The organism is Halanaerocella petrolearia (genome assembly GCF_054657875.1).
Genome location: NZ_BAAHXW010000002.1, coordinates 1 through 230,686, shown reverse-complemented (window position 1 = coordinate 230,686; position 230,686 = coordinate 1). Strand labels below are relative to the sequence as shown.

The window sequence follows — 230,686 nt, the reverse complement described above, 5'->3', positions numbered from 1 at the left end:
AGAAAATTACCGTTCGTTCTTCTCCTTCTAACTCTCGTAACTGCTTACGCCGTTCTTTCTTCTTACGTGATAAGAAACCTTCAAAAGCAAATCTATCAGTAGCTAAACCGGAACTTACTAAAGCACTTGTCATTGCTGTTGGCCCAGGAACAACTTTAATATCAACTTCTTCTGCCCGCAATAATTTGACCAATTGATAACCTGGATCCGAAATACCTGGCATCCCAGCATCAGAAACTAAAGCAACATTAATACCAGACTCTAACTTAGCAAGTAACTGTTTCTTCTTACTATCTGCATTATGTTCATGATAACTAGTTAACTTTGTGTTAATTTCATAATGATTAAGTAACTTTCTTGTTCTTCTTGTATCTTCTGCAGCAATTAAATCTACTTTTCCTAAAATATCTAATGCCCGTAAAGTAATATCTTTTAGATTTCCAATTGGAGTACCACAAATATATAGAGTACCATAAGCCATTCTATCACTCCTTTATCAACTCTAACTTCTCTTGTCGTGTTAACTGCTTAATCGCATATTCTCGCTTTTGAGCTTGACTTCTAGTAGTATACTCTTCTGTATAGCATAATTTCACTGGTATCCGTCCTCTAGTATACTTAGCTCCTTTAGCATTATTATGTTCTTTTAATCTCCGTTCAACATCAGTAGTATACCCAGTATAAAGAGTATTATCAACACATCTTAAAATATATACATAATGTCCCAACTTCTATTTCTCACCTCTGCCAATCTATATTCTTAAGTTCTTCTTTACGCCAATCTTTACCTTCCATTCTAAAGACCAAATTACTGACCATACTAGCTATTCTAGAAGCTAATCTACCTCCGATTTCTTTTAACTCTTCACTATTATTTTTATAACCCATATTAGCAAAGATATCCAATTCCCAATTAGAAGTAAATATAATTGGCCGATTATTATTTACTCTATCATTTAATAAAGCAAATACCTCATCATGATACCACTCTATCTTTTCAGTTCCATAATCATCCCAAATTAAAATCAATGCTTTTCTAGCTCTAGCTTTTAATCTCTCTTTCTCAGATCTATCGGCATCATTTAGTTTTTGAAAATATGTAGCTCCTGTAATAAAGTATGGGATATGTCTAGATTGGAATATATTATGTCTTCTTACCGACGTCTTCCACTCTGTAATCTCTAATGCATCCTGCTCATGTTTGGCTAAAGAACTATAAACATATTTTGCTAAGTTATTAATAATAGACTTAACTAAAATTACAGCTAGAGAAGTCTTACCTGTTCCAGTTCCCCATTCATTATCTCCTTTTCCAGAGGCCCAAAGATAGATACCTTGACCACTCTTTAAATTATCATATAAATCACCTTTATAAGCCTGAATTATCTGCATGCAAACTTTCCGTTGAGAAGATGTTAAAGTCAAATCTGATAATTCTTGTTCTAGATAACTATCTGGTATATTAGACTGAGTGAGCATATAATTTCCTATTCTATTAATTATCTGGTCTTTAGGTACTGGAGCTTGGACAGAAGCTTTTGCTTTAGCCCGTTCAATAACTTTCTGTATATCCTTATTTATATTCTCCATTATTGGCCCCTCCTTTCGAATTATCTTTTATCAATGACTCTAGATATTCCATCCCCTCTTCTAGAGATAGTTCCTCCCCTAAAGTTGAACTATTTTCTTCTATTTTATTCTCTTTATAATTATCCTTTTTCTTAATAACTCGATTTACCCAGTCCTTAGTATAACTATCACAGTTAAAAAGAAAACTTAATCTAGTTTCTCCTTCTTCTCTATAACCTGACTGAACAAAATTATTTATAGCTTGGATTAAATGATCCGTATTGAAGATTGAATTCAGCCTATCTTCAATCATCTTCTTATCTTTTAAAGTTGCACTACTTACCTTAGGATTAACTTGTTCATCAAAGTGCCCTAGCACAACGAATACTGGACATTTATCTTTAAAATCACAATTAGAGTTTAAACAATCAGAATCAGGTTGCTTACAAATAGTAGTGCTTGATTTTGCCATCTTAAAATCTATTAGTGCTTTCTTAGCTTCTTCTTCTGTCATAATTCCTTTTGTTAACCACTTATTAACTACTACTCTAAAATAGTTTGAATGAGTTTTATTTTCATCACGACAATGTTTAAATAAAACCTTTAAAGCACCAATTGTCATACCCTCTTTTAGCATATCATTTAATAAATCTCTAAAACTCATTACATAAGGCTGACCTTGATACAGGCTAAAACCGAAAGTTTTTCTAGTTTCTGAACTTAATTCTTTTTGACAATTAAAGATTGGATCTAATTCTCTACTCTCTTCCATAATAATTTCACCTCCAATCAAACTTTTAATCTGAGTAATATATTTCTTCGATTTCTGAAGTGTAATTACCATTACCATCATAAACAATTAAAGGCTTTTCTATATTTAATCCGCTACCGCCTCCTTTAATTGCTTCTACTAATACTAATTTAGCTTTACTATCTTGAGTAGAATGAACTAATCTCATCTTTTTACAAGCTAAATTATAATTCTCCATTAAAGCCAATAACTCAGCCAATCGCTGAGCTCTATAAACATAGGCAATTCTACCTCCATATTTAACTAACTGATTACTAGCCTTAACTACATCTTCTAATTTACATCTCAACTCATAACGAGCAATTGCTATTTCCTCTCGACTACTAATCTTACCACTATCTAATTTCTGATAAGGAGGATTACTAACAAGATAATCAAAGCTTTCCGAGCCAAAGAAATCTAAAGCCTCTTTCAAATCAAGTTCAGTAAAATTCAACTTATCACATAAGTTATTATATCTTGCGCTTCTTTGAGCCATATTAATTACCTCTGCCTGAATATCAATACCCCAAACTTCATTTAAATTATACTTAGCTTGTAACAAATGAGGAATTACTCCTGCTCCTGTCCCTAAATCTAATACTTTGTCATTACTCTTAGGACTAACAAAGTTGGCTAATAAAACAGCATCTAAAGAGAACCGAAAGTGATTACTATGCTGAATTAATTTTAAATTATCAATTAGTAGATCATCTAGTCTTTCTTCAGGCTTTAAGTTAATTCCAGCCACTATTATTCTCCTCCGCTTACTTCTTCTTTAAACTTTTCTTCCTCTAACATACCTGCACAAAAAAGGCAACTACCATCTCTTTGTTCACCAAAATTAAGATGGCAGATATGAAACCCTTCTTGATATAAGCGAGATAAATTATCTTCTTCTTTCAGTTCCTTATCACCCTGTTCTTCTTCTTCTTTTTCAAATAATAACCGTTTTAAGTTCTCATTCTCTTCTTTAAGGTTTTCATTCTCTTTATACATATCATAAACTGTATTCTTTACTTTTTGAAAGTCATCATTTAATACTTGTAACTGTTCCTGAAAGTGGGCCAACAAGCTAATAATCTCTTCCACCTTTATACCTCCTTAACTTAACACACTACTCATCTGAAGCTTCACTTTTTAATTCCACATTTGCAGCTTGAAGCTCCATATTATCATCATTACCTAAATCAACCTTAACTGTCTTCTTAATTACATTTATATCTGTTACATTGCCAGTACCAAATTCTGTTTCAACAGTATCTCCTATATTAGGTAATTCTTTTTTAATTTCTCGATAATTATCACTCTCATACTTAAGACAACACATTAATCGGCCACAGATACCAGATATCTTATTAGGATTTAAAGATAAATCCTGTTCCTTGGCCATATTTATAGAGATAGGGTCAAAATCTCTTTTAAATCTGCAACAACATAATTCTCTACCGCAAGGGCCAATGCCTCCACGCATCTTTGCTTCATCTCTGACTCCAATCTGTCTTAATTCAATTCGAGTCTTAAAGATAGCAGCTAAATCTTTGACTAACTCTCTAAAATCTACTCTATCATCAGCAGTAAAGTAAAATAACAGTTTACCCCGATCTAAAGTATACTCAGAATCAACTAACTTCATTGGTAAACCATGTTCTTCTATCTTCTCTAAACAGATACCATAGGCTTTCTTAGCTGCTTCTTCATTTTCTTCAGCTTGTTGCAAATCTCGTAAAGTAGCCTTACGCTTAATAGGCTCTATAGAATGATCAAATTCATCTGGATCTATATCTTTCAATGGGTTGACTACCTCGCCAATCTCAATACCTCTTATAGTATCTGCTACTACCTTATCTTCAGCATTTAATTCTGCTCCATTTGGTTGATAATAGTATATCTTTCCTGATTCTTTAAACTTAACTCCAACTACTTTCATCAACCTCACCTCCTTAATTGATATAAGTTTAATAGCATTACCTCTAAAGATAACTGCAAATTTACATTAGCTTGTCTAATCTTATTCTTCGTTTCTTCTACTAATTGTATTATTGATTCTATATCTTCTAGATCAATTTCAGCTGTTACACTCTTTAATTGTTGTAGATAATCAATATTAATTACTTTATCTTTCTTTTTAAGCTTGAATAATAATAAGTCACGATACCAAGACAAAATAAAATTCAACACTTGGTCAATAGACTCTTTATAACTTAATAACTCTTTTACTATTGAAAATATTTGTAACTGATCTAAATCACTAAATGAAACAATCAACTCCATAATTTCATTTCTTTGCTCTAACTGTTCCTCATCTTCTACTAAATTAATAGCTTTCTTCAATCTACCAGCTGCTAAAGAAGTAATCAATTGTTCTCTTTCTTCAGTTAATTCATAATCAAACCCTAACTTCTCCCTAATTAACTGGCTAGAAATACGATTGAAACGAACTAACTGGCAGCGGGAAATAACAGTAGGCAATAGTTGATCTATATTATTAGTCAATAAAATAATAATCCCATGCTTAGGAGGCTCTTCTAAAGTCTTTAATAAGCTATTAGCAGCTTCAGAAGTCATCTTTTCAGCTTGGTGAATAACATATATCTTCTTCTTACTTTCATACGGTTTATATAATATCTCCTGTTGAAAGGCCCGCATCTGGTCAATCTTAATTGAACTACCATCAGGTTGCAATTTTTTTATATCAGGATGATTACCACTAGTTACCTTACGACAAGATATACAGTTATCACAAGCATCATCAACTTTTGATCTACAATTAACTGCCTTAGCAAATTCAAAAGCTGCTATATCCTTTCCTACTCCTTCTACTCCAGTGAATAGATAAGCATGACTTAATCTATCCTGTCGCAATGAATTCTGCAAAATAGAAACTGCCAATTCCTGACCTAATACTTTATTAAATGACATCTTCGCCTCTCCTTTCTGGCGAATTTAATCTTAATTTAAGTTATCTATATAAATCTATTAATAACCCTCGAACTTCATCTAACTGAGCTAAAATCTCTAATTGTGCTGATTGATCATCAACTATCATCTCAGTCAACTCCTCTAATGATGCATCAACTGATTTAACTATGGTCTGAACCTTACCTTGACTTGGACTATAATCTTCTTCTACTTGATACATCTTCTCCACCGCTTCATTAACGAACTTCTTAACCATCTTCTTATACTTAACTAAATCCTTAAAAGTTCTATGTTCAGCCAACCTCTGCCCTTGTTTGCCAATTACATCTAGTAATTCATCTAGTTTTGCTTTAACTTGCTCTCCATGGGCTTGTTTAAGTTCTTCTAAAAAAGTAATATTCTTTCCTTCGACTCGATTAATCTGCTTACTAGCAGTTATTGATTTACTAAACCTACCTTTATTTTCAGCTTTATTAATCTTCATATTATCCCCTTTCTGAAAATAGGGAAATTAATTTTTTAGAAAAAACTAGTTTAAATAATACTAAATGTAGTGGGGCATAACAGCCTAACCACTACATATCGCCTTAAAATTCCCAATAATTTATGCATATCAATTATAATTATATCATTTTCTCTAAAAAAAAGAAAACTATTTTATAAGGAAATAATACAATCTAAGCTTAAAAAAACAATTAAAGATTGGTTACTATCTGATAAACCTCTTTATGGATATCAGTAATACTTCTTAATTTTCCCTGTCTTACACAATTTATTATCTTCCAATCATACTTTTTAGCAACCCAGCAAGCATTATTATATGACTCTACTAAATAGTCACCATCTTTTTCATGAATATCAGATCCATTGGCCCGTTGCTCCATCAACTCTTTACTCTTCTCAGGTGGCATATCTAAAAATAGCACACAATCAGGTACTGGAAGTTGAAATTTCTCAAACTCTAAATTCCATAACCAAGCAAGATAGTCTTCCTTATCAGTTTCATCAGTAAATTTAGAAGCTTGATGAACCATATTAGATGTTGTATATCTATCTGCTATCACTATTCCACCAGATTTATAAAAATCCTTCCATTCCTGTTCAAAGGAAGCAAAGCGATCTACAGCATAAAAAGTAGAGGCAGCATAAGAATTGACTTCAGCTGGATTCTCACCAAAGTCTCCATCTAAATACATTTTTATTAAAGCTGATGACTGACTATTATAATTAGGATACTCTACTTTTCGTACTTTATATCCTTCATCTTTTAATCTATTATATAATTTATTTGTCTGCGTCTCTTTTCCACTAGCATCAGTTCCTGATTCAACTACAATCAACTTACCTGACATATAGATCCTCCTTTTTATTACTATCTTATCGTATAATTAAATTATCTAGTAAATTTATTTTTTAGTAGTTAAATGTTATTGATATAGTGTGTCTTGAGTCATGTGCTCTGAGCTATGATCCAATTCAAAACCTTTAAAATCTAAAACTTTATAATCTTATACTCTAGAGGGGATTGAAATAGATTTATTATTTTGATGTTGATTGGGCTCACGAATCACAGCTCATAACTCATAGCTTGATATAAAGTTCCATTTTATATCTACAATTATATTATAAAGTCTGTAAACTATAATGTACAATTAAAATAACCTATTTTATTACCATTGAAAAAGAAAAAAGCCCTCATAACGAGGGCCAATTACAGATTAATCCTGATCAAGACTATAATTAGGTGCTTCTTTAGTTACTCGTACATCATGTGGATGACTTTCTTTTAAACCAGCACCTGTAATTTTAACAAACTTTCCATTTTCCCGTAAATCTTTAATTGTTTTAGTTCCACAGTATCCCATACCAGAACGTAAGCCACCTACTAATTGATATAATGTGTCAGATAGCTCTCCTTTATAAGGAACTCGACCTTCAATTCCTTCTGGAACTAACTTCTTCTTCTCCTCCTGGAAGTAACGATCCTTACTACCTTCTTTCATTGCTTCAACAGAGCCCATACCACGATAAACCTTAAAACTTCTACCTTTATAGATAACTTTCTCACCAGGTGCTTCTTCTGTTCCTGCTAATAGACTACCTAACATTACTGTAGAAGCTCCAGCTGCTAAAGCCTTAACTACATCTCCTGAATATTTAATTCCTCCATCAGCAATAACAGGTACTCCATATTCAGAAGCAGCCTTAGCACAATCATAAACAGCAGAGATCTGAGGTACACCTACTCCAGCTACTACTCTAGTAGTACAGATAGAACCAGGACCAACTCCTACCTTAACTGCATCTGCGCCAGCCTCAACTAAAGCTTTAGTAGCACCAGCAGTAGCTACATTACCAGCTATTACTTCTAACTTAGAATATTGATCTGTTATTTCTTCTACCATTTCAATTACCTTTTTAGAATGACCATGAGCAGTATCAATAATTAAAACGTCTACTTCAGCTTCTACTAAAGCAGCAATTCTCTCTCTCGAATCTGATCCTACACCTACAGCTGCTCCAACTAATAATCGACCAGTATCATCTTTAGCAGCATTAGGATATTTTTTAGCTTTTTCAATATCCTTAATAGTAATTAAACCTTTTAAAGTATTATCCTCATCAACTAAAGGTAACTTTTCAATCTTATGCTCCTGTAAAACCTCTTTAGCTTCTTCTAAATTAGTATCTACTGGGGCAGTTACTAAATCTTCTTTCGTCATTACATTCTTAATTGGTTGTTCAAAATTCTTCTCAAAACGTAAATCACGATTAGTAATAATTCCTAATAATTTCTCATTTTCATCAACTATTGGTACCCCAGAAATATGAAATTTAGACATTAATTGTTCTGCTTTATAAATTTCATCTTCAGGACTTAAAGAAAATGGATTAACAATAACACCACTTTCAGACCGTTTAACCTTATCTACCTCACTAGCTTGCTCTTCAATAGTCATATTCTTATGAACAATCCCTAATCCACCTTGACGAGCCATGGCAATAGCCATTTCAGCTTCCGTTACTGTATCCATAGCAGCACTTAAGATAGGAATATTAAGCTTAATATTTTTAGTTAATTGAGTACTAGTCTCCACTTCCTTAGGTAACACATCTGACTGAGCTGGCTGTAATAAAACATCATCAAAAGTTAAAGCTTCTTTAACTAACTTATCTTCCATTTTATCTCCTCCTCTTATATTTTTGGACCTTTAGTTTTGAGTCATAAGCAAAGCCGTTAACTATTTATTATTTACTATCTCCCTACTACTCATAACCCCTGCTAAATACAAAAAACCCTAAATATAACTAGGATACCATATCTTATATACCAATTAAGAATGATATCCCCTAGCTATACTTAGGGTTTCTCTTAACTGGTAGTCAGGTAGTTTAAGGCTCCTGGTAGAGACTCCCAAACCATATTTTTGGGATTATACAGCTACTATTTATTTTTTCTAAGTGTATCAAGTTTACTATCTAATGTCAAAAGAAAATATCAAGAAGTAGTGAAATTAGTTGATACTCTAAGCTAATAAAAGTAATAATCATTTTTATATAATAAATTAACATTGATTTAATATTTACTTAATAGTTCTGTAATATTAATTTGTAATAATTTAACTGAAGATAAGAAATAATTTTATAAGGAGGAAAAATTATGACTAACAAAAGAAGTCTCTCAAAAAGTATCTCATTTATTGTAGTGGCAGCTTTATTAATTACAGGGCTTAATGCGACTCCAACTAAAGCATGGTGGATATTTGGTGGTGATTCTGAAGGACAGACTAATCAGACTACTAATAAACAGCCTAAATATGTCTTCTATTTCATTGGTGATGGTTTATCAGCCTCTCATAGACAAGCAGCAGAATATTATTTGCAGACTAAAAATGATAATGAAGATCTTAAATTAACAATGAACAAATTTCCTGTTGCTGGTATCAATACTACTCAAGCTTTAGATTCATTAGTAACAGATTCAGCAGCAGCCGGTACAGCTTTAGCTACAGGACATAAGACAAATAGTCAGGTAATTGCCCAATCTCCGAAAGGTAAAAAATATAAAACTATTATAGAAGCAGCTGAAGCTAAGGGAATGGCTACAGGGATTGTTACTACTTCTCGTCTAACCCATGCTACTCCAGCTACCTTTGTTTCTCATGCTAAGAGCAGATACTTACCTAATAAAATAGCTAATCAGTATTTAACTAGTGATGTAGATTTCTTTGCAGGGGGTGGCTATAGACATTTTATTCCTCAAGGTGGCTTAGAACATAATGGTATAGAACTAAAGTCAAAGAGAAAAGATAATAGAAACTTAGCTAAGGAATTTCATGATCAAGGCTATAAAGTCTTCCTATCTAAACATTCTACAGAATCATTTAGAGACTTTACTACAGAAAGAAAAGAGAAAGTATTTGCTGCCTTTACTTATAGTCACACACCTTATGAGTTAGATAGACAGAGAACAGATGCTACACCAAGCTTATCTGAGATGACTAATAAAGGAATTGAAACTCTATCTAACTATAAAAATGGTTTCGTGATGATGGTTGAAGGAGCAAGAATTGACCATGCCTCTCACGCTAACGACCCAGTTGGAGCTATTCATGATACTTTAGAATTTGATAGAGCAATTAAGAAAGCTTATAAATTCTATAAGAAACATCCTAATGAGACATTAATTGTAGTTGCTGGAGACCACGAAACAGGTGGCTTTGGTTTAGGCTTCTCTAAACAATATTTTTTAAAGTTAGAGAACCTAGAAGAAGCTAAAGTAACTACAGCAAATACTCTATCTGGAAAATATAAAGAACTTAACAAAAATAGAGCAGCTTACTTTGATTATATCGATGAAAATCTTGGACTAGATAACTTAACTACCAAAGAAAAAGCAATTATTAATAAAGCCATGGGTATCGTTGATTCAGGTGCAGAATATGATGCTGCTACTTTTGGCCCTAGCTACTATGACGCTGTAGCCATTGCAACTACTCATGTTCTATCAGCAAGAGCTGGACTAGAGTGGACAACATACGCTCACTCTGCAACTGCTGTTCCATTAACAGCTATAGGAGTAGGAGCCAAAAACTTTGGTGGCTATAAAGATAATACCGAGGTAGGTAAAGCTATGGCTGAACTAATGAACTTTAAACTAACTAAATAAAAAATCTGCTAGAAATAGTCGAGAATCTTCTCGGCTATTTCTTCATTTAATTTAAAGCTGAAATTAAAACAAAACTTGAGGTGAATAAGTATGTATAACATAAAAAAAGAAAACTCACTTCCTCTAATAATTATTATTCTCCTATTATTATTAATTACTGGACTAATAATAAATAACAATAATCCTTCTGAAGTTAAAGCTATTATACTTAAAACAGACAATAGTAATGTAATGCAAGCTGGAATGACTAGAATAGGCAATCAGTATTTAAAGGTCAAAATTATCACAGGAAGATATAAAGGAAGTAAAGTAAAAGCAACCAATAACTTAAAAGGAAAGATGAATATAGATGATTACTATCAATCAGGTGATAAAATAGTTCTTGCTTTAACAGAAGAAAAGAAACAGATTACAGATGCTAAAGCTATTAGTCTCTATCGTCAAAATCAACAAGCATTACTATTTGGACTATTTGTTATACTATTATTATTATATGCACGTTATACTGGGATTAAAGCCCTATTCTCTTTTATATCCAGTTTATATGTTATCTGGAATTTTTTAATTCCTGGTCTATTACAAGGCTATCAACCATTACTGCTGTCTGCAGTAATATTAATCTTACTGACAGCAATTATCGTCTTTTCAGTAGCCGGTTTAAATAAAAAAGGATTATCAGCCTTTACTGGAACTGTTTCTGGATTACTAGTTACAGTTGGAATTACTATATTTTTTGGTAATCAATTAGGTCTACAAGGAATGACAGCACCCTTTGCCCAAACACTAGTCTTTAGTGGTCATCTAAATCTAAATATGAAACATATATTTTATGCTTCTATTGTTATTGGAGCTTCAGGAGCTGCTATGGATATTGCAATGGATGTTGCAGCTTCCATGTATGAAATAAAGCTAAAGAAACCGGGGATAGAAATGAAAGAGTTGGTCCAATCAGGTTTTAATGTTGGAAAAGCTGTAATAGGTACAATGACTACTACTCTGTTATTGGCTTATTCTGGGGGATACTTGACTTTATTAATGCTCTTTACCACTAAGCATTCCAGTTTTAACAGAATGATTAACTTTAAAATAGTTTCAGCAGAGATACTCAGAACTGTAACTGGCAGCATTGGATTGGTATTAGTAGCTCCTATTACTGCTATCTTTGCTGGTTGGCTTTATTCTATAGAAGAAAGTCAAATATTTAACTTTAAATTTATCCAGAAATTTAAAAGTTCAATTCAAAGTTTGACTTCTAAATAAAAAAGGAGCCAACCTTTAAAAGTTGGCCCTTCTTTTAGAATTTTCCTTCATATATATCAATATTATCTTTATTTACTTCAAAAGTACCTGTTTCTTTATAATCAGGAAACTCATCATCTTCAATTGCATTAACTAAATATCTAACAGCCAAATCACCCCAAAGAAATGATCTCTGCCCTATAGCAGCATCTATTGTTCCATTCTTAATATCTAAAACTATTTGATTTGTAAAATCAAAAGTAATAATTTTCTTATCTATATTAAATTTTTGAAAATAATTAGCATAATGGATTCCCCAGTCTATATTACTTGCAAATATAAGATCTATCTTAGGATGCTTATTTAGCATTTTTTCAATAATTTTTTCAGCATTTTTGCTAGTAGTATTAGAAGGAATCTCAGCAGTTATCACATTAATATTTGAATCATTAGACATTTTATCTATAAATCCATTTACTCTATTATTGATAACTTCCATATCTAAATCGTTCCACTCACCAATAACTATATTTCCTCTATTATTAAGAATACGTTTAGCTACTTCTGCGGCATGCCTTCCACCTTGATATCCATCTGTATCAATAAGACTTGAGTTATTTATATTATCAATGTCTGTATTTATAAAAACTACCTCTATCCCTTTATCTATTATAGTTTTAATTTTTTTAATAACCTGCTTATCTTTTAAGGGACTAATTGCTATCCCATCAAAATCTTCTTCAATTACTTTATCTAAAATATCTATTTGCTCTGATACACAGGTTGTCCGATCTGTAGGAGCAAAGAAACTTAAATTAACATTATATTTTATTGCTGCTTTTTCTGCTTCCTTCTTCATAGATTCCCAAAAATCATTTTCAAAATCTATAACTACTGCAATATTTGCCTGTGAACTATCTTTCTCATTGTTAGTAATTTGGTTATCATTGCCTTCTAGTTCTTCTAGTTCACTATTTAGCTTTTGAGACATATCTTGTAAAAAATCTATATTATTATTTTGTCTCATAGTTAAAGAAGAAACTTCCTGAGTTGTAGCAGCTGTTTTGTGAGATACTAAATTAACATTCTCTATTGCCTGATTTAAGTTATTTTTCTTTTCTCTTAATTTACAAAATTCATCATAAAATATATTCTGCTCATTAACAAAATCAGTAATAAAATTCTCAATCTTATTAAATGCTTCATTTGAAGTTTTAATTGAATCATTTTGCTTTATAGAATATTGTTGTGAATCATCAATCATTTCATCAATTTTTTTTAATCTTTTATAAATCTTATTGATTATAGAGCTAATATTTTTATTGGCTTCCTTACTCCTTTGAGATAATCCCCTTATTTCATCTGCTACTACAGCAAATCCCTTACCTGATTTATTGGCTCTTGCAGCTTCTATTGAGGCATTTAATGCTAACATATTTGTTTGATCATAAAAATCTTCCACCATTTTAATTATTTTCTCTATATTTTTAACTTCCTTAAATAAAATATCTATCTCTAAAAGTATATTACTAAAAACACTTTTAAATTTATCATTTGTTTCTACTACTTCATCAATGCTTTTACTTCCTCTGATACTAATCTCTTTCATTCTATTAGATTTTTCAATTAACTCTGATGATTTTCTTAATAATTCTTCAACTTTTGCAATAAAACTATTTGATATTTGATAACATTTTTCTATTTCTAAACTTTGTTTATCTGCTCCTTGAGCAATAAATTCTGACGCTTCAAATATTTCATCTGAGGCAGACATAATATCTTTAATTGAAAAACTTAATCTCTTTGCTACTGATAATATCTCATTTAAATTACTTGTTTCTTTTTTATTTATTTTTACTAGACCATAAGTTATGTATATTAAAATTACTATTATTAAAACCAAATATGGTATTTCTTCATTAATAAATTTCACGATCACTAAAGATAACATTAAAAATATATTAAGTAGAAATATATTTATTAAATCATTCATTCTTTTCACACCTTCATTTCTTATTTTATAAAACTAAATATAAATAAAACCCCAGTCTAAAAGAATCTGACTGAGGTTTTAAATTTAACTCATTATTACATTGCATTTTTATAAATTTCAATCGTCTCTTCAAGAGTTACTTCTCGAGGATTAGTACCTTTACAAACATCTTCCAGTGCATTTTTAGACATTTTCTCTAGGTCTTCTGCTTTAACTCCTAACCCCTCTAATCCACTTGGAATCCCAATATCTTCAGCTAATTCTTCAATGGCTTCTAAGGCTAATTCATTAGCTTCTTCTGTTGTTAAGCCATTTACTTCTTCTCCTAATGCTTTAGCTACATCTCTTAATTTATCACCAGTATTATTAGAATTAAATCGCTCTACATGTGGTAATAAGACTGCATTACAAACACCATGTGGTAAATCATATATTCCTCCTAATTGATGAGCCATAGAATGAACATATCCTAAACCACAATTATTAAAGGCCATTCCTGCAATATAGGAAGCATAAGCCATCTTACTCCTTGCTTCAACATCTTCTCCATCCTTAACAGCATCTCTTAATGACTCTCCAATTAACTCAATTGCTTCTAAAGCTAAAGTATCTGATAGTCTAAAAGCACCAGTTGAGACATAAGCTTCTACTGCATGAGTTAAAGCATCCATACCTGTTGCTGCAGTTAAAGTTTCTGGTTTCTCCACCATCAATTCTGGATCACTTACTGCTACTGTAGCTAAACAATTTTTATCTACCATTACCATTTTAATCTGAGTTTCTTCATTAGTAATTACATAGTTAATAGTTACTTCACTAGCAGTCCCCGCTGTAGTATTAATAGCTATAATTGGAATTGATTTTTCTTCAGATTTATTTACTCCATCATAATCTTTGATATCTCCTCCATTAGCAGCCAAGATTCCTATTCCTTTTGCTGCATCTTGGGGAGATCCTCCCCCGAGAGAAATTATACAATCACAATTATTCTCTTCTAGTACCTTTAATCCATCATTAACATTTTTAGTCGTTGGATTAGGCTGTACTTCATCAAAAACAACATATTCTATGTTATCTTTTTCTAATACATCAACTACTTTATCTACAATATCTATTTCATTTAGTACCTCATCCGTTACTATTAATGCTTTAGTTAATCCTAATGACTTAATTTCTTCTCCTACATCTTCTAATGCACCTGGGCCAATTAACGCCGTTGATGGCCATTGTAACTTTCTAGTTTCTAACATATTTTTCCTCCTAATTTAAGTTGAATTTAACAGGTGAAATTATAATACTTATAAAAACAATCTTACCTCTCACCTGCTAAAATAAAATCTAGTTTTTCTTAACTCTATTAATCAAGATGAAATACCAATTCCAAATTCTTTGATTTAGGACTATTATCAGGATTAGTAGGCATAATATCCTTCATATAAGTCCACCATTTCTGACAAATTTCTGTTTCAGATGACTTGGCCCATTTCTCTTCATCTTCTATCTCAAGATACGCAAATAATTTACTTGTTTCCTCATCTAGAAAGATAGAATAATTATCTGCACCATATTCTTTCAACATGTCTACCATTTCTGGCCAAATTTCATCATGTCTTTTCTTATACTCTTCATGTGCATCCTGATCAACTTTCATAATAAAAGCCTTTCTTAGCATGCTATTTACCTCCTTATCCATTATCTTTATCTAGCTGATCCTTCTTTCTCATCCATATAGTTCCAAATATAAAATATAATATAGTTGGTACTAAAGCATAATTTTTATAGAATGAATAGCTTAATTTATAATCATTACTTAAAAATACTTGAATTGCCATTACTACAAGAGCAAATAAACTTCCTCCAGCTATAACTCCAGTTATATAATATGAAACATCTCTATTAACTTTTTCTCCTACTTCATTTTCCTTCTCTAATTTAGCTTCTCTTCTTTGTCTTTCTTCTATCTTTCTTAATCTTTCTAAATCTTTTTCCTTTTCTTTTGGATAATCTTCTTTAGCTCCAGCATTACCAGCCAAAACAATATAAGCAATAGTAGTTACTATCCAAGTTGGAATTAATAAAAAGAAGGAATGAAGAAAACCTAAATTATCCATAGTAAGAGCAAATAGAACTCCTATTATCCAACTGATTAAAGCTGGAACATTTAATTCATTACCTTTATAATGTGACCAGTATCTTGTATATCCTATCTTAGGAAAAATCCAATGTTCTGTAAATATAACAGTTCCTACAGGAACTAAAAGTAATCCCATGTAACTAATAAAACCAGATAACTTTGTAAAGACAAAAGGAAAACAAGCAATTACAGTTACTAAGATACCTGTTATTAACGTAACTGTTTCTCTTGAATATTTATCAAAGATAGATTGAAATGCTAATCCTGCTCTATATATTGTTGGATTAGAAGTAGTCCAACCAGCAATAATAACAGCTAGAATACCAACTACTCCTAATGACTGATATGCTACTGCGCCAGCATCTAAATTTATAATTGAAGTATTTAGGACTAGTGCTGCTCCTGCCCCCATAATACCTGCACAAATCCAAGCTAAGTAATGTCCAAAGAACATTCCAAAAGCTGAAAGAAAACCATACTTATAAGTTTTAGCATATCTTAAGATAGTCATATCACTTAAACCACCGTGCATGGCCAAATTACAAATCCACGCAAAAGCAACTACATGCCAAAAGCCCATTGGAGATTCTCCACTCGGGTTAGAACCTGTCCAAATAGATTTATCAGCTAGTTTTACAAAATCTGCAAAACCAGAAAGTCCAGTTACTCCATCTGTTAAATTAATTACCTGTGGTAGAGCAACTAATGCTCCACTAACAAACATAACTAATAGCCAAGGTGAACAAACAGTAGCAAATTGAGCTAATCCATCAAAACCTAATATAGCTATTGCAGTAATTACAGCCCCTACTGCTAAAGCTACTAAAACAAAAGCTACACTTGTTGGATACCAATTAGTCTGAGGAGGTATATCAAATAATATTCTAACTGCTGAAGCTGATACTGTGATCATTGAACCACCTAAAACACAAAACAAGATAGCATTAACCACATTATAAATTTTTGTCATTGAAGGCCCAGCAATTTTCTTTAAATATTCATATAATGTAAGCCTTGTATCTGTAGCTATAGGTGCACATACAAAAGTCCACGTAAGGACTGCTAATAAATTTCCAATTATTAATCCCCAAATAACATCAAAAGTACTTACACCCCAAGCAACAAATGTTGCCCCAATTACAAACTCTGTTCCTGCCACGTGTTCTCCTGAGAATAATCCCCAAAAGTGTTTCCACCCTTTTAACTTATGCTCTGGAACTGGTTCTTGCTCATACTCATTACTACTTATACTTTGATCTTCTACCTGTACATCTGGATCACTAATTTCAATATTTTCACTCATCATAATCCTCCTTTTATCTTAATATTAAGAAAATTATTAACATTACAATGCTCTAGTATTAAAATTAGTGAGAGCTATTTTGAAATTACTCCCACTAATTCAATTAATACTCTTGTTAAATAAACCTTAGAAAAATATTAATCTAAAATACCATCCATCGGTTCTACCTCAAATCTGTCAGCTAAATCTTTGAACTCTGCATCTGTAATTCCTTGTTTGTCTCCTCCCATTGATTTAACCTTAACTAAAATTTCTGCTGCCTTCTCTGCTGTATCAATTAAACCAAATGCCTCATCTAAAGTCTTACCAGTGCCAAAAATACCATGATAGGGCCAAAGAACCATTTGATGTTTCTTCATTAATTTTGCTGTTTCTTCTCCTATTTCATCTGTTCCTGGTACTAACCAAGATAAAACTCCAATCCCATCTGGAAATACCACTAGACATTCTGTACTCATCTTCCATAATTCTTTAGTAACTACTTTTGAATCTAACTCTAATACATAACTTAAAGCAATTAGATTTGTGGCATGAGTATGCATCACTACTCTATTTTGATTATCTGTTACTTCCATTCTAGCTATATGACTTAAGAGGTGAGCTGGAAATTCACTTGTAGGTTTTCCCCCATCTGTGAAACCCCAGATTATTTCATAATTCTCCCCTGTTTCATCTATTTTAACAATACCTAAATTTTCTTCAGGCTTAATACTTATATTTCTAAAATACTTTCCAGAACCAGTTACTAAAAATAATTCATCTGCCAACTCAGGTAAAGATCTAAATAATTTATGACTTCTAACTGATTTACTTAAATCTAAATAATTACTTACTTCTTCTTTTTTTAATCTATAACTTACATTTCCTCCATTTCTCTCATCCCAACCCTTTAACCACATATCCTTTGTTACCTTTATCATCTCTTGTAAAAAATCGGTTTCTCTTATACTCTTATTAGGCATAAGTCTCCTCCTTATTAACTTCTAATTGATAATACTTCACTCTCATACTCTTCTACTTCTTTAAGCCAATCTTTTCTAACTGGTACATTATTCTTAAGACAATAATAATCCCATACAGCTCCAATAGGATAAGTCTTAAGCTCCTCTACTAATGCTAACCTAGATGTATAATCCATCTCTGTTTCTATATCCTTTAACTTATCTGTTGGCTCTAACATTGCTATTAATAAAGCTTTAATAGTATTTCTCATTCCAATCACCCAAGCTGCTACTCTATTAATGCTAGCATCAAAGAAATCAAGTCCAATATGAACTCTATCTAGAAAATCATTTCTTACTATCTCTTGAGCAACCTTTTGAACTTCATTATTTAGAGCTACTACATGATCACTATCCCATCTAACTGGTCTAGTTATATGAAGTAATATCTCATCTAGATATAATAATGAGGAAGAAATTTTATCATAAACCTCTTCGGTAGCATGAAAATGTCCTGTATCAAGACATAATAACTTATTATTCTCTAGAGCATAACCTAGATAAAAATCATAAGAACCAGTTACATAAGATTCAGAACCTATTCCAAATAGCTTACTTTCTACCGAGTCTAGATTATATTCAGGGTCTACTTCAACTTCAAATATCTGATCTAATGAGTCTTTTAATCTCTGTCTTGGCGCTAGTCTATCTACCGGAGTATCTTTATAACCATCTGGAATCCAAATATTAGTTACTGCAGGTGTTCCTAGTTCCTTACCAAAATATTCACCTATCTTTCTAGAGGCAATACAATGTTCTATCCAAAATTCTCTTACTTCCTCATCAGGATGACTTAATGTAAATCCATCGTCACTCATAGAATGAGAAAAACAAGTTGGATTAAAATCAAGACCTAGGTCATTCTCTTTGGCCCACTCAACCCAATTTTTAAAATACTTAGGCTTGATTTCATTTCTCTCTACTTCCTCACCATCTGTTTCAGCATAAATCGCATGAAGATTAACCCGATGATTACCTGGGATTAAAGATAAGCCTTTCTCTAAATCATTTCTTAATTCTTCTGGAGTTCTAGCTTTACCTGGATAATTACCAGTCACATCTATTCCTCCTGTTAACTCCTGATCAGAACTCTCAAAGCCTGTAATATCATCCCCTTGCCAACAAGGCACAGAAATAGAAATTTGATCTAATTTATCTAATATTTCATCTGTATCTATACCTAATTCTGAGTACTGCCTCTTTGCTATTGCATAAGCATGTTTAATAGATTCTTCTGTTGCCATTATAATCTTCCCCCTTTTAATTTTGTAATTCTATAAATTTATCCCAAAAACTCTCAATATTTTTTTGTGATCCTTGTGGACTATAACTCTTTATTTCAAATGAATTCCTTACTATTTCCCTTGCTTCAGCAAGAGAATCAATATATCCTAAAGACATAAATTGAACTAACAGATTTCCTATTGCTGTTGATTCTATTGGTCCAGCTTCCACTACTAGTCCAGTAGCATTAGCAGTTAATTGATTTAAAAATTCATTTTGAACTCCACCACCAATAATATTAATCTTATCTATTGATTTAGAAGTAGTCTCTTTTAATTCTTCTAAAACCTGTCTATATTGAAAGGCTAAACTTTCAAAAATACATCTTGCCAACTCACCTGCAGTTGTTGGAATTCCTTGTCCTGATTCTTCACAATAATTTTGTATTGTTTCAATCATACTATCAGGATTTAGGAATCTATTATCATTAGGATTAATTAAAAACTTAAATGATTCTTCTGCTTTAGCTAATTCTACTAACTCATCAAAGTCATACTTATCATTAAGTTCTTTCTTTACTTCTTGAATTAGCCATAAACCCATTATATTCTTAAGAAATCTATTAGTATCATAGGCTCCACCTTCATTAGTAAAATTATATTCTAAGGCAGTTTCTGTACAAATAGGTTCATTAGTCTCTACTCCCATTAATGACCAAGTTCCAGAACTAATATAAGCATAGTTTACTGAAGTAGCAGGAACTGCCACAATAGATGAACCAGTATCATGTGTTGCTGGAGCAATAACTTTTAAATCATTTAGATTTATATCTATTTCTTCTTTAAGTTCTCCAATTACTGTCCCAGGCTCTATTGGATTATTAAATAATTCCTTACCTATTTCTAATTCTGATAATAACTTTTCATCCCATTTATTTTCAGTTACATTAAATAATTGAGTAGTAGTGACATTAGTATACTCTGTAGTCTTATTGCCAGTTAACAGATAATTAAAGTAATCGGGGATTAAAAGTAATGTCTCTGCTGATTCTAATAATTTTGAATCTAACTTTTTCAAGGCATATAATTGGTACAAAGTATTAAATTGTAAAAATTGAATCCCTGTTCTCTTATATATCTCTGATTTAGGCAGAAGATTAAAAAAATCTTCCATTAAACCATCTGTTCTATGTGATCTATAAGATACTGTATTTCCTAGAACATCACCTTTAGAATCAAGTAATACAAAATCAACCCCCCAAGTATCTATTCCTATACTCATAGGCTTTGTATTATTAGTTTTACTTTTTTTAATTCCAACTAAAATTTGATTATAGAGCTTATCAAGCTCCCAACAGTAATGTTTATTTCCTTTTCTATCTTCTTTCTCTATAATCTGATTCTTAAATCTGTGCATTTCTTTTAAATTAATTTTATTATTATCTAAATTCCCTTCTATTAATCTACCACTAGAAGCTCCAATATCTACTGCTAAACATGATATTCTCATATTATACCTCCCTCTAATTAATATAAAAAAATTAATTCAAATAAAAAATATTAACTACAAAAAATAAGAGCCCATTCATATTTCATAGAAAATATGAGTGGACTCTTATAATTAGAAAAGTTATAAACTTATATCCATGTATTATTAAATAATGTTATGGTTATCTTCTTATGAGTTTATTATAAATTTGTTATCTTCTTGAATTAATTAAGTTATAAGAAAAAATAGTTATACTATTATATTAATATGATATTATTTTTGGAAACAAAATATTAAACTTTTGTTTTTTCTTGTTATCTTTATTTTAATATACAAAACCACTGATGTCAAGGGTTTGATTTATAAAAATAGCATAGTTCTACAACAAAAATCTTTGTTTTGTTTTGAAATCAAAAATAAACTATTGATTTCAGCCTAAATAAGAATAATCATATCATTAAAATTGGTTTCTTCCAACAATTATGTTATAATAAAAAAAGATATTCAAGAATTAGAGGAGAGATATTAATGATTGCTGAAGAAAGAAGAAAAGAAATAATTAAAATATTAAATAAAAGAAATTTTGTAAAAGTATCAGAATTAAGTGAGATTTTTAGTGTCACTAAAGAAACAATACGTTCAGACTTAAATAAATTAGAAAATAGAGAGTTATTAGAAAGAACTCATGGAGGAGCATTTTCTATAAATCCAGCAAATGAACTAAAGTTTAATATAAGAAAAAGAAAAAACGAAGAGGAAAAAAAAGAAATTGCTAAAAAAGCACAAGAATTTATTAAGAATGGAGATACTCTTTTTATAGATGCCAGTACTACGTCTTTATTTTTAGCCAAGGAATTAATTGGTTTTAAGGATATTACAGTTATAACTAATTCAAATCCAATAGTATCTGAACTATCAAAGAATGAAGAAATTTCTGTTATTTGTACAGGTGGGTCATTAAGAAGAAATTCACTTTCTTTTGTTGGGCCTTTGACAAATCAAACAATACAAAACTATTATGCTAATAAAGTTTTTCTCTCCTGTAAAGGAGTATCTATTGAAAACGGAGCTACAGAAGTTAATGAATTAGAAAATCAAATTAAATCTAATATGGTTAAAAGATCAAATAAAACAATTATTTTAGCCAAACATACTGCTTTTAATGAAATTGGACTATCACAATTTGCTTCAATAGATGAAATAGACAAAATCATAACTAGCTCCTTAATTGATAAGTCAATTATAAAGAAATTTAAGAAAACAAAAAAAGAAATTATTATAGCAAATAAATAAAGAAGACCAAATATATATTTGGTCTTCTTTATTTATTACTTATAAGATGGTGTCAATTCAGTTTTAGGTTTCAAAACATCATTAACTTTTTCTACTATTAAGTCCTGATTTAATTTAAAAGAAACTTTTTTTCTAATATCTCTTGATGAAGCACCAATTCTGACTTCATACTGACCTGTTTCTGCCCTCCAAGCATCATCTGACCAAACAGAGTCACCATTGATAAAAGATGCTAGATCTTTAGCATCAATCTTAAAAGTTACTGTTTGGGTTTCAGATGGTTTTAATAATCTAGTTTTAGCAAATCCTTTTAACTCCTGAACCGGCTTATTAACTTCATTAGCTGGAGCATTTAAATATAATTGTGCTACTTCTTTTCCTGCAACATCACCAGTATTTGTTATATTAACAGTTACTGTCATTTCATCCTTAAAAGTATTAGAACTAAGTCTCAAATTGCTATATTTAAAATCGGTATATGATAAACCATAACCAAACTCATAAGCTGGCTTAACATTGAATTTATCATAATATCTATATCCTACATAAATTCCTTCTTCATAAAACACCTTAGTTGGATTTTGTGAATCATTCCCAGGAAAATTATCTGCTGATGGTACATCACTATATTCCATTGGGAAAGTAGTTGCAAGTTTTCCAGATGGATTCACTGCCCCTGATAGTACATCTGCTACAGCATATCCCGCTTCTTGTCCTGGTTGCCAAGCCAATAAAATACTATCTACTTGATCTCTCCAACTAGCAACTTCCATAACACCACCAATATTAAGAACTACCACTACTTTCTTTCCAGCTTTATGATAAGTTGATGAAACTCTAGATATCATCTTCTTTTCCTTATTAGTTAAAAGAAAATCGCCTTCTTTATTTTTCCGATCAGCATTTTCACCAGAATTTCTTGCTATTACAATTACTCCTACTTCAGTATTATCAACTACTGTTTTTAACTCTCTCTTTTTAAGTGGCTTTTCTGGGATTCTAGGTTTTTGAGCAAAGAAGTTTTTAGGGTCTTTTTGGTATTCTTTTAGCCCCCTTAATTTAGTTACATAATCTCTATACCTATTTAATAAACCTTGGTCTAGATTAAAATATTCATTTAAACCTTGAGCAATGGAAATAGTATATGCACTATGAACATCACCACTTCCTGTTCCACCTTTGACTGTTTCTACCTGTCCATTACCAAACAAGCCTATCTTAGAATTATTACTTAATGGTAAAACACTTTCTTTATTCTTTAAAAGTATCATTCCTTCTGTTGCAGCTTTCCGAGCTAATTTGGCATCTGATTTAAGTGGTGGATTATTAGAATAATCATAATCTTTAAAGTTTGGTGTTTTAATTACTACCTTCAATATCCTTTTTACATTTCTATTTAATACTTTCTCATTTAGTTCTCCACTTTTCACAGCATTTATTATTGCTTTAGATTGACTAGGTACTCCAGGCATTAGTAAATCATTACCAGCCTTCATTTGAGCAACTACATCAGATACCTCTTTGTCAATAGCTCTTAAACTACTATAACCACCAAACCAATCAGACATTACAAAACCTTTAAACCCCCATTCTTCTCGCAAAATTGTTGTTAATAATTCTCTATTAGTTGATGTATAACTACCATTAAGTTTATTATATGAACTCATCACTGCCCACGGCTGTGATTCTTTAACTGCTACTTCAAAACCACGTAAATAAATCTCTCGTAAAGCTCTTTGTGATACCACTGCATTAACACCTAATCGATTTGTCTCCTGATTATTTGCTACAAAATGTTTAATTGTTGCTCCTATTCCTTTAGATTGAACACCATTAACAACCGCTGCAGCCATTTCACCTGATATTAATGGATCTTCTGAATAATATTCAAAATTTCTTCCAGTCAATGGGTTTCTATGTATATTCATCGCTGGGGCCAACCACATATCTACACCATATTCTTTTACTTCAGTACCAATTGCCTCTCCAACTTTGTTAGCCAAATCAGTATTCCAACTAGATGCAATTGATGTTGCCATAGGAAATGCTGTAGCATAAAATTTCTGCCCTGTCTTCTTTCTAGTAGGATCAATCCTAAGTCCTGCTGGGCCATCTGCCAAAACAACAGAAGCAATTTCTAAACGAGAAACTCCATTAATAGTTCCTGCTGCTCCTGGTACAGCAGATCCCTCTGTTGACATTCCTGGACCAACTAAAATTGATACCTTCTCTTCTAAAGTCATTTCTCGCACAACTTCATCAATTGATTCTTCATCTGTCAATTTCTCCTCAGCAGAAACTACTCCTCCAACCAATGTAAAAGTCATCAAAACTACTAACAAAACAACACTTTTCTTAAACATTTATTAAAACCTCCTTATTAACATAAGTTATTCATTAATGCTATTACTTACTTTGCTTAAATAACCAATCAATCATTTTTTGGTTTTGTAGAGCTGGAACCCAGGCAAAATGTCCACTTGGTTTTACAGTTCCTGACTCATATTCAGTATATTTAATAGAGGTTCCTCCTAAAGATCTAATAGCAGCAACTCCATCTCTACTATATCTAACATCAACTAGTGGATCATCTTCAGAGTGAAATACCCAGATTGGTATATTTTTAATTAGTTTTAACCTTGAATTATCTGATAAAGGTTGATAATCCTGATTAATGGAATTATTAGAAATATCAGGTATACCACATATTGGAACTGCTGCTGCAAATAAATCTGGGTTCTCCTCGATTATATGCCAAGTTCCTATTCCACCATTAGACATACCTACTACATAAATACGATCAGTATCTATAGAATAATTATTTATAGTCTCTTTAAGCAACTTTATCACCATACTATAAGTTGGCTCTTCAGTCCAATAATAGCTTAACTCCCCTTTTATTGGAACTTGCGGTGCTAATATATAAGCAGGACTTTTCTCTTGTTGCTCTGGTCTTGCCCAGACTACTGCTCCTTCATTTCCTAGAAGTTGCATAGAATTATCATTACCTCTCTCTCCTGAACCATGTAAGAATAGTATAAGAGGATATTCTTTATTTGATTTTATTTTAGGTTCAAAAAAACGATATTTTAATTTATTTCCCTTAGAATCTTTATAAACAGATCTTTTAAAGTTATCAACAACTGGAGTTATCTCTTTACTATGAACTATCTTTTCTTCTGAAGTTTCAAATACTATACCATCTTCTGTCTTTATGTCTCTTGATAAACTTATATAATATTTAAGGTTCTTTCTAATATTTTGAAATTTTTCTGCATTAAATTTAAAGGTAGTTGCATTCTTATCTTTAGGATCTAATTCAATTATTAAATATCTGCCAGATTTAGATTTCTCAGCTATTGATGGAGAGTCATTAGAATAAATTTTAGTTATTGTTCTCTCTTTAAATTCACCATTTACTATCGTTTCTACCTTGAATGCATCTTTTGGTAATTTCAAACCACTAATCTTAGTACCAAGATCTAAAGCAATGGCATATCCTACCTCTCCATATGGAAGTACCTTAGTAATCAAGGTTACATCTGAACTTGACAACTGATCTACTTTACAGCCACTAACAACTAATAAAGATAACAATAAAATAATAAATATCAACATAGAACCTTTATCTAACATATTTTCTCTCCTTAATATTAATTAATCTATATTATTATAGTTAAAAATTGGTATACACCAAGACTAATAATAAAAAATATATTTCAGCTCCCTGGTACATACCAACCCAAACAATAAAAAATTCACTTGTCTAGATTGTGACAACCCATTTTAATAATATTATAACTAAATTAGTTATAACTGTCAATTGATCTAAAGCCAACCCTTTAAAAGGGTTGGCTTTAATAAGGACTTACTCTTCATCACAACGTTTAAGTAGTTGTTCCCAACGTTTATCAGTATGCTTTTGGATCTCTTCTATTACCGTTTCATTTCCTTGTTCAAATAAATGCTTGAAACGACCTTGTGGCTTTAACCAAGCTTCAATATCTTTCTTTTCACTTGGCTTATAGTTTAAATTCCACTCACCATTTTCAACTTCGTATAATGGCCAAGAGCAAGTTTCTGAAGCAATCTTAGTTAATTCAATACCCTGCTCAGCTCTACTTCTCCAACCACGTGGACAAGTAGCTAATACATTAAGAAAAGCTGGTCCATCAACTTCAAAAGCTTTCTTAGCCTTCTTAATTAAATCTTGTGGCTTCCATGGAGCTGTCTGAGCAACATATGGAATTCCATGGGCAGCCATAATATCAGTTATTTCCTTACGATACTCCTCTTTACCTGGAATTACTTCACCAGATGGAGAGGTTGTAGTATTTGCTCCTTTAGGTGTTGCACTAGATCGCTGAATACCAGTATTCATATAAGCACCATTATCGTAACAGACATATACCATATCGTGACCACGTTCCATGGCTCCAGATAAAGATTGTAATCCTATATCATATGTCCCACCATCACCACCAAAGGCAATAAAGTCATAATCTTCATCTATCTTCCCTTGTTTCTTCAATGCACGATAAGCAGCTTCAGATCCACTGATTGTAGCAGCAACATTCTCAAATGCATTATGAATAAAAGAATCTTCCCAAGCTGTATAAGGGTAAATAGTAGTAGAAACCTCTAAACAACCTGTAGCACATCCTACAACTGCTGGATTATCACTAGCATTCATAATCAGTCTAGTCACTGGTCCAGCAACACAACCAGAACATAATCTATGTCCCCCACTTAGTCTATTTCCTTTACTAGCAACTTCTTTTAAATCCATTAATCACACCTCCTATTCTCGTACACCAATATGGTTGATTCTATTTTCAACCTGACCAGTTTCAACAATTTCTTGTAAGTCATTATAGACATCTTCAACCTTTTTAACCTTAATGTCTCGCCCACCTAGACCATAAATATAATTAACTGCTTCAACATCAGCATTAACATCATAAAGAGCAGCTCTAACATCAGCAAAGGCTGGGCCACCAGTTGTAGAGAATGTCTCTGCTCTATCCATTACAGCCACTGCTTTGAGATGATTTAGAGCTTCAGCAATCTCTTCAGCAGGGAATGGACGGAATAATCTAATCTTTAATAGACCAGCTTTAACCCCTTGCTCTCTTAAGTTATTTACTGCAGCTTTAGCAGTTCCAGTAGTAGAACCTAAAGCAACAACAGCAACTTCAGCATCATCTAACTTATATTCTTCAAACAAACTATACTCTCTACCAGTTAATTCTTTATACTCTTCAGCAATCTCTAATACAGCATCTTTTACATTTCTAGTAGCTGCAACTTGCTGCATTTTATGTTCATAATAAAAGTCCTGTAAATCTAATGGTCCTACAGTAATTGGATTATCAGAATCTAGTAAAGTATGTTCAGGATCATATTCACCCACAAAATTCTGTACATCTTCATCAGCTAATAACTCTACATCTTCTACTGCGTGACTGATAATAAAACCATCCATATTCACCATAGCTGGTAACATAACATCTTCTTTCTCAGCAATTCTAACAGCTTGGATAGCATTATCATAGGCTTCCTGAGCATTTTCAGCAAATAGCTGAATCCAGCCAGAATCACGAGCACCCATAGCATCACTATGATCACAGTGGATATTAATTGGCCCACTTAAGGCACGATTAACAACTGGCATTACAATTGGTAAGCGAGTGCCAGAAGCAATATAAAGTACCTCCCACATCAAAGCTAATCCATTAGCAGCAGTAGCAGTCATTGCACGACCACCAGCTGCAGAAGCACCTACAGTGGCACTCATAGCACTATGTTCACTTTCTACAGTAACATATTCCGTATCTACTTTTCCATCAGCTACAAATTGAGAAAATATCTGCACAATTGCAGTCTGAGGAGTAATTGGATAAGCACAAACAGCATCTGGATTAATCTGACGCATTGCTTGAGCTACAATCTCATTACCAGTTAAGGCAACTTTTTTAGACATATTTAATTAATTCCTCCTTTCAAGTTCTTATTCATCATCCATCTCAATAGCATTTACTGGACATTCATAAGCGCAAATCCCACAACCTTTACAGTGATCATAGTCATAACCTGTTACTTCACCATTTTCAGATACAACAGCAGAATCTGGACAGAAAATCCAGCAAAAATGACAGTTAATACACTTATCATTATCTAATATTGGTCTCTTAGTCCTCCAACCACCTGTTTTGTAACTATTAGCATTACCAGCATCTAGGATTAAACCACCCTTAGGGATATCTTTGTATCCATCTCCTTCTTTAACCATTACTGTGCCACCTCCTTATAAGCCCGTTCAATTGCTGCAAGATTTTTATCAACAACTTCAGGCTTATGAGCAAACTTCTTCTCAAGTTCAACTTTAACTTGCTCTAAGAAATTATCAAAAGGTAACAGTCCCGTAGCTTGTATTAGTGCGCCTAACATAGGTGTATTAGGATAGGGACGTCCAATTTCTTCATCAGCTACACCATATGCATCTATTGTCCATACATCACCATTAAATTCTATTTCTTCCTTGATGGTAGCTGCATCTTCTTTAGTATTAACTACAACTATTCCATCCTCCGGAACACCTTCAGTTATATCTACAACTTCTAACAATGTTGGGTCTAATACACTGACAATACTAGGTTCTGTTACCTGACAATGAACTGTAATATCATCACCACTAATTCTGTTATAAGCTAATACTGGAGCACCCATTCGTTCAGGACCGTACTCAGGAAATGCTTGAATATGTTTACCAGTTTTAGCTGCTACCTTCCCTAATAGAATAGAAGCAGTCTTTGCACCTTGTCCACCTCTACCATGCCAACGAATTTCAGTTAAACTTGCCATATATCTTCCTCCTTTCTTTTTGTATAATGTCTTTTTCAATATAAATATATACAGTTTGAATAAATATAATAATTTTTAAATTAATTTTTTATATCTTTTTTCTTCTTTAATAAATATGTATGTTTACTCTCTGCTGCCTTCAATAGATAGATAGCATGATCAATCAAATCTGGATCAGATACAGAATCAAAATATTTTTTAGCATTATTGAACTCTTCTCGTGCTTCTATTATCTCTTCCTCTAAATCCTTATCTACCCTCGCAGAAAAATTATAATTATTTAACACTCTATCTGTTATTTCAAAAGTCATAATATCATTACCTCCATTTTTCTATAGAGTGATATTTATTGATAGTATATACCTATTAAATAGAAAATATTAGTCAATATCCCTTGGGGAAAAATAAAATTATAATCTACCTATAAAAAAAAGCAGTGGGTATATACCCACTGCTTTAATAAATCTAAAGTGAAATTTATTCTTTTGTAGCTGCTACCTCATCTTCAGCCTGCTTTGCATTAGAATCTGCATCAGAATCTAAGGAATAGTCCATTGCAGCATAACGCTGATACATCTTCCAACGCTCTTTAGCTTGCTCCTTATTAGCCTGAAGCAACTCATCAGCTTCCTCTGAATTAATCTTCTCTAATTGAGAGTAACGTCTTTCACTCATTAAGAAGTCATGATACTGATCCCATTTAGGATCTTTACAATCTATCTGGAATGGATTCTCACCTTCTTCAGCTAAAGAAGGATCAAATCTAAATGTTGGCCAGTATCCACATTCTGTAGCTAATTTAGCTTGTCTTTGAGCATTAGCTAATCCACCTTTCACCCTGTGATTGATACATGGTGAATAAGCAATTATAAGTGATGGTCCTTCATGAGCTTCAGCTTCAATCATAGCTTTTAATACTTGAGATTGGTTTGCACCATGAGAAACTTGAGCTACATATACATCACCATAAGTCATAGCCATAGCAGCTAGATCTTTCTTCTTACCTGACTTACCAGAAGCAGTAAATTTAGCAATAGAACCAGCTTGAGAGGCTTTAGAAGACTGTCCACCTGTATTAGAATAAACTTGTGTATCTACTACTAAAATATTAACATCTTCGCCACTAGCAAGTACATGATCTACTCCACCATAACCGATATCATAAGCCCAACCGTCTCCACCGATCATCCAGTTAGACTGCTTTACAATATAATCTTTTAGATTTAATAATTCTTTAGCTTCTTGACAAGAGCTATCTTCTAATGCAGAAACTAATTTAGCTTTTAACTGCTTAGTTTTAGCTCCACTATTACGGTTTTCAATCCATTCATTAAATAAGTCTTTTAATTCAGACTCTACTTCATCCATTGTGTTAAGCATAATGTTTTCCATTCTATCACGAATAGTTTCAGAAGCAACTCTCATACCGAATCCAAACTCAGCATTATCTTCAAATAATGAATTTGCCCAAGCTGGACCTCGACCATCATCATCTTTAGTAAATGGAGTTGCTGGATAAGAACCACCATAGATTGAAGAACATCCTGTTGCATTAGCAATTGTCATTCTATCTCCAAATAATTGAGAGGCTAATTTAACATATGGAGTTTCTCCACAACCAGCACAAGCTCCAGAGAATTCAAATAATGGCTTAGCAAACTGTGAAGCTTTAACATTAGTAGCTGATGATAGATCATCTTTATATGTTACTTCATTATACATATATTCAGTATTCTCTGCTTCACCAGCATCAATAGATTCTTTAAATGGAACCATCTCTAATGCCTTTTCTGGAGCAGGACATACATTAGCACAATTTCCACATCCAGTACAATCTAGAGGTGAAACTTGTAGGCGATATTCTACTCCTTCTGGTCCTTTACCAAGTGGCTCAATAGTTTCAATTCCTTCAGGAGCATTCTCTCTCTCTTCTTCATCCATTAAGAATGGTCTAATTGCTGCATGAGGACAGACGAAAGAACATTGGTTACATTGGATACAATTATCTTCTTTCCATTCTGGAACAGAGTTAGCAATACCACGTTTTTCATAAGCAGCAGTACCATTGATCATTGTACCATCTGCATAATCTTCAAATACAGAAACTGGTAGGTCATATCCTTCAATTGCATTGATTGGCTTAGCAATATTCTTCACAAAGTCTGGACAATTTTCACATTCTTTATCTTCCTCTATAACAGTTTCATCTGCTTCTAAGTCAGCCCAAGCAGGATCAACTGAAATCTCTACTAAACCTTCAGCACCTTTATCAATAGCTTCCCAGTTCATTTCTACAATCTCTTTACCTTTACGTCCATATGCCTTTTCAGCATATTCCTTCATTAGCTTTTGAGCTTTATCATAAGGCATGATCTGCTCATTTAACTTAAAGAATGCAGACTGCATAATAGTATTTGTACGATGTCCTAATCCAATTTCTTCAGCTAAAGTAAGAGCATCAATAATATAGAACTTAGCCTCTTTTTCAGCTAATTTCTTCTTAACACTATTAGGCATGTCTTCTACAATCTCTTCAGCGTCAGAAACTGTATTTAATAAGAATGTTCCTCCTTGACTTAAACCACCTAACATATCATATTTACCTAAATATGAATCAGTGGAACAAGCTACAAAATCTGGATTAGATACTAAGTAAGTAGAACGAATTGGATCTGGGCCAAATCTTAAGTTAGAACGAGTTACTCCACCTGACTTCTTAGAGTCATAGGCAAAATAACCTTGCGCATATAAATCAGTACTGTCACCAATAATCTTAATTGTGTTCTTATTAGCACCTACAGTACCATCTGAACCTAAACCAAAGAATAATGCCTCTGTAACTTCATCAGATAATACATTAACCTCTTCTTCAACAGGTAAAGATAAGTTAGTTACATCATCTTCAATACCAATTGTGAAGTTATCTTTAGCCTCTCCTGCTAAGTTATCATAAACAGAAATAATTTGAGCTGGAGTAGTATCCTTAGAAGATAATCCATAACGTCCGCCAACAATTGTCGGTGCATCTTCTTTATCGTAGAAGATTGATTTAACATCTAAGTATAATGGTTCTCCCTCAGAACCAGATTCTTTTGTTCTATCTAGCACAGAGATTCTTTCAACAGTCTCTGGTAATTGATCAAAGAAGTACTTAGCACTAAATGGACGATATAAGTGAACAGTCATTAAACCTACTTTACGTCCTTGGTCTACTAAGTAATCAACCGTTTCTTCAATAGTTTCAGTTACTGATCCCATTGCAACAATAATGTCAGTTGCATCTTCTGCACCATAATATACAAATGGAGCATAGTCTCGACCAGTCACTTCAGAAATTTCATCCATATAATCTGCAACAATATCAGGTAATTCATTATAATATTTATTTTGAGCTTCTCGTGCCTGGAAGTATACATCGTCATTTTGAGCTGAACCACGAGTTACTGGGTGTTCAGGATTTAAAGCATTATCTCTAAACTCTTGTACAGCTTCTCTATCTAATAAACGATCGTATACATCATAATCCATAACTTCAACTTTTTGAATTTCATGAGAAGTACGGAATCCATCAAAGTAATGGATAAATGGTAAACTTCCGTCAATTGCAGCTAAGTGAGCAACTCCACCTAGATCCATAACTTCTTGTACTGATCCACTTGCTAACATAGCACAACCAGTTTGACGAGCAGCCATTACATCTTGGTGATCACCAAAGATTGATAAGGCTTGTGTAGCTATTGATCTAGAAGCCACATGAGCAACTCCTGGTAATAGCTCTCCAGCTATCTTATATAAGTTAGGCACCTTTAATAATAAACCTTGAGAAGCAGTATAAGTAGTAGTTAACGCACCAGCTTGTAAAGAACCATGTACCGTACCAGCAGCTCCTGCCTCAGACTGCATTTCTACAACATTAACAGGCATTCCAAATAAGTTTTCTTTACCTTCTGAAGCCCATAAATCAACATACTCTGCCATCGGAGATGATGGTGTGATAGGATAAATACCAGCTACTTCAGTAAATGGATAAGACGTATATGCAGCAGCTTGGTTTCCATCCATAGTTTTCATTTCTTTTGTCATTTTTTTCCCTCCCATTTAAAATATGATATTCCAAAATCTACTCATTTTTCAGTATACTATAATTACTACTAGTAGTCAACTATCCTAATTTTCAGACAATTTTATAATAATATAGTTACAAAAAATAAAAAAGACCAGATACTGCAAAAACAGTTCTGGTCTAATAAGTATTAGATTTCCTGTCTTCCTTCTAAAGCTTTCGATAAAGTAACTTCATCAGCATACTCTAAGTCGCCACCTACTGGTAGACCATGAGCAATTCTTGTTACCTTCACCTCAAGAGGCTTTAAAAGTTTAGAGATATACATTGCTGTTGCTTCTCCTTCAACGTTAGGATCAGAAGCTAAAATAATCTCTTTAACTTCTTGATCATCATCTTTAATTCGCTCTAATAAACCTTTTATATTTATATCCTCTGGGCCAACTCCATCCATAGGCGAGATAGAACCATGCAATACATGGTATAATCCTTTATACTCACCAGTCTTTTCCATAGCCACAATATCTTCTACTTTTTCTACAACACAGATAGTAGCCTGCTCCCGTTTAGGATCACTACAGATAGAACAGGGATCAGATTCTGTTAAGTTATGGCATACAGAACAATAAATTAAGTTCTCCTGCACATTCTTAATAGATGTAGCTAAATCATCAGCTGCTGTTCCATCCATCTTTAAGATGTAAAAAGCTAACCTCTGTGCTGTCTTAGTTCCAATACCTGGTAGCTTGGTTAGTTGACCAATTAATTTAGATAATGGCTGTGCATAATAGTCCATCACTTACGCTCCTTAAAACATACCTGGAATATTCATACCACCAGTTACTTTACCCATTTCTTGATTTACCTTCTCTTGCATTTTTCTCATTGCTTCATTAGTAGCTGCCATAATTAAATCCTCTAACATTTCTGCATCATCTGGATCTACAGCATCTGGTTCAATATCAATATTTACAACTTCTTGCTCACCGTTAACTGTAACAGTTACTACTCCACCTCCAGCAGATGCATCCATTTTCTCTTTAGCTAATTCTTCTTGCATCTTAGTCATCTTACTTTGCATCTTCTGAGCTTGTTTCATCATTTTTTGCATATCCATAGTTATCTCCTCCTTAAAGATTATTAAGGTTAGTCTACAGAATCAACCTGTACAATTTCACCATCAAAAATTTCTATTGCTTCTTTAACCACAGGGTGGTCATGAATCTCTTTCTTCTTATCTTGCTTTTGATTTTGCTCCTTGTTATTACTTCTAGAAAAATTATACTTAACCTGCAAATGAACTCCTAAAAATTTCTTTAGTATCTTAACTAAAGTATCTTTTCCTTTCTTTAAAGTACTTCTATAAAAACCACTATCATTTTTTAAACTAATAACCAACTTATTATTCTCTAAACTAGTTAAACTAGTATTATGTTTTAAAACAGAATGAAGGGTCATTATCTGTTGTGACTTTAAGTAATCTAATATTTGATCCCACTGACTTCTAATCTGTTCTAAAGTAACCTCTGAATCACTTTCTACTACTTCTACCTCTTCTTTTTGATTAGAAACACTTGCAGAACTATTATCTTCTTTCTTTTCAGTTGTATTCTCTTCAATAGTAACTTTATTCTCCTGAGAAGATCGAGTAGTAGTAACTTGACTGATTTCTCTTTTTTCTGTACCTCTATTCTCATCTACTCTTCCCTCTTCTATCACTTCTTCTAATCTAGTTATCCGATCTAATAAGGTATTCAGTGATTTATCCTCATTACGCTTAATCAGCTTAACTGTGCCCATCTCTAATACAATTCTAGGCTGAGTAGTCTGTTTAAGCTTATAATCCAACTCATTCAATATCTCAATCCATCGTAAGAGTTGAGATATTCTTATCTTACTAGCTTGTTCTCTCAATCTTTCTTTAGTATCTTCAGCCAAATCAACTAATTTATCAGCTTCACTACATTCTTTAATTAATAGCAAATTTCGTAGATGATAAATTAAATCATTAATGAATTGTTTAATATCCTTACCTTGTTCAACTACTTCTGTTACCAACTGCAGACCAGTTTCTACATCTTGTTGGTTCATAACCTCAGTTAAATTAAATAGAACTTCTCTACCAACCATTCCTAAAACTGCTGCTACATCATCTAAAATAATCTCTTGACCGCTAAAAGAGATGGTCTGATCTAAAATACTGATTGCATCTCTCATTCCACCTTCTGCATTGCGAGCAATAGTCGTTAAAGAAGTTGAAGAGTAATCAATCTCCTCTTGCTGACAAATATAGGCTAATCGTTTCTTAATATCAGGAATAGATAATCGAGTAAAATCAAACCGTTGGCATCTAGACAGAATAGTTGGTAATAACTTATGAGGTTCAGTAGTAGCTAAAATAAATATAACATACTCTGGTGGTTCCTCTAAAGTTTTCAATAAAGCATTAAAAGCCTCTGTAGTTAACATATGTACTTCATCTATAATGTATACTTTATAATCTCCTTCAGTAGGAGAAAACTTGACTTTTTCTCTTAATTCTCTAATTTCATCAATACCACGATTAGAGGCAGCATCAATCTCAATCATATCAATTGAATTGTTATTAGTAATCTTACTACATGATTCACACTGATTACAAGGCTCTGTAGTTGGCCCTTTTTCACAATTTAAAGCTTTAGATAAAATTTTAGCTGTACTTGTCTTACCTGTTCCTCTTGGCCCACAGAATAGATAAGCATGAGCAATTCTATCCATCTCAATAGCATTCTTTAACGTCTTAACTACATTTCGCTGACCAGCAATATCCGAAAAACTTTGTGGCCGCCATTTTCGGTATAATGAAACATAGGCCATATTATATATTACCTCCATCATTATAAATTTCCTCAGATATAATTAGACTCTCTTACTAGCCACATTATAATATAAAAAAGAGAAATTGATAAACAATTTCTCTAAAAATACTAAAGGTCGTGCATCTACTCTCACCTATTACTTCCAAGCGTTACTTAAACAGTTAACTCGGACCAGGTACCCCTACGGCACACGAAGACATTTGCTTACCGCTGCTTCCTTCCGGATCTGACGGGATTCACAAGGCTTCGTTGCGTAGGACCCAATCGTCAACGCCACTTATCTAAGCCAGACCTTACAAGTGATAGGCTAAAGTAGACTTCAACCCCGCTAAGCGGATTGCGGGTTATAGGGTACCGCTACCCCCCTGTTTAGCACGACCAAATTTATATAAAGGCTTTCACCTTCATTACTATTTCATTTTCACTAATTTAAATTATAGCATAGAATTCAAATTAAGTCAACAACCATTTTATACCAATTAAAGGTAAAACAAAAGAAGTTCTTCAATTAATGAGTCAATGGCGGAGAGGGAGGGATTTGAACCCTCGAAGGGCGTAAACCCTTACTCGCTTTCCAGGCGAGCTCCTTAAGCCAGACTCGGACACCTCTCCACGTTATCTTAATTGTTTAAAGAACTTCTTTATAATTTGACTAGATTCAACTTCTAAAACTCCTGTTTCTATATCTAACTGATGATTTAACTCATCATTATTTACTATATTAAAGATACTTTCAGCAGCGCCTCCTTTAGGATCAGCTGCACCATAAATCAAATTACCAACTCTTGCTTGCACTAATGCCCCAGCACACATAGGACATGGCTCTATAGTAACATATAAGCTACAATCTATCAAACGCCAATTACCAATTTTGTCAGCTGCTTTTTGAATAGCTAAAATCTCAGCATGTGCTGTAGGATCCTGTAAAGATTCCTTCAAATTATGCGCTTTAGCTATAACTTCATCCTCTTTAACAATTACAGCTCCAACTGGTACTTCTTCTTTAGCAAAAGCTTTTTCAGCTTCCTCTAAAGCTAACTGCATATAATGTTGATTTTTATTCATTTAAGTCACCTAACTAAATAGAAATGGCGTGCTCGGGAGGATTTGAACCCCCAACCTTCTGATCCGTAGTCAGACGCTCTATCCAGTTGAGCTACGAGCACATGATTGGCGGAGAGAGAGGGATTCGAACCCTCGCTAGGGCAATATGCCCTACTACAGGTTTAGCAAACCCGCCCCTTCAGCCACTTGGGTATCTCTCCACAGTATCTTATTATAAATCAAAAATGGCGGAGGGGGTGGGATTCGAACCCACGGTGCGCATAAACGCACAGCAGATTTCAAGTCTGCCACCATAAGCCGGACTCGGACACCCCTCCAAGTTGCATTCATTAATTATATATCATTTAAGAAGGCTTGTCAAGAAAAAATAATATTGATTTTGTAGTCTTTCTCTTTCAAGACGACACTTAATATATTAGCATAAGAATTATCTTAAGTCAAATACCTATTTCTATAAAATGAATCTAAAATTTAACAGACAGCTAAGAGCTGTGGCACAGGGTCCCACTTTATATCAACAATTATCCCTAAAAAAGACAAAAAACTATCATTTCTTTATATGTACAGGTAGGAGAGAATGAATACTCTCCTACTCCACTTTCTCTTAATAGTCATTTCCCAATAGTAATAAGATAAGAATCAGGAATACAACAAAAGCTCCTTCATCGTCAAAGAAACTATTAATACCACTCACTTATCTCCCCCCCTTTTTCTTCTATGCTAACAAAATAAAACTATTAAAAGATTCTACTCCAAAGTATCTTATCATCATACAAATAATAATAAGAGAACTAACCAAATAAGAAAATTAGAATCAAATCCTCCTCCATAATCACCCATCTGTTCCCCCCCTTTCTATTCTTACTTTAATTTATGTAATAACAGGATAACTCGTTAATGTTTTATCCAAAAAAATAAAAATGAGAGCAACCTTTTACAGTTACTCTCATTATCTTTAGATTAATAATTTTCTTCTTTTAGTTCAAAGTAGTCCTGAGGGTGGGCACAAGCAGGACATTTTTCTGGTGCTACTTCTCCAGTATGTACATAACCACAATTATCACACTTCCATCTAACTTCTTCTTCTTTTTTAAATATTTTACCTTCTTGCAGATTAGTAAGTAACGCTAAATATCTCTCTTCATGTTCTTCTTCTACCATAGCAATTCTTCTAAAAACTTCAGCAATCTTAGGAAATCCTTCCTCTTTAGCTACTTGAGCAAACTTAGGATATAATTCAGTATGTTCTTCATTCTCTCCAGCAGCTGCTGCTTTTAAGTTTTCTTCTGTAGTACCAATTACTCCAGCTGGATATTCAGCTGTAATCTCAACATTTCCACCTTCTAAAAACTTGAAAAATCTTTTTGCATGCTCCTTCTCATTACGCGCCGTTTCTAAAAAGATAGCTTCAATCTGTCTATACCCTTCTTTTCGTGCTTGCGAAGCAAAATAAGTATACCGGTTTCTAGCTTGAGACTCTCCAGCAAAAGCTTTAAGTAAATTCTCTTCAGTTTTAGTCCCTTTTAATTCAGGCATCACTAACCACTCCTTAAATATATGCTAGTAAATATTATTAAATAAAGATGCTATCCATTCCTGCTAACTCGATTTAAAAGGTATAATTAAATCTGATTTTCAACGAAATAAACCGAAAAAAGTAAGCTATCAATTAAATTACCGAAAAAAAGCGGAAAAAATCCAATAAGATATTGACGATTAAAGATAAATTGGTTTATAATTTAAATAGATGTAAAAATGTTCAAGAGGTGGTAATTATGGGAATAGGAGTCAATGTAGCTTATTGTGGATGGGATTCAGGCTATGACACATGTAAATTAATCACTAATCAAATGACAGATTGTAATCAAGAGCCTTTAACATTTCCTAGCCTAGCCAAAGAAAGATCTACAAGTATTATAGATAAAAAAGAGTTAGGCATTGATAACGCTTTTGGAAAGAAAAGAATGCTAATTGAAGTCCAAGATAATAATGATAATCAATGGTATGATTTTATGGTAGGTGATTATATAGTTAATCAATTAGAAACTGGTGGAACTAATTATGAAGTAAATAAATATGAGTCTGCAGAAGAGCTAGCCAAATTATTAGCTGGTCTATCTACCTTATACCCTAATGCTAATAGAATTCATATTGATCAATTGGTCACTGGTTTACCTATTCAACACCATCGGAATCATAAAAAAAGTATGAAAGAAAGATTTGAAGGAGAATTTAAAAGTAAGATAAATACTAAAAATGGCGAAAGAATGACTGTTCACTACAAAATTGATAACGTCGTTGTTATTCCTCAAGCAGCTGGAGCATTATTATACTATCTAAATCAAAATCAAGATTTAGATATAATGAAAGAAAAGATTGCAATCCTTGATGTAGGAGGTCGAACAACAGATGGACTAGCCTATAATTGCGGAGAAATAATCAATGAATCACCTTTTAGCTCTGATATAGGCATGTCTAATGTCTTTAGAGCAGTTAGTAATCATCTCAATATAGATGAAAACTTAATTAGAGAAACAGTCATTAATAATCAAGATACTATTACTTATAACCAAGAAGAGCAATCAATTAAAGAAATTAGAGATAATTACTATTGTGAATTATCCAAAGAAATATTTAAAGCTACCAGAAATGAATGGCGAGATTTTATTAGTTTAGTCAATCAAGTATTAATTGTTGGAGGGGGCGCAGAATTCTTAGAGCCTTACCTCAAGAATAACTTTGGGAAAATAGGAATTGAAGTCATCCCTAACCCTCAATTAGCAAATGTTTTGGGGTATCTATTACGTGCCGAAACTATCTACAATAAACAAAACAAAAGTAGGGAGTAGATACTATGAGTAAAGACTTTAAGTTAAGAATAGATGTTACCTTCTCTGATAAAAATATGTCATATGCAACTCTAAACTGGCTTAAGAAAAAATATCATAAGTATGCTGGTAACAAAACAGAGTTTATTAGGCAATTAATTAATTCTTTATATAAGTATGAACAAGGTGTTATTGAAAATGAAGGAAAACAAGAGCTAAAAGAAGAGATACTCGGTTATGTAATAAAAAATCTTAACTTTGAGGATGCAGAATTAAATCAACAAAAGACTAAGTTGGTTAATGATATCTCAAATAAACAAGCTCAAACTCAAGATATACTACTTGATCAATTAGAAAATATATAATCAAAATTTAAAAATAGATAAAGGGCCAACTTTAAAGTTGGCCCTTTATCTATTATAAAACTTGTATAATTATCCTACTCTTACTGCTGATCATAAGCCTTTTTGTAAATTTCTTCTAGCTCGCTTACTCTTGGCTTACGTGGGTTAGCAGGAGTACACTGATCATTAAATGCTACATCAGCCATTTCACTAATCTTCTCTTCAAACTCATCCCACTCAATACCATAATCAGCAAGTGTTAGTGGCATATCTAACTCAGTCATTAAGTCTTCAATAGCAGTAACTAAATTTTCTACCTTTTCTTCTTCTGTTTCGCCACCTAAGCCTAGAGCATCAGCAATCTCTGCATACTCTTCACCAGCTTGGTGATATCTATAATTAGGGAAGATTGCCCACTTAGTAGGTGTAGCAGCATTATATCTAATTACATGTGGCATTAAGATTCCATTTGCTAATCCATGTGGTAAATGGAACTTTCCACCTAAAATGTGAGCTAAACTGTGATTAATACCTAAGAAAGCATTAGTAAAGGCAATTCCAGCCATGCAAGATGCGTTATGCATCTTCTCTCTAGCTTCTCTATCCTGCTCACCATTCTTATAAGCACGTGGTAAATACTCAAATACCGTTCTGATTGCTTGTAAAGCTAAAGCATCAGTATAATCAGAAGACATAGTAGCAACATAAGCTTCAATAGCATGTGTTAAAACATCAACACCAGTATTAGCAGTTACACTAGCTGGCACAGTCATTGTTAAATCAGGATCAATAATAGCCATATCTGGAGTCAACTCATAAGAAGCTAGTGGATACTTAATATCATTTTTCTTATCAGAAATCACAGCAAAAGAAGTTACCTCAGAACCTGTACCACTAGTTGTTGGTACAGCAATAAATTTAGCCTTTTCACCTAATTCTGGAAATTCATAAGTTCTCTTCTTAATATCAGCAAAACGAAGCTTTAAGTCTCTAAAGTTAGCTTCTGGATGCTCATAGAATAACCACATTCCCTTGGCAGCATCCATTGGTGATCCACCACCAAGAGCAATAATTGTATCTGCATCAAAGTCTTCAATCATTTCTTTCCCTTTCATCACTGTTTCTACAGATGGATCTGGTTCAACTTGATCAAAGACTCTATATTCAATACCTGCTTCTTCTAAATAATCTGTTACTTGTTCAACATATCCTAAATCAACCATTACTTCGTCAGTAATAACAGCTGCTTTATTACCTTCTTCGTCAGCCAACTTAGCTAAAGAACCCGATTCAAGATAAATTTCAGGTGGTACTTTAACCCACAATCTTTCTGTCTTACGTTTAGCAACTGTCTTAACATTATATAAGTGATCAACCGTTACATTTTCACTAACTGCATTACCACCAAAAGTTCCGCAACCTAAAGTTAAAGATGGAGCAAAGTTATTATAAAGATCTCCAATTCCACCTAAAGCACTTGGAGCATTAACAATAACTCTTCCTACCTGTAACTTCTTACCAAACTCATTAATTACTTCATCATCATTAGAATGTACCACTGCTGAGTGACCTAAGCCACCAAATTCAGTCATATCAATAGCTCTTTGAATTCCTTCATCAGAGTCTTCAGCTTCAATTAAAGCTAAGATAGGACTTAACTTCTCTCTAGACAATGGATAATCCGGGCCAACTCCATCAATTGGTGCTACTAAAACTACTGTATCTTCTGGAACTTCAATATCTGCCATTTCAGCAATCTTCGTAGCAGACTGACCTACAACCTCAGCACTCATAGCATTTCGTTCTTTATCAATAGCTACATCTTCTACCTGCTTAAGTTCTTTCTCATCTAACATATAACAATGATTCTGTACTAATAATTCTTTAGCCTCTTGGGCAATATCCTGGTCTAAAATAATTGCCTGCTCCGAAGCACAAATAGTTCCATTATCAAAAGACTTACTCATTACTACATCATTAATAGCTTGCTTTAAATTAGCAGATTTCTCTACATAAGCTGGAACATTACCAGGGCCAACACCTAAAGCAGGAGTTCCAGAACTATATGCTGCTTTAACCATACCAGAACCACCAGTAGCTAAAATCATATCAATATCATCATGTTTCATCAAAGCATTTGTAGCTTCTAAAGAAGGTTCACTAATCCAACCAATGCAACCTTCTGGAGCTCCAGCTTCAACTGCAGCATCATGTAATACCCTTGCAGCTTCAGCACTACACTCTAAAGCACGAGGATGGAAACTAAATACAATTGAATTACCAGCTTTTAGAGCAATTAGTGCCTTGAACATAGCAGTAGAAGTTGGATTTGTTGTAGGTGTAATACCAGCAATAACACCAACTGGTTCAGCAATCTTAACTGTTCCTTGTCTTTTATCTTCTTCTAAAACACCAACTGTCTGCTTATCTTTAATATCATTATAAATATGTTCCGTAGAGAATAGATTCTTAGCTATCTTATCTTCATAAACCCCCATTCCAGTATCCTCTACAGCTAACTTAGCCAATTCAATATGCTTATCAACACCAGCTAGAGCCATCTCTTCTACAATCTTATCAATTTCTTCTTGACTCATTTCAGCTAATTGTTCCTGCGCCTCTTCTGCCTTAGCAACCAATCCATCAACCATCTCTTGAGCTTTAGATCTCTCTTGTACTTGTTCTTCTTGAACTGCCATCTTACTTTTGCCTCCTTATAAACTTATTGTTATTGTTTTAACAAAGATTATAAAAAATTTAAGATCAATCAATTAATTATCTTTTCAAATTAATAAACATTGTGTTCACATTCACATTGCCACCTAAAAAAACAACTCGAAAACAACACTTTGTGTCCAAATTCACATTGATTTTTAAAAAAACCAGTTTCTTAAAACTGACTACTATTATCTTTCAATTAAATAATAGCATAACTAGATTTATCTGTCAAGAAGTTTTGTGAAAAAAATATCATTATTCTTCTATCTTAAAGGAGAGTCTTAATAATCCTTCTGTCAAATGTTCATTCTCTATTTTAATATCTTGCGGACATTTTAAATCAACAGGAGCAAAATTCCAAATCCCTTTAATTCCTGCTCGAACCATTTTATTTGCTATCTCCTGTGCAGCCTTTTCTGGTACAGCAATGATTCCTAGATTAATATTATTATCTTTAATATAATCCTCTAATTCATCTACATTTTTAACCTCAAGGCCATTTATTTCTAAACCAGTTAATCTAGGATTAATATCAAAGACTGCTGATAAATAGAAACCACGTCTTTTAAAATCAGTTGAATTAACTAAAGCTTGACCTAAATTACCAACACCTACTAATACCATATTACTCTTCTTTTCAATGCCCATAATCTTAGCCAAGGCTAGATATAACTTATCTATATTATAACCATAACCTTGTTGCCCAAAATTACCAAAATGATTTAAATCTTGACGTAGTTGTGGAGCAGAAACATCTACAATCTCTCCTAATTCCCGAGAAGATATCCGTTCCACCCCTCTTTTCTTTAACCTCTCTAAAGCCCGATGATACTTAGGCAACCTTTTAATTACTGCTGCAGGAACAACAATTGACTCTCCTTCTTTAGTAACCATTTCACAATTTCCTCCTTACTTACTCATGACGATGAAATTCTTTTGAACCTATCTCATCTATCATTTTCTGGGCTTCTTTATTTTCTACAGACTGTTCTGTTTTTGCCTCAGCACCAAAACCATTAACTTGTTTAGTCGTTATTTTACTATTCATTAAAGTACCAGGCCCACCAACACAACCTCCTGTACAACCCATACCTTCAATAAAATAGTTCTCATATTGACCAGCTTGGGCCAACCTTAAAGTCTTAATACACTCTTCTAATCCTTCAGCATTTACTGTATCAAATTCTTGAGTTGGATCAATCTCTTTTGCCGAACCGGTAACTGCTTTAACTAATCCACCTGCTCGCCCAAAAGTTCTTCCAGCATCGGAAGCTTCTGTGAATTTATCATCTGCTTCTATATTAACTAAATTAATTTCAGCTCCTACCAAAATAGAACCTATTTCTTCAAAAGTTAATACACCATCAACTTCATCATAAGCTAATGCTTCATCTTTCTTAGCAATACATGGCCCTATAAATACTATTTTAGCATCTGGAGCTTGATTTTTCAATGCTTTAGCTATAGCTATCATTGGAGAAACTACACTAGAGGCTTTATCCTCTAACTCTGAAAACTCCTGTCTAATTAAATTAAAAAATGATGGACAACAAGAAGTAGTTAAATAATCCTGTTCTTTAGGCACTTTATTTAATAATTCTGTAGTCTCTTCTATAGCAACAATATCTGCACCCAAAGCTACTTCATGAACTTGGTCAAATCCTAGTTTACTCAATCCAGTCTTAACTTGAGCTGAACTAACTTGTGGGCCAAACTGTCCTACAAAAGAAGGAGCTAAGACAGCAATAGTTTCTTCCTTCTTTAACATTTCAATCGTCTGTACAATATGTGATTTATAGGTGATAGCTCCAAAAGGACATCCTTGAATACAAGAACCACAGGAGACACAATGATCATGATCAATATTAGCATGCCGCTGACCATTAGCTTGAATAGCATCAACTCCACAAGCAGACTCACAAGGACGAGTCATCTCCAAAATAGCATTATAAGAACAAGACTTCTTACATAGACCACACTCTACACATTTATCCTGATCAATATAAGCCCGATTCTGAACAATCACAATAGCATCACGTGGACAAGCATTCATACAACTATGATCAACACAGTTCCGACAAGCATCACTAACTCTATACTTATCTAATGGACAACGATCACAAGCAATATCTAAGATGTTGACAGTTGGCCCAGTTACTTCTTCAAGTTCTAATGATTCTGTTACTACATCACTCAAATCAGCAGTTTCACCATTAGGCTCTAAACCCAAAGCTGACTTGATTCTGTCATTAACAATTGCCCGTTCTTTATGCACACAACAACGATACCCTAACCCTTCTTCTGGAATTATCTCTTTAGGTAATTGATTAATTTCTTCTTCTAGTCTATCCTCTAAAGATAACTTAGCCACTTTATTAAATACCTTCCGTCTCAGTTTAGTAATCTCTGATACATCCTTAGACATAATATGATCCTCCTTATAGTCTTATTAACTCTTTATTTAATTAGTAAACTTCTTAATAAATATAACTTTATTGATATATTGTGTCACTTTTAGTGACACAGCTATCAGCTATGTGCTATCAGTCATCAGCTAATTCAAAACCTTTAAATTCAAAAACTAAATTCTTACAATACCTGCGTTTCAAGGGTTTGATATGTACTTATGATTTTGAACTTGATTTAGCTCATAGCACATAGCAGACAGCAAATAGTCGTGGCACGAAAACGCCACTTTATATCAATTAATCATCACTTTACAATTACTTAAACTTTAACTATCAACTATAAACTGTACACTGTTAACTATTATAGCTCTGCTTTAATCAAATCAATTAACTCTTGCGGCTTAGAAGGAGCATAAACCTTGCCTTCTAACTCAACTGCTGGCGCAGTATTACATTTATCTAGACAGTTGACTGCTTCAATCTCTAGATTAATATCCTCTTTTTCTTTTATTTCCTCAGCAGCAGAGATTAAGTTCTGAGCTCCCATCAAATGACAAGGTGTTCCAACACAAACTTTTAGTTTCATAACTTATCCTCCTTTGGTAACTAAAACCATTCTATATTAACTATCTTTCCTCGTTTTTCTAAAATTTTAATTAACTTTTCTATTATCTGTTTTCTAATTGACATCTCTTCAGGTAACTTAAGACTATGATGAGCTGGATTAACTGATTGACCTACCAGTAACTTGACTTGATCACTTTCTAATAATAATTTAGCTAATTTAGTTGCACCATCTTTCTTTGCAGGTAAATCCTCTTGGCATTCTGCATTACTAAGTCGCTCTAAGGTCTTATTAAGTGTCAACAAGCCTTCTGTTACCAAGTCAATACCTTCTATTTTAGAGATAGGTGGTACATCTTCATCATAATAAGCTAATTCGACCTCTAATTCACAATCAAGTTCTCTAGCCACAATTTGAGCTGTAGTTCCTCCAGAGACTACCTTCTTACTATTATCAGTAATTAACTTATTGACTACTATTTTATCTTCTTCTTCTTCTTTAGGTGGTCCAGTAAATAAAGTTACTTGTCTTTGGGACCTATACTTAACTACAACAGCTGTTGTATCATCACCAGGCTCCATACAATAATAAGCTTCACATAGCTCTACTAACTTGTTAGCAATCTTATTGCTACTATCATACTCTTTAATATACTTTTCTAAATGTTCAGCTACTCCATCCCAACCTAAACCAAAGTTAAGCAGTCCACCAATTCCAGCATGTACTACTCCATCACTAACTAACATTATCATTTCATCTCTATTTAATTTAAAATGTGCCTCTTTAATCTCCTTATCACCCACCTGTCTTTCTTCCATCTCTATCTGCGAGATCTCACCTTGCTGATTAATAAAGAATGATGCTGGATTATCAAGTTCAACTAAATAGCATCTTCCATCATTAAAGACTTGTAAGACAGATAAAGTAGAATAAGCCAACTTCCGCTCTTGACAGACAGGTAAAGTCTGAGTAATTGTATCTACTACTTCCTCAATTGGTATTCCTTTTTCTAATAGTCCACTAGCAATCTTAGTGGTTAAAGTAGACAAAATATTAGCCTTAACTCCACTTCCTAATCCATCAGATAAAACAATAATTTTTGATTCTTCATTACCTACTATCTCTACATTATCTCCACATAACTCTTCTCCAGATTTGGAAACGCGAGCAGCACTAGCTTCTACATGCATCTATCGCTCCTCCTCTTTCATTAATTCTCTAACTTCATGCAAGATTGCCTTAGTTTCAGAAGTAGACTCACCTAGTAATCCAGCTATCTCTTGAGCTACTTTCATCTGTTTATGAATTACAGCATTAGCCTTCTCTAAAGTAGTCTCTTTCATTTGAGTTACCTTCTCTTTATGTTTCTCTTGCTCTGTGACATCAGTTAAAATGCCAAGTACTAAATCATAGTCAGGTAATGGAAAGATAGATTCCTCTACTACTACATCATACTGTTGATATTCAACCTTCTTACGAGAAATACACTTTTTACTCTCCCAAACATTCATAAAGTCTTCTGGATCAAGATACCGGCGTAATTTATTCCCAATAGGAAATTCTTGATTACGATTAAAGAGTTCATTAGCCTTTGGATTAAACTTTTGAATTACCATCTTCTTATTAACTACAATAATAGCATTAGGAGATGACTCTACAATTATATCAGCTAGTGATTCTAATTTTCCCTTCATATAAGGAATACACATTCTAATTTCAGCTAATCCTTGATAGACAGCAATAGCTTTTTCGCGACAAGAATCATATCCACAACCACCACAATCTAATTCATCTTCTGATGTAAACTTTCCAATCTGTGATAGAATCAGCCTAATCTGGTTTTCAGTCGGCATATTATTTTCAAATTTTCGGTTATTATAGCTACGAGATAAATCAATCTCTAATTCTGATTCCACTACCCTTTCTTTATTCATCTTATTTTGGGCATAATTTACAATTTTTTCTCTTCTAGCATTCACTCCTAATGAAGAAGAAAATGCTGGTCCACTAATACAACCTCCTGCACAAACCATAGCCTCAATAAACTGAGGAGTAATCTCACCAGCAGATAGATCCTTAAAGGTATTAATACATTCTTCTAGTCCTGAAACAGATAAAATATCATTACCAAAGCCTGAGTCCATCTTAGCCGCCTTTAAAACACCATTCTCAACTGGAAAAGCAGCTGACCAAGAAGAAACTGAATGATCAAAAGAATCTACTTCTAAATTACCAATATCAATATCTTTTTGAGTTAATAATTGTTGTAATTGCTCAAAAGTGATAGCCAAATCAACAGCTCCTTGTGAACTATCCCAATCTATCTCATCAAGCTTAGCAATGCAAGGTCCAATAAATACGACTTTAACATCATCATGCCTTTTCTTAATTAATTTTCCATGGGCTACCATAGGAGAAATAGTTGGTGCTAAATAAGGAATCAACTCCGGATAATGCATTTCTACCAAATTAATTACAGCCGGACAACAAGCTGATATAAGTGGTTTATCTCGCTTAGCTAATAAATTACTATAATACTGTGCTACCACATTAGCACCTAAAGCCGTCTCTTCTACAGCAAAAAAACCTAAATCTTTTAAAGCAGCTACTACCTGTTCTGGCTGATAATCGAAAGCTGCTACAAAAGAAGGAGCTATACTAGCTACTAGTCTCTCTTCTTTTAGATTATCTTCTAATTTAGTTAATTGATTGGTAACCTCTTTCGCATTCTGAGGACAAACTTCGATACATTGACCACACTGAATACATTTGTCAGTTACTATTTCAGCCTGCCCTCCTTTATTACCAATTGCTTTTAAAGAGCAATTTCTAATACATCGATGACAATCCTTACAATCTGATTCACTTAGTGTAATAATACTCACTTAAATCTCCCCTTTAAGTTGGGACTTAAATATATCAGTTATATTGTCTGAATTAACATTAGTTACTGGCTCACCATCAAATTTAACAACCACTCCTTCTGTACACCCCTCTGTACATTTACCTAAACAAAATGAAGCTTTTAAATTAATATCTAACTCACTATATTTTGCTACTAATTTTTTCAACTTTTCTATTACCTTAGGTGCACCTTTCAAATGACAACTACTACCAACACAAACTATAATTTCTTTCATGTTACCAACCCTTTGTTACTTTTTTAACAATCACAGTTAAAAAAACATCAACTAATTTAATAACTTTAATATTATACTACCATACTCCTAATTTATCTACAACCCTCAAATTAAAAGATGAAATTTTTCTAACAAAAAATAAAAAACATCCCTAAAGGGATGTAAATTAATTATTGGCGGAGAGAGGGAGATTCGAACCCCCGCTAGGGCAATATGCCCTACTACAGGTTTAGCAAACCCGCCCCTTCAGCCACTTGGGTATCTCTCCACAGTATTTTATTATAAATTAAAAATGGCGGAGGGGGTGGGATTTGAACCCACGGTGCGCACAAACGCACAGCAGATTTCAAGTCTGCCACCATAAGCCGGACTCGGACACCCCTCCAAGTTTTCAACACTAATTATTATAACTGTTTTTTATTACTTTGTCAAGATAAAATTAATTTTAAATTATTAATTATAAATTAAAATCTCTTTTGATTAAATGAAGTTCTAATCATAGTAACTTCATCCCCTAAATAATAATTAAAACTATATACTATCGGTCTATCTTTAGAAAAAGTAATCCTGATATTCTTTAAAATAGGCTGACTTTGATCAGTACTTAGTAACTGAACTAATTTATCAGTAGCTAAAATTGCTTCTGTTTCATCAGTGGCTTTAGTAGGTTTATGATTATTCTGTCTTAACATATTATAAATAGATTTTTTAGACATATTACTTTCTAATATTTGGAGACAAAGAGCATAAGGAATATAGGACTGCTCAAACCCAACTGCTTTTTCATCAGCTAAAATTACTCGTTCTATCAAAATAACCTTTTCCTCTGCGTTTAAGTTCAATCTATCAATAATTTTTTGTTTCGGTTTAATTAATTCTTTATTTATAATTTTATAACTAGGTTTTTTTCCTTGAGATCTAATATGCTCTTTAACCCCTATTAACCCAGGAAAATCTTTTACACTATTTTCCGATACAAAAGTACCTTGTCTTTCTCTTCTTTCTAAAACTCCTTCATTCACTAAATTTTCAAGAGCCTTCCGCACTGTCATCCGACTTAAATTAAATAGCTTACTTAAATCACGTTCCGAAGGAATTTTTTCTCCAGGTTTATATTCTTTTCTTCTTACTTTTTCTCTAATTAACTTTTCTAGCTGATAATATAATGGGATTTTATTATCCTTTTCTAATTTCATAACCAAACTCCTCTTTCTTTCAACATTTTAAATTTAATTGTATCACAAAATTTTAAAATCACCAAATATAATAGAGCAGAAATTAATTAAGACTAAGAAAAAATATTGCTCATAATTTCCTTAACCTTAGCATTGACCTATATTTTTAATCTACTCTTCTTTTTGCATTACTTTCTCTCCATTACTTGCTATAACTTCTTTATACCAGTCAAAACTTTTCTTTTTACTTCTTTCTAATGTTCCTTCTCCTTGATTATCTCTATCTACATAGATAAATCCATACCGTTTTTTCATCTCTGCTGTAGAAGCACTAACTAAATCAATTGGCCCCCAGGTAGTGTAACCCATTAAATCAACACCATCTGCAATTGCTTCCCCCATCTGTTCAATATGGGCCTCTAAATAATCAATTCTATATTCATCATTGATACTACCATCTTCTTCTACTTCATCTACTGCACCTAATCCATTCTCTACAATAAATAATGGCTTTTGATAACGATCATATAATCGATTAGCAATATATCTTAAACCCTTAGGATCTATTTGCCAATCCCAATCAGTAGATTCTAAATATGGATTTTTAACTCCTCCCACAATATTTCCGCTAACTTGTTCCTTATCTTCAGGAGAAGCACTCACAGCACAGCTCATATAATAACTAAATCCTATATAATCTACTATATTTTCTCTTAAAATTGTTTCATCCTCTTTCTTCATTTCAATATTTATATCATTTTCAGCAAGGAATCGATCCATATAACTTGGATAGTATCCTCTAGCTTGCACATCAGTAAAGAAAAATAACTCTCTTTCTCTTTTCATTACTTTTAAGACATCATCTGGATCACAGCTATATGGATAAAATGGAATAGCAAGTGACATACTTCCAATTTGGGCATCAGGAATGATTTCATGACAGGCTTTAACAGCTAAAGCACTAGCTACAAACTGATGATGAGTAGCTTGATATTTTATCTGTTCTTTATTTTCCTCTTCCTCTAAAATCAGTCCTCCCGCATTAAAAGGAGTATGAAAAATAGCATTAATTTCATTAAAAGTCAACCAGTACTTAACTTTATCCTTATATCTTTCAAATACAACTTTAGCATAGCATTCAAAGAATTTAACTAGCTTTCGATTTCTCCAACCTCCATATTCTTTAACTAAGTGTAAAGGCATCTCATAGTGAGAAATAGTTACTACTGGTTCAATACCATGGTTTAGCAATTCATCAAATAAATTATCATAAAATTGTAATCCTGCTTCATTAGGACTTTCTTCATTCCCTTTAGGAAAGATTCTTGTCCAAGCTATTGATACCCGAAAACAATCAAATCCCATCTCAGCAAATAAAGCAATATCTTCTTTATATCTATGATAAAAATCAATTCCATTATGATAAAGACATTCATCACCAGCCTCTTCATCAATCTCACCTAAGGAACCATTAGGCAATACATCTGCTGTTGAAAGTGCTTTTCCACCTTCTAAATAAGCTCCTTCTAATTGATTAGCTGCAGTAGCTCCACCCCATAAAAAATTTTCGGGAAACTTCTTTTTAACTTTACTAATAATAAATGACCTCCTTATATTTTGATAATAAAATTTACGCTCTAAATTCAAGTGAAAAATTTTCTAAATTACTACAATCCGATTTACTATTATCATACAGATTAAACCGTAATCTGTTCATATAGTGGATAACATTCTGTACATTTCCACTTCATTAATTAACTCTAAAAATATTTTTACTACCTTTGATGCATCCATATAAATTTATTATAATTTAAATAACTTTACTTATTAATAACTAAACCTTACTTCTGATCCATACCAACATCTTTAATAAAGAGTTCTGTTTCTGATACTTATTTACTTATATTTTATAATAATTATATGATTTCTTGGTATATACCAAAGCAGTTAATAAAAAATAGTTAATTTTTAACTTCGAAGTGATTTTATCAAAGTTTAAAATAAATTAAGGTTAAGGGTTTCAAAATCTTACCCTCAACCTTAAATATCTACAACTAACCACTAATTACTTGTCACTATTTTTGAGCAATTTTTTCTTGACCACCCATATAATATTGTAAAGCTTCAGGAATAGTAATACTACCATCAGCATTTTGGTAGTTTTCCATAATTGCTGCTACTGTTCTACCAATTGCCAACCCAGAACCATTTAAAGTATGGACATGTCGGGTGTTGGCTCCTGCCTCTGGTCGATACTTAATCCCTGCTCTCCTAGCTTGAAAATCTTCAAAGTTACTACAAGAAGAGATCTCACGATAAGTATCATAACTTGGCATCCAAACTTCAATATCATACTTCTTAGCAGCAGTAAACCCTAAATCACCAGTGCACATATCCATTACTCGATAAGGCAATTCTAATCTCTGTAATATAGTCTCAGCATTTTCAACTAACCTTTCTAACTCATTATAGGAATCCTCTGGTTCAACAAATTTAACCATCTCAACCTTATTAAATTGATGTTGCCTAATAATTCCTCGTGTATCTCGACCATGAGCTCCTGCTTCTGCTCTAAAGCAAGCACTATATGCTACATGATAAATTGGTAAATCTTCTTTATCTAATATCTGGTCTCGATACATATTAGTAACTGGTACTTCAGCAGTTGGAATTAGATAATAATCTGTATCCTCAACCTTAAAAGCATCTTCTTCAAATTTAGGTAATTGTCCTGTACCTAACATACTATCTCGATGTACCATAAAAGGAGGAAATACTTCTCGATAATCATGCTCCTGAGTATGAATATCAAGCATAAAAGAAACTAAAGCTCTTTCTAACTTAGCTCCAGCTCCCTTTAAGAAAGTAAATCTAGAACCAGACACCTTAGCTCCTCGTTCAAAATCTAAAGTATCAAGTTCTGTCCCTAAATCCCAATGAGCTTGAGCTTCAAAGTCAAAACCTGTTGGTTCACCCCACTTACGATTACAGACATTATCTGACTCATCTTCTCCAACTGGAACGTCTTCATGAGGGATATTAGGGATTTGAAGCATAATATCATCTAACTGTTGATTATACTCTTTTACTTGCCCTTCTAATTCTTTAATTTTATCAGCAACTTCCCCCATTTTTTGGATTATCTTTTCTGCTTCCTCATCTTTTCCTTCTCTCTTTAATTGACCAATCTTAGCAGATTCTTCATTTCTTTTCTGTTGTAATTCTTCTACTTCTTGAATTAATTCTCTTCTTTTATCATCAATTTTAGTAAATTCATCAATTGGTGCTTCAGTTCCTCGCTGATCTAAAACTTCTTTAATTAAATCAATATTTTTTCTAACAAATCCTAAACCTAACATTTTTGTCCTCCTTTATAAACCTTAATCAGCTATAGTTAATACACTGATATCCAACATTCCATCTATATCTAATAATTTCTGTTCCAGTTGATCATTAATTTCCTGATCAATATTTAAGACCATAATTGCTTTACCACCGACATCATCTCGACCTACCTGCATACTGGCAATATTAATTTTATTCTCTCCTAAAATAGTTCCTACTTGACCTACTACTCCAGGCTGGTCCTGATGATCAGTAACTAACATGGTTCCTTCTGGCACAACATCAACTTCATAACCATTAATAGCTACAATCCTAGCTGTATCATGGAATATAGCACCACAAAGTTCTTTAGTCTCAGATTCACTCTCTACTTTAAGTGTAATTAAACTAGAGTAATCATCACTAGTACTACTTGTAGTTTCAGAAATCTTAATTCCCCTCTCTTGAGCAATCATCTCAGCATTTACACTATTTACATCCTCATCTAAGATAGGATTCAATAGTCCTTGTAATATACCTTTAGTAACTGGCGTTAATTCATATTCAGTTATTTCCCCTTCATAGATTACCTCAACTTCTTCTATTCTTTCATCATTCCAACCAGCATAAAACTGCCCTAATTTATCTGCTAAATCAATATACGGTTTAAGCTGAGCCATTTCATCAGGTTGCAAACGAGGTATATTTAATGGAGTTCGTGGTGGTTTACCATTTAGAACCATTAGAGCTTGTTTAGCAGCTTCAATAGCTACATTATCCATAGCAGCTACGGTAGTTCCACCTAAATGAGGAGCCAAAATTACTCTATTTTCTAATTCTAATAGATTATAATCTTTACCTGGTGGCTCTTCCTCATGAACATCTAAGCCAGCAGCTGCAACTTTACCACTTTTAACAGCATCATATAAATCAAATCGATCAATACAACCTCCTCGAGCTGCATTAATTATTCTAACTCCATCTTTCATCTTAGCAAATGTTTCTTCATTTAAAATATGGTCAGTCTCATCAGTTAATGGAGTATGTATAGTAACATAATCTGACCGTTGATATAATTCATCTTTACTTACTAACTCTACTCCTAACTTTTCTCCTCTCCCTTCAGGAATATATGGGTCATTAGCTATGACTTCCATATTAAAAGCTTTTGCTCTTTTAGCTACTTCTCCTCCTACTCTTCCTAAACCAATAATTCCCAATGTCTTATCATTAACTTCTACACCCATATACTTATTTCGATCCCAGATTCCTTCATGAAGAGCTTTATTAGCCTGAACTGTATTTCTAGATATAGCTAGCATTAAAGCCATTGTCTGTTCGGCTGCAGAAATAGTATTCTCTCCAGGTGTATTTAAAACAACAATTCCTCGTTTAGATGCAGCATCTATATCAATATTATCATAACCAGATCCTGCTCTAGCAATTACTTTTAGATTATCAGCATGGCTTAATACCTCTTCATTTAGTGGAGTCATACTTCTTAACATGATACCATCATATTTACCAATTTCCTCTAATAATTCATCATAAGATAACTCTGTATTATAAGTAACTTCAACTCCATTCTCCTCTAATAAGTCCATCCCAGCTTGAGAAAGTGGATCACTAGCTAATACTCTCATTATCTTCTCTCCTCCTCTAAAAATACTTTTTGTGCTGCTTGTAGACCTATTCCTAATTCAACTTCTAATCCTTCTTTCTGTAAGACCAATTCTAGAGCCGAAATAGTAGTTAACACATCAGTTCGACTAACATTTCCTAAATGACCAATTCTAAAGTAGTCTCCCTTTAGTTTGCCTTTACTACCAGTCACATAAACATTATGTTCATCCTTTAAACGCTGACGTAAAGTATTAAAATCTACTCCTGCTGGTAACTTAATAGCAGTTACTGTCTTAGAAGCAACTTCTTCATCATCTACTAATAAGTCTAAACCTAAAGCTTGCACTGCTTGACGAATAGCCTTGGCAACTACTTTATGACGTCTAAATACATTCTCTAACCCTTCATCTTTTATTTCAGCTAATACCTCGCGCAATACATATAAAGTTGAAAGAGCTGGAGTAGATGGTGTCTGGGTATCTCTATCATAACGACCTTTAGCTCGCTTAAAACTCCAGTAGAACTTAGGTAAATCTGAATTTCCTCCAACCTCTAAAGCCTTAGGACTAACACTAACTAAACATAAACCAGGTGGGGTCATTAATGCCTTCTGAGAGGAAGTTACAACTACATCTGCTCCCCACTCATCAGTCTTCAGTTCAATACCTCCTAAAGAACTAACTGCATCAACTAATAATAAAGCATTATGTTTATTAGCTAATTCACCAAGTGGTTGAGGATGATTAATAACTCCTGTAGAAGTTTCATTATGAGTCATTAAAACAGCTTTAATTTCTCCAGCTGTATCCTCTTCTAATCTTTTCTTTACCCTCTCTACATCAACTACTTCTCCCCAAGGAAAATTCATACGTTCAACATCTATTCCATACCTTTCAGCAATAGTAGCATACCGCTCACCAAAAGCGCCTGTACATAAAGCTAATACCTTATCACCTTCAGACAGAGTATTAGCAATTGAAGCCTCCAGACCTCCTGTTCCTGAGCAAGTCAAAGTTAAAACATCATTTTCAGTCTGAAAAACATACTTTAGCCCCTCAGTTACTTCTCTTAATAAATCCTCACACTCTTCTTCACGATGACCTATTATTTTTTGAGCTCCAGCTTGACGTGCATGCTCTGGAATTGGTGTTGGTCCAGGTAGCATTAATGTTCTCTTCTCCTTCATATTCTCAACTCCTCCTCAATACTCATATAAAGAGTCCCATTCTATTTAGTATTAGCCATAAATTAGATTTATGCCTTAGAAACTCTCGAAAATAAAAAAACTCCCCTCCATAACAATCCAAATTAAAGTTAGATTGCTAGGGACGAGAGAATATCTTCTCGCGTTGCCACCCTATTTGATCAATCGGAATGACCCACTTTATTGATGATAACGGTATCAAACCGGTATGATTTAATTCACCAACCACTCCTAGGTGGATTCAAATCCCTCTTATATCGGATCCCAGCAACTACCGACTCTCTTTAAATAAGAGGAGAATCTACTATTCCTACTCACAGTGTTTATCTAATCTTTTATTTTAGCTTATAACTAGTTGGAAATAATTATACAATATTATTAGCTGAAATTCAAGCTATTAACTAATAATTTAACTGCAAATTACCAGTTTTTTGACCTCTAAAATACTGATAAAGTATACCAGTTTGACTACTAATCTTTTTTCTAACTAAATTATTAGCTAATGTGACTCTATTAACTGCTCCTAATAAACGTTCTATCGGTGAAGGACGACCATAATAAATTAAATTTGGTGTTTCTTTGATCCCAGCTAATTTTGCTGTTTCATCTACAGCATCATAAAAATTACCTAACTTGTCCACTAAATCTAACTCTTTAGCTTGCTCTCCATCATAGATTCTACCATCTGCTAAATCCTTTACTTTATCTAGATTGATATTTCTTCCTTCAGCTACTATCTCTACAAAACGCTGATAAGCATTATTAACTAACCGTTGTAAAATCTTCTTCTCTTCTTTAGTCATATCTCTATTTGAGCTACCAATATCTTTATGAGGTCCGCTCTTAAAGGTTAAGTAATCAATTCCTATTTTATTGTATAATTCTTCTAAATCAGTAAACTTCATTATAACTCCTATGCTCCCTGTAATAGTATTGTGATTAGCATAAATTTCATCAGCTGCAGCAGAAATATAGTAACCACCTGAAGCAGCTATATCACCCATTGAAACTACTACTGGTTTCTTAGTATCTGATTTGAATTTTTTTAGTTCCCTATAAATAGCATCAGAAGCTGCTGAACTCCCCCCCGGTGTATTAACTCTAAGTAATATCGCTTTTACCTTTTTATCACCTTTAGCTTGATTAATATACTTCATAATCTGATTAGAACTTGCTTGAGTCTCTCCTAAAAACCCACCGCTATTGCCAGCCATAATTGGGCCGCTGACATTAATTACAGCAATACCTTCTCTTGGTTTCTCTTTAGAAACAAAATTATTAATAATAAAGTATCCAATTCCACCTATTACTAAAAGACTAACGATTAAAACTATAATTATTCCTAAAGCTAAATGTTTAAGCTCAACTTCCATTCAATTTCCTCCTTCAATAACATCACCATTCATTTTAGAATAACCACTAAATTATTAAATTATGCTATATTTATATTTAAGTAATAAATTTAATTTTCCTTTAGATTTTAAATAAACTATCACAAAAAATAAAAAACACCTGTTAAGGTGTACAAAAAACAGAATGGCTCCCCGAGCAGGACTTGAACCTGCGACAAAGTGGTTAACAGCCACTCGCTCTACCAACTGAGCTATCGGGGAACAATATAGTTTTATATATAGCAAATTCTGGCGGCGACCTACTCTCCCATAGGGCTACCCCTATAGTACCATCAGCGCTGGAGGACTTAACTACTGTGTTCGAGATGGGAACAGGTGTTGCCCCTCCGCAATCACCACCAGAATTATTTATTACACTTTCAAAACTGCACAATAATAACTTTATCTAGATTAAACCCTCGTTCTATTAGTACCAGTCAGCTTAATATGTCACCATACTTATACTCCTGGCCTATCTACCTGATAGTCTATCAGGGAACTTACTGGATTATTCCATGGGATATCTAATCTTGAGATCTGCTTCACGCTTAGATGCTTTCAGCGCTTATCAGTTCCGTACTTAGCTACCCAGCAATGCCATTGGTTGACAACTGGTCCACCAGCGGTACGTCCATCCCGGTCCTCTCGTACTGGGGATAGTTTCCCTCAAATATCCTGCGCCCACGGCGGATAGGGACCGAACTGTCTCACGACGTTCTGAACCCAGCTCGCGTGCCGCTTTAATGGGCGAACAGCCCAACCCTTGGAACCTGCTCCAGCTCCAGGATGCGACGAGCCGACATCGAGGTGCCAAACCTCCCCGTCGATGTGAACTCTTGGGGGAGATAAGCCTGTTATCCCCGGGGTAACTTTTATCCGTTGAGCGACGGCAATTCCATGCTCTACCGTCGGATCACTAAGCCCGACTTTCGTCCCTGCTCGACCTGTATGTCTCGCAGTCAGGCTCCCTTCTGCCTTTACACTCTTCGTGCGATTTCCAACCGCACTGAGGGAACCTTTGGGCGACTCCGTTACTCTTTAGGAGTCGACCGCCCCAGTCAAACTGCCTGTCTGAAACTGTCCTAACACTGGGTTACAGTGCGTAGTTAGAACGCCGGCACAATAAGAGTGGTATCCCATTGATGGCTCCATCGACACTAGCGCGCCGATTTCAATGCCTCCCACTTATACTGTACATAGTGTACCAAAGTTCAATATCAGACTGCAGTAAAGCTCCACGGGGTCTTTCCGTCCAGCCGCGGGTAGTCTGCATCTTCACAGACACTTCAATTTCACCGAGTCCTTCGTCGAGACAGTGCTTAGGTCGTTGCGCCATTCGTGCAGGTCGGAACTTACCCGACAAGGAATTTCGCTACCTTAGGACCGTTATAGTTACGGCCGCCGTTCACTGGGGCTTAAGTTCAATGCTTTGGATCTAAGTCCTAACATATCCCCGTGACCTTCCAGCACCGGGCAGGCGTCAGCCCCTATACTTCGACTTGCGTCTTAGCAGAGACCTGTGTTTTTGGTAAACAGTCGCCTAAGCTTCTTTGTTGCAACCTCTTCGAGCATAACTCTATTGAGGCACCCCTTCTCCCAAAGTTACGGGGCTAGTTTGCCGAGTTCCTTGACGAAGGTTCACTCGCTCGCTTTAGAATTCTCATCCAGTCCACCTGTGTCAGTTTGGGGTACGGGTACCTATCACCTTGCTAGAGGTTTTTCTTGGCAGTAGAGAATCAACTTCTTCGTTCCCGTAGGAACTCCTGATCACACTTCAAAGTTATCAATGGTCCGGATTTGCCTAAACCATCCTTCTAAGTGTTTCAACCTGTCATACCGTTGACAGGCAAGTCTATCTTCCTGCGTTACCCCTTCGCTCAAATGCTAATAGGTAGCGTCGGAATTTTGACCGACTATCCATCGCCTACGCCTTTCGGCCTCGGCTTAGGTCCCGGCTTACCCTGAGCGGACGAGCCTTGCTCAGGAAACCTTGGACTTTCAGCGAACAGGATTCTCACCTGTTTCTCGTTACTCATACCGGCATTATCGCTTCTATACAGTCCACAGCTCCTTCCGGTACTGCTTCAGTCCGTATAGAATGCTCCCCTACCATTGGATAACCAATTCGCAGTTTCGGTGGTAGACTTGAGCCCCGGATATTTTAGGCGCAAGACCACTCGACCAGTGAGCTATTACGCACTCTTTAAATGAATGGCTGCTTCTAAGCCAACATCCTGGTTGTCTAGGCAGTCTCACTTCCTTTGCCACTTAGTCTACACTTTGGGACCTTAACTGGCGATCTGGGTTGTTTCCCTCTCGACTATGAAGCTTATCCCACATAGTCTGACTCTTAAGCTTTCTGTATTAGGATTCGGAGTTTGAATGGATTCGGTAGCTTGGGTAAGCCCCTAGTCCAATCAGTGCTCTACACCCAATACAGCCGTCTTAAGGCTAGCCCTAAAGCTATTTCGGGGAGAACCAGCTATCTCCGAGTTCGATTGGCCTTTCACCCCTATCCACAGTTCATCCCATGGCTTTTCAACGCCAACGCGGTTTGGACTTCCACAGGCTGTTACACCTGCTTCATCCTGACCATGGATAGGTCACTCGGTTTCGGGTCTATGCTAAGCGACTTGCGCCCTCTTCAGACTCGCTTTCGCTACGGCTTCACCTTTTAGGCTTAACCTCTGCCACTTCACATAACTCGCCGGTTCGTTAAGCAAAAAGCACGCCATTAGGCTGATATATATACGCCCTCTGACCGCTTGTAAGCATATGGTTTCAAGGTCTATTTCACTCCCCTCTCGGGGTTCTTTTCATCTTTCCCTCACGGTACTGGTTCACTATCGGTCGCCAGATAATATTTAGCCTTAGGAGATGGTCCTCCTTACTTCCCACGAGGTTCCACGTGACTCATGGTACTCAGGTACTATCTAAGCCTCTTTTAACTTTCATCTACAGGACTATTACCTTCTGTGGTGTGGCTTTCCAACCACTTCGACTAGCTAAAAGTCAGCTTATGATACTTCATAGTAGTATCGTGATAGCCCTACGACTCTATAATAGCAATGCCTATGAGCTTTTACACTATTACAGTTTGGGCTATTCCCCTTCCGCTCGCCGCTACTTAGGGAATCGCTTTTGCTTTCTTTTCCTAGGGTTACTAAGATGTTTCAGTTCACCCGGTTACCTTCCTAGAGTTATTTTAATTCACTCTAAGATGACATGGGTTACCATGTCAGGTGCTCCCATTAGGATATCCTTGAGTCATCACTTGTTTGCAGTTCGTCAAGGCTTATCGCAGCTTGCCACGTCCGTCATCGGTTTCTGGCGCCTAGATATCCACCATACGCCCTTACTAGTTTAATCTAGACTCGGTTAATCGTTGTTATTGTGCAGTTTTCAAGGTGCAATTAAGAACTATAAAAGTCCTAAATGGTGGAGATAGTCGGGTTCGAACCGACGACCTCCGCCTTGCAAGGGCGGCGCTCTCCCAGCTGAGCTATATCCCCACGTATGGTGGGTCTAAGTGGATTTGAACCACTGACCTCACGCTTATCAGGCGTGCGCTCTGACCAACTGAGCTATAGACCCATATCTTATTAAGAGAGACTCAGTCTCTCAAAACTAAACAATGTAACATTCCAACTACCCTCAGCGTTTAACTCCTTAGAAAGGAGGTGATCCAGCCGCACCTTCCGGTACGGCTACCTTGTTACGACTTCACCCCCCTTATCGGGCACACCTTCGGCGCTTCTCTCACTTGGTTGAGTCAGCGACTTCTGGTGCCCCCAACTCGGGTGGTGTGACGGGCGGTGTGTACAAGGCCCGGGAACGTATTCACCGTGACATTCTGATCCACGATTACTAGCGACTCCAGCTTCATGCAGATGAGTTGCAATCTGCAATCCGAACTGAGACTCACTTTGCAGGATTGGCTCTACCTTGCGGTCTCGCTTCCTTTTGTGTAAGCCATTGTAGCACGTGTGTAGCCCAGAACATAAGGGGCATGATGACTTGACGTCATCCCCACCTTCCTCCGCGTTCTTCCGCGGCAGTCTCCTTAGAGTCCCCATCATTACATGCTGGCAACTAAGAATAAGGGTTACGCTCGTTGCGGGACTTAACCCAACATCTCACGACACGAGCTGACGACAGCCATGCACCACCTGTCATTTCTGTCCCCGAAGGGAACTTCTCTGTTAAAAGAATATCAGAAAGATGTCAAGTTCTGGTAAGGTTCTTCGCGTTGCTTCGAATTAAACCACATGCTCCGCCGCTTGTGCGGGCCCCCGTCAATTCCTTTGAGTTTCAACCTTGCGGTCGTATTCCCCAGGCGGGATACTTAAAGCGTTAACTACGGCACCGAGGGAGTTGAACCCCCAACACCTAGTATCCAGCGTTTACAGCTAGGACTACCGGGGTATCTAATCCCGTTTGATACCCTAGCTTTCGTGCCTCAGCGTCAGAGTCAGACCAGGAGACTGTTTTCACCATTGGTATTCTTCCTAATATCTACGTATTTCACCACTACACTAGGAATTCCATCTCCCTCTTCTACTCTCAAGTCTAACAGTTTCAAAGGACTTTCACTAGTTGAGCTAGTGGCTTTCACCTCTGACTTGCTAGACCGCCTGCGCACCCTTTACGCCCAGTAATTCCGGACAACGCTTGCCCCTTACGTGTTACCGCGGCTGCTGGCACGTAATTAGCCGGGGCTTTCTTTTGAGGTACCGTCATACCTAGCAGTTGTTCACTACTAAGTTGTTCTTCCCTCAAGACAGAGCTTTACGACCCTAAGGCCTTCATCACTCACGCGGCATTGCTCCGTCAGGCTTTCGCCCATTGCGGAAGATTCCCCACTGCAGCCTCCCGTAGGAGTCTGGGCCGTGTCTCAGTCCCAGTGTGGCCGATCGCCCTCTCAGGCCGGCTACCCATCGTTGCCTTGGTAAGCTGTTATCTTACCAACTAGCTAATGGGACGCAAGCTCATCTTTAAACGATAGTAATCCATCTTTCCTCTAAAAAGAGTATATCCAGTATTAGCCACCCTTTCGAGTAGTTATCCCAGATTTAAAGGTAGATAACTTACGCGTTACTCACCCGTTCGCTGCTTTACTCGTTACCCGAAGGTAACTTTCTCGCACAACTTGCATGTGTTAAGCATGCCGCCAGCGTTCGTCCTGAGCCAGGATCAAACTCTCCGAAAAAAGGAAATGAGTTTGACACTGACTTCGGAATAGTCGGATGTTACATTGTTTAGTTTTCAAAGACCGAAATCTCTGTCGCCTTTTCAAGCGACATTTACTATATTATCAAACGTTTGTCTTTCTGTCAAGAAGTTTTCTGGATTGTTTTTGCTTGTCCATAAAATTTCTTTTATCTATCACAAATACCATTATAATAAATTATTTTCTATTTGTCAACACTCTTTTCAAATATTAAATATAAAATATAAATAAAAAAACATTTTCAAATTATATAGTTTTTGTAGACAACGCTAATTATATTAACATTTTAGTTTCTAACTGTCAAGAATAAAAATAAAATTTATCACATATTTTCTTATAAAAACGCAAAGATAGTTAATAAGGAGGTTATACATTATAATGAAATTATTAATTATTATCTTTAACTTCATCTATTCATCCTATTTTCTATTCTTACTTCTTTTTTCAGGTGGACTAATTTTAACTTTAGATGTTTATCACCATTATCAAATAAATAATACGAGGGATATTCTAATTTCAAGAATAATTGGCTTTCTTTATATTTTATTAGGGTTATTTAGTTTTATAATAAATAAGATAATCATTAGTCTTGGAATTTAATCATTCCCACTTGCCTAATATAAGCTTGAACATCAACTTTTAGTTTAATCTGTGGATACTTTTGACTCCAAGTAATATTTTGCCAGTAATCAGGATAATAAGCTCGCACATATTCTCCTACTCCCCAAATATCTGATTGAAATTTATTTTGGGTTTTTTGAATAACTGTTCTAATCTCTTTTCTCAATTTATTTTCAATACGACTCTCTATTTCCCTAACTACCTCTTCTCTACTTAAATTCGACTGGTTAAGTTGCTCTGTTATCTTAGTCTCTGTTTCAATATTGATATTTATAATTAATTGATCAGCTTTTAGTTTAGGTTTTAAATAAGTATATACTTCCTCAACTGAAATTGTTAATCTATCAATTTCAGTTGTTGGATCAGAAATTATTAAATTGCCTTTATCGTTAACTCCTAAAATGCGTTGATAATAAATAGTTTCAGATTCACTCAAACTACCTACAAATTTATCTTCTTCAAAAACTGCTAAACCTATATAATCTATTTCTTCCTTATTTGCTTTAACCATAACTGCTGCAGGTTCTTCACCTGGATTAGATAAATGAATAAAAAAATCTCCTAATCTTAAATTAGGTATTTTTCCCATATCTACTCCATTATTAAGCATATGCATTAGATAGATAGCAGGAACTGATTCTAACTTAGGTTTTGATTTTATCACATTTCTAGCACCATTTTGAGAAACTAATAACCAGCTTAGTCTTCTTACCTCAGGTAGATTACGAAAAAAGTTTAAATATTTATTTATTCCTTCTTTAGCTAATTGCTGATCAAAAACTATTACTCGCAAATGACCAAAAAATAATTGCTGGTTCATTTTATTCTGTAAATTGTTAATGGCTCCAGCTATACTATTACCTACACTACTTACTACCCAAGTAACATCCTCCCCTCCTTTTTCTGCCATCTTAGAAGCAATAGGAGCTTGAATAGTAACTTTAATTTTGTTTTCTTTAGTCACTTGTTTCTTTTCTGCTTCTACAAAATCAATACCTATAGCTAAAATAGGAACTCTATCTTCAATATCTCTTCTATCCCAACAACCTGATAATAAATTTAATAATAGAATAATGATTAATAATTTAACTATCTTCTTCATTAAAATCCCTACCTCTTTGTCCTCTTATTATAGATAAAATTAATAATATTAAAGGGATTATAGTTGTAAGTACTATTCCTATTAAAGACATTATATCTATTAAATTAAATAATTCATAAGTATTTCTAGGGGCCAATGCCACCAAATATAATATTGGTAATAAAGGAGCAATTAGAGTACGATTATCATCTAAATTTAGTATTTGAGCTGCTCCAATGGATAATCCATATAATAGATTAGAAGCTGTAGTAAAAATTGCAATAACCCAAATTGTAATAAAAGCAACTTCTAACCTCTCAAATAATAAACTAAAGAAATGAGTCGACTTAATTAACTCAAAGGTGGGCCAAACTAAGTTCTTTAACTCAAAAGCTCCAAAAACAGCTAAGCAGGCAAGCATAATTATTACTACTATACAAGATGGTATTATCCAGCCCTTAAGTCCATATTCTAACGTTAACTTCTTAGTTGTAATATGAGGAATAAAAATAGTTATTATCTCGAAACCTAGTAAGCTAAAGTAAGCTGAAATACTACCTTTTAAAATATTGAGACTATTATATCCTCTAAAAAGAGGGAATACTTGAACTGTTTCTCCATGACCAAAGGATGTAACAGCTAAAACTAATAAGGGGATAATTAGAATTAAAGTATATAATTCATTTACTCTACCTATAACTTGAATATCTTTACGTGCTAAATAAGTAACTATCATTAACATACTAATCATAATAATTTCTAAAGGAGTGGTAGGTAAAATAGCAGTAACTAATAATTCACTAAAAGCCCTAATACCTAAAGCAACACTTACAAACCAATATACTATGAAAAATAGTCCTATTAATTTACCTACTATCTTACCTAATATCTTAGGCATATACTCAAAAATATTATCTCTAGGAAATCTTAAACCTAATTTAATAATAACTAAAAGGTTAAACAAAAAAATTAAAGTAGCTAAAACAACTGCTAAAGTAGATCCTGTATCTGAAAATCTAACAACTGATCTAGGTAAAAATAAGATTCCAACTCCAATTACGGTATTAATAATTATAGCACTAAACTGCCTTTCAGTAATTTTTCCCTGTTTTCTAATCTTTATCACCTTCATTAGGCTTTTGTTTATCTGAATCTTGAGTTCGCATTGCTTTTGGTCTAGCAATCATCTTCCATAAAGGGAATCTAATAATACTATCTTTTAAATCATTGAGTCTAGATGGAGCATATGGAGTTAAGTAAGGAATTCCAAAAGACTTCAAAGAAGCTAGATGAACTGTAATAATTATTAGACCCAATATTAACCCATAAAGACCAAAGCTAGATGCTAGAGCCATTAATACAAAACGTAAAACTCTAATAGCAATAGCGGCACTATAGTTAGGCGTAGTAAAAGAACCTAAAGTAGTTAATGCTACAATAATTACCATACCTGGACTGACTAATCCAGCTTGAACTGCTGCATTACCAATAATTAAAGCACCTACAATACCGATTGTAGAACCAATCAAATTAGGTAGACGTACACTAGCTTCTCTTAATAATTCTATAATTCCTTCCATTAAAAAAGCTTCTAGGTAAGAGGGTAAAGGAACTTGAGCCCTTCCTCCAGCAATTGATAACATAAAAACAGTAGGTATCATTTCAATATGAAAAGAGGTTAAAGATATGTATAAAGCAGGCAAAACCAATGAAATTGCTCCACCGATGAATCTAATAATTCTAATCAAACTAGCTATAATAAATCGTTGATAATAATCTTCTGGTGAATGATAAAACTGATCAAATACTGCCGGAGCAATTAAAGCAAAAGGAGTTCCATCAACTATAATAATAATTCTACCTTCTAATAAATTACCTACTGCTTTATCTGGCCTTTCCGTATTCTGAAGTTGAGGAAAAGGGGAGAAGGGAGTATCCTCTACAAACTGTTCTATATACCCAGACTCTAAAACCCCATCTACTTCTATATTAGTTACTCTCTTGGTTATTTCATCTACTATGTGCTGATTAGTCACATCCTCAATGTAAATAATAGATATATCAGTCTTACTTCTTTGACCAACAGTATGACTCTTTATTCTCAATCTTGGATCTCTTAAACGTCGTCTAATATGAGCTGTATTAGTTCTTAAATTTTCAGTAAAACCATCTCTTGGTCCACGAATAACTGACTCAGTAGTAGGTTCAGAAATTCCTCGAGCATCCCAACCACGACTACTAATTAATAGTCCTTTGGCCAGTCCATCAATTAATAGTAAAGAGTCTCCTGATAAAATTAGTTTCAGCATTTTAGATAGTTTCTTATGCTGATTAACCCCACTAATAGTTATTACAGAATCTTGAATTAAATTTATTCTTTCTTCAGGAGAATTATTAATTAGTTCTTCTTCTTCTAAATCATTTAGTAAAGGGCTAATTAAATTTAAGTTTAATAAATCATTATTAACTAAGCCATCTATGTATATTAATAAAGCTGGGAATTCCTCCTTACCAGCTAAATTAAATTCTCTAAATACTACATCATTACTTTCTCCTATTAATTTTTTTAATATTTCTTTATTCTCTTTTAAATTAGTTGTTAACTCTTGATCCCCTAATTCTTCTTTTACTTCTTTTTTATTAAAGTTTACCATCTGATGTAATTTGTTTTTAAATTTATCCCAAACCATCTATTACCTCCTTTCCTCTTTTATTATGTACCAAAACTATTTTCAATATAATTAAATCTTAGTTACCAAATTTAATTCTTTACAGTATAATTAATCTATTTTTTCTAAAACTATAGTAAGAATAATAATTTAAGTGGTGATAATAATGAAAAAAGTTTATAGTTTTTTGTTAATTATTAGCTTAATAATTACTGGATGTAACTTAGATCTAGAAGAAATAAATCCTCTAACTTCTCCTCCACCTGCTAAGAAAAAGATTACAATTGGAGTTAGCATTGCTGAACCTCAAGCAGAAATATCTAAAATAATCAAAAAAGCCTTTATAAAAAATGAAATAAAGAATAGAGTAAAGATCATTTGGAAAAATACTGACAATAAATTAGAAGAACAGAAAAAAGATATTAATAATTTAATTAAACAAAAAGTAGATGCTATTATTATTAAATCATTAAATACAGGTAAGAAAGGAACTAAAATTATAAAAACAATTAAAGAAGCAAATATACCTATTATTGCTCTAGATAAACTACCTAATAATACAGATGTGGATGCTTTTATAAGTGCAAATAATTTTAAAATAGGACAGCTACAGGCTAGATACTTAATTGACCAGATTGATAAAAAAGGAAAGTTAATAATTCTTAAAGGAGAGAAAGAAGACAAAATTGCTAAAGATATAACAAAAGGTAATAAAGAAGAAATTAAAAAATATAAAAAAGTAAAGATAGTTAAAGAAACTTGGCATACTAACTGGTCTGAAAAGTTAGCTGCAAAAACAATACAAGAAATCCTTAAGAATAATAAAGATATCAAAGGTATTTTAGCAAATAATGATCAACTTGCTTTAGAAGCTATAAAAATTATACAAAATAAAAAATTTAACCAACAAATAACCATTGTTGGTGCTAATGCAAGTAAAGAGGGAACAGCTGCTATAAAAAAAGAATTGTTAAATGCTACTATAGATAAAATGCCTTATATCAGAGCTCTCAATAGCTTAAAAGTTGCTACCTTTATTGCTAGAGATGAAAAGTGGAATTGGGATAACAAAATCAGTAATGGTCCATATAACATTAAACTGGTTACTACTCCTGTAAAATTGATTAACAAATATAATATTCATGATTTACAGCAACGTTGGGAAAATATACACAATAAAAAAAAGGAATAAGCCTAGGCTTATTCCTCATCTTCTATTTCTAAATCTTTTTTTGAATTTATTCTTGATATAGCTACTACCTGATCCTCATCAACTCTCATACATCTTACCCCTTGAGTATTACGACCAGTAGTAGAAATTTCAGCAATTGAGGTACGTAATAAGTATCCTTGAGCTGTAATCATAATAATTTCATCTTCTTCATCTACTAATTCAATATCTATTAAATCACCATTAACCTCAGTTTTATTCAAGGTAATAAGTCCTTTACCACTTCTACCTTGTAAACTATATTGATTTATAGGAGTTCGCTTACCATAACCTTCTTCGGTGATAATCAATAAATCTTGGTTGTTATTTTTAACTATTTCTACACCTTGTAGCTTATCATCAGGAGCAAGTTCAATACCTTTAACCCCTGTAGCAGTTCGGCCCATATCTCTAACATCTTTTTCCGAGAATTTAATAGCCAAACCTTCTTTAGTAGCTAAAACAACTTCTTCTTCTCCATTAGTCAATCCTATATCGACTAGTTTATCATTTTCTCTTACATTCAAAGCAATCAATTTAGAATAATTGGTATTAAATTCTGATAAACTGGTTTTCTTAACAATTCCTTGTTGAGTAGCCATAAATAGATATTGATTATCATTATACTCAGAAATTGAAGAAATAGCAACAACCTCTTCATCCATATCTAAATCAAGTAGATTAATAATTGGAATTCCTCTAGCTTGACGGCTGCTTTCTGGAATTTGATATCCCTTTAAACGATGGACATAACCCTGATTGGTAAAGAATAATATATAGTCATGGGTAGAATTAACTTGAATATTATCTACTACATCCTCATCTTTAGTCCTAATAGCAATAACTCCTTTACCATTTCGATGCTGGTTACGATAAGTATCTAGAGACATTCTTTTGATATATCCATCTTCAGTTAAAACAACTACAATCTCTTCTTCATCAATTAAATCTTCTATCTCTAGGTCAATTTCCTGATCTTGAATATCTGTTCTTCGATTATCTTTATACTTAGCTCGCATCTCTGATAATTCTTCTTTGATAATATCTAATAGTTTTTCTTCACTATTTAAAATAGAATTATAATAACTGATCTTATCTGTTAAGTTAGAGTATTCAGATTCAATTTTTTCTTGTTCTAAATTAGTTAATCGATGTAACTTCATATCTAAGATTGCCTTAGCTTGCTTATCAGAAAATTTAAATCTATTAATTAATCTATCCTGAGCTATATTAGAACTGTCTGAGCTACGAACTATCTTAATTACCTGTTCTATATTATTTAAAGCCTTCTTAAATCCTTCTAAGATATGGGCTCTAGCTTCGGCTTTGTCTAAATTATACTCTGTTCTTCTAGTAATTACTTCCTTTTGATGAGCTATATAATGCTCTAGAACTTTCTTAACACCTAATATCTTAGGTTCACCATCTACTAGGGCCAACATAATAATTCCAAAAGTAGTCTGTAATCTAGTATGCTTATATAATTTATTTAAAGTAACTTGAGGATTAATACCACGTTTCAATTCAATAACTACTCTTAACCCTCTTCTGTCTGATTCATCTCGTAGATCACTAATACCTTCTACTTTATCATCTCGGACTAATCTAGCAATCTTCTCTATAAGTTTCGCCTTATTTACCTGATATGGAATCTCTGTAATTACAATTCGATATTTATTAGACCCCATCTCTTCAGTAGTAGATTTGGCCCGCAACTTGACTTTTCCTCTACCAGTTTCAAAATAATCCTTAATTGGCTTACGTCCCATAATAATTCCACCAGTAGGAAAATCAGGGCCCTTAATAATCTTCATTAAATCTTTAGCATCTAAGTCTGGATTATCGATTAGAGCTATGGTACCATCTATAACTTCCTTTAGATTATGAGGTGGAATATTAGTACTCATTCCTACTGCAATACCTGATGAACCATTGATTAATAAATTAGGTAATTTAGCTGGTAAAACTTCAGGTTCCTGTAAAGTACCATCAAAGTTATCAACAAAATCTACTGTATCTTTTTTGATATCTGATAATAATTCTGTAGTAACTTCAGTCATTTTAGCTTCTGTATATCTCATAGCTGCAGCAGAATCTCCATCTATTGAACCAAAATTACCATGACCATCTACTAGCTGATAACGATAAGAAAAGTCTTGGGACATTCTCACCATAGTATCATAAACTGCTGTATCACCATGAGGGTGGTACTTACCTAACACCTCTCCTACAATTCTAGCTGACTTCTTATGCGGTCGATTAGGTTTTAAACCTAAATCATTCATAGCATATAATACTCTTCGATGAACAGGCTTTAGTCCATCACGTACATCTGGTAAAGCCCGTCCTACAATTACACTCATTGCATAATCAATATAAGCATCCTGCATTTCATCTTCAATATCTACCTGTCTTACTCGTTGAGCATTTACTTCAGTCATAACTCTCCCCCTACACATCTAGATTCTGTACTTCTTTAGCATGTTGTTGAATAAATTCACGACGTGGTGCTACTTTATCTCCCATTAACTTAGTGAAAATCTCGTCAGTCAAGACAGCATCATTGATTTGTACTTGTAATAGAGTTCTATTCTCAGGATCCATAGTCGTCTTCCATAACTGAGTAGGGTTCATTTCACCAAGACCCTTATATCTTTGAATTGAAGTACCTTTCTTACCAATCTCAGACAATAATTGATTCAATTGTTGTTCTTTATAGACATAATCTTCTTTTCTACCCTTAGTAACTTTGTACAATGGCGGTTGAGCAATATAGACCATTCCTTCTTCTAATAAAGGTCTCATATATCGATAAAAGAATGTAAGTAATAAAGTCCTAATATGTGCTCCATCAACATCAGCATCAGTCATGATGATAATCTTTTCGTAACGAAGATTACTAATATCAAATTCATCTGCTATTCCAGTTCCTAAAGCAGTAATCAAAGATCTAATCTCTTTATTACTTAAAATTCTATCTAGTCTCGACTTTTCCACATTAAGTATTTTACCTTTTAAAGGTAAAATAGCTTGAAACCCTCTATCTCGACCTTGCTTAGCTGATCCCCCAGCAGAATCTCCCTCTACAATATAGAGTTCGCTCTTTTCAGGATCTCTAGAAGAACAATCAGCTAATTTTCCAGGCAATGCTGTACTAACTAAAGCATTTTTACGTTTAGTTAACTCTCTAGCCTTTTGAGCAGCTTCTCTAGCTTGAGCAGCAGCAATAGCCTTCTTTACTATCTTCTCCCCTAACTCTGGATTCTCATTTAAAATGGTGCTTAAACTCTGAGAAACCATAGAATCAACTATACCTCTGATTTTACGGTTAGCTAACTTTGTTTTAGTCTGTCCTTCAAATTGAGGATCAGTTAATTTAACATTGATAATAGCTACAATTCCTTCTCTAATATCTTCACCAGAAAGATTATCATCATTTTTCTTTAAGAAATTATTCTTTCGAGCATAATCATTAATTGTCCTTGTGATAGCTGACTTAAATCCACTAAGATGAGTTCCACCTTCATGAGTGTTAATATTATTAGCAAAGGTGAATATTTTTTCCGTATAATCTGTATTATATTGAATAGCTATCTCAATATCTGTATCATCTATTTTTTCTTCAAAGAATATTACTTCTTCATGGATTGGAGTATGGTGTTCATTAATATTTTCAACAAAAGATATAATTCCACCATCATACTTGAATTCTTCTGTTTTTTCTTCACGCTGATCTGCAACTACAATCCTAACTCCTTTATTTAAATAAGCTAACTCCTTAAACCTTTGAACTAATGTCTCATAATCATACTTAAGTTCTTCAAAAATTTCTTGATCAGCTTTAAATTTAATCTTAGTTCCTGTTTCTTCTGCTTCTCCAATTACTTCTAAATCTGCCTCTGGAATTCCCTGGTGATATTTCTGATAATAAACTTTACCATTCCGATGTACTTCAACTTCTAACCATTCAGATAAAGCATTAACTACAGATACTCCTACTCCATGTAATCCTCCAGAAACTTTATATCCTTCTCCTTCAAACTTACCTCCAGCATGCAAAACAGTCATTACTACTTCTACAGCCGGTCTGTTCATCTTAGCATGAGGTGCAACAGGAATTCCTCGTCCATTATCTTCAACTGTAATAATTCCTCCTGATTCAATTGTAACCTCAATTGTATCACAATAACCAGCTAAAGCTTCATCTATACTATTATCTACTACCTCGTATACTAAGTGATGTAATCCTTTCTTTTCTGTACTTCCTATATACATTCCAGGACGTTTTCTAACAGCTTCTAAGCCCTCTAGTACTTGAATTTGATCGGCATCATAATTAACTTCTTGCTTCATGCATATAAACCTCCATTATGAATTTTCTTCAGTGTCCAAATTATAAATAAAATTAACTCTCTTTTTTAAAGTGTCTGAAGAAATCATAGAGTAGTATATTTTTTCCTCAGTAACAACAAAAGAACTGGGATCTCCTTCAGAATAATCAATAATAAATCCCTCTTCTTTTGCTATTTTGAGAAAATCACAAGTCTCTGGTGAATCAGTTGTCGCTTCCCAATCTGCTATCATAACTACATCTTGAGCAGGGATGGTATAACCACCACCTAAGTGTAACAAAATATCTCCTCCTTAACTACCTAGATCATAATAAATCTTTATATAATTATACTTCTTCTGCTACACCACTTTTAATTTTAAATAATTTATAATCAGATCTTAATTTATTTAAATTAGCCTGATCCGTACTTGTAATAAAAGTCTGGATTTTATCTTCAACTGTCTTTAATAGTTGTCTTGAACGTTTAGCATCTAATTCAGAAAAAACATCATCTAGTAATAAAACTGGATATTCTCCAGTCTCGGACTTCATGAATTCTAGTTCTGACAACTTTAGTGCTAAAGCCGTCGTTCGTTGCTGACCTTGAGAACCAAATTTTCTAATATCAATTCCATTAACTATCAGGGAAATATCATCTCTATGTGGGCCAACAGTTGTTACACCCCGTCTTATTTCCTTCTGCTTTTGTTGCTGAAGATAAGAGATGAAAGCCTTTTTTATACTCTCCAACGATTTACTATGATCTACTTTTAATTTAGTATCATACTTTAATTCAAGAGTTTCTAAACCATCAGTTAATTCCCGTTGTTTTAATCTAGCCAAAGGAACTAATTTATCTAAAGCCTCAAGTCTACGTTTAATAATTTTAGCTCCTAAATCCACTAACTGCTGATTCCAAACTTCCAACATATCAGTTGGAGCTCCATTGTCTCGAATTTCTTTGAGTAAATTATTTCTCTGTTTTAAAACCTGTCTATAATCCGTCAATAAATGATTATAATAACTACTAACTTGAGATAATTCTAAATTAATAAATTTTCTCCGTAATGAAGGACTTCCTTTAACTAATTTTAAATCTTCAGGAGAAAAAATAACAACATTTAGGTAACCTATTAAGTCACTGATTCGATTTAGTTTATTGGAATTAACTTTAACTTCTTTACTTCTACCCTCTAGACTGACTGATAACTGATAATCTTGATTTTTCTTAATCACTTCACCTTTAAGATAAAACTTTTTATGTTGCCAATTAGCCAGTTCTGACGTTACGTTAGTTCGGTGTGAAGAACCAGTTCCTAACAGATAGATAGCCTCTAATAGATTAGTTTTTCCTTGAGCGTTAGATCCAATAAAAAAATTTAACTGTTGGTTAAATTTTAAATGCTGTTGTTTATAATTTCTAAAGTTATTGAGATATAATTGGGATAATCTCACTCTCTGTCGCTCACCTCTAAGAAGAAGTTACTTGATAACTAGTTCCTCTATATTCCACTACATCATCCACAGTCAAGGTTCTAGCTCTCTTTTCTTCTACTTCTCCATTAACTTTAACTTTTCCTGCTTGAACAACAACCTTAGCTTCTCCACCAGTAGAAACTAAGTTGGCCCATTTTAAAAATTGATCTAGATTAATAGTTTCAGTTTTAATCTTTACTTCTTGCATAAATTACTACCTCCTTAGAATACTTTTAAGCACTTCTTACTGGCATGATAACAGAAATATATTTATCAGAATCTGTCTTAACAACCCCTGGTGCTAGTGCTCCTGATAGTTCCATTTTTATTTTATCCTCATCTATAACCTTTAAACAATCTATTAAATAACTGGCATTAAAAGCAATTTCCGTTTCTGGACCAGTAAGGGAAATGGTTACCTCTTCATAAGCTTGTCCAACTTCTGGAGCATTAGAGGTAATTATTAATCTTTCTGATTCAAAATTAATTTTAATTACATTAGACTCCTTTTTAGCTAATAAGGCTGCTCGTTTAGCAGATTGTAATAAAGTGTCCTTATCTACTTCAACTTTAGATTTTGTTTGATTTGGAATAACTTGTTTATAATTTGGAAATTGTCCTTCAATTAAACGAGAAACAATTGAAATACCAGCAAAATTAAATAAAATTTGATTTTCAGTAATAGTAATTTCAACTTTATCTTCTGTTTTATCTAGTAATTTACTTAGTTCAGATAAAGTTTTTTTAGGTATGATTACTTCTTCCTGTTCAGAATTAATCTGATCAACCTCATCTTCTCTATAAGCTAAACGATATGTATCTGTAGCCACTAATTTAATAATTTCGTCTTCTAAAATCAATAATCCTCCTGTTAAGAATGGCTTACTTTCATCTTCAGAAATTGCAAATTCTATTTGATTAATAAGATCTTTTAATCTTTGTTGTGAAATTGAAAATCTAGTATTTGATTCTATTTCTGGAAGTAAAGGAAATTCATCAGCTGCTGAACCATGAATATTAAATTGTGAATGGCCACATTTAATTTGAGAAGTATTATTAGAAGGTTCTGTAGCCATAATTACCTTTTGGTTTGGTAACTCTCGAATAATACTAGCTAAATATTTAGCTGGTAATACTATATCGCCTTCTTCAATTACATTAGCTTCTATAAAACATTCTATTCCTATTTCTAAATCGGTACCTACTAGTTTTAAAGTATTTCCGGTAGTGCGCAATAAAATACCTGATAAAATTGGTAAAGTTGTCTTTGAAGAGACAGCCTTTTTAACAGTTTGAATAGCTTGATAAAATTCTTTCTGATTAATTTCTATTTTCATCTCTATCCTCCTTTGCTGTTACTATGTATTTATATACTACATAAGTTACATATATACTATTATTATTATATATATAATATATACTAGTAGTAGTAGTAGTAGGGGCTGTGGATAATGTGGATAACTGCCCTCAGCCCTTGAAATGACAACCGTCACGCTTGTGGATAGATTGTGGATAAGTTGTGGATAAGTCACAAAGTTATCCACAGGTTGTGGATGAAATGATTTTCAAAAAGTTATCAACAATTTATCCACAGGGTTATCCACAGGGTTATCCACAGGCATCTAATGTTTAATCTTACTTAATAATTCATTTATTTCCTTTTTAAATTCAGGTTCAGTTGAAATTTTCTTTTTAATTTTATCATAAGCGTGTAAAACTGTACTATGATCTCTACCACCAAATTTATTTCCAATTTGAGGTGAAGAAAGCTCAGTTAACTCTCTAGTAAAGTACATAGCTATTTGGCGAGGAAATGCAATAGCCCTAGTTCTTTTTTTAGATTCCATATCTTTCAATTTAATATCATAATATTCAGCTACAATTTTTTTAATCAGTTCAACTGTAATTTCTTTATCTCCAGTCTGACTATTTTCATTTTGATTATTAATGTTTTCAAGCACCTGATTAGCTAAGTCAACTGTTATTTTTTGATTAGAAAAAGAAGAATAAGCAATTACTCTAATTAATGCACCTTCTAATTTTCTAATATTAGACTTTATTTTATTAGCAATGTAAACAATAACATTATCTGGTACTTCTAATCCTTCTAAGGCAGCTTTTTTCTTTAGAATAGCAATTCTAGTTTCTAAATCGGGTTCTTGTATATCAGTGATTAATCCCCATTCAAAGCGTGATCTTAATCTTTCCTCTAAAGTAGGAATCTCTTTTGGTGGACGATCACTAGATATAATAATTTGTTTATTAGCATCATGTAGAGCGTTAAAAGTATGAAAGAATTCCTCTTGAGTTCTTTCTTTACCAGCTAAGAATTGAATATCATCAATTAACAGAACATCTATATTACGGTATTGATTACGGAAGTCAATTGTTTTGTCATCTCTAATAGAATTAATTAATCTATTAGTAAATTCTTCAGAAGTAAGGTACATTACTTTAATATTTGAATTATGTTCAAGTATATAATGTCCAATTGCATGCATGAGATGTGTTTTTCCCAAGCCTACATCACCATAAATAAAGAGAGGATTATATGCTTTAGCCGGAGCTTCAGCAACTGCCAAAGAAGCAGCATGAGCAAAACGATTACTATTACCAATTACAAAGCTATCGAAAGTATATTTAGAATTTAAAGCTGGTAGTTCAACTTCAGTTTTTTCTTTTTTAGGTTCTGGTTCATTTTTGGTCTGGGAAGGAGTTTCTTCTTCTTCTTGAATTAGCATTTCTTTTTCTTTCATTTCTGGAATTATAAATTTAACTTTATAACAATTGCCAGTTACTTCTGTAATAACTTCTTCAATTAATTTTGAATATCTTGTTTCCAACCAATCTTTAGCAAATTCATTAGGAACTTCTATTAAAAATATATTATTTTTAATAGCCAGTGCTGTCGTTGATTTAAACCATGTTTCATAACTGGGAGTACTGAGTTTAGTTTTTATTTTTTCTAAGGTATTTTTCCAAATTTCTTCAGTCTTTTTTTTGTACACAATAATATAACCTCCTACTAGATAAAGATATCCACAAAATTGTGCATAACTTTGTGGATATCTTGTGTTTATTTGGGATAAAGCTAAAAAAAGATTAGTTGTCCACAGTTTTAATAGTTATTGTGGATAACTAATCCCCATTTGAGGTATATTGACTTTTATTTAGATGTCATAGAATAATGTTAACAAATTACTATCACTTTATCAACAGTTTTTGTGGATAATTAGATCTAATTATAGTTGAAATAATCTGATATTTCTTGACAGAAGTTAATTATATCACCTATAATTGAATAGAGTATAACTTAGTTATAAGTGGAGGGTAGAAGAGCCTTTAAGGAGGATTGTTTATGACAATTGATGGTAAGTTAAGAAAAACTTATCAATTCAAAAGGGTTTATAACCATGGTGAATCATTAGCTGATCACTCATTAGTACTTTATCATTTAGAAAATAATGAACCCAAAAGAAGAGTAGGATATTCAGTTAGTAAGAAGATAGGTAAAGCTGTTACTCGAAATAGAGTTAAGCGTCTCTTTAGAGAAGTTTATAGACATAATAAAGATAAGTTAGCTACGGGATTAGATATTGTTTTAATTGCTCGTAAACCAATTGTAAATGCCACTTATCATCAGATTGAAACTTCTTTTAATAAATTATGTCATAAAGCTAACATAGTGGAGGAGTAATTTATGAATTTGATTGTTAATCTTATAATTAAAGTTATAAATTTTTATCAAAGGTTCATTTCTCCACTGAAAGTTAGGAGCACTTGTCGTTTTCATCCAACTTGTTCGACTTATGCTATTCAAGCTTTACAGAAATATGGTTTATTTAAAGGGATTTGGTTATCTTGTAAAAGAATTATTAAATGTCACCCTTTTCATTCAGGAGGATATGATCCAGTAGATTAAGGAGGTTTTATTTTTGTTAGAAATGTTATCACTTGGTGTATTTGGTTGGCTAGGAGATATTATGCAGAATCTACTAGCTTGGTTTTATGGTTTTACAGGTAGTTATGGTTTAGCTATTGTCTTTTTAACTTTAGCAGTTAGAATGGTGTTATTTCCTTTAGTAGCTAAACAGACTCGATCTATGAAGAAGATGCAAAAGTTACAACCTAAGATGGAAGAACTGAAGGAAAAGTATGATGATGACCAAGAAAAGTTACAACAAGAGACAATGAATTTGTATCAAAAACATAAGGTTAATCCAGCTGCTGGTTGTTTTCCTCTATTAGTACAAATGCCTATTTTGATTGGATTATTTAGAGGATTAAGGGGTTGGGAAGAGATGGTAGGACAACCATTTTGGGTAGTTCCTGATTTGAGTAAGCCTTTTTTACCTTTAGTAATTTTAACAGGTTTAGCTATGTTAGGACAAAGTCTATTGACTCAGAAATTTTCTGGGAATGGTAGTGGCAATAAAATGGCTCTATTTATGCCACTGTTTATTGTCTTTATTGGATATAGTCTACCGTCAGGAGTACTATTATACTGGTTTACTTCTAACTTAGTAATGACAGTTCAACAATATTTTTTATATAATGAACCTAGTGAGTTAGAGTTAAAGGAGGAATCTAGTTAAGATGCAAAGGGTCATTGTGACTGGTGAGACTATTGAAGAGGCCCTTAATAAAGGAGTAAAAAAGCTAGATACTGCTGAAAATAAGGTAGATTACGAGGTTTTAGAAGAACCTAAATCTGGCTTTTTAGGTATTTTTGGTAAGCAGATTGCCAAATTGGAGGTCAGTACAGAAAAGTCTAAAGTGGAAAAAGCATTGGTCTTTTTAGAAAATTTATTAGATAAGATGAATTTAGGCTTTGAAGCTGAACTAGTTGAAAATAGAGTTAGTGATAATGAAATAGTCTTTAATATATCAGGTGATGATTTAGGAATTATTATTGGTCACCGTGGGAAAACCTTAGATTCTTTGCAATATTTAGTTAATCTAGCAGTTAATAAAGGAGAAGAAGATTATTTACATGTTCTATTAGATGCTGAAGGTTATAGAGAAAGAAGAAAGCAGACTTTAGAACAATTGGCTTTAAAGTTAGCTAAGAAGGCTAAGCAAAAAAGAGGACAGGTCAGTTTAGATCCTATGCCGGCTCATGAGAGAAAGATTATTCATACTACTTTACAGAATAAATCTGGTATATCCACTTATAGTAAGGGCCAAGATCCTAATCGAAGAGTAGTTATTACAGTTGATTAATATTTCGCCCAGTATTTAAAAGTACTGGGTTTGTTTAATTTATAGATTAACTATATTCTCTTGTTTTGTTAAATTATAATTAGGAGGATAAAATGATTAATGAGTTGTAATGACACAAAAGTTAAGATAAAGAAGGTAGTTGATATATGGTGTGAAGGCTGGATAGAGGCAGACAGAGATAAACTTAAATCAGTATTAACCCCCAATATTTTCTATGATCACGAGAAATTATATAAAAATGGAGAATTAATTCACCAAGAGAATAAAGAATATACTAAAAAAGAGTATTTAGAACATGCAGTTTCGTTATGGAAGAAAAGAAACTACTTTAAAATGAATCCACATAGTGTTAATATTGATTTTACTCAAGGATCTGCTATTTATAAGTCAGACTTAGTAGCTGAATTGAAGTATCATGAACAGGGTTCTCTTGTTATTTATGATAATATAAATTCTACAATAGAACTGACTTTAATAGACAATCAGTGGTACATAGTTAGCTTGACCAATATTATAAAAATAGATGAGAATCAGTAAAATTAATTAAAAGTTTAGTAATAGGGTATTTTAGATATTAGGAGGTGTTTTTATTGTATCCAGCTGATACAATAGCTGCTATTTCTACTGCTATTAGTGAAGGTGGAATCGGAATTGTTAGAATCAGTGGTCCTGAAGCAATTGAAATAGCAGATGCTGTATTTAAGAGTATTAAAGGAGATAAAAGCTTAACTGAGGTAGATAGTTATACGGCTCATTATGGCCATATTATTGATCCTAAAACTGAAGGAATAGTTGATGAAGTAATATCTTTAGTTATGAAGGCACCTAAGACTTATACAACTGAGGATATAGTAGAGATAGATTGCCATGGTGGACCAGTAATTTTGAAGAAAATTTTGGATTTGGTCTTAAGACAGGGGGCTAGATTGGCTGATCCTGGTGAGTTTACTAAGCGAGCCTTTTTAAATGGACGAGTTGATTTGGCCCAGGCTGAGGCAGTAATTGATTTGATTCGTTCTAAAACAGAAGCAAATATGGAAGTAGCTTTACAACAGCTAGAAGGTGGTTTATCTGATAAAGTCAATGATATTAGACAGGATTTAGTTGCTTTGTTGGCCCATTTAGAAGCAACAATTGACTTTCCTGAAGATGAGATAGAAGATTTTGAATCAGATGAATTAGAAAGTAGGATTAATGGAGCTATAGATAAAGTTGATCAGTTATTGCAGACTAGTGAGAGGGGAAAGATACTTAAAGAAGGAATTGCTGCAACAATTGTTGGACGGCCTAATGTTGGAAAATCTAGCTTGTTAAATGCTTTAGTTAGAGAGAAGAGGGCTATAGTTACTGAAGTCCCAGGAACTACTCGTGATGTAATTGAAGAGGTAATCAATATTGATGGGATTCCTGTTAGAATTATTGATACAGCAGGGATTAGAGAGGCTGAAGATCAAGTAGAAAGAATAGGAATAGAAAAATCAGAAGAATTTTTAGAAAAGGCCGATTTAGTTCTATTGGTTTTAGATATAAGTCGTGGTATCTCCCAAGAGGATCGTAATTTAATAGCAGCAATTGAAGATAGAGATGCAGTAGTAATTGCTAATAAGCTTGATTTAGATAGTGGGTTTGATTTAGAAGAGTTAGAGGAATTAGTACCTAATAAACCGATTGTTAAAACAGCTGCTATTGATAATCAGGGAATTGATAAGTTAGAAGAGGTAATTTCTGATTTAGTTTTGGCAGGTGAAGTACAAGCTGAAGACCAGACTTTAATTACCAATATGAGACATAAGAATGCTTTAAAAAGGGCCAAGACTGGTCTGTTAGATGTAAAAGAGACCTTTGAACAAGGATTACCTAATGATTTCTTGACTATTGATCTAAGAGGAGCTTTAGAAGCTATAGGAGAGATTACTGGAGATACTATTGGAGAAGATATTATTGATCAAATATTTGCTGATTTCTGTTTAGGGAAGTAGAATATAATTTATAATTGACAATTGACAGTTAGATTCCTTAAACTCTTTATAAATAAATAAGGGGATTATGTGATTTGATTTTAAATTGTTCATTATCAATTGTCAATTAGTTTTATAAGGAGGATGAGAATGAAAGATTATGATATTATAGTGATAGGTGCTGGACATGCAGGTTGTGAGGCAGCCTTAGCTAGTGCTAGAATGGGTTGTAGTACTTTATTATTGACTTTAAATGTTGATCATGTGGCTTTAATGCCTTGTAATCCATCTATTGGTGGCCCTGCTAAAGGGAATATTGTACGGGAGATAGATGCTTTAGGTGGAGAGATGGGTAAGAACATTGATAAGTCTTATCTTAATATGCAATTATTAAATACTTCTAAAGGGCCAGCAGTTCATGCTTTAAGAGCTCAAGCTGATAAGCATTATTACCAAGTTGAAATGACCAAGACATTACAGAAACAGGATAATCTAGATTTAAAGCAGACAGTAGTAACAGATATAATTATTGAAGAAGGTAAAGCTGTAGGAATTAAGACAATTACTGGAGTTAGTTATAAGGGAGGAAAGGTAGTTTTAACTACTGGAACTTCTTTAAATGGTAAAGTGATTATTGGTGATGTAAAGTATACTGGAGGGCGACAAGGTGAGTTTGCTGCTGTTAAGTTAGCAGATAGTCTGACAGAGTCAGGTATTGAACTTGATCGATTCCAGACAGCTACTCCACCACGAGTTGATAAGGATACAGTTGATTTTTCTAAGATGAGGGTTCATGAAGGAGCAGAAGAAAAGTTACAGTTCTCCTTCTTTGCAGAACGTGAGGAGAAAGAACAGATACCTTGTTGGTTGACTCGAACTAATGATAAGACTAAAGAAGTAATTAGAGATAATATTGAAGAGTCGCCTCTATCTACTGGAATAGTAGAAGGAGAAGGGCCAAGGTATTGTCCATCTATTGACCGAAAGATAATGCGTTTTCCTGATAAAGCAAGCCATCAAGTCTTTGTTGAGCCAGAGGGTGAAGATACTAATGAATTATATTTAAATGGACTAACTACTAGTATGCCTGAAGAGTTTCAACAGGATATTATTCAGAGTGTACCTGGTTTAGAAGAGGCAGAAATTGTACGGCCAGGCTATGCTGTAGAATATGATTATATTCCACCTCATCAGCTACAGCCAACAATGGAGAATAAGGTAGTAACTGATCTATATACTGCTGGGCAGATCAATGGAACTAGTGGCTATGAAGAAGCAGGAGCTCAAGGTTTAATGGCTGGAATCAATGCTGTATTATCTTTAAAAGACGAAGATCCTTTAATTTTAAAGAGATCTGATTCCTATATTGGGGTCTTGATTGATGATTTAGTAACTAAAGGTACTAGTGAACCATATCGAATGTTGACTTCACGAGCTGAATACCGATTATTATTACGCCATGATAATGCTGACTTAAGATTAAGTAAGATAGGATATGATATTGGTTTATTAGCTGAAGATAATTATCAACAAGTTAAGAGAAAAGAAGAAGAGATTGAATCTACTTTAGAGATGCTTGATGATACTAGAGTTACACCGACTAAAGAAGTAAGAAAGGTACTTAAAGAGCTAGGTAGTGGTGGTTTGAAGAAACCAGTTAGTCTAGCTACTATTCTACAGCGTCCTGAAGTTGATTATGACGATTTAAGTAGGGTAGTTGATGATGTACCAGAAGTTGGCTCAGAGATAGAAGAGCAGGTTGAGATTAAAGTTAAATATAGAGGATATATTGAAAAACAGTTAAAACAGGTAGAGAAGTTTAAAGAGATGGAAGAGAAGAAGTTACCTCAAGATATTGACTATACTGAGTTTGATAATTTAAGAATAGAAGCTAGAGAGAAATTAAATAGAATTAAACCAGTTTCTTTAGGACAGGCATCAAGGATTTCAGGTGTTTCTCCAGCCGATATTTCAGCTTTAATGATTCATTTGGAGCAATTAGAAAGGAGCTAACTAATTGCGAGAATATGATGTTATTGTAGTTGGTACAGGACATGCAGGTTGTGAAGCAGCCTTAGCTAGTGCTAGAATGGGCTGTCAGACTTTAGCAGTTACTATTGATTTGGATAATGTTGCTTTAATGCCTTGTAATCCAGCCATCGGTGGTCCTGCTAAGACTAATATTGTACGGGAGATAGATGCTTTAGGTGGAGAGATGGCTAAGAATATTGATCGGTCCTGTATTCATATTCGTAAATTAAATACAGGTAAAGGGCCAGCTGTACAAGCATTAAGAGCTCAGGCTGATAAAATGACTTATCATTTAGAGATGAAGAAGGTATTAGAAAAGGAAGAAAATCTTGATTTGCGTCAAGGTTTAGTAGAAGAACTAATAATTGATGATAATACTATTCAAGGTGTTAAGATTAAGAGTGGTATGACTTTTAAGTCAAAGAAGGTAATTTTAACGACAGGTACTTTCTTACAGAGTGAGATAATTGTTGGTCAAACTAGTTTTAATTCTGGCCCGCATCATCAATTTCCAGCAAATGCTCTTTCAACTAATCTAGAAGAGTTAGGCTTTGAATTAAGAAGATTTAAGACAGGTACTCCACCTCGAGTTGATAAGCGAACTATTAACTTTGATCAATTGACAGTACAGTCTGGTTTAGAAGAGCCTGTAGCCTTTTCTTTTATTAATCAGAGCATTAAGAATGATCTATCACAGCAAGACTGTTGGCAGTTAAGAACTAATGAAGAGACTCATAGAGTAATTAAAGATAATTTTGATCGCTCTCCTATGTGTGCTGGTCTACTAGAAGGGGAGGAGCCAAGGTACTGTCCTTCTTTGGAGACAAAGGTGCAGAGATTTCCTGATAAAGGTGGTCATAAGCTCTATTTAGAGCCTGAAGGAGAATATATCTATGAGATGTACTTAGCTGGTTTCTCTACTAGTCTACCTGAAGACGTCCAAGTAGAGATGTTACATACTTTGCCTGGTTTTGAAGATGCCGAGATTATGAGGCCAGCATATGCTATTGAGTATGATTGTATTGATCCAACTCTATTACGTCCTACTCTAGAGACAAAGTTAGTTAGTAATTTATATACTGCTGGGCAGATCAATGGAACTAGTGGCTATGAAGAAGCAGGAGCTCAAGGAATTATGGCAGGAATTAATGTTGCTTTAGATTTACAAGGTAAAGATTCATTGATCTTACAGAGGTCTGAGGCTTATATGGGTGTCTTGATTGATGATTTAGTAACGCAAGGTACTGATGAGCCTTATCGTATGTTGACTTCACGGGCTGAATATCGTTTGATTTTACGCCAAGATAATGCTGATTTGCGATTAACTCCTCTAGGTTATGAGTTAGGTTTGATTTCTGATGATAGATATAATCAGTTTCAAGAGAAAAAAGGGGCAATTGAAAGAGAGAAGAAGAGATTAAGAAATGTTGAGGTTTATTCATCAGATGAAGCAGCTCAAGAATATCTAGCTAGTTTAGGTAGTGCAAAAGTAAAGACTAAAGATAATTTAGGCCACTTATTAAGAAGGCCTGAGTTAGATTACGATTCTTTAGCAGCTATTGATCCTGAGAGACCTGAATTACCAGCTGATATCCAAGAAGAGGTAGAGATTCAACTGAAATATGAAGGATATATTGAAAGACAGAAAAAACAGGTTAGACGTCAGCAGGAGCTTGAGGATACTAAAATCCCAGAAAATTTAAATTATGATAAAATTGAAGGCTTGAGATTAGAAGCTAAAGAGAAATTGAATAAGATTAGACCTGTTTCTCTAGGTCAGGCTTCTAGAATTTCTGGAGTTTCTCCAGCTGATATTTCTGTTTTAACAGTTTATTTAGAAAAAATAGGTGATAAAGATGAGTAAAGATAAGTTAATTATAGGGGCGAAGAAACTCGATATTGATTTAGAGGAAAAGCAGATAGATCAGTTTTTAGATTATATGGATTTATTGCGGAAGTGGAATAAAAAGATCAATCTAACGGCTTTAGATAAACCGGAAGAGATAGTTGTTAAACATTTCCTTGATTCTTTATCCTGCTTGCAGGGAATAAATTTTGTTGGAGGAGAAAAAATAATTGATGTAGGAACAGGAGCTGGATTTCCTAGTATTCCTATTAAAATTATTTATCCTGAATTGGAATTGACTCTATTAGACTCTTCTAAGAAACGAATCAGTTTCTTACGTCGACTTTGCTATAAATTAGAGTTATCTAATGTAGAGTTTATTCATGGTCGAGCTGAAGATTATGGTCAAGATAATAGTTATCGGGAAGCCTATGATTATGCCTTGGCTCGAGCAGTGGCTAGTTTAAATATTCTATCTGAATATGTAGTACCTTTTGTTAAGGTGGGAGGACAATTTATTGCTCAAAAAGGTCCTGAATCTAATGATGAAGTAGCAGGTAGTAAGAAAGTAATTAAAGAATTAGGTGGTCAAGTAGATTATGTGAAGAAACTTGATTTACCATTTAGTCAAGCTGAACGTAGATTAGTAGTAGTAGATAAAATAACTAATACCCCAGCAGATTATCCTAGGAGTGCAGGGCAACCAAAGAAAAATCCTTTATAGGATATAGGAGGGGCCTAGACTGAAAAAATTCATTCTAGTACTTCTAATTTTACTATTAAATTGTCCTCTAGTTCAAGCTCAAGTTAAAGTAGGAACTATACTAACTACTGAAGGGTTAAATCAACAAGGAAGGCCTATTACTGTTAAGCAAAGTTTTAGTTTAAGTCAAGATGACGGAGTACAGTATTATGTAACTTGGCTTGATGATGATAAAAAACATGATGTAACAGTTAAATGGTTTGATGCTCAGGATAAGCTGATTAATCTATTAGTGATAGATGATTATAAAAAAAATATAGTTAGAGATTATATCAGTTTTTCTAAGCAAAGTAAGACGCAACTATTTGTCCCTGATCAAGTAGGGAATTATCATATTTATCTCTATCTTGATCAGGAGTTAGTTGCTATAACTGAATTTGAGATTACTGATTAAGCACATTATGTGCTTTTGTTTTTTTGCAATCATAGAATAATTTTTCAATATAAAGTAAGTTATAGTTACATATGATGTAGTAGTTAAGTTGGATTATATCGATAATCTGTTAGATTCGATTTTTTCGGATCAATACCGAGATAAAATAGATAATAATATACTTAGTCAGTTAAATTAATGATTAATTCGGAATAGTTCGGAAGTTATGCCATTTGCAACTAGTTACAGAGTGGGATATAATAAAGTTGAAAGTTAAATAATTCACTTAGTATTAACTAGCCTAATAAAGAGGGAGAAATCCTACTTTAGAGGGGGAAGATACTAAGAGCATCTCTTAATGAAAGGGGGGACCTGATCATCCAGAGGTATAAGATTTAGGTGTAATAGACTATGACTTATCCTCGGGGTAAGTCTTTTTTGTTTTTTGCACAGAAGATATTTAAGGGGTTGATATCTGTTATGGTTTGAATTTGATTTAGCTCATAGCAGATAGCAGATGACAGATAGCTGTGGCACGAAAGTACCACTTTATATCAATATTATTTCATTAATTGTAAATTGTCCATTGTCAATCGTCAATTAAAAAAACGTGAGGTGATAGTATGAGTCAGAATTTTATAGAAGATGAAAAGTTGGAGCGGATTTTAGCAGAGGTAGAACCGACAGAAGAAGAGATAGATCGAATTATTAATAAGTCATTGGATAAGAAACGATTGAATTTAGAAGAGACTGCTATTTTGCTTCAGACTGAGAAACCTGAGTTAGTTGAAAAGGTCTTTGCCGGGGCTAAAAAATTGAAAGATAAAGTGTATGGAGATCGGATTGTACTTTTTGCCCCTTTATATGTAGGTAATAAGTGTATTAATAACTGTAAGTATTGTGGATTCAAATCCTCTAATGATGAAGTTGATCGTTGTACTTTGTCTATGAATGATTTGAGAAATCAAATTAAGGCATTAGAATCTAGAGGCCAAAAGCGATCTATTTTAGTTTATGGAGAGCATCCTGATTATGATGCAGACTTTATTGCTGATACTGTTGAGACAGTATATGATACTAAGAAGGATAAAGGTGAAATTAGACGAGTTAATATTAATGCTGCTCCACTTGATGTTGAAGGATATAAAAAGTTAAAGGAAGTAGGAATTGGTACTTATCAGATTTTCCAAGAGACATATCACCATGATACTTATCAGCAAGTCCACCCTTCTGGGCCAAAGTCTGATTTTGAATGGCGTCTGACAGGTTTAGATAGAGCTATGGAGGCTGGAATTGATGATGTAGGTATTGGTGCCCTGTTTGGGTTATATGACTGGAAATACGAAGTACTAGGCCTATTAGAGCATACAATTCATCTAGAAAAGAGATATGGAGTTGGCCCGCATACTATTTCTTTCCCTCGATTAAAGGAAGCTACTAATATGAATGTAAATGAGGATTATTTAGTTGATGATGATGAGTTTAAGAAATTGGTAGCTATCTTACGTTTAGCAGTGCCTTATACTGGATTAATTTTAACAGCTAGAGAAGAAGCTGAAATTAGACGGGAGGTAATTGAACTAGGTGTTTCTCAGATTGATGCAGGAACTAGAATTGAGATGAATGGTTATACTGAAAAGGATGAAGAACAGGATTTAAATCGAGAACAGTTTAAAATTGGTGATACACGTTCTTTAGAAGAAGTAATTCATGAGCAGGTTGGTAATGGTAAATTACCATCATTTTGTACTGCTTGTTATCGGCTAGGTCGAACTGGAGAACACTTCATGGAATTTGCTATTCCAGGATTTATTAAGCGCTATTGTACTCCTAATGCTATATTAACTTTTAAAGAATATTTAGAGGACTATGCAACTGAAGAGACTAAAAAAGATGGTGAAGATCTGATAGCTAATAAGATGACTGAAGTAGATAATCAGGATATTAAAGAGGAATTAGAGACTAAATTAAGGCGGGTTGAAGATGGAGAACGAGATTTATACTTTTAAAACAGATATAAGTAATATAATAAATAAAGCTGAGATGAAGGTCTGGTTAGCTAAGAAGTATGGTAAACGAGTAGACCATATTTTTAAGATAGGAGAAGAACAGTTTACTACTCCGCAGACAATAGCAGAGAGTTCAGATTATGTATTATTAGGACAGAATATTGAAGAGATTAATGAACAGTTAACAGATTTATTTGAGCAGTATTTAGATTGAGTTTAAGCTATGAGTTATTAGCTGTTAGCTATTTCAAAACCTCTACAATCAAACTCTAATTCTGGGGTTTTGATTTTAAATTGGCTCATAACTCATAGCTCACGACTATTTCGAAAGCAGGTGGCAAAATGGCTTTACGTGATAAGTTTTTAGATGAAGAAAGTAATAAGCAGTCAGTTCTAGTATGTACGTCTACGCATCATATGTTAGAAGCTAATCAGCAATTAAAAGAAGGTGGCATTGAAACTGAATTAGTTCCTACGCCACAGGGGATTGGTTCAGCTTGTACCACAGCTATTCGTTTCAGTAGAAGTCAGGAACATAAAGTAGAACAGATACTCAATCAAGTTACTGAAATTGAATGGGAAGATATTTATCCAATTGAGAAGAGAGATAGAAGAGAAGAATGGCAAGATTTATTAGAGCTTGATTTAAGAGATGAATTCAAAGATGTTTTAAGTAAGGTAGCCCAAGATGAAGTATTATCTAAATCAGAGGTAATAACTCTTTTAGAAGCCGAAAGTGATGGTGAGCTAAAAGCTTTATTTGAGTCTGCTAATAGAATGAGACGAGAAATGGTAAGTGATATGGTTGATATTCGAGCGGCAATTGAGTTTTCTAACTATTGTACTAAAAACTGCAACTATTGTGGTCTACGCCGTGATAATGAGGTAGAACGTTATCGGATGACTGAAGATGAAATTTTAGAGGGAGTAGCTGAAATAAATGAATTGGGAATTCAGACGGTTATTCTCCAGTCTGGTGAAGACCCTTGGTATACTACTGATAAGATTGTGAGTATAGTTCGGCGCATTAAAGATGAGTTTGGAATGAATATTACTCTTAGTTTAGGTGAGCGATCTTTCGAAGAGTATAAAACCTTTAGAGAGGCTGGGGCCAACAACTACTTACTAAAGATAGAATCTGCTAACCGTTGTCTATTTGATCAGATTAATCCTGATGATGATTATAAGATAAGAAGACAACATACCAAATGGCTGAAGGAGCTAGGTTACATTACTGGTTCAGGTGGAATGATTGGTCTTCCTAATCAGACTATAGTTAACTTGGCTGAAGATATTCTATTCCAGAAGAAGTATGGGATTCATATGATTGGAGTTGGCCCTTTCTTACCAGCTGATGGAACACCATATCAAGATCATTCTCCAGGAGATTTTTTACTATCACTGAAAGTAGTAGCAGTTATGCGCCTGGTATGTCAGAATGTATTTATTCCTTCTACTACTGCTTTAGCCTCTTTGACTGAAGATGGACAGACAGAAGGATTGAAAGCTGGGGCCAATGTAATCATGTTGATTATGACTCCCCCAGCATTACAGGAGAACTATCAGATTTATAGTAACAAGAATATGGTGGATTTAGACTTTGCTGTTCAGTCAATCTTAGAGGCTGATCGGAAGATACCACCATATATTAATTTAGATCAACTTAATCGAATAGATAGGAGTGAGATAGATGCAGAAAACACCACAGGCTAATAGAGTTCATATTGCTATTTTAGGTCGGAGAAATGCTGGGAAATCAAGTCTGGTTAATGCCTTGACTAATCAAGAATTAGCTGTTGTTTCTGATGTAGCAGGAACTACTACTGATCCTGTTTATAAGTCGATGGAATTGCATCCTTTAGGGCCAGTAACAATGATCGATACAGCTGGAATTGATGATACTGGAGAATTAGGTGAATTACGGGTTAAGAAGACTAAAGAAGTCTTAAGTCGGACTGATTTGGCAGTTTTAGTAGTTGACCCTGAACAAGGAGTTGCTGACTATGAAAAGGATCTATTAGAAGAAGTAGAAGATAGAGAGATTCCTGTAGTAGGAGTCATCAATAAAGCAGATCAGGTAGATAATCTAGATGAGCAAGGATTAATGAAAGAGTTAGGTCTTAAGTTATTAACTGTTAGTGCTACCCAAGAGACTGGAATTGAAGAATTAAAGAAAGAGATTGTCTTTAATGCTCCAACAGAGTTTGAAGAACCTCATATTATTGGGGACTTAATTAACCCGCAAGATACAGTTGTCTTAGTGGTACCAATTGATAGTGCGGCACCTAAGGGGCGTTTGATTTTGCCACAGATGCAGACTTTACGTGATGCTTTAGATAATGATGCTCAAGCAATGGTTGTTAAGGATACTGAACTGAAGGGAGCATTAGCTGAGCTTAAGTCTAATCCAGAGCTTGTTGTAACTGATTCGCAAGCTTTTAAGGAGGTATCTGCTGATGTACCAGAAGAAATTGAGTTGACTGGTTTCTCTATTCTTTTTGCTCGGTATAAAGGTGACTTAGAGATTTATACTAAAGGTGTTAAAGGGATTGAAAGGTTGAGTTCTGGTGATAAAGTTTTAGTAGCTGAGTCTTGTACTCACCATCGCACTGCTGAGGATATAGGAACAGTTAAGATACCTAACTGGATAGAAGACTTTGTAGGTGATGAATTAGAATTTGATCATGTAGCTGGGAGAGAATTTCCTGATAAGATTGAAGAATATGATTTGATTGTCCAGTGTGGTGGTTGTATGACTAATAGAAAAGAGATTTTATATCGCTTAAAGAAGGCTGACAGTTTAGATATTCCAGTTGTTAATTATGGGATGTTGATTGCTCATGTCCATGGTATTTTAGACAGGGCGTTAGAGCCTTTTCCAACTGCTAAGGAGATCTGGGAACAAGAATAAGTAAGAAAAGGGATGATATAAGTGATTTATCTCGATAATGCAGCTACAAGTTGGCCTAAACCAGAAGAAGTCTATCAAGCAATGGATCAGTTTATGCGCCATAAAGCAGCAAACCCAGGTCGGGCTGGACATAAGATGGCAGCTCAAGCTGGTGAATTAGTCTGGCAGACAAGAAGGCTATTGGCTGAATTTTTAAATGCAGCTAGTAGTCAAGAGATTATTCTGACTAAGAATGCTACTGAGGCTTTGAATTTAGCTTTACAAGGCTACTTAGAAGAGGGAGATCATGTAGTAACGACTAGTTTGGCCCATAACTCTATCTTACGGCCATTGAAAGAATTAGAACCAAAGGTAGAAGTAACAATTATTGAAGCAGATAATTCAGGTCAGGTTGAGATAGAGCAGATTGAAGATAATTTACGGCAGAACACTAAGTTAGTAGCTGTAACTCATGCTTCTAATGTAACAGGTTTTTTATTACCTATAGCAGAAATAGGAGAGTTGTTGGAAGAAAAAAATATTAAACTATTAGTCGATGCAGCTCAGACAGCTGGTGTCTATCCTCTAGATGTGCAACAGATGAAGATTGATCTGCTAGCTTTTACTGGTCACAAGTCTTTATTTGGCCCGCCAGGTACAGGAGGATTATATTTAAATAATGGTATAGAACTCAATTCTTTATTATTTGGAGGTACTGGTAGTAACTCAGAGGATATTTATCAACCACGGATTAGACCAGATAGATATGAGAGTGGAACACCTAATACAGTTGGCTTAGCTGGTTTAAAGGCCGGAGTAGAGTTCATTCTAGAGGAAGGTTTAGATAATATTAGACAGCATGAGCAAGAACTATTAGATTATTTAGTTACTGAATTAGAAAAGATACCAGAAGTTACTTTATACCGACCAACTGATATAGATAAACAAGCTCCACTTCTGTCAGTCAACTTTGGTACTGAAGATTCAGGAGAAGTAGGATATATCTTAGATAAGGCTTTTGATATAGCAGTCAGAACTGGTCTACATTGTGCTCCCTTAGCTCATAGAAGTTTGGGTACTTTTGAACGTGGTACAGTTAGATTTAGTTTAGGTTATTTTAATACACTAGATGAGATAAAGGAAGTAATAGAAATTAGTAAAGAAATAGCTGCTGAAGTTTAGGAAGGGCCTTGGCCCTTCTTTTTTTAGAAATTAAGTAAAAAATAATATTTGGTTTAGGAAGGAAATTTCGATATTATATAGTATTATTGTAATGAGTAATGAAAGTTTAAATATTATGGTAATATTTTGAATGATTATAAAATTAGTAATTAAAAATAATCCTCGAGAGTGGCACACTTATTTAAAGATAAGGTCGCAAAGCTATGAGTCTACGGCATAATAATCATTATGCTAAGGCTGTCAGGCTATCGAAAGGAATATTGGTCTATATACCCTATTCCTTAATTTTAGCTTGAGAGGAATAGGTTTTTTTGATAGATAAACTATTTTTATTAAAATTTAATCCAAGGAATGATGTTAATTATGATAGGAACTGTAGTAAATACTATATCGATTATAATTGGTGGTGTCTTAGGTAGATCATTAGGAGATAAACTAAATGATTCTTTAAAGGATATTGTAATGCAAGGTTTAAGTTTAGCAGTTTTATTAATTGGATTACAGATGGCTTTAAAGGGGCAAGAAGTAATCTTAATTATTTTTAGTTTAGTAATTGGAGGATTAATTGGAGAATGGATAAAGATTGAAAAACGTTTAGAAGAGTTAGGTATCTGGCTAGAGAAGATATTTAATAATCAAGATGGAATTGTAGCTGGATTTGTTCAGTGTAGTTTAATCTATTGTATAGGTGCTATGTCAATTATGGGAGCAATTCAAGATGGTTTACAGAATGATCCATCTACTTTATATGCCAAATCATTGTTGGATGGTTTTTCGGCTATAGCCTTTTCTTCTACTTTGGGAGTAGGGGTTATATTATCAGCTGGATCTGTTTTCATCTACCAAGGTACAATTACTCTGTTAGCTAGTTGGTTAAAAGTTATTTTAACTCAGGCTGTGATAAACGAAATGACTGCTACTGGAGGCTTATTGATAGTTGCTATTGCTTTTAATATGTTAGGGATAACTGAAATAAAAGTAGGTAATTTATTACCAGCTATTTTAGTAAGTATTATATTAGGAACATTTATTATTTAGTTATGAGCTGTGAGCCATGAGTTAAGCCAAAACCAAAAAATAAATTTATTTCAAATTTCTTAAGATTTGTACATTGTCAATTGTAAACTATCAACTATATAGGAAAGGAGGAAGAAAATGAATACTGATAATCAGAAAGAAGAAATTACTTTTAAGTTTATACCTCATACTTCACAAGGGATATTTACTCTTCGTCTTTCTAAAAAGTTTATTAAAGTTACTCTTACATTCATGTTAATAGGATTATTGACTTTAGTAGGGGGATTATATTATTATCATAAACAATATAATCTTTCTCTAAAGAGAATAAAGCAGTATATACCTTTGAAAGAAAAAAACAAAGAATTAAGAAAGAGTAATAATCATCTACATCAAAAACTAGCAAAATTATCGAAACAAACTGAAAAGATCAAACAAGAGTTTAATAGGCTAAAAAAGGAAAATCAGAAGATTAGACAGTTAGTTGATTTTAAAGACCAGCTTAATAGCCAAGCTAAAGCTGAAACTGTTTCAGTTAGGACAGTAAGTTATAATTCAAATCAGAATTCAATTAAAAGAGCTGAAGATAACTTGCAATTATTAAAAGAGGCCTTACCACAAGGGGAGAAGAATGTATCTCAGCTTAAAGAAGAAGTAGTAGAGTATAAAGATTATCTAGTTTCTAAACCACATGGATGGCCAATAAAAGGTGATAAAGGAAGAATTACTTCTGCTTTTGGTTATCGTCATCATCCAGTTCTTAATAAACGTGTTTTTCATGATGGATTGGATATTGGAATCTGGTATAACCATAAAGTAGTTGCTACAGGAAAGGGAAAAGTTATATTTGCTGGGAAGAAATCTGGATATGGAAATGCAGTAGTAATTGCTCATGGATACAACTATCGTACTCTATATGGACATAATAAAAGATTATTGGTCAAGGCTGGAGATAGAGTTGAGCGAGGAGATGTAATTGCTCTATCAGGTAATTCAGGTCGTAGTACAGGGCCACATCTTCATTATGAAATTTTACTTAATCGTCGACCAGTTGATCCAATGGATTATATTAAATAGGAGGGACTAATAATGTTTAATAAGAAACAATCAGATGAAAAAAAGATAGGAACAGTAATTAGCCAAGGAACAGTAATGGAGGGAGAAATTAGAGTAGCAGAATCAATTAGAATCGATGGACGATTAAATGGTAAACTAATTGTAGAAGGAGATGTTTTTGTAGGTCAGGAAGGAAAGTTAACAGCTGATATTAAAGCTCAAAATGTAATGATTGCTGGTTTTGTAGAAGGAAATGTGAAAGTTAAAGATAAATTAGAGATTGTAAGTACAGGAAAATTAGCTGGAGATATAAGTATGTCTAATTTAGTTATTCATGATGGAGGTGTTTTTGAAGGAAGTAGTACCGCTAATTTAGATCATTCAGAATCCGAAATAGTTGATGATTACCAAGAAGATAGTGTTGATGTAACTGAGGAGGAAGATGATGAAGTGTAAGATTGTTGAATCAACAGAAGAATTAAATCAAGCCTTAAACTTAAGAAAAGAAGTATTTGTTCAGGAGCAAGGAGTATCTCTAGAATTAGAGATTGATGGTAAAGATAATGAAGCTGAACACTTTATAGTAAAAGAAGGCGAAGAAGTAATTGGTACTTGTAGACTAAGAAACCAAGCCGAAATAGGTAAAGTAGAACGTATGGCAGTTAGGTCTAAGTTTCGAAAACAAGGTATAGGTACAGAATTAATAACTAAAGTTATAAGCTTTGCTACTAGAAATAATCTTTCTGCTTTGACATTACATGCCCAATTATCTGCTCGAGATTTTTATAATAAAAATGGTTTTCAAGTTGTTTCTGAAGAAATAATTATAGAAGCTGGAATTGAACATTTAAAGATGAAATTAGAATTATAATTATTTTAAACTTTTTGCTAACGCATAAGAGATTATTTTAGACATTTTAAGTACTATATTTAATCTAGTACTCTGTAGTACAAAGTATTCCATATAACCAGCTACATTGACTAAACCAGTAATATGCAAATCCCCTATTTCTGGTAACTCCTTATCGACTCCTGAACCAGGCTGTAAAGGGCCATCTTTAACACTAATTGCACCTACACTACTACTCTTTCCTAATCCAGCGTCAATTGCAATAATAAAGGGATTGTTATAAGTCTGTTGAATTAAATTTAATTTTTCTTTTAAATTTGTAGCGTGGACTGGAGACTCTAAAGTTCCTAAGACATCAATCTTATTAAGGCGAAAGTTATTTAGTTTAGAACCTACTAAAGGGCCAAGTGAATCTCCAGTGGAACGATCAGTACCAATACAGACTATAATTATTTTTTGTTGTTGATTGTGATATCTTAATTGTAATTGGCGATTGATGATTTTTTTCAGATTGGATATTGCTAGTGGGTCATCAACATGAACCCTGTCATGTGTTAATAATTCTTGACGATCAAAAGTAGTAGATGATATATTCTGTAGATTAGTATAACAGGATTGACAGACTGGTTTTTGATCTTTAATAAATTTGGGGCTGGGTAATTCTTTACCACAGTACTGACAGAGTATCTGTTTTTTATTTTTCATACTATCTATTTCCTCCCCAGCTTAAGTTTTTTGTTTGTTTCTTTTAGTATATGATTATTTATCCAGTTTAAAACTGTAATATTTTACTAAAATTTATCTCATTCCTTACCTCATATATATTAGATGGGGGAGGGATAATATGAAATTAGATAGATATTTACAAGTGACTGTAACTTATATTGGTGCTATTATTGGAGCTGGATTTGCTTCAGGGCAGGAAATACTACAGTTTTTTGTCAGTTATGGTCCAAGTGGTCTATTAGGAATAATTTTATCTGGATTTTTATTTATTTTCTTAGGTATTGCTATTGGATTAGTAGGTTATCATATTCAATTAGTAGATTATCAAAGTTTATTTTATAGATTAGGTGGTAAGGTAATTGGTTTATTAGCAGATTTATTTTTAACCTTGTTTTTATTAGGTAGTTTAATTGTAATGTTAGCTGGTTGTAAAGAAATATTCAATCATTTTTTCAATTGGCCAATAAATTTGGGTTTGATTCTGACTATTATAACTATAGTAATTACTAATTATTATGGACTTGATGGAGTAATGAAGTTAAATACTATATTGATTCCTATTTTAATTTTAATTAGTATTGTAGTAGTTATTAATTTGACTTCTAGTTTTGAATTGAATAGTAGTCATTTTTCTCTTAATTGGATGCCTATATCATCAGCATTAATTTATAGTGGGTATAATTTAGTTTTAGGAATGGCAATTCTGTTACCTCTAACAGCTAAGGTGGAAAAGAAGGAATTAATTTGGGGTATTTTTACTGGTGGCTTAATATTAGGTATCATTGCTTTTTTAATTGGATATATTCTACTGGATTTCTTTAGTAGTGTAGTTGGTAGTGAAATTCCTATGTTACATATATTAAAGGTATATAAGATAAGTTTATATTATATTTATGCTTTAGTCTTATGGTTAGCAATGATAACGACAGCTAGTTGTAATTTATATGGATTAGTGACTAGATTAGAAGCAATATCTAAATTTAGAAAGAGCACGTTGTTAATCATTATCTTATTTTTTATTTTACCAGTAATCCAATTATCTTTTTCTCAATTAGTAGAGTTTGTTTATCCTTGGTTAGGAAAGATAAGTTTAAGTCTGGTAGTATTGCTGATAGTTAGTTATGGTGTGCAAAAGGTTTATAAAGGAAGTGGTAATTGTGGAAAGCACTAGCTCTAGTTGGATAGAAGTTAATTTAGATGCAGTTGAATATAATCTAGAACAGGTAGCAGAATATTTAGAGCCAGAAACAGATATTATGGCTATTGTGAAAGCTAATGCTTATGGTCATGGAGCAGTTAAAGTAGCTAAAAGAGTACTGCAAGCTGGAGCTAGCTGGTTAGGGGTAGCTACAGTCGCTGAAGGCGTAGAGCTTAGGCAAGCAGGAATAGATGCTCCAATTTTAATTTTAGGAACTTTATTTTCTGATCAAATAAAGGAAGTAGTTGAGTACAAATTAACTCCTACAGTTTATACTTATCAGTTAGCTAAAGAATTATCTAAAGTGGGTAATAAAGTAAAGGTTCACCTCAAACTAGATACAGGTATGGGACGCATTGGCCTTCAACCAGAAGAAAGTTTATTTGAAATTAAGAGGATTGCGAGATTGCCTAACTTAGAGTTAGAGGGTATTTTCACTCATTTTGCTAAGGCAGATACAGATGTTGACTATACTAGAAAACAATTAAAGCAGTTTAAATCAGTAGTCAAGCAATTAAAAGAAGTAGGTATTGAGATACCTATTAAACATACAGCCAATAGTGTTGCAATTATTGACTATCCTACTAGCCATTATAATTTAGTGCGCATGGGACTTTTACTATATGGATTATATCCTAGTTCTGGGTTGATTGATAAGATAGATTTAAAGCCTGCTTTAAATTGGAAAACTAAAATTGCTCACCTTAAAGAAGTTTCTGCTGGCACTAGTATCAGTTATGGAGGAACCCATGTTACTTCTGCTTCTACTAAAGTAGCTACTTTACCAGTTGGTTATCATGATGGATATCCTCGTAATTTATCTGATAAGGGAGAAGTTTTATATCAGGGCCAACTTTACCCAGTCATTGGGCGAGTCTGTATGGATCAGTTAATGGTAGATCTAACAGGTGCCCAAGCAGAAATTGGAGAAGTGGTTACTTTATTAGGGGCTGAAGAACAGGAGAAAATAACTGCTGATGAATTAGCAGATAAATTGGGTACAATAAATTATGAAGTAATTAGTAGAATTGGCCCTAGAGTAGATAGGATATACACTAAATAATGGAACAAGGGGTGATTAGATGGAAGAATTGATTGACTGGTTGGCCCAGTTGTTGGCCCCAGAGATATTGATTAAAAGTGGACTAGCTCTATTGCAGTTATTTGGTATTTTAATAGCAACTAAGTTATTGTTGCGTTTTGGTAGTTTCTTTTTGGATAGACTCTTTAGAGAAAAAGATTCAGATGATAAATATATCAAGCAAAGGAATAAGACGCTTAATAGTATTTTGCAGAGTGGTATAAGATATATTTTGTACTTTATTGGAGGTACTATGGCCCTTGAAGTCTTAGGAGTACCAACTACTTCAATTATAGCTGGTGCTGGAGTAGTTGGGGTAGCTGTTGGTTTTGGGGCTCAGAGTTTAGTCAAGGATGTAATTACTGGCTTTTTTATTCTTTTTGAAAAGCAGTTTGTATTAGGAGATTATATAAAAATAGCTGGGCAAGAGGGAGTTGTAGAGGAAATAGGTCTGCGCGTAACTAAAATAAAAGATTTTGATGGAATTATTCATAATATTCCTAACGGTAGTATTGATCAAGTGACTAATCTGACTGCTAGTGCCAGAAGAGTTGTAGTAGATGCAGCAATTAATTATGAACAAGATATTCAAGAAGCTATCAATGTCTTAGATAAGTTATGTCAAGAGATTAAAGATGAATACGCTGAAGTAATTAAAGAAGGGCCAACAGTTCTAGGAGTGCAGGAGTTAGCTTCTTCTAGTGTTAATTTACGTATTGTAGCTATGGTAGACCCTTTTCAGGTCTGGCAGATGGAAAGAGTTATAAAGCAGAGAATTAAAGAACGCTTTGATCAGCTAGAGATTGATATTCCATATGATCATTTAACAATTGTTGAGAAGGGTAATTAGTGTCAAGAATCAGTGTGAGTTGTATCACAGAAAAAACAACCTGCTGTTATTATAATTTAAGGAAATAATATGAGTAAAGGATGATTTAAATGTTACCAGAAACATTATTGGAAGTGTTTAATTATGAAGGAGTAGTTGCTATTGCTACTCAAGGTACAGAGGAGTCTCATCTGGTGAATACTTGGAATAGTTATATACATATTACCGATGATGAACGTTTATTATTTCCAGCTGGTGGAATGAATAAAACAGAGTCAAATATTAATGAAAATGATAGAGTACTTATTACAGTAGGTAGTCAAGAAGTGGAAGGGCTAAAGGGGCAAGGAACAGGATTTTTAATAGAAGGAAGAGCTAGCTTTATAGAAACTGGCAAAGAGTTTAATACCATAGAAGAGAGATTTCCTTGGGCGAGAGCAGCAGTAGAGATTACTGTTGATTCCATAACTCAGACTTTATAATTAAGGAGGTGTTTAATATGGATATTGAGGCTATTAAAGAAAAGGTAGACACTAATATCTATCATATTCTTGCCGATAAAGAAGTACCTTTGCATAAGCATGCAGAAGAAGATGAGATTTTTCATTGTATTAAAGGAGCTGGTGTTGGAATATTAGAAGATGAAGAGATTGAGTTAGAAGTTGGAGATACATTTGTTGTTCCAGCTGGTAAAACGCATTCTGTAAAGACAGATAATGAAATATATGTTGCTTCTTTTTTAGTTCCAGTTGTTGAACAGTAATTATTATTGGAAATATATTATCTCCATTCCTTTTAGTTATGTTAAGATTTTAAAAGGAATGGGGTTTTTATTTTAAAGTAGTTTCGTTTGCATTTTCTACTATTTCCTTATATACTTTTGTAAGAAGTTTAGTATACTGTGGAGGTGACAGTATGGAGTTTGCTGTTGGTGAAGTAGTAAAGTTTAGAAAAGAACATCCTTGTGGTAATAATAAATGGAAGATTTTAAGAGTTGGAGCTGATTTTAGAGTACAATGTACTGGATGTAAGCGGATGATTATGTTACCACGCCGAAAGTTTGAAAAGAATATTAAGCAAAAGGTATGAAGAATTCACAATGTACAATTTATAATTAAAAATCAAAACCATAGGAGCTAAATGTTTCAATGTCAACTATACACTGTAAACTAACATAAAGGAGCGGTTGAAGTTATGGGTATGAAATGTGGAATTGTAGGACTACCTAATGTAGGTAAATCTACTTTATTTAATGCAATTACTGAAGCAGGTGCTGATTCAGAAAATTATCCTTTCTGTACTATTGATCCTAATATAGGAATTGTAGATGTACCAGATAAGAGACTTGATAACTTAACAGAAATAATTGATCCTGAAGAGACAATACCTACTGCAATTGAATTTGTTGATATTGCTGGTTTAGTTAAGGGGGCCAGTAAAGGAGAAGGCTTAGGTAATAAATTTTTAGGTAATATTAGAGAAGTAGATGCTATTGTTCACGTAGTACGTTGCTTTGAAAATGATGATATTACTCATGTAGAAGGAAGTGTGGATCCTTTACGTGATATAGAAATCATTGAAATGGAACTTATCTTAGCTGATTTAGATAGTGTAACTAATAAGAAAGAAAAGACAGAAAAAATGTTAAAGTCTGGTGAAAAGAAGTATGAAGAAGAGATGGATGTATTAGAAAAAGTAGAGGAAGTTCTAGAAGAAGGAAAGCCAGCTCGCATTCTTAATTTATCTGAAAAAGAGGAAAAATCAATTAGAGATTTAAATCTATTGACCTTGAAGCCAGTTTTATATGCTGCTAATGTAGGAGAAGATGATATTGCTAAAGATAATATTCCATTAGTTGAAGAAATAGAGTCTAAAGCAGCTCAAGAAGATGCTGAAGTAGTTACAGTTAGTGCGGGTGTTGAATCAGAAGTAGCTGAGTTAGAAGGAGCAGAAAAAGAGTTATTTTTGGAAGAATTAGGAATAGAAGAGTCAGGGCTGGATAAATTAATTAAAGCAGGGTATAAATTACTAGGCTTAATTACTTTCTTTACAGCAGGAGAAAAGGAAGTTAGGGCGTGGACAGTAACAGAAGGGTCTACTGCTCCAGAGGCAGCAGGAGTTATTCACTCTGATATGGAGCGAGGTTTTATTCGGGCTGAAGTTATTAGTTATGAAGAATTATTAGAAGCAGGTTCTTTTGCTCAAGCTAGAGAAGAAGGAACATTACGTCTAGAAGGAAAAGACTACATAGTTGAAGATGGCGATGTCTGTTACTTTAAGTTTAATGTTTAAAATTTATCTTGCAAATTAGTCAAGCTATGTTATAATGATAATCGATTCCATGCTCTAACCTTGAGTTAGAGCCGGAGACCATATGGAGGAGGTGAAGGATATGCGAAAGTATGAAACTATGTTTATTATTAATCCTGATTTAGAAGAGGATGCTAAAGAAGATTTAGTTGAGAATATTACTGACTTAATTGATGATAACGAAGGTGAAGTAATTAATGTAGATAAGTGGGGAACAAAAGAGTTAGCTTATGAAATCAATGACCAAAAAGCTGGTTATTATGCAGTAGTTAACTTTCAAGGAGCACCTGCAACTATTGATGAATTAAGTCGGATTTTTGGAATTAATGATAATGTTATTCGAAATATTATTTTGAAAGATGAATAAATAGCAGGGTGGTGTTTTAACTTGCTTAATAAGGTTGTATTAATTGGTAGATTAACAGCCGATCCTGAATTAAGGTATACGCCAAGTGGGACAGCAGTTTGTAATTTTACATTAGCTGTTGACCGAAACTTTAGAAATAAAAATGGTGACTATGATACCGACTTTATTGATATTGTTGTTTGGAGAAAGCAAGCTGAGAATTGCGCTAATTACTTATCTAAAGGTAGATTGGTAGCAGCAGAAGGTAGATTACAGATTCGTTCTTATGAAACTGACCAAGGTCAACGACGTCAAGTATCTGAAGTTGTGGCTAATAGCGTTCAGTTTCTAGAGTATTCAAATAACAATAATAATAACAACAACAACAACAATAATAATCAAAATCGTAATTCAGATCAGTCTAATGATAAAGACGATATTGATGTTCCATTTTAAGGTAATAGGGAGGTGACCATATGGCACGTCGTAAGTCTTGTGAATTCTGTGCAAAAGATGTAGATAAGATTGATTATAAAGATATCAATCTATTAGATAAATATATTACTGACCGAGGTAAAATTTTGCCTAGAAGAATTACTGGTAATTGTGCACACCACCAGAGAGATTTAACTAAGGCAATTAAAAGAGCCAGAAATATGGCTTTGTTACCTTTTAAAATTGACTAATTAGAAAAAAGGAGGTATTTTATGCCTCCTTTTATTTTAATTTTGCAGGAAAAAGAAATTTTTTCCAGAAGTAAGGTGGTAGACATTGTTTTTAGGAGGTTCTTCATGAAGAAGTTTAATTCCAAAAAAGGGTCTATCACTAAGAATTTGAAGATAATTGAGTGGTTGAAAACTCAAATACTAGATAATGTATCTCAGTTGTTTAAGGCGATGGTTAAAGGGAATGATAAATTTGAGTTATTAGACCTAATAGTTGGTATAATTATGTCTGCTTATTTATTGGCCAAAAGATTGGGATATTCATTTGACCAATTAGACAGAAAACTAGAGAATAAGTTGAAGAGTAATATCGATAATAAACATCAGATTGAAGATTGGTATGGCGATTTAAGTGAGTTGTTGGAGCATTTGGAGAAGCGAAGTTGAGGTGTAGTTATTGGAAACTAAAGCACTAGTAGAGGGAGCATTATTGGCCGGGATTACAGTAGTAATGACTGTCTTAGGGCTCTATCTTCCTTTAGGTAGTTTTTTATTGATATTAACTCCCTTGCCCTTAATTGTACTAGCAGCACGTCGGAATAGCAATTGGAGTATCATTGCTAGTATAGTGAATACGATAATATTGATGATGTTAGCAAATCCTTCATTAATATTTCTGACTATCTTTTATACTGGTTTGGTTGGGGTATTTATGGGAGCAGCATTTGAAGAAAAATTTTCTGCAGGTTTAATTTTAACTGTAGGAACAATTGGGGTAATTATATCCTTTACAGTTAGTTTATTAATTGGAAGTTATATCTTTAATATTGACCTTTTAGGTCAAGTGAAAGAAGCTTTTGAACTAGGAGCTAACATCTATAGTGAATTAGGAATTTCTAACCAAGCTTTAAAAGAAGTTACAACTCAAGTTATTAACTTACTTAAACAGACCTATCCTGTTTTACTTTTATGTAGTAGTCTACTTGTAGCTATTGTTAATTATTACTTTAGTGTTAAAGTTCTAAATCGTTTTTCTGAATTTGATTATCCCCCTTTATTTTTGTTAGAAGAAATAAAATTACCTAAAGCTATATTAATTATTTATTTTTTAGCTGCTTACTTTAGTCAACAATTAATTTGGATGAATATTTATATTCTTACTACTTTTATGTTATTATTAGAGGGAGTAGCTGTAGCTTATTATTACTTATTAGCAGGAAAATTGAATAAATTAATGATTATTATAGGTATTTTATTCTTCCCACTTACTACTCAGGCTCTGTTTTTAGTGGGTTTAGCTGATATTCTATTTGATTTTCGTACCCTAAATAAGGGTTAACATAATATTTAAATAGTTACTTATATCATAATTATGGAGGGATAATATGAAGGTTATTTTAAAAGATAATGTTCAAGGACTAGGTAACAAAGGAGAAGTAGTTGAAGCTTCAGATGGATATGCCCGTAATTTCTTATTTCCTAGAGATTTGGCTAAGGAAGCTACTCAAGGTAATTTAAATAATTTAAAGCAGAAGAAGAATGCTAAAAAGAAGCGTAAGCAACGTGAATTAGAAGAAGCAGAAGAAAAGGCTGAGGAAATTGAGGGTATGATCATAGAAGTAGCAGTTAAAGCGGGAGATAATGGTCGTTTGTTTGGCTCGGTAACTTCTAATGATGTAGCAGATAAGATTAAGGAAGAGACAGGAATTGAGGTTGATAAGCGCAAAGTACAATTATCTGGTAACATTAAGAGTCTAGGTAGTACTAAAGTAGATGTTAAACTTCATAAAGATGTAACAGCTACAGTTAAAGTTAAGGTTGTAGAAGCGTAAATTATAGTAACATTTTCATAGTTTTAAGATCTAAAAAGAGTAGCTGATTGGTGCTACTCTTTTTAGTCTTTATAGTGATAATTGGAATATTTTTTTGAAATAATCAAATATACTAGATGTTAGAGGAGGTGAGATAATAATGGATGAGGTGGAAAAAGTCCCTCCTCATAGTTTAGATGCTGAAAAATCTACATTAGGATCAATGCTATTAGATTCAGATGCTATTGCTAAATCAGTTGAATTATTGACTAGTGATGATTTTTATTGGCAGTCTCATGCTACCATTTTTAGAGTGATTAGTAGATTGTTTGATAAAGGTGAACCAGTTGATCTGGTAACTGTTAATCAACAACTAAGAGAAGAAGAAAAGTTAGAGGACATTGGCGGAGCTTCTTATATTACTTCTTTGATTGACAGTGTACCTACAGCAGCTAATATAGAGCATTATGCTAAGATAGTAGAAGAGAAGGCAACGTTAAGGCGTCTAATTAAGGTAGCAAATCAAATTTCTCGTCTAGGCTATAGTGAAGAAAAAGAGGTTAGTGAGTTGTTAGATGAGGCTGAAAGTAAAATATTTGAAATCTCTCAAACGAAACGAGTAGATGGTTTTTCTGGAGTTAATGACATATTAATAGATACTTTTGATCGGTTAGAGCAATTACAAGAGCATGGTGATGATGTAACTGGAGTCCCTACAGGTTTTAGAGATTTGGATAAGATGACTTCTGGCTTTCAAGATTCAGATCTAATAATTATTGCTGCTCGTCCTAGTATGGGAAAGACAGCTTTAGCTTTAAATATTGCTCAGTATGTAGCAGTAGAAGAGGATATTCCAGTAGGTATCTTCTCTTTAGAGATGTCTAAAGCTCAATTAGTACAAAGATTATTATGTTCAGAAGCCCAAGTAGATAGTCACAGATTAAGGACTGGTAAATTAAGAGAAGTTGATTGGGAAAGGCTATCTCATGCAGCAGGTCGGTTAGGTGAATCTAAGATCTTTATTGATGATACTCCAGGTATTACAGCTATGGAGATGCGGGCCAAAGCTCGAAGGATCAAAGCTGAACATGGTTTAGGTATGATTTTAATAGATTATTTACAGTTGATGCAAAGTAGTGGGAATACTGAAAGTCGTCAATTAGAGGTATCACAGATTTCTCGTTCTTTAAAAGGATTAGCTAGAGAGCTGGACGTACCAGTAGTATCATTATCTCAGTTAAGTAGAGCAGTAGAACAAAGAAATGATAAGCGTCCTCAATTAAGTGACTTACGGTCTAGTGGGTCCATTGAACAGGATGCTGACTTAGTATCTTTTATCTACCGTGATGAATATTATAATCCTGATACAGAAAAGAAGGGAATTACTGAAATTATTGTTGGTAAGCAGAGAAATGGTCCAGTAGGAACTGTAGAATTAGCCTTTCAAAAAGAATATACTAAGTTTGTTGATTTATCTAAGAGAGAAGGGTAGGTGGAGCAATTTCCATCTACTCTTTTTTTTATTTAAAGTTAGAGGTCTTATTATAGATTTATAGAATTGAAAAACTAATAGTTTTAAATAAATAAGGCTAAGTTATTTTTAATTGAAAGGAGATAGGGGATGAGTTTGAATAAATCTAAGTTAGTATATATCAAATCTGCTCTAATTCTACAATTCTTTTCATCATTGCTGCTTATTATTAATATGTATTATAATTTATTTACTAAAAAATTATCATTAGGAATTATCTTATTTATAATTATGGGGATATCTATTTTAATGATGAGTATAATAGGAGATTTATTTAAACTTATTGATTATAAAACCAAGTATGAGTTACAGGATATAAAATTAGAAGAACAGAATGAATGGATTAAAAAATTGCGAAAGCATAAACATGATTTCTCAAATCATCTACAAACAATTTATGGTATGATACAGTTAAATAAAGATAAAGAAGAAATAAAAGAGTATATTAAGTCTATTAATCAGGATCTAAATAAATTAAATTTTAAACGAGATAAAGTTTCAGATTCTATTTTAGATTCTTTATTAATTGGTAAGCAGATAAAAGCTAAAAAGTTGGGTATTCAATTTGATTATCAGGTTGACCCAGGGGTGGAAGGGATAAATTTATCCATTGATAAAGTTTTTCGTATAGTATCAAACTTAGTTGATAATGCTCTAGATGCTACTACAGAATCTACAGGAGAAAGGATGATTAAGGTTAAAGGGTATGATGATGGTGATTTATATCTTCTATTAGTATTTAATACGGGTTCTTTTATCGATAAAGAATCAAGGGATCAAATTTTTAAACTTGGTTATTCAAATAAAGGAGAAGTAAGAGGTCTTGGATTAAATATTACCCAGAGTTTAGTTCAAAAGGCTGATGGTAAGTTGGAAGTTAGAAGTGTGAAAGATCTAGGAACAGAGTTTATGTGTTATTTACCTAAGTGAACGTTTACTTCCTGCTTTTTTATAAGTAATTTTTTTATAATAAAGGAACTATAATATGTTTATAGAAATATAAAAAATAATTAAAAATATTTTTAAGCAGAAAGACAAAACCATCAATTTTTGATTTGAGTGGGGATAATTAATGAATGATTTTAATAATTCGAGATTAAAGTATATTATTATTATTTTATTATTACAATCTTTTTTATTGCTTTATATTACTGTTTGGAGGGAGTTGGACTTATTTGTATTTGCTTCAGATGTTTTAATAAAAATTTTTTCTTTTATAGTGGTAGGGTTATCAATATTATCTATTATAATGGTTAAGGAACTTTATAGAATGATTAAACATAAAGCTGATGTTAAGATAAAACAGATAAAATTAGAAGAGAAAGAGAGACTAATTAAGAGTTTGAGAAGTCAAAAGCATGACTTTTCTAATCATTTACAGACTATCTATGGTATGGTTCAGCTTGATAAAAAAGAGGAAATCAAAGAGTATATTAAAAGTATTAATCAAAATTTAGTTAATTTAAAGTTTAATCAGACTCAAACTACAGATTCTATCTTAGACTCTCTACTAATTAGTAAACAGATAGAAGCTAAAGAAGCAGGAGTTGAATTTAAATATCAAGTTGAAGAAGGGATAGATGGAATTAATTTATCTATTGATAAAACCTTTAGGATAGTATCCAATCTAGTAGATAATGCTATTGACGCTACTCAAAAATTAAATAATCAAAAATGCATTAGAGTTAAGGGAATAGATAAAAACAATCAATTCGTATTATCTATTTATAACACTGGTCTTCCTATAGAAAAAGAATTATTAGATAAGATTTTTCAAGCTGGTTTTTCAAGTAAAGGAGTGGGCAGAGGATTTGGTTTATATATTATTAAGTCTTTAGTTGAAGAAGCAGGAGGAAGGTTAGAAGTAGAGAGTAGAGCTGATTTTGGAACAGAATTTACTTGTTATTTTCCTAAATAAGGAGTGAAGATACAATATGGAGTTATCTATACAAAAGATGATATTAGCTACTTTTGTTGAAAGCTTATTACTATCCTATGTAGGTCTAGGGTTAATAGGGATTAAAATTAGTAAGCAAAAACATATAAAGATTGGAATACTCTATACCATTTCTGTAGCAATTGTAAGAAATATTTTAAAACTTTATGGTTTACATACACTGATTTTATTTATAGTATTAAATTTATAGTTGAGGTTGAATGGCAAGTATCTTTTATGGCTTCATTAATAGGATTTATTATATTATTTTTAGGTAATCTGATAATTTTACCTTTGATAATAGAGTATCTTAAAGTGAATATTTCTAAAGTAGTTAATGGGAATTTATTTTTATTCTGTTTAATTAGTTATTTGATACATATTCCTTTCTGGATGGCTACTTTAGCTATCTACTTTCTTGATTTTAGTATTATTGATTTAGCTGAAGAGAATAGAAGTGATAGTACTGTTGGAGCAGATTAAGTCTGCTCTTTTTTTATTTTTTGTTATATTTTTAAACATATGATAATTTTATATTTTATGATATAAAATTTACTAAATATCTATTATTTGACATAATATGATTTATATGATAGTATTCATTGTAAATATAATGTATTAGGAGGAAAAATAATGAAACGGAAAAGTAGATTATCAGAACTAAGTGAAAAAATAATAGATATTATTTATCAAGATGCTGTAAGTGAAGAGAAGGAGATAATGGTGTATGGTTTAAAAATCTTATTATCAACTGTAATAGGTTATGCAGTAATAATTGCTTTTTCATCTCTGTTGTCTGTTACTTTATTAACATTGACAGCTGCAGTTACATCTGGAGTGATTAAGATCTTTTCAGGTGGGGCTCATGCTATTTTATTTAGGTGGTGTGCCTTGTCAGGAGGATTAATTTTTACTTTCTTAGGATGGGTAGCTAGTAGTTTTGATTCATTATTAGTAGAATTCATACCAGGACTGCTATGGTTTACTTTGATACTAGGTTCAGTAATTATTTACTTTTATGCTCCAGCTATTATTAAAGAAAAACAGATTACTTCTAAAAGTAAGCTATCCAAATATAAAATTTATTCTTTTATTGTCTTCTTTAGTTTAGATTTATTTTATTTTATCTTATATTTATCTGGAGCTAAGGATCAATTTGTAATAGCAGGATTATTAGGAATATTATGGCAATTATTATCAATAACTCCCTTAGGCTATAAATTGTATAATAGAGAGTATATAAGACATAATAACTAATTTGAAAGGAGGTGTTGTACATATGAAGTTAGAGTTTGTCTTTGCTAAAGTATTAGAAACAGTTGCTAAAGGAAATGTTTCTTCTGTAAGTGGTGCATTGAGTTATCAACCTGAAGTGCCTGAGGCTTTAAAAGAAGAGTAAATCAAACTAAAGATTGATCTTATGCCCCTAATCGAGAGATTGGGGGCTTATTTTTTTGAATAGGATTAGAAATTTTAAATAGTTGACTCTGATCCGAATTTGCCCGCTATAAATCCGGGATAATAATTCTTAAAAGAATTAAATCTATTATAATAGATTTAAATACGGATATTTCGGGAAAATTACTTTAAAGCTTTAAAGTAATAAAATAAACGAATGTTATTTTTAGTAAAACGATTAAAATTCGACTTTATATTGACAATAATCTTTTGGTTTGCTATTATATTAATGTTGTTGTTGATAAAAATTTACAGGGGGAATATAAATAGATGATTGAACGTTATACGCTACCTCAGATGAAACAGGTTTGGAGTCAGGATAGCAAGTTTGATAAATGGTTAGATATTGAAATAGCAGTCTGTGAAGCTATGGCTGAAACAGGTGAGATTCCTGAAAAAGCAGTTGCTAAAATTAAAGATAAAGCAGATTTTACAGTAGATAGAATCAAAGAGATTGAAGCAGAGACTCGTCATGATATCTTAGCTTTCTTGCAGGCAGTTGCTGAGAATGTCGGTGAAGAATCAAAGTATATTCATAAAGGATTAACTTCGTCAGATATTAAGGATACGGCTCGTGCCTTGCAGCTTAAAGAAGCGGCTGAGTTGATTTTAGATGATTTAAAAGAGTTTAAGGAAGTACTAGGAAGAAAAGCTAAAGAATATAAGATGCAGGTGATGATTGGACGGACTCATGGTGTTCATGCTGAGCCAGTAACTCTAGGCTTGAAGTTAGCTAATTGGTATTCAGAGATAGAGAGACAGATTGAGAGAATGGAAGGTGTATTAGAGCGAGTCAGCGTTGGTAAGATCTCTGGTGCAGTTGGAACTTTTGCTAATATTGCTCCTCAGGTAGAAGAGTTGGCCTGTGAAGAGTTAGATCTTGAACCAGCTGCTATATCTTCTCAAATTTTACAGCGTGATCGTCATGCTGAATATCTGTCTATTTTATCTATAATTGCCAGTTCTTTAGATAAATTTGCTACTGAAATTCGAAATTTACAACGGACTGATATTTTAGAAGTTGAAGAATCGTTTAAGAAAGGTCAGAAAGGTTCTTCAGCTATGCCACATAAGAAAAATCCTATTGTCTGTGAAAGAATTTCAGGCTTATCTAGAGTAGTAAAGTCTAATGCTAATACTGGTTTTGATAATGTCAATCTATGGCATGAGCGAGATCTAACTCATTCTTCTCCTGAACGAGTTGTTCTACCAGATAGCAGTATCTTAGTTGATTATATGCTGACTAAGTTTGTAGATGTAGTAGAGAATTTAGGAGTCCATGAAGATAATATGAAAACTAACTTAGAAGAGACTAATGGACTTATCTTCTCACAAAAGGTAATGTTAACTCTAGTTGATCAGGGATTATTAAGAGATGATGCGTATGAGATTGTACAACGGAATGCCCTTCAAGCTTGGGAAGGTCAAGAGAGCTTTAAAGAATTATTATTATCAGATGATGATTTAAGAGAGCATTTAGCAGCAGAAGAAGTAGAGGAAATTTTTGATTATGAGTATCATCTACGACATATAGATACTATTTATAAAAGACTTGGATTAGAATAATTGACAATCAATAGTTGTTAGCTATGAGCTGTGAGCTATGAGCCAATTCAAAATCAAAACTATAAAACCGTTTAATTCCTTTAAAACAAAATTCTTTATAAGGTTTGGTTTTGAATTTAAATACTTTGAATTGGCTCACAACACACGGCTTACGACACACGACTCTAAATTAAACAGAGGAGGCTTTCAGAAATGACAACTACTGTAGTAGTAGGAACTCAATGGGGCGATGAAGGAAAAGGTAAGATTACAGATTTACTTTCAGAAGAGGCTGATTTAGTAGTTCGCTATCAAGGTGGTAATAATGCTGGTCATACTGTAGTAGTAGAAGATACAGAGTATAAGCTACATTTGATTCCATCGGGAGTACTTTATGATGATACTAAATGTGTAATTGGTAATGGGGTTGTAGTTGACCCTAAGGTCTTAATTGAAGAGCTTGATTATTTAGCCCAGAAGGGTGTAGAGGTGACTAATTTCTATATCAGTTCTAAAGCTCATTTAATTATGCCTTATCATAGAATGTTGGATAAGGCCGAAGAAATTAGAAAAGGTAATGATAAGATTGGTACTACTGGGAAGGGAATTGGCCCAGTTTATCGAGATAAAATTGGTCGTTTTGGGATTAGAGTTGAAGATTTATTAGATGAAGATAAATTTGCTGCTAAGGTAAGAGAAGCAGTTGAGCTAAAGAATTTAGTATTAGATAAGGTTTATGGTTTAGATAGATTAGATGCTCAAGAGGTTATTGAAGAGTATTTAGGTTATGCAGAGCAGATTAAGGATTTTGTAACTGATACTTCTCTATTAGTTAATCAGGAAGTAGAAGCAGGTAGCAATGTTTTATTTGAAGGAGCTCAAGGTACTTTATTAGATATTGACCATGGTACTTATCCTTATGTTACTTCTTCTAATCCAACAGCTGGTGGTGTCTGTAATGGTGTAGGAGTTGGCCCGACTAAGATAAATAATATTGTTGGAATTGTTAAGGCTTATACAACACGAGTTGGAGAGGGTCCTTTTCCTGCTGAATTGACAGAGGATATAGGTGAACATTTAAGAGACAAAGGTCATGAATTTGGTACTACAACAGGTAGACCACGCCGCTGTGGCTGGTTTGATGCTTTAATTGTTAAGTATGCTGCTCGAATAAATGGACTGACTAGTTTGGCTATTACTAAGTTAGATGTGTTAGATGAATTAGAAGAGATTAAGATTTGTACTGGTTATCGTTATCAAGGTGAGGTTCTTAATGAGTTTTCTACTAATGAAGAAATATTAAAAGAATGTGAGCCAGTATATGAGACATTAGCAGGTTGGCAAGAGGATACATCTGATATAGACGAGTATGATAATCTACCAGAGAATGCTAAGCAGTATATAGATCGAATCTGTGAGTTAACAGATACCGAGTTATCTATTTTATCTGTAGGACCAAAGCGTTCAGAAACAATGGTTTTAGATAATTTATTAGGATAATTGATATTGACAACTATTTATTAAGCTGATATTATAAAATTAGTAAAATAGAATAGATAGGATTATATGACTGGCGGAACAACATGGAATTAACTATGGGGGAGTATAATCCTGACAATAAATCGCCCGCCTGGATAGCAGTTATGTTATCCAGGCGGGTTTTTGTGGTTTATATATGCTACCTAATCTTACAAATTGTATGAAAATTCTCTGTTTTCAATAAGCAGTTAATTTAATTGACGGTTAATAAAGGGTATGTTATTATAAGTACAAGAGATTCAAACAGTAAAGATTATTATTTTCAATTACAACTATTTTATAATATATATAACCCAATAAGGAGGATTATAGATGAGTAAATTAAACTTTAAGTCTGGTAAATGGGAAAGAGAAATTGATGTTAGAGACTTTGTGCAACAGAATTATGAACCTTATACAGGAGATGATTCTTTCTTAGCCGGACCAACTGATAGAACGGAAAAGTTATGGGAAGAGTGTAGTGAGTTATTATGGAAAGAGATTGAGAATGATGGTGTTTTAGATGTAGATGCTGAAACTGTATCTGATATTAATGCTTATGACCCAGGTTATATTGATAAAGATTTAGAAAAGATTGTTGGCTTACAGAGTGATGAGCCATTAAAAAGAACGTTAAACACTTATGGTGGTATTCGAATGGCTCGTCAAGCTGCTGAAGCTTATGGATATGAAGTTGATGAAGAGATTGATGAGATCTTTACTAAGTATCGTAAGACACATAATGATGGTGTATATGATGCTTATACACCAGAATTAAGAGAGATTCGTCGATCTGGTGTAATTACTGGATTGCCTGATGCTTATGGTCGAGGACGAATTATTGGTGACTACCGTCGAATTGCTTTATATGGTATTGATCACTTAATTGCAGATAAGAAGCAAGATATTGCTCATTTACCTACACGAATGACAGAAGATCATATTCGGTTACGTGAAGAGGTAAGTGAACAGATTAGAGCTTTAAAAAAGTTAAAAGAATTAGGTGAATCTTATGGATTAGAGCTAGGCCGACCAGCTGAAAATGCACAAGAAGCTATTCAATGGACTTATATGGGATATTTAGCTTCTATTCAAGAGAATAATGGTGCGGCAATGTCTTTTGGCCGAGTGGCTGAGTTCTTTGATATCTATATTAAGCAAGATATCGAAACTGGTAACTTGACTGAAACAAAAGCACAAGAATTAATTGATGATTTTGTAATTAAGTTAAGAATGGCTCGTCAATTAAGAACACCTGCTTATAATGAGCTATTTAGTGGTGATCCAATGTGGATTACTATTGTAGTTGGTGGAATGGGTATTGATGGTCGACCATTAGTATCTAAAACAAGCTTTAGATTATTGAATACACTTTATAACTTAGGACCAGCACCAGAGCCTAATTTAACAGTATTATGGTCTGAGAACTTACCAGAAGGTTTCAAAGAATTTTCTGCTAAGGTATCTCGAGATACAAGTTCTATTCAGTATGAAAATGATGACTTAATGCGTGAGAACTTCGGTGATGACTACTCTATTGCTTGCTGTGTATCTGCTATGAGAACTGGTAAAGAGATGCAGTTCTTTGGAGCTCGGTGTAACTTACCGAAGACATTACTTTACTCTTTAAATGGTGGCCGAGACGAAAAGTCTGGTGTACAAGTTGGCCCGGAATTTACTCCTTATGAAGGCGACATTTTAGAATTTGATGAGGTAATGGATAAATTTGATACTTTCTTAGATTGGTTAGTTGAGAAGTATGTAGGTGCTTTGAATATTATTCACTATATGCATGATAAGTATGCTTATGAGAGAGTTCAGATGGCTTTACATGATACAGATGTAGATCGTATTATGGGCTTTGGAGTAGCAGGATTATCAATTATTGCTGACTCTTTAAGTGCTATTAAGTATGCTACAGTTAAGCCAATTAAGAATGACGATGGTATTATTACTGACTTTGAAATTGAAGGAGACTTCCCTAAATTTGGGAATGATGATGACCGAGTTGATGAGTTAGCAGTTGATGTTGTGAAACGATTTATGACTAAATTAGAAGAACATGAATTATATCGTGATGCTGAGCACTCTATGTCTATTCTAACTATTACTTCTAATGTTGTATATGGTAAGAAGACAGGTGCTACTCCTGATGGACGTAAAGCAGGAGAACCATTTGCACCAGGGGCCAACCCAATGCATGGTCGTGATAGTTCTGGAGCAATGGCATCCTTAAATTCTGTAGCTAAGTTACCTTATGATTATTGTCAGGATGGTATCTCTAATACATTCTCTATTGTGCCTAAAGCTTTAGGTTCAGGTGATAATCAACAGGCAGATAACTTAACTTCTGTCTTAGATGGTTACTTTGCTCAAGGTGCTCACCATTTGAATGTTAATGTTCTACAGAGAGAGACTTTAGAAGATGCTGTTGAGCACCCTGAAAAATATCCGCAGTTAACAATTAGAGTTTCTGGTTATGCTGTTAACTTTATTCGGTTAACTCCAGAGCAACAGCAGGAAGTTATTGCACGTACTTTCCACAATCAAATGTAGTGATAAGTTAACTAATTCAACCAGGGGATAATTCCTCTGGTTGTTTTATTTAATCGAGATATTTCTGCAGTTTACAGTTTACAATTTACAGTGTACAGTTAAGGTCAAAATCAGTAAAAATCTAAGATGTATCTTTACTAAAAATAATTTTGTTATTTTTAAAAGGTTTTGATTTTAAATAAGAAAAACAATGCGACTTTTTATTAAAATTAGTAGTATAATATATGAATTAAAAGTGTTAAAGATAATCTAGTAATCTTTTAACAGTAGGAAGCATAACTTGTTTTTCTAAAAAATATTTTTGTACCTTTTTAGTAGTTTTATCAGATGTAAATGAAAAATAGTCAGTTACTTCAATTCATTTATTGTTAAACTATATAGCTGATTAAAATTATTGAATTAATGATAAAGACTACTAATTGCGCTCTGAATGAAATGAAGAAGTACTCTTGGGGTGTATTTTGACAAAAGGTACTCGGAAGAAGGCCGATAGGCCGTTCCGAAACCGTCTTTGAATTCAATTTTTTTAGTTAACTTTTTATTAAAAAGTGAAACAATATCTCGATAATGTTTTACTTAATTGGTAAGTATAAATTCTAAATAATGTATTTTTATAAGAGGAGGTAAAATAATGACTACAGGTTATATTCACTCTTTAGAAAGCTTTGGAACTCAAGATGGTCCAGGGATTCGTTATGTAGTATTTACACAGGGTTGTCCTCTACGTTGTAAGTATTGTCATAATCCTGATACTTGGCATCTAAAAGAAGGGCAAAAAATGGGTGTCGATAAAGTGGTAGATAAAATTATCAAATGTAAACCATATATTGATCGAGGTGATGGAGGGGTAACTATTTCAGGTGGTGAGCCTGTTTTACAGTTAGACTTTACTTTAAAATTATTACGTCGTTGTAAAGAAGAAGGTCTTCATACTGCTTTAGACACTTCAGGTTATGTAGAGATAGATGATTTTAAAAAACTTTTACCTTATCTTGATTTAGTATTACTTGATATTAAGCAGTTAGTTGAAGAAAAACATCAAGAGTTAACTGGAGTAAGTAACCAACAAACATTGAAATTAGTTGATTTTCTAGAAGGTCAAGAACAGTCATTTTGGGTGCGCCATGTAATTGTACCAGGTTGGACTGATGACTTAGAAGAAGTAGAAAGATTAGCTAAAAAATTAGGTACTTTAAAAGAATTAGAGAAGATTGAATTATTACCTTATCATCAATTAGGAGTTCATAAGTGGAAAGAGTTAGAACTAGATTATGAATTAGATGGAGTTGAGCCTCCTAATAAAGAAACATTAGATAAGATTAAAGGTATATTTACGGCGCAAGGTCTTAAAACTGTAATTAAATAGTTTTTTCTAGACCAACTTCATGTTGGTCTATTTTGTTTTTTGGAATAAGAATTAAAATAATTGATTTAGTTAAATATATATATAAATAGTAACTAGGAGGCAGAAGATGAAAGTTAGTCATAAACTTCTTTCAGTTATCTTAGTGTTAAGTTTATTTTTATTAGTAGGCTGTAGTAAGTTACAGAGCAAGCCAAAAAAGAAAGAAAACAAAATCCCACTTTCTTTTGTTAATGTAGGTTTAACAATTGAGCAGACAATTGATAGTATGGAAAGATTTTATTCTAAAAAGAGAGATAAAGAGGAAAAAGAGAAATTTAAAGAACAAAAGCAGCAACAGGAAGATGCGAAGCATAAAGATAAAGAAAATAAGAATAAAGTTGAAGATAAAAAAAATAATGTTGAGTTCTCTAAATGGAAGGGAATAGAAGGTCAAATTGATGAATTACATCGTAAGTGGAATCGCTATGAAGGAGAAAGCACCTTAGCAGCTAAGAAGTTGCACAAAGTAGAACAGGAATTAAATAGCCTAACGGAAGTAACTAAAAGTAAAGAGTTATTGTCTTCCTTATGGCAGGCTAATGAGTTTAGTTTAAACTTAGCAAGATTATATGAGATGTATGATGCTAAAGTAGGGGCCAAAAAAAAGATTGTAGCCTATACTAGAAGAATTATTTATGCAAGCTGGTTAGGAATTAGTAAGGAAAAGCAGTTATCTGATGTTGAAAAATTAAAGGATCTTATACCTAAGTTAAAAGTAAAAAGTAAGAATAAAAAAGATATTAAAGAGTTAAAAAAAGCAGTTGAAGATCTAGAACAGGCTATTAAGCAAGAAGCTAAAACTGTAATAGAAGTTAAAGGGAAATTAGTAACGACTAAGATAAAAGAATTCAAAGAATAAATTTTAGTTTATGTTGACGAAATTGACTTTATCTGTTAAGATTATCATGTAAAATAGAGATTTAATCGAATACCTCATATAAGTGTGAGAATCTGGCTCACAAGTTTCTACCAGGTTGCCGTAAACTACCTGACTATGAGGGAAGTGTACCTAGGGTTCCGTAGCTATAACAGCTGTTAGGTCCAAGCGGTACAGATATTTTATACACCGAAGGGAGAAAAGCCCAGGCGGGTAGGTTCTACTCTTAGTTTAGTAGAGCTTACCTGTCTGGGCTTTTTTGTTTGTTAGACTATTGGTAAAAGTAACTTTACTGTCTGATATATTAAAAATCTAATTTTTAAGTGTCTTACACATGACTCATAGCTTGCAACTGCAAACTAAAAATGGAGGGATTAGATGAAGATATTAGTAGTTGGTAGTGGTGGAAGGGAACACACATTAGTTTGGAAATTAAAGCAGAGCTCTAAGGTAGAAGAGATTTTTGTAGCTTCAGGTAATGCGGGCACAGCAGAATTAGCTACAAATATTGAGATTGAAACTACAAATATTAATGAATTAGTTAATTTTGCTCAAAAGAAGGAAATTGATTTGACTTTTGTTGGCCCAGAAGCTCCTTTAGTGGCTGGAATTGTTAATGCATTTGAAAAAGTAGGACTAAATATTTTCGGGCCAACTAAAGCAGCAGCTCAATTAGAAGGAAGTAAGGTATTCTCTAAAAATCTAATGAAGAAGTATGATATTCCTACGGCTAAGTATGAAAGTTTTACTGATCCTAAAAAAGCAATTGCCTATATTGAAAAAGAAGGAGCTCCTATTGTAGTTAAGGCTGAAGGATTGGCAGCAGGTAAAGGGGTTGTTGTAGCAGAGACTAAAAAAGAAGCTATAGAGGCTGTAGAGACAATTATGGTTGATGAGAAGTTTGGAAGAGCAGGTAGTAGAATCGTTGTTGAAGAGTTTCTGACAGGGGAAGAGGCAACTGTTTTGGCTTTTACTGATGGAGATACTATTATCCCAATGGTACCTTCCCAAGATCATAAACAGGCTTATGATGGAGATGAGGGGCCAAATACTGGAGGAATGGGTGCTTATGCTCCAGCACCAGTAGTAACTGATAAATTATTAGAGCAAGTTAAAAAAGAAATTTTAGTTCCTACTATAGACGCTTTACAAAAAGAAGGTATTAAGTATAAAGGAGTTTTATATACTGGATTAATGATTGAAGATAATGAAGCTAAAGTATTAGAATATAATGTACGATTTGGTGATCCAGAAGCTCAAGCTGTTCTACCATTATTAGAAACTGATTTAGTAGAAATAGCAGAAACAATTATTGATGAAGAACTTACTGAAACAACTATTGACTGGTCAACTAAAACAGCAGTCTGTGTAATTATGGCTTCTGGTGGTTATCCAATAGATTATGATACTGGTAAGGAGATTACAGGAATTAAAGAAGCAGCTAATGGTGAGGATATTATTGTCTATCAAGCTGGAACTGATTTAGATAATAATAAATTAGTAACTGCTGGAGGAAGGGTTTTAGGTGTAACTGCTCTTGGTGATAGCTATAAAGAGACTATTGATAAAGCATATCAGGGAATAGAAGAGATTGATTTTGAAGAGGCACATTATCGAACTGATATTGGGAATAAAGCTTTAAGTCATGAGTAATGAGTAGTGAGTAGTGAGTTTAAGTCTGAGATTAAGTTTCAGTAAGAAATAAGGTCTAATTATTTTCTTAAACTCAGACTCAGACTTAAGCTTAGATCTAGATTAAAGTAAATACGAAACTGGAGGTGTTAATATGTCTAAAAGTAAGACAAAGCAGATAATCGGAATTATCGGTGGTGGCCAATTGGGTAAGATGATGATCTTAGAAGCTAAAAAAATGGATTTTGAGGTTATTATTTTAGACCCTACTAGTCATTGTCCAGCAGATAGTATTGCTGATGAGCATATTGTAGCTGAATTTGATGACCAGGATGCTATTAGAGAATTGGCCGAAAAATCAGATATTGTAACTTATGAATTTGAGCATATTGAAGTAGACACTTTAAAAGGGTTAGAAACAGAAGGTTATAACATATATCCAACTCCTAAAAGCCTAGAAATTATTCAAAATAAATATGATCAAAAACAATTATTAAAAGCAGAAGGTATTCCTGTACCAGATTTTATAAGAGTATCTAGTAAAGAAGATATTAAAAAAGCAGCGGCTAAGTTTGATTATCCTATAATGTTAAAAAGTTGTACAGGAGGTTATGACGGTAAAGGTAATGCGCTAATAAAAGATGAAGAAGGGATTGAAGGGGCTTATCAAGCCTTAGGAGCAGGAGATAATTTGTTGATGGTAGAAGAATTTGTCCCCTTTAGTAAAGAGGTTTCAGTATTAGTTTGTCGTAGTACTAAAGGAGAAACAATCACTTATCCTATAGGTGAGAATGCTCATCAAGAAAGTATTTTAATTGAAACTAAGGTACCAGCTGATATTTCTGATAATATTAAAGAAGAAGCTCTTAATTTAGGCGAAAAAGTTATGGATATATTCTCTGGTTTCGGTATTTTCTGTATAGAGATGTTTGTAACAGAGGATAATAGAGTATTAATTAATGAAATAGCTCCGCGACCTCATAATTCAGGTCATTATTCTATTGAAGGAACTGTTACTTCTCAATTTGCTAACCATATTCGAGCCATTGTAGGTCTTCCTTTAGGAAATACAGATTTAGTAAATCCAACGGTCATGAGAAATCTTCTTGGTCAAAGAAGTAAAGGTGAAGCAAATGTAGTAGGAACAGAAGAAGTATTAAAACTCCATAATCTTAAATTGCATGTTTATGGGAAGAAAGTATCGAGACCTGGTAGGAAAATGGGTCATTTAACAGTTACAGCAGATACAGTAGATCAGGCAAGTCAAGTTGCCCTAGAGGCAAGTGAATTAGTTATAATAGAAGGGCAGAGTAATTGACAATTAAATAAAAAATAATAATGAATAAAGGATAAACCTAAATATATTGAGTTTAAGATTAAGTATAAGGCTGAGTAAACAATGAATTATTATATTTTAGTGGTTTCATTTCTTTAAGTTTAATAACTATTTTATGATAAATTTGCTTAAACTAAAGCTCAGATTTAATAGTTAGATAGGTTTTTAACTGTACACTGTAAACCGTAAACTGTAAACTATAAACCGGGAGGAATTAATTTATGCAACCTAAAGTTGGAGTTATTATGGGTAGTGATTCGGATTTACCAGTTATGAAGGATGCAGCGAATATTTTAGAAGAGTTTAATATTCCTTATGAAATTACAGTAGTATCTGCTCATAGAACACCTGATCGAGTCTCTGAATATGCAGAAAGTGCAGAAGAAAAAGGTATTGATGTAATTATTGCTGGAGCAGGTGGAGCAGCTCATCTACCAGGCATGACAGCCTCTCATACTTCACTACCAGTCATTGGAGTACCAATTAAGACGTCTAAGTTGAGTGGAGTGGATTCTCTGTATTCTATTGTTCAAATGCCAGGAGGAGTACCAGTGGCTACAGTAGGTATCAATGGAGCCCAAAATGCAGGATTATTGGCTATTCAGATGTTAGGTATTAAGAATCAAGAATTAAGAGATAAGCATAAACGGTATAAAGCAGAGTTGGCGAGTAGTGTAAAAGAGACAGCTACAGAATTAGAAGAGTTAGGCCATCAGGAATATTTAGCTCAACAATCTTAAATAACGAAAATTAAAGTTATATATATTAATAATATTCGTTTTATTCTTGATAAAAAGACTATAAGTTGTTATTATAAGAGTGACAATTGCAATAAGCCGAAGATTAGCTTGCTTCATATATGTGTAGGATAAGGCTACACGTTTCTACCAACGGCCATAAACTGTTGACTATGAAGGAACTATTTAGGGAATAGTAGACCTAGATAGACTTTCCTTGTAGTTACAAGGTGGTCTATCTAGGTCTTTTCATTTTAAGTAGTAAGTTAAGTTGTTTTTTATTAGCTATAAAGTAGAGCTTGATTGATAGAAAGCTACGTTTTATATCAATAGTTGACAGTATACAGTGTACGGTGTACAGTGGTTTACACTAACATGGTAGGAAAATCAAAACAAGATTCAAAGTTTCTAGAATGCTTTATATATTATATTAATAGTTTAAAAGGAATTGATTTTATGGTTTTAACTGTAAACTGTAAACCGTAAACTATAAACTGATATAAAGTGATAAAATGCCACTTTATATCAATAATTAGGGAGGAATAAGATGATAAATCGTAATATTTTTAAAAATATTAGTCCCTTAGACCATAGATATTCTTTACGAGATGAATTTAAGGATTATTCAACTTATTTATCAGAAGAAGCAAAAGTTAAATATCAAGCTGCTGTAGAGGTAGCTTTGGTTAAAGCTTTAGCTAAACGTGGAATTTGTTCTCAGAAAGTAGCAACTGAAGTAGAAAAGGCTGCTGAAGAAATAAATCCAGAAGAAGTATATAAGGAAGAAAAAAAGACAAAACACAATATTCGAGCTTTAGTAAATTGTATTCAGAATAAAGTTAGTGATGAAGCTAAACCTTATGTTCATTTTACTACAACTTCCTTTGATATTGTTGATACTGCTAATTCTTTACGCTATAAAGAAACTACTGAAGAATTAATCTTACCTACCTTAAAGAAGTTAGAAAAACTACTAATGGAAATTTCACTAAGAGAAAAAGAAACAGTTCAGGTTGGTAGAACTCATGGCCAACATGCAGTTCCAATTACTTTTGGTTTTGCTGTAGCTGAATATGTAAGTAGACTAGGAAATAGAATTCAAGCTATTGAAGAGAGTAGTAAACAGCTAAGAGGAAAGATAGCAGGAGCTGTAGGAGCTTATAATGCTAGTCACCTTTTCTTTGAGGAACCAGAAACTTTTGAAGCAGATGTTTTAGCAGAGTTAGATTTAGAAGCTAGTACTCATTCTACTCAGATTGTTGAACCAGAGTATATAACTGATTTTGTTCACTCGTTAACTTCCTGTTTTGGAGTTATAGCTAATTTTAGTGATGATATGCGTCATTTACAGCGCTCAGAGATTGGTGAAGTAGGAGAACACTTTGGTGAAGACCAAGTTGGCTCTTCAACTATGCCTCACAAACGGAATCCAATTAATTATGAGAATGTTAAAAGTATGTGGAAGGAATTTATGCCTCGTATGATGACTGCTTACCAAGATCAAATTTCAGAACACCAACGTGATTTAACTAATTCAGCTTCTAGTCGATTTATTCCTGAGATTATAGTCGGTCTATTATCATCTATTAATCGTTTAATTAGAGTAGGTAACAAGCTAGTTGTTGATCATGATAATATGAAGAAGAATTTTGATCAGAATAAAGAACTGGTAGTAGCTGAGCCGCTTTATATTTTATTGGCATCTTATGGTCATCCTGATGCTCATGAAGCTGTAAGAAAGCTGACTTTAGAAGCAGAAGAGACAGGAAATAATTTAAGAGAATTAGTGCAGGTCAAAGAAGAATTGCAGCCTTATTGGGAGCAGTTTAATAAAAAGCAACGTAAACTATTAACTAATCCTGAGCAGTATATAGGAACTTCAGTGAAAAAGACAGAGCAGGTCGTTGAATATTGGAGTAACGAACTAAATATAAAACTAACTTAATATAATAAGTTACGGTTTATTTACGGAGAGTTCGGTAGAACTGGTAGAGAAAACCGAAAAATTTGTAAAAGATTGAAGTAGCAATTAGATATTGAATTGCCTGCAGAGTAAAAGTCGGTTTATAGACGAATATTTCGTTAAAACTTGTAAGGATAAAATAAAGTAGAGTAGCGGGCTATTAAGCCCATACTTCAAATTTAAATTACCAATTAATAATCTGGGAGGGAAATTAAATGGAAAAGGCAGAAATGATGTATGAAGGAAAAGCTAAAAAAGTTTATAGTACTAATGATAGTGATAAAGTAATAGTTGAATATAAAGATGATGCTACTGCTTTTGATGGACAGAAAAAAGGTCAAATAGCTGACAAAGGAGAGTTAAATGCTAAAATTTCAACTATTTTCTTTGAATTGTTAGAAGAGAAGGGAATTCCAACTCATTTAATAGAAAAACTAAATAAAACAGATGTTTTAGTTAAAAAGTTAGATATTATTTTAGTAGAAGTAGTAATGAGGAATATAGCAGCTGGTAGTTTAGCAGAAAGATTAGGATTAGAAGAAGGGACTAAATTAGATAAACCAGTTTTGGAGTTTTATTATAAAGACGATGATTTAGGAGATCCAATGATTAATCGATATCATATTTATACTGAAGATTTAGCAACAAAAGAGCAACTAGATGAGATTAGCGATTTAGCTTTTAAAATAAATCAAATTCTAGTTGATTTTCTTGCAGATAAAGGAATTGATCTAGTTGATTTCAAGTTAGAATTTGGAGTGGATAGTGAAGGTAATATCCACCTTGGAGATGAAATTTCACCAGATACTTGTCGTTTTTGGGATAGTGAGACAGAAAAGAAATTAGATAAAGATCGTTTCCGACGAGATTTAGGTCAAGTTGAAGGTGCTTATCATGAAGTTGTAAGGAGACTAGAAGAGTAGTTAATTGTAGAAGTTAGAGTTAGAATTGATATATTGTATCACTAAAAGTGACACAGCTATCAGTCAATTCAAAATATTTAAGTTCAAAAACTAAAGCATTATAATCTCTATATTCTAAGGGGTTCAGATATGTCTATAGTTTGAATTTGATTCAGCTGATCCTACGAGTTTCATAGAAACTCTTCGTGATAAAGATCATCTACATCGTGGTACAAAGTGCCACTAATAATTAAATAGAAAGGGATGAAGCAAATATGGCAAAAAATCATTCCTGTCAGAGTGAAGAGCTAATGGATAAGATGGAAGAAGAGTGTGGTGTATTTGGAGTTTATGCTGCTGCAGATGATAAAGTTGATGTAGCCAATTTAACCTATTTAGGGTTACATGCTCTTCAGCATAGAGGGCAAGAAAGTGCAGGCATCTGTGTCAATGATAAAGGTGAATTTACAAATCATAGAGGAATGGATTTAGTAACTAATGTCTTCGATGAAGAGATATTAGAAGAGTTAACTGGTCAAAGTGCTGTAGGACATGTTCGCTATTCTACAACAGGTTCTAGTCTATTATCTAATGCTCAACCTTTAGTAACTAATTCGATTAAAGGAGAATTAGCTTTAGCCCATAATGGAAATCTAGTTAATGGCTTAAAACTGAGAAGAAATTTAGAAGAGCGTGGTTCTATTTTTCATTCCACACTTGATACTGAGGTAATTGCTCATTTAGCAGCTAGGTCTTTTAAAGATGATATTGTTGAGGCTTTAACTCATAGTTTACAGAAGGTAAAAGGTGCTTTTAGTTTAGTCGCAATGACAGAGGATAGTCTAGTTGCTGCTAGAGATCCACATGGGTTTAGGCCATTATCAATAGGAAAAATAGGAAGTAGTTATGTTGTTGCTTCAGAAACTTGTGCTTTTGATATTATTGGGGCAGAACATGTTAGAGATATTGAACCAGGTGAAATTGTTCTAATTAATGACGAAGGAATTGAAAGTAAATACTATGGTGAACGGACTCCTTATAATTTCTGTGTTTTTGAGTTTATATATTTTGCTCGACCTGATAGTGTAATCGGCGGACAGAATGTTCAACTGGCTCGAAAAGAAATAGGTCGTCAATTAGCTAGAGAGACAGATATAGAAGCTGATCTTGTAGTACCTGTACCTAGCTCTGGGATTCCATCAGCTTTAGGATTTGCTGAAGAATCTGGAATTCCTTATGAAAAAGGAATCTTAAGAAATAGATATGTGGGACGGACCTTTATTCAACCTACTCAAGAAATTAGAGATTTGAAAGTTAGAATAAAGTTAAATCCAATTCGAGATATCATTGAAGGAAAACGAATAATTCTAGTTGATGATTCAATAGTTAGAGGGACAACTAGTAAACAGATTATTAGGATGATGAAAGAGACAGGAGCCAAAGAAGTCCATTTAGTAATATCTTCTCCTCCAGTAGCTTATCCATGTTATTATGGTCTAGATACATCTAGACGACAAGAGTTAATTGCAGCAGAAAATAGTGTAGAAGAAATCTGTGATCATATTGGAGCTGATTCTTTAACTTATGTAAGTAAAGAAGGACTGCTCAATTCTATTGAAGCTAATGGTTATGGTTTCTGTACAGCCTGTTTTGATGGAGATTATCCATTAGGAGAAGGAGCAGGTAAGTTTAGTTTGGAGTGTTGAGTGTGAGTATATCATAGCCGTGGCACGAAGTGCCACTTTAAGTTATAGCTAATTGTAAATAAAAGAAGTAGGAGGGGAAGTAATGGGTTTAACTTACAAAGATGCTGGTGTGGATATTGAAGCAGGAGAAGAAGCAGTAGATAAGTTAAAAGAAGATGTAGAAGATACTTTTACTTCTGGAGTGTTAACAGGGTTAGGTAGTTTTGGAGCCTTATTTGCTCCAGATTTAAGTGATTATAATAAACCGGTATTTGTTTCAGGAACAGATGGAGTAGGAACTAAGTTAAAGGTTGCCTTTATGACAGGCCAACACAGTACGGTAGGTATTGATCTGGTAGCTATGTCTGTTAATGATATTTTGGCCCAAGGAGCTAGACCATTATTCTTTTTAGATTATTTAGCTACTGGTAAATTAGAACCAGATAGCGTTGCTGAAGTCGTTAAAGGAATTACAACTGGTTGTAAGCAGGCAGGTTGTGCTTTAATCGGTGGTGAAACAGCAGAGATGCCTGATTTCTATTCTGCTGGAGAGTATGATTTAGCTGGATTTGTTGTAGGAATAGTAGATAAAGATAAGATTATTACTGGAGAAGATATTAATCCAGGAGATAAGATTATAGGACTAACTTCTAATGGTATCCATAGTAATGGTTATACGTTAGCTCGTAAAGTCTTCTTTGATGTAGCAGGTTATGATGTTGATGATGAATTAGATGAATTAGAAACAACTTTAGGAGAAGAATTATTAAAGCCGACTCGAATTTATGCTAAACCAGTTTTAGAAATTTTAGATCAGTATCAAGTTAATGGAATTGCTCATATTACTGGTGGTGGATTAATTGAGAATTTACCTCGAATTTTACCTGAAGATACTAAAGCAGTAATTAATAAAGATAGTTGGGTAACACATTCTATATTTAAATTAATGCAAGATATAGGAGATATAAAAGAAAAAGAAATGTATCGGACTTTTAATATGGGAATCGGCATGGTATTAGTTGTGTCAGAAGATGAAGCTGAAGAAGTTATTAAAAGAGCCAATAAATTAGGAGAAGATGCTCATTTAATTGGAGAAGTTAAAGAAGGAGAGAATAAAGTAGAAATTAGTTGACAGTTGATGGTTGATAGTTGACAGTTAAAGAAATTAAATTTCATAAACAGAGAATTATAGGGTTTGAATTCAACTGTAGACTATACACTGTAAACTGTACACTGTTAAAGGTGAGGTGTTGAAATGTTAAAAGTAGGAGTTTTGGCATCAGGAAGAGGAACTAACCTACAATCTATTATTGATAGTATTAAGACGGGCCAACTACCAGCAGAGATTAAGGTAGTAATTAGTGATAATGAAGAAGTTACGGCTTTAGATAGAGCTGAAAAGTATGGAATTGAAGGCTTTTATGTTAATCCGCAACAATATGAAACTACTGAAGATTTTGAACAGGCTATGGTTGATACTTTAGAAGAATATGATGTGGAGTTAGTAGTTATGGCCGGCTTTATGCGTTTATTAAGTCCTTATTTTATTAGACAATACAAGAATAAAATAATGAATATTCACCCTTCGTTATTACCAGCATTTAAAGGACTTCATGCTCAACAACAAGCCTTAGATTATGGGGTTAAAGTAGCAGGTTGTACTGTTCATTTTGCTGATGAAGGAATGGATACAGGACCAATAATTCTACAGGCTACAGTTCCAGTTAAAGATGAGGATACAGAAGAAACTTTAGCTAATCGGATTCTACAAGAAGAACACAAGATTTATCCAGAAGCAATTAGATTGTATGCTGAAGGAAAATTAGAGATTAAAGATGGGAAAGTTACAATTAAAGAGTAATTTATAATTGAAAATTGGGAATTAATAATTATAAATAATAGATGATAAATAATGAGAAACTAGAGGGATTAATATAAATATTTTATTATGTTAAAGGGATAAAGAAGTAAAGTGAGAAGATAATTAAATGTGAGGAATGAGTGTGGGTGTGAGTAAAGTCAAATTAATAAAGAATAGAAGTATAGTTTAAGCTTAAGTTTGAGTTTCAGTTAAGCCTCAAGATCAAAATAAAGCTTTGTGTTTGATTTAGAATTTTAACTGTCAACTGTTAATTGTAAACTGTAAACTAATAAAAAACAAGGGGTGAAAAAATGGCTAATATTCGGCAAGCTTTATTAAGTGTTTCTAATAAAGAAGGAATTGTTGATTTTGCTAGAGGATTAAGTGAGCTAGGAGTAACTATAATTTCTACTGGTGGGACTGCTAAAAAAATTAAAGAAGCTGGAATAGAAGTAGTAGAAATTAGTGATGTAACGGATTATCCAGAGATGATGAATGGACGGGTAAAGACTTTACATCCAGCTGTTCATGGTGGCATTTTAGCAGTAAGAGATAATAAAGACCATATGAAGGAGATTGAGGACCAAGGGATTAAACCAATTGATTTAATTGTTTGTAACTTATATCCTTTTGCGGAGACAATTGCTCAAGATGATGTAACTTTAGAAGAGGCAGTAGAGAATATAGATATTGGCGGGCCAACTATGATTCGTTCTGCTGCTAAAAACTTTAATGATGTCGGAGTAGTTGTTGACCCAACTGATTATGATTCTATTTTGGAGCAGTTGCAAGCAAATAAGGGGACTCTAAGCGATAGTAAAAGAATGGAGTTGGCCCATAAAGCTTTTGAGCATACTGCTAAATATGATAGTTTAATTCAGAAATATTTAGGTGGATTAGTAAATGAAGAGCAACTTCCAGAGACTATGTTAGATGCTTATACTAAAAAATCTGATCTAAGATACGGAGAAAATCCACATCAAGATGCTGCCTTCTATAAGGAACAAGAATCTAACGAACCATCTATTACTACAGCTAAGCAGTTACATGGCAAAGATTTATCATTTAATAATATTAATGATACTAATGGAGCTTTAGAATTAGTAAAAGAATTTCCAGATCAACCTGCTGCTGCAGTAATCAAACATGCTAATCCATGTGGTATGGCTCAAAGTGATAACTTACTTGATGCTTATAAAAAAGCTCATGCTGGAGATCCATTATCTGCTTTTGGTAGTATTGTTGCTCTCAATCGTAAAGTGACAGCAGATGTAGCAGATGAGATAGCAGATGAAGATAAGTTTATTGAAGTAGTAATTGCTCCTACATTTACTCAAGAAGCACTTGAGATTCTTAAAGGTAGATGGGATAGTGTTCGACTGTTAGAAACAGGTGATTTATATATTGATCGAGAGCAGCCAGGATACAATCTAAAGAAAGTAACTGGTGGTTTATTAGTTCAAGAGCGAGATATTGTAGAGATAGATGAGAGTGAATTAGAAGTAGTTACAGATGTTAAACCGACTGAAGAACAACTAAAAGATCTATTATTTAGCTGGAAAGTTGTTAAGCATGTTAAATCAAATGCTATTGTGATGGCTAAAGATGAGATGGTAGTTGGAGTTGGTGCTGGTCAGATGAGTCGAGTTGATTCTATGATTATTGCTGGTCGTAAAGCTGATGGTCGACAAAAGGGTGGAGTTGTAGCTTCAGATGCCTTCTTCCCATTCCCAGATGCTATTGAAGAAGCAGCCGCCAAAGGAATTAAAGCAGTTATTCAACCAGGTGGCTCAATTAGAGATGAACAAGTCATTGAAGCTGCGAATGAAGCAGGAATTGCTATGGTCTTTACAGGAAGAAGACATTTTAGACATTAAAATATGAGATAGTGAATTAACCAGCCTTTATGGCTGGTTTTTTATTATATAGGAAATTATGCATGTGAAAATTTCACAACAATTGTGAAATTTCACGAGATAGGTAATTAGGAACGGAATGGCTGAGTTCTATTGTAAAGAATTATTTTGTCTGCTATTATAAAACTAGAGTTAATGAAAACACTTTCATTAACTCTAAATAACTCAAAAACTTAAACAAGGAGTGATAATGGATGAAAGAAAAAATTCAACGTTTTGGGGCAGCAATGTTTGTACCAGTTTTATTATTTCCCTTTGCTGGTATAATGGTTGGTTTAGCAATTTTATTTATGAATCAAGAGATTATGGGGGCTATAGCTCAGTCAGGTGGACTATGGCATCAGGCATGGTTTATTATTCAAGAAGGGGCATGGACTGTATTTCGTCAGTTACCACTTTTATTTGTGGTAGGGTTACCTGTAGCTTTAGCGAAGAAAGCAGAAGCCCGAGCTTGTCTAGAATCTTTGTTATCTTATTTAACATTTAATTACTTTGTTAGTGCTATGCTTTCTTTATGGGGGCCTAGTTTTGGAGTTGATTTTTCTGTTAGCGCTAGTGATAGTTTTGGTTTAGCTGAGATTGCAGGGATTAAAACTTTGAATACAGGAATGATTGGAGCTATTTTAATTTCAGGGATTGTAGTTTATCTTCATAATAAATATTTTGATACAGAATTACCTGAATATATAGGTATTTTCCAAGGCTCATCCTTTGTTGCAATTATTGGATTCTTTGTTATGCTTCCTGTGGCCTTAGCAACTTGTTTCTTATGGCCAAAAGTTCAAGGAGGAATTTCATCTTTACAAGGATTTTTAGCTAGCTCTGGTGTGATTGGAGTCTGGTTATACTCTTTCTTAGAGCGGATTTTGATTCCAACTGGATTACACCACTTTATTTATGGACCATTTATTTTTGGACCAGCCGTAGTAGAAGGTGGAATTTATTCTGCTTGGGCACAAAACTTAACTGAATTTTCGACTACTGCCCAATCATTGAAATCTATGTTCCCAGAAGGTGGATTTGCGTTGCATGGAATGTCTAAGGTATTTGGTGCACCTGGTATTGCTCTAGCTTTATATACAACTGCTAAATCTGATAAGAAGAAAGAGATTGCCGGTTTATTGATCCCTGCTACATTAACAGCAATTATGGCAGGAATTACCGAACCACTTGAATTTACTTTCTTATTTATTGCTCCAGTTTTATTTGCTGTTCATGCAGTTTTAGCAGCAACTTTAGCAGCAACAACCTATGCTTTTGGAATTGTAGGAAACTTTGGTGGAGGATTGATTGAATGGTTTGCTCAAAACTGGCTACCACTCTTTAAATATCATTCAGGTGCTTATGTTACTCAGATTATTATTGGTTTGTGTGGAACTGCAATTTATTTCTTTGTCTTCCGTTATGCTATCTTGAAGTTTAATCTTGCTACTCCAGGACGAGAAGAAGGAGATGGAGAAACGGAGCTTTATACTAAGGAAGATTATAAGGAACAGAAAGAAGGTCAAGATTCACAAGCAGCAGCAACTAATGTAGATTCACGAGATAGTAAAGCAGCTGCCTTTTTAGAAGCATTAGGTGGTAGTGAGAATATCGCAGATGTTACAAATTGTGCAACTCGTCTTCGTGTTTCTGTAAAAGATGAAACTAAGTTATTAGATGATAGTGCATTTAGAGAAGCTGGAGCCAAGGGAGTAGTTAGAAATGGAACTGCAATTCAGGTAATAGTTGGTTTATCTGTTTCCCAAGTACGAGATAAATTTGAAACATTACTTGATAATGAAGATATAAGTGTTTAATTATATAATTATTTAATTTTAAAATAAAAGCTACAAGTTGATATTTATATAAGTTTATAATGATATAACGGAATAATATTATAAGATTATAAGTTAATAATATAATTGTTTAGTTGAGTTAATTTACTGCCATTTGTAAATATAAGAACTACATTATATAAGTAATGCATTACATAAGAATTACAAATGGCAGATATAAATATATATTTAAAAATTTAAGGAGGAGATTATAATGAACGAAGATAAATTTTCTGTAGTGATTGCTGGTGGAGGGAGTACATTTACTCCAGGAATTGTGTTGATGTTATTAGATAACTTAGATAAGTTTCCGATTAGAAAGCTTAAGTTTTATGATAATGATAAAGAACGTCAAGATACTATTGCCCAAGCTTGCAAAATTATTTTAGAAGAAAAGGCTCCAGAGATTGAATTTTTGGCAACAACAGATCCTGAAGAAGCCTTTACAGATGTTGATTTTGTAATGGCTCATATTCGAGTTGGAAAATATCAAATGCGAGAATTAGATGAGAAGATTCCACTTAAGCATGATGTGGTAGGCCAAGAGACATGTGGGCCAGGTGGAATTGCTTATGGAATGAGATCAATTGGTGGGATTTTAGAGATTATAGATTATATGGAAGAATATTCTCCAGATGCTTGGATGCTAAATTATTCAAATCCAGCTGCAATTGTAGCAGAAGCAACTCGTAGATTACGTCCTGATTCTAAAGTACTAAATATCTGTGATATGCCAGTAGGAATTGAAACTCGCATGGCTGAGATTGCTGGATTAGATTCTCGTAAAGAGATGAATGTCCGTTATTATGGCTTAAATCACTTTGGTTGGTGGTCAAGTATTACAGATCAAGAAGGTAATGATTTAATGCCTCAGATTAAAGAACATGTTGCTGAGTATGGTTATACTACTCAAAATGGTGATCTACAACATGATGATGAGAGTTGGAATGATACCTTCCTTAAAGCAAGAGATGTATATGAGGTAGATCCAACTACTTTACCAAATACCTATTTAAAATATTATCTATTCCCTGATTATGTAGTAGATCATTCTGATAAAGAGTATACACGAGCCAATGAAGTAATGAATGGACGAGAAGATTTTGTCTTTAGTGAAGCTGAAAAGATAATTGAAAATCAATCCACTGAAGATTGCGAGTTTGAGATTGATGAACATGCTTCTTATATTGTAGATTTGGCTCGAGCTATTGCTTATAACACAAAAGAAAGAATGTTAATGATAGTAGAAAATAAAGGAGCAATTGAAAACTTTGATCCAACAGCTATGGTAGAAATTCCTTGCTTAGTAGGTAGTGAAGGACCAGAGCCACTTTCAATAGGAGAGATTCCACAGTTCCAGAAAGGATTAATGGAACAACAAGTATCAGTTGAAAAATTAGTAGTAGAAGCATGGATAGAAGGATCTTACCAGAAATTATGGCAAGCAATTACTCTATCTAAGACAGTGCCAAGTGCAAAAGTTGCTAAAGATATCTTAGATGATTTGGTTGAAGTAAATGAAGATTATTGGCCAAAATTAAATTAATTATTTTCTTTAAGGAGGTAGGAATTATGTTTAAAGAATTATTTAATTCTCAATCAGAAATTGCAGAAGTATTTTCGCCTTTAAATGGAGATATTATAGATCTTACAGAGGTTCCTGATCCAACTTTTTCTCAAAAGATGTTAGGTGATGGTTTTGCTGTTATTCCTAAAAAGGGAAAGTTAGTCTCTCCAGTAAAGGGTGAGATAAAAAAAGTGTTTCCTACTAAGCATGCTATTGGAATTAAAACTCCAGAAGGATTAGAACTTTTAATCCATGTAGGTTTAGATACAGTTGATTTAGAAGGAGAAGGCTTTGAAGTAATGATTAATAATGGTGATTCAGTAGAAGTAGGGGATCATCTATTAAACTTTGATATTGATTTTATAGAAGAAAATAACAAAGAAATTGTAACTCCTGTAGTAGTTACAAATTATCAAGATAAAGTTGAGGATTTTTCTCAGATTAGTGATACAAAAGTTAGTTGTCAAGACTTGGTATTAGAATGTGAATTAGTATAAATAATTTATATAATTTAAGGAGGAGATTATAATGAATCAAGATGAATTTTCTGTAGTGATTGCTGGTGGAGGGAGTACATTTACTCCAGGAATTGTGTTGATGTTATTAGATAACTTAGATAAATTTCCGATTAGAAAGCTTAAGTTTTATGATAATGATAAAGAACGTCAAGATACTATTGCCCAAGCTTGCAAAATTATTTTAGAAGAAAAGGCTCCAGAGATTGAATTTTTGGCAACAACAGATCCTGAAGAAGCCTTTACAGATGTTGATTTTGTAATGGCTCATATTCGAGTTGGAAAATATCAAATGCGAGAATTAGATGAGAAGATTCCACTTAAGCATGATGTGGTAGGCCAAGAGACATGTGGGCCAGGTGGAATTGCTTATGGAATGAGATCAATTGGTGGGATTTTAGAGATTATAGATTATATGGAAGAATATTCTCCAGATGCTTGGATGCTAAATTATTCAAATCCAGCTGCAATTGTAGCAGAAGCAACTCGTAGATTACGTCCTGATTCTAAAGTACTAAATATCTGTGATATGCCAGTAGGAATTGAAACTCGCATGGCTGAGATTGCTGGATTAGATTCTCGTAAAGAGATGAATGTCCGTTATTATGGCTTAAATCACTTTGGTTGGTGGTCAAGTATTACAGATCAAGAAGGTAATGATTTAATGCCTCAGATTAAAGAACATGTTGCTGAGTATGGTTATACTACTCAAAATGGTGATCTACAACATGATGATGAGAGTTGGAATGATACCTTCCTTAAAGCAAGAGATGTATATGAGGTAGATCCAACTACTTTACCAAATACCTATTTAAAATATTATCTATTCCCTGATTATGTAGTAGATCATTCTGATAAAGAGTATACACGAGCTAATGAAGTAATGAATGGACGAGAAGATTTTGTCTTTAGTGAAGCTGAAAAGATAATTGAAAATCAATCCACTGAAGATTGCGAGTTTGAGATTGATGAACATGCTTCTTATATTGTAGATTTGGCTCGAGCTATTGCTTATAACACAAAAGAAAGAATGTTAATGATAGTAGAAAATAAAGGAGCAATTGAAAACTTTGATCCAACAGCTATGGTAGAAATTCCTTGCTTAGTAGGTAGTGAAGGACCAGAGCCACTTTCAATAGGAGAGATTCCACAGTTCCAGAAAGGATTAATGGAACAACAAGTATCAGTTGAAAAATTAGTAGTAGAAGCATGGATAGAAGGATCTTACCAGAAATTATGGCAAGCAATTACTCTATCTAAGACAGTGCCAAGTGCAAAAGTTGCTAAAGATATCTTAGATGATTTGGTTGAAGCAAATGAAGATTATTGGCCAAAATTAAATTAGGATAAATAAAAAGAAAGGCTAGGATTAATCCTAGCCTTTCTTTTATATATAAAACTCTACCATTGAATATTTAAAGGAAATTATATTTTTAGAGAATGGTAATAATTTTTTAATCTTTTAGCTCAAAGCAGATAGCAAATAGTCGATAGCTGGATCGCCGGTAGGCGATTTTTTATTCCTCTTGTTCTTTTTGATATTTAATATATTCTCCAAATAACCGTTCAATTAGAATAAAAAAAGATGAAAAAGGATAAATATTACTATTGTTATACTTAACAGGAGAAGCTGCTACATAGAGATTATGGTCTGTCATGTGAGAGAGTTGATTATTACTAAGACTAGTAATTGAAATTGAAGGAATTCCTTTCATTGATATTTCATTAATACAGCTTTGAAAAGAAGTGGTATTACCAGATAGGGAAATGAATAAGACTACATCGTCTTTGGTTATACTGGGTAGAACAACCTCAAATTCACGATAGCTTTCAATAATATGAAAATGTTTATAGGCTACTAAGAAGGTACGTTTTAATTCGCGAGCAACAGCTGTTTGGGCTGTACCTGTACTATAAATAAAGATTCTTTGGGCATCATAGAGTAATTTACAAATTTCAGTGAAGTTCTTTTCTTTTGAGAGTTTAATCGTTTTATCTATATCTTTATGGAGAGATGTAATATAATCACTTTCTCCTTGATCAGTTTCTTTCTCTTCCCATTTTAAATGGAATTTAAATTCGCTATAACCTTTAAATCCTAATTTTTTGGCTAAACGAAAGATAGTTGTCCTAGAGACGTTGCATTTTTGGGCCAAATCATTAATTCCGAGATCACTACATTCTTGTTTATTGTTTAAGATATATTCTAAAATATGCAGATCGCTATCATTTAGTTTATTATAATTATTATTGATTACTTCTTGTAATCTCATAAATTACCTCCTTTTTTATATTTCTGACACTTATATATTGTATTTATTCTGTAATAATTTATTATTTTCCTTCTTTTTCCTGAATAATTAACTCCATGAATTTTTTGCTAGCTATTGAGAAGGGAATGTTTTTATTAGTAACAACTCCTAATCTTCTATTAGGTAGTTCTTCTTTTATATTCAATTTAAAAATATCTGATTTATCATTATCAAGACAATAAGCAGGAACAAAGGAGATTCCTAGTCCTATTCTAGCCATTTCAATTAATAGATCAACACTTCCTAATTCAACTTCAGGTTTTAGTTCTATTTTAAATTTACTCATTAATTCATCAAAAAATTTACGAGTGGTAGTATTCTTTTCAAGCATAAGTAAAGGATGTTTGGATAAAATAGTAAGAGGTAATTCTTGATTATTAAGGTTATTATATTCAACTCCTCCAATAAAAATATCATTAAAACTAAAAATCTCATTAATCTTCATAACATCAGTGATTTGATTATTAGGTAGGTTAGTAATTATTAAATCGACTGCCCCTTCTTTTAATAATTCAACGCATTTGGCTGAAGTTCTATTTGTGATTTGAATATGAATTTGAGGATAAAGTTCATGAAATTTTTTTAGATAGGGTAATAAGAAATATTTGCAGATTGTATCATTGGCCCCAATATGTATTTCTCCTTTTTTGAAAGAGTTGATTTCTTGAATGTTTTTCTCCCCATTTTTAATGAGATTAAAGGCAGGTTTGATATGTTTATATAATAGTTCTCCTTCTTTAGTAAGAGTAACTTGTTTAGTGTTTCTAATAAATAAAGAAGTATCTAATTTATCTTCTAGAGACTTGATAGATTGGCTAACAGCTGATTGAGAAATAAAAAGCTTATCAGCAGCTTTGGAAAAACTCAAATAGGTGGCAACATAGTAAAAAACTTTATACAGTTCATAATTAATATTCATTAATAAGCCCTCCTTATTAATAGTATAAGAACTATTAATTTTACTACTTAATTATAACATACTATAATATAAGTGTACAAAGTAAGAAAATAATTGACAGCATTTAATTTAAAGTTAATATTCACTTTTAGTGACACACTATATTAATTAAGTTCTATTTCAAAATTAGGTAACTATATAAGTAAATACAGGTTCAAAAAATAAAGGAGGCTCCACTATGCCTGAAATAAGAAGAGTATATGTAGAAAAGAAAAAAGGCTATAACGTAGAAGGTAAAGAATTATTAGAAGACTTAAGACAGAATCTTCAATTAGAAAATTTAGAAGATTTAAGAATAGTTAATAGATATGATATTGAAGGAATGTCTAAAGAAGCATATAATCAGGCCTGTCATACAATATTATCAGAACCTCCAGTAGATAACTTATATGAGAAAAATTTAGAATTATCAGATAATGAAATAGCTTTTGGAGTAGAGTATTTACCAGGGCAATATGACCAAAGAGCAGATTCGGCAGAGCAATGTATGCAAATATTGAATAATGATGAAAAGCCTATAGTCAGAACAGCTAGGATAATAGTGTTACAAGGTAGTCTAAGAGAAGGAGATATAGCAGAAATAAAAGACTATTATATAAATCCAGTAGATTCAAGAGAAGCTGATTTAGAGAAACCAGATACATTAGAATTAGAGTATAATCTTCCAACAGAAGTTGATAGAATAGAAGGATTTATAGAACAAGACGAAGCAGGTATAGAAGAATTATTAGAAGAATTAGGATTAGCTATGAGTAAAGAAGATTTACTTCATACGCAAAAATACTTTAGAGATACAGAAAAAAGAGATCCCACAATAACTGAAATCAAGGTATTAGACACTTATTGGTCTGACCACTGTCGCCATACAACATTCCTAACAAGTATAGAGGATGTAGAAATAGAAGAAAACAAATATACTAAGCCTGTAGAAAGTGCTTATGAAGAATATTTAGCAGGTCGAAAAAAAGTATATTCTTCTGATAATAAAGATGTATGTTTAATGGATATAGCATTAATGGGTATGAAAGAATTAAGAAGAGAAGGTAAATTAGATGATTTAGAAGTGTCTGATGAAGTAAATGCTTCTAGTATAATTGTACCTGTAGATGTGGACGGAGAAGAAGAAGAATGGCTAGTAATGTTTAAGAATGAAACCCATAACCACCCGACAGAGATTGAACCTTTTGGTGGAGCAGCAACTTGTTTAGGTGGTTGTATCAGAGATCCACTAGCAGGACGCTCTTATGTGTATCAAGCAATGCGTATTTCAGGAAGTGGAGATCCAAGAGTAGATATAGAAGATACAATTTCTGGTAAGTTGCCACAAAGAAAGATAGCTCAAGAAGCTTCTGATGGATATAGCTCATATGGTAATCAAATAGGAGTAGCAACAGGACAGGTAGAGGAAATTTATGATGAAAGATATTTAGCTAAGCATATGGAAATAGGTGCAGTAGTAGCAGCAAGTCCTAAAGAAGATGTAGTTAGAGGAGATGCCCAGCCAGGAGATATTGTTATTTTAGTAGGTGGCAGAACAGGACGAGATGGTTGTGGTGGTGCCACAGGTTCATCAAAAGAGCATACTAAAGAATCGATTGAGGATTGTGGAGCAGAAGTACAAAAGGGTAACCCACCAACTGAAAGAAAGATTCAACGTTTGTTTAGAAATTCTGAGGCCAGCCAGATGATTAAGAAAAGTAATGACTTTGGTGCTGGTGGAGTATCAGTAGCAATTGGTGAACTTGCTGATGCTTTAGAAGTTGATTTAAATGCTGTACCAAAGAAATATGAGGGATTAGATGGAACGGAATTAGCAATTTCTGAATCTCAAGAAAGAATGGCAGTAGTAGTAGATAAAGAAAATGTAGAAGATTTTAAAGAACTAGCAAGAAGAGAGAATTTAGAAGCAACAGTAGTTGCAGAGGTAAAAGACCATGGTAGATTAATTATGAATTGGAATGGCGATGATATAATTAATCTAAGTAGAGACTTCTTAGACACTAATGGTGCAACTCAAGAAACAAAAGTAGTAGTTACAGAACCTGAAGAAGAAAGTTACTTCACCGAGGCTCCTAAAAGAAGATTATCTGAAGAGTCAGACTTAAAAGAAAAATGGTTTGAGAATCTATCAGATATCAATGTCTGTAGTCAAAAAGGATTAGTGGAAAAGTTTGATAGTACAGTAGGAGCAGGTAGTGTATTGATGCCTTATGGTGGTAAATATCAGTTAACCCCAACCCAAAGTATGGTAGCTAAGATACCTACTTTAGAAGGGGATACAAATACAGGAACAATTATGAGCCACGGTTATGATTCTAAACTAGCAACTTGGAGTCCTTTCCATGGAGCTTTATATGCAGTAATCGAATCAGTGGCAAAAGTAGTAGCAACTGGTGGAGAGTATGATAAGATAAGATTTACTTTCCAAGAGTATTTTGAAAGTTTGAGAGAAGATTATAAAAGATGGGGTAAACCATTTAGTGCTTTATTAGGTGCCTATCAGGCTCAAAAAGGATTTGGATTACCTGCAATAGGTGGTAAAGATAGTATGTCAGGAACATTTCATGAACTTGATGTGCCACCTACTTTAGTATCCTTTGCAGTAGATACAGTAGATGTCAATAATGTAATCTCTCCAGAGTTTAAAAGTACTGATAGTAAGGTAGTATATGTACCTTTAGAAAGAGATGAATCTGAATTACCTGATTTTGATAAGTTAAAATTAGCTTATGATAGAATAAATGAATTAATAAAAGAAGGTAAGGTTTTATCGGCGCGAGCAGTAACATTAGGTGGTATAGCAGAAGCAGTAACTAAGATGTCTCTAGGAAATAAGATAGGTATTACATTCCAGGACAAATTAGAAGATAATCTTTTATTTAGTCCTGATTATGGTTCAATAGTCTTAGAAATAAAAGAAGAAGAAGATTTAGCAGAATTATTTGGGGAAGTGAATTATGAAATATTAGGTAGAACAACTGCTGAAGAAGTAATTACGGTAGATGATGTACAAGTATCTATTGATAAAGCTATTAAAGTTTGGGAAGAACCACTAGAAGATGTATATAAAACTAAGACAGAAGGAACAGAAGAGTTTGAATTTAAACCACACAAAGAAGCAGATGAACCTGTTTGTAAGAACAAAGTAGAAAAACCAAAGGTCTTAATACCTGTCTTCCCTGGAACGAATTGTGAATATGATACAGCAAAACAGTTTGAGCAAGCAGGAGCAGAGGTAGAAACATTAATCTTTAAGAACTTAACTCCAGAGCAAATTGAAGATTCAATTGATGCTATGGCAGAAGCAATAAAAGAGTCACAAATAGTAGCCTTAGTAGGAGGATTTAGTGCTGGAGATGAGCCTGAAGGTGCAGGTAAGTTTATAGCAACAGTCTTTAGAAATCCTAAGATAAAAGAAGCAGTAATGGATTTATTAAATAACAGAGACGGTTTAATGATAGGTATCTGTAATGGTTTCCAAGCTTTAATTAAATTAGGCCTAGTACCATATGGAGAAATAAGAGAGCTAACAGAAGAAGCTCCAACGTTAACTTATAATGAAATCGGACGGCATATTTCATGTGCTACCAAGACAAGAATAGTGTCTAATAAATCCCCATGGTTGTCTAATGTAGATGTAGGAGATATGCACTCAATACCTATGTCTCATGGAGAAGGTCGTTTTGTAGCCAATGAAGAAATGGTAGATCAGTTACTTGCTAATGGACAAGTAGCAACACAGTATGTAGATTTTGGCGGGAATCCAACATCTGATATAACTTTCAACCCTAATGGTTCGGTGCATGCTATTGAAGGTATTACAAGCCCTGATGGTCGTGTATTAGGTAAGATGGGACATTCAGAAAGAATTGGAACAAATGTATCTAAGAATATAATAGGTGACAAAGAGCAACAGATATTTAAGGCAGGAGTAGAATACTTTACAAAATAATGATATAGAAATTTCCTAGTCTATTTTAGGCTAGGAAATTTTGTTTTTTGAGGAGTAACTAAAGTTACTTGGCTATCATAATTTATTATAAGGCTAATGGATTATTGATATAAAGTGGCACTTTCGTGCTGCAGCTATCTGTCGTCTACTGTATGCTATCAGTAGATCTTCACGGAGAGTTCATAGGACTCATAGGAATCCAAAACCTATGTTTTAAAGGCTTAAGACGTGTTTATGATTTTGAACTTGATTTAGCTCATAGCTCATAGCTCATAGCAGATAGCTGACAGCTGTGTCACTGAAAGTGATATACTATATTAACATTATTTGATTTTTTAGGTAGATAGCTTAAAGGGAGGTAATAAAAATGAAGATTAATCTATCTATGAGTGGCGGTGGAGTCAAAGGAATAGCTCACTTAGGTGGGTTAAAGGCTTTAGAAGAAGCAGAGACTGAAGTAGTAAGTATTGCTGGTAGTTCTGCTGGTGCTATCATAGCTGCATTATATGGAGCAGGATATAGTATTGATGAATTAAAAGAGTTAGTTTATCAACAGGATTTAACATACTTTAAGGATAGTTTTTCTTTAATAAGATTGATAAAACAATTTGGGTTATATAAAGGAGATAATTTCTTCAATTGGATAAAAGATAGACTTTCTGCTAAAGAAATATTTACCTTTAGGGATCTACCTATGGAAGTAAAGATTATAGTTTCTAATGCTACCTATAGAAGGGCCAAAGTCTTTTCTAAAGCTAATAGTCCTGATTTTTTAGTAGCTAAAGCAGTTAGAATGTCAATGAGTATTCCAATATTTTATATTCCTTATCGGTATCAATCTAACTTATATATTGATGGAGGGGTGATGAATAATTTTCCTTTACAGGTATTTGCCAAATCAGAGCGACCAACTTTAGGATTAATGTTAATAGATGAAAGACCTTACCAACCTAGTAAGCTTGATAACTTAATAAAATATTTAACTAATTTAATAGAGATGATTATGACAGTTAATGAACGACGCCAAATTGAGTTGTCTGATTCTTATGTAGTTCCTATTCCTACCTTAGGTTACAACGTGGTTGATTTCTCTCTATCAGATTTAGATAAGGATAAGTTATATAATTCAGGTTACAAACAGGTTAAAGAACATTTAGCCTACTTTACAGATAGATATTTGACCAAAGGGTTTAAGAATAGTAGTTATGAAGAACTGAAAGGGACAACAATTGAATTAGAAGAATATAGTCAATTGATGGTTAATTATATAACAGAAGAGCTTAATCCTAAACAGATAGATGGAATAGTTACTACAGGAGAAGATGATTATCTATTTACTTATTTAATAGCTAGTAGTTTAAGAAAGAAGTTTAGTGTATTACAGGATGATACTTGGCATTATAATCGAATTAAATCTGATGAAAAGTTATTGTTAGTTAGTTTTCGCCAACCTGATTCAGATGAAATAGGAAAGTTATTAACTGAAATAAGTAACTTAAAAGCTGATGTTATAGCAGCATTTTTCTTTGCTAGTCAGAGAGAGAATAATGTTAACTTATTTGCTAAAAAAGTACCTACTTATATTTATTCACAGTATTGAGTATCAATATTTAATCTTGTTTTTTGCTCTAGATAATTTTATAATAATAGAGGTGTAAATCTGAAATAATTAGTTTTGCGAAAGGAGTTTTATAAGTGCATGGCTATTATGGAAGTGTAGAAACAGGTTGGTTAGAAGTAATTAGTGGTGTAATGTTTTCAGGCAAAAGTAGTGAATTGATTCGGAGAGTAGAACGGTCTATGATTGCTGAACAAGAAGTTCTAGTCTTTAAACCAAGTATTGATAATCGATATAGTGATACTGAAGTGGCTAGCCATAATGGAATTACTATTGAGGCCCAGATTGTAGATGATGTAGCTGGAATTAGAGAGAAAGTTAAAGAAAAGAAAGAAAGAGAGACTTTAGATGTAGTAGCTATTGATGAAGGACAGTTTTTTTCTGAAGAATTAGTTTCTGTGGCAGATAACTTATCAGATCAAGGCATAAGAGTAATTATTGCTGGTTTAGATACTGATTTTGCTGGGCGAGGCTTTAAGCCAGTTCCAGAGTTAATGGCTCGGGCTGAATATATTACTAAGTTACATGCTGTCTGTGTTAAATGTTCTAATCCTGCTACTAGAAATCAACGATTAATTGATGGCGAGCCAGCTAGTATAAATGATCCAGTAGTAGTGGTAGGAGCAGACGAACAGTATGAAGCACGTTGTCGCCGGTGTCACGAGGTTAAAGAGTCGTGAGTTATGAGTTGTGAGTCATGAGTAAAGTAATAATTGAGAATATAGAATTTAAAATTGATAGTTAAAATCTATTAAATAATAGTGAATAGAGAATAATGAATAAATATAACTCTTCTTTATTAAGTATTATTTATTATTTGATTTAACTCTAAATTATACATTGTCAATTGCTCTTATAATCGCTTGGCCCATTACTTGGCTGGCTGCTGTAGATAATAAATTGATATCAACTTTCTGATTACCAGTACTCATAGCAAAGATAGTATCTCCATCTAACATAGTATGGACTGGTCGAATATGTTGAGCATAACCATTATGGGCTACTTGAGCTAACTTAGTAGCCTCTATTTTAGTTAAGTGGGCATTAGTAGCTACTACTCCAATGGTAGTATTTTTACCAAAGCCCTCTACTTCTTCTTTATCTTGCAATGCCTGATAGGTATCAATAAAGTTACCAGCTTCATCTTTGCAGCCAGCAATAATTCTTCCTTCTTGATCTAAAATGTCTCCAAAGGCATTGACTGCTACAATAGCTGCTATATAGGTATCTTCATTTAATTGTAGGCTAGCACTACCTAGACCACTAGAACTGGCTTGTTCTATTCCTAGTAACTTACCTACTTTACATCCCATTCCAGCCCCTACTTTACCTAATCTTGTTTCTGCTTTAGTAGCATTTTTAAGAGCTAGTTGGCCCATTTTAGCATCGGGACGGATGTTAGGATTACCAACTTCTAAGTCGAATAAGACAGCTGCTGGAACAATAGGAACTTTAGTAACTCCTACATCAAAGCCGATTCCTTCGTCTTCTAGAGCAGCCATAACCCCATCAGCAGCAGCTAACCCAAAGGCACTTCCTCCAGTCAATAAGATAGAATGTACTTCTTCTACTGTATTAATAGGATCTAATAGAGAAGTTTCTCTAGTACCAGGTGCAGATCCTTTAACACTTACTCCAGCTGTAGCTCCATCTTCAGATAAGATAACAGTACATCCTGTCATTCCTTTCTTACTATGAGCATGACCAACTTTTATTCCAGGTATATCAGTGAGATAGTCTTTCATGATATCCTCCTTCTTAGTTGTGAGTAATAGACTAATATATTTTAATCTCTTACATAATGATTATAACTAGCAATTGTAATAGAGATTAAGATAATAGATATACTTGCAAATTTAGCTACCTGTAGAGAACCTAACATTAAACTATCTGTTCTCATTCCTTCAATAAAGTAACGCCCAACTGAGTAGAGGCTAATATAAGTTAAGAATACTTCACCAGGTTTTAAGAAATCTTGTTTCTTCCAATAAAGTGTTAAGAAGAGAAAGATTAATAAATTCCAGATAGATTCATATAAAAAAGTAGGATGATAATAGATACCATTAATATTCATCTGCTCTATAATCCAGTCAGGCAAATAGAGACTTTCTAAGAATCTGCGAGAAGTTGGCCCGCCATGAGCTTCTTGATTCATAAAATTGCCCCAGCGACCAATAGCTTGTCCCAAAATTAGACTTGGTGCTGCTATATCAGCTAAAGTCCAAAAGTAGATACCTTTTATATAAGCAAAGATAATACCAGCTAGTAGAGCACCAATTAAAGCACCATGAATAGCTAATCCACCATGCCAAATGGCAATTATTTCTTGAGGGTATTGACTATAATAGTCCCACTTAAAGATAACATAGTAAGTACGTGCCCCAAGAATAGCTGTAGGAATAGCCCAAATGACCAGATCTAACATTAGCTCTGGGTCTAGATTTCTTCTATTGGATTCTCTAGTAGCTAAGATTAATCCAAGTAAGACTGCTGAAGCCATAATAATACCATACCAGTGGACACTTAAAGGTCCTAATCTAAAAGCAATAGGATCTAAATAGCTTGAATTCATTATGCTTCCTCCTTTTAATTTGACCATGGTTAATTTTAAGATTATAATAAAGTTAGGGTATAGTCAAGAAATTGACTAATAATCATATAGATTACAAAAAATAAAATGATTATAGATAATAGAAAGGAATGATCGAAGTGAAAGATATTAGAACTCCAGCTACAACTGTAGAAAGGTTACCGCTTTATTATCGATGTTTACAGAAATTAAGAGATCAAGATGTAGATGTAATTTCTTCTAAAGACTTAGGTGATATGTTGGGAATACCTTCTACGCAAGTAAGAAAAGATTTATCCTATTATGGTGAGTTTGGTAGACGTGGTGTTGGATATGAAGTTTCAGTTTTATTGAATAACTTAGAAAAGATTTTAGGTTTAAATAATGATTGGGAAATAGTATTAGTAGGTGCAGGTAACTTAGGGCAAGCCTTAGTAAACTATGGTGGTTTTAGAAATTTAGGACTTAAGATCAATTATGTTTTAGATATTGCTGAAGAAAAGGTTGGAAACCAATTAGGAGAAGTAACAATTAATTCAGTAAATGAGTTAGAAGAATTAGTTACAGAGAAAGATATTAAGATTGGAATTATTGCTGTACCAGAGGAAGGAGCACAAGAGATTGCTGAACGATTAATTGAAGCTGGAGTAGAATCTATCTGGAACTTTGCTCCAACTAGATTAGATGTTCCTGAAGATATAAAGGTGAGAAATGAAGATTTATCTATTGGCTTAATCAGTTTAACTTATTATTTATCTGAATAGATATGGTATTGGAGGAGATAACCAATTGATAGATTAGATGATTTAGAACTTAGAATAGAAGAAGGAAGAATAGTTACCCAACAACTACTAGCAGAACTACCTAATGTTGAAAGCGAGCAAGTGAATTTATTATTCAATCGAAAAGGCCAACTTTTAGACTATCAATTAGGTAGTCTAGAAACTGATTTGATTACAGGAATCAGGCGCCGGAGAAGTAAGAAACGTCTGGCTGGCCTGCGGGTTTTAGTAGTTAGTAGTAGAGGCAGAATAGCAGAGAGATCGGAATTAGTCTTGCAGTATAGGCTAGATAATATATCTTATTTGAATTTAGAGACTGAGGCAGCTAAAGTAGCTTGGCCACAAGTAGAAGAAGGCAGGCTAATAGGAGTAACTGAAGAAGATTTTAAACTAAATGAGTTATTCTATTTTGATTATCTAGACTATATATCCAAGTTAGAATCAGAATTAAGTCAGGTAGAAACATACCAGGTACAGCAGGGTAAAGAGAGGGCTATCTTAGTTGGTAGTAGCCAGGATAGTCTAGATGAATTAACTAATTTAACTATAACAGCAGGAGTTGACTTAGCTACTAAAATAACAACTACCTCAGGAAGAACTGATCCAACTTATTATATTAGACAAGGCAAGTTGGCCCAACTGAAACAAGAATTATTGGCTAAACAGGCTAATGTAGTCATTTTTGATGATGAGTTGACTCCAGCTCAGCATAGTAATCTTGAAGAGGCTCTAGAGGTTAAAGTAATTGATAGAGCCCAGTTGATTTTAGATATATTTGCTAGGCATGCTAATACTAAAGAAGGTAAATTACAGGTTGAATTAGCTCAACTTGAATATCTATTGCCTAGATTAACTGGTCGAGGAGCCGAAATGTCTCGACTAGGAGGTGGCATTGGAACTAGAGGGTCAGGTGAAACTAAACTAGAGATTGATCGGCGAAGAATTAGAAAGCGGATTCATAGATTAAAGGATAATTTAAAGAAAGTAAAGAAGAATCGTCAACTTAGACGTGAAAATAGAAGGCATCCAGTAGTTTCATTAGTTGGTTATACTAATGCAGGAAAGTCGACTTTAATGAATCTGCTTACAGAAGCTAATGTAGAGGCTCAAGATAAACTGTTTGCTACTTTAGATTCAACTTTACGCCAGATTGAACTACCAATTGGACGGCGTGTGATAGTCAGTGATACTGTAGGATTTATTAAGAAACTCCCCCATCATCTTGTAGCTGCTTTTAAAGCAACTTTAGAAGAGATAGAAGAAGCAGAGTTGTTGCTACATATTGTTGATAGTAGCCATCCTAATCTAGAGGAAAGAATTAAAGTGGTACATGGTGTATTAGAAGATTTAGGTGTCTTAGATAAAGATATAATCACTGTCTTTAATAAATCAGATTTAGTGGCGGATAGTAAGTTAGAATTATTACAACGAGATTATCCTAATAGTATAGTAATGTCTGCAGTTACAGGAGAAGGAAAGGAAGAACTATTAGATAAAGTTTCATCCTTTTTTGCTGAAGAAATGGAGAAAGTTAATCTTAAACTACCTTATCAAGCAGCTAATTGGTTAGATAAAATTTATCAAGAAGGGCGAGTATTAGAAAAGGAGTATGACAACCAAGGTATTGAGGTTAAAGCACAGATTCCTAAGAAATTGGTAGCTAGATTAAAAGAATACCAGAAAAGTTAGAGATAGAGAGGAGGGCAACCTCCTCTTTTTGTTATAATTTTTAGCTGGTTTGATTTATATTTTTGGTTTTGATTTTGAATTAGCTCACGACTCACTACTGATAACTCAAGACTTAAATTATTTCTTCTGATAAAAAGATGCATGTAATTTATCAAGGTTATACTTATTAGGTTGTAATAGATATTCTGTATTTCCTAAAAATAAGATGCCATCATTGCTTAAAGCTTGACTTAGATTTTTCGTTAGCTTTTCTTTGATTTCTTTGGTAAAATAAATAAAGACATTACGGCAAAGAATTAAGTTGATATTACTATCGTATTTATCTTCTAATAGATTTAACTTTTTAAACTTGACTTGTTTCTTTATTTTAGGATTAATTTTGTAGATATTATCTTCTTTAGTAAAATACTTATTAATAATTGCTGAATCAACTTTCTTAAGATTATTAGCTTTATACTCTCCTTGGCGTGCTTTGGATAAAGCACCTAAGTCAATATCAGTTGCTTTTATCTGATAGCGATTTGGGTCGATACCTAATTGATCAAGAATAATAGCTACTGTATAGGCTTCACAACCAATTGATGATGCAGCACTCCAGATCTTAATCCGATTGTGTTTATCTAGTAGCTGAGGTAAAATTTCTTCTTGTAGATATTTATAGTTATCAGGATTACGGAAGAATTCAGTAGTGTTAATAGTCATATGTTCTAGAAATTGACGACGAAAGCTAATTTCATTCTTCAGTTTATTAAAGCAGTCTTGGTAGTCAGTTAGATTATGTTTTTTCATTAAATTATTAGTGCGACGTTCTACCCTTTTCTGTTTATAACTAGTTAGGTCCATTTCAATCTGTCTTGATGCTTTCTTAATGAATTTTTGAAAGTTCATATCGTACCTCCTCTAGTAGAGATTATACTCTTATATAGTTTATCATTCTTGATTTCGGCGCTCAATCCTGTAAAGAAATAGAGATTTTAGTTTAAAGGAGGAGATTTAAATTAGTTTTCAGTTATGTACATTAGCAAGTGGTAGTTCAGGTAATGCAATTTATATTGGTAATAAAGATAGAAAAATTTTAATAGATGCTGGATTAAGTGGTAAAGAGCTTAATAGGCGTTTAAAGCAGATTGATCTAGATATTAATGATTTAGATGCCATCTTATTGACCCATGAACATAGTGACCATATTAGTGGAGCAGGTGTAGTAGCCAGAAGATGTAAAGTGCCTATTTATGCTACTGAAGGAACTTGGCAAGTAGGGGAGGAAAAATTAGGCAAGTTAAATTCGCGGCAGAAAAAGTTAGTAGTCAGAGAAGGTTTTACGATTGGTAAGCTACAGATTAAACCCTTTACTATTTCTCATGATGCTCAGGAACCAGTAGGATATACAGTCACTTATCAAGATAATAAAGTGGCTATAGCTACTGATATGGGGGTAGTAACTGATGAAGTTAGGGCAGAGATTAATGATGCTAATTTAGTCGTCTTAGAGGCCAATCATGACTTAGAGATGTTGAAGATTGGCCCTTATCCCTGGTCGCTAAAGAAACGAGTAATGGGCCAAGAAGGACATCTATCTAATGATGATGCTGCTGATTTAGTAGTTGATCTGGCTAAGAGTCAGGCCAGTCGTATAGTCTTGGCGCATTTAAGCCAAGATAATAACATACCTGAACTGGCTTTTTTAACAATTAAAAATATGCTAATTGAAGATGGTTTAGAGTTAGGAACAGATATAGAGTTAGACTTTGCTACTCAAGAGCAGGTATCTGACGTATATAGTATTTAGTCGTGTGCTATGAGCTTTGAGCTATGAGTTAATTCAAAATCAAAACTATAATAGTTTAAATTCTTAAAATAAGAAACTTTATGAGAGTTAGTTTTTGAATGTAATAGTTTTGATTTAGCTCATGACACACAGCACATAGCTCATAACTCATAATTTATTGCCTTAAATAAGGAGGGAGAAAATGGACTCTCTATTTGATAATAAAGAACAGTCAAGTTTTAAATCATATTTATTATTGGCTCTGATAGTCTTGTTATTAGGAGGTAGCTTGATTTATTTTTTGGCTGGTGGAGATCAGATACAACAGACTCAACCACAGAAGAAAGAAGATGTTACTCCTCAAGATAAAGATTCAGCTATGGAAGTTCAAGGTAATAAATTGAGTAAGGAAGAAGCAGTAATTTCTGTAGTTGAGGAAGTTGGCCCGGCTATTGTTAAGATTACAACTGAACAAGAAGAAGTGGTATCTGATTTTTTTGCTTGGCAGACTAAACAAAAGGTTAGGGGCCAAGGATCCGGAGTGATAATTAATACTGAAGGATATATTATAACTAATAATCATGTCATTGATGGAGTTGATCAGATTAGTGTTTTTTTGCCTGAAGATAAGCGCGAGTATCAAGGCAAAGTTATTGGACGTGACCCTGCAACTGACTTAGCAGTGATTAAAATTGATCCTCAAGGTAAAAAGTTACCGACAGTTGAATTTGGAAGTGCTAAGGAGTTACAAGTAGGTCAGTTAACAATTGCTATTGGAAACCCTTATGGCTTTTCTAAGACTGTAACTACTGGAGTTATTAGTGCTTTAGGTCGTAAGGTACCACTTTTAGAGCATACAGAGTTAACTGATATGATTCAGACAGATGCAGCTATTAATCCTGGTAATAGTGGTGGGGCTTTATTAAATAGCCAAGGAGAAGTAATTGGTATTAATACAGCAATTATTGAGCAAGCTCAAGGAATAGGTTTTGCTATTCCTATTGATACTGTGCAAGAAATTACTAAAGAGTTGATTGCCCATGGTAAAATTATTAGACCTTGGATAGGTATTCAGGGAGGAAATGTAACTACTCAGTTAGCTAAAGAGTATAATTTACAGCGTGAAGAAGGCATATATATATACCGGATAATTGAGAATAGTCCTGCAGCAGAAGGAAATTTAGAAGCTGGAGATATTATTACTAAATTAAATGGGCAAGCAATTACTAGTATGTCTCAGTTTAGAGATATCTTGAAGAAATATGAAGTAAGTGATAAAATTAGATTAATAGTTTATCGCAATCAAGATAAGAAAGAAATAACTATTGAATTAGGTAAAAGGCCATAGTTTTAGGAGGTCATATTATATGAAGTCACGGATTATAGCAGTAGGTAAAATTAAAGAAAATTATGTACAACAAGGAATTGATGATTTTAAAACTAGATTACAACGCCATTCTGATTTAGAAATTACTGAAGTCAAAGCTGAACGAATCAAAGGTAATTTAAGTTCATCAGAAATGGAACAGATTAAAGAAAAAGAAGCAGATAAGATTATTAAAGAGATTAATAATCGAGCTTATACTATTGCTTTAGATCCTCATGGCAAACCAATGAGCTCAGAAGGATTAGCCAAATCAATTAGCAACTTACAAGTACAAGGTTATAGCAGTATTGAATTTATTATTGGTGGGACTTTGGGGCTACATAATAAAATAAGAGAAGAAGCAGATTATGTTTTAACTTTTTCTCATATGACTTTTACCCATGAAATGATTAGGTTAATCTTATTAGAGCAGTTATATCGAGCTTTTAAAATCATGAAAGGTGAACCATACCATCATTAAGTCTGAATTAACTATAATTTAAAGCCAATTTTTTGTATAGCATTAATTTAGATAAGATTAATGACTTACATAAGGAGGTAGAACAATGATTTCAGAAAATTTATTAGATGCTTTAAACAAGCAGATGAATTTTGAGTTTTTATCTGCTCATTATTATTTAGCTATGGCAGCCTATTTTAAAGATCAAGATCTGGATGGATTTGCACATTTCTTTTGGGTACAGGCTGAAGAAGAGCGATTTCATGCTGAGAAATTCTTTAGTTTTATTAATGAAAAAGGTGGTAGAGCTAAAGTAGACGCTATTTCTGAACCACAGAATGATTTTTCATCTATTGCAGAAGTATTTGAAGAAGCTCTAGAACATGAACAAGAAGTAACTAAGCGGATCTATAAATTAATGGATTTAGCACAAGATGAACGTGAATATTCGACTATTAGTTTTCTAGATTGGTTTGTTGACGAACAAGTAGAAGAAGAGGCTACTATTGAAGAAATCTTAAATAAGGTACAGAGATTAGGAGAAGATAGTCAGGGAATCTTTATGCTTGATGATAAGTTGAGTCAGCGTGTCTTTAATCGACCACAAGATGTAGAACAGATATAGATAAAAGCCCCCTATTATAGGGGGCTTTTATTATTTATTCGATATCTATGATTTCATTTTCATATTCTGTATTTTCTTTCTCTTCTAATATAATTATCCTCTTCTTTCATATAACTTTAAGGTCAGAGATAGTCAAATATATTATTCACTCAATTTTAAGTAGAAGAATAGAATATAGATGAGAAAGGAGGAAAAATATGATTTATCGTGTTAAGTCAGGTGATACCTTATATAAGATTGCTCAACGCTTTGGAACTACTGTGCAGAGGCTAGTTGAACTAAATGATATAGAAAATCCTAATTATCTAGAAGTTGGACAGAAACTAGTTGTACCTGATGGAGATAGAGTAGAGATTAGACCAAAGAACTTTGATTATGAGGTTGTTAATGGGTTATTGTTTATTTTATTTACTGATCAGGCTATTTACCAAGCAGGTGAGACGATTGAATTAACCCTAGTTAAAGTTAATATTGGTAATTCACCTATTGAGTTAAACTATAGCTCAGGTCAACGTTATGATTTTGAGGCTTATAGAGATGGTCAAAGAGTCTGGACTTGGTCTCAAGGTCAAGTCTTTCCTCAGGTAACTAGAACTATTAGTTTAGATCCTGAAGAAGCAGTAGTATATAATGTAACCTGGGAGCGAGAAGATGATAACGGCCAACAAATTCAAGCAGGTAGATATCAAATTAGAGGCTGGAATGTAGCCCAAGAAGTTTCTGATGAACGATTAAGTGTCTTTCTTGAAGTTGAATAGTTTCTTATAAACTGCCTTGTTAGGTATTTTATCTAACAGGGTATTTTTTTATCTCGATATTATGTTACTTTTAAAGACAAGCTTGATTATTTTTTAATTAACAATTATTATAGATAGGTGAAGGAGGAATTAGAATGACAACAGCTATTGAATTTAGTAATATACATAAGAGTTATGGTGATTTACAGGCTCTTAGTGATATTAATTTAACGATTGAAGAAGGAGAATTCTTTGGCTTATTAGGGCCAAATGGAGCTGGCAAGAGTACTCTAATTGGTATCTTAGCTGGTCTTGTTAAACAAGATTTAGGCTCAGTAACAGTCTTAGGTGCTGATGTAATTGAAGATCATCTACAGACAAAGAAGAGCTTAGGTATTGTACCACAGGAAATATCTTTTGATCCTTACTTTACTGTACGGGAGACACTAGAGATTCAATCTGGTTACTTTGGAATCAAGAATAATGATGATCGAATTAATGAGATTCTAGATGCTCTGGATTTAAAAGATAAAGAGAATGTTAAACCTCGTAGCTTATCAGGAGGTATGAAACGACGGTTACTAATAGCTAAGGCTTTAATTCATGATCCTGAAGTTATTGTGTTAGATGAACCTACAGCAGGAGTAGATGTAGAGTTAAGAAAATCACTATGGGATTATGTTCAGAAACTTAATCGGCAGGGAAAAACTATTATTTTAACGACTCATTATTTAGAAGAAGCAGAAACTTTATGTGATCGAATAGCAATTTTAGATCAAGGAGAAGTAGTAGCTGTCGATACTAAAGAGAATCTAATTAATCAGATTGATAAGAAGGTAGTCAAAGTTAAATTTAATGAAACTAGTTCAGAGATTAAGCAATTAAACAAATACGAATTAGAGTTTGATTTAGAAGATAGAGAACTAGAATTAGAGGTTGAGCGGGCTGAATTGGCTGAATTATTAAGCTGGTTAGAGGAATTAGATGTAGAAATTGAAGATATGGAAATTACAAGTGCTCAATTAGAAGATGTCTTTATACAGTTGACTAACTTAGGAGGTGAAGAAGGTGAATAATTTAACCTCTTTTTTCTCTTTAGTTAAACGAGAGATAATGCGTTTTTCTAAAGTAGCGATCCAGACTGTTTTTGCTCCTTTAATCTCTACTAGTCTGTATTTAATTATATTTTCTTACTCCTTTAAGAGTAAAGCAGTAGCAGGTTATGATGTTGAATATATCAGCTTTATTGTGCCTGGTTTAATTATGATGAGCTTAATCAGGAATTCTTTTGCTAATACATCGTCATCACTGATTGTAGCTAAGTATAATGGTTCAATTGTTGATCTATTACTAGCTCCGTTTTCTTATCTAGAGTTGACTCTAGGTTTGATGATTGGAGGTATTGCTCGAGGAGTAGCAGTTGGTATAGTCATTTATTTTATTTCTATTTTCTTTTATGGAGGGGTAGTCTATTCAGTAGGATTACTGATTATCTTTGTATTATTAGTAGCAGGAATCTTCTCTCTATTAGGGATTATTGCTGGGCTATGGGCAGAGAAGTTTGACCATGTTTCTATCTTTTCTAACTTCTTTATTACGCCTTTAACATTCTTAAGTGGTGTCTTTTATTCAGTTAAGAGATTACCTGGTATTTGGAGTAAGGTTTCATTATTTAATCCTGTCTTTTATATGGTAGATATGACTAGATATGCCTTCTTAGGAGTTTCAGATGTAAGCCCTATCTTCTCTGTATCAGTTGTAACTAGTCTGTTTATTGCTTTACTATGGTTAGTCAGTCATCTCTTTAAAATTGGTTATAAAATTAAAAGTTAATACAGATTTTAAATCACTAAATCCCAGGAGGCTCCTGGGATTTAGTAGTAAATAAAGGCTATATGAGATAATCTTTTTTAGATTGGTTTTAATCTTGTTTAATCTGTTGTAAAGTATTTTTGGCCCATAAGCTATTAGGATAAATTTCAAGTGCTTTGTTAACATATTTAAGTGCCTTACCTTCTTTATCTTGCTTATTATAGGCTATACTTAGCCAGTGATAGGAGATAAAGTTATCGAATTGGTTATTACTATTTAATGCTGTAGTTAATGCTTTGATTGCTTTATTTATATCTCCGCCACCAATTTTAGGTGCATTGATATAATAGGTTCCTAAAGAATTATAAGCTGTATAATTTTTATTATTTAATTGAATTGATTTTTCAAGTAGTTCCATAGCTTTTGGCCCATAAGTCATAGAGTAGAAAATCCCTTTATAGTTTATTTGGCGCATATAAGTGTCGGCTAACAAGCGAAGTCCCTCACTGGTCTTTTTTTCTTTTAAAGCTTTCTTAACTAACTGCTCACTATTGTTGAAACTAAGAAGAGCTTTCTTCTTTTCTTTTTTGGTTTCATAGATTTCAGCAATTACAAATTCAGATTGGGCCTGCCAATAATACTTATTAAATTCATTATTTAGGTTAGCAAATTGCTGTTTGCTTTGTTTTAAAAGTGTTAGAGAACTAGAAATATCTTCTTCATTATTGTAAAAACTTTCTCTACCTTTAAAGAACAATTCTTTACCTTCTTCTAGCTTACTGGCATGAACATTTACAGTAAGCAGTAATAAACCACAGAGTAGAAATAAAAAAGCAGTTTTAATTCTCTTCATCTTGATTCCTCCTTGTTTGATGCTGTTAAGTATATAATATCGAAAATAGCTAAATTTAACATCTGGCAAAAGTATTATTTAAAATAGAAATATGCAGGAGATAATCTCCTACTTAAGGACTAATCCATAATTAATTCTTGAGATTATCTATTTTTAATTCTATAGTAGTCCCTTTTTCTAGAGTAGAGTCAATATTAAGGTGCCCATTTATCTGTTTGACTCTTTCTTTCATACCCTTAATTCCAAATTGATTATTAGTACTAATCTGTTCTGGATTAAAGCCAACTCCATCATCTGTAATTGTTAATTCTAGATTGTTAGTGGCAATCAGGTTTATTTGTACTTGGTTAGCTTGAGCATGTTGGATTATATTATTTAATATCTCTTGGATTATTCGGTATATATTAAGTTTTTCTTTCCTAGTTAGATGATTTTCATCTCCTGAAGTTTTCAAATTAATATCTAAATTATAACGTTTTTGAAATAAGTTAGCCAGATTTTCAATAGCTGCAAAAAAGTCTCGTTCTTGAAAGGTTAAGGGTTTTAATTCATAAATCATTAACCGCATCTCTGTCTGTATCTCTTGTACCATTTCTTGTAATTGATAAGTGATCTCTTGTGATTTTTCTGGGTTTTCAGCAATTAAGTGTTCTAGAGTATTAAGATTGAGACTAATTCCAAATAAGTTTTGAGATACTGAATCATGCAGCTCTCTAGCAATGCGATTTCTTTCTTCTATAACAGCTAATTTTTTATTTTCCTTTTCTAATTGTAGTTTAGTCTCCTTTTCTGCCATAAAAGTATAAAAGAGATTAATCATTACTGATGGGATTCCTACTGCTAAACTAGTATATAATAAATAGTCTGTAGAAATAGACAATAAAGTAAAGAATATTAATCCTACAAGATAGAAGGTTATGTCACTAACTGTATATACTATTATTAATTTTAGAATAATATATAATGAGGAATCAGGTAATTTATTAAAGATTTTGTCTAAACTAGTATTAGCTAAACCAATAAAAAAACCTACTATTCCCCCAAATAAGATATACGCGCCCCAAACTTTGATATTTGTGACTAATCCTTGAAATGAAAACATAAAAGTTAATGAAATTCCAATTCCAATTATTGAACTTTCTTGAGCAACTTCAAGGAAGTTATCTTCTTTTTTTAGCATGTTAATCACCTATCTATTAAATTATTTTTAATAGCTTTGATGGCAGCCTGAGTTCTATCTTTAACTTCAAGTTTTCTTAATATATTACTGATATGAGTCTTTACAGTTTTAGTAGAAATAAATAAAGCATTGCCAATTTGTTTATTTGATTTTCCATCAGTTAGTTCAGCTAATACTTCTTTTTCTCTAGGGGTTAAAGGCTCGATAACTGGTTGGTTATTACTAACTCTTTGCATTAACTTCTTAGAAATTCTAGGGTGTAAAACGGGCTCATTATTCTCAGCAGCACGAATAGCTTTAGCTAATTTTTGTGGAGGAGAATCTTTCATCAGATAACTTAAAGCTCCGGCATCAATAGCTGCTATTACTTCATCATCAGCACAGAAACTAGATAAAACAATTACTTTAGTATTAAGTTTATTTTCTTGTATTTTTTTAATTAATTTAATACCACTAATGTCCGGTAAATGTAAGTCAATAATAGCTACTGTTGGTTCTAAATTTTTTATTTCAGTTAATGCTTGTTGACCTTTATTAGCGTATCCAATAACTTTAATTTCTTGTTGAGTATTAAGGTAAGTTTTTAATCCTTCTAAGACAAAAGGATGGTCATCGACTAAATAGATTTCTATCATTTAATTCACCTCAATGTAATAAGATTAAATTTGATCTTAATCTTATATTTCTTTATTTGTTAAATTATTCCTCGTTGTTTATTATATAGGTTTTAATTCTTAATTACATCACCTAAAAGTAGGAATTTAGGCTCCTACTTTTGGATTGCAGTAGTTTAATTAAAAAAGAAATAGAAAAATAATAAAGCAAGTACCAGTTTTTATTGAAGCTTGATTAAATTGCAAAAAAAGGAATTAGTGTTTGACAAAACTAAGGTTGAATGATATTATTAAGAACAGTGTAAAATCAACATAGTGTGGAGGGATTCAAAGATGGTTAATAACTTAGGTAACGCTTTTGCAGAAGCAGGTCTTGTAGATGAAGAAAAAGTTGAAGAGGTAACTGAAGAAACTGCTGAAGGAACTAATGAAGTTGCTGAACCAACTAATACTGGTTCTGTTAAGTGGTTCGATACGGAAAAAGGATATGGATTTATTGAGCAAGAAGATGGAGATGATGTATTCGTTCACTTCTCTTCTATTGCACAAAATGGATTCAAAGATTTAGAAGAAGGTGCAGAAGTTAAGTTTGATATTGTAGAAACTGATAAAGGTCTACAAGCTGAGAATGTAATTAAATTATAATAAATTAACTTTGTAACCGGAAGAAAGATCTAGGCAATTTGCCTAGATCTTTTATTTTTTTGCAGGGTAGCTTTCTGAAACTCAGTAAATATTAACAATAGAATTTAAAGCTCCTATTTAGGATAGCCTAAGGTTAGGGGTGATTGTAATGCCTGTATCTACTGCTGACAGAGTCAGTACTATTGAAGAAGATGAGGCAATGAATATAACTAAAGATGTATTTACTAAGATTGAGGATAAAGTAGGAAGTGTGCCTAATCTATTTCGGACTTTAGGTCATAAACCTGATACTTTAAGAGCTACTTGGGAATTGATGGAGGCAGTTATGAAGGATGACTTACTGCCTAGAAAGCTAAAGAAACTAGTTGCTCTTAGGGTTTCTATCTTAAATCAGGCTGATTATTGTATTGATAAACATTATCAAAGTTTACAACAGATAGGCTATCCAGTTGAAATATTAGATAAGGTAAAAGGGGGGGATTATGACCATCTAACTGAGATAGAAGCTAGAGTATTAAAGTTTATAGATAAAGCTCTTGCTAAAGAATATGAATTACAAGAATCAGACTTTACAGAGTTACATTTTGAAGAAGAGGAATTATTAGAATTAGTAACTGTAGTTCAATTATTCTCTGGACTAAACTCTTTTACAAAAATTCTAGATATAGAATTAGATTAGATTAGAGCCCTCACTATCAGTTATCAGTGAGGGCTTTTTTAATGCTATCCTTGCATTGTCTGTAGTTTAATTAGATGTCGTTTTTCTTCTAAAATTAATTTTTCTAATGCTTTAATTGTTTGAGAATCTTCTTCAATCTGGATTAATTCTTGGTAAAGTAATAGAGAATTCTTTTCTGCTGCAATGCCTACTTTAAGAGTTTCCTCTAAGTTATGAGCGATCTCATCTGTGACCTTTTCATCTGCTGGAAATACTTTGGTATCAACTAAAGACCTTAAGTAACCATTAACTTCTTCATCATATAAATAATCTCTAGTCATAGACTTATCTTGTTCATCAAAATTAGCTAATAAATCTTTGAAGTACTGATAATGCTTTTCTTCATCATCTCTTAATTGAGCAAATAACTCTTTAACTTCGGGTTCAGTATTGACTTCTAGACATCTTTGGTAAAACTTTCTTCCTTGTTCTTCAATATCCATGGCCATTCTTAGAATTTCTAATGCATTGAATTGAATATCCATAATATTCCTCCTTTACTAATAGTCCAATATTATAATACTATTAAATAGTTAGATTATCAATTTAAATTGTAAAAGGCACTTTCGTGTCATAGCTATCAGCTATGTGCTGTGAGTCGTGAGCCAGTTCAAAATCAAAGCCACAAAACAACTCACACCTATTAAAATAAAAATTTTTATAGGGTTTGGATTTTGAATGAAACTGTTTTTAATTAGCACACAGCACACGACTCAAAACAGACGGCTATGTCACTTTTAGTGACAAATCATATAAATAATATCTCACTAATAAAAAATTACTTACATTTAACAATCAGAAAGATAATAAGAATCAATATTGATTATTTTTTATAGTTGACATAAATATACCAAATCAGTATAATTATAAGTGCAAGATATGAGGTAGAAGTTACAGACAGGAGGGCAAGAATGAGATTAAGTCAAGCTAGTGATTATGCTTTTCGGGCAATATTATACTTAGTTAAACAAGGAGTTGAAGTTCGAGTTGATGCCCAGACTATTTCTGAAGCAGAGAATGTTCCGAAACGATTTTTGTTGAAGATCTTTCGGAAGTTGGCCCAGACTGATATGTTAGAGTCATATCGAGGTAAGAATGGTGGCTATGCTTTGGTGAAAGATCCAGCAAAAATTACTCTTCGAGAGGTAGTTGAAGCTGTCGAAGGGCCAATTCATATAAACCGTTGTTTAATTGATCCACTAGAATGTAATAAAGATGAAGATAATAATTGTACTATTCACGCTGCTTTATTTGATATTCAACAGACTTTAATAGATAAATTAGATAGTTATACTTTTGCTGATTTGTTAGAAAAGTAATTTTTTTAAGTTAAAGTATACCTTTTTAGTATATTTATCTTTGGATGAGACTATATTGATATATTGTGTCACCACAGGTGACACAGTCGTGAGCTATCTGCTGTGTGCTATTAGCCAGTTCAAAACCTTTAAATTCAAAAACTAAATTCTTACAATAACTGCATTTCAAGGGTTTGATATGTACTTATGATTTTGAACTTGATTTAGCTCATCCTACGAGTTTCATAGAAACTCTTCGTGATAAAGGCCATCTGCACATAGCAGACGACAGATAGCTGTGGCACGAAAGTGTTACTTTATATCAATTAAGTTTTACTTTAAAGTTGATAATATATTTTTTGATCTAAAGTATACCAATTAAGTATAATTAAAAATAGGGAGGAATAAATAATGGAAAGATGTACATCAGCTGATTGTGGATTATGTGACTTTTTAGATAGTAAGCCAGAGTTGGAGACTTCTTTTAATCGGGAGCCTAAACAGTCGACTAAGTGTGGGTTTGGTAAGAAAGGAGTCTGTTGTCGTCTATGTTCTAATGGGCCTTGTCGAATTACTCCTAATTCACCTAAAGGGGTTTGTGGAGCAGATGCTGATACAATAGTAGCACGTAACTTTTTACGTCATGTAGCTGCAGGAGCAGGCTGTTATTTACATGTGGTAGAGACTACTGCTCGTAATCTAAAAGAGGTTGGAGAAGGAAATTATGCTACTGAGTTAAAAGGGCTAGATTCTTTAGATGATTTAGCTGATAAGTTAGAGGTTAAAGAAGATGACGTTAACGAAAAAGCAGTTAAGGTAGCAGATAAAGTCTTAGCCGATTTATATAAACCAAGATTTGAAGAGATGGAGTTAGTTGAGAAGTTAGGCTATGAACCAAGGGTAGAAAAGTGGAAAGAGTTAGGTATTATGCCAGGTGGAGCCAAGTCTGAGGTATTTGATGCTACAGTAAAGACTAGTACTAATTTATCAAGTGATCCAGTTGATATGTTAATGCATGTCTTAAACTTAGGAATTTCTACAGGTCTTTATGGACTTCATTTAACTAACCTATTAAATGATGTTATGTTGGGAGAGCCAGAGATTGGCCAAGATCAAGTAGGTTTTAAAGTTGTTGATGAAGATTATATCAATATTGTAGTAACTGGCCATCAACATAGTATGATTGCTCACTTACAAGATGCTTTAGTTACTGAAGAAGCTACTAAGTTGGCCAAAAAGATAGGAGCTAAAGGATTTAAGATTGTAGGCTGTACTTGTGTTGGGCAAGATTTACAGGTTAGAAGTAATCACTATAATGAAGTATTTGCTGGTCATGCAGGTAACAACTTTACAAGTGAAGCTTTATTAGCTACTGGAGGAATTGATTTAGTTGTATCTGAATTCAACTGTACAATTCCAGGTTTAGAAGATGCAGCTGAAAAATATGATGTGGATATGATAGCTATTGATGATGTAGCTAAGAAGAAGAAGGCTGAAATGATTGATTTTGCGCCTGAAAAAGCTGAAGATATTACAGAAAAGATCATGGATAAAGCTGTAGAAAGTTACGCATCTAGAAGAGGGGAAGTAGAGATTGATATTCCTAAGGACCATGGATATGATGATGTAGTTACTGGAGTTAGTGAAAAATCATTACGTAACTTCTTAGGTGGGAACTATCAACCATTACTTGATTTAATTGCTGAAGGTAAGATAAAAGGAGTAGCTGGTGTGGTAGGTTGTTCTAACCTGACTGCTCAAGGACATGATGTCTTTACAGTGGAATTAACTAAAGAATTAATTAAACGGGATATATTAGTATTGTCTGCTGGTTGTACAACAGGTGGATTAGAGAACTGTGGTTTAGTATCTCCTAGTGCGGCAGAACTTGCTGGAGATAACTTAAAAGCAGTCTGTAAAGAGTTAGGTATTCCACCAGTACTTAATTTTGGCCCGTGTCTATCAATTGGTCGGGTAGAACAAGTAGCAGTAGAACTAGCAGACGCTCTAAATGTTGATTTGCCAGAGTTACCTGTTGTTTTATCAGCTCCGCAATGGTTAGAGGAACAGGCTTTAGCTGATGGTGCTTTTGGTTTAGCTTTAGGTTTACCATTACACTTAGCTTTACCTCCATTTGTAACTGGTAGTGATTTAATAGTAGATACATTGACTAAGGACTTACCGGAGATTACTGGGGGACAGTTGATTATTGATGGTGAGGTAGAAAGTACAGCCGATAAATTAGAAGAGATTATTGTAGATAGAAGAGAAGGTTTAGGATTAGAAAAAGAGAAGTCAGCCTAATTTTAGATTAAAGCGGAGGTTTAGAACTCTTAAATTAATAGAATTGATATAGAGTAGCATTTTAGGATCCAGTTGTTAGTTGTGTGCTGTGAGCTATGGGCTAAATTAAAAATTTATTAGATTTCAAGCTACAGTGAATTTATTGTCACAAGGATGACTATAGAATGCTTAGGGATTGGGAGCTTAACAACAAGAAGGAGATTAAATTAGACTTATTGTTTTGATATTGACTTCCCAGGAGTCCTTTGGATTCTTTGTAAGAATTGCCCATGACTTACAGCCCATGACTCACGACCGATATAAAGTTAGGATTTTATATTAATACTGAGGAGGATTATAAATGAAGCGAATCTATATTGATCGGGATCTATGTGAAGCCTGTAAAAACTGTGTTTTAGCCTGTATGGCTAAAAATGATGATACAGATATTGATAGCTTAGATGTGACAGATATTAATTTGCAAAGTGCTAATGTTATAGAGCAAAAAAATAGAAGTCAACAAAACTCACCACTCTTCTGTCGTCACTGTGATGATCCTGATTGTGTGCAGGCTTGTATGTCTGGAGCTTTAACTAAAGATCCTGAGACTGGTATTGTAGATATTGACCAAGAGCAGTGTGCTGGTTGTTGGATGTGTGTTATGAGTTGTGCTTATGGAATGGTCTTTAAAGATAAGACTAGGAATGTAGCCTTCAAGTGTGACTTGTGCCAAAATGAAGAGGAACCTGCTTGTATTAGTCAGTGTCCTACAGGAGCAATTGAAGTAATTGAGGTAAAGGAGGAATCGGCCTAATGAATTACTTAATTATTGGAGCCAGTGCTGCTGGAATTAGTGCAGCTAAGAAATTACGTAAGTTAGATACAGAGGCAGAGATTACTGTTATTTCTAAAGATAAACAGGTCTACTCTCGCTGTATGCTACATCATTTGATTAGTGGAGAGCGAAATAATGAAGATCTAAGATTTATACCAGAAAACTTTTTTGAGATTAATAATATCAACTGGATACAAGGGGGAGAAGTGGTAGCTGTTGATGAAACTGAGAAATCTGTTTTATTATCTGACAATTCTAAATATTCATATGATAGATTATTAGTAGCTACTGGTTCACACCCTATCTTGCCACCAATAAAAAACCTTAAACAAGGAAATCCTGTAGTTGGATTACGTAATTTGGATGATGCCCAAAGAATTAAAGAGGAATCTGAGAATATTGATCAGGCAGTTGTCATTGGAGCTGGTTTAGTAGGTTTGGATGCGGCAGTTGGTTTACATGAAACAGGAGTTGAGGTTTCTGTTGTAGAGATGGACGATAGAATTTTACCTCGTCAACTTGACCAAAAAGCAGCAACTAGATATAGTGATAGATTAAAAGAAGAAGGAATAGAGATTATAACTAATGCTCAAGCTAGTGAAGTTATAACTAAAGAAGGGCAGGTAGCAGGATTAAAATTAGGTAATGGTCAGATAATTGATTCACAATTAATTGTAGTTGCTACTGGAGTTAAGCCTAATATAGAATTAATAGAGAATACTAATCTTAAAGTAGAGCAAGGAATTGTAGTTGATGAATATCAACAGACTAGTGTAGCTGATATCTATGCTGCTGGAGATGTTTGCCAATCTCATGAGATGTTTAGTGATGAACTATCTCTAACTCCTATCTGGCCTTTAGCAGTTAAGCAAGGTGAGACGGCTGCTTATAATATGGCTGGAATAACCAAGAAGATAACAGATAATTTTGCTTATCAAAACTCAATGCGTTTCCATGGTCTCTCTACTATTACTTATGGTTTAGTTGAAGTAGATAGTGCTGAGTATGAAGTTGAAATTAGACAGGATAAGAATAGCTATCAAAAATTAATCTTACAGGATAATAAGTTACAGGGAGCTATCTTCCAAGGAGATGTAGATGGTTCAGGGGTATATGGTAAATTGATTAAGGAACAGATTGATTTATCAGATAGATTAGATGAATTATTTAACTTATCCTATGCCGATTTCTTTAAGGAAAGAGAAAATGGTAGTTTTAGTTATACTAATAGTTGACAGTATATAATCTATAATTTATAGTTGAAATCAAAGGTAATGATGTAAAAAAATATGGGAGGTGCTTCTAGCTGATGAACAAAAGAAATTAAAGGAGAGAATTGAGAAGTTGCGTTTGAAATTGCATCAGGCAATGAAAGAGGAGGCTGAATTTAATCAAGAAGAGATTATAAAAATAAGTCAAGAATTAGATCAATTAATCTATCAGTACTGTAAAAAAGATAATAGTTAGTTAATAATCCCGGATAATTCCGGGCTTTTTTCTTTTTTGGATAAAAGATAGTACACTGGATAAAATAAAGAATAACTAAATAGAAGGAATAGAGTACATATAAGGAGAGGCCTATTATGTTCCAGATTTCTAAAGGTCAGCTAGCTGTTCTACTGATAAATATTTTGATTCCTACTGCACATATTCAGGTCTTATTTATAGCTATTAGATATGCTAAACAGGATGCTTGGTTAGCTACAACAATTGGATATCTAGTTGCTTTAGTAATTACATTTATTTCCTTGCAGTTGATTAAACTGTATCCAGATCAGAATATATTAGAATTTAGTTCAGATATTATGGGAAGTTTTTTAGGTAAGATAGTTGCTTTAGTTTTCTTTCTTTATTCTTTTTTAGTAGTTGTTTATGTATTAGAACAGTTTCAACTTTTAATGACTATTATGGTCTATCAGGAGTTTCCTCCTTTCTTCTTTAAGCTTGCTATGATTTCTTTAGTAGTTTATGCAGTAAATTTAGGAGCAGAGGTTATTTTTAGAGTCAGTGATATTATTTTTATAACAGTTATCTTGGTAACTGTTTTTGTAGGTTTTGGGTTGGTTACTGAAATTGATTTTAGTAGGGTATTTCCATTATTAGAAGAAGATATGACTAGTATTTTGCAAGGTAGTTTGATGCCTATTGTCTTTTTAGGTCAGGTTGTAATAATTCTATTCTTTGGGAATTTAACAGACAAATCCTTTAAGTTAAGTAAGACAATTAATATAGGTTTATTTGTTGGTTTTCAACTTATAATTGGCTTTGTAATTGCCAGTATATCAATTTATGGGGTAGATCTAAGTTCCCGTTTCTTATTTCCTCCTTATATGTTGACTAGATTTATTGAAGCAGGAGGAATGATTTTAAGGCAAGAGATATTCTTATTAGTTATTTGGATAGGACTGATTTTAATTCAAGCAACTGCTTTTTTTTGGATCTGTAGAGCCTCTTTAGTCAGTCTATTTAATCTAAACCATAAAAATCACTTTAGTATTCCTTTAGCAATACTAATAATAGTCTTAAGTCATATTAGTTTTAAAGGAATTGTTGATTTTCAGATTTATGTAGAGACTACTTATTCATTGATTATAGCTTCAGTTCAATTATTAGTTCCTAGTTTATTATATTTAGTTGCTTTAATAAAAGGGAAAGGAGGTAGCTAATGAAGAAAAAGAAACCATTGACTTTAGAAGAAAAGAAAGAAAAAGATCTATCTGACTTAAAAGAGAAGTATATCAGTGATGAAGACATTAATAATAGGTCTGTAGAGAAGAACCTAGAACTTAACCTAGCTTATATTGAAGGTGTTTTTGATAAAGTAAGTGATATAGTAACCAAAAAATTTAAAGTTGGTAGTCATGATGCAGCCTTAGTATATATAGGTGGTATAGTAGAGAAGACGGCAATAAATAATGTTATTCTACGCGATCTAATGATTATCTCACGTAATGATGACTTAGAGGATAGTTCAGCTCAAGTTGATTTAAAAGATCATATTAAGAATTCTTTACTCAGTCTAGGTGAGGTAACTGAGAGAAAAAAGTTTGATAATCTCTTAGAAGATTTATTAACAGGCCAGGCTATCTTATTTCTTGACAATTACGCTGTTAGTTTATCCTTGAGTATTCAAGCTAAAGAGGCTAGAGATGTAACTGATCCCAATACTGAGACAGTTGTACGTGGTCCTAGGGAAGGTTTTGTAGAAGACTTTAATACTAATATGAGTGTACTTCGCAGAAGGATTAAGACCCCTGATCTAAAGTTTGAAAGCTTTAAGCTAGGCAGAGTTAGTAAGACAGATGTAGTAATCTCTTATCTTAAGGGGGTTGCTCCAGCTGACTTAGTAGCTGAGGTACGACAACGAGTTAAAAATATAGATATTGATATGATCAATGAAAGTGGTAATATAGAGCAGCTAATCGAAGATGATCCTACATCTCCTTTTCCCCAGATGAGTTATACAGAACGTCCTGATGGAACTGCTGCTGCTTTAAATGAGGGGCGAGTAATTATTATTATTGATGGTACTCCTTATGTTTTAGTTGTTCCCTCAGTATTTATTCATTTTTTACAGTCAAATGAAGACTATTATGAAAGGTTTTTATTTCCAACTGCTATTCGAACTCTACGATTAATAGCCTTTTTTGTTGCTATGTTAGGGCCTTCTATCTATATAGCCATTACTACATACCACCAGGAGATGATTCCAACCCCTTTATTGATTAATATTGCTGCTTCACGATCTGGTGTTCCTTTTCCTGCTATTATTGAGGCCCTGTTGATGGAAGTCAGTTTTGAAGCCTTGCGTGAGGCAGGTTTGAGATTGCCTAGACCTGTTGGACAGGCAGTTAGTATTGTAGGTGCTTTAGTAGTTGGAGAATCAGCTGTTCAAGCTGGTCTGGTATCTCAAGCAATGGTTATTGTAGTTGCTCTAACAGGGATAGCTTCCTTTATTATTCCGGCTTATAATATGGGAATTGCTATTAGATTGATTAGATTTCCAATTATGTTTTTAGCCGGTAGTCTAGGTATGTTTGGAATTACTTTTGCTGTCTTAGGTCTATTGATTCATTTAGCCAGTCTACGTTCTTTTGGTGTCCCTTATTTATCTCCTGTAACTCCTCTTAATTGGTCAGGTATGAAGGATACTATATTAAAGGTACCAGAATGGATGAAGAATAAGCGTCCTACTTATATTACTAAAGAGGATGAAGAACGAATTAAGCCAAATGCTAAGCCAGCACCACCTACAAAGGATGAGAATGATGAATAAGAAAATTAAAGCTATAGTTTTATTAAGCTGTGTATTGATTAATTTAGTTGGTTGTGCAGGAAAGAGAGAGGTAGACCAGTTAGGAATTGTCAACTTAACATCGATAGATAGAAGTAAAAAGACAGGAAATTATGAAATTTCTGTTCAAATAGTCAGCCCTCAAAGAGCTGGTGGTGGTCAGGCTGAAACTCAGGTCTGGGTAGTAACTGCTACTGGAGATACTGTTATGCAAGCCAGTAAGAATTTACGAGCTAGAACCTCTAAGAGTCTGGTCTGGTTTCATAGTAATTTAATATTGATTGGAGAAGAGGTAGCCCGAGAAGGCTTAAGAGAAGTAATTGACTTTTTTGCTCGTAATCAAGAGATTAGATATAATAGCTGGGTTTTAGTGACTAAAGATAGAGCGGATAATATAATGGAGATTGCACCTCGCTTTCAAGGGTCATTGGCCCAAGAGATAATAGGAATTCTAGAAAATGCAAAAGACTGGTCTAACGCTTATGCTCTTAATCTTAAAGATATGTTAATGAGATTGGCTGATAAAAAATTAGATGAAGTAACAGCTAGAGTAACCTACTATGAGCCTTTTATTTCTCCAGAAGGTACTTATAAACAGGAAGATTTAGTAAAACAATTATCAGAAAATGATAAGAGAATAGTTGCTGTTGATACTATGGCTATCTTTAAAGATGGTAAATTACAGGGTTGGTTTACTAAAGAACAGTCTAGAGGTTATCTTTGGATTACAGGAGAGATGAAAGAAGGTACTCTAGTAGTAGATACCAATAAGAATAGAGAAGAACAGTTATCAGTTGATATTATAAATGCCCAATCTAGTTTAAAACCAGAAGTAATAGGAGATAGAGTTAAATTTAAGTTAGAAGTTAAAGCAGCAGCAGCAATTACTGAGCAGAAGACAAGTCTTGATTTAACAAAGTCCAAAAACATTATAAAAGCTCAGAAGATGATATCTGAAGAGATAAAAGATTCAATTGAAGCAGCTTTAGAAAAAGCCCAACGAGATTATAAAGCTGATGTTTTTGGTTATAGTGGTGCAGTCTATCGTAATGAACCTGATAAATGGCAACAGCTTAAAAAGAATTGGGATCAAATCTTTCCTACGGTTAAGACAGATATTAAAGTTAATGTTACAATTAAGAGATTAGGAGTTATTTCTAAGCCAATCTTAGAAGAATAGGAAAGGAACCGAAGAATGTTTAAACTAGTGCCAGTTACCTTCTTTTTTATCATTATGATTTATTGGCAGGTAAAGGATTTAGTTAACAATAGGGCCTGGAAGGATTTAGTTGTTTATTCATTATTAATGTTGGTAGGAATGGTTTATAGTTATGGGATTTTGCTGGAGCTTTCTCTGCCCAACCCAACTTTGTTCTTAAAGGGTTTATTTAAGCCACTATATGATTATATATTTAATCAATTATTAGTCTAATAAAGTAAGCAATTAGCTTAAGCTAATTGCTTACTTGCTTTTTTGGAATGGTTTCTTTAAATAGTAGACAACTAGAGTTATGATAGGAAGAAATATACCAACTATATTATTAATTGTAAGTGAAGGACCTAAGCCAAGTTCAATATGCTGAGGATATCCTTTAGCTACTATTTTAGTTAAGTAGATTAATGGTATAGGAAGTATAAGTGTTAGTTTATGATATGAGATATTAAAGAGCTGAGAAGTTCCTTTTACTCCTGCATAGACTGATAGGAATATCTTCATCATTAAAGCCAAAGTACTGATTGAAGCAATTAAGAAATCAAAATTTATGATGCTAAATTGTCCTAGTTCGCCACTTTTGATCAGTGGGAAGGTAGTTTTTTCGGCTAATTTAGGGCCTAATATCGAAAGCATAGAAATAGTATTCATAGTCAAAGTTAAAAAAGCAATAATTACAGCTATTATAAAAGATTTTTTAACTTTAGTTAGGCTAGTATCTATTTTCGGAATTATCATCATAAAGATTGCTAATTCCGCCAGTGGAAAGGCTAACATCTTTGTAAAAACTTCTTTTAGAATGGGCATAAAGCCTTTACTAAGATATGGTACTAGTTTAGTAACTCTACCAGCAACGAATATCAGGTAGATATTCGTTAGTGTTAAGTTTATTAGAATATATGGGCCAATAATTAGTGATATTCTAGTAATAGTATGTAGGTTTTGATAAGTAGCATAGATAGCTAAAATAACAGTTAATAAACTGATAATTAACATGTTACTTTTAGGTAATAGATTTTGTATAATTTGCTCTGCTAAATCTCTGATATTTCTAGTTGCTAAATAGAGAAAGAAAATAGAATAAATACTGCCTAATAACCAACCTAAATATTTACCAAAAACCTGTTGTAGAATCTGAATAAATGTTTTATCAGGGGCTATTGAATTTATTCTAGTATATAAGAGAACTAATATAATCCCTATTACCATAGAGACTAAGATAACAAAATAAGCATCTTTTTTGGCCCCAATTCCTAGGGGAAATAAGATTGAACTGCCTAAAGTAAAGATAATTATTGTTAGTATAAACTGTAGATTAGATATTTCTTTCATTTTACCACTCCATAACTAGTCCTTATATTCTATATTTTACTATTAGATAGGAAGTTATACTATTTATGTTTTTTAAAATTAAATATTAATTTAGTAAAAAATGTATTTTATATGTATAACCTCAGTTATTACTGTCAATGCTATTAATAGTAATAAATGGAAAAGGGGTGGTTTGATGAAACGGGTAGAGTTAGCAGGTTTTGAAACAAGTGATTTGCCAGTTTTATCTAATGAAGAGATGATGAGGCTATTCAAGGAATTAGAAGCTGGTAATCACGAGGCTAGACAAGATATTATCAATGGTAATTTGAGATTAGTTTTAAGTGTATTACAGAGATTTAGAAGTAATAATTATGGAATAGATGATCTGTTTCAGGTTGGATGTGTTGGTCTGATTAAGGCAGTTGATAATTTTGATATTGAACGAGGAGTTAAATTTTCTACATATGCTGTACCAATGATTATTGGAGAAGTTAAGCGGCATATTAGAGATAATAAAAGAGTAAGAGTCAGTCGTTCTTTAAGAAAGATAGCTTATCAAGCACTTAAACTAAAGGAAGAATTAAGAAATGAGAAAGGCGGCGAGCCTACTTTAGAGGAGATAGCAGATAGAATGGATGTTTCCAGAGAGAAGATAGTTCATTCTTTAGAAGCAGTTAAGAATCCTGTATCTCTATTCAAACCTGTATTCCAAGAAGAAGGAGATAGTTTATTATTATTAGATCAACTATCAGATAATGAAGATTTAGATTGGATTGAAGGGCTTAATGTTAGAGAGGCTTTGCAGGATTTAACAGCAAGAGAACAGTTTATTATTAAATTGAAATTCTATGAAGGAAAGACTCAATCTGAGATAGCAGAAAAAGTTGGTGTTTCTCAAGCCCAGATTTCTAGAATTCAAAAGAAAGCGTTACAGAAACTAAGGAAATCAGTAGAAATTGAGGAGGATATAAGATGCGCAGAGTAACAATTATCATAGGAACTAGTCTCACTTTGATCTGTCTATTATTATTAGTTAATAAAACGGCTTTTGTATTACAGGATCAAAGCTATAATCCTGATAATTTATTAAGACTTCATGTAATTGCTAATAGTAATTCTTTAGCAGATCAGCATTTGAAACGACAGGTAAGAGATGCTTTAGTAAAATCAGGTAAGAAATTATTCACTGGGGTAACTGATATAAGTCAAGCAGAAATAAAGGTTAAAACTAATTTAAAGGAGTTGACTAGGATAGCTCAACATAAAGTTAGACAAGCTGGTAAGAATTATCAAGTTGATTTAAAATTAGGGGAATATAATTTTCCGATGCGAAGTTATGGTGATATTACTTTAGCATCAGGAGACTACAAAGCTTTAAGAGTTGTAATTGGAGAGGGAAGAGGAGAGAACTGGTGGTGTGTCTTATTTCCTCCATTATGCTTTGTTGATTCAGTGGATGAAATTCCTAAAAGAAAGGTTGGCATCAAGAGCAAACAAAAACAAGTTAAGAAAGAGTTAAAAGTTGATTTTAGATTTAAGCTAGCAGAATATTTGGATAGTAAATCTAAATTTGTTAAGAATAAATTAAAATTAGGAGAGATTTTCTCTAAATCCAATTAATCCTCACTAACTGGTTCTTACCACATATACTGTGGTATAGGGAGTGAGATTATGGTAGAAAAAGTAACTGAAGTAAAAGAGAAGATGGAAAAGGTGGTTAGAAAGTATCGTAATATTCCTTATAAGCATAATGGTAGATCTTTACGAGGCCTTGACTGTTTAGGATTAGTAATTTTTGTTTACCAAGAGTTTGGAATTGATGTTCCTACTGGAGATGGAAGTTCGATTCCAGAAGATTGGTATAAAAAAGATCCAGACAGATATTTAAGAGGTCTATTGCAAATAGGGCGGTCAGTTCCATTTGAAGATTTACAAGTTCTAGATTTAGTCTATTTTAAATTGCTAGATGACATAGTCACTCATTCAGGAGTCATGATTAATGATCATGAGTTTATTCATATTTTACAAGATAGAAATGTAGAGGTTGGTACTTTAGAGCGTAGATTTTGGCGTAGGAAGATAGCAGGAGGTAGAAGAATAGTTGAGTTAGATAAGTAAGCGTGCTCTAGGCACGCTTTTTTTGTAGTAAAAAGGGTTTTAATTGTAAATTAGTGTATAGTATAATATAATGAAGTAAATAAAATAGTAAGGAATGATTCAAGGTGATGAAATTAATAGAAGAAGTTATTAATCAAGATGTTAGACTATTCTATTTCTTGCATCATAAAATAAGATGCGAATTTTTAAATTGGGTTATGCCTTGGATTACGCATTTAGGTGGTGCAGTATTTACTCTTACTTTTGGAGTATTCTTATTCTTTTTTGGGAGTAGTTCTCTACAACAAGTAGGTAGTGAAGTTTTACTATCAGTCTTAATTAGTGGTATCGTAGTACAGATTATAAAGAGGATAGTTAATCGAAAACGACCTTATAAAATTCTAGAACAGGTTAAACTGGTCAATGCACCTTTTTGTCAATATTCTTTTCCCTCTGGGCATACAACAGCTATTTTTTCTCTTGCAGTTACTATTGGATTTAACTTCCCTGATTTAAGCTTTATTAGTCAATTTTTAGCTACTACTGTAGGAATATCTCGAGCTTATTTAGGGGTTCATTATCCTTCGGATATAGTAATTGGAGCTATAATTGGTATCTATTCTTCAAGTTTGATTCATGGTGTTATATTTTAAACTTATATGTGAAAGGGTCCTGCCAAATAGGCAGGACCCTTCTTTTTAATCTTCATTTTCAAGGTAGTCACGTACAATATCAAGTGTTTCTCCAAAGCGTTGAAAATGGACTACCTCTCTTTCTCTTAAGAAACTGAGTGTATCAATTACTCCAGGGTCATTACTGAGGTCAATCAGATTTTCATATGTTGCTCGTGCTTTCTGTTCAGCTGCTAGATCATCATGTAAACTAGCAATTGGATCTTCCATAGACTGCATAAAGGATGCTGTCCAAGGAACTCCTGCTGCATCATGAGGATATATAGCTCTACCATGTTGAGTGTAGTGGGCACCAATACCTGCATCACGTAATCTTTGTACAGAAACACCTTCAGTTAACTTATAGATTAAAGTAGCAATTATTTCCCAATGGGCCAACTCCTCTGTACCAATGTCAGTTAGAGTAGCCTTTGCTTCATCAGTAGGCATAGTATATCTCTGGCTTAAGTAGCGTAATCCAGCAGATAACTCACTATCTGGTCCGCCATATTGGGCAAAAAGATATTTAGCCATTTCTAAATCAGTTCTAGCTACTTCAACAGGATATTCAAGCTTTTTCTCATAAATCCACATAGATTCTCCTCCTTTTTTAGTTAATTAAGTAGTGAGTAGTAGGTATTTAATAATTAATTTTAATTTAACTCTTCTCTTTCTAACTACTCACTACCAGTTATTGATTACTAATAATCGATTTCCCAAGGCCAAGCAGTTTCTATATAGCGCCATGGATATTCAGTAGGATGCATGGCAACTATTGGCCCATACTCATCTTGGTATTTCATTCTTAGCTCCATTAATTCTCTAACTGTTTCATTATGATCTCTAAAAGCTCTTCTATCATCAGGATGAGTATTGAGATAGAGATTGAATTCAATTGCAGTAAACTCTAAGGCCATAATACGCTTAAGCATCGCTAATTGTTCTCTAGGTAATTGCTCTCTAGCCATCATTTCACCTCCTTTAAAGTTATCTTTTCTTACGATAGGGTCTATAAAGTTCAGGGAAGATAGTACCTTTCATCAATCCTTCTTTAGGACTATAACGTCGATTATACTCCTGAAAAGGGATGTAAGCTTCAGCTAAGTCAAGATCAAGAGGATATCTGCACTGATTCTGATTATCCATCTAATCACCTCCATATAAGTCTGATATATGGTATTCAAGTAATTATATAAATGTGAAGATTTCTAATTATAAGTCACGTGGGGTTCTATTAGCCAATTTAAACCCTATAAAAATTGTTATTTTAATAGGTGACAGATAGCTATGGCACGAAAGTGCTACTTTATATCAATCAACTAGTAAACTTTGGCTGCATATTCGTTCTTCCTGTTTCAAATAATAAAGTTAGAACCATTAATGAGGGGGGAGTTTAGATGACATTAGACAATGTAAAATGTACTGTTAATAACTGCAAGTACTGGAAGAAGGAACATTGTACTGCTTCTGCTATTGAGGTTAATGTTGATGGTGGAGGAACTAGTGCTAATGAGTATGAAATGACTAACTGCCATACTTTTGAATCTAAGTAGATTTATAGTTGCCGTAGCTATATAGCTGCGGCTTTAAATTTTTTCTTGACTTTTTAATCTAAATCAAATATAATCATAAATGAACAGAGATAATCATAAACAATCACTTAGTGTAATAAATGATCAACAATAAGAAAAATAATAATCAATTATAATCATTGATTACAAAATGATTCTAATAAAGAAAATAAATTCTATTTAAGGATTTATATTAGAATTTGATTATTATTACTAACCATAACAATATTATTTCAGTGTTATCTAGTAACTTACATAAGTTATTTTGTCATATAAGTCAAATAAGATAATTGATTTATTATCAGAGATGATATTTTAAAGTATTTGCTTATATAAAATTGCTAGTATCAAATGCTTTAGTTTTTTGATAAAATTATAATTTTAATTTAGATAATTAAGGTAGTAATACCTTAGTAAATACTTATAAAATATTTAGTGAGGGGGATGTTAAAATGGCAATTTTCAGAAAGAAGAAGTTAATGTTATTGTTGTTGGTGGTTATGGGCTTAAGTTTAATGGTAGGATGTAACAATGTAAATAAATCTGCTGCTAAACCAAAGGGTGAAGTTGATGATATTGCAGAGAATATTACTGGGATGCAACATATGGGAATACCTGCAATTGATTTAGACAAGACAATCAACTTTTATAAGAAGTTAGGATTTAAAGTTGCCTTCAAGACTAAAATTAATCGTCCTGAAGGAAAGCTTGATGTAGCATTTTTAGAACAAGATGGTTTTGTAATAGAGGCTTTTCATTTTAATAATGAGGAATATTTAAATAAGATGCGTAATCGTGAGGATGGTCATATTGACCATATTGCACTTGATGTTGTAAATATTAAACAGGCTTATGCTTCAGTAAAAGATTTAGGTTATGAAGCTTTAGGTGGTAAGATTGACGGTATCTCTGCTTTCCATGAAAATGGTGCTAAATTCTTTACTATTAGAGGACCTAATGATGAAAAGGTTGAATTTTGTGAAATTTTAAATAGTTCTGAATCAGATACAAACTCTGATATGAGTATTGCAGAAAATGTTACTGGATTACAACATATTGGAATACCTACAATTGATTTAGAGGAAACAATCAATTATTATAAGAAGTTAGGATTTAAAGTTGATTCAAAGGTTAAAATTGAGCGTCCTGAAGGAAAACTTGATGTAGCATTTTTAAAACAAGATGACGTTGTAATAGAGAGCTATCATTTTAATGATGAGAAGTTATTAGAACAGGTACGTAATCGTGGTAATGGTCACATTGATCACTATGCGCTTGATGTGGTAGATATTGAAAAGGCCCACTCTTCAGTAAAAGATTTAGGTTATAAGATGATAGGAGATAAGATTGATGGAATCTCTGCTTTCCATGGTAAAGGTGTTCGATTCATTAATACTAAAGGACCTAATAACGAAACTATTGAATATAATGAACTAAGATAAATATCAAATATTAGATTGATTTACTGAAAGAGGCATTGCTTAAGCAATGCCTCTTTTGTTATGTATACCTTATAAATTATAGATGAATAGATAAGAGTTTTTCACCATTCTAAGGTGTAATGGTCAATAATTGCCGAGGTTTATTGTGGAGTAGAGATGGAACTTTAGGTATGAAATAATAGAAAAAATTGAAAGTTTAATAAACTTGGTGGAAGTATAAGCTGAGTGAACTAAGGGTAAACTTAGAGATGTGTTTATGAATACTAATATCATTTTTTAAATTTTTTCTTGACTTTTTAACACAAACCAAATATAATCATAAATGAACAGAGATAATCATAAACAATCAATATAAGACAATGAATAAGCATTAAAAATAAAATTATTAATCAATTATAATCAAAGGGTTAAAAAACATTCACAATTTGTATAAGATTATAAGTAAATAATCAGAGGTGATAAAAATGTTAGCTGAGGAGAGAAGAACTAAGATATTAGATTTGATCAATCATGATAACTCAGTAAAAGTAAAAGAATTATGTGATAAATTTGAGGTTTCAGGTTCAACAATTCGACGTGATTTAAAGAAACTAGAAGATAGAGAGCTAATTGCAAGAACTCATGGAGGAGCAGTTGCTAAAGAAGATTCAAATCTTGAACCTTCTTTTATGGAAAAGGAGCATGAGCATACACAAGCTAAATCATTGATTGGTAAGAAAGCAGCAGAATTAGTTGATGATGGAGATACTATTATTTTGGATGCTGGAACGACTACAACTGAAATGGCTAAATCTTTGACTGAACATCAAGATTTAACAATTGTTACTAATGGAGTCAATATTGCTTTAGAATTGGCTGATAGTTCTCATGAAGTTATTCTACCTGGAGGAAATTTAAAGAAGAATACTTTGGCTTTAGTTGGCCCGGCTACTGAGAATTATCTCCAACATCTACATGCAGATAAAGTATTCTTAGGGGCCAATGGTATTGATTTAGAAACTGGTGTAACTACTCCAGACTTGGTAGAAGCAAATGTTAAAGGTAAGATGGCTAGTAAGGCAAAAGAAGTAATTGTCCTAGCTGACAAAAGTAAATTTGAACAGGTTACTTTAGTTAAAGTGTTAGATATTGCTAACGTAAGTAAAATTATAACCAATACCGAGATAGATAGAGAAATATTAAATAAGTTTGCAACTGTAACTGATATTCAATTGGCAGGGGAGGTGAAATAATGATTATAACTGTTACTCTAAATCCTGCTTTAGATAAGACAGTACATCTGGCCAATTTTAAACTAGGTAAATTGAATCGAATAGATAAGGTAAGACAAGACCCTGGTGGTAAAGGGATTAATGTTTCTAGAGTAGTAGCTGAGTTAGAAGAAGAAACAGTTGCTCTAGGCTTTTTAGGTGGCAGTAGCGGTCAATTTATTGCTAATTGCTTAGATGAGTTAGATATTAAACATCAGTTTACTTGGTTAGATGGAGAAACTAGAACTAATATGAAGATGATTGATATTGCTACTGATGAAGAAACAGAAATTAATGAGCCAGGTACTCAAGTTAAACAAGAAGACTTAAATAAGTTAGAAGATAATCTATTAGAGATCGTTGGAGCTGATGATTTTGTAGTTTTAACTGGTAGTTTACCTCCTGGTACTCCAGATGATATATATGCTGAATTAATTAACATGATTAAGCAGACAGAAAGTAAAGTGATTTTAGATACATCAGGTCAGCCTTTGTTTGAAGGGCTTAAGGCTAAGCCATATTTAGTTAAACCTAATATAGAAGAGTTGGAGACACTAATGGAAAAGAGTTTAGATTCTACAACTGAAGTAATAGAGGCTGGTCAAAAACTACAACAACAAGGTGTTGAAGTTGTAGTAATTTCTTTAGGTGGAGATGGATCACTAGTAATCAGTGAGCAGAGTGTTATTCAAGTAAAGCCTCCTAAAGTGGAAGTGGCAAGTACTATAGGTGCTGGAGATACTTTAGTAGGAGCTTTAGCAGTTAAGTTAAGTCAAGGGGAGTCAATCAAAGAGGCAATTAGATATGCTACAGCAGCTAGTGCTAATAGTGTGACCCAAGCGGGAACTCAATTATGTAAGAAAGAAGAAATTAATAATTTATTAGATAAAGTAAATATTAATAGATTATAATAGCACTAAAGAGGAGGAATAAAGATGAAAATTAGTAGTTTATTAACTCAAGATTTAATTAAATTAGATTTAGAATCTCAGACTAAAGATGATGTATTACAAGAGATGGTTGATCTATTAGATCAAGCAGGTAAAGTAACTTCTAATAAAGAGTTTTACCAGACTATTCTAGAAAGAGAAGAGAAGGGATCTACTGGTGTTGGTAATGGAGTAGCTATTCCTCATGGTCAAGATGATGTAGTAACTGAACCTTCTCTTGTCTTTGCTAAATCTAGGGAAGGAGTTGATTTTAAAAGTCGTGATGATAAGCCAGCAAAGATCTTCTTTATGATTGCAGTACCTAAAGGTGGTTCTGCTGATCATCTTAAAGTATTATCTAACTTATCTCGTAAGTTGATGCATGAAGATTTTAGACAAGAACTGTTGGGAGCTGAAACTAAAGAAGAATTACTAGAAGTAGTAGAAGAGCATGAATAATTAAAAAATTTGAGGAGGGAAAAGTATGAAAAAGATATTAGCTGTAACTTCTTGTCCTACTGGTATAGCTCATACTTTTATGGCAGCTGAAGCTTTAGAAGAGGCAGCCAAGAAGAAAGACCTTGACATTAAAGTTGAGACTAGAGGGGCTGAAGGGGTAGAAAATGAACTGACAAGTCAGGACATTCAAGAAGCAGAAGCAATCATTGTAGCTGCTGATACAGATGTAGAGACTGCTAGATTTAAAGGTAGACCAGTTGTATCAGTAGGAGTAGGAGATGCAATTGATGATGCTGAAGGATTAATTGATGAAGCTTTAACTAAAGCGGATAATTTTGATGCATCAGAACAAGATCTTGTATCTGATGTGAAAGAACATAAGTCGGATCGTAGTTCTGAAAGAACAGGCGTTTATAAGCACTTAATGAATGGTGTCTCACGAATGATTCCATTTGTAGTAGCTGGTGGTCTAGCAATTGCTTTATCTTTTGCTTTTGGAATTAAAGCTTTCGAACAAGAAGGTACATTGGCTTCAGCTCTAATGACAATCGGTGGAGGCTCAGCTTTTGCTTTAATGGTTCCAATTCTGGCGGGTTTCATTTCTAGCTCTATTGCTGATAAGCCTGGTTTGGCTCCTGGTATGATTGGTGGTATGTTGGCTTCTAAGACTGGTGCTGGTTTCTTAGGCGGTATAATTGCTGGTTTCTTAGCTGGTTATGTTACTAAGTTTCTTAAAGATAATATTAAATTGCCTGCCTCCTTTCAAGGCTTAAAACCAGTTTTAATCTTACCATTATTATCAACCTTGACTGTTGGCCTATTAATGATATTTGTAATTGGTGGACCAGTTAAGTCTATTATGGATGGTCTAAAAGCTTGGTTAGAAGGTATGACAGGTACTAATCGAGTTTTATTAGGAGTTATTTTAGGAGCTATGATGGCCTTTGATATGGGTGGCCCAGTTAATAAAGCTGCTTATGCATTTGCTACTGGTTTAATAGCTTCTGAAGCAAGTACAGGCCCTATGATTATGGCTGCTGTAATGGGAGCAGGAATGGTTCCACCATTAGGACTTGCATTAGCTACTTTCATTGCTCCTAATAAGTTTGATGAGCAACAAAAAGAGGCTGGTAAAGCGGCAGCAGCATTAGGAATTTCCTTTATTACCGAGGGAGCTATTCCTTTTGCAGCAGCTGATCCAATTAAGATTATTCCATCAATTATGGCTGGTTCTGCTGTAACTGGTGCTTTATCTATGTTATTCAAGGCAACTCTACAAGCACCGCATGGTGGTATCTTTGTGCTAGCTATTCCTGGTGCAGTAAGTAATGTATTAATGTATGGTGCATCAATTATTGCTGGTGCAGTAGTAACAGCAATATTGGTTAGTACTCTAAAAGATAATGTAACTGAATCTGAAGAAAAGACTGCTACAGCTTAATTAAAAAATTAAAAGTAACTACACCTATAAACCACCTAGTTAATTCTAGGTGGTTTTTTATTTGTAATCTATTTCCGGATTAAACCGGAAACTATTGTTGCTTATAAAGCCTATGATTTCAAGGGGTTATGTGATATGATGTAGGTGTAGATGATAGAGATGGTTAGTTGATTTCCACACTGCTATCAAGTTATGAGGTGGGAGGAATAATGAAGTTACCTAATAAAAGAAGTGGAAAAATATTAAGGATATTGCTTAATAGAGAAGAATCAATAGTTATTAAAGAATTAGCAACAGAATTTGATGTATCTACTAGAACAATTAGAAGTGATTTAAATAAGTTAGAACAGTGTTTGGAAGAAAGAGAGGTTGAATTAATAAAAAGACCCAGAGTTGGAGTTTGGTTAGAGGGTGATGATATTCAGAAAGCAGCATTAGAGAGAAAATTATTTGAAGTTAGTGACTTTCAAGAGTCTTTATCTCCAGTTAGGAGACATAAATATATTTTGAAATGTTTATTACAAACAGATTACAAATATACAATTCAGTCATTAGCTGAAGAGCTATATGTAAGTAGAGCAACTATATATAAAGATATAGAAAAAGTTACAGATTGGTTAGCCCAATATAATTTATCATTAGAACGAAGAAGAAATTATGGTATTGAAGTCAAAGGTACTGAGAAGAATTGGCGTAAAGCAGTAGCCGATTTATTAGCTGAACTTAAAGATGATCAAGAGTTAAAAGAAATTCTAGAAGAAGAAACAAGTATAGAGTTAGATAGTAGAATAGATAGTCAGACATATCAGCAGTTAAAGGGGTTATTTAATAATATTAACTTTAGACAGATTGAAAAAATCTTAAAAGAGGCAGAATCTGAATTAGAATTTTTATTTACAGATGAGGCTCTTGTAGGATTGATAACCCATATAGCTATTAGTGTAGAGAGGTTAACTAAAGATAAAGATATTAAGATGGATAAAGGACAGTTAAGTAACTTACAAGAAAAAGAAGAATTTAAAGTAGCAGAGTTTATAGCGGAAAAATTAGAACAGAAATTGAATATAGAACTTCCAATAGCAGAGATAGGTTATATTTCTCTTCATATCTTAGGGGCCAAATTACAACAGAATATCCAGACTACGAATATAACTGATGTTTTAGATAATGCCGACCCTAAAGTAATAAGAATTGCACAAGAAATTATCTCTATAACAGAGGAAGTATTAGATGTAGAGTTGACAGGCGATGATCAATTGCTAGTTGGGTTGGTTTTACACTTAAGACCTGCTATTAATCGTTTGAAGTATGGAATGAATTTAAGAAATCCATTATTAGACAGGATAAAAGCTGATTATCCTAGTGTATTTGGAGCTGCTTGGGCTACAAGTATAGTATTTGAACGCCACTTAGGAATTAAAGTTAATGAGGAAGAAATAGGTTATATTGCTTTACACTTAGGTGCTGCTTTAGAAAGAGTTAGTAAAGAGCTAAAGGCCATTATTGTCTGTGGTAGTGGAATTGGAACTTCACAATTGGTAGCTAGTAGATTAGCTAAGAGTCTATCAGGATTAGAAATAATTGATATGGTAGCAGCACATGAGCTAAAGAATAGAGATTTGGCCCAGGTAGATATTATCATCAGTACTATTCCATTAGCAGATTTATCTCAACCAGTAGTACAAGTAAGTCCTCTAGTGACTAAGAATGATATTAATTTAATTAAAGATAAGGTTAATTATATTTTACAAGATAAACAGAAACAAAAGTTTAACTTAGATTCAAAAGAACAAGGTATTAATACTTTATTCAGAAATGAACTAATATTTATTGATTTAGATTTATCTACTAAAGAAGAAGTTATTGATTTTTTAAGTAATAAATTATTGAAAGAAGAAAAAGTAAAACCAGAATTTATTCAATCAGCTTTAGATAGAGAAGAGATGACTTCAACAGGGGTAGGAAATAAAGTGGCTATCCCACATGGTAAAGAAGATTATGTTTTAGATTCTCAAATAGCTATTGCTACTTTAGAGCAGTCAATTGATTGGGGAACTGAGAAAGTTGAGGTTGTCTTTATGTTGGCTCTCAAAAATCAAGAATCTAAAGTCTTCTTTAATCATTTTCACAGAATTATTGATAATCAAGAAATTTTGAAAAAATTAAAAGAAACTCAAAGCAAGAAGAAAATAAAAGAAATTATATCAACAGAAGGGTGATTAAAATGGGTGAATTAATCAATGAAAATTTAATTGAGTTTGGTTTAAAAGGACAAACTAAAGAAGAGATAATTAAATCTTTAGCTGAGCTAATTAATGAGACTGGTAATCTTGAATCCTTAGATGATTATTATAAAACTTTATTAGAGAGAGAAGAAAAGGCTAGTACTGGAATTGGAAATGAAATTGCAATCCCTCATGGCAAGTCAAATAGTGTTAAGGAACCTACAATTGCTTTTGCTAGGTTAAAGGAAGGAGTTAGCTGGGAGGCGATTGATGATCAGTCTGTAAAATTAGTCTTTCTACTGGCTATTCCAGAAGAAAGTAAATCAGATGGTCACTTAAAGATTCTAGCTACTTTATCTAGGAATCTATTAAATGATGAATTTAAGAAGAACTTAATGACAGCTGATACAAAAAAAGAAGTCAATCAAATCTTAACTAAGATGTTTAAATAATTATAAGAGGAGTGATAATGATGAAAATTCTAGCAGTTACAGCTTGTCCTACAGGGGTAGCTCATACCTATTTAGCAGCTGAATCATTAGAGAAAAGTGCTGAGGAAAAAGGAGTTAATATTAAGGTAGAAACACAAGGTTCTGTAGGAATTGAGAATGAGATTACTGAACAGGATGTAGAAGAAGCAGTAGCAGTTATTATAGCTTCAGATATTAACATTTCTAAGCCAGAAAGATTTGAAGGAAAACCTAAATTGAAACTCGAAGTACAGAAGGCAATTAAACATTCAGATCAGATTATAGACAAGATAATTCAAAATTTCGAGGAATAGAATTTCAAATAAAATAATGTGTTTTATTGTGATTCATAGGACTCTCTCCTTTCTAGAGGTTATAGTGAATGAACAAAACTATTATACTCCATGAGAGGAGAGGGTTTCAATTTTTATATAACTTAACTAATATAAGGGGGACTAATTATGAAGAAGGTATTATCGGATATGAAAAAGCACCTTTTAACAGGAACAAGTCATATGATCCCATTTATTGTTGCCGGAGGAGTATTATTATCTCTTTCTGTTATGTTATTAGGTGAAGGAGCAGTGCCAGAATCAGGAGTATTAAAAGATATAGCAGATATGGGTATAGCTGGATTTTCGTTATTTATTCCAGTTTTAGGTGGATATATTGCTTATTCTATTGCAGACAGACCAGGTCTAGCTCCAGGTATGATAGGAGCACACCTAGCTAATCAATATAAGATGGGTTTCTTAGGTGCAATGATTGTAGGATTTATTGCTGGATATGTTGTTAACTTATTGAAGAAAATAAAAGTGCCTAAGGATTTTCAATCGGTCAAGACAATCTTCATTTATCCATTATTTGGTACATTTATTGTTAGTGGAATTGTTATTTGGGTTATTGGCCAACCAATAGCAGGTATGATGAAGGCTTTAGAATCTTGGCTTAGTTCTATGCAGGGAACTTCAAAGGCTACTTTGGGAACAATCTTAGGTGGTATGACTGCTTTTGATATGGGGGGGCCTATAAATAAGGTTGCTACTTTATTTGCTCAAACCCTTGTAAAAGAACATCCATATTTAATGGGAGGAGTCGGGGTTGCTATTTGTACACCTCCAATTGGAATGGGAGTTGCTACCTTTATTTCTCCAAACAATTATACGAATGCAGAAAAAGAATCAGGTAAAGCAGCTATTATTATGGGGTCAATTGGAATAACAGAAGGAGCGATCCCATTTGCTGCAGCTGACCCAATTAGAGTTATTCCTTCTATTGTAGTAGGAGGAATAATTGGAAATGTATCGGCTTTTCTTATGGGAGTTATCAATCATGCTCCGTGGGGCGGTTGGATAGTTCTTCCAGTAGTTGAAGGAAGAATAAAGTATATAATTGCTACTTTATTAGGTGCTTTTGCTACAGCTCTTATGGTTAATTTTCTTAAAAAATTAGATTCAACAGAAGAAGTAAATGGATCAGAGGAATCAGAAGAATTAGACTTAGAGTTTGAAGTTTGATATTAGTTAATTGAAATTAAATAATATGATGGAGGAATTAAATATGTATCCATTAAAATTCAAATCTATTTACAAAGAAAAGATATGGGGCGGGACAAGTTTGATCGAGAAATTTGATCGTGATGTATCTAGTAATACTATAGGTGAAAGCTGGGAAATTGCTGCCCATAAGAATGGGAGTAGTAAAGTTGCAAATGGAAAATTTGCGGGTAAAGAATTAATGGAAGTAATTAAGGAAGAAGGAGAGAAAGTTTTAGGAACAGAAGCGAAATCTGAATATTTTGAAAAGTTTCCTTTGTTAATTAAATTACTAGATGTTAATGATAAGTTATCAGTGCAGGTGCATCCTGATGATAGTTATGCTTTTGAACATGAAAATGGTGAGCTAGGCAAAACAGAAATGTGGTATGTAATTGATGCTCAAGAAGATGCTAAGTTGGTTTATGGACTGCATCCTGAAGTAACTAAAGATGAATTCGCTACTGCAATTGAAAGAGGAGAATTAGAAGATAAGTTATATGAGATTAATGTAGAAACTGGCGATGTATTTTATATTCCTGTGGGATTAGTTCATACTATTAAAGAAGGGGTTTTATTGGCGGAAATACAACAGAATTCAGATACTACTTATCGAGTTTATGATTGGAATCGAACTGATCAAGATGGTAAATCAAGAGACTTGCATATAGATTCTGCTTTAGATGTAATTGACTTTGGTTCTAAACTACAAACTAAGGTAACAGGTTTGGAAATTGAGAGCCAAGGTATAAGAAGGGAAATTTTAGTTGCTTGTTCTTATTTTATTACAGAGACTCTAGATATTGATAAGCAGTATATTGCTAGGACAGATGGTAGCAGATTTTATGTACTAATGGGATTAGAAGGAAGAGCTAAATTAATATATTCAGAGGGAGAAATTAGTTTAGGATCAGGAGAAACTGTATTGTTACCAGCTTCTTTAGGAGAGTATACAATTAAAGGAGATTGTAAATTAATTAAATCCTATATTAAGGATTTAAATGAATTAAAGACTGAGTTAAGATCTAAAGGATATTCTGAATCAGAAATTAATCAAATTAAAGGGATAAAGTAGAAATTAAATTTATTATATGAAACTATTAAATATGTAAAGCAGATTGTAGGTCATATAATTAAAACTTATAAACTTAGGGGGGATGTTTTATGAAGGAAAAGTTAAAAGAGATTAGAGGACACTTAATGACAGGTGTTAGTCATATGATTCCTTTTGTAGTTGCTGGTGGAGTATTGATTGCCTTTTCGATTATGTTAAGTGGAGTTGAAGCAGGTAAAGGGGCCAATGTAACAAATCCAGCATTAAAGAATCTATTGAATTTAGGTTCAGCAGGATTTACAATGATGGTTCCAGTTTTAGCAGGTTATATTGCTTATTCAATTGCTGATCGTCCTGGATTAGTACCAGGTATGATTGGAGGTTATTTAGCAGGACAGATTGGAGCAGGGTTTTTAGGTGGGATTGCTGCTGGTATTATTGCTGGTTATGTTGCTAACTGGATTAAAAATTGGTCTGTGCCAGAAGTTTTAAAACCTGTAATGCCCATTTTTGTGATTCCGCTATTATCTACAATCATTGTTGGGAGTTTGATGCAGTATGTAATTGGTCTTCCTATTAGTAACTTTATGGCTGGACTTAAAGGTTGGTTACAAGCTATGAGTGACGGAAGCCAAGTGATATTTGGAATTATATTAGGAGCTATGATTGCTTTTGATATGGGCGGGCCAATAAATAAAACAGCCTTCTTATTTGGGACAGGATTAATTGAACAAGGTGTCTATACAGTAATGGGTCCTATTGCAGCAGCAATTGCTATTCCCCCATTAGGTATGGCTTTAGCAACTACATTAGCTCCTAATAAATATACTGAGCAAGAAAGACAAGCAGGTAAAGGAGCCTTCTTTATGGGATTGATAGGAATTACTGAAGGAGCAATTCCTTTTGCGGCAGCTGATCCAATTAAAGTTATTCCTTCCATTGTCACAGGTTCTGCTGTAGGCTCAGTAATAGCTATGTTAAGCGGAGTAGGAGATCATGCCCCTCATGGTGGTTTAATCGTATTACCAGTAATAGATAATAGATTAATGTTTATTGTGGCAATTGCTGTTGGAGTAGCAATTACTGCTCTAATGGTGAATGCTTTAAAATCAGAGGTGGAAGAAGTAGTAGTTGAAGAAGATTCAGAAGAGGAAGATCTAGATTTAGAATTTGATATGAGTTAGAAATTAAATCATTTTTCAGTCACCTATTTTTTAGGTGGCTTTTTTATTTTTATTGAAGTAATATCGAGATAATGCGTTACTTTTTATTAAAAAGTAGCTTAAAAAATTAAATTCAAAAGCTATTTCGGAAAGGCTTGTCAGCCTTTTTCCGAGTAGCTTTTATCTAGGGCTATAAAAGCTACCAAAAGATCCCTTTGAAAAACAAGTTATGCTTCCTACTATAAAAAAAGCACTAGATAATATTCAATACTCTTAATTTATATATTAACTACTATTTTTAATAAGAAATCGCATTGTTTTTCTTATTTAAAATCAAAACCATTTAAATATAATAAAATTATTTTTAGTAAAGATACATCTTAGATTTTTATTAGTTTTGACCTTAACTGTACACTGTAAATTGTAAACTGTAAACTGCAGAAATATCTCGATAATGGTATATTATATAATATGGTTAGCCATATTGCGAAATTACTTGCCTAATTCTAATATTATTGTATGAATTGTAGTATTCTATTTAGAAAAGGGGGAATAAATATGAGCAAATCATATATTGACCAGACCAAAGATGATAGTAAACAGATAGATTATCAAAGAGCAGCTGAGATACTAAATAATTTAACTCCTAAAGAACATGGTGTTTTATTAGACTGTATATTACCCCAACCTAATAGTTTAGAATATCCTGATGGAATAGCTAAACCCATTGCCTTTTTAGAAGCTGTTAATCTAGAAGATAAATTTATGATCATTATGGTAGAATATAAACTTCATTTTCCTGCTGAGGCAGAGGAACGTGAGATAGCTTTAGAGGTTGATAAGTCGAATTACGAAGTATTTAAAAAATCAGATAGGATTGATTTTATCTTTGCTGATGAGAAACCTATAGAAATTAAGTTGCATAATTCTTTTGATTTCCCCTATGAGCTCGATTCTAATGCAACTCTTCCTACCTATCCATTACTTGATTGGGCCAAAAGTCCCTTTATTTAGTTGATAGTGTATAATTGAAAGTTAAAGCTAAGACCAAAGTATCCTATAGACAAATATTTTATAAGGGTAATTTTAAGCTCTCGATTATAAATTATAAATTATAAATCGTCAATTGCTTTAACTATCCTATCCAGTTGTGTTATAATAAAGTAATAAATGAGACAAGAGATTCGGAGAGGAGCTGGGGGATAATATGTTGGATAGGGACTATACAGAAGTGAGTAAGAAATTAGCAGCATGGATTGAAGAACAAGTTACAGATGCAGGATGTGAAGGTGCAGTTGTAGGATTAAGTGGTGGAATTGATTCTGCAGTAACTAGTGTGTTATGTAAAAAGGCTTTTCCTGATAACGTATTAGGATTAATTATGCCTTGTTATAGTAATCCACAAGATGCTGAAGATGCTAAAAAGGTAGCAGAGAAGTTTGATATTCCTTATCAGGTAATTGATTTAAGTGATACTTTTGATCAATTACAAGAGACTATTGGAATAGAGGATAGTGAGAATTTAGCTGTAGCTAATATGAAACCTAGATTACGAATGACTACTCTTTATTATTATGCTAGTCAGCGTAATAGTCTAGTAGTGGGAACTGATAATCGTAGTGAACTGAAATTAGGATACTTTACTAAGTATGGTGATGGTGGAATTGATCTTGCTCCATTAGGTAATTTAGTAAAATCAGAAGTGAGAGAAGTTGCTAAAGAGCTTGATATTCCTAAAAAAATTATTACTAAGGCTCCTTCAGCAGGTTTATGGGAAGGACAGACTGATGAAGATGAGTTAGGTATTACATATGAAGAAGTAGATAACTATATTTTAACTGGAGAAGCTAGATCAGAGGTAAAAGAAATAGTAGATAGTTTAGCTGCTCGGAATGGACATAAGCTACAATTGCCACCGATTCCAGAACTTTAAATTTTTCTTGGGCACTCATTAGGAGTGTCCTCTTTTAATTACTATAATATATTATTATCAATTAAATTCTAAGGAGGATTTCAGTAGTGATAGAACAAGAATGTCTAACCTTTAGTCATAGAAAGGGGTTACATGCTCGGGTAGCAGCAATGATTGTTCAAGAAACCAATAGATTAAAGAGAGAGTATGGGGATAAGCTATTTGTTGGCCCTAGTGAAGATAATTTATTACCAGCAACTAGTCTTATTTCTGTAACTTCTTCCAATATTGCTTATCAAGATGATATTATTGCTGTTAGTAAAGGAGAGAATGCCAACCAGTCAATTCGTGAATTTGTTGATTTTTTAGAGGGAGAGTTTAATTTAGAAGATAGTCAGACTAAAGATGAGGTTGATGAATTATTGCAGCAGACTACAACTGCTATGGATAAGGTCTTTAATAATATTGCTAATGGAGTCATTATTGTTGATCAACAAGGATTAATTACTAGTTTTAATCCAGTTGCTGAAAGGATTACAGGCTTATTGGCTAATCAGGTAATTGGAGAAGAAGTAACTTCAGTAATCGTTAATTCAGGTTTAAAGAGAGTATTAGAGACTGGTGAACAAGAAGTAGGACAACGTCAGCAGATTAATCAAGCTACAATTATTACTAATAGAACTCCAATTATTTCTGATAATCAAGTAGTAGGAGCTATAGCAGTCTTTCAAGATATATCTACTTTAGAGAAACTATCTGGTGAGTTAAAGGAAGTTAAGGCTTTAAAAGAAAGATTAAATCTGATTTTAGAGTCTGTACAAGATGGAATCTGTGTTGTTGATAGAGAAGAAAAGATTGATTATATTAACTCTACTTATGCTAAAATGTTAAATATTAACTCTCAAAAAGTAATAGGTGAACAGATAGAGAAAATTAGTGATAATCAAAGTTACCGGCAGGTATTAGAGACAGGAGAGAGTAAGACAGGAGTAGTTACTAAAAAGAATGAGCAGTTAGTTATTATCTCTAATATTTATCCGATTCAGGTTGAAGGCAAGATAGAAGGTGCTGTTATTGTCTCTAAAAAGAAGACTGAAGTAGAGATGTTGGCCCAACGCCTTAAAGAGCTATCAGCTAAGGCAGAATATTTAGAACAAGAGTTAAAACGAGAAAAACAGTTAGATCAACCTTTTCAGCGAATTATTGGTAAGAGTGATGAACTAAGGGAAACTTTAGTTAAAGCTTCTAAAGCAGCTGAGACCAACTCTACAGTTCTAATTAGAGGGGAAAGTGGAACTGGAAAAGAGTTAGTAGCTGAGGCAATTCATTATGCTAGCAAACGTAAAGATGGACCTTTTATTCGAGTTAATTGTGCTGCTATTCCTCCTAATTTAATTGAAAGTGAATTATTTGGCCATGAAAAAGGTGCTTTTACAGGTGCTCATCAACGTAAGATTGGTAAGTTTGAGTTAGCAGACGGTGGAACAATCTTTTTAGATGAAATTGGTGAATTATCAGTTGAATTACAGGTTAAACTATTAAGGATATTACAAGAAAGGGTTTTTGAGCGGGTAGGCGGGACTGAGAGAATAGATGTTGATATTAGAGTCATTACTGCTACTAATCGTGATTTAGAAGAGATGATCAAGGAAAGAACCTTTAGGGAAGACTTATATTATAGATTAAATGTAATTCCTATTATTTTACCTTCTTTACAGGCCAGGAAAGAAGATATTCCTTTGTTAGTCGATCACTTTTTAGAAAAAATATCAGCTAAGTTGGACAAGCCAGTTGATAGTATCTCTCAAGAGGCTTTAGAGGTATTAGCTGATTATTCTTGGCCAGGTAATATACGTGAATTACAGAATATTATTGAACGTGCTATAAACTTTACAGATACTAAGAAGTTGACTATAAATAATTTACCTAATTATATTAAGGAAAGTTACAATCATAACCAATCATTAGTTAATTTAACAGAAGACGGAGAATTGGCTTCATTAGAAGAATATGAAAAAGAGATTATTAAGTTGGCCCTAGAAAAGTATGGTAGCTTTAATGCTTCTGGGAAGGTACTAGGTATTACTCATAAGACAGTAGCTAATAAAGCCCGTAAATATGGACTAGTAGATTAGACCTGGTAAAAAAGAACAAGTGGCTTGATAAAAATTATCAACTAATAGAAAAAAGAAAAATTAATTATTACCTAATAATGAGTTATACAGTTTATATTTTGTAGTTATAGAGTATAATAGTTGATAAATGTTGATTTAATGAATATAATTAACTAAAACTTTAAATTAATCCATTTTTTTAGTTATATCACTTTATTTTAATCTTTCTCATAGGTTTGGCATCTTAATTGCATTAATAATTAGGTGCAGACCAATAAAAAATAAATTAAGATAATGGAGGGAAATATATAATGTTAGAACAACAGGTAACAGTAAATAATGAAACAGGGATTCATGCTCGACCAGTTTCTATGCTTGTTAAAGAGGCAGAAAAATTTGATGCTGATGTAAAGATTGCAAAGGATGAGCAAGAAGTAAATGCTAAAAGTATTATGGGAATTATGAGCTTAGGTGTTAATCAAAGTACACAGGTTACTATTAAAGCTGATGGAGCAGATGCTGAAGATGCTGTAGCAGCAATTGTAGAATTAATTGAAGATGGATTCGGAGAATAAATAAGGAGGAATATTAAATGAGCCAAGAATTAACAGGAGTAGCTGCTTCTCCAGGAATTGTAACTGGTGAAGTTATGTTATTAGAAGAAGAAGATCTGTCATATGAAGAAGTAAATATTAAAGATATTGAAGCAGAAAAAGAAAGATTTGCTCAAGCTATTCAAGAATCTAAAGAACAATTACAGGCTATTAAAGAAAAAGTAAAAGAAGATATGGGAGCAGATAAAGCAGAGATCTTTCAAGCTCATTTAATGGTAGTAGAAGATCCAGAATTAATTTCTGCTGTAGAAAATAAGATTGAGACAAAAGAAGTTAATGCTGAAGCAGCTCTAGAAGAGACAGTAGAACAATTTGCTACTATGTTTGCTAATATGGATGATGAGTACATGAGAGAGAGAGCTAGTGATATTCGAGATGTAGGAACTCGAATTTTAAGAAACTTACTAGGTGTTGAGAGTGTATCTTTAGCCCAGTTGGATAGAGAAGTTATTTTAGTTGCTGAAGACTTAACTCCATTTGATACAGCTCAAGTTGATAAGGATAAGGTACTTGGTTTTGCTACTAAGATAGGTGGTAGAACTTCTCACACTGCAATTATGGCTCGATCTTTAGAACTGCCAGCTGTAGTGGGAGCTAGTGATATCTTAGATGAAGTTGAAAATGGTATGGAGATTATTGTTGATGGAATTAATGGTACAGTAATTGTAGAGCCAACTGAAGATGAGTTAACTAAATATCAAGAGATGGCTAAGGAACATGAAGAGCGTAAAAAGCGATTAGCTCAATTAAAAGAAAAGCCGGCTAAAACTGAAGATGGTCATCAGGTAGAGTTAGTAGCTAATATTGGTACTCCAAATGATGTAGCAGGTGCTCTTGATAAAGGTGCTGAAGGAATCGGTCTATATCGTAGTGAGTTCTTATATATGGATCGAGATTCTTTACCAACTGAAGAAGAACAGTTTGCAGCTTATAAAGAAGTAGCTCAAGAGATGGATGGGCCAATTGTAATCAGAACTTTAGATATTGGTGGAGATAAGGAGTTATCTTATTTAGACTTACCTGATGAAATGAATCCATTCTTAGGTTATCGAGCTATTAGAATCTGTTTAGATCAGACAGATATCTTCAAGACTCAGCTAAGAGCCATCTTACGAGCCAGTGCTTATGGTCAAGTTAAGATTATGTATCCAATGATCTCTGCAGTTGAACAATTACGTGCGGCTAATGAGATTTTAGAAGAAGTTAAAGCTGAGCTAAAAGAAGACGGTGTTGAGTTTGATGAAGATCTAGAAGTAGGTATGATGATTGAGGTACCAGCAGCTGCTATGGCAGCAGATATTCTAGCTAAAGAGACTGACTTCTTTAGTATTGGTACTAATGACTTGATTCAGTATACGACTGCTACTGATAGAATGAACGAAAATATTTCTCATTTATATCAACCATTCCATCCAGCTTTATTAAGATTGATTAAGCGAGTAGTTGAAGCTGCTCATAATGAAGGTAACTGGGCTGGAATGTGCGGAGAGATGGCAGGAGATAAGCGATTAGCTCCTTATTTATTAGGAGTAGGTTTAGATGAATTTAGTATGAGTGCTGTTACAATTCCTGAAGTTAAAGATACTATTCGTAACTTAACTTTAGAAGAGGCAGAAGAGATTGCTCAAGAGGCACTAACTTATTCTACTGCCGAAGAGATCGAAGAGTTTTTAAGTCAACAGTTATAAGTTAAATTTAGCTAATTTAATTAACAATTCCCCTAAATATAATCTATTGGCCAACTACTCCTTCTTGAGTAGTTGGCTTTTTTTTTATAAACTAATGGTAAAGCAACTAAAAAGGCGGGGTAAGTTATGAAATTAGATTATATAGCTGATCTACAGCAAGAACAACAGCAGAAACAGAAATTGACTATGACCCCTAAGTTAAGACAAGCTATAAAACTATTACAGTTTTCAACCTTAGAACTAAAGGATTATCTAGAAGATGAAATGTTAGATAATCCATTGTTAGAATTAGAAGACCAATATAGGTCAATGACAGGTAATTATGGAGCTGACAATTCGGAAGAGGAGTTTAACTATGAAAACTTTGTGACTAAAGAGTTGACTTTAGAAGAACATCTAGAAGAGCAGTTATACTTAGTAGTAGCTAATGAAGAAGAAAAAAGAATAGGAAAAGAGATTATTGGTAGCTTAGATAAGTCAGGTTTTTTTACTGAACTAGATAGAGTGGCTAGTAGATTAGAAGTGAGTAAAGAGAAGGTAAAAAAAGTTTTGGCTAAGGTAAAAGGTTTTGATCCAGCAGGAATTGCTACTGAAAATATTCAAGAATCACTTTTATTACAGTTAGATAAGTTAAAGGAGCATAATAATCAGCAGCGAATTAAGTTGGCCCAACAAATAATCACCCATTATCAACAAGAATTAGATAAGAATCAGATAAGAAAGATTGCTCAAGGTCTTAAGGTTGAAGTTACTATAGTACAACAACTAGTAGACTTAATTAAGTCATTAACGCCTCTGCCAGCTGAAAGGTTTGAGCAGAAAGAAGGAAATAATTATATTGAACCAGATATTATCATTAAAGAAACGGCAAGTGATTATGTAATTATTCTTAATCAGTCTAGTTTTCCTACTCTGCATATTAATAGCTACTATCTAAAACTATTAGAACAAGGTTCTGACCATCAAAGTAAAGATTATTTATCAGATAAATTGGATTCAGCTTTATGGTTAATCAAGAGTATTGAGCAGAGAAGACAGACAGTATATAGTATAGTTGAAGAGATTATATCTTTACAGCAGGATTTTTTGGCCCAAGGCATAAAATATCTTAAGCCGATGACTATGGAACAAGTAGCTAATCGAATTGAGATGCATGAATCAACAGTAAGTCGAGCTACCAGTAATAAATATATTCAAACACCACATGGTTTATTTCCGATGAAGTTTCTATTTGATACTGGAAGTGGAGGCTTATCAGCAGTTAGCATAAAAGAGCATATTAAAGATCTAGTAGCTAATGAAGATTCAACGAAACCTTTAAGTGATAGAAAGTTAAAAGATAAATTAGAGGATAAAGAAATAGATATTTCACGGCGTACTGTAGCTAAGTATAGAAAGGAATTGAAGATTCCCTCTTCACGAAAGAGAAAGAGATATGATTAAAAATCTTGACTCATCTCATTAGATGATTATTGACTAGAATTAAAATAATATGTTTCAAGGTCAGGGGGGATTTTCTCCTGGCCTTTTTTATATTAAGTCTAGTTTTTTTGGAATACTTGCAGGATTTTCATCTAAAGGGGAATAATAATATAAAACAAGGTTTTGTTATTAGAAAGGAGAAGTAAATATGAGAAAGAAACCAAATAATTTAGTTAAATCTGTAAATAGGTCAATTAATATTTTAGAAGAATTAGCTAAATATGAAGATGGATTAGGGGTGACAGAGCTAGGTAATAGACTGGATGTTCATAAGAGTTCAGTGCATAGGTTATTGTCTACTTTAGTTTATAGGGGTCTAGTTGAACAAGATCAAGAAACTGGAAAATATAAGTTGGGATTAAAACTATTTGAATTAGGGAGTAGAATATTCAATGATTTAGAAGTTAGAAAGTATGCTAAATCATATCTAGAAGAGTTAGTTAGCCAGACTAATGAAACAGTACATTTAGTTACTCTAGATCAGGGAGAAGTCTTATATGTTGATAAAGTAAAGAGTCCAGAAACAATTACTATGGTTTCTCAGGTAGGAGCTAGAGGTCCAGTTCATTCTACAAGTGTTGGTAAAGCAATGGCTGCTTATTTAGATGAAGAAGAGATAGATAGGATAGTTAGAAAAAAAGGAATGCCTAGATATACAGAGAATACAATTACTGATCCACAAGAGTTTAAAAAACATTTAAAGGTAATTAAAGAAAGAGGATATGCAATAGATGAAATAGAAAATGAATTAGGGATTAGATGTATAGCAGCACCAATTTTTGATTATAATGGTGAAGTAGTAGCTGCAGTTAGTATTTCTGGGCCAACTATGAGAGTTACTAAGGAAAGGATTTCTGAATTGGCAGAGAAGGTTAAAGAGACTGGATTACAGATATCCTATCGGTTAGGCTATAGTCCTAGTCATCAATAAAAAATAAAATTAGAAATCCTTGACAAAAGTTATCTACCATCATATAATATAAATGTAAATAATATAAAACAATGTTTTTTAATTAGAAACAAGTAATAATTTAACAAGAGTATCATTTTTTATTACTTTAATATTAAAACATAGTTTTATAATACGATATTTTCACAATAAGCTTATAAAAATAATGCTATGTTTTTTCTCAGTCTTTATAAGGAGGTGAGAAAAAAGTAAGCGACTAAAAATTTTACCCATTTGCCAAAACTCAGTTTTGTAATTAAAAACATAATATAAAAATAGTAGAATAAGACTATAATTTTACAAGCCTACTAGAACCTATATTTAATTTTAAATATAGGGGAAGTAGGCTTTTTATATTATCTGGGTTATTTAAACTAAAAGGGGGAATGTAAATGTTTAATAAGAAACTTACATCAGTTGTTTTAGTCTTTGTTTTATTGGCTGGTTCAGTCTTCTTTGCTTCTGGAGATGCAAGTGCTTGGTGGATCTTCGGTGGAGATGATGATAAGGCTAAAGAGCAGAAGACGTATACCATTCGGGCTGGTATTGGATTAAATGATAAGTCGATTCAGTATAAAGCATTAGAAAAGTGGAAAGAGTTAGTAGAAAAGAGAAGTGATGGTCAACTTGAAGTTGAGTTATATCATTCAAGCCAACTTGGCGATGATCGTGAAATGATGGAAGCACTACAGATGGGAACTCAAGAAGTTACTTGTCCTTCTAGTGCTCCAATTTCTGGATTTGTACCAGAGTTTAAAATCTTTGATTTACCATTCTTATTCCCAAGTAATGAAGCAGCAGATTATGTATTAGATGGTGAGCTTGGTCAAGAGATTCTTGGTAAAATTTCTAATCATGGTATGATAGGATTAGCTTACTGGGAAAATGGATATCGTCACTTAACTAATAGTAAACGTCCTGTTAAGACTCCAGAAGATCTTAAAGGGTTAAAGGTAAGAACTATGGAGAATCAAATCCACTTAGATGCATGGAGAGAGATGGGAGCTAATCCAACTCCAATGGCCTTTGGTGAGTTATTCTCTGCTATGCAACAAGGTGTTGTAGATGGCCAAGAGAATCCATGGGGTACAATCTATCTACAAAACTTCTATGAAGTTCAAGATTATGTAACTAATACTGGTCATGTTTACTCTCCATTTGTATTATTAATGTCTAAGAAGTTCTATGATAAGCTACCTACTGACTTACAGAAAGTTGTTAAAGAGGCAGCAGTTGAAGTTAAAGATTATGAAAGAAAGTTAACTCGCAGCAAGAATGAAGAATATATTGCTAAGTTGAAAGAGAAGATGAATGTAACTATCCTTTCACCTGAACAGAAGAAAGCATTCAAAGAAGCAGTACAGCCAGTATACAATAAGTATAAAGATGAAATTGGTGCTGACTTTGTTGAAGCAGTATTACAAGAAGTTGAAGAATTTCAGCAACAGAAGTAACTTTAAGATAGCAAGTTAGAATATAAGGGGGGTTCTCCTCCCTTATATTAAAATAAAGGAGGTGAATTTAAGTGTTTAAAAAGATATATGATCTATATAAGTATTTTGTAATGGCAATTACATTGATTATTATGGTTATTGTTAATATGAATGTATTTTCTCGGTATGTATTAAATGATTCTTTAGGTTGGGGAGCAGAAGCAGCAAGATTTTTATTTATCTGGCTAACATTTTTAGGTGCAGTATTGGCTTATGAGAAGGATGAACATATTGGTTTAGATTTTGTAGTAGATGCATTACCAGAGAAAGTCAGTCATATAGTTAGAGTAATTGGAGATTTAGCTGTTCTATTTGTAATTGGTATATTAGTTAAGACAGGGATTACTGTTGTACAATTTACTAGTAATACCTCTCCTGCTTTAGAAATTCCAATGAGTAAGGTCTATTTGATCATTCCTATTACTGCAACTTTTATGTTCTGCCTTGCTTTAGGCAAGTTGAAAGTAAGAATTGAAAATTTGATAAACTGCTTTAAGAATAATAAATCTGATGAAACTAATAAGGAAGAATTAGCTACTAATCAACTTAATCAGGATAAGAAAGTTACAAATAAAAGATAAAATATAGAATCTAGGAGGTGCAATATATGTTATGGTTATTTTTGGGGACTTTATTCCTATTTGTATTTATGGGAATTCCCGTTGCATTTAGTTTAGGACTGTCTAATCTAGTAATTATGTCAGTTATGGACTTTGATTTTGTAATTTTGACCAAGAAAGTAATATCTGGAGTTAATAGTTTTCCATTATTAGCAATTCCTTTCTTTATGTTTGTAGGTGAGATAATGAATACTGGAGGAATTGCTAAAAGATTAGTTAAGTTTGCTGATTCATTGGTTGGATTTATTACTGGTGGGTTAGGACATGTTAATATTTTAGCTAGTATGTTTTTTGGTGGTATATCTGGTTCGGCTATTGCAGATACAGCTGCAATTGGAGGTTTATTGATTCCTCCTATGGTAGAAGAGAATTACCCAGCTGATTATTCATCTGGTATTACTGCTGCATCGGCTGTAATTGGAATTATTATTCCTCCAAGTATTCCATTTATCCTATATGGAATTACAACTAACACCTCAATTGCTCAGATATTCTTAGCAGGAATTGTTCCGGGGATTTTAGTAGGATCTGGCTTAATGTTAACTACTTATATCACAACTAAAAAGAATGGGTATGGTTGTCTAGAAGCTGGTAGTTATAATAATGCAGAATCTTGTATAGTTGATAGAAAAGAAAAAGGATTTGATCTTTCAGAGGTTATTTCCTCTTTTAAAGAAGCAAGTTTGGCATTATCTTTACCATTATTAATTGTAGGAGGGATTCTAGGAGGAATCTTTACTGCTACAGAAGCAGGGGCTATTGCAGTAGTTTTAGCTTTAGTGTTAGCAATTGGTGTTTATAAAGAAATTAAGATTTCTGATATTCCTAATCTATTGTTAAAGACAGCTAGAGTTACAGCAACTGTATTATTTTTATGTGGAATGGCAATGGTAACAGCTTGGTTGTTAACTACAGCAAGAGTACCATATAAGTTGGCTGCTTTAATTACTAGTATTGCTAGTTCCAAAACAGTAGTTCTTTTGATCATTAATGTATTATTATTAGTTGTTGGTTGTGTAATGGATCTAACTCCAGCTTTATTGATTTTGGCTCCAATTTTATTACCAGTAGTTGAACAGCTTGGTATTAGTCCAGTTTATTTTGGTGTGATTATGTGTATTAACTTAGGAATAGGATTAATTACTCCACCAGTAGGTACAGTGCTTTATGTGGCTTGTGGTGTTGGAGATGTAAGTATGGAAGAGTTAGTTAAGTCTATTTTACCATTCTTATTTACAGTATTATCTATATTAATCTTATTAATTCTTTTCCCACAATTAGTAATGTTTATTCCTAATATGGTGACAGGTTAATAGGAAGATTCATTGTAAATAGCTTACAATAGAATCTTTCTTTTATTTCCACTACAGTATAAATAAAATCATTAAATTTTTTGCCATACATTCAAAACATAGTTTTTTATACAGAAACAAAACTTTTCTTTAGATAAATTGAAAGGAGATTGTGATACTTAATAAAGGATAATTACAAGAAATCTCATATTAAGTTTATTGATAAGAAATATAATAAGTCTGGTTAAGGAGGGAAAGTTATGCTAGATGTAGTTACCCTTGGAGAGACTATGGTAATGATGAATCCTGTAGAAACAGGAAACTTAAAATATATTTATGATTATAAGAAGAAATTGGGAGGAGCAGAAAGTAATTTTGCTATTGGCTTATCTAGACTAGGTCATCAGGTAGGTTGGTTTAGTAAATTAGGTGAAGACCCACATGGTAAGTATGTGAAATCTTTTATTAGAGGTGAGGGTGTAGATACTTCTCAGGTCAAGTTTACCTCTGAAGCTCCTACTGGCTTGATGTTTAAAGATAGAAGAGAATTAGGAGAAAGCAATGTTTACTATTATAGACATGGCTCAGCTGCTAGTAAGATGAAACCAGAGGATTTATCAGAAGATTATATTGCTCAAGCTAAATATCTACATTTAACAGGAATTACTCCAGCATTAAGTGACTCCTGTTATAAAACAATTTTAAAAGCAATTGAAATAGCTAGTAAGAATAATGTTAAAGTTTCTTTAGATCCTAACTTACGTTTGAAATTATGGGATAAAGAAAAAATGCGGGAGGTTATATTAGATTTATTTAAGAAATCAGATATTATATTACCTGGACTAGAAGAAGGAGAAATCTTATTTGGAACAGATGATCCAATAGAAATAGCCCATCAAATTCTAGATTTAGGTGCTGAAACTGTAGTAGTTAAATTAGGTGCTGATGGTGCTTTAGTAGCCAATAAAGAGAATAAGGAGAAGGTGGCAGGTTATCAAGTAGAGAGAGTTGTAGATCCAATTGGAGCAGGAGATGGTTTTGCAGCTGGATTTATTTCAGGTCAATTGAGAGGGAAAGGTTTAGTAGGATCTACTAAGATAGCTAATGCAGTAGGAGCTTTTGCTACTACAGTTACTGGTGATGTAGAAGGACTGCCTACCAGAGAAGAAATTAAAGTATTTACTGGGCAAAAAGACGCTATTACTAGATAGTAGTGGAGGGATAAAAATGGAAAAACAAGAAAAACTACAAACAATTGTTGATAGTGGAGTTGTAGCAGTCATTAGAGGTATGGAAACTGATAAAGTAATTAATATTGTTGATGCTCTATTAGAGGGAGGAGTAAAAGCTTTAGAAATAACTCTAAATTCTCCTGGAGCTATAGATCTAATTGAAGAAGTATCAGAGAAAGTAAAGGATACAGAAGCAATTGTAGGAGCTGGAACAGTGCTAGATGGTGAAACAGCTAGATCTGCTATTTTAGCAGGAGCTGAATTTGTTTTTGCCCCTAACTTAAATCAAGATGTAATTAAAGTCTGTAATCGCTATGGAAAAGTAGTAGTTCCAGGAGTGATGACGCCAACTGAGATTGTTGATGCCTATCAAGCTGGAGCAGACTTAGTAAAGGTATTTCCAGCAGGAGTTATGGGCCCTAAATATATTAAGAGTGTCAAAGGTCCTTTGGATCATATTCCAATGATGCCTACTGGAGGAGTCAGTTTAGATAATGCTGCTGATTTTATTGAAGCGGGAGTAGTAGCTCTTGGAGCTGGAGGCGCTTTAATGGATAAAGAAGCTATAGCAAATGAGAATTATGAAGTCATAACTGAAAAGGCTAAACAATTAACTCAAATTGTAGTGGAGACTAGAGAATCGTTAGCTTAGGGATTAAAAAATTTAAAAGTGGTGATAGAGATGAAAATTACTAAGCTAGAAACCTTTATTGTTCCTCCAAGATGGTTATTTTTAAAAGTTGAAACTGATAAAGGGATTAGTGGCTGGGGGGAGCCAGTAGTTGAAGGAAGGGCTCATACAGTAAGAGCCGCTGTAGAAGAGTTAAGTGAGTATTTAATTGGAAAAGACCCTCTTAGGATAGAAGATCACTGGCAAGTTTTATATCGCTCTGGTTTTTATCGTGGCGGGCCAATTTTAATGAGTGCTATTGCTGGAATTGATCAGGCACTTTGGGATATTAAAGGGAAATATTATGATGCTCCTGTCCATGAACTATTAGGTGGAGCTTGTCGAGATTCAATTAGAGTTTACTCTTGGATTGGTGGAGATAGACCAAGTGATGTAGGAAAGGCAGCTAAAGAAAGAGCAGAAGCAGGATTTACTGCTATTAAGATGAATGCAACTGAAGAGTTACAATATATTGATTCTAATAAGAAAGTAGCAGAAGTAGTAGATAGAGTAGCAGCTATTAGAGAGAGTGTAGGAGATGATTTCGGTATTGGAGTTGATTTTCATGGCCGGGTACATAAGCCAATGGCTAAGGTATTAGCTAAGGAACTAGAAACTTATAAACCAATGTTTATTGAAGAGCCAGTACTACCACAGAATAATGAAAACTTAGAAGAGATTGCTAAACAGACTAAGATTCCAATTGCAACAGGAGAGAGAATGTTCTCTCGTTGGGACTTTAAAGATCTACTGGCTAATGGGTATGTGGATGTTATCCAACCTGATCTTTCTCATGCTGGAGGGATTACAGAGTGTAAGAAGATCGCTGCTATGGCCGAGGCATATGATGTAGCAGTAGCTTTTCACTGCCCATTAGGGCCAATTGCTTTAGCATCCTGTTTACAGGTAGATGCCACAGCCCATAATGCCTATATCCAAGAGCAGAGTTTAGGAATTCATTATAATCAAGGCAGTGATATATTAGATTATTTAGTTGACCCATCGGTATTTGACTACCGAGATGGTTACGTAGATATTCTCCAAGGTCCAGGGTTAGGGATTAAAATTGATGAGCAACATGTTCATAAAATGGCTGAACAAGGACATAATTGGAAGAATCCTGTCTGGAGACATAAAGATGGAACAGTTGCTGAGTGGTAGTAAGATTGAGATTAAGTCTGAGTTTAAGTTTAATCTTAAGTAAGATTAAAAAATAGTTTGGTTGACTCAAACTTAATCTAAAGCTAAAACTTAAATTAAGAAATGGAGGAGATAAATATGCTAAAGAGTCAGAAACTAAGAGAAGTAGGAGTTGAAATTGATCCTTTACGATTGGCTGCAGGCTGGGATAGAGATGATTTATCTAAAGCCCAAATTCTAGTCGATAGTACTTACGGGCCAAGCCATCCAGGTAGTTTTCATTTAGATAGAGTAGTTGATGAAATAGCTAATGGAGTAGATAATGTAGGAGCTAAGCCGGCTGAATTTACAGTAACTGATATATGTGATGGTGTAGCTCAAGGCCATGATGGAATGAACTATTCTCTTGTTTCACGAGAGATGATTGCTAATATGGTTGAGATTCATGCTTTGGGGCATCCTTATGATGGAGTTGTATTTACTTCTTCTTGTGATAAAGCTATTCCAGCTCATCTAATGGCTGCAGCTAGAGTAGATATGCCAATGATTCATGTGCCTGGCGGAACTATGAGTCCTGGTAAAGAAGGTTTAACTTTAGAGAAGATAGGTACCTATGCTGCTCAGCTAGAGCGAGGAGAGATTACAGAAGAAGAATTTACTGAGTATCAGAATGAGGCCTGCCCAAGTTGTGGTTCTTGTCAGTTTATGGGTACTGCTAATACTATGCAGGTAGTTGCTGAGGCTTTAGGTTTGGCTTTACCTGGTTCGGCGTTGGCTCCAACTAAGGATCAGATTCTTGATGATTTTGCCCAGCGTGCTGGAGAGCAGATCTTAGATTTAGTTAAAGAGGATATTAAGTCAAGTGATATCTTGACTAAGAAGGCCTTTGAGAATGCAATTACTCTTCATGCAGCAGTAGCTGGCTCTACAAATGCTCTATTACATATTCCGGCTATAGCTTATGAAGCAGATATTGAGATTGAACCAGAATTATTTGATGAGATTCATCGCCGCACTCCTTATTTAGCTAATGTGATTCCTAGTGGAGAACATGCTTGTGAGGCTTTATGGTATGCTGGAGGAGTACCAGCAGTAATGGAAGAGATTAAAGACTTATTACATCTTGATCAGATGACAGTTACAGGTAAGACTATAGGTGAGAATCTAGAGGATTTAAAGGAAAAAGGGTTTATTGAGAACTGTAGGGCTAAATTTAAAGATAATTACTCTGTTGAAATAGATGATGTTTTAGTGTCTAGAGAAGAACCAATTTCTGATGAAGGTGCAGTGGCTGTATTAGAGGGTAATTTAGCTCCTGAAGGTGCTGTAGTTAAACATTCTGCAGTGGCCGAAGAGATGCATGATCATGTTGGCCCGGCTCGTGTCTTTGACTGTGAAGAAGAGGCAAGAGATGCAATTCTTAATCAGAAGATGGAACCAGGTGATGTAATCTTTATTCGTTATGAAGGGCCAAAGGGTACTGGTATGCCTGAGATGTTCTATACTACAGAGGCAATTGCTTCTGATCCAGAGTTAGTATCTAGTACTGCTCTAATTACAGATGGCCGTTATTCAGGTGCAACTAGAGGACCAGCTATTGGTCATGTTTCTCCTGAAGCTGCAGCTGGAGGGCCAATTGCTTTAGTAGAAGATGGGGATTTGATTAAAATTAATATCCCAGAGCGAAAATTAGAGATTGTAGGAGTTGCTGGAGAAGAGAAATCAGCCCCTGAGATTGAGAAAGTATTAGCAGCTAGAAAAGAAGACTGGACTAAGCCAGATGTAGGTGCTAAGAAAGGCGTATTGGCTCAGTATGCTAAGTTAGCTACTTCTCCAATGCAAGGTGGTTATATGGAATAATATAATTTTAATCTTACTCTGAAAGAAGGTGAGAAAATGCAAACTGATTTAAGAATTCCTGCTGTCTATAAAAGAGGTCAAGGAGTTCTAGAAGAATTAGGGGATTTCTGCCAGCAGCAAGCTCAAAAAGTAATTATAATTGGTGGAAAAAAAGCTTTGCAGGCTGCTCAAGAAGAGATTTTAGCCAGTTTAAAAGAAACTGATTTAGAGGTTGTAGGAATAGAATGGTACGGAGGAGAATGTACTTGGGATAATATAGATAAATTAAGTGATCAGATTAGAGAAGAAGAGGCTGAATTGATTATTTCAGTTGGAGGAGGAAAGTCACTAGATACAGGAAAAGCAGTTGCTTATCAGACTAATTTACCTTGTGTTACTGTGCCTACTATAGCGGCTACCTGTGCTGCTTTTACTCCCTTGTCTATTATTTATAATCAGAAAGGAGTCCATTTAGCCAATAGTTCTAAATCAGTTTGTCCGAGAGCAGTATTTGTAGATATTGATATTATTTTAGAGGCACCAGCTAAGTGGTTATTTGCAGGAATGGGAGATACATTAGCTAAGTGGTATGAGTTACGAGCTACAACTAGTCAAATTCCTACTACTAGTTGGACTGAAGGTGGAATAGATAATGGTAAGATATGTTATAATGTAATTAAGGAATTTGGCCCTGAGGCCAAGCAAGCTGTAGAAGAGAAAAAATTAAATCAAGATTTAGAGTATGTAATTGATGCCATTATCTTTTATGCCGGAATGTCTTCTATTTTAGGTGGAGAGGAGTGTCGAGGAGCAGCCTCTCATTCAATCTTCTTTGGCTTTACTAATTTAGCTAAAACCCAAGATATAGGACATGGATTTTTAGTTGGTTTTGGTAATCTTTGTTTGTTAGCTTTAGAGAGTCGAAGTCGAGATGAAGTATTATCAGAAATCAAATTAGCTAAAGAATGTGGAGTTCCTATTAAGTTATCAGAAATTGCTCCCCTTAGCCAAGAGGAATTACAGAAAGTTGCTCAAGCTGCTGCTGGCGCAGAAGATATGGAGAATATGCCTTTTAAAGTGACTACAGAAATGGTTATCGAAGCTATTGAGTATATAGATGAATTAGGTAGAGAAAGCTTTTAAGATAAATCGTTGGTCTTTCCAACGGTTTATCTTTTTATAAAATTACAATTATTAATTGCTTAGAGAAATAGTATTAGATAATAATTTGAAGATAATATTAACATTAAATCAAAGAAATAAAGGATTAAACTTGACTATTACAGATTAATTTAGTATTCTATAACTGGATTGGAAAACGATTTCCAACAAAAGAATAAAAGGGTGTGTAAGAATGAGCAAAGAAATTACCATTAAGGATGTTGCTAATTTAGCCAACTGTTCACCTACAACAGTTTCGCGTGTAATAAATAATAGTGATCATCCTGTAAGTGATGAAACAAGAGCTAAAGTTGAAGAAGCTATAGAAAAATTAAATTTTGAGCCCAATCGTATAGCTCAAGGATTAAAGAGTAATAAATCTCGGATAATTGGAGTTATTGTACATGACATATGTGATGCTTATTTTGCTCAAATGGTTAAAGGAATTGAAGAGGTTATTTTTGATTATGATTACATTATAAATATTTATAATACTAGTCGAGATGTGGATAAAGAATTACATGCAGTAAATATGTTAAAAGCTAATAGAGCCGATGCAATAGTTTTTGCAGGAGGTAACCTTATAGATTCTAAATATAAAGAACAGATGGAAGGATATATCCAAGATTTAAAGAATCAAGGAAGTGTTATAGTTGGTGTGACTTCCCATCCTTTCAATATAAAGAATATTGAACTTGGTAATCAACTTGCTACACAGACAATTACTGACTATGTATTAAATAAAGGTCATAAGAAGATAGCTTATATAGATGGACCTAAAATATTAAGTACTACTAGAGAGAGGCTTAAAGGATATAAAAGTGCATTAGTATCTAGGAATATAAAACCTAACAAAGAATTTATACTAGAAGGAGATTTTACTTTTGAAGGAGGGAGAAAAGCAGCTTTAAAATTATTAAATATTAGAAAGGATAATAATATAACGGCTGCTGTAGCCTCTAATGATGAAACAGCTTTAGGTTTAATGTGGGAATTAAAAAATCAAGGGATAGAGATACCTGAAGAAATCTCAGTAGTTGGAATTGACAATATTCCTGATGCTAAATATTCTTACCCACCATTGACTACGATCTCTTTGCCAATTTATAGACTAGGAGTTCAGATTGGAAATTATATAATCGATTCTTTGCAAAACAATGAAAATATAATTTTTGGTAATGAAATTGATGTCCAAGTTAATTTAATTGAAAGATTATCTGTTAAAGATTTAGACTAAAAAATATCATTGTTACTAAAAATTGTTTTATATTCAAATAAATGTTGATAATTAATATAATATATTTTATAATATAAGTGGATGAATTGAAAATTATATCTTATTTCTTCGGAAAACATTTTCCGAAGAAAAGTAAGATATTACTATCTATATAATAATCATTTTTTCAGTATAAAAAATATAGTAGTTTTCTTTTAATATACTCCTGATCATTCAATTTAATCTATAAATGAGACACATTTATAATTGATAAAAGGGATTTTGTAATATAAGTGAAAGTATAAGTTATATAAGTAACTATAATATTTTTTAACCTGTGGAAAACAATTTCCATAAGCAAAATATTTATATAAAAGATTTACTATTAAAATTTAATAAAAGTAGGATTATCTTATAAGTGTATAAGCCTGCTTAAATCTATATTATATTCAATTCTGTAGATTTAGCAGGCTTTTATTTATATATGATAAAAATAAGATTATAATTTTATACTATATCATTAAATATCTTCTCGAAAAGGAGGGATAAATACTAGGTTAGGATGATAAAGAATTGATTGGTTATAAAAAGACAATAAGTTTAAAAGTTAATTTAATTTTAATAAAACTAAAGAGGTGATTAAATGTTTAGAAAAAAAGGTTTTCTGTTAGTTATAACCCTTGTACTGGTACTATCTTTGTCAGCAACTGCAGGAGCTTGGTGGATCTTTGGTGGAGATGATGAAGGCCAGGAAGATGAGAAAGTGACTATTCGTTTTGGTTGGTGGGGTTCTCAGAGCAGACATGATAAAACATTAAAAGTTATAGAGATGTTTGAAGAAAAATATCCTAATATTGAAGTTCAGCCCGAGTATACAGGTTGGAGTGGATACTGGGATAAGATGAATGCTCAAGCAGCAGGAGGTAATTTACCTGATGTTATTCAACATGTTCGTAAGTATATCAGTGGATATGTTGAAAATGATCAATTATTAGATTTAACTCCTTATATAGAAGATGGTACTTTAGATGTTAGTAATATTGATGATGCTTATCTAGAAATGGGCCAAGTTTATGGTAAGCAGATGGGAATGGCCACAGGAGTTAATGCACCTGCAGGTTATTATGATAAAGAATTATTTGATAAAGCAGGAGTTGAGTATCCAACTGCAGATGATACTTGGCAAGATCGAGCAGAAAAGCTTGAGAAAGTTCATGATGAATTAGGAATTTTTGGAGCTGCAACACCAACAGCTCAACAAGATGCTACTGGTTTTACAGTTTATTTAAGACAGCATGGAGCAGAGTTTTTTGCTGAAGATGGAAAAGGTTTAGGATATGAAGATGATCAGTTATTTGTAGACTTTATGAAGATGGATTTAGATCTTATTGAATCAGGTGCTGTACAGAATCCATCACAGAGACAGGAATCCGCCCGTGCAATTGAAGAAGATTTAGTTACTAAACAGAAGGCTGCAGCTGCAACAAACTTCTGGAGTAATCAGCTTAGTGCAATATCAACTGGTGCTGGTAAAATGCTAACTCCATTCCTTTATCCTAAAGCTGAAGATCAAGTTCAAGAAGGTAGATTCTTAAAACCAGCTATGTTACTTACAGTAAGTAAGAATACAAAACATCCAGAAGAAGTAATGAAATTTCTTAATTTCTGGTTCCATAATACTGAAGCTGGTAAAGTATTAGGGACAGGTAGAGGAACTCCAGTTGAAAGTAAAGTGAAAGCAGCAGTGAAAGCAGAAGCAGATAAATATGATAAAGCAGTATTTGACTTTGTTGATAAAGCAGCTAAAAACTCTGGTTCTGTACTTCCTCCACAACCACCTGCATATCAGGAAGTAGTTAAGGCTTATGAAGAAGTCTATTGGAAAGTTATTTATAAGCAAATTACGCCAGAAGAGGGAGCAAAAGAATTTAGAAGGAAAGCAACTGATATTTTAGAGTAACATGTAATAGTAGTAATCTATTTCATAAGCTAGTGAACTTTATGCTCACTAGCTTATGATTTGATTAATTATTTAAGGAGGGAAAAGAGTTGAAGAGTAAATTTGAGGCATTAGATAGTGTTACCAGTTTAGATGGTAAGATTAATAGTAAAAAGTGGTGGAAACAGAATCTAATAGGTTATACTTTTATTTCACCATGGCTGATTGGTTTTTTAGCTTTTATATTATATCCTGTGTTGAGTTCATTATATTATTCTTTTACTGAGTATAATATAGTTGGTGATCCTAGTTGGGTTGGGCTCAAAAATTATATAGAAATCTTCACATCAGATCAAAAGTTTTGGTTATCTCTTAAAGTTACTTTCTTTTATGTGATTTTTGCTGTTCCACTAAGACTTACTTGTGCTTTGGCTTTAGCTATGGTATTTAGAAAAGAGAGACCAATGACTAATTTTTATCGAGCTGCCTATTATATTCCTTCGATCTTAGGAGGTAGTGTAGCAATATCTGTAGTATGGAGACAGTTATTTGCCTCTGATGGAGCTTTCAATGATATATTAATCTCATTAGGGTTAATGAGTGAACGCATCTCCTGGATAGGACATCCAGATGCTGCTATCTGGACGTTAATTGTTTTGGCAGCATGGCAGTTTGGTTCACCAATGATTATCTTTTTGGCTGGGTTAAAGCAGATTCCTAAGGATCTATATGATGCAGCTAAAATTGATGGAGCTAATAAATGGCAACAGTTTTGTAAAGTGACATTACCTTTATTGACTCCAGTTATATTCTTCAATCTGCTGATGCAAATGGTTAAAATGTTTATGGTATTTACTCAAGCTTATGTTATTACTCAAGGTGGACCTTTAAATAAAACATTAGTATATGCAATGTATATCTTTAGGAAAGGTATTAGTTACGGTCATTTAGGATATGGTTCTGCTTTAGCATGGATAATATTAGTTATATTAACTATTGCTACAATTATTATCTTTAAAACATCTAATAAATGGGTTTATTATCAATCGAAAGGGGAATAAAGTGATGCAACTTTCTTTTAGTCAAAAAAAGAAGTTAAAAGCTATATTATTTCAGTTATTTGTTGGTTTATTCTGTTTTGCAATGATGTATCCTCTTATCTGGATGTTGGCTGGTTCATTGAAAGGACCAGGAAATGCATTAAGTGCGACATTGATTCCTGATAAGGTACATTTTAGTAATTACTTAGAAGGATGGAAAGGTTTTGGAGGGTATTCTTTTGCTACCTTCTTTAAAAATTCATTTTTCATCTCTGGTTTAGCTACAGCGGGCCAACTTCTTTTAGCATCTTTTTCTGCTTATGGTTTTACAAGAACTAAATTTGTGGGACAGAAAATTTGGTTTGCCATAATGATTGCTACTGTGTTGGTACCGATGCAAGTATTAAGAATTCCACAGTATATTATGTTTAATAATTGGGGCTGGGTAGGTTCATATTTACCTGTAATACTTCCTCAAATGCTTCCAGTACCATTCTTTACCTTCTTGATGGTGCAGTTCGTAAGAGGAATTCCTAAAGAGTTAGATGAAGCAGCTAAAATAGATGGATGTAGTAAGTTTGGTATATTCTTTAAGATTATATTACCTAATTTAAAACCAGTTTTGGTTACAGCAGGAATATTTAGATTTTATTGGTCATGGAATGACTTTATGACACCATTACTTTACTTACAGGATGTAGCTAAATATCCAGTATCCATAGCTTTAAAAATGTTCTCTGATCCGAATGCTGTTACTAATTGGGGCGCTATGTTTGCTATGACAGTATTATCAATTTTACCGACAATTATAATCTTTATCTTCTTACAGGATTATTTAGTCGAAGGTGTATCATCTTCTGGATTGAAAGGGTAGTAGCATTTTGAGTTTTAAAGTGAAAGATTAGAACTTTATAAATTATATAAGGAGGAGTAATTTATGTCCAAAGTTGGATTTGCAGTAGTAGGAGTCAGAAATTTTGCTGATAGTTATATTAGAAATATTAAGAGATTAGAACAGGAAGAGCTTATCAAGCTAACAGCTGTGGTTATCACAGATCAGATTAATAATGCTGACAAAGCAAGAGAGTTGAGAAATCAAGGAATAAAAGTTTTCAGTTCATATGATCAGCTACTTAAAAAAGGTAGTGGTTGTGTTGATGTAGTGGGACTTCCAGTTTCAATTCCTAGCCATGCAGAGATGGCTATTAAAGGAATGGAAGCCGGATATAATGTTTTGTTAGAGAAACCACCTGCTCCTACTGTAGAAGAGGTAGATCAAATCATTAAGACTGCACAAAAAACAGATAAATTCTGTTCAATTGGATTTCAATTTATTCATTCACATACAATTAGAAAATTAAAGAGATATATACTTGATGGTAAACTAGGAGAGATTAAGAATATAGCCTGTAAAGGTTTTTGGCCAAGATTTAAATCTTATTATAATCGTAATGAATGGGCAGGTAGAAGTATTTGTAATGGTAATGTAGTTTTAGACGGGCCAATGCATAATGCTTTTGCCCATTATTTAAACAACATGTTGTTTCTGACTGGTAAAGAGATGAATGATTCAGCTAAACCAAAGCGGGTTAGAGCAGAATTATATAGAGCTCATACTTATATAGAAGCTGATGATACTTCTTGTATGGAAGTAGAAACAGAGTCAGGGACTAAAGTGTATTTTTATGTAACACATGCTCCTAAAGAAAAACGTGATCCTTATATAGAAATTGTAGGTACTAAAGGAAGAGCATTTTGGCATTTTGATGAAACTACTAAAATCGTCTTAAATAGTGGAGAAGAAATAGAATTTGATAATGAAGGTATTAACCCTAAACTTGAAGTGTTTAGAATTGCTGCTAAGAAACATAAAAAAGATATTGAAGAACTTTATTCAACTCCAGACAATACAAGAAATTTTGTAGTAGCTATCAATGGTGCCTATGATTCTGCTAAGCGGATTAGATCTATTCCTGAAAGTTATGTAGAAGAGTTTGAAACAGAGAAGGGAGAATTTAAAACAGTTTTAGAGGATATAGATGATATTATGGACCAAGCTTTTCAAGAACGTAAATTATTATCTGATTTAGATGTAGAATGGACTACAAGAACTAACTGGTTTAATGTAGAAGATTATAATAGATTTAATCCTTTTAGTTAATCTAGATGGTTTGGAGGAGATGATTAAAGTGAATAAGTTTAATTATAATTCTTTGGAAGATTTAAAAAAAGATATAACTAAATTTAAGCTGGATATACCAGTAAATGAAGAGTTAGATTCTTTAAAAGAGAGTGTGACTTTAAATGCTACTTCTGTACTATCCAATAGATTAGCTATTCACCCTATGGAAGGTTCTGATGCCAACCAAGATGGAACTCCTAGTGAACTGACTAAGAGGCGATATAAAAGGTTTGCTAGAGGTGGAGCAGGATTGATTTGGTTTGAAGCAGTAGCTATTAATGATCAAGGTAGAGCAAATAAACATCAGCTTTTTATTAATGAAACTACAGTTGAATCTTTTTCTGATTTAGTACAGATAACTAGAGAGGAAGCGCGAGAAAATCATTCATCAGAAGATTCTAATCCTTATTTAGTCTTACAATTGACCCATTCAGGTAGGTTTGGAGATAACAAAACTATTTTATTTCATGATAAGTATTTAGATAATATTACAGGCTCGGAAAACGATTGCCATATTTTATCTGATAGAGAAATAGAAAGATTAAAAGAAGATTATATAACAGCTGCTAAACTAGCTAAAGAAGCTGGTTTTGATGCAGTGGATATTAAGAGTTGTCATCGCTACTTATTATCTGAAATGTTAGCGGCTCATACTAGAGAAGGAAAATATGGTGGAAGTTATGAAAATAGAACTCGTTTTCTGAAAAATGTGATAAAAGAGATTAATAAAGAGGTAGATATAGATCTGTCAGTTAGACTGAATGTTTTTGATGCTATACCTTACCCTTATGGTTGGGCTACTGATGAAGAAGGGAATATGGATTTAGATGAGTCAAGACAGTTGGTAAGAGAATTATCAGAGTTAGGTGTTGATTTATTTAATGTTACAGCAAGTACTCCTTATCTTAAGCCTTATATGAATAGGCCTTATGACCAAGGAAGACAGCAACCTCCAGAGCATCCTTTACAGGGAGTCTATAGATTACTTTATTTGACTAAAATGATTCAACAAGAAATTAAGGATAGTGTAGTGGTAGGGACAGGTTTTAGCTGGTTAAGAGAGTTGGCCCCTTATATAGCTGCTGGAATGATAGAAAAAGGTTGGGCCAAAGTGATTGGTTTTGGACGTCAGGCTTTTGCTTATCCTGATTTTGCTCATGATATATTATTTGATAATAGTTTGGATCCAGAAAAAGTATGTATAACTTGTAGCAAATGTGCCGAATTGAAGGCAGCTAAGAAGAAATGTGGATGTGTTATTAGAGATCAGGAAGTATATTTGCCTTTCTATCAAGAGTTAATAGCTACTGATAAGAATGATTAAATAAGGAGGATTATAATGGAAATTGCTGCTGTTACTGATGAAATTAGCTTAGATTTAGAAGAGGCTTTTAAAGTTGGCACAGAGTTAGGAATTAATAAGTTTGAATTAAGAAGGTTATGGAGTAAAGATAAGAGAGTTCCTAATCTAACTGAGGAAGAAATAAGTAAGTTAGAAACACTAATTGATAAATATAATGTTGACATTACTGCTTTATCACCTGGAATTTTCAAAGTACCACTATCTGACCCTAAGATTGAATATCATAGAGAAGAATTATTAGAAGATACTTTTCAATTAGGTAATCGTTTAGGAGTAAATAAGATTATTATTTTTGGAATCAGAAGAGCTGAAAGTGATCAACCAGAAGATATAAATCAAGTGATTAAATATATGAATGATTTAGTGACTAAAGCTGAGGAAGAGGACTTTGAGATCTGGTTAGAAAATGAACCAGGCTGGTGGGCAGATACAGCAGAAAATACTCGTTATATTTTAGAAACAGTTGATAGTCCTAATTTTAAATTAAACTGGGACCCTGGAAATTCAATTCGAACAGCAGTTACTCCTTATCCTGATGAGTATGAAGTAATCAAGGATTATATTGGTAATGTCCATTTTAAAGATGCAGTAGTACTAAGTGATGGCTATAAATGTTGTACAGCTGATATAGGAGATGTAAATTGGGAAGGGCAGATTAAAGCTTTATATGAGGATGACTATCAAGGGATTATAACAATTGAAACTCATTGTAGACCCTTGATTGAAAAAGCAAGAATTGATTATAAAATTTTGAATGATTTAATAAGTAAAAATTAAGATTGATAAAGACTGATTATTAATTCAGCTTGAAAGTGAGGGAAATATATGACTGATAAAAAGTTACCGCTATTAGATAAGGATTTATTAAATAAAGAATTATTAGGAACTGAAGTGGCTGATTTCTCAGAAGAAATTTTAGAGTATCCAGAGAAGGTATTACAGATTGGTGAAGGTAACTTTCTAAGGGCTTTTGTAGACTGGATGTTTCATGAGATGAATAAGCAAGGAGTTTTTAAAGGAAAGTCGGTTATTGTTCAACCTATATCGCAAGGAAGAGTCAGTAATTTAAATCAACAGGATAGTTTATATACCCTTTATTTAAGAGGGATAGAAGATGGGAAAGAAGTAAATAAAAAAGAGATAATGACTTCATTAAGTAGAGGTTTAGAATCATATACTCAATGGGAAGAAGTATTGAAGTTAGCAGAGAATCCAGAGATTGAATTTGTTGTTTCTAATACAACAGAAGCAGGTATTGCTTACTCTGAAGATGATCAGTTAACTGATACCCCACCAGATTCTTACCCAGGAAAGTTAGCTGCTTATTTATACCGCCGCTTTAAGTATTTTGATGGTGATTATGATAAGGGGATGGTAATTGTACCAGTAGAGTTGATTGATCGTAATGGTGATAAACTCAAAGAGATCATTATTCAACTGGCTAAAGACTGGAACTTATCAGACGAATTTATAGACTGGATAAATAAAGCAAATCACTTCTTAAATACTTTGGTAGATAGGATAGTGACAGGTTATCCACATAATGAGATTGAAGAGTTAGAGACAGCATTAGGATATCATGACCAAAATCTAGATACAGGAGAGATCTTTCACCTGTGGATAATAGAAGGTGATAAGAAATTAAAAGAAAAGCTACCATTCCATAAAGCAGGTTTAAATGTTAAATGGGTTGATGATCTAACTCCTTATCGAACTAGAAAGGTAAGAATATTAAATGGAGCACATACATCTACAGTACCAGTCTCTTATTTAGCAGGTATTGATCTAGTAAGAGATGCAATGAATGATCAACTAGTAGGAGAGTTTATTAGGCAAGTGGTGTTTGAAGATATTATTCCTACTTTGGATTTTGATGAAGAAGAACTAGAAGGATTTGCTAATAAAATTTTTGAAAGATTTAAGAATCCTTATATAGATCATAAGTGGTTGGATATTTCTTTGAATTCCACTTCCAAATTTAAGACTAGAGTTTTACCATCGTTAGTTAAATATATTGAAGAGAATAATGAACTACCAATTAGACTAGTTTTTGCTTTAGCTGCCTTAATTGCTTTCTATCATGGGACAGAGATTAGAGATAATAAGTTAGTGGCTAATAGAGAAGGAGAAGAATATTTAATTCAAGATGATAAAGAAGTATTAGAGTTTTTCAGTGGTTTATGGAGTGACTATGAAGTGGGAGAATTTGAATTAGACGGATTAGTCAAGAGAGTATTGGCTAATCAAGAATTCTGGGAAAGAGACTTAAATGAGTTATCAGGATTAACAGCTAAAGTAACAGAGCATTTGGCCCAGATTCAAGAACAGGGGCTAGTTGATTCTTTAAAAGAAATATTATAACTAAAATTCTGATTAGGAGGTAAACCATGGCTTTTTTAGACGAGAACTATCTATTAGAGACTAGTACAGCTAAGAAACTTTATGAACAGGTCAAAAATCTACCAATAGTAGATGCTCATAATCACGGAGATGTGAAGGAAATATTAGAGAATGAAGGTTGGAATGATATTTGGGAAGTAGAAGCAGCTACAGATCATTATGTCTGGGAACTAATGAGAAAACGAGGAGTACCAGAAGAAAAAATAACTGGTAACGCCTCTAATAAAGAGAAATGGTTAGCCTTAGCCAAAGTATTTCCTCAATTTGCCGGTAATCCTACTTATGAATGGATTCATTTGGACTTAAAAAGAAGATTTGGTATTGAAGAGACTATCTCTGAACATACAGCAGAGATGATTTGGGAAGAGACTTTAGTTCAATTACAACAGGATAATATGAAACCGCAGCGACTTCTTAAAGATATGAATGTAAAAATTATGTGTACAACAGATGAACCATGGTCAAAGTTAAAAGCTCATAAACAGGCTCAAAGAGAGATAGAAGGAATCAGTATCTTACCTACTTGGCGTCCAGATAAGATTATGAATATAGAGCAAGAAATTTGGCAAGAATCAGTTGAGAAATTAGGTAATGCAACAGATGAAGAGATTACTACTTTTGAGGGCTTATTAGCTGCTTTACAGAAATCACATGACTACTTTGCGGAAATGGGATGTGTAGCCAGTGACCATGGGATTGTAGAACCTATTTCTTACCATGTAGAGTATGATAGAGCTAGTGCTATTTATAAAAAAGCTTTTAGTAGTCAACAATTGACTGCAGAAGATATTAAAGATTATAAAGCATTTATGCTAGTGAAGTTTGGAGAAATGAATGAGGCTAGTAATTGGGTAACTCAGCTACATATTGGTGCTGTTAGAGATTATCGAGATGGTTTGTATGAGATGTTAGGGGCAGACTCTGGTGGAGATATTTCTACTAGTAATATTGAGATTGCAGAGAATATTAGATACTTTGTAAATCAATTTGATGAAAGCTTAAAGATTGTACTTTATACTATGGAGTCAACTCACTGGTCTACAGTAGCAACTATTGCTCGTGCCTTTCCTAATATTAGTTTAGGAGCTCCTTGGTGGCTGACAGATAGTCCTTATGGTATGGAGGAGCAATTAAAGTATATGTCTACTGTAGATTTACTGGCTAATCATGCTGGTATGGTAACAGACTCTAGAAAATTAATGTCTTATAGCTCCAGAACGGAAATGTTTAGAAGAACTTTATGTAATGTAGTAGGAAAGATGGTTAACAAAGGACAGATACCTTATTCAGTAGCAACTGATTTAGTAGCTAATGTTAGTTATAATCGTCCTGCAAGTTTATTTTTTAATCAATAAGATAGCTTTAATTTATCAGATATGACTCTTTTAGGATTGATTATATAAATTCTAATTGGGAGGAATTTGGATGAGATATGCTATTATTGGGACAGGGTCAAGATCAGTTATGTATTATGAAGCACTAGTTGAGAATGAAGAGATTAGTAGCGAAAATGAGTTAGTAGCTTTAATGGATTTAAACCAAACTCGTATGGATTATGTTAACAAGACTTTAGAATTAGATTTGCCTACTTATAAGCCTTATCAGTTTGATGAAATGATTACTAATGAGAATATTGAAGGAGTTGTCGTCACTACTAAAGACTCTCATCATCACGAATATATTATTAAAGGATTAAAAGAAGGATTAAAAGTAATTACTGAAAAGCCAATGACAACTAATGAAGAGAAGTGTCAAGAGATAATGGATACAATAGAAGAGACAGGTAATGATTTAACAGTCACTTTTAATTATCGTTATTCTCCTTATCGTTCTAAGATTAAAGAGTTAATACAGGATGGAGTAATTGGAGATATAACACTTGTAGAATTTCATTGGTATCTTGATACTACTCATGGAGCAGATTACTATCGTCGATGGCATGGAGAAAAGAGAAATTCAGGTTCTTTATGGGTGCATAAAGCGACACATCATTTTGATTTAGTAAATTGGTGGTTAGATGCTGATCCGCAAGAAGTTTTTGCCTTTGGGGAACAGAGATTTTATAAACCTGAAACTTATCAATATCGTTTAAGGTGTAAGACATGTGATATAGCAGATGAGTGTGGTTTTTATTTAGATATGAGTTCTTCAGACAAACTTACTGGACTTTATCTTGTAGCAGAAGAAGAAGATGGTTATTTCCGTGATAGATGTGTCTTCTCGCCAGAGATTAATATTTGGGATACAAGAGCCTTGACAGTAAAATACGATAATTCTGCTTTATTAAGTTATTCATTAAATAATTATGCTCCTTATGAGGGATATAAAGTTGCTTTTGTAGGAACAGAAGGGCGAATTGAACAGGATGTTGTTGAAGCCTCATATATTAGTGGGCATGATGGTAAGTTGGAGAGAAGAACACCAGATAATAATATTCATTTAGAAGTATTTCCTCTCTTTGATGAATCCTATGAGGTAGATGTTGAGGTAGAAGAAGGTGGTCATGGTGGAGGAGATATTAGATTGCTTAAAGATATCTTCCTTGCTGATAATGAAGACGATCCACTTGGCAGACAGGCTGGTGGAAGAGATGGGGCAATGTCTATCTTAACTGGAATTGCAGCTAGAAGATCTATTGAGAAAGAGAAAGCAACTAAGATTGATGAGTTAGTTAAATTTTAATAGGTAATTATTTAATGCTATTTGCAAAGGAGAATAAAGATGAAAGCTAACTTATTAAAAATAAATCCTAAGGATAATATTGGAATCAGCTTAAGTAAGATTAATAATGAGGAAACTATTAATTTAGATACCTTTGAATTCAAGGCTCAAGATGATATACCTGTAGGACATAAAATAGCCTTAGCAGATATAAAGCAGGGGGCTGAGATAATTAGATATGGCTCTCCTATTGGAATTGCAACTGAAGATATTGAACAGGGAGATTGGGTTCATACGCATAATCTAAAGACTGGTTTAGAAGGAAAATTGGATTATGAGTATAATCCCCAAGATAAAAGTTTAGTAGAGATAGATAATAATTCTGTTCCTCACTTTTTAGGTTATAAGCGGACTAATGGTAAAGTTGGAATTAGAAATGAAGTTTGGATTATTAATACAGTAGGTTGTATCAATCAACCTGTGGAAAAATTGACTTCTTTAGCAGAAGATAAGTATAGTACTGAAATAGAAGTAGGGAGGATTGATGGAATACATTCTTTTACCCATCCTTATGGTTGTTCTCAGTTGGGAGATGATTTAGAGAATACACAACAAATTTTAGCTGGTTTAGTAAACCATCCTAATGCTGCTGGGGTATTGGTGGTAGGTTTAGGTTGTGAAAATAATTTAATTAGTGATTTTAAAGAATTTATTGGTAATTATAATGAAGATCGAGTTAGATTTATGAATTTTCAAGATGTTGAAGATGAAATGAAGACAGGAATGGATTTAATAGATGAATTAGTAGAGTATGCTAAAGATTTTGCACCAATAGAAATTCCAGTTTCAAAATTAAAGATTGGTTTAAAATGTGGTGGGTCAGATAGTTTTTCTGGGATTACAGCCAATCCTTTAGTGGGGAGAATATCTGATAGATTAGTGGCTTGTGGTGGAACTACAATTCTTACCGAAGTCCCAGAGATGTTTGGAGCAGAGACAATCTTAATGAATCGAGCTCAGGATGAGGATACTTTTAATAAAGTGGTGGATTTAATTAACGGGTTTAAAGACTATTTCTTGGCCAATGGTCAAGAAATATATGAAAATCCTTCGCCAGGTAATAAGAAAGGAGGAATTACTACTTTAGAAGAAAAGTCGCTAGGATGTACCCAAAAAGGTGGTACAGGGTTAGTAAGAGATGTCTTCTTTTATGGTGAAGAGGTAACAGAAGAAGGATTGAACTTATTAGAGAGTCCAGGTAATGATATTGTAGCTACTACTGCTTTGGCTGCAGCAGGAGCTCATTTAACTCTGTTTACTACTGGTCGAGGTACGCCATTAGGCAGTCCAGTTCCAACAGTAAAGATATCGACTAATAGTGATCTATATCAAAAAAAGAAGAACTGGATTGATTATAATGCGGGCCAACTAATAGAAGGAATTGGAATAGATGAATTAGCAGATCAATTCTTTGATTATATAATCGATGTGGCATCGAAACAAAAGAAGACCAAAAATGAAGAAAATGATTATCGAGAGATTGCAATATTTAAAACTGGTGTTACTTTATAAAACAAAAAATCATGAGTATATTAATAGGTTTCTCAATCATTTAGGAGTGGTAGAGATGAGGAAACAACCTTCAAATTTAGTTAAATCAGTTGATCGATCTATTAATATTTTAGAAGAATTGGCTAAATATGAAGAAGGATTAGGAGTGACTGAGCTAGGAAATAGATTAGATATTCATAAGAGTTCAGTCCATAGATTATTATCGACATTAGTTTATAAAGGGTTGGTTGAGAAGGATAAAAAGAACAACAATTATAAATTAGGATTAAAGATTTTTGAATTAGGAAGTAAGATATTTAATGACTTTAAAATTAGCGAATATACTAAATCTTATCTTAAAAAATTAGTCAAAATCAGTGGGGAACGAGTCAATTTAGTTATTCCAGATAAAGATGAAATTGTTTATATTGATAAAAGAGAAGATTCTAAAAATATTAAAATCAATTTACCAATCGGTCATAGAAGTCCTATGCATTGTACAGCAGCAGGCAAGGCAATACTGGCTAATTTATCCCAAGATAAAATAAAAGATATAATTAAATCAAACTTGATTAAATTCACTAGTAATACAATTACAGAAGTACAAGATCTTATAAATGAATTAGATCTGATTAAGGCCAGAAATTATGCTATAGATGATTCAGAATATAAATCAGAAATTCGTTGTGTAGCTACTCCAATTTTTAATTATAGAGATGAGGTTATAGCAGCAATCAGTATTTGTGGGCCAAAGAGCAGAATGACTCATGAAAAAATATCTGATTTAAGAGAAACCATGGTGGATATAGGAAGAGAAATCTCTTGTCGTTTGGGTTATAGAGCTAATAAAAACTCAGTTTCTTTAATTTAAGGAGTGAAAAGGATGCTAGAAGTGGTAACTTTAGGTGAGACTATGGCACTAATGAACCCTGAGCAGAAGGGGAAATTAAAATATATTTATGATTATAAGAAACAATTAGGTGGAGCAGAGAGTAATTTTGCTATTGGCTTAAGTAGGTTAGGTCATCAGGCTGGTTGGATTAGTAAATTAGGCGCTGACCCTCATGGAGATTATATTAAATCTTTTATTCAAGGCGAAGGAGTTGATACCTCTCAGGTACAGCTGACTGAAAGTCATCCAACTGGTTTAATGTTCAAAGAAAGAAGAGAGATAGGAGAAAGTAATGTCTATTATTATCGGCATGGGTCAGCAGCTAGTAAAATGGAAGCTAAGGATTTAAGTGAAGAGTATATTTCTCAAGCAGAATATCTGCATCTGACAGGGATTACTCCAGCTTTAAGTGAATCCTGTTATCAAACTGTACTACAAGCAATTGAGATTGCTAAAGAAAATCAAGTTAAGATCTCCTTTGATCCTAATTTACGGCTAAAATTATGGTTTAGAGATAGAATGAAGAAAGTTATACTAGATTTAATGGGTAAAGCCGATATTGTATTACCAGGTATAGAAGAGGGAGAGGTTCTGTTAGGAACAGATGATCCAGCGGAGATTGCTAGAGAAATATTAGATTTAGGAGCAGAGATTGTAGTAGTAAAACTAGGGTCTGACGGGGCATTGGTGGCTGATGATAATAGTTTTAAAAAGGTTGTAGGTTATCCGGTAGATAATGTAGTTGATACTGTAGGAGCAGGAGATGGCTTTGCTGCTGGCTTTATTGCTGGACAATTAAAAGGCTATGATCTAAAAGAGTCTACTGAGTTAGCTAATGCAGTAGGTGCTTATGCTGTTACTGTACGTGGTGATGTAGAAGGATTACCGACTATGGAAGAAATTAAAATATTTACTGAAGAAAAAGAAGTAATTAATAGGTAGTAGGAGGCTAAATAAATGAATAAAGTCCAGACTTTAGAGAAGATTACTGAAAGCGGAGTTGTGGCAGTTCTAAGAGGTACTAAGTTAGAACAGATGATTAAAATTGTTGAGGCTCTACAAGCAGGAGGAATTAAAGCTTTTGAGATTACTTTAGATAATCCAGATGCTTTAGAAATGATAGCAGAATTATCAGCTGAATTAGAAGAGACTGATGCACTTGTAGGAGCTGGTACAGTATTAGATGGAGAAACAGCCAGATCTGCTATTTTAGCTGGAGCAGAATTTGTTTTTGGCCCGACTTTAAATCAGGAAATGATTGAGGTTTGTAAGCGATATGGTAAGGTGGTTATTCCAGGAGTACTAACTCCAACTGAAATTATTAATGCTTATCAGGCTGGGGCAGATTTAGTGAAATTATTTCCAGCTGGAACTATGGGATCAAGGTATATTAAGAGTGTTAAAGGCCCTTTAGGCCATGTCCCAATAATGCCTACAGGAGGAGTTAATTTAGATAATGTAGCTGATTTTATTGAAGCAGGAGTAGAGGCTGTAGGGGCAGGTAGTGCTTTACTTGATAAAGAAGCTATTGCGAAAGAAGAGTATCAAGTCTTAACAGAAAAGGCTGAAAACTTTATTCAGATTATAGAAGAAACTCGTGAGAGAATTAAACATTAAAGGTATAGGAGAGATAACATGGATAAGAATGATTTTAGAGAAGATTTTGAAGTTTCTAGACCTTCCTTTCCAGATAGAAATTATAATTTAAAAGATTTTGGAGGAAGTGAAGGTGGAGAAGATTTAAATACTGAGGTATTCAAAAAAGCAATAAATGCCTGTTCTAAAGCAGGTGGAGGAACAATTACTGTTCCAGAAGGAGTCTGGCTTACTGGTCCTATTCATCTAAAAAGTAATATTCATCTTAAATTAGAAGAAGGGGCTATAGTTCGATTTAGTGATCAATTTGATTATTATCTACCAGTTGTTTTTACGCGTTGGGAAGGAAATGAATGTTATAACTATTCTCCACTTATTTATGCACCAGATTGTAAGAATGTTGCTATAACTGGAAAAGGTAGATTAGAAGGTAATGGCCAGGCTTGGTGGTCATGGAAACAGACCCAGCATAATGCTGCTGAAGAACTTTATAATGCTGAATATAATGGCATTCCAGTAGAAGAAAGAGTTTTTGGAAGAGAAGAAGGTTTAAGGCCACAATTTATCCAGCCAATAAACAGCCAAAATATTCTGGTAGAAGGTATTACTATTAAAGATGGGCCAATGTGGACTATACATCCTGTTTATTGTGAAAATATGATTATTAGAGATGTTAAAATTAAGACTACCGGTCCTAATACCGATGGGATAAATCCTGATTCATGTAAAAATATATTAATTGAAGATTGTGATTTTAAAACAGGAGATGACTGTATAGCAATTAAATCAGGGATAAATGAAGATGGTCGACGAGTTAATAGACCATGTGAAAATTTATTAATTAGAAATTGTAAAGCAAAGGAAGGACATGGAGGAGTAGTTATTGGCAGTGAGATGTCAGGTGGAGTGCGAAATGTTTATGTTCATGATTGTACCTTTAACGGTGGAGATAGAGGAATAAGAATCAAGTCCATGCGAGGCAGAGGAGGATATGTAGAAAATATTTTCTGTGATAATATAACAATCTCTAATATTCGCAAACAGGCTATAGTAGTAAATATGTATTATCAATCTACTACAATCCCTCCTAAAACTGAGCTGCCACCTGACTGTCAAAATATTAAATTGACAAATATTAAGTGTAATAATGTTAATTTAGGAGTTGGATTATATGGTTTGCCAGAGAAATCACTGGATAACATTATATTAGAGAAGATAGATATTACTGGCAAACAGGGCTTAATAGCTAAAGATATAAATGAACTTACCTTAAATAATATAAATGTTGACACACAAGAGAAAGCAATATTAGATATTTCTAATGTAAGTAATCTTAATATGCAAGATAGTAGTTATTATTAGTCTAGGGATTAGTTAGGGGTGAGAAAGTGAAGAAATCTGAAATTAAATTTAATGATATTACAATAGATACTTATTCACTTAATACAGTAGTGGTAGGTTCTGGAGCAGCTGGTTTTAATGCTGCTGACCGGCTTTATACTCTTGGTCAAGAAGATATTGCTATTGTAACAGAAGGGATGAATATGGGCACTTCAAGAAATACTGGTTCAGATAAACAGACGTATTATAAGTTAACTTTAGCTGGAGAAGAGTCAGATTCAGTTTATAAAATGGCTAGAACTCTCTACAATGGAGGCAGTATGGATGGAGATCTTGCTTTAGTCGAAGCAGCTTTATCTACTCAATCCTTCTATCATTTAGTTGATATTGGTGTTCCTTTTCCTCATAATCAATTTGGTGAGTATATAGGATACAAGACTGATCATGATCCTCGCCAACGAGCAACATCAGCCGGCCCTTTAACCTCTAAATATATGACTGAAAAATTAGAAAGGCAAGTAATGCAGAAGGATATTCCTATCTTTGCTGGCTATCAAGTAATTGGTATTTTGACTGATAAAGACAAAAGTAGAACTGTTGGTTTATTAACTTTAAATCTAAATAATTTAGAAGATAAAAATGAAAGATATGTATTATTTAATTGTACTAATATTATTTATGCTACTGGTGCTCCAGCAGGAATGTATGAGACTTCTGTCTATCCTAAAAGCCAGACAGGAGCAACTGGTTTGGCTCTGGAAGCAGGAGCAATAGGGAAAAATTTAACTGAATGGCAGTATGGGATTGCATCAATTAAATTTCGCTGGAATTTATCTGGAACCTATCAGCAGGTGTTACCTCGTTATATTTCAACTGATCAAGATGGTAATGATGAACAAGAATTTTTAAAGGAGTATTTTGAAGATCCAGGTAAGATGCTAGATGCTATATTTTTAAAAGGTTATCAGTGGCCTTTTGATCCAAAAAAAGTTAATGATTATAGTTCTTCTCTAATTGATCTTCTTGTCTATAATGAAACTGTAATTAAAGGAAGACGAGTCTGGCTTGATTTTACTCAAAATTCAAGTTGGGCCAGTAATCAAGATGGACAACTAGATTTTTCACTATTAGGATCAGATAGTTATGATTATTTGAAGAACTCTAATGCTTTATTTGGTACTCCAATTGAAAGGTTGGCCCAGATGAACCAACCTGCTATTGAGTTATATCAAGATAATGGAATTGATATAACTCAAGGATACTTAGAGATTGCTGTCTGTGCTCAGCATAATAATGGTGGACTCCATGGTAATCTATGGTGGGAGAGTAATCTGGCTCACTTCTTTCCAGTTGGTGAAGTAAATGGCAGTCATGGAGTATATAGACCAGGCGGAAGTGCTTTAAATTCAGGCCAAGTAGGAAGTACTAGAGCAGCTCAATTCATTGTAAATCGTTATCAGGAACAGCCTATATCTATAGAAGACTTTCTTAAGACTACTAGAGATCAGATTAAAGATAAATTAGAGTTAGGAACAGAATTTACTAAAAATAGAGCATCAGATAGTACTGTATTAGATATTAAACAAGAAATTGGAGAGCGAATGACTAGAAATGGAGCTCATATTCGTTCTCTTAAATCAGCTAAAAAAGGGGCTACAGAAGCTAAAAATCAATTAAAGTCGCTAGTAACAGAGACTAAACTCTCCTCAATTAAAGAATTAGGATCTGCTTTTCAGAACTATGATCTATTAATTACTCAATATGTATACCTTTCAGCTATGAGAGATTATATAGAACAAGATGGTAAAAGTCGTGGCTCTTATTTAGTTTATGATCAAGAAGGAGATTTGCCAATAGATAATCTAGCTGAAAAGTTTCGATTTAGTCTAGATAATTCAGATTTAGATCAGGAGATTCAGAGAGTTGTCTATCAGGGTGGAGATTGTGATTTCTACTGGGAGCAAGTCAAAGATATTCCAACTGATGATAGTTGGTTTGAAAATATCTGGAATAAGTATCTGAATGATGAGGTCATTAAGTAGATTGATCTATTTTGTTCTGTATTTGGTACATAGTTGAGGAGGATTAGAAGTGAAGATCTTTCTGTTTATATTATTTAATAATATAGCTCCAATCTTTTTAATTATTTCTTTAGGATATTTATTGTCAAAGAAGTTTAATTTAGATATAGATTCTCTTAGTAAGTTAAACTTTTATGTTTTTGTACCTGCCTTAACACTTGTTAAGATATATGAAACAGAGATAGATACTGATTTATTAAAGGTTATTCTATATGCAGTAATCTTTTTAGGAGTTTTAATGGCAGTAAGTAGTTTCATTGCTAGACTCAAAGGCTATAGTATGTCACAGACTAATGCAGTTAAAAATTCAGTTATGTTTTATAATTCGGGCAATTTTGCTTTACCATTAATTACATTAGTATTTGCTGATTCTTCCCATTCATCCTACGCAGTATCAATTCAGATTATGGTCTTATTAGTCCAGAGTTTATTTACTAATACTCTTGGCTTTTATAATGCAGGACGAGGTCAGATGCATTATAAAGAGACAATTAAAAAGATTTTATGTATGCCCCCTGCTTATGCAATTTTAGTAGCAGTAATATTAAAGTCTATTCCCTATGATTTTACTCAATTCTTTCTATGGCCAGCAGTTAATTATATGAAGAATGGTTTAGTTCCTGTAGCGTTGTTAGCTCTAGGGGTTCAGTTGTCTTTAACTAAATATGATTTTAAAAATTTAGATGTCTATTTAACAACTTTAGTTAGGTTAATAGGTGGGCCAATCTTAGCTTATCTGCTAATCTTAGTCTTGGGGATTGATGGTGTAATGGCTCAAGTATTACTTATTTCTTCTTCAGTTCCTTCAGCTGTAAGTACCGCTTTAATTGCGGTAGAGTTTGATAACGAACCAGATTTTGCCTCTCAAGTAGTATTAACGACTACATTATTAAGTGCTTTTACCTTAACTGGTGTAATATTCATTTCCCAACATATATTTTAAATTTTATGAGGAGGTGATAATTTGTAGCTAAGATGCTGCTGATAGGACTTGTAAAAATATTACAAGGGGGGGCTTTTTGATGAAGAGAGGTAAGTTGTTTTCAGTACCTTTGCTGGCTTTGGTATTGCTATTTTCAGTGATGTCATTTACAGTTTTGGCTGAGGATCAACTGATTGAGATTTCAAGTGATTGGCAGGGAAGTATCTTCGGTAATATTGGTGGTCAGAATAAGATAACTAGAGAAAACTTTGAGATTACAGAAGATGGTGCTGGACGTGTAAAGTTAAGAAGTTCTAATAGCAGAGGTAAGATTGAAAGCAAGTCAGAAGGAATAGCTTATTACTTTAAAGAAGTACCTGCTGATGCTAACTTTGAATTGATGGCAACAGCTAAAGTTGAATCTTTTGCTATGAACAATCAAGTATCTTTTGGTTTAATGCTGCGTGATAAGGTACTTTATAATGAAAGTAATAAGCAGGATATTGGTTATGCTTTAGCAGTTGGCCCGCTTGATATTAAGAAGAATACTCCTAAAATAGGCTTTTATAGAACAGCAGAAGGTCAAACAAAGTTAGGTAAATTAATAAATGATGCTATACCTAGCTCAGGTAGTATTTATGAGATAAGTATCAAAAAATCTGGTGATATATATGTATTAAAGTTTGGTAATGAAGAGCCTATGATAATTAATAATTTTGATGGCTTTACAACTGGTAGATTATTTGCAGGTCTTTATACAGCCAGAAATACAACAGTAACTTTTAGTGATATTAATATTAGTATAGACCAGAGAAAAGTAGAGAATTTACAAGTAGATGAAAGTAAGATGAAGACTGAATATTTAGTAGGTCAAAGTTTAGATTTAACTGATTTAAAAGTAACAGCAGCCTATTCTGATGGTAGTAAGGAAGTTCTTTCACAGGACGATTATATTGTAACTGGATTTGATAGTAGTGAATCAGGAACCAACGAAATTAAAGTAAATTATAATGGAGCAACTACAACTACTGATTTAACAATAAATTCTTTAGCTTATACAGATTTGAAAATAAAATATTTTCCTGCAAAAACTGATTATTATAAAGGTGATACTTTTGATCCTGAAGGATTAAGTATACTAGCTGAATATAATAATGGATATAAAGTAGAAGAACTTACAGATAAGGAATATAAATTTTATGTTGATGGAAAAGGAGTTGACGAAACAGGTTATAAATTCAATACTAAAGGAGATAAGACAGTTACTGTAACTTCAATCAAAAACCCTAAAGTTAATACTACTTTTGATGTTAATGTTAAAGATGCTAAAATTACTGGATTAGAAATTAGTAAATTACCAGAAACAAGATTGTATTTTATTAATGATGAATTAGATCTTGATGGTATGACTATTTATGCTAAGTATGATGATGGAAATAAAATAAGACTTATGAAAGATCAATACTCAGTATCTTCTCTTGATACTGCAAATCCTGGAAAAAAAGAAGTTGTTATTTCACATAAAGGAAAGAAATCATCATTAGAACTAACTGTTAAAGAAAGAGAATTAACTGGTATTAAAGTAACTAATTATCCAGATACAACATTGCATATTGGAGAAGAGTTTGAAGAGACAGGATTAGAAGTATCCAAAGTATATGATAATTTAGATAAAGAAAGATTATCTGAAAATAATTATCAACTTGATACATCTGAATTAGATAATACCAAGGTTGGAACTTACCCTATCAAAGTTATTCCTACAAATAATAATATTAAACCTACTATATTTGAAGTAACTGTCAGAGAAAAAGAAGACTATAAGTGGAATGTTACAAGATTTGGTCAATCAGCAAGTGAATCGGATAATTTCATAAAGATAAAAGAAGATGATACTATTGAGATTGCTTCTATAAATGGCGGTGGTAAAGTTGCAACTGATCATGACGGTATAAGTTTTTATTATACAGAAATTGATGCTGAGAAAGATAATTTTGTATTATCAGCTGCTGTTAAAGTAATTGAATATGCAAAGACTCCACATGATGGTCAAGAATCATTTGGTATTATGGCTAGAGATGCCATCGGAGAATTTGGTGATACTAGTGTATTTGCCTCTAATATTGTAGGGGTAGGTGGTTTTAGTGGAGGAACTAAAGACCCTATTGGAACGCAACTTTTCATGAGAACAGGTGTAAAAGCATCTAATGGAAAAGGAAGTAATGGCTATCAAGGTACTATGATTAAGAAAGAAAGACCTAAAACAAGTAATACCTATCCTGTCCAGGAATATAGATTAACACTTGAAAAAATAAATAGTGGTTACATTGGAAGATTAAATAATGATAAAAAAGCAGTAGTATTTAAGCCTGATCTACTAAATGTTCAAGATTCAAAGATATACGTAGGTTTCTTTGCTGCTCGTGTTGGACATATTGAAGTAAGTAATATAGATTTCAATGTTTCTGCAGCCAAAACTGATGCTCCACAGATAAAGCCTTCTAAAGAACCTATCAAACCTAATTTGAAATTCTTATCTTTAGACAAAACTTCAAAATCTGATTATAGAATCTTAATAGAGTCTAATGTTAACGGCACAGCTACTATTAAACAAGGACAACAGATAACAGTTCGCAACAAAGTAGTTAAGGCTGATAAAAAGCTTTCAATCCCTACAAAAATTAATAAAAACAGTAAAACTAACTTTAGTGTTATATTCTTACCAGATGATACACAACACCTAACTTCTTATGATAAATTAGTTAAGAACTTTACTGTTGAAATGAAGACTTATAGGAAGAATAATGATATTTATGTTTCACCAACTGGTACAAGTCAGGGATCAGGAACAAAAGGTAATCCTCTTGATTTAGATACTGCAATCTCATTTGTACGTGAAGGTCAAAAGATAATAGTGCTTGATGGCAGATATGCACGTAATTCAAAACTTGAGATTAAGAAATATAATGATGGTACTGCTGAAACCAAAAAGCATCTTGTGGCAGCACCAGATGCAGATCCAGTTATAGACTTTGCTAAGAAGTCTAAAGGTGTTATTTTAAGTGGTGATTACTGGCATGTAAAAGGTATAGACTTTACTGGTTCAGCCCCGAATACAAAAGGGTTTGTTGTAGGTGGAAATCACAATATTATTGAAGAATGTAGATTTTATGAAAATGGGGACACAGGTCTACAGATAAGCCGGACAGATACATCTGAAACTGACAAATCTAAATGGCCTTCCTATAATCTTATTCTCAATTGCACGTCATTTGATAATCGTGATCCATCTGACAATAATGGTGATGGTTTTGCTGCAAAACTTACGTCAGGTGTAGGTAATGTATTTAAAGGATGTATTGCTCACAATAATATTGATGATGGTTGGGATCTGTATACCAAAGTAGGAACTGGTGCTATAGGTTCTGTTACTATAGAAGATTCTATTGCCTATAATAATGGCACTTTAACTGATGGTACAGTTGGGAATGGTGATAAGAATGGATTTAAGCTTGGTGGAGAAGGAGTTCACGTACCTCATATTGTCAAAAATAGTGTAGCCTTTGGTAACGGTGCTGTTGGTTTTACAAGTAATAGCAACCCAGGTGTAACTGTTGTTAATAGTATTGGATTTAATAATAAGAGAGGCAACTTAGACTTCACAACTTATGAAGGAATAACTCCTGATTTTGAGATTAATGAATTTATTTCATTTAACACAAAGGATATACCAGCAGATAATTATCCAGAAGATCTGAGGTCGAATAAGAACTTTATGTTTAATGGTTCTGTTTCTAAGAATAAAGCAGGTATAGAACTTACAGAAGACAATTTTGTGAGCTTAGAACCTAAAACTCCAATTCAAAGAGATGAAGAAGGTAATATACTTTGGGGTGATTTTCTTAGATTTATTGCACCAAATAAATTAAATAGAGAAGGCTCAATTACTACAGAATATAAAGTCTATACAGTAAAAGCTGGAGATAGCTTAAGTCAAATTGCTATTGACTATGGTCTATGGTGGCCTGAATTAGTTAAATTAAATCAGATAGAAACTCCTGATTTAATTTATCCAGGAGATAAGATTAAGATTCCTATAGATTAATTTATTATTAAATTAGGATTTATTTAATGAGTAAAAAGGAGTACCTTTAATCGGTGCTCCTTTCTCTTATTATTTAAATATAATTTTTAGGTAGGTGAAATGAAATTTTATTTAGTTAAATAGGGGGGATATAGATGCATTTTAATCTAGATCAATATTTTCAGGAATTATATCAAAGTAATACACCTGAATATAGTTTTAATTGTCAAGATAAAGTTGAATGGTCTCAGTGGCGAACTGAACTTAGAGAAGTAATTATTCAGGACTTAGGTGGAATTTCAGTTAAGGATACTGCTCTTAATGTAGAATTAGTTGAAGAAAAAGAGTATGGTTTATATAGACAACAACAAGTTATCTTTAATGTAGATAAATATTTAAAGACTTCAGCTTATGTATTAATACCAAAGAATAATAGAAACAAATACCCATCTATAGTAGCTTGTCATGGTCATGGATATGGTAATAAGGAACTTGTTGGATTAACTCCAGAAGGGGAAGAAAATAAAGGTGATTCAGGTTGTCATAATAATTTTGCTTTAGATTTAGTAAAACAAGGTTTTTTAGTTATTGCTCCTGAACTTATTGGTTTTGGAGATAGAAGATTAAAGAAGGATGAAGATAAAGCCCTAGAGGAATCTTCTTGTTATTCAAATGGCTACGTATCTGTTAATGTTTAATAAAACCCTGGCTGCTATGAGGATAATGGATATTAGGCGTAGTATTGATTATCTTTTTAACTAGAAATGAGGTTGATAAAGAAAGAATCGGGTTGTATGGGTTTTTCTGGCGGAGGGTTACCTGGATTCTTTTACTACTGCTTTTGATGACAGAATTTAAGGTAGCTGTAATAGCTGGTTATACTAATACTTTTAAGGATAGTATTATGTCTATAGAACATTGCATCGACAATTATATCCCAGGGATATTAAGACATGCTGAATTGGCTGATATTATTGGAATGATTGCTCCTAGACCGTTGTTGATTCAATCTGGAGAAGAAGATAATATTTTTCCTATTAAAGGAACATTAACTGCTTATGACCAGATAAATCAAATATATAAACTATTAGATAGTGAAGAGAAATTGGGTAAGGATATTCTTCCAGGAGGACATGAAGTTTCTGCAGATAAACCTAGTAGCTGGTTTAAGAAGTGGTTATAATGGATTAGTTAGAATAAATCACTACCTATTTAAAATAATTATTATTTATTATAAAATATAAAGGAGGAGGAATTATAATATGGGCCAACTTAAGGAACAGTTTCAGATTAATTTTGAACCAGAGGCTAAAGAAGAGGCAATTATTAAAGGAGAAGGTTATCGCTTTACAGTCTTGACTTCTCAGTTGATTAGGATAGAGTATGCTATTGATAATAACTTTGAGGATCAACCAAGTCAGACTTTTTGGTATCGCAATCAACCTGTACCTGAATTTCAGGTTACTGAGACAGAAGATAGGGTAGAGGTTGAGACTGAGGACTTAGTATTGACTTATATAACAAGCATGGAAGGGTTTTCATCAGAGTCATTACGAATTGAATTAAAGAAGTTAGATCAAGTCTGGCATTATGGAGATAAAAATAAAGATAATCTAGGTGGTACAGTTCGTACTTTAGATCAAGTTGATGGTCAGATAGAATTAGACCAAGGATTATTATCTAGATCTGGTTGGTCACTAGTAGATGATTCAGATAGTCTTGTCTTTAATCAAGATAGTTGGGTAGAGAGAAGAGAAACTAATTCTGAAAATA

Annotated in this window: 203 protein-coding genes, 9 tRNA genes, 3 rRNA genes, 1 other RNA gene, 3 pseudogenes, 5 riboswitches and 1 other annotated feature (1 of these 225 cut by a window edge); of the genes and pseudogenes, 138 read left to right on the top strand and 81 right to left on the bottom strand. The window is 33.3% G+C overall.

Annotated features, from left to right (window positions below):
* The 11 genes from rsmI to guaB form a co-directional block, all read right to left on the bottom strand.
* Nucleotides 1-481: the 5' portion of a 16S rRNA (cytidine(1402)-2'-O)-methyltransferase gene (gene rsmI, locus ACYQ39_RS08370; protein WP_459842066.1), read on the bottom strand. Its footprint begins 365 nt before the window's first position; only the first 481 of its 846 coding nucleotides appear in the window; the start codon lies at nucleotides 479-481; its stop codon lies off the left edge, out of view.
* A 4-nt stretch (nucleotides 482-485) separates the two neighbouring features.
* On the bottom strand, nucleotides 486-728 hold the full coding sequence (locus tag ACYQ39_RS08365) for a GIY-YIG nuclease family protein (protein ID WP_459842064.1): 243 nt from the start codon (nucleotides 726-728) through the stop codon (nucleotides 486-488).
* Between the two features lie 10 nt (nucleotides 729-738).
* Nucleotides 739-1,590 carry a P-loop NTPase family protein gene (locus ACYQ39_RS08360; RefSeq protein ID WP_459842063.1) on the bottom strand — a complete coding sequence of 284 codons (852 nt, stop codon included), beginning with the start codon at nucleotides 1,588-1,590 and terminating at the stop codon, nucleotides 739-741.
* Nucleotides 1,574-2,341, bottom strand: coding sequence for a DnaD domain-containing protein (locus tag ACYQ39_RS08355; RefSeq protein ID WP_459842061.1), 768 nt, complete (start codon nucleotides 2,339-2,341; stop codon nucleotides 1,574-1,576). Before ACYQ39_RS08355 ends, ACYQ39_RS08360 begins: the two co-directional genes overlap by 17 nt.
* A 25-nt stretch (nucleotides 2,342-2,366) precedes the next feature.
* A complete protein-coding gene (locus tag ACYQ39_RS08350) occupies nucleotides 2,367-3,110 on the bottom strand; it encodes a tRNA1(Val) (adenine(37)-N6)-methyltransferase (protein WP_459842059.1) in 744 nt (247 codons plus the stop codon).
* Nucleotides 3,111-3,112: 2 nt separating this feature from the next.
* Nucleotides 3,113-3,451, bottom strand: coding sequence for an initiation control protein YabA (locus ACYQ39_RS08345; protein ID WP_459842058.1), 339 nt, complete (start codon nucleotides 3,449-3,451; stop codon nucleotides 3,113-3,115).
* Between the two features lie 25 nt (nucleotides 3,452-3,476).
* Nucleotides 3,477-4,292 (bottom strand): PSP1 domain-containing protein, encoded by an 816-nt coding sequence (locus tag ACYQ39_RS08340; RefSeq protein WP_459842056.1) that lies wholly within the window; start codon nucleotides 4,290-4,292, stop codon nucleotides 3,477-3,479.
* Nucleotides 4,293-4,294: 2 nt separating this feature from the next.
* Nucleotides 4,295-5,281 carry a DNA polymerase III subunit delta' gene (holB, locus tag ACYQ39_RS08335; protein WP_459842054.1) on the bottom strand — a complete coding sequence of 329 codons (987 nt, stop codon included), beginning with the start codon at nucleotides 5,279-5,281 and terminating at the stop codon, nucleotides 4,295-4,297.
* Nucleotides 5,282-5,321: 40 nt separating this feature from the next.
* Entirely contained in the window at nucleotides 5,322-5,765 is a 444-nt protein-coding gene (locus ACYQ39_RS08330; protein ID WP_459842052.1) for a YaaR family protein, read from the bottom strand.
* Nucleotides 5,766-5,976: 211 nt separating this feature from the next.
* Nucleotides 5,977-6,633, bottom strand: a complete 657-nt coding sequence (locus tag ACYQ39_RS08325; protein ID WP_459842050.1) for a dTMP kinase — start codon at nucleotides 6,631-6,633, stop codon at nucleotides 5,977-5,979.
* Between the two features lie 366 nt (nucleotides 6,634-6,999).
* Entirely contained in the window at nucleotides 7,000-8,463 is a 1,464-nt protein-coding gene (gene guaB, locus ACYQ39_RS08320; protein WP_459842048.1) for an IMP dehydrogenase, read from the bottom strand.
* A gap of 178 nt (nucleotides 8,464-8,641) precedes the next feature.
* Nucleotides 8,642-8,743: riboswitch (purine riboswitch) on the bottom strand.
* A 199-nt stretch (nucleotides 8,744-8,942) separates the two neighbouring features.
* Between guaB and ACYQ39_RS08315 the strand changes: the two genes are divergently transcribed.
* Together ACYQ39_RS08315 and ACYQ39_RS08310 are read left to right on the top strand one after the other, a co-directional pair.
* On the top strand, nucleotides 8,943-10,451 hold the full coding sequence (locus ACYQ39_RS08315; protein WP_459842047.1) for an alkaline phosphatase: 1,509 nt from the start codon (nucleotides 8,943-8,945) through the stop codon (nucleotides 10,449-10,451).
* A 90-nt stretch (nucleotides 10,452-10,541) separates the two neighbouring features.
* A complete protein-coding gene (locus ACYQ39_RS08310) occupies nucleotides 10,542-11,711 on the top strand; it encodes a YibE/F family protein (RefSeq protein ID WP_459842045.1) in 1,170 nt (389 codons plus the stop codon).
* A 34-nt stretch (nucleotides 11,712-11,745) separates the two neighbouring features.
* Here the strand turns inward: ACYQ39_RS08310 and ACYQ39_RS08305 are convergent, their stop codons facing one another.
* The 7 genes from ACYQ39_RS08305 to rhaB all read right to left on the bottom strand — a co-directional run bounded on the left by ACYQ39_RS08305 (nucleotide 11,746) and on the right by rhaB (nucleotide 20,854).
* Complete coding sequence (locus tag ACYQ39_RS08305; RefSeq protein ID WP_459842044.1) at nucleotides 11,746-13,683, bottom strand: substrate-binding domain-containing protein; 1,938 nt, start codon at nucleotides 13,681-13,683, stop codon at nucleotides 11,746-11,748.
* 95 nt (nucleotides 13,684-13,778) lie between these two features.
* Entirely contained in the window at nucleotides 13,779-14,933 is a 1,155-nt protein-coding gene (locus ACYQ39_RS08300) for an iron-containing alcohol dehydrogenase (protein WP_459842042.1), read from the bottom strand.
* Nucleotides 14,934-15,040: 107 nt separating this feature from the next.
* Nucleotides 15,041-15,355, bottom strand: coding sequence for an L-rhamnose mutarotase (rhaM, locus tag ACYQ39_RS08295; RefSeq protein WP_459842040.1), 315 nt, complete (start codon nucleotides 15,353-15,355; stop codon nucleotides 15,041-15,043).
* 13 nt (nucleotides 15,356-15,368) lie between these two features.
* Nucleotides 15,369-17,120 carry a purine-cytosine permease family protein gene (locus tag ACYQ39_RS08290; protein WP_459842038.1) on the bottom strand — a complete coding sequence of 584 codons (1,752 nt, stop codon included), beginning with the start codon at nucleotides 17,118-17,120 and terminating at the stop codon, nucleotides 15,369-15,371.
* 137 nt (nucleotides 17,121-17,257) lie between these two features.
* A complete protein-coding gene (gene rhaD / locus ACYQ39_RS08285) occupies nucleotides 17,258-18,082 on the bottom strand; it encodes a rhamnulose-1-phosphate aldolase (RefSeq protein WP_459842035.1) in 825 nt (274 codons plus the stop codon).
* 14 nt (nucleotides 18,083-18,096) lie between these two features.
* A complete protein-coding gene (locus ACYQ39_RS08280) occupies nucleotides 18,097-19,365 on the bottom strand; it encodes an L-rhamnose isomerase (RefSeq protein ID WP_459842033.1) in 1,269 nt (422 codons plus the stop codon).
* A gap of 16 nt (nucleotides 19,366-19,381) precedes the next feature.
* Nucleotides 19,382-20,854: a rhamnulokinase gene (rhaB, locus tag ACYQ39_RS08275; RefSeq protein ID WP_459842031.1), complete on the bottom strand. Its 1,473-nt coding sequence runs from the start codon at nucleotides 20,852-20,854 to the stop codon at nucleotides 19,382-19,384.
* A gap of 507 nt (nucleotides 20,855-21,361) precedes the next feature.
* Here rhaB and ACYQ39_RS08270 point away from each other — a divergent pair.
* Nucleotides 21,362-22,126 (top strand): DeoR/GlpR family DNA-binding transcription regulator, encoded by a 765-nt coding sequence (locus ACYQ39_RS08270; protein WP_459842030.1) that lies wholly within the window; start codon nucleotides 21,362-21,364, stop codon nucleotides 22,124-22,126.
* A gap of 35 nt (nucleotides 22,127-22,161) precedes the next feature.
* Here the strand turns inward: ACYQ39_RS08270 and ACYQ39_RS08265 are convergent, their stop codons facing one another.
* From ACYQ39_RS08265 to rbr, 18 genes are all read right to left on the bottom strand, one after another.
* The gene (locus tag ACYQ39_RS08265; RefSeq protein ID WP_459842028.1) at nucleotides 22,162-24,489 is read right to left on the bottom strand and encodes a glycoside hydrolase family 3 N-terminal domain-containing protein; all 2,328 of its coding nucleotides are present in this window, start codon (nucleotides 24,487-24,489) and stop codon (nucleotides 22,162-22,164) included.
* A 43-nt stretch (nucleotides 24,490-24,532) separates the two neighbouring features.
* On the bottom strand, nucleotides 24,533-25,762 hold the full coding sequence (locus ACYQ39_RS08260) for a prolyl oligopeptidase family serine peptidase (protein WP_459842026.1): 1,230 nt from the start codon (nucleotides 25,760-25,762) through the stop codon (nucleotides 24,533-24,535).
* 232 nt (nucleotides 25,763-25,994) lie between these two features.
* The gene (locus ACYQ39_RS08255; protein ID WP_459842024.1) at nucleotides 25,995-26,915 is read right to left on the bottom strand and encodes a thiamine pyrophosphate-dependent enzyme; all 921 of its coding nucleotides are present in this window, start codon (nucleotides 26,913-26,915) and stop codon (nucleotides 25,995-25,997) included.
* A gap of 12 nt (nucleotides 26,916-26,927) precedes the next feature.
* Nucleotides 26,928-28,109, bottom strand: a complete 1,182-nt coding sequence (locus ACYQ39_RS08250) for a transketolase C-terminal domain-containing protein (protein ID WP_459842022.1) — start codon at nucleotides 28,107-28,109, stop codon at nucleotides 26,928-26,930.
* A gap of 27 nt (nucleotides 28,110-28,136) precedes the next feature.
* Complete coding sequence (porD, locus tag ACYQ39_RS08245) at nucleotides 28,137-28,418, bottom strand: pyruvate synthase subunit PorD (RefSeq protein WP_459842021.1); 282 nt, start codon at nucleotides 28,416-28,418, stop codon at nucleotides 28,137-28,139.
* Nucleotides 28,418-28,990: a 2-oxoacid:acceptor oxidoreductase family protein gene (locus tag ACYQ39_RS08240; protein WP_459842019.1), complete on the bottom strand. Its 573-nt coding sequence runs from the start codon at nucleotides 28,988-28,990 to the stop codon at nucleotides 28,418-28,420. Before ACYQ39_RS08240 ends, porD begins: the two co-directional genes overlap by 1 nt.
* Nucleotides 28,991-29,070: 80 nt before the next feature.
* The gene (locus tag ACYQ39_RS08235) at nucleotides 29,071-29,301 is read right to left on the bottom strand and encodes a DUF2508 family protein (protein WP_459842017.1); all 231 of its coding nucleotides are present in this window, start codon (nucleotides 29,299-29,301) and stop codon (nucleotides 29,071-29,073) included.
* Between the two features lie 166 nt (nucleotides 29,302-29,467).
* The gene (gene nifJ / locus ACYQ39_RS08230; protein WP_459842015.1) at nucleotides 29,468-33,073 is read right to left on the bottom strand and encodes a pyruvate:ferredoxin (flavodoxin) oxidoreductase; all 3,606 of its coding nucleotides are present in this window, start codon (nucleotides 33,071-33,073) and stop codon (nucleotides 29,468-29,470) included.
* 170 nt (nucleotides 33,074-33,243) lie between these two features.
* Nucleotides 33,244-33,849, bottom strand: coding sequence for a recombination mediator RecR (recR, locus tag ACYQ39_RS08225; RefSeq protein WP_459842013.1), 606 nt, complete (start codon nucleotides 33,847-33,849; stop codon nucleotides 33,244-33,246).
* Nucleotides 33,850-33,861: 12 nt separating this feature from the next.
* Nucleotides 33,862-34,170, bottom strand: a complete 309-nt coding sequence (locus ACYQ39_RS08220) for a YbaB/EbfC family nucleoid-associated protein (RefSeq protein WP_459842011.1) — start codon at nucleotides 34,168-34,170, stop codon at nucleotides 33,862-33,864.
* A 29-nt stretch (nucleotides 34,171-34,199) separates the two neighbouring features.
* On the bottom strand, nucleotides 34,200-35,909 hold the full coding sequence (dnaX, locus tag ACYQ39_RS08215; protein ID WP_459842010.1) for a DNA polymerase III subunit gamma/tau: 1,710 nt from the start codon (nucleotides 35,907-35,909) through the stop codon (nucleotides 34,200-34,202).
* 117 nt (nucleotides 35,910-36,026) lie between these two features.
* Nucleotides 36,027-36,289, bottom strand: an RNA gene (ffs, locus tag ACYQ39_RS08210) — signal recognition particle sRNA large type.
* Between the two features lie 142 nt (nucleotides 36,290-36,431).
* Nucleotides 36,432-36,523: transfer RNA gene (locus ACYQ39_RS08205), tRNA-Ser, on the bottom strand.
* Nucleotides 36,524-36,526: 3 nt separating this feature from the next.
* Nucleotides 36,527-36,976 carry a tRNA adenosine(34) deaminase TadA gene (tadA, locus tag ACYQ39_RS08200; RefSeq protein ID WP_459842008.1) on the bottom strand — a complete coding sequence of 150 codons (450 nt, stop codon included), beginning with the start codon at nucleotides 36,974-36,976 and terminating at the stop codon, nucleotides 36,527-36,529.
* A gap of 24 nt (nucleotides 36,977-37,000) precedes the next feature.
* Nucleotides 37,001-37,077: transfer RNA gene (locus tag ACYQ39_RS08195), tRNA-Arg, on the bottom strand.
* Between the two features lie 5 nt (nucleotides 37,078-37,082).
* A tRNA-Ser gene (locus ACYQ39_RS08190) sits at nucleotides 37,083-37,176 on the bottom strand.
* Nucleotides 37,177-37,201: 25 nt separating this feature from the next.
* Nucleotides 37,202-37,293, bottom strand: a tRNA-Ser gene (locus ACYQ39_RS08185).
* Between the two features lie 643 nt (nucleotides 37,294-37,936).
* Nucleotides 37,937-38,512, bottom strand: coding sequence for a rubrerythrin (gene rbr / locus ACYQ39_RS08180; protein WP_459842006.1), 576 nt, complete (start codon nucleotides 38,510-38,512; stop codon nucleotides 37,937-37,939).
* A gap of 239 nt (nucleotides 38,513-38,751) precedes the next feature.
* Here rbr and ACYQ39_RS08175 point away from each other — a divergent pair, with 239 nt between their 5' ends.
* Both ACYQ39_RS08175 and ACYQ39_RS08170 read left to right on the top strand, forming a co-directional pair.
* Complete coding sequence (locus ACYQ39_RS08175; protein WP_459842004.1) at nucleotides 38,752-39,825, top strand: ParM/StbA family protein; 1,074 nt, start codon at nucleotides 38,752-38,754, stop codon at nucleotides 39,823-39,825.
* A gap of 5 nt (nucleotides 39,826-39,830) precedes the next feature.
* Nucleotides 39,831-40,169 carry a hypothetical protein gene (locus ACYQ39_RS08170; RefSeq protein ID WP_459842002.1) on the top strand — a complete coding sequence of 113 codons (339 nt, stop codon included), beginning with the start codon at nucleotides 39,831-39,833 and terminating at the stop codon, nucleotides 40,167-40,169.
* An 80-nt stretch (nucleotides 40,170-40,249) separates the two neighbouring features.
* Here ACYQ39_RS08170 and adhE read toward each other — a convergent pair whose 3' ends face one another.
* From adhE to ACYQ39_RS08065, 21 genes are all read right to left on the bottom strand, one after another.
* Entirely contained in the window at nucleotides 40,250-42,847 is a 2,598-nt protein-coding gene (gene adhE, locus ACYQ39_RS08165; protein ID WP_459842000.1) for a bifunctional acetaldehyde-CoA/alcohol dehydrogenase, read from the bottom strand.
* Between the two features lie 274 nt (nucleotides 42,848-43,121).
* Entirely contained in the window at nucleotides 43,122-43,760 is a 639-nt protein-coding gene (locus tag ACYQ39_RS08160; RefSeq protein ID WP_459841998.1) for a redox-sensing transcriptional repressor Rex, read from the bottom strand.
* Nucleotides 43,761-43,779: 19 nt separating this feature from the next.
* Nucleotides 43,780-45,291 (bottom strand): 4Fe-4S dicluster domain-containing protein, encoded by a 1,512-nt coding sequence (locus ACYQ39_RS08155; RefSeq protein ID WP_459841996.1) that lies wholly within the window; start codon nucleotides 45,289-45,291, stop codon nucleotides 43,780-43,782.
* A gap of 344 nt (nucleotides 45,292-45,635) precedes the next feature.
* Complete coding sequence (locus ACYQ39_RS08150; RefSeq protein ID WP_459841995.1) at nucleotides 45,636-45,860, bottom strand: NAD(P)H-dependent oxidoreductase subunit E; 225 nt, start codon at nucleotides 45,858-45,860, stop codon at nucleotides 45,636-45,638.
* A 20-nt stretch (nucleotides 45,861-45,880) separates the two neighbouring features.
* Complete coding sequence (locus tag ACYQ39_RS08145; protein ID WP_459841993.1) at nucleotides 45,881-47,029, bottom strand: SpoIIE family protein phosphatase; 1,149 nt, start codon at nucleotides 47,027-47,029, stop codon at nucleotides 45,881-45,883.
* On the bottom strand, nucleotides 47,030-48,724 hold the full coding sequence (locus ACYQ39_RS08140; RefSeq protein WP_459841991.1) for a [Fe-Fe] hydrogenase large subunit C-terminal domain-containing protein: 1,695 nt from the start codon (nucleotides 48,722-48,724) through the stop codon (nucleotides 47,030-47,032).
* Complete coding sequence (locus ACYQ39_RS08135) at nucleotides 48,725-48,979, bottom strand: (2Fe-2S) ferredoxin domain-containing protein (protein WP_459841989.1); 255 nt, start codon at nucleotides 48,977-48,979, stop codon at nucleotides 48,725-48,727.
* 174 nt (nucleotides 48,980-49,153) lie between these two features.
* A tRNA-Ser gene (locus ACYQ39_RS08130) sits at nucleotides 49,154-49,247 on the bottom strand.
* 25 nt (nucleotides 49,248-49,272) lie between these two features.
* Nucleotides 49,273-49,364 (bottom strand) — tRNA-Ser (locus ACYQ39_RS08125).
* A gap of 79 nt (nucleotides 49,365-49,443) precedes the next feature.
* Nucleotides 49,444-50,175: a GntR family transcriptional regulator gene (locus ACYQ39_RS08120; protein ID WP_459841987.1), complete on the bottom strand. Its 732-nt coding sequence runs from the start codon at nucleotides 50,173-50,175 to the stop codon at nucleotides 49,444-49,446.
* 150 nt (nucleotides 50,176-50,325) lie between these two features.
* Complete coding sequence (locus ACYQ39_RS08115; RefSeq protein WP_459844314.1) at nucleotides 50,326-51,750, bottom strand: glycoside hydrolase family 1 protein; 1,425 nt, start codon at nucleotides 51,748-51,750, stop codon at nucleotides 50,326-50,328.
* A 479-nt stretch (nucleotides 51,751-52,229) separates the two neighbouring features.
* Complete coding sequence (serS, locus tag ACYQ39_RS08110; protein ID WP_459841986.1) at nucleotides 52,230-53,513, bottom strand: serine--tRNA ligase; 1,284 nt, start codon at nucleotides 53,511-53,513, stop codon at nucleotides 52,230-52,232.
* A 21-nt stretch (nucleotides 53,514-53,534) separates the two neighbouring features.
* Nucleotides 53,535-55,121: a phosphoglycerate dehydrogenase gene (gene serA / locus ACYQ39_RS08105; RefSeq protein ID WP_459841984.1), complete on the bottom strand. Its 1,587-nt coding sequence runs from the start codon at nucleotides 55,119-55,121 to the stop codon at nucleotides 53,535-53,537.
* Complete coding sequence (locus ACYQ39_RS08100) at nucleotides 55,121-56,287, bottom strand: pyridoxal-phosphate-dependent aminotransferase family protein (RefSeq protein ID WP_459841983.1); 1,167 nt, start codon at nucleotides 56,285-56,287, stop codon at nucleotides 55,121-55,123. Before ACYQ39_RS08100 ends, serA begins: the two co-directional genes overlap by 1 nt.
* Before the next feature lie 135 nt (nucleotides 56,288-56,422).
* Nucleotides 56,423-56,632: a binding site (T-box leader), on the bottom strand.
* Between the two features lie 74 nt (nucleotides 56,633-56,706).
* Nucleotides 56,707-57,678, bottom strand: a complete 972-nt coding sequence (gene sppA, locus ACYQ39_RS08095; RefSeq protein ID WP_459841981.1) for a signal peptide peptidase SppA — start codon at nucleotides 57,676-57,678, stop codon at nucleotides 56,707-56,709.
* A gap of 164 nt (nucleotides 57,679-57,842) precedes the next feature.
* A tRNA-Asn gene (locus ACYQ39_RS08090) sits at nucleotides 57,843-57,918 on the bottom strand.
* Between the two features lie 25 nt (nucleotides 57,919-57,943).
* Nucleotides 57,944-58,060 (bottom strand): 5S ribosomal RNA (rrf, locus tag ACYQ39_RS08085).
* Nucleotides 58,061-58,103: 43 nt separating this feature from the next.
* Nucleotides 58,104-61,065: ribosomal RNA gene (locus tag ACYQ39_RS08080) — 23S ribosomal RNA — on the bottom strand.
* Between the two features lie 67 nt (nucleotides 61,066-61,132).
* A tRNA-Ala gene (locus ACYQ39_RS08075) sits at nucleotides 61,133-61,208 on the bottom strand.
* Nucleotides 61,209-61,213: 5 nt separating this feature from the next.
* Nucleotides 61,214-61,290: transfer RNA gene (locus ACYQ39_RS08070), tRNA-Ile, on the bottom strand.
* Between the two features lie 79 nt (nucleotides 61,291-61,369).
* Nucleotides 61,370-62,905 (bottom strand): 16S ribosomal RNA (locus ACYQ39_RS08065).
* The 16S, 23S and 5S rRNA genes sit together here with 3 tRNA genes alongside, the layout of an rRNA operon.
* A gap of 399 nt (nucleotides 62,906-63,304) precedes the next feature.
* Here ACYQ39_RS08065 and ACYQ39_RS08060 point away from each other — a divergent pair.
* Complete coding sequence (locus tag ACYQ39_RS08060; RefSeq protein WP_459841979.1) at nucleotides 63,305-63,526, top strand: CLC_0170 family protein; 222 nt, start codon at nucleotides 63,305-63,307, stop codon at nucleotides 63,524-63,526.
* Here ACYQ39_RS08060 and ACYQ39_RS08055 read toward each other — a convergent pair.
* The 3 genes from ACYQ39_RS08055 to ACYQ39_RS08045 are packed head-to-tail and all read right to left on the bottom strand — an operon-like array spanning nucleotide 63,510 to nucleotide 67,318.
* A complete protein-coding gene (locus tag ACYQ39_RS08055; protein ID WP_459841977.1) occupies nucleotides 63,510-64,649 on the bottom strand; it encodes a Ger(x)C family spore germination protein in 1,140 nt (379 codons plus the stop codon). The two genes, ACYQ39_RS08060 and ACYQ39_RS08055, sit on opposite strands and share 17 nt — an antisense overlap.
* Complete coding sequence (locus ACYQ39_RS08050) at nucleotides 64,633-65,760, bottom strand: GerAB/ArcD/ProY family transporter (RefSeq protein WP_459841976.1); 1,128 nt, start codon at nucleotides 65,758-65,760, stop codon at nucleotides 64,633-64,635. The genes ACYQ39_RS08055 and ACYQ39_RS08050 overlap by 17 nt, the downstream gene beginning before the upstream one ends.
* Nucleotides 65,741-67,318 (bottom strand): spore germination protein, encoded by a 1,578-nt coding sequence (locus ACYQ39_RS08045; protein WP_459841974.1) that lies wholly within the window; start codon nucleotides 67,316-67,318, stop codon nucleotides 65,741-65,743. The genes ACYQ39_RS08050 and ACYQ39_RS08045 overlap by 20 nt, the downstream gene beginning before the upstream one ends.
* Nucleotides 67,319-67,463: 145 nt before the next feature.
* Here ACYQ39_RS08045 and ACYQ39_RS08040 point away from each other — a divergent pair, with 145 nt between their 5' ends.
* Nucleotides 67,464-68,489, top strand: a complete 1,026-nt coding sequence (locus tag ACYQ39_RS08040; protein ID WP_459841972.1) for a sugar ABC transporter substrate-binding protein — start codon at nucleotides 67,464-67,466, stop codon at nucleotides 68,487-68,489.
* Nucleotides 68,490-68,497: 8 nt separating this feature from the next.
* Here the strand turns inward: ACYQ39_RS08040 and gyrA are convergent, their stop codons facing one another.
* The 7 genes from gyrA to dnaA all read right to left on the bottom strand — a co-directional run bounded on the left by gyrA (nucleotide 68,498) and on the right by dnaA (nucleotide 77,324).
* The gene (gene gyrA / locus ACYQ39_RS08035) at nucleotides 68,498-70,948 is read right to left on the bottom strand and encodes a DNA gyrase subunit A (RefSeq protein WP_459841970.1); all 2,451 of its coding nucleotides are present in this window, start codon (nucleotides 70,946-70,948) and stop codon (nucleotides 68,498-68,500) included.
* Between the two features lie 10 nt (nucleotides 70,949-70,958).
* The gene (gyrB, locus tag ACYQ39_RS08030; protein ID WP_459841968.1) at nucleotides 70,959-72,860 is read right to left on the bottom strand and encodes a DNA topoisomerase (ATP-hydrolyzing) subunit B; all 1,902 of its coding nucleotides are present in this window, start codon (nucleotides 72,858-72,860) and stop codon (nucleotides 70,959-70,961) included.
* A 15-nt stretch (nucleotides 72,861-72,875) separates the two neighbouring features.
* Nucleotides 72,876-73,142, bottom strand: a complete 267-nt coding sequence (gene remB, locus ACYQ39_RS08025) for an extracellular matrix regulator RemB (protein ID WP_459844312.1) — start codon at nucleotides 73,140-73,142, stop codon at nucleotides 72,876-72,878.
* A 43-nt stretch (nucleotides 73,143-73,185) separates the two neighbouring features.
* On the bottom strand, nucleotides 73,186-74,295 hold the full coding sequence (gene recF / locus ACYQ39_RS08020; protein WP_459841966.1) for a DNA replication/repair protein RecF: 1,110 nt from the start codon (nucleotides 74,293-74,295) through the stop codon (nucleotides 73,186-73,188).
* Between the two features lie 16 nt (nucleotides 74,296-74,311).
* A complete protein-coding gene (locus ACYQ39_RS08015; protein WP_459841965.1) occupies nucleotides 74,312-74,524 on the bottom strand; it encodes an RNA-binding S4 domain-containing protein in 213 nt (70 codons plus the stop codon).
* A gap of 25 nt (nucleotides 74,525-74,549) precedes the next feature.
* Nucleotides 74,550-75,653 (bottom strand): DNA polymerase III subunit beta, encoded by a 1,104-nt coding sequence (gene dnaN / locus ACYQ39_RS08010; protein WP_459841963.1) that lies wholly within the window; start codon nucleotides 75,651-75,653, stop codon nucleotides 74,550-74,552.
* Between the two features lie 285 nt (nucleotides 75,654-75,938).
* Entirely contained in the window at nucleotides 75,939-77,324 is a 1,386-nt protein-coding gene (gene dnaA, locus ACYQ39_RS08005) for a chromosomal replication initiator protein DnaA (RefSeq protein WP_459841961.1), read from the bottom strand.
* A 350-nt stretch (nucleotides 77,325-77,674) separates the two neighbouring features.
* Here dnaA and rnpA point away from each other — a divergent pair, with 350 nt between their 5' ends.
* From rnpA to ACYQ39_RS07910, 19 genes are all read left to right on the top strand, one after another.
* Entirely contained in the window at nucleotides 77,675-78,013 is a 339-nt protein-coding gene (rnpA, locus tag ACYQ39_RS08000) for a ribonuclease P protein component (RefSeq protein ID WP_459841959.1), read from the top strand.
* Between the two features lie 3 nt (nucleotides 78,014-78,016).
* Nucleotides 78,017-78,238 (top strand): membrane protein insertion efficiency factor YidD, encoded by a 222-nt coding sequence (gene yidD / locus ACYQ39_RS07995; RefSeq protein WP_459841956.1) that lies wholly within the window; start codon nucleotides 78,017-78,019, stop codon nucleotides 78,236-78,238.
* 22 nt (nucleotides 78,239-78,260) lie between these two features.
* Nucleotides 78,261-78,911: a YidC/Oxa1 family membrane protein insertase gene (locus ACYQ39_RS07990; protein ID WP_459844309.1), complete on the top strand. Its 651-nt coding sequence runs from the start codon at nucleotides 78,261-78,263 to the stop codon at nucleotides 78,909-78,911.
* 1 nt (nucleotide 78,912) lies between these two features.
* The gene (gene jag / locus ACYQ39_RS07985; RefSeq protein ID WP_459841953.1) at nucleotides 78,913-79,539 is read left to right on the top strand and encodes an RNA-binding cell elongation regulator Jag/EloR; all 627 of its coding nucleotides are present in this window, start codon (nucleotides 78,913-78,915) and stop codon (nucleotides 79,537-79,539) included.
* Nucleotides 79,540-79,638: 99 nt separating this feature from the next.
* A complete protein-coding gene (locus ACYQ39_RS07980; RefSeq protein ID WP_459841951.1) occupies nucleotides 79,639-80,076 on the top strand; it encodes a hypothetical protein in 438 nt (145 codons plus the stop codon).
* 53 nt (nucleotides 80,077-80,129) lie between these two features.
* Entirely contained in the window at nucleotides 80,130-81,518 is a 1,389-nt protein-coding gene (mnmE, locus tag ACYQ39_RS07975; protein WP_459841949.1) for a tRNA uridine-5-carboxymethylaminomethyl(34) synthesis GTPase MnmE, read from the top strand.
* Between the two features lie 129 nt (nucleotides 81,519-81,647).
* Nucleotides 81,648-83,510, top strand: a complete 1,863-nt coding sequence (gene mnmG / locus ACYQ39_RS07970) for a tRNA uridine-5-carboxymethylaminomethyl(34) synthesis enzyme MnmG (protein WP_459841947.1) — start codon at nucleotides 81,648-81,650, stop codon at nucleotides 83,508-83,510.
* Nucleotides 83,511-83,514: 4 nt separating this feature from the next.
* Nucleotides 83,515-85,392 (top strand): tRNA uridine-5-carboxymethylaminomethyl(34) synthesis enzyme MnmG, encoded by a 1,878-nt coding sequence (mnmG, locus tag ACYQ39_RS07965; RefSeq protein WP_459841945.1) that lies wholly within the window; start codon nucleotides 83,515-83,517, stop codon nucleotides 85,390-85,392.
* The gene (rsmG, locus tag ACYQ39_RS07960; protein ID WP_459841943.1) at nucleotides 85,376-86,098 is read left to right on the top strand and encodes a 16S rRNA (guanine(527)-N(7))-methyltransferase RsmG; all 723 of its coding nucleotides are present in this window, start codon (nucleotides 85,376-85,378) and stop codon (nucleotides 86,096-86,098) included. The genes mnmG (ACYQ39_RS07965) and rsmG overlap by 17 nt, the downstream gene beginning before the upstream one ends.
* 271 nt (nucleotides 86,099-86,369) lie before the next feature.
* Complete coding sequence (locus ACYQ39_RS07955) at nucleotides 86,370-86,531, top strand: hypothetical protein (RefSeq protein WP_459841940.1); 162 nt, start codon at nucleotides 86,370-86,372, stop codon at nucleotides 86,529-86,531.
* Nucleotides 86,532-87,133: 602 nt separating this feature from the next.
* Nucleotides 87,134-88,519 (top strand): [FeFe] hydrogenase H-cluster radical SAM maturase HydG, encoded by a 1,386-nt coding sequence (gene hydG, locus ACYQ39_RS07950; protein WP_459841938.1) that lies wholly within the window; start codon nucleotides 87,134-87,136, stop codon nucleotides 88,517-88,519.
* Nucleotides 88,494-88,733 (top strand): hypothetical protein, encoded by a 240-nt coding sequence (locus ACYQ39_RS07945; RefSeq protein ID WP_459841936.1) that lies wholly within the window; start codon nucleotides 88,494-88,496, stop codon nucleotides 88,731-88,733. The genes hydG and ACYQ39_RS07945 overlap by 26 nt, the downstream gene beginning before the upstream one ends.
* A 128-nt stretch (nucleotides 88,734-88,861) precedes the next feature.
* A complete protein-coding gene (gene hydE, locus ACYQ39_RS07940; protein ID WP_459841933.1) occupies nucleotides 88,862-90,232 on the top strand; it encodes a [FeFe] hydrogenase H-cluster radical SAM maturase HydE in 1,371 nt (456 codons plus the stop codon).
* Nucleotides 90,210-91,430, top strand: a complete 1,221-nt coding sequence (hydF, locus tag ACYQ39_RS07935; protein WP_459841931.1) for a [FeFe] hydrogenase H-cluster maturation GTPase HydF — start codon at nucleotides 90,210-90,212, stop codon at nucleotides 91,428-91,430. The genes hydE and hydF overlap by 23 nt, the downstream gene beginning before the upstream one ends.
* A gap of 21 nt (nucleotides 91,431-91,451) precedes the next feature.
* The gene (locus tag ACYQ39_RS07930) at nucleotides 91,452-92,591 is read left to right on the top strand and encodes an aminotransferase class V-fold PLP-dependent enzyme (protein WP_459841929.1); all 1,140 of its coding nucleotides are present in this window, start codon (nucleotides 91,452-91,454) and stop codon (nucleotides 92,589-92,591) included.
* Between the two features lie 160 nt (nucleotides 92,592-92,751).
* Nucleotides 92,752-92,844: riboswitch (cyclic di-GMP riboswitch) on the top strand.
* Between the two features lie 110 nt (nucleotides 92,845-92,954).
* Complete coding sequence (locus ACYQ39_RS07925) at nucleotides 92,955-93,629, top strand: DUF554 domain-containing protein (protein WP_459841927.1); 675 nt, start codon at nucleotides 92,955-92,957, stop codon at nucleotides 93,627-93,629.
* 117 nt (nucleotides 93,630-93,746) lie between these two features.
* Nucleotides 93,747-94,685 (top strand): M23 family metallopeptidase, encoded by a 939-nt coding sequence (locus tag ACYQ39_RS07920; RefSeq protein WP_459841925.1) that lies wholly within the window; start codon nucleotides 93,747-93,749, stop codon nucleotides 94,683-94,685.
* 12 nt (nucleotides 94,686-94,697) lie between these two features.
* The gene (locus ACYQ39_RS07915) at nucleotides 94,698-95,120 is read left to right on the top strand and encodes a bactofilin family protein (RefSeq protein WP_459841923.1); all 423 of its coding nucleotides are present in this window, start codon (nucleotides 94,698-94,700) and stop codon (nucleotides 95,118-95,120) included.
* Nucleotides 95,110-95,535: a GNAT family N-acetyltransferase gene (locus tag ACYQ39_RS07910; RefSeq protein WP_459841920.1), complete on the top strand. Its 426-nt coding sequence runs from the start codon at nucleotides 95,110-95,112 to the stop codon at nucleotides 95,533-95,535. Before ACYQ39_RS07915 ends, ACYQ39_RS07910 begins: the two co-directional genes overlap by 11 nt.
* Here the strand turns inward: ACYQ39_RS07910 and yyaC are convergent, their stop codons facing one another.
* On the bottom strand, nucleotides 95,536-96,219 hold the full coding sequence (yyaC, locus tag ACYQ39_RS07905) for a spore protease YyaC (protein WP_459841918.1): 684 nt from the start codon (nucleotides 96,217-96,219) through the stop codon (nucleotides 95,536-95,538).
* A 139-nt stretch (nucleotides 96,220-96,358) separates the two neighbouring features.
* Here yyaC and ACYQ39_RS07900 point away from each other — a divergent pair, with 139 nt between their 5' ends.
* The 38 genes from ACYQ39_RS07900 to ACYQ39_RS07715 all read left to right on the top strand — a co-directional run bounded on the left by ACYQ39_RS07900 (nucleotide 96,359) and on the right by ACYQ39_RS07715 (nucleotide 134,582).
* Nucleotides 96,359-97,411, top strand: a complete 1,053-nt coding sequence (locus ACYQ39_RS07900) for a YkvI family membrane protein (RefSeq protein WP_459841916.1) — start codon at nucleotides 96,359-96,361, stop codon at nucleotides 97,409-97,411.
* On the top strand, nucleotides 97,398-98,501 hold the full coding sequence (gene alr / locus ACYQ39_RS07895) for an alanine racemase (RefSeq protein WP_459841914.1): 1,104 nt from the start codon (nucleotides 97,398-97,400) through the stop codon (nucleotides 98,499-98,501). The genes ACYQ39_RS07900 and alr overlap by 14 nt, the downstream gene beginning before the upstream one ends.
* Nucleotides 98,502-98,520: 19 nt before the next feature.
* On the top strand, nucleotides 98,521-99,369 hold the full coding sequence (locus tag ACYQ39_RS07890; RefSeq protein WP_459841912.1) for a mechanosensitive ion channel family protein: 849 nt from the start codon (nucleotides 98,521-98,523) through the stop codon (nucleotides 99,367-99,369).
* Between the two features lie 89 nt (nucleotides 99,370-99,458).
* Entirely contained in the window at nucleotides 99,459-99,830 is a 372-nt protein-coding gene (locus ACYQ39_RS07885; RefSeq protein WP_459841909.1) for a pyridoxamine 5'-phosphate oxidase family protein, read from the top strand.
* Nucleotides 99,831-99,847: 17 nt separating this feature from the next.
* Nucleotides 99,848-100,111, top strand: a complete 264-nt coding sequence (locus ACYQ39_RS07880; protein WP_459841907.1) for a cupin domain-containing protein — start codon at nucleotides 99,848-99,850, stop codon at nucleotides 100,109-100,111.
* A gap of 152 nt (nucleotides 100,112-100,263) precedes the next feature.
* Complete coding sequence (locus ACYQ39_RS07875) at nucleotides 100,264-100,437, top strand: DUF951 domain-containing protein (protein ID WP_459841905.1); 174 nt, start codon at nucleotides 100,264-100,266, stop codon at nucleotides 100,435-100,437.
* A 105-nt stretch (nucleotides 100,438-100,542) separates the two neighbouring features.
* Nucleotides 100,543-101,640 (top strand): redox-regulated ATPase YchF, encoded by a 1,098-nt coding sequence (gene ychF, locus ACYQ39_RS07870; protein WP_459841904.1) that lies wholly within the window; start codon nucleotides 100,543-100,545, stop codon nucleotides 101,638-101,640.
* Nucleotides 101,641-101,740: 100 nt separating this feature from the next.
* Nucleotides 101,741-102,025, top strand: a complete 285-nt coding sequence (gene rpsF, locus ACYQ39_RS07865; RefSeq protein WP_459841902.1) for a 30S ribosomal protein S6 — start codon at nucleotides 101,741-101,743, stop codon at nucleotides 102,023-102,025.
* 21 nt (nucleotides 102,026-102,046) lie between these two features.
* Nucleotides 102,047-102,460: a single-stranded DNA-binding protein gene (locus ACYQ39_RS07860; protein WP_459841899.1), complete on the top strand. Its 414-nt coding sequence runs from the start codon at nucleotides 102,047-102,049 to the stop codon at nucleotides 102,458-102,460.
* Nucleotides 102,461-102,480: 20 nt separating this feature from the next.
* Nucleotides 102,481-102,690 carry a 30S ribosomal protein S18 gene (gene rpsR, locus ACYQ39_RS07855; RefSeq protein ID WP_459841897.1) on the top strand — a complete coding sequence of 70 codons (210 nt, stop codon included), beginning with the start codon at nucleotides 102,481-102,483 and terminating at the stop codon, nucleotides 102,688-102,690.
* A 105-nt stretch (nucleotides 102,691-102,795) separates the two neighbouring features.
* Complete coding sequence (locus tag ACYQ39_RS07850) at nucleotides 102,796-103,116, top strand: MazG-like family protein (protein WP_459841896.1); 321 nt, start codon at nucleotides 102,796-102,798, stop codon at nucleotides 103,114-103,116.
* Between the two features lie 10 nt (nucleotides 103,117-103,126).
* Nucleotides 103,127-104,008, top strand: a complete 882-nt coding sequence (locus ACYQ39_RS07845) for a DUF2232 domain-containing protein (RefSeq protein ID WP_459841893.1) — start codon at nucleotides 103,127-103,129, stop codon at nucleotides 104,006-104,008.
* 46 nt (nucleotides 104,009-104,054) lie between these two features.
* On the top strand, nucleotides 104,055-104,501 hold the full coding sequence (gene rplI / locus ACYQ39_RS07840; RefSeq protein WP_459841891.1) for a 50S ribosomal protein L9: 447 nt from the start codon (nucleotides 104,055-104,057) through the stop codon (nucleotides 104,499-104,501).
* Nucleotides 104,502-104,640: 139 nt separating this feature from the next.
* Nucleotides 104,641-105,972, top strand: coding sequence for a replicative DNA helicase (dnaB, locus tag ACYQ39_RS07835; RefSeq protein ID WP_459841889.1), 1,332 nt, complete (start codon nucleotides 104,641-104,643; stop codon nucleotides 105,970-105,972).
* A gap of 129 nt (nucleotides 105,973-106,101) precedes the next feature.
* A complete protein-coding gene (locus ACYQ39_RS07830; protein WP_459841886.1) occupies nucleotides 106,102-106,941 on the top strand; it encodes a sensor histidine kinase in 840 nt (279 codons plus the stop codon).
* A gap of 142 nt (nucleotides 106,942-107,083) precedes the next feature.
* Nucleotides 107,084-107,929, top strand: coding sequence for a sensor histidine kinase (locus tag ACYQ39_RS07825; protein ID WP_459841884.1), 846 nt, complete (start codon nucleotides 107,084-107,086; stop codon nucleotides 107,927-107,929).
* A 16-nt stretch (nucleotides 107,930-107,945) separates the two neighbouring features.
* Nucleotides 107,946-108,158 carry a hypothetical protein gene (locus tag ACYQ39_RS07820; RefSeq protein WP_459841882.1) on the top strand — a complete coding sequence of 71 codons (213 nt, stop codon included), beginning with the start codon at nucleotides 107,946-107,948 and terminating at the stop codon, nucleotides 108,156-108,158.
* A gap of 26 nt (nucleotides 108,159-108,184) precedes the next feature.
* The gene (locus tag ACYQ39_RS07815; RefSeq protein ID WP_459841880.1) at nucleotides 108,185-108,430 is read left to right on the top strand and encodes a hypothetical protein; all 246 of its coding nucleotides are present in this window, start codon (nucleotides 108,185-108,187) and stop codon (nucleotides 108,428-108,430) included.
* Between the two features lie 150 nt (nucleotides 108,431-108,580).
* The gene (locus ACYQ39_RS07810) at nucleotides 108,581-109,204 is read left to right on the top strand and encodes an accessory gene regulator ArgB-like protein (RefSeq protein WP_459841878.1); all 624 of its coding nucleotides are present in this window, start codon (nucleotides 108,581-108,583) and stop codon (nucleotides 109,202-109,204) included.
* Nucleotides 109,205-109,226: 22 nt separating this feature from the next.
* Nucleotides 109,227-109,346: a cyclic lactone autoinducer peptide gene (locus ACYQ39_RS07805; RefSeq protein ID WP_459841877.1), complete on the top strand. Its 120-nt coding sequence runs from the start codon at nucleotides 109,227-109,229 to the stop codon at nucleotides 109,344-109,346.
* Nucleotides 109,347-109,675: 329 nt separating this feature from the next.
* On the top strand, nucleotides 109,676-110,971 hold the full coding sequence (purB, locus tag ACYQ39_RS07800; RefSeq protein ID WP_459841875.1) for an adenylosuccinate lyase: 1,296 nt from the start codon (nucleotides 109,676-109,678) through the stop codon (nucleotides 110,969-110,971).
* Between the two features lie 192 nt (nucleotides 110,972-111,163).
* Nucleotides 111,164-112,450 carry an adenylosuccinate synthase gene (locus tag ACYQ39_RS07795; RefSeq protein ID WP_459841873.1) on the top strand — a complete coding sequence of 429 codons (1,287 nt, stop codon included), beginning with the start codon at nucleotides 111,164-111,166 and terminating at the stop codon, nucleotides 112,448-112,450.
* A 56-nt stretch (nucleotides 112,451-112,506) separates the two neighbouring features.
* A riboswitch (ZMP/ZTP riboswitch) is annotated at nucleotides 112,507-112,593 on the top strand.
* Between the two features lie 208 nt (nucleotides 112,594-112,801).
* Nucleotides 112,802-115,024: a formate C-acetyltransferase gene (pflB, locus tag ACYQ39_RS07790; RefSeq protein WP_459841871.1), complete on the top strand. Its 2,223-nt coding sequence runs from the start codon at nucleotides 112,802-112,804 to the stop codon at nucleotides 115,022-115,024.
* Between the two features lie 631 nt (nucleotides 115,025-115,655).
* Nucleotides 115,656-116,390: a pyruvate formate-lyase-activating protein gene (gene pflA, locus ACYQ39_RS07785; protein WP_459841869.1), complete on the top strand. Its 735-nt coding sequence runs from the start codon at nucleotides 115,656-115,658 to the stop codon at nucleotides 116,388-116,390.
* Nucleotides 116,391-116,496: 106 nt separating this feature from the next.
* On the top strand, nucleotides 116,497-117,288 hold the full coding sequence (locus ACYQ39_RS07780; protein WP_459841866.1) for a hypothetical protein: 792 nt from the start codon (nucleotides 116,497-116,499) through the stop codon (nucleotides 117,286-117,288).
* A gap of 54 nt (nucleotides 117,289-117,342) precedes the next feature.
* Nucleotides 117,343-117,444, top strand: a riboswitch (purine riboswitch).
* A gap of 240 nt (nucleotides 117,445-117,684) precedes the next feature.
* On the top strand, nucleotides 117,685-118,959 hold the full coding sequence (purD, locus tag ACYQ39_RS07775) for a phosphoribosylamine--glycine ligase (RefSeq protein ID WP_459841864.1): 1,275 nt from the start codon (nucleotides 117,685-117,687) through the stop codon (nucleotides 118,957-118,959).
* A gap of 133 nt (nucleotides 118,960-119,092) precedes the next feature.
* Nucleotides 119,093-120,256: a 5-(carboxyamino)imidazole ribonucleotide synthase gene (locus ACYQ39_RS07770; protein ID WP_459841862.1), complete on the top strand. Its 1,164-nt coding sequence runs from the start codon at nucleotides 119,093-119,095 to the stop codon at nucleotides 120,254-120,256.
* 239 nt (nucleotides 120,257-120,495) lie between these two features.
* Nucleotides 120,496-121,014 (top strand): 5-(carboxyamino)imidazole ribonucleotide mutase, encoded by a 519-nt coding sequence (gene purE / locus ACYQ39_RS07765; protein WP_459841860.1) that lies wholly within the window; start codon nucleotides 120,496-120,498, stop codon nucleotides 121,012-121,014.
* 93 nt (nucleotides 121,015-121,107) lie between these two features.
* A riboswitch (purine riboswitch) is annotated at nucleotides 121,108-121,205 on the top strand.
* A gap of 353 nt (nucleotides 121,206-121,558) precedes the next feature.
* The gene (gene purB, locus ACYQ39_RS07760) at nucleotides 121,559-122,956 is read left to right on the top strand and encodes an adenylosuccinate lyase (protein WP_459841858.1); all 1,398 of its coding nucleotides are present in this window, start codon (nucleotides 121,559-121,561) and stop codon (nucleotides 122,954-122,956) included.
* Between the two features lie 233 nt (nucleotides 122,957-123,189).
* Nucleotides 123,190-123,897 carry a phosphoribosylaminoimidazolesuccinocarboxamide synthase gene (gene purC, locus ACYQ39_RS07755; RefSeq protein WP_459841857.1) on the top strand — a complete coding sequence of 236 codons (708 nt, stop codon included), beginning with the start codon at nucleotides 123,190-123,192 and terminating at the stop codon, nucleotides 123,895-123,897.
* A 254-nt stretch (nucleotides 123,898-124,151) separates the two neighbouring features.
* On the top strand, nucleotides 124,152-125,582 hold the full coding sequence (gene purF / locus ACYQ39_RS07750) for an amidophosphoribosyltransferase (RefSeq protein WP_459841855.1): 1,431 nt from the start codon (nucleotides 124,152-124,154) through the stop codon (nucleotides 125,580-125,582).
* A gap of 82 nt (nucleotides 125,583-125,664) precedes the next feature.
* Nucleotides 125,665-126,693, top strand: a complete 1,029-nt coding sequence (purM, locus tag ACYQ39_RS07745) for a phosphoribosylformylglycinamidine cyclo-ligase (RefSeq protein ID WP_459841853.1) — start codon at nucleotides 125,665-125,667, stop codon at nucleotides 126,691-126,693.
* A gap of 123 nt (nucleotides 126,694-126,816) precedes the next feature.
* Nucleotides 126,817-127,422, top strand: coding sequence for a phosphoribosylglycinamide formyltransferase (purN, locus tag ACYQ39_RS07740; protein WP_459841852.1), 606 nt, complete (start codon nucleotides 126,817-126,819; stop codon nucleotides 127,420-127,422).
* Nucleotides 127,423-127,733: 311 nt separating this feature from the next.
* The gene (purH, locus tag ACYQ39_RS07735; RefSeq protein ID WP_459841850.1) at nucleotides 127,734-129,299 is read left to right on the top strand and encodes a bifunctional phosphoribosylaminoimidazolecarboxamide formyltransferase/IMP cyclohydrolase; all 1,566 of its coding nucleotides are present in this window, start codon (nucleotides 127,734-127,736) and stop codon (nucleotides 129,297-129,299) included.
* A 233-nt stretch (nucleotides 129,300-129,532) separates the two neighbouring features.
* Nucleotides 129,533-131,137, top strand: coding sequence for an alpha-glucoside-specific PTS transporter subunit IIBC (locus tag ACYQ39_RS07730; protein ID WP_459841848.1), 1,605 nt, complete (start codon nucleotides 129,533-129,535; stop codon nucleotides 131,135-131,137).
* Between the two features lie 232 nt (nucleotides 131,138-131,369).
* Nucleotides 131,370-132,701 (top strand): 6-phospho-alpha-glucosidase, encoded by a 1,332-nt coding sequence (locus tag ACYQ39_RS07725; RefSeq protein WP_459841846.1) that lies wholly within the window; start codon nucleotides 131,370-131,372, stop codon nucleotides 132,699-132,701.
* Between the two features lie 26 nt (nucleotides 132,702-132,727).
* Nucleotides 132,728-133,219: a PTS sugar transporter subunit IIA gene (locus ACYQ39_RS07720; protein ID WP_459841844.1), complete on the top strand. Its 492-nt coding sequence runs from the start codon at nucleotides 132,728-132,730 to the stop codon at nucleotides 133,217-133,219.
* Nucleotides 133,220-133,250: 31 nt separating this feature from the next.
* Nucleotides 133,251-134,582: a 6-phospho-alpha-glucosidase gene (locus ACYQ39_RS07715; protein WP_459841842.1), complete on the top strand. Its 1,332-nt coding sequence runs from the start codon at nucleotides 133,251-133,253 to the stop codon at nucleotides 134,580-134,582.
* Nucleotides 134,583-134,754: 172 nt separating this feature from the next.
* On the opposite strand, the gene ACYQ39_RS07710 is transcribed toward ACYQ39_RS07715, so the two are convergent.
* Entirely contained in the window at nucleotides 134,755-135,510 is a 756-nt protein-coding gene (locus tag ACYQ39_RS07710) for a MurR/RpiR family transcriptional regulator (RefSeq protein ID WP_459841840.1), read from the bottom strand.
* Nucleotides 135,511-135,571: 61 nt separating this feature from the next.
* Nucleotides 135,572-136,468: a LysR family transcriptional regulator gene (locus ACYQ39_RS07705; RefSeq protein WP_459841838.1), complete on the bottom strand. Its 897-nt coding sequence runs from the start codon at nucleotides 136,466-136,468 to the stop codon at nucleotides 135,572-135,574.
* Between the two features lie 217 nt (nucleotides 136,469-136,685).
* Here ACYQ39_RS07705 and ACYQ39_RS07700 point away from each other — a divergent pair, with 217 nt between their 5' ends.
* The 3 genes from ACYQ39_RS07700 (at nucleotide 136,686) to ACYQ39_RS07690 (ending at nucleotide 142,757) form a co-directional block, all read left to right on the top strand.
* On the top strand, nucleotides 136,686-140,459 hold the full coding sequence (locus ACYQ39_RS07700) for a phosphoribosylformylglycinamidine synthase (protein WP_459841836.1): 3,774 nt from the start codon (nucleotides 136,686-136,688) through the stop codon (nucleotides 140,457-140,459).
* Between the two features lie 367 nt (nucleotides 140,460-140,826).
* On the top strand, nucleotides 140,827-142,059 hold the full coding sequence (locus ACYQ39_RS07695) for a patatin-like phospholipase family protein (RefSeq protein ID WP_459841834.1): 1,233 nt from the start codon (nucleotides 140,827-140,829) through the stop codon (nucleotides 142,057-142,059).
* A 95-nt stretch (nucleotides 142,060-142,154) separates the two neighbouring features.
* Complete coding sequence (locus ACYQ39_RS07690; RefSeq protein WP_459841832.1) at nucleotides 142,155-142,757, top strand: thymidine kinase; 603 nt, start codon at nucleotides 142,155-142,157, stop codon at nucleotides 142,755-142,757.
* 153 nt (nucleotides 142,758-142,910) lie between these two features.
* On the opposite strand, the gene ACYQ39_RS07685 is transcribed toward ACYQ39_RS07690, so the two are convergent.
* Both ACYQ39_RS07685 and lgt read right to left on the bottom strand, forming a co-directional pair.
* Nucleotides 142,911-143,822 (bottom strand): P1 family peptidase, encoded by a 912-nt coding sequence (locus tag ACYQ39_RS07685; RefSeq protein WP_459841830.1) that lies wholly within the window; start codon nucleotides 143,820-143,822, stop codon nucleotides 142,911-142,913.
* 41 nt (nucleotides 143,823-143,863) lie between these two features.
* Nucleotides 143,864-144,649, bottom strand: coding sequence for a prolipoprotein diacylglyceryl transferase (lgt, locus tag ACYQ39_RS07680; RefSeq protein ID WP_459841828.1), 786 nt, complete (start codon nucleotides 144,647-144,649; stop codon nucleotides 143,864-143,866).
* A gap of 137 nt (nucleotides 144,650-144,786) precedes the next feature.
* Here lgt and ACYQ39_RS07675 point away from each other — a divergent pair, with 137 nt between their 5' ends.
* Nucleotides 144,787-145,410 (top strand): redox-sensing transcriptional repressor Rex, encoded by a 624-nt coding sequence (locus ACYQ39_RS07675; RefSeq protein WP_459841826.1) that lies wholly within the window; start codon nucleotides 144,787-144,789, stop codon nucleotides 145,408-145,410.
* 120 nt (nucleotides 145,411-145,530) lie between these two features.
* A complete protein-coding gene (gene hflX, locus ACYQ39_RS07670; RefSeq protein ID WP_459841824.1) occupies nucleotides 145,531-147,117 on the top strand; it encodes a GTPase HflX in 1,587 nt (528 codons plus the stop codon).
* Between the two features lie 117 nt (nucleotides 147,118-147,234).
* Here hflX and ACYQ39_RS07665 read toward each other — a convergent pair whose 3' ends face one another.
* A complete protein-coding gene (locus tag ACYQ39_RS07665) occupies nucleotides 147,235-148,005 on the bottom strand; it encodes a CheR family methyltransferase (RefSeq protein ID WP_459841822.1) in 771 nt (256 codons plus the stop codon).
* Nucleotides 148,006-148,114: 109 nt separating this feature from the next.
* On the opposite strand from ACYQ39_RS07665, the gene ACYQ39_RS07660 reads away from it, so the two are divergent.
* The 7 genes from ACYQ39_RS07660 to ACYQ39_RS07630 all read left to right on the top strand — a co-directional run bounded on the left by ACYQ39_RS07660 (nucleotide 148,115) and on the right by ACYQ39_RS07630 (nucleotide 153,906).
* Nucleotides 148,115-148,906 carry an MBL fold metallo-hydrolase gene (locus tag ACYQ39_RS07660; RefSeq protein WP_459844306.1) on the top strand — a complete coding sequence of 264 codons (792 nt, stop codon included), beginning with the start codon at nucleotides 148,115-148,117 and terminating at the stop codon, nucleotides 148,904-148,906.
* A 181-nt stretch (nucleotides 148,907-149,087) separates the two neighbouring features.
* A complete protein-coding gene (locus ACYQ39_RS07655) occupies nucleotides 149,088-150,233 on the top strand; it encodes a S1C family serine protease (protein WP_459841820.1) in 1,146 nt (381 codons plus the stop codon).
* A gap of 19 nt (nucleotides 150,234-150,252) precedes the next feature.
* The gene (rlmH, locus tag ACYQ39_RS07650) at nucleotides 150,253-150,732 is read left to right on the top strand and encodes a 23S rRNA (pseudouridine(1915)-N(3))-methyltransferase RlmH (protein WP_459841818.1); all 480 of its coding nucleotides are present in this window, start codon (nucleotides 150,253-150,255) and stop codon (nucleotides 150,730-150,732) included.
* A gap of 85 nt (nucleotides 150,733-150,817) precedes the next feature.
* Nucleotides 150,818-151,336, top strand: coding sequence for a ferritin (locus ACYQ39_RS07645; protein WP_459841816.1), 519 nt, complete (start codon nucleotides 150,818-150,820; stop codon nucleotides 151,334-151,336).
* A 197-nt stretch (nucleotides 151,337-151,533) separates the two neighbouring features.
* On the top strand, nucleotides 151,534-152,094 hold the full coding sequence (locus ACYQ39_RS07640; protein ID WP_459841814.1) for a BsuPI-related putative proteinase inhibitor: 561 nt from the start codon (nucleotides 151,534-151,536) through the stop codon (nucleotides 152,092-152,094).
* Nucleotides 152,095-152,228: 134 nt separating this feature from the next.
* A complete protein-coding gene (locus ACYQ39_RS07635; protein ID WP_459841812.1) occupies nucleotides 152,229-153,149 on the top strand; it encodes an ABC transporter ATP-binding protein in 921 nt (306 codons plus the stop codon).
* Nucleotides 153,142-153,906 (top strand): ABC transporter permease, encoded by a 765-nt coding sequence (locus ACYQ39_RS07630; RefSeq protein WP_459841810.1) that lies wholly within the window; start codon nucleotides 153,142-153,144, stop codon nucleotides 153,904-153,906. Before ACYQ39_RS07635 ends, ACYQ39_RS07630 begins: the two co-directional genes overlap by 8 nt.
* Before the next feature lie 88 nt (nucleotides 153,907-153,994).
* On the opposite strand, the gene ACYQ39_RS07625 is transcribed toward ACYQ39_RS07630, so the two are convergent.
* The 3 genes from ACYQ39_RS07625 to ACYQ39_RS07615 all read right to left on the bottom strand — a co-directional run bounded on the left by ACYQ39_RS07625 (nucleotide 153,995) and on the right by ACYQ39_RS07615 (nucleotide 156,553).
* On the bottom strand, nucleotides 153,995-154,738 hold the full coding sequence (locus ACYQ39_RS07625) for a tetratricopeptide repeat protein (protein ID WP_459841808.1): 744 nt from the start codon (nucleotides 154,736-154,738) through the stop codon (nucleotides 153,995-153,997).
* A gap of 130 nt (nucleotides 154,739-154,868) precedes the next feature.
* Nucleotides 154,869-155,918: a sensor histidine kinase gene (locus tag ACYQ39_RS07620; protein WP_459841806.1), complete on the bottom strand. Its 1,050-nt coding sequence runs from the start codon at nucleotides 155,916-155,918 to the stop codon at nucleotides 154,869-154,871.
* A gap of 5 nt (nucleotides 155,919-155,923) precedes the next feature.
* Nucleotides 155,924-156,553 (bottom strand): response regulator, encoded by a 630-nt coding sequence (locus tag ACYQ39_RS07615; protein ID WP_459841804.1) that lies wholly within the window; start codon nucleotides 156,551-156,553, stop codon nucleotides 155,924-155,926.
* Between the two features lie 429 nt (nucleotides 156,554-156,982).
* Here ACYQ39_RS07615 and ACYQ39_RS07610 point away from each other — a divergent pair.
* Nucleotides 156,983-157,177 (top strand): annotated as a pseudogene (locus tag ACYQ39_RS07610) (cold-shock protein); the annotation flags it as partial.
* A 148-nt stretch (nucleotides 157,178-157,325) separates the two neighbouring features.
* Nucleotides 157,326-157,856, top strand: coding sequence for a carboxymuconolactone decarboxylase family protein (locus ACYQ39_RS07605; protein WP_459841802.1), 531 nt, complete (start codon nucleotides 157,326-157,328; stop codon nucleotides 157,854-157,856).
* 44 nt (nucleotides 157,857-157,900) lie between these two features.
* Here ACYQ39_RS07605 and ACYQ39_RS07600 read toward each other — a convergent pair whose 3' ends face one another.
* On the bottom strand, nucleotides 157,901-158,380 hold the full coding sequence (locus tag ACYQ39_RS07600) for a ferritin family protein (protein ID WP_459841800.1): 480 nt from the start codon (nucleotides 158,378-158,380) through the stop codon (nucleotides 157,901-157,903).
* 426 nt (nucleotides 158,381-158,806) lie between these two features.
* Between ACYQ39_RS07600 and ACYQ39_RS07595 the strand changes: the two genes are divergently transcribed.
* The 8 genes from ACYQ39_RS07595 to ACYQ39_RS07560 all read left to right on the top strand — a co-directional run bounded on the left by ACYQ39_RS07595 (nucleotide 158,807) and on the right by ACYQ39_RS07560 (nucleotide 167,785).
* Entirely contained in the window at nucleotides 158,807-159,214 is a 408-nt protein-coding gene (locus ACYQ39_RS07595) for an RrF2 family transcriptional regulator (protein ID WP_459841799.1), read from the top strand.
* Between the two features lie 390 nt (nucleotides 159,215-159,604).
* A complete protein-coding gene (gene cooS / locus ACYQ39_RS07590; protein WP_459841797.1) occupies nucleotides 159,605-161,497 on the top strand; it encodes an anaerobic carbon-monoxide dehydrogenase catalytic subunit in 1,893 nt (630 codons plus the stop codon).
* Between the two features lie 340 nt (nucleotides 161,498-161,837).
* Complete coding sequence (locus tag ACYQ39_RS07585; protein ID WP_459841795.1) at nucleotides 161,838-162,290, top strand: 4Fe-4S dicluster domain-containing protein; 453 nt, start codon at nucleotides 161,838-161,840, stop codon at nucleotides 162,288-162,290.
* Nucleotides 162,290-163,546: an NAD(P)/FAD-dependent oxidoreductase gene (locus ACYQ39_RS07580; protein ID WP_459841793.1), complete on the top strand. Its 1,257-nt coding sequence runs from the start codon at nucleotides 162,290-162,292 to the stop codon at nucleotides 163,544-163,546. The genes ACYQ39_RS07585 and ACYQ39_RS07580 overlap by 1 nt, the downstream gene beginning before the upstream one ends.
* Nucleotides 163,547-163,607: 61 nt before the next feature.
* Complete coding sequence (locus ACYQ39_RS07575) at nucleotides 163,608-163,778, top strand: aspartyl-phosphate phosphatase Spo0E family protein (protein ID WP_459841790.1); 171 nt, start codon at nucleotides 163,608-163,610, stop codon at nucleotides 163,776-163,778.
* Between the two features lie 116 nt (nucleotides 163,779-163,894).
* Entirely contained in the window at nucleotides 163,895-164,977 is a 1,083-nt protein-coding gene (locus tag ACYQ39_RS07570; protein WP_459841788.1) for a GerAB/ArcD/ProY family transporter, read from the top strand.
* Nucleotides 164,977-166,587, top strand: a complete 1,611-nt coding sequence (locus ACYQ39_RS07565; protein ID WP_459841786.1) for a spore germination protein — start codon at nucleotides 164,977-164,979, stop codon at nucleotides 166,585-166,587. Before ACYQ39_RS07570 ends, ACYQ39_RS07565 begins: the two co-directional genes overlap by 1 nt.
* A complete protein-coding gene (locus ACYQ39_RS07560) occupies nucleotides 166,580-167,785 on the top strand; it encodes a Ger(x)C family spore germination protein (protein WP_459841784.1) in 1,206 nt (401 codons plus the stop codon). The genes ACYQ39_RS07565 and ACYQ39_RS07560 overlap by 8 nt, the downstream gene beginning before the upstream one ends.
* A gap of 282 nt (nucleotides 167,786-168,067) precedes the next feature.
* On the opposite strand, the gene ACYQ39_RS07555 is transcribed toward ACYQ39_RS07560, so the two are convergent.
* Nucleotides 168,068-169,150, bottom strand: a complete 1,083-nt coding sequence (locus ACYQ39_RS07555; RefSeq protein ID WP_459841782.1) for a GerAB/ArcD/ProY family transporter — start codon at nucleotides 169,148-169,150, stop codon at nucleotides 168,068-168,070.
* Between the two features lie 175 nt (nucleotides 169,151-169,325).
* Between ACYQ39_RS07555 and ACYQ39_RS07550 the strand changes: the two genes are divergently transcribed.
* The 4 genes from ACYQ39_RS07550 to ACYQ39_RS07535 all read left to right on the top strand — a co-directional run bounded on the left by ACYQ39_RS07550 (nucleotide 169,326) and on the right by ACYQ39_RS07535 (nucleotide 171,882).
* The gene (locus ACYQ39_RS07550) at nucleotides 169,326-170,117 is read left to right on the top strand and encodes a SigB/SigF/SigG family RNA polymerase sigma factor (protein WP_459841780.1); all 792 of its coding nucleotides are present in this window, start codon (nucleotides 169,326-169,328) and stop codon (nucleotides 170,115-170,117) included.
* Complete coding sequence (spoIIR, locus tag ACYQ39_RS07545) at nucleotides 170,105-170,752, top strand: stage II sporulation protein R (protein WP_459841778.1); 648 nt, start codon at nucleotides 170,105-170,107, stop codon at nucleotides 170,750-170,752. Before ACYQ39_RS07550 ends, spoIIR begins: the two co-directional genes overlap by 13 nt.
* 51 nt (nucleotides 170,753-170,803) lie before the next feature.
* Nucleotides 170,804-171,250 carry a C40 family peptidase gene (locus ACYQ39_RS07540; protein WP_459841776.1) on the top strand — a complete coding sequence of 149 codons (447 nt, stop codon included), beginning with the start codon at nucleotides 170,804-170,806 and terminating at the stop codon, nucleotides 171,248-171,250.
* Nucleotides 171,251-171,357: 107 nt separating this feature from the next.
* Nucleotides 171,358-171,882, top strand: a complete 525-nt coding sequence (locus ACYQ39_RS07535) for a phosphatase PAP2 family protein (protein ID WP_459844303.1) — start codon at nucleotides 171,358-171,360, stop codon at nucleotides 171,880-171,882.
* Nucleotides 171,883-171,927: 45 nt separating this feature from the next.
* Here ACYQ39_RS07535 and ACYQ39_RS07530 read toward each other — a convergent pair whose 3' ends face one another.
* The 3 genes from ACYQ39_RS07530 to ACYQ39_RS07520 form a co-directional block, all read right to left on the bottom strand.
* Nucleotides 171,928-172,494, bottom strand: coding sequence for a manganese catalase family protein (locus ACYQ39_RS07530; RefSeq protein WP_459841775.1), 567 nt, complete (start codon nucleotides 172,492-172,494; stop codon nucleotides 171,928-171,930).
* 107 nt (nucleotides 172,495-172,601) lie between these two features.
* The gene (locus ACYQ39_RS07525) at nucleotides 172,602-172,868 is read right to left on the bottom strand and encodes a spore coat protein CotJB (protein ID WP_459841773.1); all 267 of its coding nucleotides are present in this window, start codon (nucleotides 172,866-172,868) and stop codon (nucleotides 172,602-172,604) included.
* 19 nt (nucleotides 172,869-172,887) lie between these two features.
* Complete coding sequence (locus tag ACYQ39_RS07520; RefSeq protein ID WP_459841771.1) at nucleotides 172,888-173,046, bottom strand: spore coat associated protein CotJA; 159 nt, start codon at nucleotides 173,044-173,046, stop codon at nucleotides 172,888-172,890.
* Between the two features lie 251 nt (nucleotides 173,047-173,297).
* Here ACYQ39_RS07520 and ACYQ39_RS07515 point away from each other — a divergent pair, with 251 nt between their 5' ends.
* The 48 genes and pseudogenes from ACYQ39_RS07515 to ACYQ39_RS07280 form a co-directional block, all read left to right on the top strand.
* Nucleotides 173,298-173,453: a DUF1540 domain-containing protein gene (locus ACYQ39_RS07515; protein ID WP_459841769.1), complete on the top strand. Its 156-nt coding sequence runs from the start codon at nucleotides 173,298-173,300 to the stop codon at nucleotides 173,451-173,453.
* A 470-nt stretch (nucleotides 173,454-173,923) separates the two neighbouring features.
* Nucleotides 173,924-174,913, top strand: coding sequence for a VOC family protein (locus ACYQ39_RS07510; RefSeq protein WP_459841767.1), 990 nt, complete (start codon nucleotides 173,924-173,926; stop codon nucleotides 174,911-174,913).
* Nucleotides 174,914-175,377: 464 nt separating this feature from the next.
* Nucleotides 175,378-176,145 carry a DeoR/GlpR family DNA-binding transcription regulator gene (locus ACYQ39_RS07505; RefSeq protein ID WP_459841765.1) on the top strand — a complete coding sequence of 256 codons (768 nt, stop codon included), beginning with the start codon at nucleotides 175,378-175,380 and terminating at the stop codon, nucleotides 176,143-176,145.
* A complete protein-coding gene (pfkB, locus tag ACYQ39_RS07500) occupies nucleotides 176,145-177,074 on the top strand; it encodes a 1-phosphofructokinase (RefSeq protein WP_459841763.1) in 930 nt (309 codons plus the stop codon). Before ACYQ39_RS07505 ends, pfkB begins: the two co-directional genes overlap by 1 nt.
* 24 nt (nucleotides 177,075-177,098) lie before the next feature.
* Entirely contained in the window at nucleotides 177,099-177,551 is a 453-nt protein-coding gene (locus tag ACYQ39_RS07495; protein WP_459841761.1) for a PTS sugar transporter subunit IIA, read from the top strand.
* A gap of 25 nt (nucleotides 177,552-177,576) precedes the next feature.
* Nucleotides 177,577-178,992: a PTS fructose transporter subunit IIC gene (locus ACYQ39_RS07490; protein ID WP_459841759.1), complete on the top strand. Its 1,416-nt coding sequence runs from the start codon at nucleotides 177,577-177,579 to the stop codon at nucleotides 178,990-178,992.
* A 209-nt stretch (nucleotides 178,993-179,201) separates the two neighbouring features.
* Nucleotides 179,202-181,211, top strand: a complete 2,010-nt coding sequence (locus tag ACYQ39_RS07485) for a BglG family transcription antiterminator (RefSeq protein WP_459841757.1) — start codon at nucleotides 179,202-179,204, stop codon at nucleotides 181,209-181,211.
* Between the two features lie 5 nt (nucleotides 181,212-181,216).
* Complete coding sequence (locus ACYQ39_RS07480) at nucleotides 181,217-181,669, top strand: PTS sugar transporter subunit IIA (protein ID WP_459841755.1); 453 nt, start codon at nucleotides 181,217-181,219, stop codon at nucleotides 181,667-181,669.
* 20 nt (nucleotides 181,670-181,689) lie between these two features.
* A complete protein-coding gene (locus ACYQ39_RS07475) occupies nucleotides 181,690-182,001 on the top strand; it encodes a PTS fructose-like transporter subunit IIB (RefSeq protein ID WP_459841753.1) in 312 nt (103 codons plus the stop codon).
* 150 nt (nucleotides 182,002-182,151) lie between these two features.
* Nucleotides 182,152-183,201, top strand: a pseudogene (locus ACYQ39_RS07470) (PTS fructose transporter subunit EIIC); the annotation flags it as partial.
* Between the two features lie 46 nt (nucleotides 183,202-183,247).
* Complete coding sequence (locus tag ACYQ39_RS07465) at nucleotides 183,248-184,297, top strand: type I phosphomannose isomerase catalytic subunit (RefSeq protein ID WP_459841751.1); 1,050 nt, start codon at nucleotides 183,248-183,250, stop codon at nucleotides 184,295-184,297.
* Between the two features lie 89 nt (nucleotides 184,298-184,386).
* Nucleotides 184,387-185,460 carry a PTS fructose transporter subunit EIIC gene (locus ACYQ39_RS07460; RefSeq protein ID WP_459841749.1) on the top strand — a complete coding sequence of 358 codons (1,074 nt, stop codon included), beginning with the start codon at nucleotides 184,387-184,389 and terminating at the stop codon, nucleotides 185,458-185,460.
* 537 nt (nucleotides 185,461-185,997) lie between these two features.
* Nucleotides 185,998-186,453 (top strand): hypothetical protein, encoded by a 456-nt coding sequence (locus ACYQ39_RS07455; RefSeq protein WP_459841747.1) that lies wholly within the window; start codon nucleotides 185,998-186,000, stop codon nucleotides 186,451-186,453.
* A 193-nt stretch (nucleotides 186,454-186,646) separates the two neighbouring features.
* Nucleotides 186,647-187,372 carry an NAD+ synthase gene (locus tag ACYQ39_RS07450; RefSeq protein WP_459841745.1) on the top strand — a complete coding sequence of 242 codons (726 nt, stop codon included), beginning with the start codon at nucleotides 186,647-186,649 and terminating at the stop codon, nucleotides 187,370-187,372.
* Between the two features lie 86 nt (nucleotides 187,373-187,458).
* Nucleotides 187,459-189,486 carry a sigma 54-interacting transcriptional regulator gene (locus ACYQ39_RS07445; RefSeq protein WP_459841743.1) on the top strand — a complete coding sequence of 676 codons (2,028 nt, stop codon included), beginning with the start codon at nucleotides 187,459-187,461 and terminating at the stop codon, nucleotides 189,484-189,486.
* Nucleotides 189,487-189,776: 290 nt separating this feature from the next.
* Entirely contained in the window at nucleotides 189,777-190,040 is a 264-nt protein-coding gene (locus tag ACYQ39_RS07440) for an HPr family phosphocarrier protein (RefSeq protein WP_459841741.1), read from the top strand.
* A 17-nt stretch (nucleotides 190,041-190,057) separates the two neighbouring features.
* On the top strand, nucleotides 190,058-191,767 hold the full coding sequence (ptsP, locus tag ACYQ39_RS07435; protein ID WP_459841740.1) for a phosphoenolpyruvate--protein phosphotransferase: 1,710 nt from the start codon (nucleotides 190,058-190,060) through the stop codon (nucleotides 191,765-191,767).
* A 126-nt stretch (nucleotides 191,768-191,893) separates the two neighbouring features.
* Nucleotides 191,894-193,210 (top strand): RNA polymerase factor sigma-54, encoded by a 1,317-nt coding sequence (gene rpoN, locus ACYQ39_RS07430; protein ID WP_459841738.1) that lies wholly within the window; start codon nucleotides 191,894-191,896, stop codon nucleotides 193,208-193,210.
* Between the two features lie 187 nt (nucleotides 193,211-193,397).
* On the top strand, nucleotides 193,398-194,180 hold the full coding sequence (locus tag ACYQ39_RS07425; RefSeq protein WP_459841736.1) for an IclR family transcriptional regulator: 783 nt from the start codon (nucleotides 193,398-193,400) through the stop codon (nucleotides 194,178-194,180).
* Between the two features lie 410 nt (nucleotides 194,181-194,590).
* Nucleotides 194,591-195,652, top strand: a complete 1,062-nt coding sequence (locus ACYQ39_RS07420) for a TRAP transporter substrate-binding protein (protein WP_459841734.1) — start codon at nucleotides 194,591-194,593, stop codon at nucleotides 195,650-195,652.
* 71 nt (nucleotides 195,653-195,723) lie between these two features.
* Nucleotides 195,724-196,272, top strand: a complete 549-nt coding sequence (locus tag ACYQ39_RS07415; RefSeq protein WP_459841732.1) for a TRAP transporter small permease — start codon at nucleotides 195,724-195,726, stop codon at nucleotides 196,270-196,272.
* Nucleotides 196,273-196,298: 26 nt separating this feature from the next.
* Nucleotides 196,299-197,624 (top strand): TRAP transporter large permease, encoded by a 1,326-nt coding sequence (locus ACYQ39_RS07410; RefSeq protein ID WP_459841730.1) that lies wholly within the window; start codon nucleotides 196,299-196,301, stop codon nucleotides 197,622-197,624.
* 239 nt (nucleotides 197,625-197,863) lie between these two features.
* Nucleotides 197,864-198,814: a sugar kinase gene (locus ACYQ39_RS07405; RefSeq protein WP_459841728.1), complete on the top strand. Its 951-nt coding sequence runs from the start codon at nucleotides 197,864-197,866 to the stop codon at nucleotides 198,812-198,814.
* Nucleotides 198,815-198,830: 16 nt separating this feature from the next.
* Complete coding sequence (locus tag ACYQ39_RS07400; RefSeq protein WP_459841726.1) at nucleotides 198,831-199,487, top strand: bifunctional 4-hydroxy-2-oxoglutarate aldolase/2-dehydro-3-deoxy-phosphogluconate aldolase; 657 nt, start codon at nucleotides 198,831-198,833, stop codon at nucleotides 199,485-199,487.
* A gap of 30 nt (nucleotides 199,488-199,517) precedes the next feature.
* Entirely contained in the window at nucleotides 199,518-200,666 is a 1,149-nt protein-coding gene (dgoD, locus tag ACYQ39_RS07395; RefSeq protein WP_459841724.1) for a galactonate dehydratase, read from the top strand.
* A 117-nt stretch (nucleotides 200,667-200,783) separates the two neighbouring features.
* Nucleotides 200,784-202,505: a dihydroxy-acid dehydratase gene (gene ilvD / locus ACYQ39_RS07390; RefSeq protein WP_459841722.1), complete on the top strand. Its 1,722-nt coding sequence runs from the start codon at nucleotides 200,784-200,786 to the stop codon at nucleotides 202,503-202,505.
* Between the two features lie 36 nt (nucleotides 202,506-202,541).
* Nucleotides 202,542-203,627: an iron-containing alcohol dehydrogenase family protein gene (locus tag ACYQ39_RS07385; RefSeq protein ID WP_459841720.1), complete on the top strand. Its 1,086-nt coding sequence runs from the start codon at nucleotides 202,542-202,544 to the stop codon at nucleotides 203,625-203,627.
* Between the two features lie 211 nt (nucleotides 203,628-203,838).
* Nucleotides 203,839-204,882, top strand: a complete 1,044-nt coding sequence (locus ACYQ39_RS07380; protein WP_459841718.1) for a LacI family DNA-binding transcriptional regulator — start codon at nucleotides 203,839-203,841, stop codon at nucleotides 204,880-204,882.
* Nucleotides 204,883-205,504: 622 nt separating this feature from the next.
* Nucleotides 205,505-206,821: an ABC transporter substrate-binding protein gene (locus ACYQ39_RS07375; RefSeq protein WP_459841716.1), complete on the top strand. Its 1,317-nt coding sequence runs from the start codon at nucleotides 205,505-205,507 to the stop codon at nucleotides 206,819-206,821.
* Between the two features lie 89 nt (nucleotides 206,822-206,910).
* On the top strand, nucleotides 206,911-207,861 hold the full coding sequence (locus ACYQ39_RS07370) for a carbohydrate ABC transporter permease (protein WP_459841714.1): 951 nt from the start codon (nucleotides 206,911-206,913) through the stop codon (nucleotides 207,859-207,861).
* 4 nt (nucleotides 207,862-207,865) lie between these two features.
* Nucleotides 207,866-208,714 carry a carbohydrate ABC transporter permease gene (locus ACYQ39_RS07365; protein ID WP_459841712.1) on the top strand — a complete coding sequence of 283 codons (849 nt, stop codon included), beginning with the start codon at nucleotides 207,866-207,868 and terminating at the stop codon, nucleotides 208,712-208,714.
* A gap of 63 nt (nucleotides 208,715-208,777) precedes the next feature.
* Nucleotides 208,778-210,001 (top strand): Gfo/Idh/MocA family protein, encoded by a 1,224-nt coding sequence (locus ACYQ39_RS07360; protein ID WP_459841711.1) that lies wholly within the window; start codon nucleotides 208,778-208,780, stop codon nucleotides 209,999-210,001.
* 19 nt (nucleotides 210,002-210,020) lie between these two features.
* Nucleotides 210,021-211,346, top strand: coding sequence for an NADH:flavin oxidoreductase (locus ACYQ39_RS07355; protein ID WP_459841709.1), 1,326 nt, complete (start codon nucleotides 210,021-210,023; stop codon nucleotides 211,344-211,346).
* A 15-nt stretch (nucleotides 211,347-211,361) separates the two neighbouring features.
* Entirely contained in the window at nucleotides 211,362-212,162 is an 801-nt protein-coding gene (locus tag ACYQ39_RS07350) for a sugar phosphate isomerase/epimerase family protein (protein ID WP_459841707.1), read from the top strand.
* Nucleotides 212,163-212,210: 48 nt separating this feature from the next.
* A complete protein-coding gene (locus ACYQ39_RS07345) occupies nucleotides 212,211-213,746 on the top strand; it encodes a tagaturonate reductase (protein ID WP_459841705.1) in 1,536 nt (511 codons plus the stop codon).
* A gap of 26 nt (nucleotides 213,747-213,772) precedes the next feature.
* Nucleotides 213,773-215,140 (top strand): glucuronate isomerase, encoded by a 1,368-nt coding sequence (gene uxaC, locus ACYQ39_RS07340; RefSeq protein WP_459841703.1) that lies wholly within the window; start codon nucleotides 213,773-213,775, stop codon nucleotides 215,138-215,140.
* A gap of 70 nt (nucleotides 215,141-215,210) precedes the next feature.
* On the top strand, nucleotides 215,211-216,467 hold the full coding sequence (locus ACYQ39_RS07335; protein ID WP_459841701.1) for a Gfo/Idh/MocA family protein: 1,257 nt from the start codon (nucleotides 215,211-215,213) through the stop codon (nucleotides 216,465-216,467).
* Nucleotides 216,468-216,506: 39 nt separating this feature from the next.
* Nucleotides 216,507-218,018, top strand: coding sequence for a UxaA family hydrolase (locus ACYQ39_RS07330; protein WP_459841699.1), 1,512 nt, complete (start codon nucleotides 216,507-216,509; stop codon nucleotides 218,016-218,018).
* A gap of 55 nt (nucleotides 218,019-218,073) precedes the next feature.
* Nucleotides 218,074-218,868, top strand: a complete 795-nt coding sequence (locus ACYQ39_RS07325) for an IclR family transcriptional regulator (protein WP_459841697.1) — start codon at nucleotides 218,074-218,076, stop codon at nucleotides 218,866-218,868.
* 12 nt (nucleotides 218,869-218,880) lie between these two features.
* Nucleotides 218,881-219,831 carry a sugar kinase gene (locus tag ACYQ39_RS07320; RefSeq protein ID WP_459841695.1) on the top strand — a complete coding sequence of 317 codons (951 nt, stop codon included), beginning with the start codon at nucleotides 218,881-218,883 and terminating at the stop codon, nucleotides 219,829-219,831.
* Between the two features lie 15 nt (nucleotides 219,832-219,846).
* On the top strand, nucleotides 219,847-220,506 hold the full coding sequence (locus ACYQ39_RS07315; protein WP_459841693.1) for a bifunctional 4-hydroxy-2-oxoglutarate aldolase/2-dehydro-3-deoxy-phosphogluconate aldolase: 660 nt from the start codon (nucleotides 219,847-219,849) through the stop codon (nucleotides 220,504-220,506).
* Between the two features lie 18 nt (nucleotides 220,507-220,524).
* On the top strand, nucleotides 220,525-221,847 hold the full coding sequence (locus ACYQ39_RS07310) for a glycoside hydrolase family 28 protein (protein ID WP_459841691.1): 1,323 nt from the start codon (nucleotides 220,525-220,527) through the stop codon (nucleotides 221,845-221,847).
* 26 nt (nucleotides 221,848-221,873) lie between these two features.
* On the top strand, nucleotides 221,874-223,868 hold the full coding sequence (locus tag ACYQ39_RS07305; RefSeq protein WP_459841689.1) for an FAD-binding protein: 1,995 nt from the start codon (nucleotides 221,874-221,876) through the stop codon (nucleotides 223,866-223,868).
* Between the two features lie 49 nt (nucleotides 223,869-223,917).
* Entirely contained in the window at nucleotides 223,918-224,850 is a 933-nt protein-coding gene (locus tag ACYQ39_RS07300) for an AEC family transporter (RefSeq protein ID WP_459841687.1), read from the top strand.
* Nucleotides 224,851-224,929: 79 nt separating this feature from the next.
* Nucleotides 224,930-228,934 carry a right-handed parallel beta-helix repeat-containing protein gene (locus ACYQ39_RS07295; RefSeq protein WP_459841686.1) on the top strand — a complete coding sequence of 1,335 codons (4,005 nt, stop codon included), beginning with the start codon at nucleotides 224,930-224,932 and terminating at the stop codon, nucleotides 228,932-228,934.
* Nucleotides 228,935-229,068: 134 nt separating this feature from the next.
* On the top strand, nucleotides 229,069-229,611 hold the full coding sequence (locus ACYQ39_RS07290; protein WP_459841684.1) for an alpha/beta hydrolase family protein: 543 nt from the start codon (nucleotides 229,069-229,071) through the stop codon (nucleotides 229,609-229,611).
* Nucleotides 229,612-229,655: 44 nt separating this feature from the next.
* The gene (locus ACYQ39_RS07285; protein ID WP_459841683.1) at nucleotides 229,656-230,096 is read left to right on the top strand and encodes an alpha/beta hydrolase; all 441 of its coding nucleotides are present in this window, start codon (nucleotides 229,656-229,658) and stop codon (nucleotides 230,094-230,096) included.
* A gap of 79 nt (nucleotides 230,097-230,175) precedes the next feature.
* A pseudogene (locus tag ACYQ39_RS07280) lies at nucleotides 230,176-230,686 on the top strand (alpha-xylosidase); the annotation flags it as partial.

What these genes read in the sequence shown, in the direction of transcription:
- mnmG (WP_459841947.1), top strand. Translation starts at nt 81,648, where the DNA reads ATGAAAGATTATGATATTATAGTGATAGGTGCTGGACATGCAGGTTGT.
- ACYQ39_RS08170 (WP_459842002.1), top strand. Translation starts at nt 39,831, where the DNA reads ATGAGTAAAGACTTTAAGTTAAGAATAGATGTTACCTTCTCTGATAAA.
- rpoN (WP_459841738.1), top strand. Translation starts at nt 191,894, where the DNA reads ATGAAATTAGATTATATAGCTGATCTACAGCAAGAACAACAGCAGAAA.
- ACYQ39_RS07900 (WP_459841916.1), top strand. Translation starts at nt 96,359, where the DNA reads ATGAAATTAGATAGATATTTACAAGTGACTGTAACTTATATTGGTGCT.
- ACYQ39_RS07495 (WP_459841761.1), top strand. Translation starts at nt 177,099, where the DNA reads ATGAAAATTAGTAGTTTATTAACTCAAGATTTAATTAAATTAGATTTA.
- ACYQ39_RS07695 (WP_459841834.1), top strand. Translation starts at nt 140,827, where the DNA reads ATGAAGATTAATCTATCTATGAGTGGCGGTGGAGTCAAAGGAATAGCT.
- ACYQ39_RS07810 (WP_459841878.1), top strand. Translation starts at nt 108,581, where the DNA reads ATGAAACGGAAAAGTAGATTATCAGAACTAAGTGAAAAAATAATAGAT.
- ACYQ39_RS08045 (WP_459841974.1), bottom strand. Translation starts at nt 67,318, where the DNA reads ATGGTTTGGGATAAATTTAAAAACAAATTACATCAGATGGTAAACTTT.
- purN (WP_459841852.1), top strand. Translation starts at nt 126,817, where the DNA reads ATGTTAAAAGTAGGAGTTTTGGCATCAGGAAGAGGAACTAACCTACAA.
- spoIIR (WP_459841778.1), top strand. Translation starts at nt 170,105, where the DNA reads ATGCGCAGAGTAACAATTATCATAGGAACTAGTCTCACTTTGATCTGT.
- ACYQ39_RS07325 (WP_459841697.1), top strand. Translation starts at nt 218,074, where the DNA reads ATGAGGAAACAACCTTCAAATTTAGTTAAATCAGTTGATCGATCTATT.
- hydF (WP_459841931.1), top strand. Translation starts at nt 90,210, where the DNA reads ATGCAGAAAACACCACAGGCTAATAGAGTTCATATTGCTATTTTAGGT.
- ACYQ39_RS07335 (WP_459841701.1), top strand. Translation starts at nt 215,211, where the DNA reads ATGAGATATGCTATTATTGGGACAGGGTCAAGATCAGTTATGTATTAT.
- ACYQ39_RS07890 (WP_459841912.1), top strand. Translation starts at nt 98,521, where the DNA reads ATGGAAGAATTGATTGACTGGTTGGCCCAGTTGTTGGCCCCAGAGATA.
- ACYQ39_RS07730 (WP_459841848.1), top strand. Translation starts at nt 129,533, where the DNA reads ATGAAAGAAAAAATTCAACGTTTTGGGGCAGCAATGTTTGTACCAGTT.
- rhaM (WP_459842040.1), bottom strand. Translation starts at nt 15,355, where the DNA reads ATGCTAAGAAAGGCTTTTATTATGAAAGTTGATCAGGATGCACATGAA.
- porD (WP_459842021.1), bottom strand. Translation starts at nt 28,418, where the DNA reads ATGGTTAAAGAAGGAGATGGATACAAAGATATCCCTAAGGGTGGTTTA.
- ACYQ39_RS07850 (WP_459841896.1), top strand. Translation starts at nt 102,796, where the DNA reads ATGAAGAAGTTTAATTCCAAAAAAGGGTCTATCACTAAGAATTTGAAG.
- ACYQ39_RS07295 (WP_459841686.1), top strand. Translation starts at nt 224,930, where the DNA reads ATGAAGAGAGGTAAGTTGTTTTCAGTACCTTTGCTGGCTTTGGTATTG.
- ACYQ39_RS08220 (WP_459842011.1), bottom strand. Translation starts at nt 34,170, where the DNA reads ATGGATATGCAAAAAATGATGAAACAAGCTCAGAAGATGCAAAGTAAG.
- ACYQ39_RS07520 (WP_459841771.1), bottom strand. Translation starts at nt 173,046, where the DNA reads ATGGATAATCAGAATCAGTGCAGATATCCTCTTGATCTTGACTTAGCT.
- ACYQ39_RS08315 (WP_459842047.1), top strand. Translation starts at nt 8,943, where the DNA reads ATGACTAACAAAAGAAGTCTCTCAAAAAGTATCTCATTTATTGTAGTG.
- ACYQ39_RS07635 (WP_459841812.1), top strand. Translation starts at nt 152,229, where the DNA reads ATGACAACAGCTATTGAATTTAGTAATATACATAAGAGTTATGGTGAT.
- cooS (WP_459841797.1), top strand. Translation starts at nt 159,605, where the DNA reads ATGGAAAGATGTACATCAGCTGATTGTGGATTATGTGACTTTTTAGAT.
- ACYQ39_RS07515 (WP_459841769.1), top strand. Translation starts at nt 173,298, where the DNA reads ATGACATTAGACAATGTAAAATGTACTGTTAATAACTGCAAGTACTGG.
- ACYQ39_RS07595 (WP_459841799.1), top strand. Translation starts at nt 158,807, where the DNA reads ATGAGATTAAGTCAAGCTAGTGATTATGCTTTTCGGGCAATATTATAC.
- ACYQ39_RS08155 (WP_459841996.1), bottom strand. Translation starts at nt 45,291, where the DNA reads ATGTCTAAGGATGTATCAGAGATTACTAAACTGAGACGGAAGGTATTT.
- recR (WP_459842013.1), bottom strand. Translation starts at nt 33,849, where the DNA reads ATGGACTATTATGCACAGCCATTATCTAAATTAATTGGTCAACTAACC.
- ACYQ39_RS07770 (WP_459841862.1), top strand. Translation starts at nt 119,093, where the DNA reads ATGTCTAAAAGTAAGACAAAGCAGATAATCGGAATTATCGGTGGTGGC.
- ACYQ39_RS07290 (WP_459841684.1), top strand. Translation starts at nt 229,069, where the DNA reads ATGCATTTTAATCTAGATCAATATTTTCAGGAATTATATCAAAGTAAT.
- ACYQ39_RS08280 (WP_459842033.1), bottom strand. Translation starts at nt 19,365, where the DNA reads ATGGCAACAGAAGAATCTATTAAACATGCTTATGCAATAGCAAAGAGG.
- sppA (WP_459841981.1), bottom strand. Translation starts at nt 57,678, where the DNA reads ATGGAAGTTGAGCTTAAACATTTAGCTTTAGGAATAATTATAGTTTTA.
- ACYQ39_RS08310 (WP_459842045.1), top strand. Translation starts at nt 10,542, where the DNA reads ATGTATAACATAAAAAAAGAAAACTCACTTCCTCTAATAATTATTATT.
- ACYQ39_RS07880 (WP_459841907.1), top strand. Translation starts at nt 99,848, where the DNA reads ATGGATATTGAGGCTATTAAAGAAAAGGTAGACACTAATATCTATCAT.
- ACYQ39_RS07645 (WP_459841816.1), top strand. Translation starts at nt 150,818, where the DNA reads ATGATTTCAGAAAATTTATTAGATGCTTTAAACAAGCAGATGAATTTT.
- holB (WP_459842054.1), bottom strand. Translation starts at nt 5,281, where the DNA reads ATGTCATTTAATAAAGTATTAGGTCAGGAATTGGCAGTTTCTATTTTG.
- ACYQ39_RS07400 (WP_459841726.1), top strand. Translation starts at nt 198,831, where the DNA reads ATGGAAAAACAAGAAAAACTACAAACAATTGTTGATAGTGGAGTTGTA.
- ACYQ39_RS07480 (WP_459841755.1), top strand. Translation starts at nt 181,217, where the DNA reads ATGGGTGAATTAATCAATGAAAATTTAATTGAGTTTGGTTTAAAAGGA.
- ACYQ39_RS07320 (WP_459841695.1), top strand. Translation starts at nt 218,881, where the DNA reads ATGCTAGAAGTGGTAACTTTAGGTGAGACTATGGCACTAATGAACCCT.
- ACYQ39_RS08135 (WP_459841989.1), bottom strand. Translation starts at nt 48,979, where the DNA reads ATGAAAGAAATTATAGTTTGTGTTGGTAGTAGTTGTCATTTGAAAGGT.
- adhE (WP_459842000.1), bottom strand. Translation starts at nt 42,847, where the DNA reads ATGGCAGTTCAAGAAGAACAAGTACAAGAGAGATCTAAAGCTCAAGAG.
- rpsF (WP_459841902.1), top strand. Translation starts at nt 101,741, where the DNA reads ATGCGAAAGTATGAAACTATGTTTATTATTAATCCTGATTTAGAAGAG.
- ACYQ39_RS07585 (WP_459841795.1), top strand. Translation starts at nt 161,838, where the DNA reads ATGAAGCGAATCTATATTGATCGGGATCTATGTGAAGCCTGTAAAAAC.
- ACYQ39_RS07615 (WP_459841804.1), bottom strand. Translation starts at nt 156,553, where the DNA reads ATGATAGAAATCTATTTAGTCGATGACCATCCTTTTGTCTTAGAAGGA.
- dgoD (WP_459841724.1), top strand. Translation starts at nt 199,518, where the DNA reads ATGAAAATTACTAAGCTAGAAACCTTTATTGTTCCTCCAAGATGGTTA.
- ACYQ39_RS07410 (WP_459841730.1), top strand. Translation starts at nt 196,299, where the DNA reads ATGTTATGGTTATTTTTGGGGACTTTATTCCTATTTGTATTTATGGGA.
- ACYQ39_RS07640 (WP_459841814.1), top strand. Translation starts at nt 151,534, where the DNA reads ATGATTTATCGTGTTAAGTCAGGTGATACCTTATATAAGATTGCTCAA.
- rhaB (WP_459842031.1), bottom strand. Translation starts at nt 20,854, where the DNA reads ATGAGAATATCATGTTTAGCAGTAGATATTGGAGCTTCTAGTGGTAGA.
- ACYQ39_RS07490 (WP_459841759.1), top strand. Translation starts at nt 177,577, where the DNA reads ATGAAAAAGATATTAGCTGTAACTTCTTGTCCTACTGGTATAGCTCAT.
- ACYQ39_RS07720 (WP_459841844.1), top strand. Translation starts at nt 132,728, where the DNA reads ATGTTTAAAGAATTATTTAATTCTCAATCAGAAATTGCAGAAGTATTT.
- ACYQ39_RS07885 (WP_459841909.1), top strand. Translation starts at nt 99,459, where the DNA reads ATGTTACCAGAAACATTATTGGAAGTGTTTAATTATGAAGGAGTAGTT.
- nifJ (WP_459842015.1), bottom strand. Translation starts at nt 33,073, where the DNA reads ATGACAAAAGAAATGAAAACTATGGATGGAAACCAAGCTGCTGCATAT.
- ACYQ39_RS07665 (WP_459841822.1), bottom strand. Translation starts at nt 148,005, where the DNA reads ATGAACTTTCAAAAATTCATTAAGAAAGCATCAAGACAGATTGAAATG.
- yyaC (WP_459841918.1), bottom strand. Translation starts at nt 96,219, where the DNA reads ATGAAAAATAAAAAACAGATACTCTGTCAGTACTGTGGTAAAGAATTA.
- ACYQ39_RS08300 (WP_459842042.1), bottom strand. Translation starts at nt 14,933, where the DNA reads ATGTTAGAAACTAGAAAGTTACAATGGCCATCAACGGCGTTAATTGGC.
- yidD (WP_459841956.1), top strand. Translation starts at nt 78,017, where the DNA reads ATGAATTTGATTGTTAATCTTATAATTAAAGTTATAAATTTTTATCAA.
- guaB (WP_459842048.1), bottom strand. Translation starts at nt 8,463, where the DNA reads ATGGAAGATAAGTTAGTTAAAGAAGCTTTAACTTTTGATGATGTTTTA.
- ACYQ39_RS07830 (WP_459841886.1), top strand. Translation starts at nt 106,102, where the DNA reads ATGAGTTTGAATAAATCTAAGTTAGTATATATCAAATCTGCTCTAATT.
- ACYQ39_RS07450 (WP_459841745.1), top strand. Translation starts at nt 186,647, where the DNA reads ATGTTGGATAGGGACTATACAGAAGTGAGTAAGAAATTAGCAGCATGG.
- ACYQ39_RS08360 (WP_459842063.1), bottom strand. Translation starts at nt 1,590, where the DNA reads ATGGAGAATATAAATAAGGATATACAGAAAGTTATTGAACGGGCTAAA.
- ACYQ39_RS07540 (WP_459841776.1), top strand. Translation starts at nt 170,804, where the DNA reads ATGGTAGAAAAAGTAACTGAAGTAAAAGAGAAGATGGAAAAGGTGGTT.
- pflB (WP_459841871.1), top strand. Translation starts at nt 112,802, where the DNA reads ATGAGTAAATTAAACTTTAAGTCTGGTAAATGGGAAAGAGAAATTGAT.
- ACYQ39_RS08060 (WP_459841979.1), top strand. Translation starts at nt 63,305, where the DNA reads ATGAAATTATTAATTATTATCTTTAACTTCATCTATTCATCCTATTTT.
- ACYQ39_RS07715 (WP_459841842.1), top strand. Translation starts at nt 133,251, where the DNA reads ATGAATCAAGATGAATTTTCTGTAGTGATTGCTGGTGGAGGGAGTACA.
- ACYQ39_RS07795 (WP_459841873.1), top strand. Translation starts at nt 111,164, where the DNA reads ATGACAACTACTGTAGTAGTAGGAACTCAATGGGGCGATGAAGGAAAA.
- dnaX (WP_459842010.1), bottom strand. Translation starts at nt 35,909, where the DNA reads ATGGCCTATGTTTCATTATACCGAAAATGGCGGCCACAAAGTTTTTCG.
- ACYQ39_RS07380 (WP_459841718.1), top strand. Translation starts at nt 203,839, where the DNA reads ATGAGCAAAGAAATTACCATTAAGGATGTTGCTAATTTAGCCAACTGT.
- ACYQ39_RS07980 (WP_459841951.1), top strand. Translation starts at nt 79,639, where the DNA reads ATGAGTTGTAATGACACAAAAGTTAAGATAAAGAAGGTAGTTGATATA.
- uxaC (WP_459841703.1), top strand. Translation starts at nt 213,773, where the DNA reads ATGGCTTTTTTAGACGAGAACTATCTATTAGAGACTAGTACAGCTAAG.
- ACYQ39_RS07560 (WP_459841784.1), top strand. Translation starts at nt 166,580, where the DNA reads ATGAATAAGAAAATTAAAGCTATAGTTTTATTAAGCTGTGTATTGATT.
- purE (WP_459841860.1), top strand. Translation starts at nt 120,496, where the DNA reads ATGCAACCTAAAGTTGGAGTTATTATGGGTAGTGATTCGGATTTACCA.
- rbr (WP_459842006.1), bottom strand. Translation starts at nt 38,512, where the DNA reads ATGCCTGAATTAAAAGGGACTAAAACTGAAGAGAATTTACTTAAAGCT.
- dnaB (WP_459841889.1), top strand. Translation starts at nt 104,641, where the DNA reads ATGGATGAGGTGGAAAAAGTCCCTCCTCATAGTTTAGATGCTGAAAAA.
- ACYQ39_RS07655 (WP_459841820.1), top strand. Translation starts at nt 149,088, where the DNA reads ATGGACTCTCTATTTGATAATAAAGAACAGTCAAGTTTTAAATCATAT.
- purM (WP_459841853.1), top strand. Translation starts at nt 125,665, where the DNA reads ATGGGTTTAACTTACAAAGATGCTGGTGTGGATATTGAAGCAGGAGAA.
- ACYQ39_RS07375 (WP_459841716.1), top strand. Translation starts at nt 205,505, where the DNA reads ATGTTTAGAAAAAAAGGTTTTCTGTTAGTTATAACCCTTGTACTGGTA.
- ACYQ39_RS07405 (WP_459841728.1), top strand. Translation starts at nt 197,864, where the DNA reads ATGCTAGATGTAGTTACCCTTGGAGAGACTATGGTAATGATGAATCCT.
- tadA (WP_459842008.1), bottom strand. Translation starts at nt 36,976, where the DNA reads ATGAATAAAAATCAACATTATATGCAGTTAGCTTTAGAGGAAGCTGAA.
- jag (WP_459841953.1), top strand. Translation starts at nt 78,913, where the DNA reads ATGCAAAGGGTCATTGTGACTGGTGAGACTATTGAAGAGGCCCTTAAT.
- ACYQ39_RS07485 (WP_459841757.1), top strand. Translation starts at nt 179,202, where the DNA reads ATGAAGTTACCTAATAAAAGAAGTGGAAAAATATTAAGGATATTGCTT.
- ACYQ39_RS08050 (WP_459841976.1), bottom strand. Translation starts at nt 65,760, where the DNA reads ATGAAGGTGATAAAGATTAGAAAACAGGGAAAAATTACTGAAAGGCAG.
- rnpA (WP_459841959.1), top strand. Translation starts at nt 77,675, where the DNA reads ATGACAATTGATGGTAAGTTAAGAAAAACTTATCAATTCAAAAGGGTT.
- ACYQ39_RS07920 (WP_459841925.1), top strand. Translation starts at nt 93,747, where the DNA reads ATGAATACTGATAATCAGAAAGAAGAAATTACTTTTAAGTTTATACCT.
- pflA (WP_459841869.1), top strand. Translation starts at nt 115,656, where the DNA reads ATGACTACAGGTTATATTCACTCTTTAGAAAGCTTTGGAACTCAAGAT.
- ACYQ39_RS07330 (WP_459841699.1), top strand. Translation starts at nt 216,507, where the DNA reads ATGAAAGCTAACTTATTAAAAATAAATCCTAAGGATAATATTGGAATC.
- ACYQ39_RS08305 (WP_459842044.1), bottom strand. Translation starts at nt 13,683, where the DNA reads ATGAATGATTTAATAAATATATTTCTACTTAATATATTTTTAATGTTA.
- ACYQ39_RS08015 (WP_459841965.1), bottom strand. Translation starts at nt 74,524, where the DNA reads ATGCAAGAAGTAAAGATTAAAACTGAAACTATTAATCTAGATCAATTT.
- ACYQ39_RS08235 (WP_459842017.1), bottom strand. Translation starts at nt 29,301, where the DNA reads ATGACTTTTGAAATAACAGATAGAGTGTTAAATAATTATAATTTTTCT.
- ACYQ39_RS08145 (WP_459841993.1), bottom strand. Translation starts at nt 47,029, where the DNA reads ATGCATGTAGAAGCTAGTGCTGCTCGCGTTTCCAAATCTGGAGAAGAG.
- ACYQ39_RS07565 (WP_459841786.1), top strand. Translation starts at nt 164,977, where the DNA reads ATGAAGAAAAAGAAACCATTGACTTTAGAAGAAAAGAAAGAAAAAGAT.
- ACYQ39_RS08260 (WP_459842026.1), bottom strand. Translation starts at nt 25,762, where the DNA reads ATGTTAGATAAAGGTTCTATGTTGATATTTATTATTTTATTGTTATCT.
- ACYQ39_RS08330 (WP_459842052.1), bottom strand. Translation starts at nt 5,765, where the DNA reads ATGAAGATTAATAAAGCTGAAAATAAAGGTAGGTTTAGTAAATCAATA.
- ACYQ39_RS08240 (WP_459842019.1), bottom strand. Translation starts at nt 28,990, where the DNA reads ATGGCAAGTTTAACTGAAATTCGTTGGCATGGTAGAGGTGGACAAGGT.
- ACYQ39_RS07705 (WP_459841838.1), bottom strand. Translation starts at nt 136,468, where the DNA reads ATGAATATTAATTATGAACTGTATAAAGTTTTTTACTATGTTGCCACC.
- rhaD (WP_459842035.1), bottom strand. Translation starts at nt 18,082, where the DNA reads ATGCCTAATAAGAGTATAAGAGAAACCGATTTTTTACAAGAGATGATA.
- ACYQ39_RS08100 (WP_459841983.1), bottom strand. Translation starts at nt 56,287, where the DNA reads ATGAAGGAGAAGAGAACATTAATGCTACCTGGACCAACACCAATTCCA.
- purB (WP_459841875.1), top strand. Translation starts at nt 109,676, where the DNA reads ATGATTGAACGTTATACGCTACCTCAGATGAAACAGGTTTGGAGTCAG.
- ACYQ39_RS08290 (WP_459842038.1), bottom strand. Translation starts at nt 17,120, where the DNA reads ATGAGTGAAAATATTGAAATTAGTGATCCAGATGTACAGGTAGAAGAT.
- ACYQ39_RS07990 (WP_459844309.1), top strand. Translation starts at nt 78,261, where the DNA reads ATGTTATCACTTGGTGTATTTGGTTGGCTAGGAGATATTATGCAGAAT.
- ACYQ39_RS08255 (WP_459842024.1), bottom strand. Translation starts at nt 26,915, where the DNA reads ATGGATTTAAAAGAAGTTGCTAGTAAAGGAAATAGACTAAGTGGGGGA.
- purH (WP_459841850.1), top strand. Translation starts at nt 127,734, where the DNA reads ATGGCTAATATTCGGCAAGCTTTATTAAGTGTTTCTAATAAAGAAGGA.
- ACYQ39_RS07925 (WP_459841927.1), top strand. Translation starts at nt 92,955, where the DNA reads ATGATAGGAACTGTAGTAAATACTATATCGATTATAATTGGTGGTGTC.
- ACYQ39_RS07605 (WP_459841802.1), top strand. Translation starts at nt 157,326, where the DNA reads ATGCCTGTATCTACTGCTGACAGAGTCAGTACTATTGAAGAAGATGAG.
- ACYQ39_RS07725 (WP_459841846.1), top strand. Translation starts at nt 131,370, where the DNA reads ATGAACGAAGATAAATTTTCTGTAGTGATTGCTGGTGGAGGGAGTACA.
- ACYQ39_RS08355 (WP_459842061.1), bottom strand. Translation starts at nt 2,341, where the DNA reads ATGGAAGAGAGTAGAGAATTAGATCCAATCTTTAATTGTCAAAAAGAA.
- ACYQ39_RS07780 (WP_459841866.1), top strand. Translation starts at nt 116,497, where the DNA reads ATGAAAGTTAGTCATAAACTTCTTTCAGTTATCTTAGTGTTAAGTTTA.
- ACYQ39_RS07530 (WP_459841775.1), bottom strand. Translation starts at nt 172,494, where the DNA reads ATGTGGATTTATGAGAAAAAGCTTGAATATCCTGTTGAAGTAGCTAGA.
- ACYQ39_RS07440 (WP_459841741.1), top strand. Translation starts at nt 189,777, where the DNA reads ATGTTAGAACAACAGGTAACAGTAAATAATGAAACAGGGATTCATGCT.
- ACYQ39_RS07805 (WP_459841877.1), top strand. Translation starts at nt 109,227, where the DNA reads ATGAAGTTAGAGTTTGTCTTTGCTAAAGTATTAGAAACAGTTGCTAAA.
- ACYQ39_RS08160 (WP_459841998.1), bottom strand. Translation starts at nt 43,760, where the DNA reads ATGGTTACTAAAGAAGGAGAGTCAATTGTTGTTCCTGCAGCAGTAATT.
- ACYQ39_RS07350 (WP_459841707.1), top strand. Translation starts at nt 211,362, where the DNA reads ATGGAAATTGCTGCTGTTACTGATGAAATTAGCTTAGATTTAGAAGAG.
- ACYQ39_RS07425 (WP_459841736.1), top strand. Translation starts at nt 193,398, where the DNA reads ATGAGAAAGAAACCAAATAATTTAGTTAAATCTGTAAATAGGTCAATT.
- ACYQ39_RS07915 (WP_459841923.1), top strand. Translation starts at nt 94,698, where the DNA reads ATGTTTAATAAGAAACAATCAGATGAAAAAAAGATAGGAACAGTAATT.
- rlmH (WP_459841818.1), top strand. Translation starts at nt 150,253, where the DNA reads ATGAAGTCACGGATTATAGCAGTAGGTAAAATTAAAGAAAATTATGTA.
- ACYQ39_RS07825 (WP_459841884.1), top strand. Translation starts at nt 107,084, where the DNA reads ATGAATGATTTTAATAATTCGAGATTAAAGTATATTATTATTATTTTA.
- serA (WP_459841984.1), bottom strand. Translation starts at nt 55,121, where the DNA reads ATGAGAGTATTAGCTAGTGATCCACTTTCTCAAGCTGGGATGGACTTA.
- hydE (WP_459841933.1), top strand. Translation starts at nt 88,862, where the DNA reads ATGGCTTTACGTGATAAGTTTTTAGATGAAGAAAGTAATAAGCAGTCA.
- ACYQ39_RS07555 (WP_459841782.1), bottom strand. Translation starts at nt 169,150, where the DNA reads ATGAAAGAAATATCTAATCTACAGTTTATACTAACAATAATTATCTTT.
- ACYQ39_RS08250 (WP_459842022.1), bottom strand. Translation starts at nt 28,109, where the DNA reads ATGTCTAAAAAAGTTGCCTTAACTGGTAATGAGATTGTAGCTCAAGCA.
- ACYQ39_RS07345 (WP_459841705.1), top strand. Translation starts at nt 212,211, where the DNA reads ATGACTGATAAAAAGTTACCGCTATTAGATAAGGATTTATTAAATAAA.
- ACYQ39_RS07310 (WP_459841691.1), top strand. Translation starts at nt 220,525, where the DNA reads ATGGATAAGAATGATTTTAGAGAAGATTTTGAAGTTTCTAGACCTTCC.
- ptsP (WP_459841740.1), top strand. Translation starts at nt 190,058, where the DNA reads ATGAGCCAAGAATTAACAGGAGTAGCTGCTTCTCCAGGAATTGTAACT.
- ychF (WP_459841904.1), top strand. Translation starts at nt 100,543, where the DNA reads ATGGGTATGAAATGTGGAATTGTAGGACTACCTAATGTAGGTAAATCT.
- ACYQ39_RS07510 (WP_459841767.1), top strand. Translation starts at nt 173,924, where the DNA reads ATGGCAATTTTCAGAAAGAAGAAGTTAATGTTATTGTTGTTGGTGGTT.
- purD (WP_459841864.1), top strand. Translation starts at nt 117,685, where the DNA reads ATGAAGATATTAGTAGTTGGTAGTGGTGGAAGGGAACACACATTAGTT.
- ACYQ39_RS07820 (WP_459841882.1), top strand. Translation starts at nt 107,946, where the DNA reads ATGGAGTTATCTATACAAAAGATGATATTAGCTACTTTTGTTGAAAGC.
- ACYQ39_RS07460 (WP_459841749.1), top strand. Translation starts at nt 184,387, where the DNA reads ATGAAGGAAAAGTTAAAAGAGATTAGAGGACACTTAATGACAGGTGTT.
- ACYQ39_RS08175 (WP_459842004.1), top strand. Translation starts at nt 38,752, where the DNA reads ATGGGAATAGGAGTCAATGTAGCTTATTGTGGATGGGATTCAGGCTAT.
- ACYQ39_RS07360 (WP_459841711.1), top strand. Translation starts at nt 208,778, where the DNA reads ATGTCCAAAGTTGGATTTGCAGTAGTAGGAGTCAGAAATTTTGCTGAT.
- ACYQ39_RS07365 (WP_459841712.1), top strand. Translation starts at nt 207,866, where the DNA reads ATGCAACTTTCTTTTAGTCAAAAAAAGAAGTTAAAAGCTATATTATTT.
- ACYQ39_RS07475 (WP_459841753.1), top strand. Translation starts at nt 181,690, where the DNA reads ATGAAAATTCTAGCAGTTACAGCTTGTCCTACAGGGGTAGCTCATACC.
- rplI (WP_459841891.1), top strand. Translation starts at nt 104,055, where the DNA reads ATGAAGGTTATTTTAAAAGATAATGTTCAAGGACTAGGTAACAAAGGA.
- rpsR (WP_459841897.1), top strand. Translation starts at nt 102,481, where the DNA reads ATGGCACGTCGTAAGTCTTGTGAATTCTGTGCAAAAGATGTAGATAAG.
- purF (WP_459841855.1), top strand. Translation starts at nt 124,152, where the DNA reads ATGGCAAAAAATCATTCCTGTCAGAGTGAAGAGCTAATGGATAAGATG.
- ACYQ39_RS07620 (WP_459841806.1), bottom strand. Translation starts at nt 155,918, where the DNA reads ATGCTAAAAAAAGAAGATAACTTCCTTGAAGTTGCTCAAGAAAGTTCA.
- ACYQ39_RS07420 (WP_459841734.1), top strand. Translation starts at nt 194,591, where the DNA reads ATGTTTAATAAGAAACTTACATCAGTTGTTTTAGTCTTTGTTTTATTG.
- ACYQ39_RS07455 (WP_459841747.1), top strand. Translation starts at nt 185,998, where the DNA reads ATGAGCAAATCATATATTGACCAGACCAAAGATGATAGTAAACAGATA.
- ACYQ39_RS07685 (WP_459841830.1), bottom strand. Translation starts at nt 143,822, where the DNA reads ATGAAAGACTATCTCACTGATATACCTGGAATAAAAGTTGGTCATGCT.
- ACYQ39_RS07505 (WP_459841765.1), top strand. Translation starts at nt 175,378, where the DNA reads ATGTTAGCTGAGGAGAGAAGAACTAAGATATTAGATTTGATCAATCAT.
- ACYQ39_RS08120 (WP_459841987.1), bottom strand. Translation starts at nt 50,175, where the DNA reads ATGAAATTAGAAAAGGATAATAAAATCCCATTATATTATCAGCTAGAA.
- ACYQ39_RS08325 (WP_459842050.1), bottom strand. Translation starts at nt 6,633, where the DNA reads ATGTCAGGTAAGTTGATTGTAGTTGAATCAGGAACTGATGCTAGTGGA.
- serS (WP_459841986.1), bottom strand. Translation starts at nt 53,513, where the DNA reads ATGTTAGGTTTAGGATTTGTTAGAAAAAATATTGATTTAATTAAAGAA.
- ACYQ39_RS08265 (WP_459842028.1), bottom strand. Translation starts at nt 24,489, where the DNA reads ATGTTTAAGAAAAGTGTTGTTTTGTTAGTAGTTTTGATGACTTTTACA.
- ACYQ39_RS07550 (WP_459841780.1), top strand. Translation starts at nt 169,326, where the DNA reads ATGAAACGGGTAGAGTTAGCAGGTTTTGAAACAAGTGATTTGCCAGTT.
- ACYQ39_RS07815 (WP_459841880.1), top strand. Translation starts at nt 108,185, where the DNA reads ATGGCTTCATTAATAGGATTTATTATATTATTTTTAGGTAATCTGATA.
- ACYQ39_RS07875 (WP_459841905.1), top strand. Translation starts at nt 100,264, where the DNA reads ATGGAGTTTGCTGTTGGTGAAGTAGTAAAGTTTAGAAAAGAACATCCT.
- ACYQ39_RS08055 (WP_459841977.1), bottom strand. Translation starts at nt 64,649, where the DNA reads ATGAAGAAGATAGTTAAATTATTAATCATTATTCTATTATTAAATTTA.
- ACYQ39_RS07700 (WP_459841836.1), top strand. Translation starts at nt 136,686, where the DNA reads ATGCCTGAAATAAGAAGAGTATATGTAGAAAAGAAAAAAGGCTATAAC.
- hydG (WP_459841938.1), top strand. Translation starts at nt 87,134, where the DNA reads ATGAGTCAGAATTTTATAGAAGATGAAAAGTTGGAGCGGATTTTAGCA.
- ACYQ39_RS07945 (WP_459841936.1), top strand. Translation starts at nt 88,494, where the DNA reads ATGGAGAACGAGATTTATACTTTTAAAACAGATATAAGTAATATAATA.
- purB (WP_459841858.1), top strand. Translation starts at nt 121,559, where the DNA reads ATGATAAATCGTAATATTTTTAAAAATATTAGTCCCTTAGACCATAGA.
- gyrA (WP_459841970.1), bottom strand. Translation starts at nt 70,948, where the DNA reads ATGACTGAAGTAAATGCTCAACGAGTAAGACAGGTAGATATTGAAGAT.
- ilvD (WP_459841722.1), top strand. Translation starts at nt 200,784, where the DNA reads ATGCTAAAGAGTCAGAAACTAAGAGAAGTAGGAGTTGAAATTGATCCT.
- ACYQ39_RS07710 (WP_459841840.1), bottom strand. Translation starts at nt 135,510, where the DNA reads ATGAGATTACAAGAAGTAATCAATAATAATTATAATAAACTAAATGAT.
- ACYQ39_RS07625 (WP_459841808.1), bottom strand. Translation starts at nt 154,738, where the DNA reads ATGAAGAGAATTAAAACTGCTTTTTTATTTCTACTCTGTGGTTTATTA.
- ACYQ39_RS07600 (WP_459841800.1), bottom strand. Translation starts at nt 158,380, where the DNA reads ATGGATATTCAATTCAATGCATTAGAAATTCTAAGAATGGCCATGGAT.
- ACYQ39_RS07535 (WP_459844303.1), top strand. Translation starts at nt 171,358, where the DNA reads ATGAAATTAATAGAAGAAGTTATTAATCAAGATGTTAGACTATTCTAT.
- ACYQ39_RS07385 (WP_459841720.1), top strand. Translation starts at nt 202,542, where the DNA reads ATGCAAACTGATTTAAGAATTCCTGCTGTCTATAAAAGAGGTCAAGGA.
- lgt (WP_459841828.1), bottom strand. Translation starts at nt 144,649, where the DNA reads ATGAATTCAAGCTATTTAGATCCTATTGCTTTTAGATTAGGACCTTTA.
- pfkB (WP_459841763.1), top strand. Translation starts at nt 176,145, where the DNA reads ATGATTATAACTGTTACTCTAAATCCTGCTTTAGATAAGACAGTACAT.
- ACYQ39_RS07910 (WP_459841920.1), top strand. Translation starts at nt 95,110, where the DNA reads ATGAAGTGTAAGATTGTTGAATCAACAGAAGAATTAAATCAAGCCTTA.
- ACYQ39_RS07525 (WP_459841773.1), bottom strand. Translation starts at nt 172,868, where the DNA reads ATGGCTAGAGAGCAATTACCTAGAGAACAATTAGCGATGCTTAAGCGT.
- ACYQ39_RS07580 (WP_459841793.1), top strand. Translation starts at nt 162,290, where the DNA reads ATGAATTACTTAATTATTGGAGCCAGTGCTGCTGGAATTAGTGCAGCT.
- purC (WP_459841857.1), top strand. Translation starts at nt 123,190, where the DNA reads ATGGAAAAGGCAGAAATGATGTATGAAGGAAAAGCTAAAAAAGTTTAT.
- ACYQ39_RS07315 (WP_459841693.1), top strand. Translation starts at nt 219,847, where the DNA reads ATGAATAAAGTCCAGACTTTAGAGAAGATTACTGAAAGCGGAGTTGTG.
- ACYQ39_RS07465 (WP_459841751.1), top strand. Translation starts at nt 183,248, where the DNA reads ATGTATCCATTAAAATTCAAATCTATTTACAAAGAAAAGATATGGGGC.
- ACYQ39_RS08270 (WP_459842030.1), top strand. Translation starts at nt 21,362, where the DNA reads ATGATTGCTGAAGAAAGAAGAAAAGAAATAATTAAAATATTAAATAAA.
- gyrB (WP_459841968.1), bottom strand. Translation starts at nt 72,860, where the DNA reads ATGAAGCAAGAAGTTAATTATGATGCCGATCAAATTCAAGTACTAGAG.
- ACYQ39_RS07355 (WP_459841709.1), top strand. Translation starts at nt 210,021, where the DNA reads ATGATTAAAGTGAATAAGTTTAATTATAATTCTTTGGAAGATTTAAAA.
- ACYQ39_RS08040 (WP_459841972.1), top strand. Translation starts at nt 67,464, where the DNA reads ATGAAAAAAGTTTATAGTTTTTTGTTAATTATTAGCTTAATAATTACT.
- ACYQ39_RS07570 (WP_459841788.1), top strand. Translation starts at nt 163,895, where the DNA reads ATGTTCCAGATTTCTAAAGGTCAGCTAGCTGTTCTACTGATAAATATT.
- dnaN (WP_459841963.1), bottom strand. Translation starts at nt 75,653, where the DNA reads ATGAAAATAGAAATTAATCAGAAAGAATTTTATCAAGCTATTCAAACT.
- ACYQ39_RS08150 (WP_459841995.1), bottom strand. Translation starts at nt 45,860, where the DNA reads ATGAAACTAAAAGTTTGTGTTGGAACACCTTGTCATTTGATGGGAGCT.